Consider the following 230,686-nt stretch of genomic DNA (forward strand, 5'->3'; position numbering starts at 1 on the left):
TAGACATGTACCGTTTGGTAAAAAAGTATTGATTATTGATGATTTTGATAGGTTAACAGAGAAGCAACAAGAAGAAACATATAAAATATTTAGTCTTCTAAAAGGGAAATTGCCGATTGTATTTGTAGGTGATATCTCAAAGGTTTATACAGTAAAAGATAATTTTTTGTCAAAAATAATTGATCGAAGAGTTGAACTACCTTTTGCACTCCATCCCAAAAATATTTGGGAGACATACTTCGGTGTATTAGAGGAAAAATTTGATACGATACTTTCGCAAGATTTCAAACAACTTATTGTAAATGAGGGGAGAAATTTAAGAGATAGAGAGCATTTCAACGATTATGTTAACAAGGAGTTTTTCGAGCGAGGTAAGTCAGGACATGTTCAAATTGAGCAACAGCTGCTTATAATTTATACCTATCTGTTCCACTCAAACCTCTATCAAAATTTAATAAATGGATTTGGTGTAGATATTGATGAGGGAGAAGATGTTCCTAAATTCCTAATAACTTCTCAAGTTGATAGTTTATATAAATATAATGAAAACTATCCGCCGTGTTTTGCCCATAACCAAACTGTATATTTTCTATATGAGGAAGTAACAAATACATCAGTGAGTGAGCTAGAGGAGATGCTTAATAATGATGTTCTACTTAAGAAGCAGTTATTATCAAGTAACGATACTGATTTCTACAAGTATTTGTCAGCTAATTATGGAAACTTTACCGGCGAAAGAAAAGAGGAGTTACTACAGTTGGCTCTAGAGTATATACGTGACTATAAGATGAGTGATACAATTTCCTACATCATTCGCGAAAAAGAAATTGAAATTATGCCTCCCAAACAATTCATGGGAATGCATGGTAACTCTATGATGTATTCTATTCCTAAAGAGCGTGAAAATAAAACTGATGAAGAAATTAATGATGAGATTTATAATGGATGGAAAAAAGTTTTAGACAAAGTTGGCTATGATTTATCTCAGCAAGTATATCTTTTTGTAAAATACCACATTTTTAGTTTTCATGTACTAGGAGAACGATTCTCTGATATTCAGTGTGAGACCATTTTGCATTCTTCAGATGAAAGAAAAGATATTATGCTAGCAGTTTATCTTTCTAGTAAAAATCTATGGACAGAGTTTTCTAAATGGACCGATGGCATCTGGGAAGTAGTTTCTTCATTAACTGATACTCAATTTATATCTTTTTGGATTTTACAAGGTATTATTTCCAATGGAAGAAATATCGATGATTTCGACTACATCCCTGCTGATAAAACATTTACTGTCTGGAAAAAAACTTACAGCTTTGATTATAGAAATGAAATAGATAATTCTCAAACTATAAGTAAGATTAAAAATAGATTAGACAAAATGGAACTAGGAGGTTTTAAATTCAAATATGCGATAGATGAAAGATATAGAAGAGAGGATTAATTTTATTGACAGTAAGATGTCAGCTTTTTCATCATTACACTAATAAATCCGCTCATAATCCGCCTATAATCCGCTCTTTTTGTGATCGGTAGCGTTTATTTTAAAACTTAGCTTTTGCTAAACCAAGTTTACAAGATATAGAAAGAACACACATGGAACAAACACAAACCTCCCAAGCGCTCTATCAGGCGCTGTGGAATTCAGCGGACGTCCTCCGCTCGAAGATGGATGCCAATGACTACAAGTCCTATCTCTTGGGCATGGTCTTTTACAAGTACCTGTCAGACAAGATGCTCTATTTCGTGGCAAAGACCATGGAGGAGCCGACGGAGGACTTGCAGCAGGCCTTGGACCTTTACCGGGTCTACTACGAGGACGAGGAGACCCATGCGGACTTGGTCGCAGTGATCAAGGATGAGATGAGCTATGCCATTGCACCTGACTTGACCTTTACAGCCTTGGTCAATCGGGTCAATGAAGGGACCTTCCAGCTAGAGGACTTGGCACAGGGCTTCCGCAATATTGAGCAAGACGATGAGCTCTTTGAAAACCTCTTTGAGGACATTGATCTCTACTCTAAAAAGCTAGGCGCAACTCCGCAAAAGCAAAACCAGACTATCTCGGGTGTCATGAAAGAGTTGGCGGCGCTCGATGTCGCTGGGCACGCTGGTGACATGTTGGGGGATGCTTATGAGTACCTGATCGGTCAGTTTGCGACTGACTCGGGCAAGAAAGCTGGAGAGTTCTACACGCCACAACCCGTAGCCAAGCTCATGACCCAGATTGCACTCCTTGGTCGTGAGGACAAGAAAGGCTTTACCCTTTACGATCCGACCATGGGGTCTGGCTCCCTCCTCTTAAACGCCAAGCGTTATAGCAAAGAGCCCAATACCATTTCCTACTTTGGTCAGGAGCTCAACACCTCGACCTACAATCTGGCTCGCATGAACATGATTCTGCACGGGGTTCCGATTGAAAACCAGTACCTGAATAATGCCGATACCTTGGACGATGACTGGCCAACCCAGGAGCCGACCAACTTTGACGGGGTGCTCATGAACCCACCGTATTCTGCCAAGTGGTCTGCAGATAGTGGGTTCTTACAAGACGCTCGCTTCTCGGCATTTGGTGCCCTCGCTCCCAAGTCTAAGGCTGATTTTGCCTTTCTCCTGCACGGCTATTACCACCTCAAGCAAGATGGCGGAGTTATGGCCATTGTCCTGCCACACGGGGTGCTCTTCCGTGGCAATGCAGAAGGCAAGATCCGTCAGCACCTGCTCGAAGAAGGGGCCATCGACACCGTCATCGGTCTGCCTGCCAATATCTTCTTTAACACCAGCATTCCGACCACAGTCATTATTCTCAAAAAAGACCGGACCAACCGTGATGTCTTCTTCATCGATGCGTCGAAGGAATTTACCAAGGGTAAAAACCAAAACCTCATGGAAGACAAGCACATCGAGAAAATCCTTGAGGCCTACACGTCTCGTCAGGATAGCGATAAGTTTGCCCATCTGGCTAGCTTTGAGGAGATTCAGGAGAATGACTTTAACCTCAACATTCCACGCTACGTTGATACCTTTGAAGAGGAAAAAGTAGCACCACTGGCTGAAATCGTGGCCAATATCAACACGACCAACCAAGTGATTGAGGAGAAAACGGCCAGCCTGATTGACAAGCTTGGCCAGCTCAAGGGCACGACGCCAGAAGCCAGCCAAGACCTTCAAGCCCTCTTGGAGCAATTTAAGGGGTAGAGAGGATTTGAAAACATCCTTATGGCAACCCCTCCTTTAGATGAAAAGGCAACAGTTTTCTGTACAAGATTTATAAAGTGTATTTGATTAGGCGGTGATAGTGCCATAGGTGTTTGGTAATTAAGACTACTGTGAATGCGATGGTAGTTCCACCAATGAACGTAGTCTCTTGTCTTAATAGCAAGGTCTTCCAGTGTTGAAAATTGTTCCTGATAAACAAACTCAATCTTGAAAGCACGGTAGGTGCTTTCAGCCACGGCATTATCATAAGGGCAACTTGCTTGACTGAGTGATCGTTTGATATCAAAGGCTTTAAGCACATCCTCAATTAAGACGTTATCAAATTCTTTCCCTCTGTCAGAATGAAAGAGTTGAACCTTGTTTAAAGCATAAGGAATGTTCTGTAGAGCTTGTTTGACCAGTTTAGCCGTCTTCTGCCAGCCAATAGATAAACCAATGATTTCACGGTTGTAAGAGATCAATGATGAAGCAGACATAAGCCCAACGTATTCCAACTCTAACATAGGTCAAATCAGTTACTAGAACCTCTAATGGCTGACGTTGAGCAAATGCTTGATTCAAATGATTAGGAACTAGGGCTTTATTTGTCCCTTTTGAATGGGGCTTGAAAGTTGCCTTCTGGTAGACAGAAACGAGGTTAAGTCTTTTCATAATGCGGCGAATACGACGTCGAGATGGACATATTCCCTGCGAGGCGAGAGCTTGTTTAATTTTCCTTGCTCCGTATCTAGACTTACTCCCTATGAAAATAGCACTGATTTTTTCTTCCAGTTCCATTTCTGATGTAGGTTCAACGGCCTTATAGTAATAGCTGGAACGAGGGATCCCCAGAAAACGACACATAGCAGTGACGCTGTACTTATCTTTGTTAGCAGTGATTATCTGTCTTTTCGTGCCATAATCACTGCCGCTTGCTTTAGGATATCATTCTCCATCTCAAGCTGCTTGTTGCGTTTTCTCAGTTCAATCAGTTCACGTTGTTCAGCTGTTAGATTATCCACAGTTTTAAATGAGCCGGTTGTTTTGGATTGTCTCACCCACTTATCAAAGGTTGAAGGCGTTAAATCATATTCTCTGATAATCTCGCTACGTTTTTTCCCTGCATTATGTAAATCAACGATTTGTTGCTTGAATTCATCGCTAAAATGACGACGTACTTTTCTAGACATAGGCTTCTCCATTTCTTAGTGTTAGTGTAGAGCACTTTATAAATTCTGTCTAGTTTAGTGTAACCGATTCGCTCGACTATAATTTTCTTAGGAGTGAGCGATGTATAGGCGTATTAGAGATTTGAGAGAAGATTATGATTTTACTCAAGAGTACTTAGCAAAATACCTATCCTGTAGTCAATCGGCATATTCCAGGATTGAGACAGGAAAACGGCAAGTATCTATTGATTATCTTATTCAGCTTTCAAAACTCTATCAAGTCAGTACAGATTATATACTAGGGCTTACAGATAACCCTTATCGTTTAAAAAGATTAAAATAGTTCCTCCTTGATTTGTTCATTGAAAATTGAATAAACTAAGGTGGGACTTTCTTATTTGTCGAGCAATTTAGTGAGATACGCCGTGATAGGAGCGAAAATTATTAGCTATAAAATAGAGTGGTTCTCTATCTGCCATGACCACAAATAAGGACAATGATACTTCTGAACGTTCAGGCTGCCAACGTAAAAGGACAGCGGGTGAGATGCCCATGAATTATTTAACCAATCATACCCACGGAGGTTAATAATATAAAATAGAGAGAAACTAATATGAAAATTAAATTTGTATCGGTTGAGAATAGCATAGCTGAGTGGGCAGATAAAAGAGCTATATTGAGGAGGTGGGAAGGTCTGAATCAATATACACTGAATAGATGGTTAGGTGAAATGAGAGATAATAAGCAGTTTAAAGATTATGTGATTAACCCAACTCATAAACTAGTCTTTATTAATTTGGAAGGCTTTGAAGAGTTTTTAAGATGGAAACAAAGGGCGGTAAAATAAAGAGAATCATGATATAATATAAAATGGTTATATTTCTATGATTGATTTTTCTTTTCAAGTTTAAGGAAACGAAAATGTACTATAGAACAAAAACTAATTCAAAAGGAGTTACTCGATACGAAGTTGTAGATAAATATAAGGATCCACTAACTGGCAAGTGGAAGACAGCTGTTGTAAGTTATCATAAAAACACAAGTCGCGCTCGAAAACAAGCAGAACGCGAGCTCGAAGATAAAATTGAGGGATTGGTTAATGGCAGTGAAGCTCAATTTAATCCCCAGTTGATAAGAACATTCGGAGAGTTAAAGATGAGTTGGCTAGAAACCTGGTCAGTATCAGTAAAACCTCAGACAGTAAAAAGAGAGGCTTTTGTGATAGAACGTCTTGGTGAAATTATTGGTGATGATTATTTACTCGAACGTTTAACACCGTTATTGATGAAAAAGTGTTTGACTACCTATATGGAGAAATATAATGCGTCACAATCTACTATGATACATATAAAAAGCACTTGTAACAAAATTTTTAACCATGGTGTTCTTTATAATGTTATTCAGTTTTCACCAATGTCTGTAATAAAGCTAGAAACGTCCCTTGAGAAAAAGCGTGAAACAAAGAAAAAACGAGAAGCAAAGTTTTTAGAAATTCATGAAATTAGAGCTTTCTTTGAAACACTAAGTCGAAGAAGAAACCCGAATTATTATGACTTGGCTATAGTTTTACTATTTTCAGGACTGCGAATCGGGGAAGCTGCTTTTACTAAGGAAGATTTTGATGCTGAGAGAGGTATACTACATATTGATAAGGCTTTGCAATATCATGATTTAAAAGTTTCAGAATTCTACTTTGATGAAACTAAAACAATAAATGCTGATCGAGATGTTGCTTTACCTAAAGTGGCTTGTGATGCTATATTAAGGGCTATACAACGAAGTGAAGAGTTTGACCGCTATTCGATTGAAAATCCTTGCGAAGCATTTACATTCTCTGAGAGTGTTTTTAGAACAGAATACGGTTAACCAATAACTTCGCATTCTTTCCGGGAAGTACTTGCTCGTGTTGAAACTGATCTTATTAAAAACTGCGAGGAGATACGGTTTTAAATGGACAAAGCATGTAACCCCTCATTCTTTTAGGCATATGCATATTACTTATTTACAAAGTGAGGGTATGAAAGTTGCTATAAGAGAAATTATGGAACGTGTTGGACATGCTAATTACGAAACAACTATGTTGTATACTCATAGTCAAGGAATATCTCAAAATCAAACAGTTAAAGCCTTAGATAAATTTATTGATAGAAATAATTTTAGATTTGAAGCATTAAAATCTTGGTCTAGCAAATATTCCAAAATATTAAATGATGAAATAGAAAATAATCTTGATTCAAAAACAATTGAATTTTCTTTAGATGATTTTAGAGACAAACTTGGTCTAAAATCAACTTATACACCTAGGCATATAACTGCAAATATAATTCCTAAGCTTAAGAAAGATTTATCAAAATATTACAAGTCATTTGATATTTCATATTTAAGAGAAGGAAAACAAAAGGTTGTTGGTTATAGGTTAAGTTGGTGAATACAAAATCTTGGTGCCTGTTTGGTGCCTAATAAAAAACAGGCAGGTTTTTCAAACGAAAAACCTTGCTACGAAAGGATTTATAAACTCATGGCTACTATTCAATGGTTTCCTGGGCATATGTCCAAGGCTCGCCGTCAAGTTCAGGAGAATTTGAAGCACGTTGATTTTGTAACGATTTTGGTGGATGCTCGTCTGCCTTTGTCGAGTCAAAATCCCATGCTGACAAAAATCGTTGGTGACAAACCAAAATTACTGATTTTGAATAAGGCTGACCTAGCTGATAGCACGCGTACCAAAGAGTGGCGGAAGCACTTCGAATCTCAAGGGATTAAGACCTTGGCGATCAATTCTAAAGAGCAAGCAACGGTTAAATTAGTGACAGATGCTGCTAAGTCACTCATGTCTGAAAAGATTGAGAAATTGCGTGATCGTGGTATTCAAAAAGAGACTCTACGAACCATGATTATCGGGATTCCAAATGCTGGTAAATCAACACTTATGAACCGTTTAGCTGGTAAGAAAATTGCCGTTGTAGGGAATAAACCAGGTGTAACCAAGGGACAGCAGTGGCTCAAGTCCAATAAGGAGCTTGAAATCTTGGATACCCCAGGGATTTTATGGCCTAAGTTTGAAGATGACTTGGTTGGCTTAAAATTAGCCTTAACGGGTGCGATCAAGGATCAACTGTTGCCAATGGATGAAGTAACTATTTTCGGTCTTAATTTCTTTAAAGAACATTATCCTGAACGCCTACAAGAACGTTTTAAAGGAATGGATTTATCAGAAGAGGCCCCTGAAATCATTATGGGCATGACACAAAAACTTGGTTTCAGAGATGATTATGACCGTTTTTACAACCTCTTTGTTAAGGAAGTTCGTGACGGCCGTTTGGGTCGCTATACGTTAGATCTTGTTGAGGAAGTTGATGGCAACCATTAAAGAGATTAAAGACCGGTTAGCAGAGATTCCAACTTTGGAAGATCATCGATGGTCTCTTTTTGCTGAGGATAAGCGAGCTGGAGTGCAAAAAGCCATCATTCAGAGACAAAAAGCAATTCAAGCTCAGCTAGATGAAGAGGCTCGTTTGGAGACTATGCTAACTTATGAGAAAGCTCTATATGCTCAAGATTATCAGCTGATTGCAGGGATTGACGAAGTCGGCAGAGGACCTTTAGCTGGCCCAGTTGTAGCGGCCTGTGTGATTTTACCGGTTAATGAGAAAATTTCTGGGCTTAACGATTCTAAAAAAATTCCCAAGTCTAAGCATGAGGAAATTTACCAGCAAGTCACGACGAAGGCTCTGGCAGTTGGTGTTGGTATTATGGATAATGAGGTGATTGATCAGGTTAACATCTATGAAGCGACTAAATTGGCGATGGTTGAGGCTATCAAAGATGCATCTAAAAGGGGAATTGTGCCTGATTATCTCCTGATTGATGCCATGACACTAGACCTTGATATTCCTCAAATGTCTATCATTAAAGGGGATGCTAATTCCTTATCTATTGCAGCTGCTTCAATTGTTGCTAAGGTAACTCGGGATAAGATGATGGCTGATTTTGATAAAAAATTCCCTGGCTATGGTTTTGCTCAAAATGCAGGTTATGGAACAAAAGTCCACCTAGAAGGTTTGGATAAATACGGTGTCACACCCATTCATCGACGCAGTTTTGAGCCTATTAAATCTTTAGTAAGAGGATATGATGATTAGTATCAAACATTATGAGCCTAAGTATGATAAATCTTGGGTTTACTGTAAGGCTTTGGCTTATCTTTTTTCAGATTTTTGGGATGATGATAGTCGCGAAAAAGATGATTTTTCCGAGTATTATGAAGATAGTATTGAATTGATTGCCTTAGATGGCGCAACAGTTGTGGGTTTATTAGATATTGGTATCTACGATAAGGAAGCTAGTAGAGCTTATCCGTATTATAGCTGTGATAAATTGGCATATTTTGCTAACTTAGCTGTTCATCCTGATTATCAAAATCAAGGCATTGCTAATAAATTATTCGAGAAAGCAGAAAAGCTTTTGCTGTCTAAAAAAGTTCAGGCGCTCTCTATTTTTACACGAGGAGATGCTAATGCCAACTACCTTTATCAAAAATGGGGCGCTGAACTTATCGCTAAGGATTGGTTAGTTGTCGGCTTACCTAAAACTTTACATCAAGACTTTACTTTTAAAGTTTTAAAGAATGACCAACGCCTGAGATTTGAAACCACTGATGGAGAGTTGTCCTATTATCAACGCGAGGGTGTTTATATTGTATCGCAAGAAGAAGCACTAGCGAGTTTTGAAGCAGAAGCTATTTATGAAGAGAGAACCTATTTAAAACGATACGAGGAGACCTTATGACTGAACGTGATAAGATGCTGGCAGGTAAACCATACAAACCGGGTGATGAGGAATTAAAAAACATGCGTCTGCGTGCTCGCCAGTTGATGAAAGACTTTAATAATGAGGATGATGCTTCTAAACGAAGTAGCCTCCTCAAAGCTTGGTTTGGCTCAACCGGAGAAAACCTGCACATGGAACAGCCTTTCCGCTGTGATTATGGCAATAACATTTATGTCGGTGAGAATTTCTATGCTAACTTTAACCAGACCTTCCTAGATGTCTGCGAGATTCGCATCGGTGATAATGTCATGATTGGCCCCAATTGCCAGTTATTAACGCCCTTGCATCCTTTGGATCCGATCGAGCGTAATTCTGGAGTAGAATACGGTGCCCCAATAACCCTAGGGGACAATGTCTGGCTAGCTGGTGGCGTTACGGTTCTTCCCGGGGTGACTCTTGGAAATAACGTGGTAGTCGGTGCAGGAAGTGTTGTGACAAAATCGTTCCCTGATAATGTTGTTCTTGCGGGAAATCCTGCTAAGGTGATTAAGACGATTGATTAAGAAGAGAAAATCTTAGCTTGGCTAGGATTTTTTTTGATGTTTTTCCGAATAAATAAGTGGAGGATTAACATGAATAATTTTGAATTGTACAAACTAAAAAAAGCAGGTTTATCTAATCAGCATATCTTAAATATCCTAGATTACGAAGCTAAATATCAAAAATCCTTATCCCTTAGAGACCGTGCAGTAGTATCTAAATGTTCTAATCCAGTTGTTTTTATGGAGCATTATAAAAACTTGGATAGTAAGACCTTACGTCAAGAATTTCTAACCTTTCCTAGCATTTCCATCTTAGATGATGATTATCCTTTGGAACTCAAGGAAATCTATAATCCACCTGTACTTTTGTTTTATAAAGGAAATATTGATCTGCTTGAAAAACCAAAACTAGCAGTGGTTGGTGCTAGAAAATGTAGTGAGATAGGGACAAAGTCTATTCAGAAGATTATCACGGAACTGGAGAATCGTTTTGTGATTGTTAGCGGATTGGCGCGTGGTATTGATACGGCAGCTCATTTGTCTGCACTTAAAAATGGAGGAGCTAGTATTGGGATTATTGGAACAGGTCTTGATGTTTACTATCCCAAAGAAAATCAACGGTTACAGGATTTTATGATGCAAAACCATTTGGTCCTTTCAGAGTATGGTCCTGGTGAACAACCACTTAAATATCACTTTCCAGAGCGAAATCGTATTATTGCAGGGCTTTGTCAGGGAATTATTGTCGCTGAAGCTAAATTGCGCTCAGGAAGTTTAATCACTTGTGAGCGCGCATTAGAAGGAGGGAGAGATGTTTTTGCACTTCCGGGCAATATTTTAGATGGCAAGTCCGCTGGTTGTTTACAATTGATTCAAGAGGGTGCAAAGTGCATTACATCGGGATTTGATGTCTTGAGTGATTACTCATTTTAAAGTCAGTTCTCCTATAGGAAAAGTTTTTTATTGACACATTAGAAAAAGAGGGTTATCATGTTATAAGTTTCAAAGGGTCAGAAAATATAACCTTTGACAATTCTCGTATAGGAAGTGTGTTTATGGCAACTGCTACGGCAACAAAAGCAAAAACGAAAACTAGCGCAAAAAAAACTAGCAAGAAAAAAGCAAGTCCAAAGAAAAATTTGGTTATTGTGGAGTCACCTGCTAAGGCGAAGACCATTGAAAAGTACCTGGGACGCAATTATAAGGTAGTGGCATCAGTTGGGCATATTCGTGATTTGAAAAAATCGAGCATGTCTATTGATTTCGACAATAACTATGAACCTGAATACATCAATATTCGTGGTAAGGGACCTTTGATTAATTCTCTTAAAAAAGAAGCTAAGAATGCTAAAGAAGTCTTTTTGGCAAGTGACCCGGACCGTGAAGGAGAAGCTATTTCTTGGCATTTAGCGCATATTTTAAACTTAGACCCTAAAGCAAAAAATCGTGTTGTCTTTAATGAGATTACCAAAGATGCTGTTAAGAATGCCTTTGTAGAACCAAGAGAAATCAATATGGATCTGGTCGATTCCCAACAAGCTCGTCGTGTTCTGGATCGTATTGTAGGTTATTCTATCAGTCCTATTTTATGGAAAAAAGTGAAAAAAGGACTATCAGCTGGTCGTGTTCAATCAGTCGCTCTTAAACTGATTATCGACCGTGAAAATGAGATTAAGGCCTTTAAACCAGAAGAATATTGGACTATTGATGGGGCTTTTAAAAAAGGTAACAAGAAATTTCAAGCTGCCTTTTATGGTTTAGATGGTAAAAAGCTTAAATTAGCAAGGCAAGAAGATGTCAAGTCTGTTTTGACGCGTATCAAAGGCGATGATTTTACGGTTGATAAGGTAGAGAAAAAAGAACGTCGTCGTAACGCTCCTCTCCCTTATACAACTTCTTCTATGCAACAAGATGCGGCTAATAAAATCAATTTCCGTACGCGTAAGACCATGATGGTCGCACAGCAACTCTATGAGGGATTGAGTTTAGGTAAAGCAGGTCATCAAGGTCTCATTACCTATATGCGTACGGATTCAACGCGTATTAGTCCTGTGGCACAAAATGAAGCGGCTGGCTTTATCACCGAACGTTTTGGTAGCAAATATTCTAAACATGGTACTAAGGTTAAGAATGCTGCTGGTGCTCAGGATGCCCACGAAGCTATTCGTCCATCATCAGTTCATCATACGCCAGAGTCTATTGCTAAGTACCTTGATAAGGACCAACTCAAACTTTATACTTTGATTTGGAACCGTTTTGTAGCTTCGCAAATGACAGCAGCAGTCTTTGATACTGTGAAAGTCAATTTATCCCAAAATGGTGTTATGTTCACCGCTAATGGTAGTCAGGTTAAGTTTGATGGTTACATGGCTGTCTATAACGATTCTGATAAGAATAAGATGTTGCCTGAAATGGAAGCTGGAGACACCGTTAAGAAGGTCTTGACCACTCCTGAGCAACACTTTACACAACCACCTGCTCGCTATTCAGAAGCAACGCTTATCAAAACTCTTGAGGAAAATGGTGTTGGCCGTCCATCAACTTATGCGCCTACGCTTGAGACTATTCAAAAACGTTATTATGTCAAATTGGCAGCTAAGCGTTTTGAACCTACAGAGTTGGGTGAAATTGTCAATTCCTTAATTGTAGAATTTTTCCCAGATATTGTTGATGTGGCCTTTACAGCTGAGATGGAAGGTCGCCTGGATGAAGTTGAAATCGGTAAGGAAGAATGGCAAAAGGTCATCGACCAGTTCTACAAACCTTTTGAAAAAGAATTGACTAAAGCTGAAGACGAGATGGAAAAAATCCAGATTAAGGATGAACCTGCTGGATTTGACTGCGATGTCTGTGGTTCACCAATGGTTATTAAATTAGGCCGTTACGGTAAATTCTACGCTTGTAGCAATTTCCCAGAATGTCGCAATACCAAAGCCATTACTAAGGAGATCGGCGTAATCTGTCCTATTTGTGAAAAAGGGCAAGTGATCGAGCGTAAAACCAGGCGTAATCGTATCTTTTATGGTTGTGACCATTACCCAGAGTGTGAATTTACCTCATGGGATATTCCGGTTGGTCGTGCTTGTCCAAAATCCGGTGATTTCTTGGTTGAAAAGAAAGTTCGTGGTGGTGGTAAACAAGTAGTATGTAGTAGTGAAGATTGTGATTATAAAGAAGCAGTTGTTAAATAAAAAACTTTAAGAACGATTAAAAGGAATCTATTTATCAGGAACAGCGCCATAAGCTAGCGTGCTGCTCTTATAGAGAGGTTCTTTTTTTATTTGTATTATTTTGACTGAAGCAACTGCAATGAAATTACTTTTTCGTTTATTCTAGATTTAAGTTATATAATATGTAACACTAGTCTTATCAATACTGATATTTAATGGATTAAACTTAACGCATATTAATACACTGGGCAGTTAGTCTGTTTTAAAATAGCTAGTTATTCTAGTTAGTTTGTGTTATGTTTAGGATTAAGAAAAATAAGGAGGATAGAAGAATGAAAATTAAAGTTTACGGTATTCGCGATGAGGAAAGACCGATTGCTGAAGCTTGGGCAAAAGAGCATGGCATTGAGGTGTCATTGACAGACAAACCTTTGACCAAAGAATCTGTTGAAGAAGCCAAGGGCTTTGACGGGGTTAGTAATTCTCAAGTTTTTCCCTTGGATCAAGAAGTTTACGCACGACTTAAAGCGTTTGGAATTAAACAAATTGCTCAGCGTAGTGCTGGTTACGACATGTATGACTTGGCTTTAGCTAGTGCTCATGATATTATCATTTCAAATGTTCCTTCTTATTCTCCAGAATCCATCGCAGAGTATACTGTCATGGTTGCAATGATGCTGATTCGACAGTTTGAAGGTATCAGACAGCATGTTAGTGAGCAAAACTTTTCTTGGGTACCAAGTATTCGAGGGCGTGTTTTAGGAGATATGACAGTTGCTGTTATCGGTATCGGACGAATTGGTAAAATAGTTGCTAAGATTTTTAAAGGATTTGGCTGCCGTGTCGTAGGTTATGAAATTGAACAAGATAACCGTATTCCTGACATCGTTGATTATAAAGCGTCGACGGAGGAAGCTGTTAAAGACGCTGATATTGTAACCCTCCATATGTATCCGTCAGAGCTCAATTATCATCAATTCAATGCTGATATGTTTGCCAAGTTTAAAAAAGGTGCCATCCTTATGAATATGGCGCGTGGCGTTTTGGTAGATACGGAAGATTTACTGGCTGCTTTGGATAGTGGGCAATTAGCCGCAGCAGGCATTGATACCTATGAAGCAGAAGGTCCCTACGTTCCTAAAAATTGTCATGATAAAGTGATTGAAGACCAGCTCTTCAAGAGCCTCTTAGAACACGAAAAAGTCATTTATACTCCTCATACAGCCTTTTATACAGATGAAGCTGTCAAAAATCTGGTTGAAGGTGGCCTAAATGCAACGAAAGAAGTTATTGAAACAGGAGACACTCTAAACCGAGTTAATTAATTTACATAATTTTAATTATGTAGAAATATACCTTTAACAAAGTCCGTTAAAACAGACTTTTTAGAAATTGTCTATTATAATGGACTTTTTAGAAATTGTCTATTATAATAGACTTAAAAGGAGACGGTCATGCTATATTTTGCTATTATAGGAGATTTTGTGGATTCAAAGTCTATCCAAAATCGTTATCAAGCACAAAAAATACTTGAAAATGCGCTAACAAAAATTAATCATAAGTATGAAGATATCATTGTTTCTAAATTTTCGATTACTTTAGGAGATGAATTTCAAGGTCTGTTAACTATCGAAGCACCGATATTTCACATGATTGATGATCTTTGTCAGGAATTATTCCCTTATGAGGTGCGTTTTGGAGTTGGACTAGGAGATATTGTGACAGATATCAATCCAGAATTGAGTATTGGAGCAGATGGTCCAGCCTATTGGCACGCGCGAGAAGCTATTCAGTTTGTCCATCAAAAGAATGACTATGGAAATACTTCTCTTGCGATTGAGGTTGGAAATCCGACGAAAACAGCCCAGCTCAACGCTCTTATTTCAGCAGGTGATGCTATTAAAGCAGATTGGCGAGCTAGTCAACAAGAGGTTTTGACGAGTTTATTGGAAATGAACGTCTACCAGGAACATTTTGATCAACAAGCGCTGGGGGAAATGTTACAACTAAATGCTAGTGCTCTTTCAAAACGGCTGAAAAGTAGCAGTATCAAGGTTTACTTGCGCTTACGTCAAGCTACTTTGGAACTCATTTTAGAGAATGTTATGGAGGAAAAAGAATGATGGGATTGTCTCATAGTTTAAGCGAAAGTCCGATTCTTACCTTACTATTGATTTGTCATTTTTTTGCGGATTTTCACTTGCAGAGTCAAGAGGTGGCAGACAAAAAAGGGCAGGACCGACGTTTTCTGCTGCGACATCTTGTAGGAGTAGCCCTGCCTCTACTTCTAACAGCTTTCCTTCAATATCGGATTTGGTGGATACTTGTTCTTATTTTTCTAAGCCACGCGCTGCTAGACTTCTTTAAAGAGAAAATAGCAGAGCTGCTTCATTTGAATCGTCAGAAAAGTTTTTTGCTGGATCAAACCCTTCATCTTGTCATCATCATTCTGCTCAGCCAATTTACTACTGATATGCCATTTCCTGCTTGGATTGATCCAAACTGGCTAAATAGGATCCTCTTTTTAGTCTTGATTACCAAGCCAACTAACATTGCCTTTCGGATATTTTTCCAAAAATATCAGCCAGAAGAGGATAACAAGATGGATACCATTCCAGGAGCAGGAGCAGCCATAGGTTTTCTAGAGAGAATAATCATTGGTATCTGTATTCTCTTTGGTCAATTTACCTCTATTGGACTTGTCTTTACGGCAAAATCCATTGCACGTTACAATAAAATTTCTGAAAACCCAGCCTTTGCTGAATATTATCTGATTGGTTCACTGTTTAGTATTTTGAGTGTCTTAATTGCAGCATGGATTTGTCTTTTGTAAGATTCATAAATAGAATTAAGAATAAACAGAGTTGTTTATTCTTTTCTTATGATTTTTGATTCGATATGTTATAATATAAGTTCATCATATATAGAAAGATTTGTGAGAATGCTTATGACTCATTCTCAAAGAGGTATTAGTTCTTGTCTCAATCTAAAGCAAATTATATCAACGTCATTGGAGCTGGTTTAGCTGGTTCTGAAGCGGCTTATCAAATCGCCAAACGTGGTGTTCCAGTTAAGCTTTACGAAATGCGTGGTGTTAAACCAACACCTCAACATAAAACAGATGGCTTTGCAGAATTAGTCTGCTCAAATTCCTTCCGAGGTGATTCATTGACCAATGCCGTAGGTCTCTTAAAAGAAGAAATGCGTCGTTTGGACTCGATCATCATGCGTAAGGGAGAAGCTAGCCGTGTTCCTGCTGGTGGTGCCATGGCTGTTGACCGTGAGGGCTTTTCACAGTCTGTTACGGCAGAGTTGGAAGCTCATCCGCTTATTGAAGTGATTCGTGGGGAGATTACGGAGATTCCTGATGATGCTATCACCGTGATTGCAACAGGGCCATTGACGTCAGATGCCCTTGCTGAAAAAATTCATGAACTCAATGGTGGTGACGGCTTTTATTTCTATGATGCTGCCGCACCAATTGTTGACAAATCCACCATTGACATGAGTAAGGTTTACCTCAAATCCCGCTATGATAAGGGAGAAGCAGCCTATCTGAACTGTCCAATGACCAAAGAAGAATTCCTAGCTTTCCATGAAGCCTTAACAACAGCAGAAGAAGCACCGCTGAATTCTTTTGAAAAAGAAAAATATTTTGAGGCTTGCATGCCGATCGAAGTGATGGCAAAACGCGGTGTTAAAACAATGCTTTATGGACCGATGAAACCAGTTGGTTTGGAATATCCTGATGACTATGAGGGACCTCGTGATGGTGACTTCAAGACACCTTACGCAGTTGTTCAGTTGCGCCAAGATAATGCTGCCGGTAGTCTTTACAATATCGTTGGTTTCCAAACTCATCTCAAATGGGGCGAGCAAAAACGTGTTTTCCAAATGATTCCAGGTTTAGAGAATGCCACTTTCGTTCGTTATGGAGTCATGCACCGCAATTCCTACATGGATTCGCCAAATCTGCTTAACCAAACTTTCCAATCACGTAGCAATCCTGATCTCTTCTTCGCTGGGCAAATGACCGGAGTTGAGGGGTATGTGGAATCAGCCGCAGCTGGCTTGGTTGCTGGGATCAATGCAGTAAAACGCTTCAAAGAAGAAGCAGAAGTGATTTTCCCACGCACTACAGCAATCGGAAGCTTGCCGTATTACATCACGCATACAGAGAGTAAGCATTTCCAACCTATGAATGTTAATTTTGGCATCATCAAAGAATTAGAGGGACCACGTATTCGCGATAAAAAAGCACGCTATGAAGCCATCGCTGAACGTGCTCTAAAAGATATAGAGCCATACTTATCTGTTTAAAAGTTTTACTGAAAGTCATGAGGCAACTCATGGCTTTTTTAGAGATGAAAACGTCCATGATATAGTTTTTGACTATATATATGCTTAAATAATAAGAATTTTTCAGAAATAACATCTCATGTTAGACTAGATGTATCTTAAATTTAGAGGAGATTAGTTAATGAAATTGAAAAAATGGTTAAGCATTGGAACGATTGCAGTTGCCTCAGTGGTTCTTTTGACAGCTTGTGGTTCAAAGGTTGACGATGATAATGTCGTTGTTAAAGTTGGTACAATGGCCAAGAGTGATTCTGAAGAAGCTCGTTGGAACAAGGTTGAAGAGTTACTTAAAGATAAAAATGTGACGATCAAGTATACTGAATTTACCGATTACTCACAACCTAATAAAGCACTTGAAAATGGTGAGATTGATGTTAACGCCTTTCAGCACTATAATTTCTTGAATGAGTGGAACAAGAAGCATAAAACAGAACTTGTAGGTATTGCTGAAACTTATATCACAGCTTTCCGTCTTTATTCAGGAACTGAAGGTGGCAAAAATAAATACACTGGTGCTAAAGATATTCCCAATAAAGGGACTATTGTTATCCCTAATGATACGGTTAATGAAAGTCGAGCTCTTTATCTCTTACAATCCGCTGGTCTAATAGAATTAGGTGTTTCAGGTGATATCTTTGCGACACTTGATGATATCACTAAAAATGACAAGAATTTAGACATCGTAGAAGTGGACGCAGCACAGACTGCTCGTCAATTACAATCAGCTGATGCTGCTGTTATCAATAATGACTTCGTTGTTGAAGCAGGTATTGACCCAAGCAAAGCTATTTTCATCGAACCTAAAAGTGATAATGCGAAACAGTGGTATAACTTGATTGCTGCTAAGAAAGATTGGAAAAAAGCTAAAAATGCAGATGCTATTCAAGCAGTTGTAGATGCTTATCAGACTGACGACGTTAAAAAAGTCATCAAAGACAGTTCAAAAGGCCTTGACGAGCCAGTTTGGTAAATCGAAAGATAAAAAAGTAATGAATCCAATGATTCATTACTCAGACCGAAGACAAACTTCATTTTTGAGGTTTGTCTTTTCTTTTGTTTTAGAAAAATGGGTTCGAATTGGAAAAATCTTGTAAACAAGGCCATTGAGGGCAAAATAAAAAGGCCTCCCTGCCATCATTTTAACCAGTTTTTTAAGATTTAAGCACGCCAAAGTCAGTCCAACCTTATCCTCCATTTTAGACTTGCCTTTCTCTCTTGTATATCTGAGGTTGTGGTACTCCTTAGCCGTTTCAAAGAGTCGCTCAATGGTCTCCTTGCGTTTTTGATAACGTTCCTTCATGCCTCTTTGGTGGCGAATAGCCTCACAAATCTCCAAATAATCCTTCCAAATATGACGAGTGACCACTTTCTGATGGTTTTTGCTTTCAGTACAGACCTTTAATAAGGGACAAGCAACGCAGATGCTAGGGTCACTCTTGTACTCACGATAACCTTCTCTAGTCGTAGTACGATACGTCCACACCTGGTGTTCAGGGCAAAGATAACAATCGAAATGGTCATCGTAAACAAAATCTTTCGGTCTTAACTTGCCTTTCTTGCCTTTAGGTCTCGTGTAAGGGAAAACTGGCGTGATATTCTTGTCTAACAAAAACTTGGCAATGCTTGGCGTCTTATAGCCAGAGTCAGCGATAATAAATTGAGGGTGAAAGGGTTCAAGCTTGGCAAAAAGTGCAGGAAAAACTTGACTGTCGTGAACATTCCCAGCCTCAATACTATAGGCCAACGCCCAGCCATATTTGTCACAGGCCACTTGGGCAGAATAGGCGAACACTTCCCTTCGCGTTCACGTTTTTAGGCTCAGGCTGAAACTGTCCACCGGACAGTTTCACTGCTCTCCCTTATGAAACCAGCCACTTTCTGGGGCTGTTGTTGAGATTTTCTTTTCTTTAGCCTCGCTTTCTCTGGCGCGCTTTTTTCTATCTAAGTCAATCTCAATGTCAAGTTGGTCATTCATAAACTTAGCTTATTGCTCAACCAATTCTTTGCGGTACTTATGGTTGTTTGCGGCAGCTTTGATGTGAGTCCCATCCACAAAAATCTCATCCGAGTTAATCAAGTCAGCACTCAGTGCTTGGGTGAGAACATAGCTGAAAATCTCAGAAATCACTTGTTTATCCTGAAAACGACGGCTATCATTCTTCCCATACGTCGTGAAATGGGGCACCTTGTCATCCAAAGTCAAGCCAAGAAACCAGCGATAAGCAGTGTTCGCTTCAATCTCTTTGATGGTCTGACGCATGGAGCGAATGCCATAGAAACACTGAATCAGAGGGAGTTTAACCAACATCACAGGATCAAGACTAGGACGACCAGTATCAGATGAATAAGTATCTTCCACTGATGATAGATAAAGTCAAAATCCACAAATTTATCGACTTGACGAAGAAAGTGATCTTCTGGTACGAGTTGATCAAGGGTATAGAACCCATACCGGTTCCGGTTGTAGTCTGGCTTTTCTTTGTGAAACATAAGTAGGTCTCACAAGCGTTTTCTTTTATTATACTCCTAAAAACACTAAAAAGCCCCTAGAAAATTAATCCTAGAGACTTTGTCTTCAGTCTGAGTAATGAATACAATGATTCAATACTTTTTTTTAGAAAACGGAATGACATTTTTAACATTTTCAAAGGTATCAGAAATCGTTTGGTTACGCTCGACAGTCCGTCGCGTTTCGTCGTCGATTAATTCTTGACTAGCAGCGATAATATCTAAATCAACATAATAGAGTTTTACTAAGGAGCCTTTTAGGTGCTTGCCTGATTTAGGTGACATTTGTACCACTTCGTTTTCACGAGCTGTGGCATACTTTTTGGCTGGTTTGGCTGGTTTGGCTGGAATACTTGAAACAGTAAATCCTTGATTTTTCAAATGTTGACGTGCTTCTTCAAGTGGAAGATTAACCACGTTGTCAATTTTAACCAATGTCATCTGACGTTCATGGCGCTGATCCATATGTTTTTCAATGATAGGACGACTGTTTTCAATTGTTTTGCCTATGATAGCCGTTGTGTCAGGAATAATTGAAAACAAACGCCCAAGTGTTCCTAGTTTTCGTGATAATTTTAGTTTTGTTTTTGGCATAATACATACTCCTAGAGGTATAATATGTTTTTATTATACCAAAAATAAACGTAAAGCTCTTTTGTTTCTCTTACAAAATTGTAAGGGAAAGCAGGTAACTTGTAAGATTATAGCCACAGCTAGTTGGTAAACTAGTAGATGAAAAGAAAGAAGTTAGGAATTCTTTTCTTGTTGCTCATCAACTTAAAAGAATTAAGCTATAATAGAAAAAGGAGTAGACTTTATGTTATTAGAAATTAACCACTTAAAAAAAGTTTTTCGCACACGGTTTTCCAAAAATGAAACACAGGCTTTACGGGATATTGATTTTAAAGTTAATGAGGGCGAGTTTATCGCTATCATGGGAGAATCTGGTTCCGGAAAAACAACCTTATTAAATATCTTAGCCACCTTAGAAAAACCAAGTTCTGGTTCTGTTTTATTAAAGGGACAAGATATTACTAAAATCAAAGAAAATCAGTTGGCTGATTTCAGGCTCAAACACCTCGGTTTTGTTTTTCAAGAGTTTAATCTTTTAGATACTTTGACTATCAGAGATAATATCTTTTTGCCTTTGGTCTTAGACCGAAAACCGTACACTAAAATGGAAAAAGCTTTGCTTCCCTTAGCAGAACAGTTGCATATTAAAGACTTACTAGATAAACGTCCAATTGAAATTTCTGGTGGTCAAAAACAAAGAGTAGCGGTAGCTAGAAGTTTAATTAATCAACCAGATATCCTCTTAGCAGATGAACCGACAGCAGCGCTAGATTTCCGAAATTCAGAAGATTTATTATCCCTCTTTGAAGAAATCAATGCTTTTGGACAAACCATCCTTATGGTGACCCACTCTGCAATGGCTGCCAGTCATGCCAAGCGTGTGCTATTTATCAAAGATGGTAGGATTTTCCATCAACTCTATCGAGGCAACAAAAGTCCTCAAACCTTTAGTAAAGATATCTCTTTGGCTATGAATGCTCTTCTAGGAGGAGGTGATGACCATGTTTTATCTTAAAATGGCTTGGCAGAATTTACTTAAGACCAAGAATATCTATGGACCATTTCTGTTAACGAGTCTGGTACTTTATATCACTTTGTGTTCTACCCTTTTGATCTTCTTTAGTCCTATTTCTGACGATATGTCTTATGGAAAATTTCTTTTAGGATTTGGGAGTGGAGTCTTAACCTTGCTATCAGCTATTTTAGTAGTCTATAGCTACCGTTTTGTTTTAAAACAACGTAGCAAGGAGTTTGGGCTTTACAATGTTTTGGGAATGAGTAAGAAAAAAGTTTCTTTAATATCGAGTATTGAAATACTAATTATATTTCTAGGCCTGCTTATTATAGGAAATATCCTCTCAGCTATCTTTTCTAACGCGCTTTATCTCATATTTGTTAACCTTATCCATTATGATCAATTGATCTTAACATTTACTCCTCAATCATTTATTCTAACTGGAATAACGTTCTTTAGTATTTTTATACTATTATTGGTTATCAATTTATTTGCGATTAGACAGTCATCGCCATTAGATTTATTCAAGGCAGCATCTAAAGCAGAACAAGAACCTAAAGGAAATATTGCTTTGGCTATGCTTTCTCTAGTCCTGCTGGGAATTGGCTATGGTTTGTCACTGACGTCAACAAAGATTGCTGCTTTAGCTTTGATTTATCGCTTTTTGATTGCGGTTGTCTTGGTTATTATTGGAACCTATTTATTTTATATCTCATTTACAACTTGGTACTTGAAACGCAGACGTCAAAATAAGGCTTATTACTATCAAACAGAGCATTTTATAACGGTTTCTCAAATGATTTTTCGCATGAAACAAAATGCGGTTGGATTAGCCAATATCACCATATTAGCGGTTATGTGCTTTGTTACCATTGCTACAACGTCATCGCTTTTCGGGAATACTGAGAATATGGTCTCTCAGCTCTTTCCCAAAAATACTGAGCTAGAGATTCATCAAGTTGAAGGAAAAACTAGCTTTGAAGCATTTGCCCAAGAGACGATTATCCCAGAACTAAAAACAGATAATAAAGATGTTATTGCTTATCAATCAGCTATGATTTCTATTCCTTTAACTCGTGATAAAGAAATCACTGTCAATGAGAAAACGATCCATAAACCTAAGGTAAGTAAAATGGGGTTTGTTTACTTGATTGAACAAGATGATTTTAGAAAGCTTGGTAATGATTTACCTCACTTAAAAGCTAATCAAACAGCCTTTTTCAAGCAAAAAGGTGATAGTAAACTTAAGAAACTGACGATTTTTGGGAAAGAATATGCTAATGTCAAAAACTTTAAGTCCGTTATCATGCCTGATGTTGTTAATACCTATAATTCTGGAGTTTTAGTTGTTAGTGATAGGAATCAAATGACTACCATCAAAAAGCACTTTGAAAATGTCGAAGGATTTGGTTATAACGAATCTTATAAGTTGTTTGCGGATTTGAAGGCAAAAGACTATCAAGCTTTAAAAGAGAAAAAAGGTGTTTGGATCAATACGAAGGGAGATACGGCCATAGTAGAATTGACACGAGAGTCATCATTTAAAGATGGAGTCTATAGTTTATTTGGTGGTTTCCTATTTACAGGACTTTTGTTAGGAACAGCTTTTCTCTTAGCTGCAGCTTTGATTATCTATTATAAACGTTATTCAGAAGGGGTTGAAGATCAAAAATCCTATCATATTTTACAAGAAGTTGGCATGTCCAAAGCTCAAGTTAAGAAAATCATTGGTTCACAAACCCTCATGGTTTTCTTCATGCCACTGGCTATGGCAATCAGCCATTTCTTAGTAGCGTTGATTATGCTCAAACAAATGCTCTCACTTTTTGGAGTAGTCAATGATCTGTTGATTTACCAAATTTCTGGAGGCGTCATTCTCGCCATTACCATTACCTACTATCTCATTTACCGATTAACAGGACGGTCTTATTATCACTTAATTGAAAGGTAGGAAAAGTAGCGATTTTTCGCTGCTTTTTTGCTAAAATAATCCTATGAGCAAGCAAGATAAACTATATATTATTGAGGATGATGCGACTATTGTCACTCTTTTAAAACAGCATTTTTCCGGTCATTATCAGGTCTTTTCAGTAACAAATTTCCGAGATATTAAGCAGGAAGTTGAAACTATCCAGCCTGATGTGATTCTCATGGACATAACTTTACCCTTTTTTAATGGTTTTTATTGGACTAGCGAGATTCGTAAGACGATGACAGTGCCAATTATCTTTATTTCTTCTAGTAACGATGATATGGATGCTGTCATGGCACTTAATATGGGTGGTGATGATTTTATCTCAAAACCATTCTCACTCAGCATATTAGAGGCAAAAATTTCAGCCTTTTTGCGAAGAAGTAAGCAATTTAGTAAAGATGAGCTTTCTTTTGCTGGATATGAATTACTAGCAGATGGCAGCCTTATCTCTGAGCAACATGGAAGTGTTGATCTATCCCCAACAGAGGCAAAAATTTTACGAATACTAATGACACATGATCAGCAAGTTATTGCTAAAGAAGACTTTTTAGAAAAACTCTGGCAAGATGATAGCTTTATTGACCATAATACCTTGAGTGTTAATATAACACGGCTTCGTAAGAAGTTAAAGAGTATTGGCTTTGATTACATACACACGGCTAGAGAAGTAGGGTATTTTCTCAAATGATCATAAATTATCTTAAAGAGTATGGACCTTGGTATGTCCTATACTTCCTAATGACCTTGACTTATCATCTCATGTTTTACCTTTACCATCTACCACACCACTATTTTCTTGCTAGTTTAGCGATGAATATGGTATTTTTATGTTTTTGGAGCATTCTGAGCTATCAGCAATTTAAACGCAAAATAATGACATTAGAAAACTTAAAAGCTATTGAGGATTTTCCAGAGTCACAAGTACCATCAGAAATCGCCTATCGTGAATTTTTCAGTCGTATAGTAGCAGTAGAAGCGCAGAAAGTTTTGGAGCTGAAACGTGAACAAGATGACCTGGAAGGTTTGGTTAAGATGTGGTCGCATCAGATGAAAATTCCTGTTTCAGCGATGTCATTGATGATACAAACCGATCATATCAACAAGTCAGACCTTCAGGTGCAGACTTTTCGCTTAGAACAAGATATCAATAATCTCTTAGCTTATCTCAAGTATAAAGCTGATAATGATGATTACCGTTTTTCCAAAATCTCCTTGAAGGCTTGTGTCAGTTCCGTTATCAAGACATTTAGTAGCCAATGTATCGCTAAAAATATTCAAATCACGCTAACCGGTGATAATCATCTGATTACAGATGATAAATGGCTATCTTTTGCTTTATCTCAAGTCATTGATAATGCCATTAAATATAGTTCTTTTGGGTCGGAAATTAAGATAAGTATCAAAGAGAAAAGTATTGAAATACAAGATTTTGGTATAGGGATACTAGAAGAGGATATTCCACGTTTATTTGAACTAGGTTTTACTGGTTATAATGGGCATGAGCATAAAAGGGCAACTGGCTTAGGCTTATACATGACTAAGCAAATTTTGGATAAACTAGGGTTCTCAATTGTCATCAGTAGTAGAATTAATTATGGCACAAAAGTAATTATTATAAAACATTAGTTTTTACATAAAAGTAGTTACGTAAAAAACTTCATTGCTAAAAATCAATCCCTATTCACAGCAGCCTCAACTACCAGATACCCATGACCAAAAGATTAATGGTCCAATAAAAACACTTTATAAATGTTGTACAGAAAAGTGGTTTTTTTCATACGCTTGACTTTTCGATTTAGATAATTTATACTTGTATCACAAACAAGAACAAGTTAGAAGGTTTTACTTAAAATTTGTTTAAGAAGGAGTCTTATGGATACGAAATTTTCAGTAGCCATCCACATTTTAACTATGATTTCGGAGAGTAAGGAGACCTTATCTTCTCAGGCATTGGCAACAAGCGTTGGTACCAATGCCAGCTATATTCGTAAGGTCATTGCTCTCTTGAAAAATGCCGATTTATTGATGTCACATCAAGGCAAGAGCGGATATGCCTTAACGAAAGCACCAGCAGAAATCAGTCTTTTAGACATTTACTATGCGACTCAAGAAGTGACTCAGGTAAAACTCTTTCAAGTGCATCAGCATGCCAATTTGGAATGTCCTGTCGGTAAACATATTGAAGGGGCAATCAATCCAGTATTTCAAAAGGCAGAGAGTCAGCTAGAAAAGGAGCTTGCCAGTCAAAGTCTTGCTAATGTCATTACAAATTTGTACCGTCAAGCAGGAGTTACCAAGTAAGTGCTTGGTAATTTCCTTTATCAAACTTGTATCTGTATCTAAAACAAATACAAAAAAATCACGATATTCTCTAAACGTTGTTTGGAGTTCCAACCTTGCAGGCTAGCTCTGCTATTTCCCAAAAAAAGAAAGAAGAAAAATCATGAAAGCAGCACAATTAAATGACTACAACAAAAACAATCTCAACCTCAAACTCGTTGATGTTCAAAAACCTGAGCCACAGGATAAGCAAGTCTTGGTCAAGGTGCTGACGGCCGGGGTCAATCCGTTAGACAATATGATTACCCGTGGTGAGGTCAAGATGATTGTTCCTTATAAAACGCCTTTGATAGCTGGCAATGAAGTGGTCGGATTAGTTGAAAAGATAGGCACTGGTGTGAGCCAGTTTACTGTGGGCGATCGTGTCTTTAGCCGTTTGCCGTTAGATAGTATTGGGGCTTTTGCTGAGTATGTAGCTGTGGACGTGGCTGCTCTAGCTAAGGTCCCTGAGTATTTAACAGATGATGAGGCAGCAGGTGTTCCTTTAACTGCTCTAACAATCATGCAGGCGCTTGACCTTATGGCTGCTAAAGCTGGGAAGACTATATTTATTTCTGGTGGGACTGGTGGTGTCGGTGCCATGGCTATTCCCCTTGCTAAAGCTAAAGGATTAACCGTTATCACTAATGGGGACATCAGCAATCGTGACCGAGTCTTGGCGCTCGGGGTCGATCAGTTCCTAGATTACAAGACTCAGGACTACACCAAAATCCTCAGCAATGTTGATTATGTTTTGGATACCCTAGGTGGCACTGAGACCGAGAAACAAATGGCTATTATGAAAAAAGGCGGTCAGATGGTTTCCCTTCGTGCTATGCCAAATGGTGCCTTTGCTAAGTGCATGAATTTACCTAAGTGGAAACAAGTCCTCTTTACACTGGTTGGTCGCAAATTCGATAAAATGGCTGACAAATATGGTGTTCACTATCACTTTATCTTTGTCGAAAGCAATGGGCAACAACTCCAAGAAGTGGCAGATATTTTTACCAAACTAGAGATTAAGCCATCTATTGATACGGTTTACCCTTTTGATGAGGTCAATGCTGCGCTGGATAAGGTAGCAAATGGACGCTCACGCGGTAAAACTGTTCTCAGCATGAAAGGATAACACATGGCTTATTTAGAAACCAAAAACCAGTACCTCACTGTACAAGAGAAAAACATTGCCTACCGTGAAATCGGCAAGGGAAAGTCAGATTATCCTTTGGTCATGCTAGTCCATCTCGCAGCAACCATGGATAATTGGGACCCTAAACTCATTGACCTTTTGACCCAAACACAGCATGTCGTTTTACTTGATTTGCCTGGTGTTGGGGCCAGCGACGGTAAGGTAGCAGGTACCATTCCAGAAATGGCAGAGCAGATGATAGACATTATCAAAGCCCTAGGCTACAGCAAGATTAATCTTCTTGGTTTGTCAATGGGTGGTATGGTTGCTCAAGAAGTTGTACGTTTGGCTCCGACTTTGGTGAAACGATTGATTTTAGTAGGGACTGCTCACTGTGGCGGACTTGGCATTGATAAGGTAACATCAACGACCTTCCGTTACATGGCACGGGCTGCTTTGCATCGTGTAGATCCTAAACGTTATATTTTTTATGGTCATGATGACAACGGCCGAGTAGAAGCAGATAAGGTGCTCAGTCGCCTAGCAAGTCGCAAGAAAGCTTATGCGGACAAAGATATGACTGTGCCAGGTTTTTTACGCCAGTTAAAAGCCATTAAAATCTGGGGGAAAGCCCCAGAAGATGACTTGCAGTTTATTCAACAACCAACCCTGACTGTCAATGGAGACAAGGACATGATGGTACCAACAGAAAATTCCTACATCATGCATGATAAGATTGTAAATAGCCAACTTATTATCTATCCTCATTCAGGACATGGGTCGATTTTTCAGTATGCGGACTGTTTTGCCAAAGATTGTGAAGATTTTCTAGGCATTTAATCTTCAATCAGTCTATAACAAATAGCCGCCATTTCTTTTGGAGAATAGTGATTTTTGTCTCCGATCCAGTCTGTTAGGATACGGCTGGTACCAGAAGCAACAAAGTAATTACGAATGCGGTCTATATCATTATTCTCCAGAAAAGCATCGGGTTGATAGCGGTAAATTTCTTCTTCGATAAGGTAACGGAGATTTTCTGATAACATCAGTTTAAAAAAGTCAAAATCGTCAGCGATAAATTCTAATAAGGCTTCAATCCCTTCCTGTGGATTTTTCTGAAAACGGACGACGTTGTGACTAGCCAACTGGGCAAATTTTTCCTGTAATATTGACCGAAGGACATCTTCTTTACTGTCATAATTACGGTAAAAAGAATTTCTAGCGACTCCAGCCTTCTTGACAAGGTCTGTAATAGAAATCCTGTCTATAGTTTTCTCTTTGAGTAACAAGAATAGGGCAGTTTCCAAAGCTTCTCGGGTTAGCTCATTATTTTCTGCATTGGAACGGTGGAGGTAACTTAAGTCTTTCATTTTGATGGCGCAAATCCTTTCTAATGTGCCAGCCGAGGCATTTTCGCTCCAAAATTAATCATTTTGATGGTACACTTGTATAGTTGAAAAGGAGAAAACAAAATGATATTACGAAAAACACTCGATTGGTTATTGGTGCTCTTGTCACTAGGCCTCTACATGGTCTTTCGTAGACCTATCATCTATACTGGAATCGCGATTACCGTGATGCTCTATCGCACTTACTTAGCTTATAAGGAAGGCAAAAGAGCTCAGTATTGGGCGGGATTGGTCAGCACTGGATTACTAGTATTAGGAATTGTTATCAATCGTTATCTCTTTAGTAGTTTGGCTGCATTGGTAACAGGACTGATAAGTTTTGGGCTCCTTTTCAGTGATAGTGATACTAAAAAAGCTTCAACTAAGAAACACAGCTTTTCCCAAAATGTCTTTAAACTACTGGGACAGAGCGTGATTGGTATTGCGTTACTATCTTTCATCGGATTAAACGTCACAGTGATTTATCCCAAATCAATCGTGCAGCTTGTGGGTGTTTGGTTTGGTCAAGAAGTCGTGAAACCAGAAAGCGTTGAAAAAAACAGTGATGGCACGGTTTATTATCGTAACCTTACTTACAAATCTGATTATAGCAATAATAAACTGGATATTTTCACAGCGCCAAATGCAAAAGGCACCATTTTTTATGTTCACGGTGGGGGTTTTGTTGGTGATGATAAATCTGCAAGAGAAGATTACCTTTTCCAATTTGTCAAAGAAGGCTACAATGCTGTTAGCATTAACTATGCTTTAGCACCAGAGGTGTCTTACTTAGCCGCGCAAAAGCAGGCTAATGAAGCGCTGAAATTTGTCGTTGAAAAAGCTGATGATTATGGAATAGATCCTAATAAAATCGTACTTGCAGGAGATTCTGCAGGTGGCCAAATTGCAGGACAACTGGCCAATATCCTAACCAACTCAGCTTATGCTAAGGAAGTTGGTCTTTTACCAGCTAACCAAGAAACTGATTTTATTCCGAAAGGTTATATTGCCATTTCGAGTTTAACTCACGCACCGAACTATTCGCAAACAGGATTTTTCCTTATCGATTGGATATTTGATGCCGTAGGCCGAGACTACTTTGGAACGACTGATGTGGCTCATTCGAAAGCAGCTATGCAAGCTTCTGTTCGCAACCATGTGACGTCTAAGTTTCCAGCCACATTTGTAACAGATGGTAATATCTTCACCTTTACTAAAGACAGTAAACAGTTTGTCGAATCGTTGAAAGCAAAAGGAATAGCAGTTGACAGCTATATTCCTGAAAAGTCAGAAGCAATCCTACCACATATTTTTGAAGTCGATGTGGATAATGATTATGCTAAGAAAGTTCATCAGGAACATCTAGCGTTTTTAGAAGATGTTTTATAGACTAAAAAGAATGGCTCTTCGTCAACGGTAGTGGGGACTTACAGCTAACATCTAGAGAGAATCGTTCCGGTTCTCTCTTTTTGGATGTTTAAAGCGATGAGAATTTCTGTTGTTGTTTTTACATAATTAAGTTTATGTAAATCATAGTTTATCTAAGGCATTTTTTTGCTCATCATTTACGATGTGGGTATAAAGGTCGGTTACCTGTGTTGAGGCGTGCCCTAGCTGATGACTAACAAGAACTTGGGATTTGGTAGCATCATAGAGTCTAGTAGCAAGTGTATGACGTAGTTTGTGGGGCGTTACTCTTATTTTAAAATCTTGTGAGTATTTGGCAACCATTTTTTCGATACTTGACGCATCGATACGATTAGGAATGCCACGATATTCGGTAAGAAAGAGAGCAGTATCTTGCTTTTCGGCTTTGTAACGATTCTTACGAATAGCTAAATAAGCTTCTATATAAGGTTTTGCAAAACCTGCAACATTAACTGAATCACGTTTCCCACCTTTTCGAGTCACTTCGATAACCATCATATTGAGGTTCAAATCCTTCAAATCAAGATTGACAGCCTCTGACAAACGTACTCCAGAAGCCAGCAGTAGGGCGATAATGGCTAGATCACGTTCTTTATTTTTTCGGAAAGATGATTTGGCACGATTGGAAAGTTTGTTCTCGTGTTCACAATTAATATATTCTAGGAATGCCATGGTCTCATCACCAAGAAAGAGTTTTTGCTTGATATTTTCAGCTCTAGAAGCTAGGGTTTCCTTTTTCTTTTTGGTAGCAACCTTTTTCATCACATTTCGATAGAAATATGGCTCTCCCTGATCATTTTCAACCTCCTCAGTCAAGTATTTAAAAAGACTAGATAAGGCTGATAAGGTACGGTTTATAGTAGTCTGAGAGACACCTTGTTTAGTCGAATAGGTGTTGAGAGATGGGCGTTCACGTAAATAAAGAACAAATGATTCCATATCTTTTTTGGTTAAATGCTCCAAAATAGACAAGTCAATATCAGCAAGCTTATCAGCATTTGAAATACCAGATTCAATTAACCATTCAAAAAATCGACGGTATTCTTTGAGGTATTCATACAATGTTGTAAAACTATAAGGAACAGCCAATTTAGATTGATAGTATTCTAGGATAAACCAAGGCATGATAGCTTTGAGATCATCGATTTTTTCCAGTAATAATTCACGTTTCATGGTAATATTTTCCTTTATTTCTATAAACAGAAGTATACCACACCCTTAGATGTTTTTCAAGAAAATTACAGTTTTTCGGAAAGATGTATGAGGGTGTTTTAAACAGATAACAAAAAATTTTTAGTATAGATTTCGCTCTAAAATCCTGTATTGTACATTTTAATTTCTTTTCCTTGATTTTAAGGCGTAAACTGGAAATATTTTAAAAAATAAAGTACATTTTTCAAATCATGTACTTTACGCTTCAATTATAGATGTATCATGGGTTTAGATCATCTTAACTCAATTGTTCATAAATTTTTAGTTTTTCAATTATGAGTGATTCTTTCAGCTGAAATATATTTTTTGAACATCATACTTTTTTGACATGTTTTTGATATTAATGTTTTATCTTGTCATACCTGCTATCTGTTTGTTTTCTTAGTTTGTCATTTGTCTTTGAAAATAGCAAACCTCCCCAGATATTTGAACAACACCCAATCGTTAGATTTTATATCTAACTGTTGAGGGTCATTACAATTCTGAGGAGGTTTTGACTTCTATTTTTCTTTTTCAGCAAATTTTTGACATAAAATTGGTGCGATAATTGCTGTGCAGACGACAACTAGTGAGGTGATAGCTGCTGATTGTGAGGCATATTCTTTCAGTTCTGGATTGCTTACGACCATAAGCAAGGGAACGGATGCTGATAAGCCTGCAACGGTTGATAGGGCTGTTGCTGACGCACCACTTCTTTTCAAGATGTATTTTTCGATTAAAATCAGTGGTAAGGCTCCGATGAGGTAGTACAGGATGGCCATCATGATTCCTGGTAAACCTGCTTTCATGGCTTCGAAGAGATTGATATTTGCTCCGACGCCCCAACCTAACATGATGATAATGAAGCCCATAGCTGGTGCCATGTGCTGGCTTAAATCGTGGTCAAGGTTACCGATAATAATACCAAGCACTAGAGGAAACAGGGTTGAAAGGATGGGCATAAAATTAAGTGGCGTTGGACTAGTCAGGCCGTAAATGAACATAGGAATGATTGGTAAGGCCATAACGGCTACTAAACCAAAGGCTGCTTGATCACTCTCATCGCCATAGTCTTTCATAAGGGCTAAAAAGAGAGTTGGGTTCATCGAGGTTAGGGTACAGATGAAGGCAATGGCGCTAAGTCCCCAGATACCATCAAGGCCAAAGAGTTTGATAAAAATAAGGCTTGCTACCGTACTAATAATAAAGCGAGCGAGGAGTAAAACACCGTAGTTTTTAAAAACTTGAGTCAAAGTTTTGAGTTTCAAAGTACATCCTGATAGGAAGACAGCTGCTCCTAGAATGAAATTAATAGCCTCACCTGAAAACATGGCTTGAGTTAGGCCGCCAATATTGAAAAAAGTTGGTGAGAAAGTATGGATAATGGCTGAAATCAGCATTGGAATCAAGAGAGTTCCGCCTGGGATTGATTTCATAAGTTTCATAAAAAGATAGTCCTCCGTGGGCTATGGCTAATGTTTAGCCTGTTTGAGATGGTTATAGATTTCTAAAAAAGAATCGACAATAAAGATGGATAAGGCAATGGCTCCAGAAACGAGGATGGATTCAATTAAGTTTTCTCCTGCTAATTTGGGGTTATCTTGGATATAATAATAAGCAATCCGATAGACACCAGCTCCGGGAACGAGTGGGAAAAAACTTGGAATATAAAAAACGGTTACTGGCGAGGCTAGTTTTCTTGCTGAAATTTGCGATAATAAAGCAATAACAATTCCTCCCAATAAGGTAGCGACGGCATTGTCTGTCCTCTCTAAAAATATAAGGTAGACTGTATAGCCAGCTGCTCCGATAAATCCAGTCTGATACACTAAATGTTTGGGTGCTTCTAAGAGTATACCAGCTGTTACGGTAGCGACGTATGCTCCTAGAATTTGAAAAAGAAAACTCCAAATCATGACATGATTCCTTTCGCAATAAAGAGGCCTAGGGCAACACCAACTCCGAGACTAACCGCAATGGTCAAAGCTTCAACAAATTTAGCCACTCCTGCTCCATAATCTCCTTTAAAAGAATCACGAAAACCATTAGTAAAGGCAGTTCCAGGGAAAAGTGGCATGAGTACAGAGATAATAGTGATATCTAAAGCACGGTCAGAGGCCCCAACAAATCTAGTTATAAAAGGCATGCAAATAGCTACTACCATAGTTGCAAAGATGCCATAGATAAAATCGTTAAGCTTTAACCAATCGCGTATCGGATAGGTTGCTATCAATAATAAAGAAGCAATGACTGATAGTAAAAAGGTGTGAAAATTACCGCCCAATAGGAGGGCAAAAGCCATGACTAATAAGACTGTTGCTAGATAGGTGCTTTTTGATGAATATGTTTTTCGATTGACATTATTAAGCTTCTGATAAGCCTCCCTAAGAGATAACTGACCGCTTGTCATATCTCTAGAAATCTGGTTGACATCATGAATTTTAGTTAAGTGAGTAGAGCGCTGCGAGATACGCTTGACATAAGTAATGGGTTCTGGAAAGTCAGGACCATCTAGGGTGATAAAAAGACCTGTCGTATTAGCGAACACATCTAAAGTTGGCAGTTGACTAACAGATAAAATACGCTCTACTGTTGTTTCCACTCGGTAGGATTCAGCATTCGATTCTAACATGATGATACCAGCTAGGGTAGCCACCTTAACCAGCATTTTGTATTGATTTTCTTCCATATCATTTGTTTCCAAGATAGCTTAAAATAGCTACTAAAGCAGCTTCTGTCCCTGTTTTGAGGGTTGGTTGAATAGCTGGCGCAAATTTTGGATTGTGGTTGGCATAAATATCCTGATCAGCTGTAAATCCACCAAAGCCCCAATATAAATAAGGAATACCAAGGGCTCTAGGAATGGCAGAAAAATCCTCAGAAGCCGTCAGTGGTTTGTAATTGATGACCTTTTCGTCACTAAAATATGCTTTAAAGGCACTTGCGACGTGTTCGGTGATTTCAGCATCATTGTCTGTTAGTGGGAAACTATCGTAGACGTCAATATCGGGTTCTGTTTCGCAGTTTCCTGCTTGGCATTCTGCGATAGTAATACGTTTAATGGCAGAAATTAATTGTTCTTTGACAGTTTCATCGTAAGCACGGATATTCAAACGTAAGATTGCTGTTTCAGGGATGATATTAGCTTGATTTCCTGCCTGGAAAGACCCTACAGTAACAACAGCGAATTGGAAAGGATCTACTTCACGCGCCACGATGGTCTGTAATTTGGACACAATGGCTGAGCCGATAACGATTGGGTCGATACTTAAGTTTGGCATGGAACCATGTGCTCCACGACCCTTAATCGTGATTTTCAAAGAAGCTGCTGTCGATAAAAAGGGACCTTCTTTAGTACCAAGATGACCAGCTTCTGGAGTGGTCAAGACATGCTGAGCGAGGGCTATATCTGGTTTTGGAATTTTCTCAAGCAGACCATCCTCCAACATCGCTTTGGCTCCTGCTGCTATCTCTTCACCTGGCTGAAAGAGGGCTATATAGGTACCAGACCAAGCTTCCTTATTATTAGCAAGTGCCCAAGCAGCTCCTAAACTAGCTGTCATATGCATATCATGGCCGCAAGCATGCATAACGCCATCAACTTTAGAAGCATATTCTAAACCAGTTTCTTCGTGAACAGGTAGAGCATCCATATCAGCCCTAAACAGAATGGTTGGTCCATCTCCGTTTTCTAAGATTCCAACAAGTCCTCCACCAATCTCTTGCACCTCATAATTTAATTTAGTCAATTCTTCTTTGAGAAAGGCTACGGTCTGTTTTTCCTGCATGGATAATTCAGGATTTTGATGTAAGTATTTGTACGTCTTTTCTTGCCAGTCTTTGATGGTATCTAGTGAATCTATAACTGTTTTGTAGGGCATAAGGAACCTCCTGTAGATTTTGATATGGTTATTTTAGTATAACATTTCTTAGCCATCTATTGTTGTTAAATAGTTTTAGGATAAGGCTTCGCCATCTCAAGAATTTGTTCTTTAAATAGTTTACAAAGCTGTTATTTTCTTTTAGAATAAATATTGTGAAGACTAACAAAACGAAAACAAAACAAGTTCTAACTTATTTTAAACCCTTTGATTATTTATTAATATCGCTGGCTATTATCCTTTCTTTTCTACCAGCTGCTTGGACAATCTATCAGAAAATTGCGACACCGCCATCATCTGGTTTAGTGGCTGTTGTAAAAATTCATGGTAAGGTGGTTGATACCTATGCGCTTGAAGAACAAGGACCGCACTTTGAAAAGACTTATCATCCAGATAAAGGTCAATACAATATTGTTGAGGTTGATGGTGATAGTATTCGTGTTAGAGAAGATAATAGTCCTGACCAGATTGCTGTCAAAACAGGATGGATTAATCAAGAAGGGCAACTATCTATCTGTCTGCCACATGATTTAATCATTGAAATCCAATCCACGAAAGATTCTTCAACAGAAGAAAATAAAGAAGAATTAATTCTTCCGTTGTAAGTAAAAGGCATCTCGCTGGCGCTACTTTCCAAAATAGAACTTTTAATAATGAAAAGGATTTAGTTTTAAATGACATTGGACTAAATCCTTTTTTAGTATTTTCAAAACCCCAATTGTCAAATTAAGTTAGACCGTTTATATTGCTCAGAAAAACTTGATAATGGAGTGAGTGATGTTATCGTTAAAAAATCAAAAAAGAAGACAGTAGCCTAAAAAGGATTACTGTCTCAGTAAAAATGATTGGCAAAAGTAGTCTTAGCAATAGAATAGGAGAGTAACCTATTCTATTGCCGTTGCATCTTCTTCTACCACGCCATCGTCTTCATTTGTTGATTCTGGTGTCTGTTTTTCGACATTAGGCTCCGTTTGAACATCAGTTGATTGATCTCCTGATGTCGCATTTTCATCTTGGTTATCTGAACTATCGGTCTCACTATCTTGGGATTTTGGTTTAAAGATTGGGAAGTTTACGCGATTGATTGATTTCTTTTCACTAGATTTATCATCATTAGATTCATCAGCTTTGATTTTTTTATTTCGTTCAGCCTTGACTTCTTCAGCAACCTTCTTAGCTTGTGCTAGTTCAGATTCAGATAGTTTTGTGAATGGAATATCTCGCAGAGATCCCCCTTTTGCACGTGGAATGGTATAAGAATCATTCCAAATAATAGTTTGTGGGTCACGAATATCTTCTGGATCAAAGATATAGCCATCATTTGTTGCGTAACGCCCTTCTTTGAGTGCTTGTTGTACTTCTTCAATGGTATGAATTATTTGCCAGTTTTTCATACCTGTACGCTGATCTTTTGGAGTTGAGCCAGCGATATATTTGATTTTGTTAGCATTGAATGTTTTTTTGTCATTATGCCCAGGATCAATCCAGGCATCAGGGCGTACTTCAGGATGTTGCATGAGGTATTTAACCGTTGCAATTTGTTCCTTCTTCATGTCTTTGTAAAAGGCGATATGTATATGATCAATATGAGGAATAACAAAACGATCTCCTAAATCAACTGTTGCGTTTTCTGCATGGAGTGGAATATCATCGAGATTGACATATAGTCCTGGCTCTAATTCACCTTCTTTTGGTGCGACAATATCATATTTATAGTCTCCATTTTTTAATTCAGCGAGTTTTAATTCTGCAAATGCACGTTGTGTATTATCTAATTGTTTCTCATCATAGATATATTCTTTACCATCCTTAAGAAGGATAAATGAGCCATCTTTCTTGTTGATGACGTTGTTTGCATCAAAGGCTGGTTTTTGGCCAGTTTTTTTAACTTGCTTATCTTTTTCGATAGCAACTTTTTCGTTATTTTCTGTTACCCATTCGGCAACTTGATCTAGTTCATACTGCTCAAGCTCTCTAAATGGAACCTCATGAAAATGATTGCCATGCTTTGCAGTAACACCAGAGCTATCAACTTCAATAATAGAGCCTTTAGAGAAAACATAACCATCGTCTGTATCATAAGGTTTACCATCAAAACCTTTTGGACTAGCTTCGATTTCCTTACCTAAGAATGTATGGATAACTTTCTTAACGACTTGGTCTGATTTATTTTTAGGTTTATCTGATGTCTTAGTTGGCTTATTTTGTTTGGTATTATTAGCTTTAGGAGGTGTTTTCTTATTGTTTGTTTGGTCTTTATGCTTATGATTGCTATTTTGTCGCTTACTGATGTCGTTAGCTGATGGTATCTTTTGCCCATTTGATTTAGCGCTCAATACAGCTTCTGTAGCTTCAATTTCTTCTCGTGTTAATTGATTAAACGGGATGATATGGAAATGATCTCCATGTGGAATAACATAACCAAAATTTTTTTTCTTTGTTACTTGACGCGGATCAAATACTAAACCATCCTTTTCAGTATGTCGTCTATTTTTTGGTAATTTGTACCAAGCATTTAATTTTTGTTCTAAGTAAGACAACTGATTATTAGATGAAGGGTTATGACTATGGGAGATGCGTTCGCCACTATTTAAGACATTTCCATTACCATAATTAGCACTGTCCTTATTAGGATAACTAGCACCAAGATGGACACTGTTACCGTTCTTATCCTTAACAACCATCTGTTTAGTAACAGGTGCAGTGGCATTTCCTCCGCGACTAGTAGAGGACACTGCTGTTACTTTTTTACTACTTCCCTTAAGGTAATCATTAGCTGCTGCTAATTCCCAACCTGCTAAATCACCTTTTGGAACATAGTGGAAATGGTCTCCATGTGAGACAATGAAGGCATCTCCAGTATCTTCAACAATACTCTCAGGTGTAAAGACATAGCCGTCGTCGGTGGTATAACGCCCCTGTGCATTCCGGTGTCCTGAACCAGAGAAGATATTGTCTGACTTATTAGCTTTTCCACTGCTGCCACTTTTACCATTAGAAGCTTGTTGTTCTTTAATTTCTTCTTTGGTACGGACACTATCCCGAACATTGGGATCTTTTAAGTATAGGTAGTATTGACCATTTACTTTAATAATGAAACCATCCTTATGCTCACTAATAATATCAGATTGTCGTAACTGATAGTTAGGATCGTCCATAAGCAATTCTTCACTGATTAAGGCATCGAATGGAACTTTACCGCTATAGTAATGGAAATGGTCACCATGTGAGGTGACATAGCCATCATCTGTAATTTTAACAACGATTTGCTCAGCATCAATACCTTCTTCAGCGTTTAATTTTTTAGTCTGTTCAGCTGCAGGTCCACTGGCAGTAGCATCTTTAGCGATTTGCTCCACACCATCAATATACTTAATACCTTCATCGTCTCTGGCTTGATAGGCAGTAATAGCAAAACCAGTACCTAATAGTAAGGCGGCAGATAGGCTACCGACTATCAGTGCTTTTTTATGTTTAATAGTCATTGATATCATTTATTCCTTTCATTTTATTAAAGAGTAAGACTATATGACAAAGTGTTTTCTTAGCTATTTGGAGATATCTTGGAAATGATATCAAACCTCATATTTTTTTATTTTTTATCAGAAAGCAATATCAGTGATTGAATCAGATTTTAGTCTATTGTTGTTAGTTTATCCAAGCTTAATGATTATGCGATTATCTATCATCTTAAATGTCTATAGCAACTTGCTGTTCATTGATGTTTTGTGCTTCTACTAATCAACTTCTTCGTATCACTAGTAGAAAAAATAAAGTGTTCCCCAATTTTCGGCTTTAGTTCTGGAGAACATTTATATCCCAAGCAAAAAGCTCCCCTAGCTACTTTTCTGCTAAATCATTGGCAATTATATCTAAAGTTTTATCTAGATTTTCCAAAAAGGTCTTATCATTTTGAGGGTCTGCTTCTAACGGATCTAATGTTTTGACTACCACACCTGTTGCATCTGCGATAACTTTTGCTTTCTTATTAGACGTCTGAGGTTCTGCAAAAATTGTTTTGATCTTATTTTCTTTAACAAACTCTAAAATCTCAGCAATTCGACGTGGACTTGGTTCCTCATCCTCAATTCCAGCAATACCTAATTGATTCAACTGATAGCGGTTAGCAATGTAACTAAATGCTGTATGCTGTGTTACAAAAGTACGCTTCTTAATATTTTTAAAACGCTTGTCGTATTTAGCAAGCAGGTCCAAAGCCCTATTTTGGAATTCCTTGGCATTATCAAGATATTTTTGTTTATTCTTAGGATCAATTTCCCCAAGTTTTTCAGCGATGATTCCTGCTTCATCCGAAATAAGTTGTGGATCCAACCAGGAATGTGGATCATATAAAGATTTTTCATCGATACCATCTGTTGCTTCGATGTCTTCAAGACCTTTAACTTTCTGTAATTGGATACCGTCAGTACCTTCAATAATTTTAACAGTCGTTTTTTCAAAGTTTTCTTTTAAATTTTTTGTCCACCCTTCAAGTGTGCTTGAATGATACACAAAAACATCTGCATCATTAATGGCTCTAACATCAGCAGGCGAAGGCTCGAAAGAATGGATGCCATTTCTTGAGCCAATCATACGAACATCATTGATATCGCCAGCAATTTCTTGAGTTATAGCATAAATAGGATAGAAACTCGTCACAATTGATAATTCTTTTTTCTTGGGATTTAAAACAGTATCACCACGGCTGCAAGCACCTAAAAAAATGAGGCTAATCATTATCAAATAAATACATGCCTTAACCCTTATTTTTCTCATTCCATCAACTCCTAATCTTTTGGAATCGTAATTCTTTTACGATACTATCAAAATACCTAACAATATCTTTTACACAATAAACAGGTAAATTTTTTATTAGAATACAAAATAAATTAGTGTCTTGTTCTATTCAATGTGATGTCTTTTGATAAGGATTAATGTCATTGCAGCAAAAATCAACTTTAAGACACTATTCATTATATTTAAGAACTGTTGAAACTTTGTTTATTATTCTAGAGGCAATTTATTTGATGATTATTTTTCACCACAAGATGCCGTTAGGATTTTGTTTTTACAATTAAGTTAACCGGTTAACTATTGAAGTTTATCAAAAAATGCAAAAACTAGCAAGCATAAATTCATAATAAAAACAACATAAGGGTAAAAACAAAGCTAAAAGGACTAGTTCTGTGCAATACAGAACTAATCCTTTTCCTTGTTTGTCCAGATTTTTGAAGCCAGTAGACTATGAAATGAGTGTTTTTCTTAAAGATGAAAAATGATGGCTATGAGTAGGGTGACAAGATACATGATTGAAAAGAGAACGAAGTTTTTTATGGACATGACAAAGGTTAAACGTTTTATCTGCTCTTTTTGAAAAGCTTTGAGATGTTTAGCGTATAGTGGTATGATAACTACTCCTGCTACCCCAACTAGAGGTATTTGCCCAAAAATAATACCTAAGTACCAGACTACCCATGGCAAAATACTTAAGAGAGTATAGAGTTTTATACCATTTTCTTTGCCAATGTAATAGATCAGTGTCTGACGCTCATTTTTAAGGTCTTGCTCAAAATCACAAAGATTATTGGCTAACATGATATTTGCGATAAGGCAGACAAAAGGTAAGCTTAACCAAAAGATAATCATCGTCTCAAGCCAATGCCAATCAATGCTCATCACGGGTCCTGCCCAATGGCTGGTTAATAAACCGTCAGGATTTTGCACAAAAATCGCTAGGAAAAAGATTCCAAATCCCATGGTAATCCCGGAAAAAGGTTCTCCAAGTGGTAAACGAGAGAGGGGAAATGGTCCAAAGGTATAGAAAATCCCGATCAGGAAACACAGTCCTCCGATAGGAAGTAAGAGGATATCTGTTCGATAGACGAGCACTAAAGAAACGAGTGATGCAAAAATAAGTAAGGCGATGATAATCTTAACCATTTGCTTGTAGTCAAGATTATGTTTGCCGATGACGTTATCTTTTCTCTGATAAGCCATATCGACCGCTTTTTTATAATCCATAGTGTTATTGATTGCTGTGGTACACATATCAAAGCTAAGAACAGCTAAGACGAATAAGATAGTACTTAGAAGATTAAATCGTTGGTAATGAAAAACCGACCAAAAGATCCCAATAAGCATGGGAAAAAAACTGGCTACTTTTGTTCGTAATTCAACAAATTCAAGAAAGATAGGTAAGGTGAGATGTTTATTTTTCGGTGACAAGGTGGTACTCCTTATTTCTTAATGTAAAGTTATCTTTAAGCCCCTTACTAATGTGAATCCCATTTTCTTTATCAATAAAGACAGCTTCGACCCCTTCCATATCATCAATCAGCTTGATGCCGTCTTTAATGCCTAGTATAAATAAAGAGGTAGATAATTCATCTCCCTGAAGGGAAGTTTTTGTGAAGACAGTGACGCCAGAGATGTCATTTTCAACGGGATAGCCTGTCTTAGGATCCATGATATGGTGATATCGTTTACCGTCTTTCTCAATGTATCGTTCATAAATCCCTGAAGTTACGATAGAACTATCTTTAACATGAACTGATCCCACAGTATCTCCACGAACTTCGTCTGGATTTTGAACCCCGATGTTCCAACCTTTGGGATCATTGGGTGATTTTCCAATAGTAAGAACGTTCCCACCTAAATTGATAATAGCTGTTGTGATACCATGTTTTTTGAAGATTTTTTTGACGCCATCAGCGATATAACCTTTTGAAATTGCGCCAAGTTCTAAGGTCATTCCTTTTTTGATATAGACGGTCTTCTTCTTTTTGTCTAAGGTAATATCCTTGTAGTTGATGTAGGGCAGTGCGTTCTTGATTTCTTGATCGCCTGGTACCCTAGCAACGTCATCCCCGATTCGCCAAAGATTGGTTACGGCTCCAATAGAGACGTCAAACTTTCCTTGGCTTTTTTTAGACATACCTTGTGCTGCTTCGATGATTTCGAAAGTTCTAGGATCGACCTTGACGGCTTTTTTGCCAGCAGCTTGATTGATTCGATAGACATCTGCTCCTTTTAAGTTGGTTGATAGCAGTTTTTCCATATTTTTGATGTAATCAATAGCTTCATCCATGACTTTTTCTTGGTTCTCATGATAGATGCTTAATTGAACAACGGTGTGTAATAGGGACTCCGTCCGTGTTTCAGGATCTTTGACAACAGGTAAACTTTGCTTATCATTTGCCGATTTCTGACATCCTACTAAGGTCATTACAGAGACTAGGAGGATAAGGAATGGCCACAATTTTCGTTTCATAACTTCCAATTTCCTTTCTACATAGTAAGAATATCACAAGAAAAAGAGTGAAACAAGCTCTTTCTTATCGAAATGGAGACTTGTCTCACTCTAAGCTATATAACATTTCTCGATTACTCTGCTGGCAATTCGATTGTTACTGTTTCAGTGTTTCCTTCTTCTGCTGCTTTAAGCAATTCTTTCGTTGAAAGTTCGAAGTTACTTGATGTATGTGTTGCACCTGATACAACTTCTACATCGTCAACATTTTGTTTGTCAACAAGTTCTTTGTTCAATTGTTCTGTAGCTTCTTTAGAAGAAACACCTGATTTTGCTTTCATGTTTTTGTTGTATTCTTCGTCATCAGCTTTTTTCTGACCATCTTTGTTTTCATAACCAAAGTCTGATTCTGTGATTTTACCATCTTTTACAGTGATCGTGTGTACTACTTTCCATCCACGTGAATCGTAGTCTGATTCAGCTTTATAAGTACCATCTTTTAGGTCAGCTGAAGTTGCATCGCTAACGGCTTTTTTAGTATCTTCAGCTTTTTTACTTACTTCAGATTTAGCTGTGTCTGCTGTTTTTGAAGCATCTTTTGCTGTATCACTTCCACAAGCAGCAAGTGTTAACAATGAACCAAAAAGTAATGTTCCATAAATTAATTTATTTTTCATAAGAAATCCTCCTGAAAACTTTTTATGAATACATTATATCACAGGCTATGTGAATTGTCTAACTTTTTTTGAAAGCCTTTTCTAGTTTTTTTGTTGATGTGAAATCTCAGTCAAAAAGTATTACTTAAAACTATTGTGAAGTTATTTCAAGTTAGTCACTATCATGATGGTGATAATGATAAAGTTGGATATTGCTATCTTGTTGAGGAAATGTTTTGGTAAAGTGGAAATGATGATTCTTGTTATCCTTGCTATTCTTAGCATCTAAAGTGAAAAAACTATTCCCAGAGATTGCCATATACTTGAGAATATCATCTACCAAAAAAGTTAATGGCGTTGTAAAGGTTGAATAACGGTAGTATGCCTCTTCGAATGCCTGATAACTTTCAGAAAAATAATCGATTTGTAGACGATTGTGATACATATCTTGTCTAGCCACAATAATCACTCCTTTTTTACAATGATATTAATGATTTGCTCTATGTTCAGCTTACGATAATGGTCATTTTCCTTTAAAAGAAAAGATTGGTTGTCGAAACTACTGACCCTACCAGTATAATGATAACTTTTATGATTGTCGTGGTAAGTAATGGTAGCTAGGTTTCGTGAGCTATAAAGCTGTATTATTAGCCTTAATGTTTCAGAATGCGTCAAAGAGGATTGCCATTCCTTCTTTGATTTAACTTGCGATAGTGAGCTGCTATGTTCTGACAAGAAGAATCCTGACCACTTTTGCATGCCAGCATCCTGATAGTTTCTAGCTGAGGCAAAAGGAAGATAGGAACGGTCAACCATTAGCTTAAACCATCCAATCCACCTGTTGAATGTCCACCAACTAAACGACTTCTTTCAATGCTACGGGAGGCTTCTAGTAATGCTGTTGCTGGTAATAATGATGAAAATCCAAAACGCTCCCTAATGCGATCAACTGTCTCCTCCAACTGTTCCTCCTTCTCCTCTCTTTCAAAATCCTCAAAAAGTGAAATCGAGCGACTGCTATCATTTGAAAGTTTGCCATAGCTGATACCAATATTGCGAACAGCTCCTCCTTGGTAATGCTTTCTAAAAAGATAAAGAACAGTGCCAATTAATGCTTTGGTACGGTGGGTTGGGTCAATGCTTATCTGAGTATGAATATTTTTGTGCTGATCTGTCTTAGAATAACCAACATAGAGACTGACGAGACTAGTATGATACTGTTTTCGCCTTAAACGGATGGCAACTTGTTCTGCCATCTCAGATAAAACCAGTTCAATATCCTCTTGTCGATGGTAATCCTTAGGTAGGACTTGGGAATTGCCAATAGAGCTTGATTTAGGCTTATATGGATTGTGAACATTACTTTCATCAATCCCATTGGCATGAAAAAATAATTCAAGTCCCTTGTACCCCAACTCTTTTTTTAAAAGGTCGGGATTAGCATTTGCTAATTCCTTAATAGAGCAAATACCTAACAAATAGAGGCGTTTTTCCATCCGACGACCAATTCCCCAGAAATCTGTCATTTGACTAATTCCCCAAACCTTGTCTTCAACATCCTCATAGGACCAATTGGCTCTCATAGTAGTCGTATGTTTAGCTTCATTGTCTAAAGCTAATTTAGCTAATAAGGGATTACTGTTAGACATACCAATGGTGGCATAAATCCCTGTATTTTTCCAAACATCTCTTTGAATTTGAGCAGAGAGCATATCTAATTTATCCTTGCGAGACAAGGTGTGATCTTTAATAAAATAATTAAGTGAGCTTGTTAAATCAATAAAACCTTCATCGATAGAATAAGGCAGGATGTCGTCAGGACTTGCGTAATTTTTAAAAATATCTTGGATGAGCATGTTTCGTTTGATATACTCATCCATCCTTGGAGGAACAATGATAGTAGCCCTCGCCCAAGCTTCGATAAATCGAACATAGGCAGGATTGGTTGGTAAATTCAAGCGCTTAGCATTTTCATATGAAAAACGTCTCGTGGTAACGTCAAAAGGCAAATCATAACTACGACCAACATTAGATTTACCAAAGACCTTTTTAAAGATGGGAGATGCTGCTAAAATAAGTCCTTTAGAGTTTGCGGCATGACTCATCACACATAGAGATGTGCGAAGAGGATGAAGTCCTCTAGCTACACATTCTACGCTAGCATAGAATGATTTCATGTCAATAAAAGCAATATCAGATATCGGCTCTTTTGAATAATCAAAATATCCCATTCGCTAACCTCGTTTCATGAGTTACTGAGCTTCTACTGGCATAAAGTGTCCAATAATTTTTCCGACAATACGTGGTTCTTCCTCATAGGGGGCAAACTTATCAGCGTATTTGCGGTTGATAGATACTAAGCGTAGTCCCTCTTCTTCACGATAGACCCTTTTAACATAAGTTTGTCCATCCCAATCTACTGCATAAACAGCTCCATCGTAGTCAAAACCAGTCTGTTTAATCAAAACAACCTCGCCATTTAAATAGGTTGGCTCCATAGAATCACCAAAAACCCAGGACGCAAAGTCATGGTCAAGGCGTTCTTCGTAAAAAACTTCATCATAATTCCCGTCATTAAAATACGTATAGCCAGTACCTGCTGATAAACGCTCGTAGACCTTGTAAGCATATAATTTCTGCTTAGCCTGTGAAATCGGAATAACGTTCTGTTGTTGCAATAATGATTTGCTATATGCGACAGTTTTTTGCTTATTGTCGGTATTAAGCTGTAAGTAAATATCGACAATCTCGTGTTCTGATTCAAAATAAGAAGGAGAAACCTCTAAAATATCAGCTAAATGTTGTAGATGCTTTTGGTTGGGTCTTGTTTTACCAAGCTCCCAATTAGTATATGACGGCCGTGAAATCCCTAATAATGCTGCAACTTTAGCCTGCGAAAGGTTTTTCTGAAGTCGTATTTCTTTTAATTGATGACCTAAAAACATATCTGCTCCCTTATGTAGTTTATAAACTACATATAGTTTACTAAAAAAAGTGCCCTTAAGCAACACTTTTTAATGTGAATGACTGACATCACGTAGAACCCCATCCTGCATCTCATATACCTTATCACACTCTGCAATCATCCGCTTGTCGTGTGTAACCATGATGATGGCCTTGTTTTTTTCTTTACTTTCTTTGGCTAAAAGTTTGACGACGTCATAGGCTCTTTCCGTATCCAAACTAGCTGTCGGTTCATCAGCTAAGATTAGGACAGGGTCATTATATAAAGCGCGTGCGATAGCCACACGTTGGCGCTCGCCTCCTGACAATTCTTCGGGTAATTTATCCGCTAGATGTGAAATACTGAGATCATTTAAAAGCCCTTCCGCTACTTCGGGACGACTGGACTTATTGATTTTATCCACTAGCTGCAAATGTTGTTTAACAGTCAAAAAGGGTACTAAATTTGAAGCTTGTAAAATAAATCCAATATCTTGAAAACGTCGTTTAGAACGCTTTTTCTCAGATAAGCCTGAGTAAGAATTGTTATTGATAAGAACCTCACCACTGCTTGGTGTTTGCAGACCACCAGAAATAGTTAAAAAGGTTGACTTTCCTGAACCAGATGGTCCAATAATAGCTACAAATTCTCCTGCTTCCACTTGAAAGTTCGTTTCTTTTAGAGCTGTGATCGTTTTAGAGCCATCTTTGAAGGACTTAGTGACTCCTTTTAAGCTTAATACTGACATGTTTTTCCTTTCTAACTAATGGCAACAAGGGGATCAATTTTGGAAACCGATCTGACAGAGAATAATGTTCCCAAAAGTGCGAAAATAATCAAGGCTAAACCAATAGCTCCATAGAGTGTCCAATTGCTCTGAAACGGCACTGCTGCAGGTAAAGCAAGGGAGCTGAGCCAAGTTCCTAAGAGCCCCAAACTAGTCCCAATAAGGCTCAACAAAAAGGTTTGAGACATGACTGCTCCACCGATATAACTACTGGAAATCCCTTGAACTTTCATAACTCCAAAAATAGGAGCTTTTTGGATGGTCAAAACATACATAAAAATACCGATAACAACCGAAGCAATGATAATCAAGAATCCAATCATAAATCCAAAAGTCAAGTTTTGGGCATTATATCCAGGCAACTTTTTAATGAAATCAGCTATTTTTAAAGATTTCAAATCCTTGGGATAATCAGTTGCTTTACCTTTTACAACGAGAGCATTAATTGGTGATTTAGAGCTATTTTCTCCATATTTGACTTGATTAAAAGCCCTTTGATTCATATATAAAACAGGCGCTACACTGAACATGGCATTGTCGGTGTAACCCACAATCTTTAAGGTCTTGTCAGTGCTAGCTAGTTGAAGTGTCTGACCTATCTTGAAATCATTTTCTTGAGCAAGCGATTGGTCAATCACCACTTCCTTGTCATTTTTGAATAGACGACCTTGCGTGATGTTAGGTGCTAGAAAACTTGTCTTTTCAAGGCCAAATAAAGAAACCTTTTCTTTTTCATCGTCTGTAGAATCATTTTTTGTCCAGGCTGAACTTGCCATTTGACTTAAAGGTGCTAAGTTATCTGCTTTGACTTTATCAGCATCCTCTTTTGAGATGGTTGAAGCAGACAGAAGATCATTGGCTTCCTTGTTTAAAAGGATAGTATCAGCCTGCCATTTATCGACAGCAGAACGATTATCTTGCATAAGACCAAAAGCTAATCCAGTTAGAAAAAACATAAGATAAGCGATTAGAAAAAGCAAGCCTAAAATAAGACCATATCTCAATTTAGCATGTTTAATTTCATTTAAAGCTAGAAACATAATTGACTTCCTCTGATAGATAAATTTGAGTAATTCTCGTAAGAACTAATTTAGAACTATTATAGTTCTCCTGAGAACTAAAGTCAATTAAAACTACTTAATCATCAAAAAAGACCAGAATAATTCTGATCTTTTCAGGGATTATTCGGTGACAGTTAACTCTAGAGAACCGACGCCACTACCGTAATCAACACGATATAAGCCTTTTTCCAAATGCGGTGGAATGATGAAGGTACCACTTGATACTTGCTGTCCTTTTTTGAAGGTTTTACCGTGATTAGCTAATTTTTTAACCAACCAAGTAACAGAGTTCAAAGGATTTCCTAGCACTTCTGCTGACGTTCCCTTATCAATTTCTTGACCATCTTTACTTAAAACGCCCGAGATATTAGCCAAATCTTCAACAGTGAAGTTGCCTTTGACATCCTGTTCCTGTCCATAGACAACGCGCCCACCAACGGCACAATCTGAAACCACTAAATATTTGTTGAGTTTAGGGAACCAGTTCTTAAAGCGTGCATCTGGCACTTCAATTCCTGGGGCAATAGTTAATTTCTCCAGAAGGTCTTCTGGTGTATCATCAACTGATAAATCTTCTTTAGCACGGAAAACTAATTCAATTTCAATCAAAGGTTCCAACAAATCTGATAGAGACAAGGTTAGAGGTCCTTGGACAAATTGCGTCACTGTTTCTTGCCCATAGAAGGGCTCATCTGAATCAAACATCCGTTGTGTCTCCTCACTGGTCAAGCTAACCTTATAACCTTGTACTTCTTCTTGACGAAGAGCAACAAAGGCATCTTGAACATGATAAGCTGTTTCATAATCAGTAACTTTACCTTCTAAATCAGCCATTTCTAAAGGGTCTTTAAAAGTTAAAGCATTAAATAATTGATTTGCTAAATCTGCAACTAAAGGTTCTTTTGTCGTAGTCATAATATTTTCCTTTCTAAAATCAAGTGACCTTAACCAACCCAACCAAGGGTATTAGCTAAGAAGAATATTGCAAATCCTATAAGATAAGTCAAACCAACGATAGAACGTGCGTTACGGCGATGTGACAGACGTTTCTCTTTGTTGTAAACAAATGTGTAGTTCAAATACTCAAAGATCGGTATTGTCAATATACATGGAACCGTAGCTTTAAAACGCTTTTCCAATCAACTTTTTTATCATAGGCAATCACTTCTAATAATTATCAGATAATTCTGATAAGTGATAGTTGTTATTATATGACATTGGGAGATAGAAATCAATATCATTTTCAGAAAAAATAGAAAAATCAGGAAATTAATGAACTTTTTCCTGATTTTTCCTGTTTATCCAATTAAACTTTTAAAGAAGTCAACAATTTGTTGCCAAATACCTTTTCCTTGTTCAATGGCCTTATTGGCATCAAAATTAACATCTATACCTTTGAAACTACCGTCTGCTTTAGAAACAATACTGTCTTTTAAGTCATTCAAGGTATTAACAAAGTCGCTGTTACTAATAATTCCGCTATTTGACAAATTAAGAGCAAAATTGACGATTAAATTCATCTGACTGTCGCTGATGCTAGATTTTAGGTTATAATTCTCCAAAGTGTCTTCGACAATTTTTTGGACATCATCCTTAGTTAATCCTTTTCCTGCCTGCGCAACTGCTGATTTGATATCAGTCAGAGCGACATTGAGCTTATCCGCATCGTACCCCTCTTTGCCTTGGTTTTCTTGGTTAATATCCGATAAAGTATTGAGCTCTTCTTGGGCTAGCTCTTTACTTTCATCAGATACCTGGGCACCATTTTCTTCTAAGGAATAGTAAATACCAGCCAAGGCTGATTCTCCAGTTACAGGAATCGGTGCTGCAATTTCAATATCGGCATGTTGAATACCCAAGGTAACCGCAGCATTGCGATACATGTCTTCAGTAACCTTTGTAATATTTTCAGGTGTTACAATACTAACATTTAGCGTTTTAGAAGCTCCTAACTTTTTAATTTTAACCGATGAGTATAATTGTAAACTGCTATCATCTGCAACATCCATGATTTTAGCGTAACTACTTGTGTTTAAGGTCTTTAAGTCAGTATCTTTGCCTTCTTGATAATTCAATAAACGAAGCGTTTCCTCCTTTTGGGAATCCGATAGAGAGTAACCTAGCACATAATCTGGCTGCACATAGCTTTCGTCAATAACAGACTGCACCTGACTTTCTGCTAAAGCAACACTTGAAAATGATAGTGAAGCCATAAGAATCCCTGCTGTTGTTACTTGTTTTTTGATAGACATATTTTCCTCCATACGCTCCTTGACGATTTTCGTAGATTAATGTTAGTCAAGGAGATTGATGATATTATTATAGCATCTCAACCTTAAAGAAAAGTTTCAAAAAGACAAAGCTGGGCAAAAAATTCAACCTTTCAATATAGAGTTCGTTTTAACATCCTAATGCAGTGGTTGGGAGAAATGCTTGGCGATTTATCATTTTTAGCCTTTCCCTTGCACAGCTTCTCAGGGACTTCAGTCCTAAGCAAGCGCCGATGAATGGCTACTTCGTTTGTGTTTTACGTTCGGCACCAGACCTAGAACAGTAGACAGTTTCAGGTTTGAGCCTTAAAACAAGACAGTGACGATAAATTCTTTTTAGTTAAAGGGAGTTTTCCCCATCCCCAAAAATGATACGAAAAAAGAACCTTGTCGTAACAAAGTTCTTTGAACTGTTAACTCTATTAGAGAACGATTTGATTATAAGACGTATTGAAAGCTTTATGGATGTCATTGGAAGCTTCATCGTAACGACTTTCTTTCTCAAGGATAGCATTAACAATCGTACGTTCTGTTGCTTCAGCATCTGTACAAGTTACTAGTGTTAACTCACTTTTACCTGCATGATCATCGATGACAGCCACTTCTGTAGGTGCTACAACATGGACATTAGTGATTTTATAAGTGTAGACCTTGTCCTTGTCTGTCAGATAGATTTTCATACCATTTTTAGCACGATCAAGTGGTGAGAACAGCATTTCAGACGAACCAGTCATTCCAAAGACGTGGTGACTAGCTAATGCGTAGTTATTTTCCCCACCCATGACTTGATTTTCCTTCATGGTTCCAGCACCATAGGTTAGTTCCGTATTACCTAGGCCTTTAAAAATGGGAAGATTAATGCCGACATCTGGTATCGCTATACCACCGATAACAGGTAAAAGCTGTGCATCCATCTGTGCGGCTAGCACAGACTCTGTACTGATAGATTGAACATCGTCAAAATCAAAGCTTGTTTTAGCTTTTTTATTTTTCTCAATCGTTTCTTTACTGACATGCTCAACTTGATATTTATTAGTATTTCTAGCGATCAGACTATTACGAATCGATTTATTAAAGATTAAAGCAATCCCAACAACAATCAGTAGAACAACAATCAGATTTCTTAAAAATCCACCTAATTTAGTTTTCTTTTTTTGAGCCATGTTAGTCCTCAGTATCCACAACTTCTGCTGGTTCATCAGCAGTTTCAGCCTCAACCAATGCAAATGTTACCAATTTTGATGCTTCTTCCAGACGCATGAGTCGAACTCCCATTGTTGAACGACCTGTTTGAGAAATATTTGAAACGTTTGTACGGATGACAACACCTTTGTTAGTAATCAGCATAACATCTTCATCACCTGATACAGTGACAAGTCCAGCTAAAGCACCATTCTTATCGGTGATATTAGCTGTTTTAATCCCTTTACCACCACGGCCTTTAGTAGGATATTCTTCTGCAGGTGTTCGTTTACCATAACCTTTTTCAGTAACAACAAGGACCTCTTGGTCATCAGTGATGGTTGAAGCGCCAACGACATAGTCTTCGTCACGCAGTTTAACTCCACGAACACCAGCTGCGACACGTCCCATACTTCTAACAACAGATTCGTTAAAACGGACAGAATAACCAGCTGTTGTTCCGATAATAATGTCATCATTACCAGTTGTAACTAAGACATTGATCAATTGGTCATTGTCTTTGAGAGTTAGAGCTTTGAGACCATTTTGGCGAATGTTATCAAATTCGGACGTTGGCACACGTTTAACCACACCTGCATAAGTTGTAAAGAAGAAATAATAATCTTTAATATCCTCCTTACGGGCATTAATCATGGTTTGAATGAATTCACCTTCGTCTAATTTCAAGAGGTTGACGACTGGTAGCCCCTTAGCTGTACGGCCATATTCTGGAATTTCATACCCTTTTAGTTTATATACACGACCCAAGTTCGTAAAGAATAAGAGTGTATCATGAGTACTTGTTGATACCAACTGGCTAACAAAGTCATCATCATTGACGCCAGTACCTTGAACCCCACGTCCCCCACGTTTTTGAGCACGGAATTCGTCTTGAGCAAGACGTTTGATGTACCCTTTGTTTGAAAGGGTAATAAGGACATCTTCTTCTTCAATTAAGTCTTCATCTTCTAAGGATAAGACTTCACCAACCATTAATTCAGTACGGCGATCATCGTTAAACTTACGTTTAACTTCGTCTAATTCTTCCTTGATGATAGTAATGACACGTTCTGGTTTCGCTAAAATATCAGCCAAGTCAGCAATTAGCTTCAAGAGTTCATCGTATTCTGACTGGATTTTATCACGTTCCAAACCTGTCAAACGACGAAGACGCATGTCTAAGATTGCTTGACTTTGACGTTCACTCAAGTCAAAACGAGTCATCAATTCAGCTTGAGCTTCACTGTCGGTTTGGCTGTTACGGATAATAGCAATAACTTCATCCAAATGATCAAGAGCAATCAATAAGCCTTCTAAGATATGAGCGCGACTTTCAGCTTTGGATTTATCAAATTCCGTACGTCTGACAATCACTTCTTTTTGGTGAGCAATGTAGTTATCCAAAATTTGACGCAGTGTCAAGATCTTAGGAACACCTTTTTCAATGGCTAACATGTTAAAACTAAAATTGGTTTGTAGGCTAGTCATTTTGAAGAGGTTGTTTAAGATAACATTGGCTGATGCATCACGTTTAACTTCGATAACAAATCGCACTCCTTCACGACTAGATTCATCGCGGACAGCAGTGATACCTTCGATACGTTTTTCTTGTGCAAGTTTGACAATGTGTTCGTGAACCTTTGTCTTATTGACCATGTATGGAAATTCAGTAACCACAATACGCTCACGTCCGGTCTTGGTCACTTCAATCTCTGTTTTAGAACGAAGAACAATAGACCCTTTTCCTGTTTCATAAGCACGATGAATGCCAGATTTCCCCATGACCATGGCTCCTGTAGGGAAGTCTGGTCCAGGAAGAACTTCCATCAAATCACGTGTCGTGACTTCAGGATTGTCCATAACCAATTTAACAGCATCAATGGTTTCTCCCAAGTTATGAGGAGGGATATTGGTTGCCATACCAACAGCGATACCTGTTGCACCATTAACTAAGAGGTTAGGGAATCGGGCTGGTAATACTAAAGGTTCACGCTCACTGCCATCATAGTTATCTTGAAAATCAACGGTATTTTTATTGATGTCGCGTAGCATTTCAAGAGCAATTTTACTCATGCGAGCCTCAGTATAACGCTGAGCAGCGGCACCGTCACCGTCCATTGAACCAAAGTTACCATGACCATCGACAAGCATGTAACGGTATGACCACCACTGTGCCATACGAACCATAGCATCATAAATAGAGCTATCACCGTGTGGGTGATATTTACCCATGACATCACCAGTGATACGAGCTGATTTCTTATGTGGTTTATCAGGAGTTACACCTAACTCGTTCATTCCATACAGAATACGACGATGAACAGGTTTTAATCCATCTCTAACATCTGGAAGTGCACGTGCCACGATAACACTCATGGCATAGTCAATAAAGCTAGTTTTCATTTCGCTAGTCAGATTGACGCTAACAAGATTTTTATCTTCCATTTTCATCTCTTTCTTTAAGTCTTTATCTTTACTATTATACCATAATTTTTGCTAACAATGGACACTTTACTTATTCTTATAAGAGACAGTTAATTTTAAATTTCAAGTTTTTTCAGAAAACATATCGGTTGTTTGAATGGATTTTCACTAATTTTCTTAGATTTATCTAGAAATACGTGACATCAAGCTTTTAAAATGTTAGAATACAATTGTATGGGGAAACGCCCCAAAAAAAATAAGGAGATGTTTAGATAATGACTGCAACTAAACAACACAAAAAAGTTATCCTTGTCGGCGATGGTGCCGTAGGGTCATCTTATGCTTTCTCACTTGTTAACCAAGGTATCGCTCAAGAACTTGGTATCATCGAAATTCCACAATTGTTCGATAAAGCTGTCGGAGATGCCGAAGACCTTAGCCACGCTCTTGCTTTCACATCACCTAAAAAAATCTACGCAGCTCAGTATTCTGACTGTGCTGATGCTGACCTTGTAGTTATTACTGCAGGTGCACCACAAAAACCAGGTGAAACTCGCCTTGACCTTGTTGGTAAAAACCTTGCAATCAACAAATCAATCGTTACTCAAGTTGTTGAATCAGGCTTCAATGGTATTTTCCTTGTTGCTGCTAACCCAGTTGACGTTTTGACTTACTCAACTTGGAAATTCTCTGGATTCCCTAAAGAGCGCGTTATCGGTTCAGGGACATCACTTGACTCAGCTCGTTTCCGTCAAGCACTTGCTGAAAAACTTGATCTTGACGCTCGTTCAGTTCATGCCTACATCATGGGTGAGCACGGTGACTCTGAATTTGCTGTATGGTCACACGCTAACGTAGCTGGTGTTAACCTTGAAAACTTCCTTAAAGATGTTCGTAACGTTGACGAGGCTGAACTTGTTGAACTCTTTGAAGGTGTTCGTGATGCAGCTTACTCAATCATCAACAAAAAAGGTGCGACATTCTATGGTATCGCTGTAGCTCTTGCACGTATCACAAAAGCTATCCTCGATGATGAAAATGCAGTACTTCCACTTTCAGTATTCCAAGAAGGTCAATACCCAGGTGTTGAAGATGTCTTCATTGGTCAACCAGCAGTTATTGGTGCACATGGTATTGTTCGCCCAATCAACATTCCATTGAATGATGCTGAACAACAAAAAATGAAAGCTTCTGCAGATGAGCTTAAAGCTATCATTGATGAAGCATGGAAAAATCCTGAATTCCAAGAAGCTTCAAAAAACTAATATTATAATCTAAAAAAAGGCTCTTCGGAGTCTTTTTTGTGTTGTCTAAGAAATCAAAAATGAGCTGGATGTAAACTAGCTCATTTTTAGTATTAATAATTTGTTGGTCTTAAAACACCTTTGACAGGTTGAGAAGGTCCTTCGCTAAGAACAACTCTGATAATCTCTTTGGCTTCTTCATCAGAGCAAGAAACTAAAGGTAGGCGCAAAGGTCCCACTTCAAAACCTTGATGGTTGAGAACAGCTTTAACTGGTGCTGGACTAGCCACAGAAAAGAGAGCATTTACTTTGGGAATAAAGCGACGTTGGATTTGTGCTGCTTTTTTGATATCATTTTGGTCAATAGCTTCCAACATCTCGTGCATTTCATCACCATTTGTATGAGATGCAACTGAAATAACACCATCAGCTCCTAATGCTAAGGCATGGAAGGCTTCTCCATCCTCCCCTGTGTAAATCAAGAAATCTTCTGGAGATTGCTCAACCAAATAGGCAATGTTTTCTAAGCTTGTACACTCTTTAACGCCAATGATATTAGGGTGTTGAGCAAGACGAAGCATGGTCTCAGGTTCAAGTGTTACGACAACACGGCCTGGAATATTGTAGATGATGATTGGCAAATCACTAGCATCTGCAATAGCTGTAAAATGATGGTAAAGACCTTCTTGTGTTGGTTTATTATAATAAGGAACGATAGCTAATCCAGCTGCAAATCCACCGAATTCAGCAACTTCTTTTGCGAATTCAACAGAATCTCGGGTATCATTAGTTCCGATACCTGCAATCAATGGTACACGTCCTTTAACAATTTTTTGCACAGCTGCGAACAACTCCAACTCCTCTTCATGGGTTAGCGTAGGGCTTTCAGCGGTTGTACCAGCCAATAAGATACCATCTGTATGATGCTCTAATAAGTGCTCAACTAACTTAGGGAGTGCCCCATAGTTAATAGAACCATCAGGCTTGAATGGTGTGACCATCGCAGTAATTACTTTAGCGTTTCGTAGTTGTTCAATAGACATATTTTCCCTCTCTTTGACATAGAAATCCAAAATAGTCACCATTAAAATAGTTTGCTATTCAGGATTTTGAACTGACTGAGATAAACTGATAAATCCTAAAAGTTTGTCATGGTTAGAACGTTTTTTTATTTCAATTCAAATTTAAGGTCATCAGTTGCACGAACAAGGCCTTTATCATGAAGGGTTTCAGCGATCTGGACAGAATTCCAAGCAGCTCCTTTGAGAAGGTTATCTGAAACCACCCACATATGAATCCCATTTTCTTGGTCTAGATCTTTACGGATTCGACCGACAAAAGTATCACGACTGCCAACTGCATTGACTGCTTGGGGGTAAATTTGATTAGCGACATCATCTTCTAAAACAACACCTGGGAAATTAGCAATAGCTTCTTTGACTTCAGAAATAGGGGCTACTTTTGCAGTTTCAATATAGACTGACTCAGAATGAGCAGATAAAACTGGAATACGAACGCAGGTTGCAGAAACTGCAATACGATCATCTGCCATAATCTTTTTCGTTTCCTTAGTCATTTTCATCTCTTCATAAGTGTAATCATTATCGGTAAAGACGTCGATTTGTGGAAGAGCGTTGAAAGCGATTGGGTAGTGCTTTTTATCACCGCCAGAAGGAAGAATCTCTGCTGTCACATCTTTAGGGTTAAGACCATCATTAAGCACTTGACGTAATTGATGGTCAGTTTCGTTGATGGCTGATTGACCCGCCCCTGATACAGCTTGATAGGTTGAAACAATGATACGCTCTAAGCCCCATTTTTGACGAACTGGTTCTAGAGCTACCATCATTTGAATGGTTGAACAGTTAGGGCAGGCAATGATACCATTATGATTTTCCATAGCGTGTGCATTAACTTCAGGAACAACCAAGGGAACATCTGGATTCTGTCTAAAGTAAGAAGTGTTGTCAACAACAACTGCTCCTGCTTTAACAGCGTATGGTGCAAATTTAGCAGAAGTTGACCCACCTGCTGAAAAGAGGGCGATATCGACACCGTCAAAAGAATCTTCAGTCGTTAACTCTACAGTTACATCTTGTCCCTTAAATTGAAGCACCTTGCCTGCTGAACGACTAGATGAGAGGTAGCGAACCTTTTCGATTGGTAAAGTTGATTCTTCTAACATCTTGATCATTTGTGTTCCGACAGCACCTGTGGCACCGACAACTGCAACTGTATATCCCATAGTAAACTCCTTTTTCTTTTTAGAAAACTATCGTCCTAATTTTCTAAAAATTTCTTAGTCTTCATTATACTATTTTTTAGCTAAATTGCAATGTTTGGTATACGAAAAAATCCCCTGTCAAAAGACAGAGGATCAGGGCACTTTTTCAAGTGAGGTAAGAAGGTTCACACAACTTACCAAGGTCGGCTTCCTGCCTTAATGACCTCCCAGCGCAATAGTGGTTTAAAACCACAATCGACTCATCGCATGATTTAATCATACCATGGTTCTTGATAGATTACAAGAGGGGTGCAATTGTTTTTAGTAAATAACCGCTGATTTTGCGTAGTGGGGGTCTTGATTTTAAACTGAGGTAGGTTACGCGCTGACATTTTTTTAAGGTTTCTTGGAAATCTTCTTCGACATCGTCTACTGCTTCTGAACCGTACATGTAAACACCGCACTCAAAATGATGGTATAGGCTTCTATAGTCAAGATTAACTGTTCCTACGGTTGCTTTAATCCCATCGCTGACAAAGACTTTAGAATGGACAAAACCCGGTGAATAACGATAAATAGAGACGCCAGCATCAATCAATTCTTTAAAATAGGTCTCAGCCAAGATAAAGGCATAGGGTTTATCGGGAATTCCGGGCATAATGATGGACACTTCTACTCCTCTTTCTGCCGCAAAGGTGAGGGCGTGTATCATTTCACTATCAATCACAAGATAAGGTGTCATGATATGAACGTAGTCTTTGGCATTGTTTAGGATATCGATATAGACATTTTCAGCAATATGATGGTAGTTCATCGGAGAATTGCCGTATGGTGCAACATAGCCAGATGCCTCAACACTTAGAGGATAGTCCAACATGAAGTTGCCAAATTCGTCTTCATCATTCGTTGTTGACCACATGGTTAAAAAGAGCGCTTTGAAGGTTTGAACGGCCTGTCCTTCGATTTTGATAGCATTATCCTTCCAACGACCAAAACGGTCGATCTGATTGATGTATTCATCCGCTAAGTTAACACCACCAGTAAAGGCGACTTGTCCGTCAATAACAGTGATTTTCCGGTGATCACGATAGTTATAATAGGTTGATAAAAATGGTCTTATAGGAGCAAAAGCACGGGCATCAATGCCTAAATTCTTCATCCGATCTGTGTAATCATAACTAAGGGTACTCAACTCCACCATCCCATCATAAAGCACTCGGACGTCCACGCCTTCTTTAACTTTTTGTTCTAAAATAGTTAAGATTTCACCCCACATGACTCCTTCATCAATAATGAAATATTCTAGAAAAATATAGGATTTAGCTTTTAGTAAAGCCTCCTTGAAAGCTGGGAAAAAGTCATCACCCCAAGCATAATAAGTCAATCGGCTATCCGCGTAGATTGGAAAATGACCAGGACTTTTATTGAGATAGGTCACTAATTGATAAGTATGGGGGTGGTTTTCTTTGATAGTCGCTAACAATTCAGCATCTTGATTGAGGTGCTTTCCTGCTTCATTGGTATATTGGGTCACTTTACGCTTTAAATCTCTAACACCAAAGTCCGTTTTAGTATAGAGAAAAAAGAAAGAGCCAAAAATAGGAAAGAGCATCATTAACATGAGCCAAGTATTTTTAGAAACAGCATCCATCTTGCTATTAAAAAGATAAATAACAACTAAAGTACCGATAAGATGCTCTAAATAGACAACTCTTAAGGGTAAACGTTTGAACCACAGAAAACCAAGACCGATGAACAGGACTTCTAAGAGGATAGCTAAAAGAATGATAGCTCCCCGACTGAATATGACGCGATTCAGGCTTGAATGATTTTTGGGTAATAAGCGGGTAATGGGTATTCTATTACTAGAACGACGTTGAGCCATTATATCTCCTTTGCTAGATAAATATCTCTTATTATAACAAAAAGAGAGCCAGTCATAACCTTTTTTACACATGAGGCTATAACTTGCTCTTTATCTCTTTGCATAAGAATTGTTGTATTAAAATACCAAATAGAACTTTAATGACTTTACATCAATGGGGCTATTGTTTTAGCGAGAGTGCCAATTGCTTTATTGATGAATGGACGATTATTCACTTCCTCTAAACTAACCAAGTGGCTTTGAAGAAGTGTGGCTTGAAAGTCATTTTCAATTTGAGGAATACATGACACTTGGTACAAGTAGGTTGCACACTCAAAATGATGGTATAAGCTACGATAATCCAAGTTAATCGTTCCTACAACTGCTTTTTGACGATCACTGACAAAGACTTTGGCATGGATAAAACCAGGCGTATATTCATAAATCTTCACACCTGCTTTAATCAAGGTAGCATAGTAGGTCTTAGCAAGAGCGTTAGCAAGTTTCTTATCTGCAATCCCTGGCATAATAATTTTGACATCAACACCACGTTGCGCTGCAAATTTTAAAGCATGAGCTAACTCACCATCAAGAATCAGATAGGGAGTCATGATGTGAACGTAGTCTCTGGCTTGATTTAAAATATCAATATAAACATTTTCACCGATTTTATCATCATCTAGAGGTGAATCTCCATAAGGAATGATAAATCCATTATTAGGACGGTGTTCGTGTAGAGCTAGATATGGCTCTACTTCTACTTCTTCTTGATTAGCATGCCACATTTGTAGAAACAAAATGGTGAAGGTGTCTACAGCACGCCCTTTTAACATGATTGCTGTATCTTTCCAATGACCGAAACGTTGGATTTGGTTAATGTATTCATCAGCTAGATTAATGCCACCTGTAAAAGCAACTTTGCCATCAATAACTAAAATTTTACGATGATCTCGATAGTTATAATAGGTCGAAATAAATGGTGATAATGGCGCAAAAGCTTTGGCTTTGATACCTAGTTTTTCTAAACGTTTGGTGTAATCAAAGCTAAGTGTTGAAAATTCAATCATACCATCATACATCACTCGAACTTCAACCCCTTCGGCTGCTTTTTCTTCCAAAATAGCTAGAATCTCTCCCCACATGAGTCCTTCACCGATGATGAAGTATTCTAGGAAAATGTACTTTTTAGCCTTACGAAGTTCTTCTTTGAGAACCTTGAATTTTTCTTCTCCCGAACTAAAATAAGTCACATCAGTTTGGCGATAAACAGGGAAATGTCCACTTGAATTTTCCAGATAAGAAACTAAATTATAATTGTTTGAATGACGATTTTTCAATTCCAAAATAGCTTCTGCATCTTGGATCAGGTAAGGTTGTGTCGCATCAATTGTTCGTTGAATACCAGCTCGCATTGCCTTAAATCCAAAATCTTGTTTGGTATAAAGTAGAAATAAACTACCTATTAATGGGAAAGGTACCAAAATTAATAACCAAGTGATAACAGCTGTCGAATCCATATCACTATTAATAAGATATAAGACAGTCAAGATGGCTAGGGTAATTTCAAAAATTTCAAACTGAATTTTATAGGTTTGAAACCAGTGATAAGAAGCGACAAAAAAAAGAATCTGTAAAATCAACAAAATAGCAATAACTGTTGTTCGACTAAAGATTCCTCTAAAAAAGCCTCGTTTTCCACGATCTAGTAAAGTGATCACTTTCTTTTTTTCGTAAATATTTCTATCCTCTCAATCTAGATATAACTATAGAATATTATAGCAAAAAATAGATAGAAAGAAATTTTAAATTGATTACTTTTCCACTTTTTTCTGCAAAAGAATCGTTCAGAAATTTTAACATTCTAGTAATCACTTAGTCTCTCTTGGTCAGTAATCGCTAGATTGTTATGATTTATCCTCAACTCGTTTTTGCATCCAAATCATATCGTGCCATTTATCAAACTTATAACCAATTTTAGTAAAGTGGGCAACCTTTTCATAACCACGCTTTTGATGAAAGGCAATACTAGCATCATTAGGATAGGTGATACAAGCTAAAAAGTTCTTCATGCCCATATCTGTCAGCTCTTTTTCTAAAGCATCATACAACTTTGTGCCAATTTGCTTACCACGTGCCTTCTCAGCGACATAAATAGATACCTCACAAGACCAGTCATAAGCTGCGCGATCTTTGTAGGTGCTAGCATAAGCATATCCTAAAATGTTGCCATCCTCTTGGTAGACGAGATAAGGGAATTTTAGCAAGGTTTGCTTCAGTCGATTTTCAAAATCAGCAAAACTGGGAACAGTATATTCAAAGGTAATGGCTGTTTTTTCAACATAAGGAGCATAAATATCTAAGAGTTCATTAACATCATCGATTGTTGCACTTCTAATCATTACAATTCTTCTCCTTTAGGTAATCTGATTTTAAAATAGCATAAATAGAAATGTCAACCAAACCACGGTTATTGATAGAAGCTTGTCTAAGCGTGCCTTCATAGGTCATCCCTGCTTTTTTCATGACTTGTCCAGAAGCAGGATTTCCCGTATCAAAAACAGCTTGAATGCGGTTGACCTCAGTTTCTGTAAATAAGGCTGAGATAACAGCTTGTAGAGATTCAGTCATATAGCCTTGCCCCCAAAAAGCTTTTCCCAAGATATAGCCAATTTCTGCTGTTTTAGTTTTTTCTTCATAATCAACGATAGAAATATTTCCGATTAACGCTTGCTTCGTTTTATCAACAATAGCCCAGTGATAATGACCAGGGCGCTCGTCATTTATCCAAGAAGTGATGATGGACTTAGTGATCTCTTGGTTATCATGTGCAGGCCAAGTCACATAGGTGACGTTATCTTGATGACTAGCCCAATGATCAAACATAGCTTGGCTATCCTCCATGACAAACGGTCTTAACAAAAGACGTTGAGTTTCAATGATATCTAATGACATAAGTTTCTCCTTTCAGTGAGGCTATTCAAAACAATATAGTGACCGTGTTCTTCTTTTTATTATATCTTAAAAAGCAAAAAAGCCAACCTCCAAAGGATGGCTTTTGTAACTATTAAAATAATCCGACTGCTGTTCCGTCTTCGAGAACGTCCATATTGAGCGCAGCTGGTTGTTTTGGTAAACCAGGCATGGTCATAACGTCACCTGTCAAAGCAACGATAAAACCAGCACCAGTTTTTGGAACAAATTCACGAATGGTGACATCAAAGTCCTCAGGTGCACCTAACAAGGCTGGATTATCCGAGAAGGAATACTGGGTCTTAGCCATACAGATTGGTAATTTATCCCAGCCAAATTCAGCAAATTGTTTGAGCTGCGTTTTCGCTTTTGGTCCAAAATGAACGTCTTTACCGCCATAAACTTTGGTAACAATTTTGCGTGCTTTCTCTTCTAAGCTATCCTCATCATTGTAGAGACGTTGGTAATTTGCTTGACCTTTATCGATTGTTTCGACAAGTGTTTTGGCAAGGTCAACACCACCATCAGCACCGTCAGCCCAAACGCTAGCTAACTCAACTGGTACGTCAAGTTCTTGACAAAGTTCTTTAAGAGTTGCAATTTCAGCTTCAGTATCTGCAACGAATTGATTGATAGCAACAACTGCTGGAATACCATATTGACGAATGTTTTCAACGTGACGTTTAAGATTTTTAAATCCAGCACGAACAGCGGCAACATTTTCTTCTGACAAGTCAGACTTAGCTACTCCACCGTGCATCTTTAAAGCACGAAGAGTCGCAACGATAACTACGGCATCTGGTGATTTTGGAAGGTTTGGTGTCTTAATATCAAGGAATTTTTCAGCTCCCAAATCAGCTCCAAAACCAGCTTCTGTCACCGTATAATCTGCTAAATGTAGAGCTGTTGTTGTCGCAAGAACTGAATTACAGCCATGAGCAATATTAGCGAACGGTCCACCGTGGACAAGTGCTGGTGTCCCGTAAATGGTTTGAACCAAGTTTGGTTTGATAGCGTCTTTAAGAATAAGAGCCAAGGCACCTTCAACTTTAAGGTCTCGTACATAAACTGGCTTACGGTTAACATCGTAAGCCACTACGATGTTAGCAAGACGTTTTTTGAGGTCCTTGAGATCAGTCGCCAAGCAGAGAATAGCCATGATTTCAGAAGCAACTGTAATATCAAAACCGTCTTCACGTGGGATACCATTAACTGGGCTACCTAAGCCAACAATAACTTGACGAAGAGCGCGATCGTTAAGGTCAACCACGCGCTTCCAAATCACACGGCGTTGGTCGATTTGAAGGTCATTGCCTTGTTGGAGATGGTTATCTAAAAGTGCAGCCAAAGCATTATTAGCTGTTGTAATAGCGTGCATATCACCTGTAAAGTGAAGGTTGATATCTTCCATTGGAAGAACTTGGGCATATCCACCACCTGCGGCTCCACCTTTAATCCCCATAACCGGACCAAGTGATGGTTCACGAAGGGCAATCATTGTTTTCTTACCAATTTTATTGAGAGCATCTGCAAGTCCGATAGACATGGTTGATTTCCCTTCGCCTGCTGGTGTTGGGTTAATCGCAGTCACCAAAATTAATTTTCCGGGTTCATTTGATTGGACTTCTTTGATTTTATCGAAGGATAATTTAGCCTTGTATTTTCCATAAAGTTCAATATCATCAAACCCAATCCCAACTTTTTCGACAATGTCAGTGATAGGTTTCAGTTCAACGCTTTGAGCAATTTCGATATCAGATTTCATGAGACACCTCTTCTAGTTAATAAAGATATTATAGCATAGCACAATAAAAAAACGCATAATGTTTTCTGTTTACGTGTAAAATATTCGGTTTTTGTTTATATATAAAAAGAAAACAGATGAAATTCTCTGTTTTCTTTAGTTTTTTGCATTATCTAAAGCATCGAAAGCCGCCTGATCAACATTATCTAAAAGGACAATCCAATTTTTAGAAGCATCTGTTTGATTTAATAAATCAGGATTAGCACTAGCTTCATCGTTACGAGAAACGATAGTACCTGCAAGTGGGCTGGTTAATTCCATAACAGCTTTTGAACTTTCAAGGTTTAAAAGGCTGTCGTCAACATCAATGTTATCTTCTTCTGTGAAGTCAATGTAGGCGATATTTCCCAGAACATCTTGTAATTCTGGTGTCATGCTAATTCTATAGAGATTGTCTTCTTTTGTAATGAGTAATGAATTTGCTACTTTTGCCATGAGTTCTCCTCCTACTTTCATCTTTCAAACCATACCATTATAGCAAGATTTGATATAAAAATCAGCTTAGAGTGTTTAGATTACGGTTCAGATGTTGTTTTAAAAATTTATCATAGTTTGTCAACAAGTCTGGTGTTAAATGAAGTTGATGTTTAGCCATACCTCGTTTTTCGAGAGCATAAATAGCTCTATCTTGAATCTCTTTAATGCTGAATGATGTCTCTAAAAGTTCTGAGAGATTAGCCATGCAAGCTGGGTCGATATCAGGATATTTTGCCGTCGTCGCTTGTCCTTGAATACCACTATCATAGAAGGATTTAACCAAGCGACCACGAAAATCTTGGTCTCCATAAACACTGAGGTAAATGGAAATAACAACTGAATCTTTAATACGTCTTTGAGCAATTCCTGCAAACTTTTTCCCCTCAATACTCAAATCAAAAGTTCCAGGGCAATAGGATTGTGGCACCTCAAAATGCTCAATCTCAGCGTCAAAATCACAAAACATATCCCTAATCATATCCACCATTAAAAGATAGGCATCCGTTATCGATAATTGATTCGCATTGGGGAGAATCAAGGAAAAATTCAAAACCCCTTCATCGGAAATAACACCAAGTCCTCCGATATTTCTGACAATCGGCTGGTAACCATAAGATTTAATGGCTTGGAGACCTTCTTCAAAATAAGGAACTTGTCGATCTAACATGCCTAGGATGACGATTTTCTCCATAGGCCAAAAATGAAGAATCATCTTTTCGGGGTGCTGATTAATATATCGTAAGAAAGTATCTGTCCAAGCAAAGGGGTGGACAGTTTGTTTACTAGCATCCTCATAGAGGCCAAAAATATTGAGCTTGAGGGAACTGAGCATTTCTAAAGGCTTGGACAAGATATAACTCCTTTTTTGATACTTAACCTTATCTATGATACCTTAAGATCAACCAGAACTCAATAACTTATCGTCTTTTAATTCATCAAAAAGTTTACCAATCAAAGCTTTTTTAGTAAAATATGCTTATGAAAATTTTGATTACATCCGGTGGAACGACAGAAGCTATTGATTCTGTTCGTGGTATCACCAATCACTCAACTGGAAGACTAGGGAAAATCATTGCCGAAACCTTCTTAAATCAAGGTCATGAGGTGACTCTAGTCACTACTAAACATGCTGTCAAACCAGAAAGTCATTCTCAGTTATCACTTAGAATTATTTCCTCCGTTGCTAACTTACATTCTGCTTTAGAAGAATTAGTCCCTCAGCATGATGTTCTTATCCATGCGATGGCTGTATCTGACTATACACCGGTTTATATGACAGATCTGGATGAACTAAAAAATACTTCTGATATTGCTCAGCTTTTAGAAAAGACAAATACTGAAAGTAAGATTTCGTCAGCGTCTGACTACCAAGTTTTATTCTTGAAAAAAACACCTAAACTGATCTCACAGGTTAAAGTGTGGCATCCAAAAATCAAGTTGGTAGGATTTAAATTGTTAGTAGATGTGTCCAAAGAAGAATTGGTATCGGTTGCGCGTGAGAGCCTTAGAAAAAACAAGGCTGATTTCATCTTAGCCAATGATCTCAGTCAGATTACTACTGATCGCCACCAGGCTTGGTTGGTCGGACAAGATTCTATCCAAGAAGCTCAAACGAAAGATAGCATTGCTAAGCTAATCTATAAAGAGGTGACTAAACATGACTAAGACCATTTTATTAGCGGTTTCAGGATCTATATCAGCCTATAAGGCTGCGGATCTGACTAGTCAATTGGAGAAATTAGGCTATAAGATCCATGTACTTATGACTGAGGCTGCAAGAGACTTTATCACTCCGCTAACTCTTCAAGTCCTCTCAAAAAATCCCGTTCATCTAGATGTTATGGAAGAAAAAATAGCTAATCGTATTAACCATATTGACTTGGGTAAAGAGGCTGATTTATTTATCCTTGCTCCTGCTTCTGCTAATACGATTGCCCAACTTGCAAATGGGATGGCAAATAACATGGTAACAGCTACTGCTTTGGCATTACCAACTTCTACACCAAAACTATTTGCCCCTGCTATGAATACAAAAATGTATGATCATCCAGCTACTCAAGCTAATATGGAGAGATTAAAATCATATGGTTATCGTGAAATTGAGCCCAAATCAGCTGTCCTAGCTTGCGGAGATATCGGTCGTGGAGCGCTAGCTGATCTTGATATTATCATAAAAAACATTGAGGAGACACTTTGTGAAAACTAATAAAGCTCACCAAACAGCGACAATTGCCATCTTTTTTGCCATTATGCTTATCATTCAACTATTGAGTAATATGATTTTTAGCATTTGGCCGATTCCTATCAAACCAACTTTGGTGCAGATTCCGGTGATTATCGCAGCTATACTTTATGGTCCTAGAATTGGAGCAAGTTTAGGTTTTTTAATGGGGATGATGAGTTTAATCACAAACAGTATCATCATACTACCTACAAGCTATCTCTTTTCACCCTTTGTTGATAATGGTAATCTAACTTCGGTAATTATTGCCATCTTACCACGTGTCTTAATCGGTATTACCCCATATTTTGTCTACAAGTGGCTGAGCAATCATTTGGGACTAGCTCTTTCTGGTTTGATTGGTTCTTTAACAAATACCGTATTCGTTCTCACAGGTATTTTTGTCTTCTTCTCTTCGATATATAATGGGAATATCCAAGCCTTACTCGCAGCTATTGTTTCATCAAACGCTATTGCTGAAATGATTATTTCTGCAATCCTTGTCCCCGTTATCATACCAAGATTAGAACGATTTAAAAATAAGTAAAACCATGTTAATTTCATGGTTTTTTTCTATAAAAAATGGTATAATTGAAAGCGTTTAGAACATTTTTAAAACGATTAAAAGAACTTTAAAAGGAGTTGCTTATGACTTATCAAGAATCTTACAATAAATGGCTAGCCTCTGATCAGCTTCCCGATTATCTTCGTCAAGAATTAGAAGGTATGGATGAAACAACTAAAGAAGATGCTTTCTACACTAATTTAGAATTTGGTACAGCTGGTATGCGTGGCTATATTGGTGCCGGCACCAACCGTATTAATATTTTTGTTGTCCGTCAAGCAACAGAAGGTTTAGCGAAACTAGTTGAATCCAAAGGTGAAGAAGCCAAGAAACGTGGTGTGGCTATCGCTTATGATACGCGTCATTTTTCACCAGAGTTTGCCTTTGAGTCGGCCCAAGTTTTAGCAGCTCACGGTATCAAATCATACGTTTTTGAAAGTCTTCGTCCTACTCCTGAGCTATCTTTTGCCGTTCGTCATTACAATGCTATCGCAGGTATTATGGTAACTGCCAGCCATAATCCAAAAGAATTTAACGGATATAAAGTCTATGGCGAAGATGGTGGACAGATGCCGCCAGCTGATGCTTCTGCTTTGACAGATTATATCCGCGGTATCGAGGATCCATTCTCTGTTACATTAGCAGACTTAGAAGAAAGTAAATCATCAGGACTTATCACTGTTCTTGGCGAAGAAACAGACCGTCTCTATCTTGATGAATTAAAAACAATTAACATTAACCATGATTTAATTGCTGAATATGGTAAAGACATGAAAATTGTCTACACACCACTGCATGGTACTGGCGAAATGTTAGCGCGTCGTTCACTGGCTGAAGCTGGCTTCGAATCTGTTCAAATCGTCGAAAGTCAAGCAACTGTTGATCCAGATTTTTCTACTGTCGCTTCACCTAACCCAGAAAGCCAAGCAGCCTTCGCTTTAGCTGAAGAACTAGGGCGCGAAATTGATGCGGATGTTCTTCTAGCAACAGATCCAGACGCTGATCGTGTTGGTGTTGAAGTTCGCCAAGCTGATGGCTCTTATTGGAATCTTTCAGGAAACCAAATTGGAGCCCTTATCGCTAAGTATGTTCTTGAGGCACATAAGACAGCGGGTACGTTACCTACTAATGCAGCTCTTGCCAAATCAATCGTTTCTACTGAGTTAGTAACCAAAATCGCTGAGAGCTATGGTGCAACCATGTTTAATGTCTTGACTGGATTCAAATTTATTGCTGAAAAAATTCAAGAGTTTGAAGAAACTGGTAATCATACTTACATGTTTGGTTTTGAGGAGAGTTTCGGATACCTCATTAAACCATTTGTCCGTGACAAAGATGCCATCCAAGCAGTGCTAATGGTTGCTGAAATTGCAGCCTACTACCGTTCTCGTGGTTTGACACTAGCTGATGGTATTGATGAAATCTTTAAAGAGTATGGCTACTTTGCTGAAAAAACCATCTCAGTTACCCTCTCTGGTAAAGATGGTGCTGAGCAAATCAAGGCTATCATGGCTAAATTCCGTGAGAGTGCACCAGAGCAATTCAACAAGACAGATATTGCACTCTTTGAAGACTTTGCAGAACAAAAAGCTGTTGCGCTTGATGGCACAAGGACTAAATTAACAACGCCACCATCAGATGTTCTTAAATACACTTTAACAGATGATAGCTGGTTTGCCGTTCGTCCGTCAGGTACAGAACCAAAAATTAAATTCTACATCGCAACAGTCGGTGAAACTTTAGAAGAAGCTAATCAAAAAGTAGCTAATATTGAAAAAGAAATTAATGATTTTGTGAAATAATATAAAACCCCTGACTGCTCATTTTGAAATCAGGGGCTTTATTTTATTTTGTTTCTTGCGCCGTTTGCATTTGATAATAAAATCCTTGCTTAGCCATTAAGTCCTCATCGTTTCCATGTTCGACAATATCACCATTGACCATAACTAAAATAATGTCAGCTTGCTGAATGGTTGATAGGCGGTGAGCAATAATAAAACTTGTCTTACCCTTCATGAGGCTACTAAAAGCATCCTGCACTAGAAGTTCCGTTCTGGTATCAATGGATGAGGTAGCTTCATCTAGAATCAATAATTTGGGATTTTTCAAGAAAACACGTGCAATAGTCATCAACTGACGTTGTCCTTGTGAGAGGGATGAACCACCATCAGTCAGGTAAGTATCATATCCATTTGGTAATTGCTCAATAAAGAAATGGGCATTTGCAGCTTTGGCAGCAGCAATAACCTCTTCTCTCGAAGCGATAGGATTTCCATAAGCAATATTGTCATGAACAGTAGCGGACTTTAGCCATGTTTCTTGGAGTACCATACCAATCTGATTTCTTAGATTTTGGCGTGTGACTTGAGAAATTGGAATGTTATCAATCAAAATGTCTCCTTGATCAATATCATAAAAACGCATGAGAAGATTGATGAGCGTCGATTTTCCAGCGCCAGTTGGACCGACAATAGCGACCTGACTACCTGCTTTAATATTTAAATTCAAATCTTTGAGTAAGGTTTTTTCTGGCTCATAGCCAAAGCTAACATGCTTAAAGGTCACTTGACCAGAAAGATTACCATGGAAAGATTGTTGCTGTGATTCTTCTTGAGTTGGGAGATCTAGAATAGTATAAAGTCTCTCAGCACAAGCTAAAGCACTTTGAAGCTCTGACATCACTGAAGAGATATCATTAAAAGGCTTGGTGTACTGATTAACGTAATTCAAAAAGGTCACCAATTGTCCTACAGTAAACTGACCATGAATAATTCGGAAAGCCCCTACTCCTGCTAACAAAGCATAAATTAAAGCGTTAATAAATCGTGTAGTTGGATTAACCGTTGACGAATAAAAAACAGCTTTTTGAGACACCTTCGCATAGTGATGATTTAATTTTTTGAAGGTGTCGGACATCTGTTCTTGAGCATTGAAAACCTGAACCAAAGCCTCTTGATTAAAAGCTTCTTCAACAAACTGGGTTTGATCTCCCCGAGCTTTAGTCTGTTCTTGAAAAAAAGTATAACTTTTCTTGGCAATAAAACGAGCAACTAAGAGAGATAAAGGAGTCAACACTAACACAAGTAATAGCATCAATAAATCCAATTTAGCCATAGTCAAAATGGTCACAATGATGGTTAAGATACCGACTAAGAATTGATTAAAAATCATAAGTAAACCGTTAATCAACTGCTCTGAATCTGTGGTAACACGGCTAACCAAATCGCCAACTCCAAAGCGATCAATACTTGAAATAGGGAGTTTATTCAGGTGTTGATTAACTCTTTCACGCAAGTCAGTAATATATGAAAAAATCAAACGATTAGTCAAAAGAGGATTTATCCATTGAACAAGAGCATTTAAAATAATAATGATTCCCATCTGACCTAGTACCGGAGGAATAAGTGCCAAACGATGCGGACTGATAACCCCATCAACAGCACGACCGATAAGGACAGGCAAATAAATCGTTAAACCAACCTGTAAAATAGCACCTATCAGAATAATAAGCAAAAGCCAATGATATGCTAACATATCAGAGACTAAACGTTGGCGAGTTTTTTCTTGATTATTTGCTTTCATTTGGTCTCCTGACTTTCTTGAGAATAATGAATATCACGATAAAGTTGGCAATTTTCCAGTAAGTTATCATGCTTACCTTGAGCAATTAAGCGTCCTTGATCTAAAACTAAAATCTTATCAGCAGATTTTAAGCTTCTTGTCCTTTGAGAGACCATAATTAATTGCCCCTTAACACGACGACGTTCTTCATGTAGTGCAGTTAGTAGGCGACTCTCTGTTAAGAAATCTAAGGCTGAGCTAGCATCATCTAAAATAAGAAAAGGTGCTTTTTTTACCAAAGCGCGAGCAATGGTCAATCTCTGACGTTGTCCGCCAGAAAAATTACTACCAAAAGCTTCAACCTCAGCATCTAGTTGTCGATTTTTTCCTTCAACAAACTCACTAGCTTGGGCAATATCTAAGACCTCTTTTAAATCCTCGTCTCCAAAAATAAAATCACTACCAAGAGTTAAATTACTACGAATACTCCCCTTGAACAATTGAGCTTTTTGTGGCACAACTGCTACCCAATCACGCCATTCTTTTAAATGACGAGGTTGCTTCCCATTATCGTAAATCACTAACTGCCCCGATTGAGCTTGATAAAGGTTTGCTAGTAGATTAACAAGAGTTGATTTTCCTGCCCCTGTTCCTCCGATGATGCCCAAAAACTCACCTTTTTGCAAACTGAAGGAAATCTCTTCTAAAGACGGTTTAGCAGCATTAGGATAGGTAAAGCTAAGATCTTTAGCAACAATTGCGACATCGTTTGTTCTTTCTTCTATGGTCTCAAGAGGTTCCTCTAGGAGTTCACTGGTTTGATCGAAAACTTCTTGTACACGTCTAGCACTAATAAAACTCTGGTTGAGCGAAGTCACCAACATTGTTAATTTGAGCAACTCTGTCAAAATTTGTAAAAGATAGTTGATCAAAGCTACCAGCATTCCCTGAGTTAACAATGAATTGTCAATCAAAAGATTTCCTTGCCAAATGATTATTAGCAAGGTCATATTAACAATGATAAAAGTTAAGGGGCCAACCAGACTTGACAAAAAACTTGCTGATAATTGATGTTTTTTATATTGTAGGTTTTCATTCTGAAATATCTTAGCTTCACTCTCTGTCCTACCAAAGGCTCGGATTACACGCACACCTTCTAGTTGTTCCCTAGTTAATGCGACCAGATGATCAATCGAGTTGCGAATTTTTCCATAAATAGGATTAAGGAGATGACTCATCATAAAAACAACAGCAAAGAGAGTCAAAACCATTCCAAGAAAATAAGCCGTCAACTTTGGACTAATGGTAAACGCCATTATCACCGCACCAAATACAATAAATGGTGAACGTAAAAAAAGACGTAAAAATTGATTGATTCCCGTTTGTATCTGATAGGTATCGCTAATCATTCGAGTGACCAGACTTGATATGCCGAGATTATCACGCTTTTCCTTGGGCAAACTCATTATTTTATTGAACAAATCATCAGATAAAGATTGGGTATATCCAATAGCTGCCTTTGAAGAAAAATACTGAGCTGTTATCGCTACTATTACCCCAACAAGAGCAAGCCCAAATAACAGAAAAATCATCATAAATAGATGATTTTCATTATTTTGTGGAATAATTTCATCGACAATTCGAGCTATAATGAGAGGTACAAGTAACTCAAAAGAGGCTTCTAGCAGTTTAAATAAAGGGCCTAGGATTGTTTCCTTGATATAATCTTTAAAATAGTGGAATAATGCTGTCATACTTTCCTTTTGCCTCTCTAGAATCTACTCATCAGTTTAATCAAGAACAAATTAAATTGCACTTGTTTGGCGTAGTAAATATTGCCACCATTACGATACAATTCGCCACCACCGTAAAATAGTGCAACAGGATTATAATAGCGATAAGTATCTCCTGACTTGTTCCCAAGACTTGGCGCGACTACCGTTTGAGAATAGTCTTTAGCTAGATCAATCGTATTTTTTTTGCCGTGTTTGGCAACATAATTGATATAGGCACTTCCGAAATTATAGGCTTGAATCGCCGTCCAAGCATCTGTATCATATTCATTTGCCTTTTCTAAATTCTCCGATAAGACTGTAACGCCTTGCCTGACACTTTCTCGGCTATCAGTGATGGAATTGGCAACACCTGTTGAACTTTCACTGGATTGCATCAAATCAGCTTCTTGTCCCTTTGTTTCTGTATAAATCATAGCCAAAATCAAATCTTCGTTAGTTGTCGAGTCATTTTCAGCCAAAATTTCCTCAACTAATGGGCGATAAGAAAGAACATTAGTGACATTTTGGTGTATTGTAAACAGTTGAAACGAAAGAAAGACAAGAAAACCGATAGCTATCGTTCTTTTGATAAATCTAAACATTATTTATTAGTAATATCCTGAATATTTTTGATTAAAATGGAGTATGTTCCATCTGGGTTTTGGATAAATTCGACCGATTCAGCATCCTGATAAACATTATTAGGAACTAAAAGTTCAATACCGTTTGATAGCGATAACTTCTGCGTCTCCAATTTTTTAGACTGACGACTATGATCAATATCAGCTACTGAAATTGGTTCAGGCACACTTTCTTTTAATTGATCAACAAAGCTTAAACGGGCTGTTAGATTATCATCAAAGAGCTGGTCTGCTAACTTTTCAGGAGATAATTCCTGCTCCTCTTCGATATTTTTATGGATAGCTGCTCTCATCTTTGATTGAAATTGGAAATCATCCTTATTAAACTGTTCTGCAATTTTTTGTGCGGTATTTTCCATCATTTTGATGGATTTTTTAACCGATTGCTCAGGTTCCACTTGAAGAAGATTTTCAGAAAAATAGTTAGCAAATGATCCATTGTGTTTGATTCTTTTTTCAATCAAATAATACTGATTACTTTCACGATTGATAATCAAGGCTTCGTCAGGTGTTTGAGCAGCACTTGGTAAATTATTTTGCGTTAAAGAGATTGGATTGTCACCATCAGCTAGATGAGCTAAATTCTCCTTAAGAGCAATTCTCAAAAAAGCAAAGAAAGTTTGTCCATCCTTATCAAACTCAATAAAGACAAGGTCATTGGTCTTTTGATCTTCGGAAATGACAAACTCTTCTTTCCAAAGATTGGCTATTTTAGTGGATGTCTCTAGCAAATCATCACTAAAATGAGCTAAAAAGGGATGATCTTCTGAAAATTTTCCGCGCTTGGCATCATCTGAGAAAACTTTGGAGATTTTCTTACGGAAATAGTCATCAAGACGAGGCGTAAACTGAATAGGAGCCTGTGCTAAATTCAACTCAGTGTCATTAGGACTGAATTGATGAATGACTAATTGTTTTAAATATAAATCTAACATGATTTTAGTTCTCATAAAGTGGGAAAGCATCTGTTAAAGCTTTCACTTCACTTCTAACTTCATTTAAGGCATTCTCATCACTAGTATTTTTAAGTGTTTTGATAATCAATTCAGCAATTTGTTTTGCTTCCTTTTCTGTCATCCCACGACTGGTGATTGCAGGGCTTCCGATACGAATACCTGATGTTTTAAATGGAGATAATTGTTCATTGGGAATAGCATTTTTATTTAAAGTAATATTGACATCATCTAAGAGATTTTGTGCAACTTTACCATTTTCAACAACCTTAGTCACTTCAACTAGGAAAAGGTGATTGTCTGTTCCACCTGAAATGACACGAAAATCTGGATCAGCTTGAAAAGCAGCAACCATAGCCTTAGCATTAGCAATCACTTGTTGGCTATAGTCTTTAAAAGATGGGTCAAGGGCTTCTTTAAATGCAACAGCCTTAGCAGCAATAACATGCTCTAAAGGACCACCTTGTAATCCAGGGAAGACAGCTGAATTAATTTTTTTAGCCAGAGTTTCATCATTTGTTAAGATTAAGCCGCCACGTGGTCCTCGAAGCGTTTTATGGGTAGTTGATGTTACAACATCAGCATAAGGTAAAGGATTTTCGTGGAGTCCACTAGCTACTAAACCTGCGATATGAGCCATATCAACCATTAGTTTAGCGCCAACTTGGTCAGCAATATGGCGGAATTTTTTAAAATCAATAGCTTTTGAATAGGCAGATGCGCCAGCTACAATAAGAGCTGGTTGAACAGCTTCAGCTTTCTCTAAGATAGCCTCATAATTCAATTCTTCCGTTTCTGGATCCAAACCATAGGCCTCAAACTGATAAGTTTTTCCAGAAAAGTTAACAGGAGAACCGTGCGTTAAGTGCCCACCTGCTGATAAATCCATTCCTAATACTGTATGGCCAGACTCAATCAAGGCCATGTAAGCTGCTGCATTTGCTTGACTACCAGAATGTGGTTGAACATTAGCAAACTTAGCACCAAATAATTCTTTAGCCCGTTCGATAGCTAAAGTCTCAACGACATCTACTGCCTGTGTACCACCATAATAACGATTTCCAGGATAACCTTCGGCGTACTTGTTGGTTAGCAAAGAACCTTGTGCCGCCATAACAGCTTTTGAAACCACATTTTCAGAAGCGATTAATTCAATATTGTTTTGCTGACGATTCGCCTCATCCTGAATCGCCTGCCATAATTCAGCATCGTATGCTTTAAAATCTTTTTGGTCAAAAATCATATCATTCACCTCATAATTCTTTGATAAAGCGTAATTGTGTTTTATCACCCTTATACCCAAGCTGTTGGTAAAAAGCGTGCGCTTCTTTTCGGTGAGACCCCGAATTTAAGCGTATAAAGGCAAAACCTTCAACTTTAGCTTTTTCCTCTAACCCCTGCATTAGGGCTTTACCAATTCCAAGACCTTGAGAATTTGGCAAGACAGCTAAGGCTAAAACATTTAAGCCAGTTTCTGAATATAAACTTTCATAGACCTCGGCATGCACATACCCAATAATCTGGTGTGACGAATGATCCTCAAAACCTATTAACATATGCTTGGGGTTCTGTGCTATTTTTTGAAACTGTTTTTCTGTTGTCTCTAATGACACTGGATATCCCAATGATACATCATTAATATGACGAATAGCTGACATATCAGCCAGTGTTAAAGAACGAAGCATATAGTCCTCCTTTTAGAAGTTAAGTTCAGGCACCACTGACAATAAATCTTCTTTTGAAATAGCTCCTTGCCTTAAAATGACCGCCTTTTCTTTCGATAAATCAAGAATAGTTGAGTCCACACCTGTCAAAAAGTCATCATCTTCATAACCAAGAACTTCATGATCAAAAGATTGCATGATAGTATTAAAATACTTCCCACTCTCTTGCCCAGACTTATTCGCTGATGGTCCAATTAGAGGACCGTGTTTGGCAATTAACTCTTGCGTTATCGGATGATTAGGAAGACGGAAGCCAACACTATCTAAACCAGAATTAATCCAAACAGGAACTTTTTCGTTCGCTTGTAAAATAATGGTTAAGGGACCTGGTAAAAAAGCTTTATACAATTTTTTTAAATAGTCTGGTTGATTTTTAGAAAAATTCAAAATATCGTCATAAGAAGAGACATTGAGGTTCATAGCTTTATCACGTGGACGCTCTTTTAAGTTGTAAACGAGATCTACAGAAGACTCATTCAACGCCTTGGCAAAAAGACCATAAACAGTCTCTGTAGGCAAGACAACTGCGTGTCTATTTTCTAATGCCTGTGATAGTTTTCCAATACTTGTCACTTAGTTAACACCACCATTCTATCTTTCCCAAAAACATCTTTTAAGACTGTTACAGTAGCATTAGGGAAGGTATTTTTCAACATTTCTTTTACTTTTCGCCCCTGTTTATAGCCAATTTCAAAGTAGATTTGACCAATTTCAGTCAAATACTTAGGTGCTTCCTCAATGATTTGCTGGTAGATTGCATAGCCATCATTAGGCGCAAATAGAGCACCATGCGGTTCATGTGACAATACGTTAGTTCCAACTTCCTTTTTATCGTCTTCTGAAATATAGGGAGGGTTAGAAACAATAATATCAAACATACCTGAAACCTGACTGAAAACATCGGATTCTAACCAATTAATAGTGAGTCCTAGTTTATGACCATTTTGCTTGGCTATCTCCAAAGCAGTTTTAGAGATATCAAGGGCTGTTACCTGCCAATCAGGACGTTGGTTTTTAAGAGCTAAAGCAATTGCACCGCTCCCAGTTCCAATGTCTAATACTTTCAACGGTTTAGTAGGATTTTTAGATAAGATAAGATCTACCAACTCTTCTGTTTCAGGGCGTGGAATTAAAACATCAGGACTAACTTTTAGAGTTAAATCTTTAAAATACGCATAGCCCAGATAATGTTGGAATGGCTTATGAGCTTCAAGGTGGTCAAAAATCTCTTTCAGAAGTTTTTCGTCCTCTAACGTCACTTCCTTAGCTTGATTTATAACGAAATCCGTTGTTGACCAGAGTTTTTTTTCTTTGAAAGCAAATTCTAGAGCTTCTCTCTCTTCACCAACGGCTTCAAGAGATTGTCCCAACTCATTTATTAACTGCCTATAGGTCATTATTTATTTAATTCTTCAAGTTTTTGCGTTTGATCATACATAATCAAAGCATCAACAACTTCATCCATTTTTCCTGACAAAATCGTATCTAATTTTTGAAGCGTCAAGCCAATACGGTGGTCTGTGACACGATTTTGTGGGAAATTATAAGTACGAATACGCTCTGAACGGTCACCAGTACCAACGGTTGACTTACGCTCAGCATCTTGCTCATCTTGAGCAATTTGTGCGAAGTGATCAGCCACACGCGCACGGATAATTTTCATCGCCTTATCGCGGTTTTTTTGTTGCGTACGCTCTTCCTGCATTTCAACCTTGATACCTGTTGGGATATGAACCATACGAACAGCCGTAGCAACTTTATTGACGTTCTGTCCACCCGCACCAGAGGCATGGTAAATATCGACACGAAGGTCTTTTGGATCAATCTCGTATTCGACTTCTTCGATTTCTGGCATGATGAGGACAGTTGCAGTTGAGGTATGAACTCGCCCTTGACTTTCAGTAACAGGCACACGCTGTACACGGTGAGCTCCAGATTCATATTTCAATTTAGAGTATACGGATTGGCCAGAAACCATGGCAACCACTTCTTTGATACCACCAACACCATTATAAGATGCTTCCATAACTTCAAAACGCCACCCTTGGGTTTCAGCGTATTTTTGGTACATTTGAAGAAGATCTCCAGCAAAGAGTGCCGCTTCATCCCCGCCAGCAGCACCACGGATTTCCAAAATGATATTTTTATCATCATTAGGATCTTTTGGTAAAAGCAAGATTTTTAATTTTTCTTCGTATTCTTCTTTGGCAGCTTTAGATTCTTTCAATTCTTCTTTAGCCATCTCTTCCAAATCAGCGTCACCAGCAGCATCTTTTATCATTTCCTCAGCATCTGCGATGTTTTGAATGATTTGTTTGTATTCACGGTAAGCCGTAACAGTATCACGAGTGTTAGCTTCTTCTTTTGAAAGTTCCATAAAGCGCTTAGTATCTGAGACGACTGCGGGATCGGATAAAAGTTCTCCCAATTCTTCATATCGATCTTCAACCGTTTGCAATTGATCGTAAATATTCATTGATTTTCTTTCTCCTTTGGTAGATAGCTGTGCTTAATGCTTATGTAAGTCTGGACTAAAATAATGTTTTCGACAAACAGAAGTATAGGTTTCGTTGCCACCAATTTGAATTTGATCGCCATCGTAGACAGGATTCCCATCTTCCATTCGTAAAACCATGGTAGCTTTTCGTGAACAATAATGACAAATAGTTTTAATTTCATCGATTTTATCAGCTAATAGCAGAAAATACTTTGAACCTTCGAATAATTCATTTCTAAAATCATTTTTTAGTCCAAAAGCCATAACTGGAATATCCAATTCATCTACTACGCGAGCTAAATCATAGACATTAGCCTTTGTCAAAAATTGACACTCATCAATGAGGACACAATATGGTTTGGTCTCTTGATTTTGAATAAAACCATATATATCAGTTTCTGGAGTAATGACTTCTGCCTGACGTTTTATCCCAATTCGACTCGAAACGTAACCAAAACCGTCACGGTTATCAAGAGAGCTAGTCATTAAAACGATAGATTTCCCTTGCTCTTCGTAGTTATAAGCAACCTTTAAAATCTCAATAGATTTTCCAGAATTCATAGTGCCATAACGATAATATAATTGTGCCAAAAATTCTGACCTCTTCCTTCAATATCCTATCTATTTTACCACAAAAAAAGGGCTATTGCGACTAAGGATATATGAAAAAAACGTCCATAAAAATCTGACAATTGCTAAAATTTATGCTAAAATATGGGCAAATATAGCTTTATCTTGAGTCAAAAACTAGGCTAAGCTTGACGTTTAGGAGCATGATCCTGCGAAATCATTTACCTTAGTTAACAATAATGTATCTCATCTGTTATCTTTTATCATGATGAGTTGTTAATTTTTAGCTAAAAACTCCAAATAACCCATTTAATACGTAACATCTTGTGAAAATTTTTTACTACTATATGATGTCCCATCAAGAATCCACCAAAAAAGCTTGCCTACCCTCTAACTAGGACTCTTCATGAAGTAATTAGTTTATCTTTATTAAAATAGTGAAGGAAAATTATTATGCCATTTGTAACAATTGATTTGTTTGAAGGACGTTCCGACGAACAGAAAGCTCAACTTGCTCGCGAAGTCACTAAAGTTGTTTCTCGAGTTGCAGGTGCTCCAAAGGAAGCTATCCATATCTTTATCAATGATATGCCTGAAGGCAGTTACTTTCCTCAAGGTGAAGTCAAAAAGAAAAATTAAGTAGTCTTATGTCTTTAAAATCTCACTCTCTTCGTCTTATGGGAACAACCATTGATCTGCTGGTTGATAGCCCTATTGCAGAAATATTAATTGACGATTGTGTGAATCTTTTACACCTATATAATAAAAGATTTAGTGCCAATGATGAGACCTCTGAGCTGATGACTGTTAATTTAAACGCAGGTATCAAGCCCACTCAAGTAACCTCTGAGTTACTTGAATTAATATCTCTAGGTAAAGAGCATAGTCTGGCAGAACCAAGTCACCTTAATATTGCTATTGGTCCTCTTGTTAATGCTTGGAGGATCGGTTTTTCGGATGCTCATGTTCCAGAACATGCTACCATTGAAAATACATTATCTTTAATTGCCCCCCGCCAAATTATCATAAATCCTGATGAGGAAACCGTATTTTTAGCTAAAAAAGGCATGCGTATTGATTTAGGAGCTATCGCTAAAGGTTATATCGCTGACCGCGTTATAGACTATCTAAAACGTAAAAATGTTACTGCTGCTATGATTAATCTTGGTGGTAATGTCTTAACTTATGGCCCTAATCGAAACAGATCGGATAACAAATGGTATATAGGTATTCAACATCCCGAACTAGAGCGTGGGAATAATGTTGGGATTATCAAAGTTGATAATCAATCAGTTGTCACTTCTGGTATTTATGAACGAAAGTTAGTTCACGATGGAAAAACCTATCATCATATTTTTGACCCACGTACTGGTTATCCTATTGAGACGGAAATGGCAAGCATAACTATTGTCGCTGATCTATCAGTAGATTGTGAAATATGGACAACTAGACTCTTTGGACTCCCTATCATTGAAGCTATGATGATTATTGAAAGAACTGTCGGTATTGAAGGAATAATTATCACAAAAGATCATCGCATAGCCATCTCTCAAGGGTTAAGAAGTAAATATCAAAGCCTATATTAATACAAAAAGTTGGAGCAATCTCCAACTTTTTGTATTTACATAATTTGCTCAAAATGAAGATGAACAATAACTTTATCATCGTAGCCATTACGTTCTAGATCGCGCTGCAAACGATATGAAATATAGTGCTCAGCAATATTGATATACCCAGCATCCATCAGACGATTTTCTACTAATGATTGAATCATATTAATGGTTGGACGCTCGACTTGCGCTTCTTCCAAATCAAGTACAACTTTTTTAGTTACTTGAGCAAGATTCGCACGCCACGTATCATCGATAACATAAACCGTTTGAGCAGCTTTTACAATAGCTTGGTAGATTTTCTCTGGATCAAAGTCTACAACTTGTCCATCACGTTTAATAATTTGCATAAGAGGTCTCCTTTCAATGCATTTTCATTGCTTACATTAATTATGCAAGGGATTTCATCTTTTGTCAAGTCAAATTATCGCAGAGAAAAAAATAAACTCGAAGAATCTTATTTCTTCGAGTTTTTATAATTATTCTGCACCAAGAGCAGCCATTGTGATGTAGTTGTATGGCTTATTAAAGTGTGGTAAGAAGAAGATATCCATAAGTGAAAGTTCTTCGATTGTCACATGTTTCATGATTGCAAGTGAGAACATATGGATTCCCATTGACATATCTTCACGTGATACCATTTGGCAACCAAGGACAACACGTGTGTCTTTATCGTAGACAATTTTGATAGCAACATCATGATTATCGTGTTTGATAAATTCAGGTTTTTGTTTATCATTGAAAGATGCTACTGCAGCATTAAAGCCAGCTTCTTTTGCACGCACTTCAGTCAAACCAGTTGAAACCATGTTAAGTCCGAAGATTGAAATACCATTTGAACCTTGTACACCAACACCTTCAAGCTCATGACCAGCAAGGTTGTGAGCAGCAACAATACCTGTACGAACAGCATTTGAAGCCAAGGCAATGTAGCTATGATCATCGCGAGCATTATCATAGATAGTAGCACAGTCACCAATAGCATAAACATCTTTCATGCTAGTTTCTTGTTTTTTATCAACCAAGAAAGCACCATTACGGAAAGTTTCAAGTTCGCCGTTTCCAAGTGCTGTGTTAGGACGGAATCCTACACACATGATAACCATGTCAACATCAAAAGTTTCTTTATCAGTTACAAGACGTTCAACTTTTCCATCACCTTCTACAGCTTGCACAGCTTGACCGAGAGCAAGTTTAACACCATTTTCTTCAAGGTTTTGGTTCATCATTGCAGTAAAATCACGGTCATAGTATGCACCCATTACTGTTTCAGCGATATCAACAAGAACAACTTCTTTACCTTTACGTTTGAAGCTTTCAGCAAGTTCGACACCAATGTAACCACCACCAACAACTGCTACACGTTCGATACCAGGTTTTTCAAGGCGGTTAATAACATCTTCAGCATTTTGGTAAAGTTTAACAAATTGAAGGTTTTCAAGTGTTGCTTCAAAGTCTGTTGATCCCTCTTTGATTTCAACGCCTTTAATTGGCGGTACAATCGGTTGAGAACCAGTTGCTAAAAGCAATTTATCATAAGATTCAACATGTTCTTTACCATCAACAATCGCAGTTACTTCTTTTTTAGCGTAGTCAATGTGAGTAACAGGTGACTCCATGTATACTGTTGCACCCATGCTTTCCAATTCTTCTTTATCAGAATAGAAAAGACCTTCAGGACCATCAATTTGTTCACCAATCCATAAAGCCATTCCACATCCTAAGAAGGAAATGTTTGAGTTTTGGTCAAATGTTACGATTTCATTTTCAGAACCGTAGTTTGACAACATTGTTTTAATAGCAGCTGTACCAGCGTGGTTGGTACCTACGACAACAATTTTAGACATATAAAAATCTCCAATATATTTTTTTACTTGTTAAGTATAACACATACAATAATAGACACCAATTTTTTTGCTCATTAAATCACAAACCATAATATCTATATCTATGTTAACGTTTTCTATTTTATCAAAAATCGTATTTTTTGGCTAGTCTCCACTGTTAATATCACAGAAATATGAAAGTATCGATACTTTTTAATTCAATTTCTATACTAAATTTCATTGATTTTTGTTCTACTCTTTAGAAAACAACTTGACTTTCTAAGTATCTCATCATCATAATAATTTCAAAATAAAACATAAGAAAAGAGCATCTCCAAAACTGGAAATGTTCTTTTCTTATAAATTATGAAACTAATGGATACTTAGCATATCTGATATCATTATTTTGATTTAATATAGTTTTTACCACCAGCTTTTGGTCCTACTGCTTGCCCAAAGAATGCTGCTAACACAATAATCGTTAACACATAAGGTGCAATTTGTAGATACACAGTTGGAATTTTTGATAGGAAAGGTAACTGATTACCAATAACTGCTAAGCTTTGAGAAACTCCAAAGAAAAGACTAGATAACATGGCTCCAACTGGATTCCATTTACCAAAAATCATAGCAGCCAAGGCAATAAAGCCAGGACCAAGAATAGTAGTTCCAGCAAAGTTAACTGAAATAGATTGAGCATATACTGCTCCTCCCATTCCACCTAGGAAACCTGAAATCATAACTCCATAATATTTCATACGGTATACATTAATCCCTAAGGTATCAGCTGCTTGAGGATGTTCCCCAACTGAACGTAATCGAAGACCGAATTTTGTCTTATAGAGAATGTACCACGAGATGAATGAGATTAAAATAGCAACATAGGCAACAAGGCTCGTTCCTTTGAAAAAGATATCACCAATAACAGGTATTTGAGCTAAGCCTGGAAAATCAAATTTACCAAATGCCTCAGCAATATTGTCCGTTTGCCCTTTTCCATAAAATACTTTTACAAGGAAAACTGCGAGAGCTGGTGCCATCAAATTAAGTACTGTACCGCTAACAATATGATCTGCGCGGAAATTAACAGTGGCAACGGCATGAATCAATGAGAATAAAATCCCAACAAGACCACCTACAAACGTCGCAACCCATGGCGTCGCATTTCCTAAAGTTTCTGAAAACCCCAAATTAAAAACGATTCCAGAGAAAGCACCCATAACCATGATACCTTCTAGACCGACATTGACAACACCAGAACGTTCTGAGAAGGTTCCACCAATACTTGTCAAGATGAGAGGTGTTGCATAAATCAACATAGAACTAACCAATAAGGATAAAATTGTCATTAAACTCATTATTAGTTACCACCTTTCATTTGTTTTTTGGGTTTGATAAATCGTTCAATAAGGTAATGAGCACCTACAAAGAAGATAATAGATGCCGTTACAACCTTAACAAGTTCTGGAGGAATACCCGCAATATTCATCCCTGGTGCTCCTACATTAAGAACACCGAATAGGAAGGCCGCAAAAATAATGCCAATAGGATTATTTGACGCTAGAAGACTGACTGCCATCCCATCAAAACCGATTGTTAGCGAAGTACTTTGAACATAGACGTTTTCAAAAGTTCCCAAACCTTCAACAACACCACCGAGTCCAGCCAATGCTCCTGAAATAATCATGGACAAGATAATCGTACGTTTGGCAGACATTCCCGCATACTCACTAGCATTAGGATTCAAACCAACTGAGCGAATTTCAAAACCAAGTGTTGTCTTATTAAGCAAGAACCAAATAACAAGGACTGCTATAATAGCAAAGAAAATTCCAATGTTTAAACGTGAGTTATTTGTTAAAGCACCCAACCATTCTGATTGATAGGTAGCATTTTGACTAACATATATGGATGAGTCAGTTGTACGCATAATATCTTTTGAAAAGACGCGTTGTATAATAGCATTCCCACCAAAAAGAATAATATAATTCATCATGATAGTGACAATAACTTCACTTGTTCCTAAAAACGCACGAAGAAAACCAGGAATAGCACCAACAATACCACCTGCAATAGCTGCGATAATGACAGTCATGAAAATCATAAGAGGGCGAGGAAAATCTGGATTAGCAAGTGCAAACCATCCTGCAGCAATCCATCCTGCGTAAGCTTGTCCTGACAAACCGATATTGAAAAATCCTGCTCTACTAGCGACAGTAAAACCAAGAGCGATAAGGATTAACGGACCCATTGCACGTAGGATTTCACCGATATTCTTAACACTTCCAAATGCAATTTGGAACAAACCTTCATAACCCCAAATAGGATCATAACCAAAGACGAGCATAATAAGCGCGCCCAAAACAAGTCCCAAAATAACTGAAATAATGGGAACCAAGATGTGTTGCATTCTTTTAGACATGAGTTTCCTCCTTCGCTACTGTCCCACCTGCCATCAAGATACCAAGTTCTTGTTTATTAGTATTTTCTGGAGTAACGATGCCTTGAATTTTACCATCATGAATAACGGCAATTCTATCAGAAAGATCCAATATTTCATCAAGTTCAAAACTGACCACTAGGACTGCTTTACCGTTAGTTCGCTCTTCAATGATACGTTTTCGAATATATTCAATAGCACCGACATCAAGTCCTCGAGTTGGCTGACTAACAATTAAAAGATCTGGATTACGATCAATTTCACGAGCAATGATAGCTTTTTGTTGATTTCCTCCTGAGAACCCTTTGGCAGGAACTAATTCACTAGCACCACGGACATCAAATTCCGTCATCAATTTGCGAGCATACTCATTCATTTTATTATAGTTCAATACACCATTTTTGCTCAACGGTTCCTTGTAATAAGTCTGTAAAGCAACATTCTCAGCCAAGGTCATATCCAAAACCAAGCCATCTCTATGACGATCCTCAGGGATATGACCAACACTGAGTTCTGTAATCTTACGAGAAGACAATTTAGTTGCATCTTGCCCTTTAATCGTAATATGACCTGATTTTACCTTACGCAAACCAGCAATGGCTTGGATTAACTCACTTTGACCGTTACCATCAATACCAGCAATACCAACAATCTCCCCTGCACGAACATCTAATGAGAGATCTTTTACAGCTGGGACACCACGATTTTCATCAACAACTAGATTTTTAATGGAGAGGATGACATCTCCTGGGACAGAAGCTACTTTCTCCGTTTTGAAAGAAACTGAACGACCAACCATCATTTCAGCCAATTCTTGTGATGTTGCATCGCCAACTTCTACTGTTTCAATACTCTTTCCACGACGAATAACAGTTACTCGATCAGCTACCGCACGAATTTCGTCCAATTTATGAGTAATCAAGATAATTGATTTTCCTTCTTTGGTTAGGTTCTTCATGATTATCATAAATTCAGCAATCTCAGCAGGTGTTAACACAGCTGTCGGTTCATCAAAGATAAGAATATCAGCTCCGCGATACAAGGTTTTTAGGATTTCAACCCGCTGTTGAGCTCCTACAGAAATATCAGCAACTTTGGCTTTAGGATTAATAGCAAGACCATACTTTTCTGACAAGGCAACGATTTCTTCTTGAGCCTTTTTCATATCCAAAGCAATTCCAGAAGTTACTTCGTTTCCTAGAATAATATTTTCAGCAACAGTAAAGGCTTCAACAAGCATAAAGTGCTGGTGAACCATTCCAATACCAATTCGAGAAGATTTTGATGGTGAGTCAATAACTACAGATTGACCATTTACAACAATTTCTCCACTTGTAGGTTCTAAAAGACCTGCCAACATATTCATCAATGTCGACTTGCCTGCCCCATTTTCCCCAAGAAGGGCATGGATTTCACCTTTTTGCAAATTCAAATTAATCTTATCATTTGCGACAAAATCACCAAAAATTTTGGTAATTTCTCTCATTTCAATGACATTCTGTGTCATAAGGAGTTTCCTTTCAATGGAAGTTATATTTCACTAAAATCCACCAAACTAATGGTGATGGTCTTTACTGAGATATAACATCTCAGTTCAAAAAAAGACAACCGACCAAGGTCGTCCTTTTTTTTGATTTTTGGTTTAAAATTTATTTTTTAGGTACTTTTATCTCACCTGATTTAATTTGTTCTTTAGCTTTTTCGATTTCTTTTACAGTAGCCTCGTCAACGTTTGTTGTAGCGATATCTACACCACCATCTTTAAGACCATAAACAGTCACATCCCCACCAGGGAACTTGTTGTCTTTAGCTTGTGTTGAAATGAGTTCAAGTGTTTTACCCACTTCCTTAAGAGTTGATGCTAGAACAAAGTTTGATTCTTTGCCATCTTTAGAAGTATATTTACCTTCGTCTTTTTGATCACGGTCAACACCGATAACCCATACTTTTTCAGATTCTGCTTTACCTTCGTTGAGTGATTTAGCTTCACTGAAAACCCCTACACCAGTTCCACCAGCAACTTGATAAACAATATCAGCACCACCTGCGTATTGAGCAGCTGCAATTGTTTTACCCTTAGCCGCGTCACCAAAAGATCCAGCATAATCAACTTTAATGTTAATTGAGTCGTCTACAGATTTAACACCAGCTTCAAAACCTTTTTCAAAACGTGTGATAACATCAGACTCCATACCACCTATAAAGCCAACCGTTTTAGTTTTTGTTGTTTTTGCAGCTGCAATACCAGCTAAGTAAGCCGCTTCATTATCAGCAAATGTTGCGCTGGCAACGTTATCTTTACCTTCAATCACATCGTCAATGATGACAAAATTTGTTTCGGGATTATCTTCGGCAGCTTTTTCAATCGCATCATGTAGAGCAAAACCAATACCGAAAACAAGTTGATAACCACTTGAGATAGCTGTATCTAGGTTATTAGCGTAGTCAGATTCACTAGTTGATTGGAAATAATCGAATCCTTTACCTTTTTCCAAACCGTTATCTTTACCCCAAGCTTGAAGACCTTCCCAAGCTGATTGGTTAAATGATTTGTCATCAACACCACCAGTATCAGTTACCATTGCAACTTTAAGACCAGCATCATCTTTATCTGACTTTGAACCACCACGATTTCCACAGGCAGCAAGAGTAAGAACAGCTACTGAAGCTAGACCAATACCAACAATCTTTTTGTTCATCTTAATGAACCCTCCTAAAAAAATATTGCAACAAGGTTGCGAGCTAATAACCCAAAGGTTAACAACAAACAGATTAGTTCAACAAACAGATTAGTTCAAATCTGTAAAAGAGTACGGAAGTAACTCTTCGACTGTCATCTCGACTGTCTTACCATTTTGTGAAATTAAAATAACTTTAGAGGTTGACTCAAAAAATTCAACCATAACTTGTCGGCAAGCACCACAAGGAGAAACTGGTTCTTCTGTTTCACCATAAACTGCTATTGCTTCCAGTTCACGATATCCTTCGGAAACCGCCTTAAAAATAGCCGTTCGCTCTCCACAATTACACAAGCCAAAACTAATATTTTCAATATTACATCCTTGGAATACCTGACCAGACTTGGTTAGAACTGCAGCTCCAATCGGAAAATGTGAATAAGGGACATAAGCATTTTTGCTTGCTTCTATAGCTAAAGTAATAAGGTCAGTAGTATTCATCAGCTAATTCTCCTTAAATAAGGGGGATACTAGACGTAGTAATATTTTGGATCTTACTTAACAAAAATCCTTAGCATAAACATTAGAAAAACTATACTCTTTTACTTCTACAGCAAGTCTCTCCATTTGCTCTCTATTTTTTATAAATGTATCATCAAGTAAACGATTTTACGCCTTTTAAGCATTTTTTTAATAAAAAATTTGTATCATTTCTTTAGGTTAACTTTTAGTCACCCTTATTTTACCATTTTTTTAAAATTCTGTAAGTAGATTTTGAACTAATTTTTGGTTTAAATTGATTTTTTCGTTAATTTTTTTCTTCTTAACTCTTTGTCTAATCTTTTCACGAACAATATAACACTTCTGTAATCTATAAAATCGTTTTTTACGACAGATCAGACTTCTGAAATTTTATTGATAGTTAATAACCTAGCGAATAAACATGAGAGCTAAGATGAAGCCATTACTCTCGTCTCGCTTAGCTATTGCTCATCACAATCTTAAGCATAGGGATTACCGTGCTCGATCAAGTACTTGATGTCGTTAACAATAATATAAAGACCAATCATTTTACCATTACAAACGCTAAATATTATTTTACACTTCTTAAAATATAATAGCCTTTATCTTTTTTTAGGATTTCAACATTACCAAATATCTCTTGCATTTTGGCTTTTGCGCTGGGTGCGCCTTGTTTTTTCTGAATAACAATTGTTAAATCACCATCTGGATTGAGGTAATCAAATGCTTCTACCAAGATTCTATGGACAACTTCTTTTCCTGCACGAATAGGAGGATTAGAGATAATATGATCAAATCTTCCAGTCACCTTATCATAAATATTAGATTGAAAAATGTCTACCTCTACATCATTAGCTTGTGCATTTTCTCTTGCTAAATCAATCGCACGATTATTAATATCTACCATCGTGGCTTTAACACCTTGAACTTTGGCTAAAGCAATCCCAAGCGGACCATAACCACAACCAAGATCAAGTAGCGTATCATTTTTATGAAATGTTAACGTTGATAATAAGACTTGGCTACCAAAGTCAATCATTTTTTTAGAGAAGACACCCGCATCAGTCTTAAAAGAAAAACTATCTCCTAAAAGATTCACGTTTAATTCTTTTATATCATGACTGCTATTGGGATTTTCCTCATAGTACATATTAGCCATTTTATCTCTTTTCTATTTCTTTCTGCGGCTTTTATTTTACCATAGTTTTTGATTTTGTTCTAGAATTCTGAAATGGTTTTCATTTTTTCGTTTTTATTGATATAATGTTGAACAGGAGTTTGACTTATGATTCATGATTTAATCAATTTTAAAAATATTTCTCGACAAGAATGGCAACAGTTACATCGCCATTCTCCCAACTTGCTAACCTCTGATGAGTTAGAAGCTCTTAGAAGTTTAAATGACCACATCGAGTTAGAAGATGTTAAAGATATCTATCTTCCATTAATCAATTTAATTAATATTTATAAAAAGAGTGTTGATGATTTAGCTTTTTCAAAAAGTCTTTTTTTAAAAGATCAATTAAACAAACGCCCTTTCATCATTGGTATTTCTGGATCTGTTGCTGTTGGAAAGTCAACAACTAGTCGTCTTTTGCAACTACTTCTCAGTCGTACACACCCTGAGTGTAAAGTCGAGATGGTAACCACGGATGGGTTTCTATATCCTAATCAGACCTTAATTGACAAGGGAATTCTTGAACGAAAAGGCTTTCCAGAATCTTATGATATGCCTCGTTTGCTGCATTTTTTAGACACTATCAAAAATGGTCGCAAGGTTGACATTCCAATCTATTCACATGAAATTTATGATATTATCCCTAACACTGTTCTAAGTCTAGAAGCGCCAGATTTTCTTATTGTTGAAGGCATTAATGTTTTCCAAAATCCTCAAAACGAACGTCTCTACATAGCCGATTACTTTGATTTCTCCATTTATATTGATGCCCATACAGAACATATCGAAAAATGGTACCTCGAACGTTTTTCAAAACTTTTGCTAATTGCTCAAAAGGATACAACTAACTACTACCATCGATTCACAAAGCTCACTAAACAAGAAGCTTTAGGTATCGCTAAACATACTTGGGAGTCTATTAATCTTGTCAATTTAAAACATTATATTGAGCCATCAAGAAGTCGAGCAGATATTATCCTCCACAAATCACTCAATCATAAAATTGATGAAATTTACCTCAAAAAGTGAGAAAGACTTGTCAAAGCTATCATTTTCTTATATAATGATAGAGTTAGTAAATATGGAGGTGAATACTTTGGCAAACATTAAATCAGCTATCAAACGCGCTGAACTTAACGTTAAACAAAACGAAAAAAACTCAGCACAAAAATCAGCTATGCGTTCTGCGATTAAAGCTTTTGAAGCAAACCCATCTGAAGAGCTTTTCCGCGCTGCTTCTTCAAGCATTGATAAAGCAAAATCAAAAGGTTTGATCCACGCAAACAAAGCTAGCCGTGATAAAGCGCGTCTTGCTACTAAATTAGGTTAATTAATAAGAATCGAGTTGCCAGATGGCAACTCTTTTTTTCTCTAAAACTTATTACAAACAAATGTAACCTGCCAGTTAAAAGACAGCAACAATTGAGGTAGGTAGTTCAAATTTAAAAATAAAGGAGGCTGGACAAAAAGTCCAGCCTCTCAATATAGAGTTCGTTTTAACATCCTAACGCAGTGGTTGAGAGAAACGCTTAGCAGCTTATCCATTTTAGAGTTTCCACTACAGAGTTTCTTAGGAACTTTAGTCCCAAGCAAACACTGCTAAATGGCTGTTTCATTCACCTTTTACGCTCAGCAGCAAACCTAGAATAGTAGATAAAAGCTGTGCTTTTTCTATAGACACCCTCAAAAGATCTCTCAATTTTTTTTGAGCTATGTGGTGGTGGCAAAAAAGATTCTAGGAACCTTTTTAGTGAAAAGGGAGGCTTTCCCTCTCCCTCTTTCACTATAAAAACAAGGAGACCTCTTATAAGAAAACATCAAAAATAGTTCCTTGAGGTGTATTATCTTTTACTGTTATCTCTCCACCTAAAGTATCTACAATCTGCTTGGCAAGAGATAAACCTAGACCAAATCCACCAGATTGTCTCGTTCTTGCTTTATCAACACGGTAAAATCGATCAAAGATTTTCGATTTATCATCATCTGAAATACCTAGACCATTATCAGATACTCTCAACCACAAACGGCGCCCTTTGGTTTCAACAGAAATACTAATAATCCCTTGCTTCTTTGTATATTTCAAGGCGTTATCAACTAAAATAGTCATCAACTGTTTTATGAGCGTTTTATCTGATTTAATAGGTCGTTTCAAATGATTCATTACCATTAACTCCTTGTCATTCTCTTGAGCAATTAATTGGTAATTTTTAAAGACATCATCAAAAAATGTTGGTGAAATATCTTCTATGTTCGGGTCAATACCATCATCACGACGAGCTAAGTTTAAGAGATTTGTCGTTAACATTCTCATATTTCTAACTTCATCAAGACTTGCTGCAATACTCTCGCTATGTTCAAGAATAGTATCATTAGGTTTTCTAAACAAGGTTTCTAAGCGATTTTGGAGTACAGCCAGGGGCGTTCTTAATTCATGGCTGGCATTTTCAACAAAGCTCTTTTGTTTTTCATAACTAGCAATGATTGGTTTACGACTCCACTTGGCTAGATAAACACTAGTGATAACTGATATCAACCAAAAGATAATCATAATGCTTATAATAACATTAACATAGCGGTCAAATGCCTCATCCAATTGTCTCGTACTCGCTAGAAAACTAATATATTTTACTTGAGGATAAGCTAAATCGGTAACTTCAAGCGTGACACTGCGATAATTTTCAGCATGTCCATAAGTGTTGATGTGAGTCTCTTTAACAATTCTATTGAGCTGTTTTTTATTAAGCTTAATACTTGAAAATTCAGAATAAGCATCAACCGTATTAATAACCTCTCCAAATCTATCAAATACAATAATATCTAAAACAGCCAGATCATCATTGTGTTTAAACTTACTAGGATCGATTGTAATACCGAAACCATCTCCATCTGAGCTCCAAGAGTAATTCCTAGCCATAGTCATTGCAATATAACTAGCCGCAGAGTACCTAGCTCTTTTCAGACTATTATCCGTTGAAGAGTAGAGACCAAGTCTCATAATCTGCAAAATAATAATCGTCATCACAAAGAAAATAGCAGTGAATACCATCATAAAATGGATAAAGGGCTTGAAATTATCAGAATGAATTTTTTTTTGTATGTATTTATGCATCTTTTAAAATATAACCAACACTTCTTAAAGTCTGTAAATGATCTGCAAAACTCGTTCCTTTAAGTTTTTTACGGATTTTTGACACATAAACTTCAACAACCGAAAGCGTTGTATCGCTATCAAATCCCCATAAACGATCAAAAATCTGTGTTTTAGGTAAAATAACATTTTGGTTTTGTAGAAAGTACATTAACAATTCAAATTCTTTACCTAAAAATTCTACTTCTTTGCCATCTACTGTAACACGATTAATTGTCGTGTCAACGCTAATATTACCGTATACGATGGTATGATCGGTCAGCTTTCCAGAACGTTTAAGTAAGGCTTGGATTCTCATTTTTAATTCTTCTAGATAAAATGGCTTAGTTAAATAATCATCTGCTCCTAACTCAAAACCATGTCCCTTATCATCCAACCCTTCCTTTGCTGTCATAATTAAAACAGGCGTTGTTATCCCTTTTTCTCGAAGCTCTTTTAGCACTTGAAAACCATTTTTTTCTGGAAGCATAAGATCTAATAAAATAAGATCATAAACGCCAGATTCAGCTTCATACAATCCTTCTTCCCCATCAAAGACCTGCATCACATCTGCAAAATCATCCAGAAAATCAAATACAGAATTGGACAAACTCAAATCATCTTCAACCAAGAGTAATTTTATCATATTGCATCTCTCCTTTGTTCCATTATACCTAAAACTAATCCTCAAAGCCACTTGTATCAGTTCTCCATAAGAGTATTACCGTGTCTTCATTATAAGGCAGAATGCTTAAGCAAATCTGAAGCATTGCTCTGTTCCAATAATAAGTGTATCAAAAATCGACCTCACTTGAATCGGTGAAGTCGATGTTTTAGTTTCTGATTAACTCTATTTTGACAGTAATCAATTATTCTATCTTAAAAGATAAATTATTTCAAAAGGGCATTTGAAACAGCTTCTTTTTCTTTATTAATTAACTCAAGACGAGCTGAAATTTCTTTAATACCCATAGAGATATTACGGCTGATAGCCATATCGTCTAATTGAGGTTCAAAGAAGGATTTATATTCTTCAAGAGCTGTTGGTGTTTTAAATAGACGTGAAGGGATAATGACAAAAGAATCAAAACTCATGTCACCTCCAAGAACAGATTTAATCCATTCCCAGTTTACTTTCGACCATTGCCATACAGTATCTTGACTAAACCGATGACTTAAAAGAGCTCCATACCAAGCTGATAAGTCTTGTGGTTTAATGATATCCTTATCTTTAAAATACTCTAAAATTGTTGAGAGATTCTGCGCATCCTTAGTGTGAGCAATAGCTTGAGATAATTGACGCTTAAAGGTGCCATCGTTTGTCTTAACATAATACCCAATATATTCATTTAACAATTCAGCAGTTTCAGATGATTTAAATTCATTAATCAATAACACTGCACGGATTGAAGCAGGAATTTTTTCTAAATCGTCGCGGTACTGTGCAAACAATTGACTTGCTTCTGCTGTTACATCAAGGTCATGCGCTTCGATCAATTGTGCTAAAACTAATTGACGAACCATTTCATCTTCATCTGATTCTTCTGGACTCGGTAAGAAACCTAGACGTTCAAATTTATCATGGAAAATACGGCGAATCAAATCATGTTTTGCAGCTTCTTCTTCACTATTTTCATCAATAAACTTATCAAGACCATTCAAGACTGAACTAATTGCAGAAATAACCATGTAAGAATCAGCTTTTGATAGTCGCTCAATTAGAGGGACGAGTTCGGCATAAGAAATCTTACCACCTTCAGCTAATAAACGACGCTCTTCGACAACTTGCAATTGGCTAGTTGCATCTAGAGATTCTAAATCATTGAAAATCGCCTCCAAAAGCTCTCCCTTATAATTAGAGATGTAATGAGCTGTGTTTTCCGTATTTAATCGAAGAGCTCCCTCATTTTGCACAGCTAATTGACTGTAATTTGGAATGACTAGACGTTCTTCTATTAAAGTATCTGGAAGACCTTCCCAGTTACTATTAAGTGGAACTTGCCACAATCGTCCAACTTCTTCACCTTCACCAATAAAGAATTGTTCCTGACTGATCACTAAATTGTCATCTTCAACAGAGACAGTAACCACTGGATAACCTGGTTGTTCAAGCCATGAATTCATAAAACCAGAGACATCTTTACCTGAAGCATCCGACAATGCTCTCCAAAGATCGTAGCCTACTGTATTTTGATATTGGTGTTTCTTGAAATAGGCGTTTAAACCAGCTGCAAAGGCATCATCGCCAAGCCAACGACGCAACATGTGCATGAGACGACTACCTTTAGCATAAACAATAGCAGCATCAAATAAGGTATTAATTTCATCAGGATGTTTGACTTCAACATGAACAGATTGAACACCATCAGTTGCATCACGTTTAAGAGCATGAGGAACTCCACCTGTTTGGAAGTCTTCAAAAATATTCCAAGATGGTTCGATAGCAACAATAGCCACGTATTCCATCATATTGGCAAAACTTTCATTTAGCCATAAATCATCCCACCATTTCATGGTTACCAGATTACCGAACCATTGATGAGCCAACTCATGGGCAATAACAAGGGCTACCTGTTGACGACTGGATACTGTAGAATTATCATCAACTAAAAGGTAGATTTCACGGTAAGTCACAAGCCCCCAGTTTTCCATAGCTCCCGCAGAGAAATCAGGTAAGGCTAAATGGTATGACAATGGAATTGGGTAAGTAACACCAAAATAATCTTCATAGAAATCAATGACACGAACAGCAATATCCAGCGCAAAATCAAGTGATTTTAAGGGATGAGCCTTAGTTGAGAAGATACCTACTTCTGTTCCGTTTTTAGAGGTTTGTGTTTTTCCTTGTAAATCACCAAAACCAAATGCTAGCAAATATGAAGACATGCGTGGCGTTGTTTCAAAACTCCAAACACCTGTTTCTTGACGAAGTTCTGGGTTTGATTCAGGCATATTAGAAAGAGCAATTTCACCTTCTACTTGATCAAACTTCAAGGATAAATCAAAGGTTGCTTTTGCCTCAGGTTCATCAACGCAAGGGAAAGCTTCTCGTGCAAAATGACTTTCAAACTGTGTTGAAATAACCTCTTTTTTGACACCATTTTCTGTGTAATAAGACGGGTAAATACCAGTCATATTATCAGTGATTTGACCTGAAAATTCAATGACAAGTGTCATCATACCAGTATCTGGTGAATCAATGCGGACACATTCATTGTCCTGATCCACCTCAAAAGTAAGTGCTTCATTATCTAGTTTTACAGATTCAATATGCAAATCTTTTTGATGCAAGGCAATCTGATTGTCTAAAGCTTCTCCTGTGATAGCAACATTACCTGAAAATTGTTTTTCCTGACGATTTATGTCAAGAAAAAGATTATAGTTTTCTGGAATAAACGTTTCAATCAAGTGTTCGACTACTTTCATAATACTCCTTAATATTAGCTGGGATTTCCCTAATCAACTTTTTAACTGGTGTAAACAAAGGCAACCAATTAAGAAGAAAAGGATGTTGAATCCAACACCCTTAATTATACCATAAAGTGACTTATAATTCGATAATCTTACCAGTCTTAAGGTAAACAACCCATTCACAAATATTGCGAGCGTAATCACCGATACGCTCTAGATACATGAGAACTTGGAAATATTCTTTACCAGCAAAGGCTGCTTCAGGATTTTCTCTAATACTCTCCACCGCTTGGTGTTGAATGGTTCTGAAATATTCATCAATTTCTTCATCTTTGGTTGCTACTTCACGGGCAGTGGTTTCATCACCATTGATGTAGGCGTTAAGCGCGTCTTCCAACATACGCTTAACAGCTTTCCCCATTTTACTTATTTCTGCTTCTACTTGAGGAACACGTTCCTCACCCTTCATACGAATGGTTGCTTTCGCAATAGCCGAGGCATGGTCACCCATACGCTCTACATCATTGGAAGCCTTTAAAACAGTAATAACTGTCCGCAAGTCTTGTGACACTGGCTGTTGTAAAGCGATAATTTCAAGGGATTTTTTTTCAAGTTTAGTTTCGTAGTTATTGACCACTTCATCTTCGTCAATCACTTCTTGAGCCAAGTCACGGTCGTGACTAACAAAAGCACGGACACTTTTATTAATTTGTGCCAAGACTTCTGTTCCCATAGCATAAAATTGATTATGTAGTTTATCTAATTCTTCTTCAAATTGTGTACGTAACATAGGCTACCTCTTTCATTGATTTGGATTATCCAAATTTACCAGTAATATAGTCTTCTGTTTCTTTATGTTTTGGTTTCATAAACATAGTCTTAGTATCTTCAAATTCAATTAGATTACCATCTAAGAAGAAACCTGTACGGTCAGAAATACGTGAAGCTTGCTGCATTGAACGTGTCACGACAACCATAGTGTAATCTTTTTTCAGTCCATATAAGGTCTCTTCAATTTTACCAGCTGAAATAGGGTCTAGGGCTGATGTTGGTTCATCTAAGAGAATGATACGAGGGCTAGTAGCTAAGACACGAGCCACGCAAACACGCTGCTGCTGACCACCAGATAAACCAAGAGCTGAATCATGAAGACGATCTTTCACTTCATCCCAAATAGAAGCTCCAATCAAAGATTTTTCAACAGCTTCATCTAGAATAGCTTTATCCTTAATCCCCTTAATACGTAGACCGTAGACAACATTTTCATAAATTGACATTGGGAATGGGTTAGGTTGTTGGAATACCATCCCAATTTCTTTACGTAAATCAACAGTATCTGTTCTAGGACTGTAAATGTTGTGGCCATCATAACTGATAGAACCTGTAAGCGACCATTCTGGATTCAAATCTCCCATACGGTTGATTGCTCTTAGAAGGGTTGATTTTCCAGATCCAGAAGGGCCGATGAGGGTCGTGATTTCGTTTGGAAAAATATCAAGTGACACATTATTCAAAGCTTTTTTCTTTTCATAATAGACTGACAAATCTCGGACTTGTAAAATTGGTTCTGTCATTCCTTCTCCTTCCTATCCAAAACGCCCTGAAACATAGTCGCTTGTTGACTGCAATTTAGCATTTTGGAAAATATTTTTTGTTTTATCATATTCAATCAAATCACCTAAATAGAAAAAGGCAGTGTAGTCACTAGCACGCGCTGCTTGCTGCATGTTGTGCGTCACAATAATGATCGAATAGTTTTTCTTCAATTCAAACATGGTTTCTTCCAATTGCATTGTTGCAATTGGGTCAAGGTTTGAAGCAGGTTCATCCATCAATAGAATATCAGGTTTTACCGAAATAGCGCGGGCAATGCACAAACGTTGCTGCTGTCCACCTGAGAGAGTAAAAGCTGATTTATGTAAATCATCTTTCAACTTATCCCACAAGCCCACTTGTTTCAATGAAGTTTCAACAATCTCATCCAATACTTTTTTATCTTTGATCCCAGCGCGTTCATGGGCGAAGGTAATGTTATTATAGATTGATTTCGCAAATGGATTAGGTCTTTGGAAAACCATTCCTATATGTTTACGCATTTCATAAACATTAATTTCTGGAGCATTAACATCAATACCTTGATACATAATCTCACCAGTTACTTTAGCAATATCAATAGTATCGTTCATCCGATTTAAGCTACGGAGAAAGGTTGATTTTCCACATCCTGATGGACCGATTAAAGCAGTAATTTTATTTTTTTCAAATTGCATATCAATTCCTTTGATAGCTTCATTATTACCATAATAAACATGCAAATTATTAGTTGATAAAATGAGATTATCTTCAGGGAAAGTAATGATATGTCTTTCATCCCAATTATACTCAGACATAAGAACTCCTTATTAAGCTGCTGATGTTAGTTTTTCGTGTAATTTCTTACCAATAAAGCGAGCAGACAAATTAAAAATTAAAATAAAGACCAATAAAACTGCTGCTGATCCTGCAGAAACGAGAGTTCCATCCGGAATCGTTCCCTCACTATTAACTTTCCAAATATGAACAGCCAAAGTCTCAGATTGACGGAAAGGTGAGATAGGGCTAGTTACACTTAGAGGATTCCAGTTAGACCAATCAAGGGCTGGAGCTGACTGACCAGCAGTGTAGATCAAGGCAGCCGCTTCCCCGAAAATACGCCCTGAAGCTAGAACGATACCTGTTACAATTCCTGGTAAGGCTTCTGGAACAACAACATGTAAAACTGTCTCCCAACGTGATAATCCCAGAGCTAATCCTGCTTCGCGTTGCGTATGATGAACAGTACGAAGACTATCTTCTACAGTACGTGTCATTTGAGGTAGATTGAAGACGGTTAGAGCAAGGGCACCTGAAATGATAGAAAAGCCATATTCAAACTGCACAACGAAAATCAAATAACCAAATAGACCAACTACCACTGATGGTAGGGAAGACAGAATTTCAATACAAGTACGAATAAAGTTTGTCAAACGTCCTTTTTTAGCATATTCTGCAAGGTAAATACCTGCCCCCATTGACAACGGTACTGAAATGATCAAAGTTGTCACTAATAGAAATAATGAGTTATACAGCTGAATCCCAATTCCTCCACCTGCTTGATAGGAAGATGATTTTCCGGTTAAGAAGGACCAACTGATATGAGGCAAACCGCGAACCAAGATATAAAGAATTAACGATGCCAAGATTGCGACAATAATAGCTGCAATGGTGTAGAGAACACCAGTTGCTAACTTATCCATTTTTTTAGCGTTCATAGTTTCTCTTTCTCTCTCTTGTAATGAATTTAACGAGGGTATTAAAAGCAAGACTCATAAGAAGTAATACCAAGGCAAGTGACCAGAGAACATTATTTTGGACTGTTCCCATAACCGTATTACCTATTCCCATGGTTAAGACTGATGTCAACGTTGCTGCTGGCGTTGTCAAGGAAGTAGGAACAACAGCAGAGTTACCAACAACCATTTGAATCGCTAAAGCTTCACCAAAGGCACGAGCCATTCCAAAGATTATCGCTGTAAAAATACCTGGGCGAGCAGCGTTCAAAACAACACGCCAAATGGTCTGCCAACGTGTTGCCCCCATAGCCATACTTGCTTCGCGATAGTGACGCGGAACAGCTCGAAGACTATCTGTCGTCATAAAGGTAACTGTTGGGAGAATCATAACAAAAAGTACAAAAACCCCTGACAAGATACCAAATCCTGTGCCACCAAAAATGGAACGTACAAATGGCACAACGATTTGCAAACCAATAAATCCATAAACAACAGATGGTATACCAACCAAAAGCTCGACAGCAGGCTGAAGGATTTTACGACCGTACTTAGGCGAAACTTCCGTCATAAATACTGCTGCTCCAATAGCAAATGGTGTCGCAATCAAAGCAGACAGAATCGTTACAATGAAAGAACCCATAATCATTGGCAAAGCTCCCATAAGAGGTTGACCATCCGGTCCTTTTACACTCGGTTGCCAGTCAGTACCAAATAAAAATTTAAACAGATTGATTTTATCAACAAAGAATGTCGATAGACCTTTTTGAGCAACGAAAATTAAAATCATTGCTACAATAAAGACAATTAAAGCAAGGCATAAAAAGGTAATCGTCTTACCAAATTTCTCAAGGCGAGAATTTTTTGAAGATGAAACCAATTTCTTAGCCAATTCTTGATTCTTCATTTCTACTCCTTATCTAGGCAAGACTTTACCATCAGCCGTCTTTTCAACTTTCATATCATTCATTGGGATGTAGCCCATTGTTGTTACGATATTAGATTGAACTTCATCAGACATCATGAAGTCTAAAAATTCTTTTGTTAAAGCCTTAGGCTCACCTTTAGTATACATATGCTCATATGACCAAATCGGCCAATCATTAGTAGCTACATTCTTAGGTGTTGGTTCAAATCCGTTAAGCTTCATTGTTTTGACACTATCATCTAAGTAGGCAAATGCTAGATAAGAAATAGCTCCTGACGTTTGAGAAACAATTGACTTAACCATACCATTTGAATCTTGCTCTTGGCTCCTTTTAGCATTGACATCACCCATGATAATACTATCGAAGGTTGCACGTGATCCTGAACTAGCTGCTCTATTGATAATAGAAATAGCTAAATCTTTTCCACCGACTTCTTTCCAATTGGTAATTTTGCCAGCAAAGATATCACGTAGCTGTTCAGAGGATAAATTGTCAACGGATACTTCTTTATTGACAATAACTGCCATCCCAGCAACCGCAACACGGTGATCGACAAGTTTAGAAGCATCAATACCATCTTTTTCTTCCGCAAACAAATCACTATTACCAATTTGAACTGCCCCTGATTGTACTTGTGACAATCCAGTACCAGAACCACCACCTTGGACGTTAATGGTTTTTCCTATATTTTGTTTACTAAATTCATCTGCTGCCGCCTCCACGAGTGGCTGTAATGCTGTTGATCCAACGGCAGTTGAAGTTTCCCCTTTATCAATCCATCTGGCACACCCAGAAAGAAATAACAAAACGGTAACAAGCAATCCCATAAATGTGAGAAGCTTTTTCTTTTTCATCTTTTTTCCTCCGAGAAACGAAATCAAGTTAGAATGAGAACAAGCTATCTTTCTGATATTGTCAGATAACTTTCCCATCACCAAATTATTATATCAAGAAGTCAACGTACTGACTTTCTTTTTGAATCAAATTGTATTCAATAACAGTTACTACTTAAATCTCAAACCTTTGGGATAAAAATTTTTCAATTGATTTCCGACAACTTTAGCGAATCCCAAACCATTCCCATTTATCACAACTTGATACCAACCATTAGAATAGGTTTCATGCAAATTCACCTGACTACCAGCCACATACTCTTTAAACTGTTCTATATCAATTTCTAATTTCTGTACTACCTCAGATGGCTTCAAGGCTATTCCTAAAGCAAAGGAAGGCTCAAACCGCTTTTTCTTGAAAGTCCCCAAATGAAGACCATTTCTGGCAATTTTTAATTGAGATAAGTCCGGTAAATGAGCGGGTATAATATAGAGTTGATCTCCAAAGACCTGATATTGCCCCTCTAATGTTATTTTTAAATGTTCTTGAGAAAACGATTCCCATAAGTTCATTTGTTCCTTGGTCAAAGAGACTTGTCTAGCTTTTCTTTTCTGTTTAAGCTTCGTCTCTTCCTCTCTTGGTCTGACATCTTTGAACTTGGCAATAAACTGACCTTCCCCCTTAAAAGAGTGAGGATACATTCTGACAGTTCCAGGCATAAGATCACTATCTCTCATACCGTTAATTGCTCGTATTGGAATTAACTCTAATTGACTAAACTCTTCTAAAAGCCACTCAACGACTTCTTCATTTTCCTCAGGGGACCAGGTACAAGTGGAATAGACCAGTTCACCACCAGGAGCTAGCATCGCGAGCGCATCTGATAAAATGGATTTCTGCAAACTCGCTAATTCTTTCGGATAATCCTTGTGCCAGTATTTTTCAGCTTCTGGATCCTTGCGAAACATTCCTTCGCCTGAACAAGGGCCATCAAAAACAATAAGATCAAAGTAAGATGGAAAAATCTTAGCTAAACGTTCTGCCGACTCGTTGGTAACAAGAACATTCCTTGCACCAAAGCGCTCAACATTTTCAGTTAAAATCTTACTTCGCTTGGTATTGATCTCGTTACTGATCAAAAGCCCAGTATTGTTTAAATAACTTAATAAATGAGTTGTCTTTCCTCCAGGCGCAGCTGCTAAATCAAGAACTTTCATTCCGGGTTTGGGTTTAGCAACCTGCCCCACCATCTGAGCTGCTGGCTCTTGTGAATAAACAAGTCCAGTCACATGTTCAACTGATTTTCCAGATATTTTTCCATAATAACCCCACTCTGTCTTAGGAATAGGATTGTCGAAGGCTATTTGATTCTCCTTTAAAGGATTTGAACGAAAACCAGACACTGGGGCCTCACTAAAAGAATCCAAAAAATTTGGAGCTTCTTCTTGAAGTAGTTCTATGTATTTATTAATAAAATCTTGTGGTAATGTCATGTTATTATTATATCAAATTCCTTATTATTGACCTATAAAAAGGAACAGAAAGAACTCTAAAGAATGAAAAAGGTAGAAAAAGAGTTCGTCTTCCCAGATCCGCACACTTCAAAGACCTAGGAGAAATTTTGAGGTTGTCAGTTGAAAAAGCCTAGATTTTCCTTATTATAGCTCTAGGTCTTTGAAGAACATAAAATGCGAATGAATCAAACCTAATAACCACCGCGTTAAGATGTCACAATGAACTTCATTTCATATAAATAAGGTTGGACATAAAGTCCAACCTTATTATAAGCATTAATTTACTAATTTTTGAATAAAAGATAATTCTTCTGTTGGAACAAACATAACTTGCTGTCTTGTTAGAAAGTCTGGTTTTTCCCCTTCGATGGTTAATAAACAGTAACCCAGTTTTTCTCCCATAATTGAGGCTGCAGCGTAATCCCAAGGAGCAATATTTGAAAAATAAGCAAGCAATTTCCCTGAAATAACCTGTGTCATACTGATACCGGCTCCACCATAGACACGAATTCCCAATGCTAGACTCGTAAAATCCCTAATACCTGCTGTATTTTCAAGATACATCTGAGCATTGACACCAACTAAACAGCGTTTGAAATCTCGGTGGTGGTAATGTTCAAGCTTAGTAGTATTAGCATAAACATCAAATTGACCGCCTCCGTGATATAAGATATCCTGCATAACATCTAAGATTAGGCCAAATTGTCCAACACCATTTTCATAATAAGCTATCATAATAGCAAAATGATCGCGCTGAGCAATAAAATTAACGGTACCATCAATAGGATCTAGCACCCAAACATTGCCTTCTGCTATTGGATGTGTTACATCATTTTCTTCGGCTAAAAAATGATCTTCTGGATAAGCCTTTTTGATGGCTTGGATCATTAATTCTTGGCATTGCTTGTCCAAGCTAGTTACTAAATCAGTCTCATCTGACTTTTCTTCAATGATAAGTGCTTGAGACATACGATCCTTAATAAAAGCACCAGCCTCTCTTATTACCTCTTGTGCAAATAAAAACTTACTCTCCAAGTCTCAACCACCCTTCAGATTGCGATCTAGCAGCTTGAACAGCACGATAAATTGAATAACCACTAGCTTGTTCAAACGCCTTATCCAATCGTTTCTCCTCCCCTTTAGATGGAACGACTTGTTTAAATGCAGCGTAAGCTTCCAAAAAAGCATGGACATCAACTTTACTTTCATAGGCTTTTTCTACATGATTAAAAAAACAAAGCACTGAAGTTATTTCTTCAGTACTCCAGGATAAATCAAGTGGGTATGAATAGGTATTATTAGGCATGTTTTCCCTCAATTTCCGCTCGAATTGTAGCTTGGCGAAGTTCTTGTTTACGATAATCTCTTGGCAAAAAGGCTCTAATCTCATCTTCATTGAACCCAATTTGCATACGCTTATTATCCATAATAATGGGACGTCGTAATAAACTTGGATTTGAAGCAATTAACTCAATCAGTTGAGAAATAGACATGTCATCGACATCTATATCTAACTTTTGAAAAACTTTTGAACGGGTTGAAATAATATCTTCTGTCCCATTTTCCGTGAATGATAGGATAGACATCAATTCATCTTGAGTCAAAGGGCTTGTAATAATATTATGTTCAACATACTCGACTTCGTGCTTTTCTAACCAAGCACGCGCCTTACGACAACTCGTGCAACTCGGTGATAAAAATAAAGTAACCATATCTCGCCTCATCAATCAATCTACTTGGTTAACATTATACAAAAAATTAAAAGACTTGGCTATGGTTTTTGCCAATTTATCGCAATTTCTTGATCATTTTCAAGCTGCTGAACTAAATCATCTATGCCATTAAATTTTTCCATGTCACGAATTTTCTCTAACCAAAAAATTTCAATAGCCTCACCGTAAATATCCCCTGAAAAATCAAAAATATTAGCTTCTAAGCGTAGTTCTGTACCACCGAAAGTAATATTTTCTCCAATACTAGTCATTGATCGATAGCGTTTACCTTTGACAATAACATCTGTAACATAGACGCCATCTGCAGGAAGATGGGTCCTATCTATTGGGGCTAAATTAGCTGTAGGAAAGCCAATCGTGCGTCCTCTAGCATCTCCATGCACAACAATCCCTCGCGTCGAATAATCATACCCCAACAATTGGCCAGCATCCCTAACATTCCCTTCTTGAATCAGTTGGCGTATTAAGGTTGAACTAATTTTTCGCTGCCCATCTCTTATTTCAGGGATGACAATAACATCACCAGAAAAATTACGAGACAAATAATCAGGATTAGTTCTATTATGTCCAAAATGATAGTCAAAGCCAACAACTATACTATCTGGATTTAATTGTTTAATATAGGTATTGATAAATTCATCGGATGAAATTTTAGCAAAATCACTCGTAAAATTCGTTAGATATAGAGAGTCAACCCCATACTCTTCAAATTTTTGATAACGCTTCTCAGGATATGTGACGTGTAGAAGCAATTCTGGCGTAAAACGACTAAAAGCTAGTTTAGGAGATTCCAGAAAGGTCATTACAACGACGGTTAATTCTTTCTTCTTTGCCACTTCTTTTGCTTTATCAAATAGCGCTTTATGTCCAGTGTGAAGAGCATCAAAGTAGCCCAGGACAAGAACTGTTTTTTGTGGTTCCACAATCTCTTGATGAGATTTAATAACTGTTATTTTCATGATATTAGTACTTTTCTTGGTTTATACAAGTCTCCCCGCTTTTCTAAAATAGCGACAACCTGGTCATTATAATAAGCTGCTACTGTTTTTTTCTCATTCTCTATAGGGATAAATCTTCCATGGCGGATATCGGTCACTGCCTCTTCATCAATAACAACTTTTTCCAGATCAGAAAGTCCAAATTCAATTGGCAAAAGAAAAGAGAGGTCATTTTTAGCAACTAGCAACTCAATTTCTTCAAGTGTAACTGACTGAGACAAGTCTAAACCAGCCGAAGCTGTCCGCTGCAGCTGAGACATATGGCTAGCAAAACCCAGACGCTCCCCTAAATCTACGGATAAGGTTCTGACATATGTCCCTTTACTACAAGATACCCTAAAAGAAAAGCGAACAGTATCATCCTCATGAATTAATGAAGAAGTTCTGTAAAATTCCCCGATAGTGATCTGTCTCTCTGGACGTTCGACCACTTCACCTGCACGAGCATACTCATATAATTTTTTACCATTAACTTTTACAGCAGAAAACATAGGAGGAATCTGAGTAATCTGCCCTACAAACTCCCTCATAGCCAAATCTATATCTTCTTCTGATAAAGTAGAGCTTACTGGTGTTTTTTTTACGACTTCGCCACTAGCATCCTCTGTTGTTGTTGAATAGCCTAATGTGATTTCACCTTCGTAAACTTTACCAGATTCGGTCATAAATTCCAAAACTCGCGTCGCTTTACCAACGGCAATTGGCAAGACTCCTGTGACGTCTGGATCAAGTGTCCCTCCATGGCCAATCTTTTTTTCTTGAAGTATTTTTCGCAGTTTAAAAACAGCGTCATGACTAGTCATCCCAGCCGCTTTTTTCAAATTAATAATTCCGTTAATCATAGTAGTCATTATACCATAAAGTTAAAAAGGAGAGAAACTAAGCCACTACCATTGTTTGACATAGTCAAATTAGAAGCCTCTATCATGAGAAATCGTTAAATTTCTCTGTTAAAATCAGTATCAATAGCTCTAAAATCTTGGATTTCCTGAACGTATTCTAACACGCCTTCAAATTCTCCTTGATTATTTCTTACAGCAGCATAAGTAACATGCACAAAAATCTCCCTTTTCTCAGACTTAAACCACATCGTTACTTTTTCTCTCTGACCGGATTTTAAAATTTTTATAATCTCTTTGACCTTGTCTACCACTCTAGGAGGATGGCAAGCTTCAACGTGACGACCAATTTGACTTGGGTTTCTTTTAAAAATCATCTCTTTTTCCGAGGTATGATTGTTATGATACTGAAAAATATCATCCTTATTGACAAAAGTTATCTCCATTGGTAAATGATTGAGAATAAGGTCTGCTTGTTCAACAGATAAAAAACCATTTCCAAAAGCTTGAGAAGTATATCTATCGCCAACTGTACTAGACGGTATTTTAGGAGTAAATGAGAGAGAAAAGGTTCCTTGTTCTGTTTCAAAGACAGTAACCGTCTTGTCATCTGTTATTTCTCGAGAACTTATTGCTTCCACAGAAGGGTATTCATTTTCTTCTCCAAACGAGTTTCTAACGGGACGCCACTCTTTTAAAGGCTTAATAATCGCATAACCATATTGATCACTCTCCTTGGCTATTTGCAACCAGTCATCTTGGGTAAAGGATTCTAAAAGAATCATCAATAAAATAGATTCTTCTTTAAAAATCATTTCTTCGAATTCGCTCGCAAATAAATCAAAGCGTTCTCTAATCTCAGCTACTGTCTTAGCAGGAAAAAGATCAATGGCCTGCTTTACCTCTGAAAACAAATCTCTAATCTTATCATCAACTCCCCACATTACAACTGGAGGAGCATCATGCCCATAAGCTTCCATTATCGGGAAAAATAGCTGTTCTTTGCGAGTATAATGACGATCAAATTGTCCCAAAAGAGTCATTTGATGTCTTAACCCCTTAATCAACTGTTCAAGTATACTGCTGTCATCTAGTTTAGCCATATTATCTAAGATACGACGAATTCTAAGCAGAGCTGCACGAAGAGCCAGATTTTCCTGTTTAAAGACATAAACAGGATGCCCTTCTTGATCAGCATCAGGAACTTCAGACTCCTGAATGGCTCCTTTAAACAGATTGGCATGAACATTGCACAAAGACATAATATCTTCAAAAGTAATGCCTATCTCAGATGCCATTAATTCGTGTTCCATCATCGAAATTTCCAAAGCGGAGACACCCGTAAAATGCTGATCGAAGCGTTCCTGGACAGACTCTGCACTCGCACCTTGATGGAGGTCGAGTAAAATATCTTTTAGTATTTCAATACGATTATCAGACATACTTCACTCCTTAATCTCATAACCATTACATAACAAGGTTTCTTTAACAGCTTCTATAGAAATACCTGCCAATTTAGAACCAGCTGATATACTTGTTACCTTCGCTACTGTATTAAGCATCATGGGATTAGCTAACGGTTTAAAACCTAAGTCAATCAAAAGTGGCTTTAACTCTGGATGCTCTTTTAATACCTCTGCGACAGGAATTGTCAAATCAATACAATTAATCACTTCAACCTCTCATTAGTATTTAGATACAATTTTTATCAAAGTGCATCAAACTTACTTTTCATAGTTGGATTCTGTCGAGTAAGCTTCTTAACAGAGACATCTTCCAATTTATTATTAGCCAAACGCAGTTGATTTTCACTTGTTGTCAGGGCAGCTTTCACAGCTTCCATCCGCTTAATTGACTTATCAATCTCATCAATAGCCTTTTGAAAATTCTTACTAGCAGATTGGTAATTTTTAGAAAAAGCTGTTTTAAATACATTTAAATCTTCTTCAAAATGTGTAATATCAATGTGTTGCTCTTTAACAATAGCTAATTCTTGTTTGTATTTTAAAGAATTTAAAGCTGCATTTCTCAGTAAAGTAATAATGGGGATGAAGAACTGGGGCCGTACGACATACATTTTCGGGTATTGATAAGAGACATCAACGATACCATTGTTATAAAGTTCACTGTCCACTTCTAATAGTGATACTAAAACAGCATATTCACATTTTTTCTCACGCCGATCCTTATCCAATTCTTTAAAAAAATGTTCATTTTTCTTTTTCGACGCTGTCTGATCAGCTTCGTTTTTCATTTCAAACATTATCGAAATAATCTCAATGCCGTTTTCATCAAATTCTCGATAAATATAATCACCTTTTGATCCGGTTTTAGCGTCATTATCCTTAGAAAACTGTGCATTTGGAAAAGCTGTCATGCGTAAACGGTTAAATTCATATTCACAGTGTTGTTCTAGGCTTTCACCAATCATCTTTGTTGATTGTTTAGCTTTAAAATCTTTATAGTAAGCAATCAATTCATCTTTTTGTGCTAACTCAGTCTGATGTTGACTAAGCAAAGATTGTTTATCTAGCTCTTTTTTCTGTTCTTGTAATACGAGCTGATTAGCCATTTGATCTTTTTCTTGCTGGATGGCATGCAAGGCTTCTTGCTTTTCTTTATCTTTTTCAAGGGATATTAAATTAATTTTTGCTTGTAATTCTTGATTCTCTTTATCTTTTTCAGATATTACTTGAGCTAAAGCTAAAGCATTGTCAGCAACTACTTTATCTAATTTTTGTTGTAGCTCGCTAATATCAGCATCCTTTTGTGACACTACGGCCTGTAATTCGAGTGATTGATTTTGTTCAAAAGTTTCTATAGCATGCTTTAATCTCAAAATTTCTTGTTCTTTTTCTCCCACTTGAGTTTGCAATTCATTTTTTAGCTGCTCTTCAATAAGACGTTTTTCAGACGAAACTCTCTCTAAAAGATCATGTTCAAATTCTTTGGTTCTCACTTGTTCTAACAACTGACTATATTCAGTCTCATTGATTGTAAAAATTGTTTGACAGTGAGGGCACTTTATTTCATTCATTTCAAACTCCTTGATAAAGTATAATGCTTATTTTAGAACAGCAATATCACTTACTGGCTTTCCTATTTTGGGAATAATGTTCGCTTAACCTCATCCTCTATATATTGCCATTCTTGATTGGCTCTTTCCAATTTTCGTTGATAATCAGCCTGCCCTCTCAAATAGCGACTTATCGCATAATCTTGCTTGACTAGTGGTATCATGGGTATCGATATCCCAGCAATATCGCTCGTTGATAAATTCATAACAGACTTGCCACGATCTGTTTCCATCAATAACTTCCGACCAGTTTCTGTCTCAAAAAATAATTTCAGATAATATCCTCTGACCTTAGAAGAGGGACGGATAATTGTGAAATTAGATGAAGCTACCACTGGCTTGTTTTGTTCTTCAAAAATTGCTAATTTTAACTGAGTTCCTTTTGATGAGATCAAAAGATCACCAGACTTTAAATAGTATTTCAAAACTAATGATTCTTTTTCATCATAGGATTTTAGTTGATCATAATCAATAATACCATTTTGAACATCTACAATATTAATAACAGCAATCCTATCTCCCTCAGCCTTAGAAGGAACTGCCCTCCCTTTAAAGATAGTTGCAATGTCTTCCAAAATCAAACTATGCTGCAAATTATTCCCTCCATCCTGCAAAGATATTTTTTTAAATCTATCATTAGTATTTTAATACAAAATAACTTTTTTAACAAGTAAAAAGAGGCTAGGAAAAAATCCCTGCCTTTTTAGGTTATTTAGTTAGATAAGTAGGACGCAGTGATTGAGTAGATTTAAAGCACTGTTATGATTAGCTTTTACACCCCGACTCAACTGTGCGGAGGTGGGAGTAAAACGGTCAGGATAGACCGTTTTAGCCCGCACCTAGAAATAAAAGAGTGAGGGAAATCGAACTCTTCGAGTTACCGAATTTTGTTCCCCCTTCCTATCTCCTTATAATCCTACATTGAGATTAAAAAGATTTTTCAGTCTAGAATAAGCCAAATCATCACCTACAAAAAAGATATGATCCCCTGGCTCAAGAACTGCATATGGACTAGGTGATAACAGCAGTATTCCTTCATGCTCAATACCAACAATCGTCGCTCCCGTTTGATGCCATATATTTAAGTCACGAATAGATTCCCCCAAGTGACTTGCTGATTCTGTCAAAATAATTTCATAAGGTGTAAATGGGTATTTTCGACTAACAGACTGGCTCTGCAACAAATACTCATCAACTAAATCTGTTAGTGACTCTAGCTCATCGACTTGTTTTTTAATGTTTTCACGAATCTTATTCTTTATCATTGCAATAGAATGTGTAGATTCATAATTTTTTAAAAAATCTTCTGCTTTTTCTTTTGACAGTACGATAGCTCCGCTACCATGCTTCAAACTAACAATATGCATGTCAGCCAGAATATTTAAGCCTTTTCGTGCTGTTTCTGGTGAGACATTAAAGGTACTTGCTAATGTTGAGCGTGACTTCAGTTTTTCACCTACTTCATAGTCACCATCAGCAATCCGTTTGGCAACTGCGACAGCTACTTGTTGATACTTAGAACTTCTAACTTCTGAATTAACACTTCGCATCATTTTTTCCTCCGATTTGATTTTATCATCTTCCATCAGACTTGACAATACCGCAAAATATGTCCCCCCCATCTCGTTTACTCTAAGATGCTCTTCTGATGAATCTGAAAATAGATACAGATAATACCCTTACCCTCAGATTGTCATAATGTATGCTAAAAAGGTTAGGATTTCTCCCAACCTTCCACCATCTAAGAATCACTTAGTCAGCAACAACTACATCACTATCAACTGTAGCTGTATAAGTTACAGCTTCATCATCATTCGACATAGCTTCTTTGACTTGAGCTTTTTTTTCTGAAGCAAACTCTTTGGCTTGTTCAGTTTTTTCAGCTGTAAATTCCTTGGCTTCTACTGCTTTCTCTGAGGCATACTCACGAGCTTCACCAGATTTCTCTGAAATATACTCACCAGCATTTTGCGCTGCTTCTTTCGTGCGTTCATAACCTGCTGATGCTGCTTCTTTGGCACGTTCGTAACCAGCTGCTGTTGCTTCTTTGGCAGTTTCGTAGCCTGATTCAACACGATCTTGAAGTGTTACAGATGAAGCTTCATATTCTTCACGAGTCATAACATCAACAACATTGACATTAACTTCAACAACTTTCAAATGTGTCATCACTTCAACATTTTGAGCTACAATAGCCTTGATACCTTCAGCGATTGCAGGGATGTCTTTTCCATACTCAACAATAACGTCAAGATCAGTTGCAACTTCTTCTTTTCCGACTTCAACATTAACACCGGTAGTCACATCATCAGAGTTTACCAGCTTATCCTTGACATTAGAGAAGAATCCACCACTGACAGCCAAAAGACCTTCGATATTTTCAAGAGCATGTCCAACAATTTTTTGGATCACTTTTTCATCATAAGTTACTGTGCTTTTAATTTCTGTCATTATGTTACCTGTTTCTAAATATGATTAATTATTTTTAAGACCGTCAATAGCGCCCTTTACGGTATCTTTTGCGTCAGCAATTTTTTCTTTAACGCTACCAGATGCTTTCTCGGCTTTACCTTCAGTTTCTGTACGCTTATCACCAGTCACTTTTCCAAGACCTTCTTTAACACTACCAGAAACTTTTTCTACTTTTGCATCAAATTTTTCTTCAGACATCTTACTTCCTCCTAAGGATAAAAACTGACTAACTACTTATTTTACGCGTGGCTCACGTTGTTCCTGAACACGATCAACACCATGGCTTACCGCACCTTTGGCATTATCGTATTGATTTGAAACAAAGTCACTAGTTGCCTGAGCACCACTTGCTACACGATCTTGTAGAGAAACTGAATCAGCTTCATGTTGTGCACGTGTTTTAATATCAACAACATTTACGTTCACTTCAACTACTTCGAGGTCAGTCATCTTTGTGATTTCTTCTTCAACAACTTTTTTAATTTGATCAAAGATTGTTGGAACGTGTTGTTGGTATTCTACAACAGCATCTAAATCAACTGCTACTTGTTTCGTACCCACTTCAACATTGACACCGTCAGTAACGTTGTTCGTATTAACCAATTTTTCTTTGATATTTGAGAAGAAACCACCATTGATAGCAAGTAAACCATTAACGTGTTCAACTGCAAGACCTACAATTTTTTCAATAACTTTGTCTTCATATGTCAACTGCCCACGAATTGCTTTTGGATCAACTGGATTGTTGTTTACTGAAATGTTTTCTACCATAATAGTACCTCTTTCTAAAATGTTAAGAATAATATTTTGTTAACTTATTTAAAGTTCTCTAAAAAACGATCAATCAAACCTGTTTGTTCGGCATAATAAGCAGCATAGCTACCAGCAACAACCAAAATAAGAATGAATAATGTTTTAAAGAAACCAAATGTCACTAGTAGAAGCGCTAAGAAGAAAGCTATCCCTCCACCAATGATGGGGTATTTATATTTTTCAACTATTTCCATACGACACTCCTACTCTACACGACCTGTTTTGAGTGTTTTTTCCTCAACAACATCTTTGACTTTCACATTAAAGTCTACATCATGCTCGATACCGAAGAAAGCTTTCAAACCTGTTTCAACATCCTTTTTGAGTTGTTCAGTATTTGCGATAACTTTCGTTCTAGGAACAACCTGCCCTTTAACATCAACCTTAAATTTCTTTTTATAAAGATGAGCTGTTACCTTAGGGTTTTTCATCAAACCTTCTGATTCAACAAGGCTCTTCACGTAACCTTCTACGGCTGATTTTTTTAGCTTCAATTTTCCTTGTTTATCTTGTAATTCTACTTCACTATAACGACGTGGGAAGAATAAAATAACAAGAATAGTTACTAAAACAAGAACAAACAAGATAGTAGCGGCCCACAAGAGATATTGAGCTAGTATTTCCCTAAAGAAAACTGTTGGGCGATAGTCAACAGGAAGCCATGAGAAGGCTTGTAGGTTCAAGAACCTTTGATTAAGAACGATGACATTACCAAGTATTGTGAGGAGCACTAAGCCAATAAGGCTATAGAAAATTTTCAATCCTTTTGCCATAACGTCTCCTTTATAAAATTATTTTGTTTTTGAAATTACAAATGATACAACAATAACAACGATAACCGCACCAATAATTGATGGAATAAGTGCCATACCAGCAAGACTAGGACCCCAAGCACCAAATAGAGCTTGTCCGACCCATGAACCAGCAATACCAGCTAAGATATTAGCGATCCAACCCATAGAACCACCTTTTTTAGTGATTGCTCCAGCAACAAGACCAATAAGTGCTCCAACGATAAGTGACCAAATAAATGAAATCATAAGATATAACCTTTCTATATTCAGAACTCAATAGAGTTAAACTGGATACTTTTTTAAAAGTATCTAAACAATTTTAAAATAATTTCTCTCGAGAAACGGTCAAAGTGACCATTTATAAATTAAATAATCGTGTATAGTTTCATAATAGAATTTTTGATGAAACAAAGAAAACGTTCTCTATGTTTATAAATCAGCATTCTCAAAACTAACCACATTTCATTTAATTTATATTGTTATTATACACTATTGCAGTAAAAATTCAACTAGTTTGCTCTATTTTCAAAAACTTTTTTCAAAATTTTTAATATTCTATGAAAAAGTTGCTTTTCTTTCTATTAATAATGTTATGTCATTCCTCTCACCTTCCGTGAAAAGACACCCGATCAAAGCCCTGTTATCTTTATATCACAATCCTGTGGAAATCTTTGCCCCTTCTTACAACTATTATAAGCGCTTTCATTTCAAAAGTCTACTTCCTTTCTTAATCTTATGTAAAATGTTCGTTTTTTTAATAGAAAAAGAACCTGGTAACATACCAGATTCTTTGATAACTCTATTTTTTCTCTATCGGGGCTACAGCTGCTAATAGTTTTTTTAAGCCAATCTCTGGAAATTTGATTTTCAATTCCTGAGTCGATCCCGAACCTGAAACTTCAAGAACAGTACCTTCTCCCCACTTTTTATGAAGGGCAATATCTCCAATTTGCCAATCAACAGATTCTGATTTTGCTTGGCTTGATTTACCAAATGGTAACGGTCCTTTGCTTACTATAGAGGATTGTGATGCAGACCGAGGTTGTGCTTGAGACTTCCTCTCTTGAAGAGCTTGAGATAAACTCATTCCTTGACCAAATTGAGTAGGTTGATTTTTGGTATATTTGATACCAAATGATGAATTGGCTGGTCTTGCCAAGCCTTGATATTGAAGAAGATCATCTGAAATCTCTCTGAGAAAGCGTGTTGGACGGTTATAAGACGTTTTACCAAAGAGAGTTCGTGTATTAGCATTGGTCATAAAGAGCACTTCTTCCGCACGGGTAATCCCTACATAGGCTAAACGACGTTCTTCTTCTAATTCATCTGGGTCTTCTGCGGCACGAGACAATGGAAAGACACCTTCCTCCATACCAATCAAGAAAACAACAGGGAATTCCAAGCCTTTGGCAGCATGAAGGGTCATCAAGGTTACTTCTGCAGCTTCTTCTTTGCCATCATCCGTATCTGCTATTAGGGCCAAATCATTGAGAAAACGACCAAGTTTATCAATGCCAGATTCATCTTCAGGACCATCTTCGTTAGTTTCATCAAAGTTTTTGGTGACTGAGAGAAACTCTTCAATATTTTCAATACGAGCCTGACTTTCTAGAGTATTCTGCAATTGTAAAGCCTCTAGGTAGCCAGATTTTTCCAAAACAGCTTCAACCAACTCAGTGATACTGTACTTATCTAAGTTAGCACGAAGATTTAAGAGCAGATTGGCTAAATCCCAAACTGCCTGGGCAGCTTTTCCTTTGACACCTGACAACATGATTTGCTCGGACGCATCAAGAAGGCTCATGTTTTGCGTATTAGCAAAGGTACGAATTTTTTCAAGAGTACCAGGTCCAACTCCTCGTTTAGGTTCATTGACGATACGCTCATAAGAAATATTATCCGCCGTATTAGCAATAACATTCAAATAAGAAATAACATCACGAATTTCCTTACGGCTGTAGAACTTGGTGCCACCAACCATAGTGTAAGGAATGTTAGATTTGAGTAGTGCTTCTTCAATGGTACGGGACTGAGCATTCGTACGATAAAGAACGGCAAAATCTTTAAAATTTTTGCCCATTTCACGCGCCATGTTTGAAATAGTTGACGCAACAAAGACGGCTTCATCCTGCTCATTATTAGCACGATAATAAACTAACTGCTCACCATCAGCATTCTGTGTCCAAAGTTTTTTGGGACGACGATTTCGGTTGTTATTAATGACCTCATTGGCAGCTTGAAGAATTTTCTTGGTCGAACGGTAATTTTCCTCGAGTAAGACTACCTTAGCTTGCGGATAATCTTTTTCAAAGTCCAAGATATTTTGCATATCAGCGCCACGCCAGCCGTAGATAGACTGATCAGCATCCCCAACCACACAGATATTTTTGAAACGAGAAGCCAGTAATTTAACGAGTTGATACTGTGCATGGTTGGTATCTTGATACTCGTCGACGTGGATATACTGATAGCGTTGTTGGTAGTAGGCAAGCACATCAGGATTTTGATCAAAAAGACGCAAAGTCATCATGATCAAATCATCAAAATCCATGGACTCAGAACGACGTAACTCTTCCTGATAAGCCTTATAACATTTGGCAACGATCTGCGTGTACATATCGCCAGCCTGCATCTCATAAGCCTTCTCATCTAATAAATCATTCTTAGCGTTTGAAATAGTCCCCAAAATTGATCGTTCATTCCAATTTTTAGGATCTAAATTAAGATTTTTGAGAATCCTTTTCATCAGAGTCCGTTGCTCACCAGGGTCAACGATGGTAAAGTTGCGGTTGTAGCCAATATGATCAGCTTCGCGACGCAAAATACGCACACACATCGAGTGGAAAGTTGCAATCAGAGTATCCTGAGTTGCTGGATTTAGCGCCATAGCACGTTCTCTCATCTCACGCGCCGCCTTATTGGTAAAGGTGATAGCGAGGATATTCCAAGGATTCACATATTTTTCATCAATTAAGTAAGCGATACGATGGGTCAAAACACGTGTTTTACCCGACCCTGCTCCCGCCATAATTAAAAGCGGTCCTTCTGTAGTCTGCACCGCTTCTGCCTGACGATCATTCATTCCATTTAATAAAGGATTCATAAAGTCCTCTTTCTTTTACAAAATTACTTGTATTTATCTCTTTTATAGAGAGAATAAAAATAAAACGACAAAAGTGACGAAACGATGAAACTACCTATCCTTATTTCAGATGGAAAAATAAATGATAAGATTAAAAATATCAAACCAATAAAAAGCATAACTACTGATAAAATAAGATTAATATTCATGTTCTCACTCCTCTGTTACTTTGTTGTTTATAATAACAATAATCAATAACATTTTACCATGTTTAGCCTATAAAATCTCATAGAAATTTTCCACTTTTAGAAAACCCTGTTAACATCCGTTTTCTAGGATATTTTTTAAATTTTTTAAAAATAATCTTGACAAGTTAATCAGATTGCTTTATGATAAGTCAAAATAAAATATACCGAATGATGTTAATCAGGAGAAGATAGCCTAACCGTTATCGCCGAAGGAGTTATACTCTCAGGTGCCTTTTATGAGGTGGGACTGGTTTACTGACGGACTTCTGGAGAGACCTCTTTGATGAGGCGCCGAAGGGGCAAGGCAATGCTCAATCTCTCAGGCAAAAGGACAGAAGCAGTGACCATCTGAAGCACACGTGTTTTTGAGGTCCTATTTTGATACGACTTTTTAACGTTCATCATAGCCTATTCCGTTAGTAACCATACAACCATCTCAACCGAGATGGTTTTTTCTTATCTTACTTTTGCTTAACAACTGTATTCGGCTAAGGAGATTATTATGATTGCTTTTTTCTCGCAACTAGATAGTTTTGTTTGGGGACCTCCACTTCTTATCCTGCTAGTCGGGACAGGTATTTACCTTACAGTACGATTAGGATTACTTCAGATGACAAAATTGCCTAAAGCCTTTCAACTTATTTTTACTGATGACAAGGGTGAAGGGGATATTTCCAGTTTTGCAGCGCTTGCAACGGCGCTTGCAGCAACTGTTGGTACTGGTAATATCGTTGGTGTAGCTACTGCTATTAAAAGTGGCGGCCCTGGGGCTCTCTTTTGGATGTGGGTTGCGGCTTTCTTTGGGATGGCGACTAAATACGCTGAGGGACTTCTTGCCATTAAATACCGTAGTAAGGATGCTAATGGTGACGTCTCTGGAGGACCAATGTACTACATCATTAACGGTATGGGAGCTAAATGGAAACCACTCGCTATCTTTTTTGCGGTCGCAGGCGTTTTAGTAGCCTGGTTTGGTATTGGAACCTTCACTCAAGTTAATTCTATCACCTCTTCGTTAGAGAATAGTTTTGGTCTCTCACCAAAAATCATTAGTGTTATTCTAGGTATCTTGACTGCCTTCATTATTTTTGGTGGTATTCAAACCATCTCTAAAATTTCTGAAAAACTTGTTCCATTTATGGCAGGACTCTACATTATCGCAGCTTTATTAGTCATTATCTTCCATTACAAACACATTATTCCAACGATTTCACTTGTTTTCACTTCAGCTTTTACAAAAACAGCTGCAATTGGTGGCTTTACTGGAGCTGTTGTTAAAGAAGCTATTCAAAAAGGGATTGCGCGTGGCGTTTTCTCTAATGAATCAGGTCTTGGTTCTGCACCTATCGCTGCTGCCGCTGCAAAAACCGAAGAACCTGTTGAACAAGGTTTAATTTCTATGACTGGTACCTTTATCGATACTATCATTATCTGCACCCTCACAGGCTTAGCCATTCTTGTAACTGGTCAATGGACGACGTCTCTTGACGGAGCTCCTCTAACGCAGGCTGCTTTCGCTGACATTTTCGGTAATTGGGGAGTTATAGCCTTAACTGTTTCACTCACACTATTTGCTTTTACAACAATCCTTGGTTGGTCATATTACGGTGAACGCTGCTTTGAATTTTTATTTGGTGTAAGATATCTTGCGCTTTATCGATTGGTTTTCGTTATCATGGTTACCCTTGGTGGCTTTCTCAGCCTTGACTTAATCTGGATTTTAGCGGACATCGTTAATGGGCTTATGGCTGTTCCTAATTTAATTGCTCTATTGTCCCTTTCTCCAGTTATTATTAAGGAAACAAAGCATTATTTTAATAATAACTAACTGACACTACTCAGTAGCTAACGTATTTTCTCTATTTGACAAAACATTTCCTGTCGCTATATAATAGACAACGGCAATTTACATTTGCAATAATTATTTATAGAAAGAAAATACAAACATGTACGAATTACTATCGTCAATTGATGGCTATGTCTGGGGACCTCCCTTACTCATTCTTTTAGTTGGGACTGGTATCTTCTTATCTAGCCGTCTTGGACTTATTCAAATCCTTAAACTCCCTACTGCCCTCAAACTCATTTTTTCAGACGATGCCAATGGCGACGGAGATATTTCTAGTTTTGCTGCTTTAGCAACTGCCCTCGCAGCAACAGTCGGTACTGGTAACATTGTTGGCGTTGCTACTGCTATTAAACTTGGTGGACCTGGTGCCCTCTTTTGGATGTGGGTAGCTGCCTTCTTTGGAATGGCAACAAAATACGCCGAAGGTCTCTTAGCTATCAAATATCGCGTTACCGACGAAAATGGCGAAAAAGCCGGTGGTCCCATGTACTACATTACCAACGGTTTAGGCCAAAAATGGAAATGGTTAGCCATTCTCTTCTCAATCTTTGGAGTAATGGTAGCCCTTCTTGGGTCTGGGACCTTTACTCAAGTTAATTCTATTACAGACTCTCTTAAAAATACTATTGGAATTTCTCCACAGCTTGTCAGTCCTATTTTAGCTGTTATTGTAGCTATCATTATCTTTGGCGGTATCCAATCTATTTCAAAGGTTTCTGAAAAATTAGTCCCATTCATGGCTGGAATATATATCCTAGCTGCTCTAGTAGTTATTGCTTTTCATGCTGATAATATCTTACCAAGTATTATCCTTATTTTTAAGTCTGCTTTTACTGGTCAAGCTGCTCTAGGTGGCTTTGCAGGTGCAGGATTCTTGCTAGCTATTCAATCAGGTGTTGCTCGCGGTGTTTTCTCTAATGAATCTGGTCTTGGTTCCGCCCCAATCGCTGCTGCTGCTGCCCGTACCAACGAACCTGTTGAGCAAGGGTTGATTTCAATGACAGGTACCTTTATCGACACCATTATTATTTGTACCCTTACAGGTCTCTCAATTATTGTTACCGATGGTTGGACAACAAACTTAAACGGTGCTATCTTGACACAATTTGCCTTTGGTGAAGTCTTTGGAAATATCGGTCAGATTGCCTTGACAGTCAGTCTTGTGCTATTTGCCTTTACAACCATCCTTGGTTGGTCCTACTACGGCGAACGTTGTTTTGAATTCCTCTTTGGTAGCAAATCAATCATTATTTACCGTATCTTATATGTTATCATGATTGCCATCGGAGGCTATATCAGTCTTGATACCATTTGGGTTTTAGCAGATATTGTTAACGGTCTTATGGCCTTTCCTAACTTAATCGCACTACTTGGTTTATCGCCAATTATCGTTAGTGAAACAAAGAAATACTTTGCTAAACAAAAGTAAAAACGTTAAAGCTAGGTGCAATACTCAGTTTCCGCGAATAGAGTTCCTCTTAACCTCTATGTATAGAGAGGTTAAGAGGAACTTTTTTAGTTTATCATGTGCTTCCCAATTCCACTCTTGTGCTATAATAATAAAGTTAATATTGAAAAACAAAGCTAATTTATCACAAAACGTAATCAATAAGGTATTATTCAACCACTCAAAAAGTATCAAAAATAGAGGAACCCCATGTCATATCCTTCTGAAAATCTACGATTGGCCAAACGTGGACCAATTCTTAGCATCTCTGCTTATATTCTTCTAACTATCGGAAAACTCATTTCTGGTTACTGGTTGGACTCATCATCCTTAATAGCCGATGGTTTTAATAACCTATCTGATATTGTTGGAAACGTTGCTCTCTTGATTGGTCTTCATTTAGCCAGTCAACCAGCTGATGAAGACCATCGTTTTGGGCACTGGAAGATTGAAGATCTCTCTAGTCTCATCACATCATTTATCATGTTTTTGGTTGGTTTTCAGGTATTAATCCAGACCATTCAAAAAATAATATCGGGTAAAGAAACGCCCATTGATCCCCTGGGGGCTATTGTAGGGCTCGTTTCTGCCCTTGTTATGTTCGGTGTTTATAGCTACAATAAATTCTTATCTAAAAAAGTAAAATCTAGTGCTCTTGTTGCAGCCTCAAAAGATAATCTCTCTGATGCTCTCACCTCTTTGGGGACTTCTGTCGCTATCATAGCAACGTCGCTACATTTTACCATCATTGACAAGTTGGTCGCTATCATCATCACATTTTTTATCTTGAAAACCGCTTACGACATTTTCATGGAAGCAACCTTTAGCCTCTCAGATGGTTTTGACCAAGCACAACTCAAAAAATATGAAGCAGCCATCCTAGAAATACCTAAAATTACGGCTGTTAAATCCCAACGTGGTCGAACTTATGGCAGTAATATTTACCTTGATATTGTTCTAGAAATGAATCCCGACCTCTCTGTTTATGAAAGCCATGATATTACAGAGCAAGTTGAAGAAATGCTAAGTGAACGTTTTTCAGTTTATGATATTGATATCCATGTTGAACCTGCCGCTATTCCTGAAGATGAAATTTTCGGCAACGTTGTCAAAAAACTATACAAAAATGAAATGGTTATATTGTCAAAAATTCCGGACTATGAGCAGTATATTTCTGAAGATTTCTTTATGGTTGAATCTGATGGGAAAATCTTTGACAAGAAAAAAGTCATCGATAAAAAAATCTTTTACCCTGCCAATTTCACCGACTTTCAAGTTAAAAACATTAGTCAAAAAACAAAGTTACTAACCTACACTTTGGAAAACAAGCAACACATGAGCCTCTGGCGACGGAATGAAAAGTGGTACTTAGTCTATCACCAAATCACAAAAATAGATAATGATAACATAAAATAGAGACTCACGAAAACGTGAATCTCTATTTTTATCTAAAAATGTTTTACCTCAATCTTTTTTGGCTATTTAAAAAAACAACTGATTACTTCTCTCTAGTTTCCCTCACTATTCCTTAAAAACAGGTAAAGCCCCAAAGCTTTGAGAGGTTGGCATGATTTCAATACGATTGACATTCATATGTTCTGGCTGCTCAACCAACCAGAGAACTGTTCTAGCAATATCTTCTGGCTGAAGGCTGTTAGCTTTTTCATAGAGTTGACTTGCTTTTTCATTATCCCCTTTAAAACGAACATTTGAGAACTCTGTTCCACCAGCAAGACCAGGCTCAATGTTTGTTACTCTAACATGAGTTCCAGCTAAATCAGCTCGAAGATTAAGGGAAAATTGTTTGACAAAAGCTTTCGTTGCTCCATAGACATTACCACCTGGATAAGGATAATTTCCTGCAATTGAACCAATATTAATCACATAACCGGATTGACGTTTAACCATATCAGGTAAGATTTGATGAGTCAAATAGGTTAGACCCATAATATTAGTCATAATCATTGTTTCCCAATCTTCAAAATTGGCTTCATTGGCTTTTTCAAGCCCCAGTGCTAGACCAGCATTATTGATTAAGATATCAATAGTCTTAAATGGCTCCGGAATACTATTGAGTGCTGCTGTGATAGTCTCTTTTGATAACAAATCCATTTGAAGGGGGCAGAAACTGTCCCCTAATTCTTTTTTCAAAGCATCCAAACGTTCCAGTCGGCGACCTGTTCCAATCACCTGATACCCCTTGGCAACTAATTCTCTTGCAATCGACGTTCCAAATCCAGCAGTTGCTCCAGTTACTAATGCCGTTTTTACCATTCTATTTTCTCCTTTACTGTACGACAAAAGCCGAGTATCAACTCAGCTTTTAATATTATTTTTCTTCTAAGGCTTGTGCAGCTGTAATGATGCCAAGTTTATAGATATCATCAGCACTTGAACCACGAGAAAGGTCATTAACCGGCTTGTTAAGTCCTTGAAGAATAGGTCCAATAGCATCAAACATACCTAAACGTTGCGCTATCTTGTAACCAATGTTACCTGATTGGAGGTCCGGGAAGACAAATGTATTGGCTTGACCAGCAACATCGCTATCTGGTGCTTTGATTGCTGCAGTCGCCGGAACAAAGGCAGCATCAAACTGCAACTCACCATCTAAGGCAAGCTCTGGAGCCATCTCTTTAGCCAACTTGGTTGCCTCAGCAACTTTATCAACTTGCGGAGATTTACCAGAACCTTTTGTTGAGAAGCTCAACATAGCTACTTTAGGATCAATATCAAAGATAGCTGCCGTCTGTGCAGTATTAACTGCAATTTCAGCTAACTCTTGAGCACTTGGTTCAATATTAATAGCACAGTCAGCCATGATATAGCGTTCATTGGTATTTTCACGGTTCATCAAGAAAACACCTGATGTACGAGAAATGCCTGGTTTTGTTTTGATGATTTGAAGCGCTGGACGAACTGTATCTGCAGTTGAATGAATCGCACCAGATACCATACCATCAGCAAGTCCCATTTGGACCAACATAACACCAAAATAGTTCACATCACGAAGCATTTTATCAGCATCTTCTAGAGTTGCTTTTCCTTTACGGATGTTAACAAACTCTTCTTTCATTGCTTCAAAATCCTCGTAAGTTTCTGGATCAATAATTTTAGATTTGGGATCTTCGAAACCTAATTTTGCAAGTAAAGCTCTAACTTCTTCTGGCTTACCTAGGATGATTGGATCAACCAGTCCTTCAAATTTTAAACGAGCTGCTGCACGAACAACACGTTCATCGTCTCCTTCTGGAAAAACGATTTTAACATGTTTCCCAGCAATTTTTTCACGCAAACCACCAAACAGTGAACGAATACCTTCCATTGTTAAAAAATACCTCTATCTATTATCATTTTCTAATGCTATGATAACGTTTTCGAAATCATTTGTCAAGCCAAGCTCGTGAGTCACTCTTTCTTCTATGAAAGGATCGAAGAAAGATAAAGTATGACAGTGTAGGGCCTGTCGCTCTATCCCCAAATCCATGCGTCCTCCGTATAAATCGTCTCCAAGTAAGGGAAAACCAATATGAGCGAAATGGACACGAATCTGGTGTGTCCTTCCTGTATGAAGTCGTATATCAACCAAATGAACATCACCATATGAAGCAACTACTTCATAAGTCGTATGTGCATATTTTCCTGAATGGTGAACCCGACGCGTGATAATAGAATCCTCATCACGCGCAATAGGCGCAATGATTTCCCCGTGCTTGTCTAAGTTACCTTTTCCCGAAACAAGAGCAAAATAACGTTTTTCAATGACCTTCTTCTGCAACTGCTTATCTAAACGAGCATGAGCATAACCATGCTTAGCAAATAACATAAGGCCACTAGTATCACGATCTAAACGCGTGACAATATGAACTTGTAAGTTAGGATACTTCTGTTTTATAAAATAGCCTTTAACAAAATTCGCCATGGTATTAGAATGATTGACACTTGGAATACTAGCCACACCTGAAGGCTTATTTAAGACTAAAAAATGATCGTCCTCAGCCACAACCGCTAAAGGCATATCAATAGGCTCTAGTTTTTCATAAGGCAATTCATCGGGAATATCAACAGCAATCACATCTCCGACATCAACAATATGAATAGCATTTTGTTCTCTCTCATTTACCCAAATATGGCCACCTTTAAACTTAATTTTAGCTAGGAGACCTTTAGAAATATCATGTTCTTTCAGAAGAGACTTGACCTTGCCTGGTCTATGAGCAACAAATTCAAATCTCATGAATCCAAATCTCCAATAAAGGCATCCTTGACCCTTGCCCAGAAGCTTGTGTGACTAGGCGTTGATACAAAATGAATCTTATGATTAGAAATGTAAAATTCTACTTTGGCAATGTTTTTATGATGATAAGTCTTATTATCAATCGAAACCGTATAGGTTCCCAGACGTTTAGGAACCAAGACAATACGGTCATCCTTAGGAATAATCAATGAGGAGCCCAAGGTGCGGAAAACACGATTATTAATACTTGAGATTTCTGTCATTTGAAGAGCTTCAATAGTGGGATGAAGAACAGCGCCACCTAAAGATTTATTATAGGCTGTACTTCCTGTCGGCGTTGATACTAAGATGCCATCCCCACGAAAACGTTCAAATTTTACTTTATTAATCATGACATCTGCCACCATGGTTTTTTCGATACGCTTAACTGTTGCTTCATTAAGCGCGCGCGAGCGATAGACCCTACCATCGTCCAAAGTAACCTTAACCTTGAGAATAGGGTAAGAAATACTATCTCCTTGATCTTGGCGTAGTGTGTCAATGAGCTTATCAACTTCAAAATCACGATAATCCGTATAAAATCCTAAGTGCCCTGTATGAATACCAACAAAACGAACCGTATCCAGTTCCTTCTCATACATGTGAAAAGCTGATAAAAGCATACCATCGCCACCGATTGTAATCACAACATCAGGATTTTTTTTACTCAAATAAAAGTCTGGATCATCACGAAGAACATTGAAAATCTTTGAGGCAATTCGTTTACTTTGATACTTACCATTAGCAATAATGGCAATTCTTATTGGCTTATCTGTAATATTCATCTGTGTCATCACTATTTCCTACACCATCACTTAAACTTCTATTGGCTGGATCAAAAAGCAACTGCGCTTCTTGAATATCTTCTTTGATCTTTCGCATCTCCTCATCCAATTCAAGGGCAATCTTTGCAGTTATCTCCAAGCGTTGCTTGATATCATCTGGAAAATCTCCCTGATATTTATAGTTCAAGGAATGCTCTATCGTTGCCCAAAAATTCATGGCCAATGTTCTAATTTGAATCTCTGCTAAAATCGTCTTTTGTCCATCAATCGTATCAACAGGGTATTCAACTACTACATGATACGAACGATAGCCACTTGACTTCATATGTCTAATGTAATCTCTCTCTTGAACAACTTTTAAATCATGACGTTGTCTTAAAAGTCTTAAGACCTCATCCACATCATCAACAAACTGAACCATCACTCTGAGGCCAGCGATGTCTTGAATATCCTGAGCAACATTCTCTAAAAGAACCCCTCGTAGAGCCATCTTTTCTTGAATACTCTCGACTGATTTGACTCGTCCAGTTACAAATTCAATAGGAGAATGCTTTTGTTGTTTACGATATTGCTTACGGATTCCCCTCAGTTTAATTTTCAATTCGCCAACGGCTTGAATATAAGGGTCTAGAAATTCTTCCCAATCCATTGTCATTGAAGACTCCTCTCTATTTCCTTACTTGTTTTACGGTACATTCTTGTAAAAAAGAGGACTTTTGTATAAAATAAATCTAATCATTATTATAACATAATATTCAGTCCAAAAAAGGAAAGCAAATCGCCTATGACTAATCTCGAAATTGAATACAAGACCATGCTGAATAAAGCAGAGTTCAATCATCTACAAAACCTATTAATGCACGTCAATCCTATTACTCAGACTAATTATTATTTTGATACACCAGAAGGTGATATGCGTTCTAAAAAGTTATCCCTTCGTATCCGTACCTTTGATAAGTTAGCTGAGTTAACCTTGAAAATACCTGAGACAGTTGGTACTATGGAGTACAATGTTTCCTTAACAAAAAAAGAAGCAAGAGAAATCATGGACACCGGTTGCTTTCCTGATTGTCATATTAGAGAATTATTAACCGATAAAAAAATCCCTCTCGAAAACCTTACCGTTTTGGGACACTTGACGACCATTAGACGTGAAACGCGTCTGCCTATTGGTCTATTAGCTCTGGATAAAAATCATTACTCGGACCGCATTGATTACGAATTAGAATTAGAGGTCGAGGATGCCGAAAAAGGGCAAAAAGATTTTGACGAATACTTAAAACGGCATAATATCAATTATAAATACGCTAAAAGCAAGGTTGCTAGATTTGCTGCAACCCTTCAAAATAGATAGCAACAAGCCTAAGAAAATTCTTTAACATCATTCCGTTAAGTGGAAATTAGGCAAAAAACATTTAAAACATAAAACGGCTTAGAATGACGCTATTAAGAAACGTTCATTCCAAGTCGTTTTAGTTAGACCTTACTTACTACTCTTTTCATGATAAGTCACTAATCTTAATCTATTCTAAGCAAGACCTCTTCAATCTGTTGGCAATGTCGTTCGTATTTTGTGGTAACTGTAACTGTTTCCCGAGTTCCTCTTTACTTTCATCAACCAAAAGCCCTGGAGCTTCCGTTGCCATTTCAAAAATAACTTGACCGGGCTCTCTAAAATAAATAGACTTAAAATATTTTCGATCTCTAAGAATTGTCACATCTCGTCCCTCGTCTATCAGAAATTTTCTCCAAGCCTCTTCCTCAATCTCATCTAATACCGACCGAGCAAAATGATGAACCGTTCCCACACCCCATATACCAGCCGGCGATACGAATTGCTCAATGAGTAGCTCCTCATATCTTTTTCCAGGAATCTTTAGGTAAAAATGCTCTTCATCCTCACTTACAGCAAGAAATCCCATAGTCTTTCCCAAAAATTCTTTTGACGCTTGTGGCTGACTAGAGTAAATGCTAAGTCCATGAAAAGCTTGTATTTCAGGATTGTTTGATATTTGTGCCGAAACAATTAATGCTAGCTCAAGTTGGTCAAAATCATTGAAATAAAGTGCTTTATCTTGAAACCAATAACCTTTCTTAGTTTTGATACCGAAAGATTTTAGGTGATTTTCCCAATAGTCCAGTTGGTTAATGGGAACCCTAAAAGCTATTTTCCCCACTTGACCACTCCCTTTGTGACCTGTTTGAAGTTGTTGTGGAAAGAAAGTTATCAGAGGACCAAGCAGAGCCGATTGACTTCCAAAGTAAAGATGATAACCGATTTTATCATCAAAATTGACTGTTTTTTTGACCAGTCGTAATCCAAGAATTTTTCTATAAAAGGACAATACCTTTTCCAAATCGCCAACCATAGCACTAATGTGATGTATTCCCCTAATGGCTTGCATGATTGCTCCTTGCTCTCCACTTTGTTTTAACATTACTTTATCACTAATTAGTTTTATTTTCTATTAATTAATAACCAGTTCCTTAAGCAGTAACTCTCCATGTATTTTTCTTCCTTTTTTTGGTAAAATAAAAAGGAATTAATAAATTAAGGAGTATTTTGTCATGGCACAAAAAAACGCCACCCCTCAAATGAAACTTTTTTCATTGACATCAAACAATGACATCGCTGAAAAAATTTCGGAAGCCTCTGGAATTCCTCTTGGAAAAGTGTCTTCTCGTCAATTCTCAGATGGTGAGATCATGATTAATATTGAAGAGAGTGTTCGTGGAGATGATATCTATATCATTCAATCTACTAGTTTTCCAGTTAATGATAATCTTTGGGAATTGCTCATCATGATTGATGCTTGTAAGCGTGCAAGTGCCAACTCTATTACTGCTGTAATGCCATATTTTGGTTATTCACGTCAAGACCGTGTTGCTGCTTCTCGTGAACCTATCACGGCAAAACTAGTAGCCAATATGTTAGTTAAGGCAGGAGTTGATCGTATTGTAACCCTTGATCTCCATGCTGTTCAAGTCCAAGGATTCTTTAACATTCCAGTTGATAACTTATTCACTACTCCTTTATTTGCAGAACACTACATCAATAAAGGCTTCTCTGGAGAAGATATTGTTGTCGTTAGTCCAAAAAATTCTGGTATTAAGCGCGCTCGCAGCCTAGCTGAATATCTTGATGCCCCTATCGCTATTATTGACTATGCTCAGGAAGACGATAGTCATCGAGAAGAAGGCTACATCATCGGTGATGTTTCTGGTAAAAAAGCTATTCTTATCGATGATATTCTAAATACTGGTAAAACTTTTGCAGAAGCAAGTAAAATTGTTAAACGCGGAGGCGCTACTGACATTTATGCTGTAGCCAGTCATGGTCTCTTTGCTGGAGGTGCTGCTGATATTTTAGAAGCTGCTCCTATCAAAGAAATTCTTTTAACAGACTCTGTTTTGTCTAAAGAACGTGTGCCGCAAAATGCTAAATATATCACTGCTAGTGATTTATTTGCAGATGCTATCGTTCGTATTCAAGAAAGACAACCACTCAGCCCACTCTTTACATTTCATCACAACGAGGATTAAGATATTTTGATTTATTTGGATAATGCTGCAACCACTCCCTTAACAGAAGCCGTTATTGCTGAAATGACAGCAGCGATGGCTCTTCAGTTGACTAACCCGTCAAGTATTCACGCACATGGACGATTAGCTAGTCAAAAATTAAGAGAATACCGACAGACCATCGCAGCAATGATGAAAACATCTCCAAATAATATTATATTTACCTCTGGTGGCACTGAAAGTAACAATACTGTTTTAAAAGGCTACGCTTTAGCTCATCAGCATCAAAGAAAACATATTATCACTTCTGCTATCGAACATCACTCTGTTCTCCATACCTTGTCTTACTTAGAAGAACGTTTTGGTTTTGATGTCACCTATCTACAGCCAGTCAATGGTACCATAGGTCCTGAAGAAGTTCGCTCTGCCTTACGTGATGATACGATTCTCGTCAGTCTCATGTACGCCAATAATGAAACTGGTGACCTCCTTCCTATTGCTGATATCGCTTCTCTATTGAAAGAGCATCCTGCTGCCTTCCATGTTGACGCTGTACAAGTAGCAGGAAAGATAGCTCTTGAACCAGAGGCACTTGGTATTGATTTTATGTCCATATCAGCTCATAAATTTCATGGTCCTAAAGGCGTGGGTATCCTCTATCATCACCAAAAACAGTTTGATTCCTTGTTACATGGTGGCGAGCAAGAAAGCAAACATCGTGCGAGTACAGAAAATCTTATTAGTATTGCAGGGATGGCTAAAGCATTAGCAGATGCCCAAAACAATCTTGCCAATAATTGGTCTAAAGTCAGTCACCTAAAAGAAACCTTCTTAGAGCATCTTGATGGACTGAACTATTATCTCAATACGAATGAATTGGCTATGCCACATGTCGTTAACATTGGATTCCCAGGTGCTAATAATGGCATCTTATTAACTCAACTTGACCTACAAGGCTATTCCGTTTCAACAGGCTCAGCATGCACAGCAGGAACTGTCGATCCCAGTCATGTTTTAGCTGCTAAATATGGAGATAACTCTCCAAGACTTCAAGAATCAATCCGTATCAGCTTTTCAGAATTGAATACCGAAGATGAGGTGATCGGATTAGCGCATTTATTAAAATCATTATTAGGAGATAACTAATGGCTTTTGAACAATCCATTTCACTTAAAGACTGTCGCTACACTTATGCAATTGATCCCAACATCAAAAAATATGCCCTTAAAGATTTAACCTTTTCTGAAAATAAGGTTGGTCACCTTGAATTGAGCCGTATTTTAGAAGAACTGCCTAATTCTGGTGTTGGTTTTCTCTTAAAAATTGTTATCCATAAGGATTTGACAGGTTTTAAATTAAACATCACTGATCAGTCTGGTCTCCGCCTCGTTAACATCTTTAAATCTGAAGATCACAAAATTCTTCAAGATAAGTTCTATTTCCTTATGGATAGTCTTGTTGAACGTCATGTATTTACCAAAATAGAACAATAGGAGGCTAGCATGTTAACCATCACTTACCTTAATGATGCTAAACAAGAAAAAGAAATCAGCTATGCTAATTATGATGCTTATCGCCAAGCACAAATGGCTTGTATGATTGGGATTGCTGATCATTTCACTGTTACTAAAGTTATTTATAAGGATCAGACAATTGATTACACAGGTAACTTTGGCAATCTCTTTTATAGCTTAGAGAAACAAAATCTCGATTAATAACCTCTTAAGAGAGTAAGATAGCTTCTTAGATTTTTAAGAAGTCATCATACTCTCTTTTTATGATAATCACTTATTCTATTACCCTTTTGCTTGGGCTTCTATGAATGAATACTGTAGTCAAATGAATTAACTGTCAGACGAGATTGCATATGAGTCAAGCGAAGATTATCCCATAGAGTACTATGTGTTTCTAGTCATGATATATCAAAGTTAATTCAAAAGATTATCATCTCAAACGTAATGCTTTTCACTAAACTTACTTAACTAAACGGTGATATTAGCAGGCCATTTAGTGATTTCATCTAAAAATGATTACTATAATCATCTATTTTATATCTAAAGGAGAGTACTCGACTAAGTTATAAGGACACCATCTTCCCTCTATCATCAAGTCTTTGATAAAACTGCTATCTCCAGATAAAGGATTGTCAATTCCTTCTGAGCCCTCCCCTTGTAACAATTTCAGACATTAAAGTTGCATTTTTCACAAGGATTATTTAAAATAGGTAAGTAAAATGATTAAAACAAGTGATGTATTGTTTAAGCTCAAGATACATCTTAGAAAAGGAGACAGCCATGTCTGTTGAAAAAACTATTCCTAAAGCGACAGCCAAACGCTTATCACTGTATTACCGTATCTTTAAACGTTTTAACACTGATAATATCGAAAAAGCAAGCTCTAAACAAATCGCAGATGCTATGGGAATTGACTCTGCTACTGTCCGTCGTGACTTTTCCCATTTCGGTGAGTTAGGGCGTCGCGGTTTTGGTTACGATGTCAAAAAACTCATGAATTTCTTCGCTGATATTCTTGATGATCACTCTACAACTAATGTTACTCTTGTTGGTGTTGGTAATATTGGTCGTGCCCTTATGCACTATCGCTTCCATGATCGCAACAAGATGCAAATTGCTATTGCTTTTGATCGTGATGATAATGATATCGTTGGAACAAGCTCTCCAGACGGTATTCCAATTCATGGTATCTCTACTATCAAAGAAACTCTCAAGGATACAGATATTGAAACAGCTATCCTTACTGTTCCAAGCCTCCAAGCCCAAGAAGTTGCAGATCAGTTGGTAGAAGCTGGTATTAAGGGTATTCTAAGCTTTTCACCTGTTCACTTATCTGTACCAAAAGATGTTGTTGTGCAATATGTTGATTTGACAAGTGAGTTACAAACACTTCTTTACTTTATGAATCAAAAACAAAACTAGTCCATGACTAAGCAACCCATTATAGGAATAGCTGGTAATCGTCGTGTCAATCCTGAAAATGGTTTACTAAGAGACTATGTTCCTCATGGTTTTGTCGAGGGTGTAAAAAGGGCTGGTGGTTTACCACTCATTTTACCGATTTCTGATACTGACACAGCTCGGCAGTATATATCTATGGTTGATAAACTTATTTTACCTGGTGGCCAAAATGTTAATCCTGCTCTCTACGGGCAAGAAAACCAGGCTAAAAATAATGATGACTTCTTTGAAGAGCGAGATCTATTTGAAATCGCTCTTCTTGCTGAAGCTCTAAAACAACAAAAGCCCATATTCACTGTTTGTCGAGGAACTCAGTTGATGAACGTTGCTCTTGGCGGTAGCCTCCATCAAGATATTGAAAATCATTGGCAGGATGATCCCGCTGACTATTTGACACAGGAAATGCTTGTTAAAGAAGGAACGCCTCTTCGAGCTATCTATGGTGAAAGAAATACCATTAACTCATTTCACCATCAAAGTATTGATCATCTGGCTAGTGAGTTAGAAGTCATTGCCCAAGATCCAAAAGATGGCACTATTGAAGCTGTCCAATACAAGCATCAAAAAGTGCCTTATCTGGGTGTCCAATGGCATCCTGAATTGTTAATCAATAGCCGCCCAATTGACCAAAGCCTGTTTGACTTTGTGGTCAATGAACTCTAAAGAAGGTCTGATTCTTCACGAAAACTGAAATAGTCTTTCTGTCCGATAATCAGATGATCTAAGAGTATCATGCCCATATCGTCACAACAACGTTTTAATTTTTCTGTAAAACGTAAATCATTTTCACTCGGTTCTACTGTACCAGAAGGATGATTATGCACTAAAATCATTGACGTTGCCATATTTTTACAAGCATAATACAAAATCTCGCGAGGTTCGGCAACTGATCGTCTGACCGTACCGATAAAAATAGTACGCTGTTCAATAATACGATTTTGTGTATCAAGATAAAGAACAACAAGATGTTCTTGCTTCTCTCTACCAATCTCTATCATCATTTTTCTAGCGACTTGTTGGCTCCCTGTCATCCTCTCTGAGCGTTTTTTCTCAGACGCCTGGATTCTTTTTGCTAACTCAAGCATGGCTTTTAGTTCTGTTGATTTTGCTTGTCCAATGCCATGAATTTCCTGAAGTTCTTGGAGCGACAGGTCGTGCAACTCTGCTAAACTATCAAGCTCAGACAAAATTGATTGAGAAAGAGCCATAACAGGCTCTTTTTTAGTACCTGTCCTTAATACTATCGCTAATAATTCTTGATTGCTAAGTTTTTCAGCCCCTAATTGCACCAGACGTTCACGGGGTAATAAAGCTTCTTTTGGAATGGTAATGTCATACATACAATTGAACCTCTTATCATTTGATTATCCTATCTATATATTCGTAAAACTATCAAAAAAGCTAGTCAAAAAACTTAAAAAACAAAAAATAGCTTAGAATGACGTTACCACGCAACGTTGATTCTAAGCTATTTTAAATGATTTAACTGCTAATAGAAAGTTTTTCAAATTTCCTATTGATTTGATTGTAATATTAATAATGCGGTGGTCTAACTTGTCTAGTAGGCACTTCTTGTCTCTTTTGTCTTGCTCTTACATTATCCTTAAGGACTTGATAGAGCGTTCCAGCAAGCGGCACAGCAACTAGCATTCCTGAAATACCACTAACAGCACCACCAACTGTTATCGCTAAAAGTACCCACATTCCTGGAAGACCGATTGAATTACCAACGACTTTAGGATAGATGAGATTGCTCTCCAACTGTTGCAAGATGACTAAAAAGATAATAAAGAAAACAGCCGATTGAAACGATTCTGTAGCTATTAAAATAAAGCCAACTCCTGCGCCGATAAAAGCACCTACAATTGGTATCAAAGCTGTAAAGGCAATCAATACTCCTACAGTAACAGCATAAGGAAAGCCTAGGATAAACATTCCAATCGCAGTTAGCGTCCCTAAAATAATAGCCTCTACAGTCTGTCCAACAAAAAAGTTATGAAAACGATCATGGAGAATCTCAGTTAAGTAAAAAATGTTTGACGCCCATTTACCTGTATAAACTTTGGTCAAAGTTCCTGCTTGACGAATCAAGATTTCCTTTTTTGCCAAAACATAGATAGAGAAAACAAAACTGACAAAAACATTGATAATCGTTGAAGCGATATTCGAAACAGAGGTCACGATATTCGTCAAGACTGATAATAACTGATTAGTGATTTGCTGGGTATATTTAGAAATGGTTGAGCTGATATCTGAATGTTGACCAAAAATATCCAGTATTCGATCAATCACCTTATTATCATTCAGTTCCGAAATGATTTTTGAAACAGCATCTGTATCAACTTTTAAGAGTAACTGTAGGCTTGATATTAAATCTGGAATAACAATTGAAAAAATCCAAACGATCACTAAAATAAATGTTAGATATGCCAAAAGCATAGTAATGCCACGCTTAAACCTTACTAGAAAAGGCCATTTGATGAATCGCTCAAACCATGTTTCATAAGGATACATCACAAGGTTGATAATATAAGCAATACCTGCACCAACTAAAAAAGGATTTAAAGCGTTCCAAAAAGTCTTGATCAGACTAGCACTATTTTCCCAATTTCGGTAAATACCAAAACAGAGAAAGAAAGTAAGGACAATATAACCTACTTCTTTTTTTGTTATTTTCACAATTTCTCCTTTAACTATCTAAATAAGGTTTCAACTGTTCAGCTATAATGGCATAACCTTTTTGACTTAAATGCAAACCATCTGTTGTAAACTCGTCAGCCAAGTTCCCCTCCTCATCCAATAAATGGGGATAAAGGTCAATATATTCTGCTAGAAGTTGTCCTTCAAATTGACGATTTAAAACCTGGATATCATGGTTATTTCGCATTTTTACCTTTGCCTGATACTCCTTTTTATGACTGACTGGCAAGATTGACAAGAGATACACCTTAGTCGCAATGGATTCAAACTGAATGGTCTGCAAAATGATCTCAATATTTCTAAAGATATGCTCATCATCATAGCCAAGACCCAGATCGTTCGTTCCAATTAAAATAAATAGCTTATCAGGGTCTAGGGCTAAGACCTGTTCTTTAAGATGGTCTTTTAGCCAATTCGTATCGGTGCCAGCAATACCTCTATTTAAAAGAACTTGGTCACGTCCCAAAAATTTCTTTAAGGGAAAAAATTCAATTATCGAATCTCCCGTAAAAACAATAGCATCTTTAGGATCTCGATCATTAGCTGCTTGATAGTCTCCCAACTTTTGTTGGTGATATTTAGCCAACTCAGGTCTAATTACTTCAATCATTATTTCTACTCCTAGGCATCATAACTCGTTTCATTATACCTTTTTTCTTATAAAAAATCATCTCATAGTCAATGCGAAATCAATCAAAAAGGATTGCCTAGCAATCCTTTCGACTTATTTGATTAACTCATAAATACCTTCTGCATAAATAGCAGCTGCTGTGAAGAGTTCTTCAACATCTGAAAATTCGTTGGCTTGGTGCATGGTATCGATAGAATCTGGGAATAGAGCACCAAAGGCAACTCCACGTTCCAAGAGTCGACCGAATGTACCTCCGCCGATCACTTGCTCATGCCCTTTTAGACCAGTATGCTTTTCATAAACACTTAGGAGTGTTTCCACTAATGGATCGTCAGCAGATACATAGTGAGGTGCTTGATCATGATCTGACAAGGTCACTTTTTCAACACCAGCAATTTTTTCAAGACCAGCTTTAAGGACTTGAGCATCCGTTCCTTTAGGGTAACGGAAGTTAAGTGCAATAGTATTATCTCCTTCTTCTTTCAGGAATGAGAAGACACCAGCATTCATGCTAACAGAACCCATCTTGTCATCTGTATGAGCTAAACCAAGTTTCTCAGCTTCAAAGTCTTCGTGAAGGATATTAGCTGTTACATCAATAAAATCACGTGCTGCAGCTTCAAATGCCAAATCTTGTAAGAATTTAGCAAGGAAAGTTGCTCCATTAACACCTTTATAAGGCATTGAGCCGTGGGCAGATTTTCCATTAATCGTGATTGATACATTAGCATCACTGTCTTGCGCAATCTCACCTGTCAAGTTATTCTCAGCATTGAAGGCACGAAGTTTTTCAGACAAGTCTTCAAAGTCGATGTCACCTGAAATAAGAGCTGTTGCTGACTCAGGAACCATATTTTCACGGAGACCGCCTTCAAATTTATGAAGGACAACAGCACCATTATTATCACCTGAGAAGTGAAGGTATTCTGTGATATTACCTTTTTCACCGTTGATGATCGGGAATTCAGCATCTGGAGAAAAACCAAAATCAGGTTTTGCGACACCAGCGTGCTCAAAGTAATAGTCCATATCAGCCCAACCAGACTCTTCATCAGTACCAACAACAAAGCGAACTTTTTTAGATACTGGAAGACCAAGTTCTTTAATGATTTTAAGACCATAATAACAAGCCATAGTTGGCCCTTTGTCATCGGATGCTCCACGCGCATAAAGACGACCATCTTTGATAACAGGTGTATACGGATCAGTATCCCAGCCAGAGCCTGCGGGAACAACATCAAGGTGACCGAAAATCCCCATGACCTCATCGCCGTCACCAAACTCAAACTCGCCAGCGTAGTTATCGATATTACGTGTCTTGTAGCCATCACGCTTAGCAATCTCTAAGAAAGCTTCCAAAGCCTTAACTGGACCAGGACCAAATGGATGCTTCTCATCAGCTTGACTATCATCACGCTCAGAATTGATACTCAAAAGCGTAAACAAATCCGCCATCATATCCTCACGACGTTTATCAACTTCAGCTTTAAAATCAATAGTAGACATAAACATACTCTCCTTAAATCTTATCGTTTCCCCATTATACCATGAAAAGGAAAGGATTTCACGATATTTAAAAAGCCACTTTGTAGTGACTCCTCGATTCTTATTATTGGATGCTTACCAAACATCAACCTTCCAAGAAAATTGGGCTCTATAATTTGTAGTGGGTAAATCCACTGCGGATGTTATAGGGCTTTTTGATTTTATCAAAAAAGTCCCACATGACTTATAATGAAAAGCGTCAAACAACTCATTAGAAAGTGTCATATGGAACTATTTAAGAATATCACAGATTTGATCGGATTGAAAGATAACAATATCACTATTCTTTTGTTTTGAAACACCAAACTCATATTGAAATACGGGCTAAACTTGATTATCTAGTACCTGCTTCTCCTTTTTGTTGTGGAAATATGATCAAATACGATTTTCAAAAACCATCAACCATCCCGATTTTGGATGTTCAAGGCATGCCAACCCTCTTAAAACTCAAGAAACGACGCTTTCAATGCAAAAGCTGTCGTAAGGTTGTCGTTGCACAAAGCCCATTAGTTAAAAGAAACTGCTAAATCTCGCAACCGGTCTGGGCTAAAATCACTCAACTTCTAACTGAGTCCTCAAGCAATGCCGCTATCGCTAGGCAATGTCATGTCTCAGCAACGACTGTCCAAAGACAACTCGAAAACTTCCAAATCAAAGAAACTTTCGATAAGCTACCTGCCGTTCTGTCTTGGGATGAATTTTCAAGAAACAAGGGGTAGCTAGCCTTTATTGCTCAAGATTTTGAGACCAGACAAATCGTCACTGTCCTTGAAGACAATAAGCAAACCACGGTTAAGAACTTCTTCTACACATTCCCCAAAAAAGTTCGAGAAACGGCCAAAGTCGTCACTGTTGACATGTCTGGGAGTTATATACCCATCATCAAGACCCTCGCTATCTTATTTTTAGGCTCAGGTTGAAATAGTCCACTGGACTCTTTCACTCCCAAACGCTCGTATTGTCCTTGATCATTTTCACATCATCCAACACCTAAGTAGGGCTATGATGGCTACGAGAATTGCCATCATGAAGAGCTTTGACACGCAATCACTTCCTTACCATGCTATGAAGAATCACTGGCGAATCTTACAAAAAGAGAGTCGCAAACTATCTCTGGAGACGTTCTATTCAAGGACCTTTAGACAAACCTTCACCCCTCGGTAAGTCGTCAAGAAAACCTTACCTTTCTCTGAGGAACTGCATTTTTACTATGACCTTTATCAACTCTTACTCTTTCACTTTCAAGAGAAACAAGCTAGCCACTTTTTTGACTTGATTGAGGAGCATCTGGAGACTGTGAATAAAGAATTTCAAACGATCTTCAAAACCTTTTTAAGATACAAGGACTATATCATCAACACCTTGGAACTTCCCTATTCTAACGCGAAGCTTGAGGCAACCAACAAACTCATCAAAGATATCAAACGACAAGCTTTTGGATTCAAGAACTTTAAAACTAAAATTTTGATCGCTTTGAATACTAAAAGGGGCAGGGGAGTGACCCTTTTAGGTTGTCTCTCGAAAACCGGAAAGAGACAAATAGAGAGAACCGGAACGATTCTCTCTAGGTGTTAGCTATAAGTCACCCACTACAGTTGACGAAGAGCCAAAAAAAGACGCAGAACAGTACTTGATTTTCATTGAATAAGAATAGCAAGTCGAAAGTGACCATGTCTCAAAGTGAATTCAAAAGGCTGTAATGCTCCCTTTTTGTGCAAGTCACCCGCTACAGTTAACAATGAGCCTTTGATAAGAATTATATCAAGTCTATCTGTTCTTTTTTCTATGTACTTCAAAATTATTTTTTTAAATCATATTTTATCTGACTAGTACTAATCTCAGGAGTTCTATCTAAGTAAACAACTTCTACTCCTTCATCTCGCAAAAAATCAAATTTTCCTTTCCAGTCATTTCCCATGACAAAAGTATCAATATGATATTCATGCATATCCGTTTTCTTTTGTTCCCAGGTAGTCTCAGGAATAACCAAATCAACATAACGAATCGCTTCCACTAAAGATTTACGTTGCTCATAAGAGAAATAACACTTTTTCTGCTTTTCTACCCAATTAAACTCATCCGTAGAAATAACAACAATAAGATAATCTCCTAGTGACTTGGCTCTTTTTAATAAGTTAATATGTCCATAATGAAGCAAATCAAATGTTCCATAAGTGATTACACGTTTCATAATTAATCCTTTCTGTTAAAGACTGATAATATCTTTCCAAAATTCTTCATATGTGGATTGGCGATTGTCATAGAAAAGAGTCATAATTCTTTCATAATCAGAAATACGCTTATCAGTAAAGTAATTTTGATGAACATCATCAATCATATCTAGTAATTCTTCTGAAGTTTCCACCATCAAAGAACTACAATAATCTTCTAAATCAAATAAGAGACCAACATCACCTGTTCTAAATTCTTCAACATCAGGTGTGTACATCACAATTGGAACATTTCGATATACCGCATCAAAAACTGCTGATGAGTAATCCGATACAACTCCGTCTACATGTTCATACAAAACATTGACATCAAAATTTTCATTTAAAAAATATACATTTTTTAGCGACTTAAAATCGGCTGTAGAAAAATTAGAAGCCGAATGCTGTTTTTCAATCCAAAGAATTTGATTTTCTTCAAGATAGTTCACTAATTTTTCATTTGTCAAAGGATGCTGATAATGATTATAAGTACTTCTAAAAGTGGGTAAATAAATGATTTTAGTTTTAAATTGATTTATATCATTTAATACATCCATCTCTTTTGAAAGCAACTCTAGGCATTCAAATGTTCTAGGATATGATGAAATAAAAATATTGTTTCTAGGGCAACGTGAAATTTGATAATTGTCTTCTTTGTTCTTTTCACTTGTTGATAACAAGTAGTAATCTGCCCATCCTCCTCTAGAAAGAAAGGTTTTTAGCCATGAAATACTAGTTTTTTCTGCCAAATGATGGTTTTGCTTTGTTTCGTTGGAAGCCGCTCCAACAGATTTTATGGCAATGCCATGCCAAAGTTGAATGCGTTTTGTTCCATAAGATAGCGAGGTTTCAATATCGGGTTTAAAACGACCATTTTGCAGTACATAAATTGCATTACAGACAATATGGATACCGGCTTTTAGATGCCAGTAAAAACTTTGTCTAGTTCCGCAAAGGTAAACTTCATATCCCATTTCCGATAGTTCTTGTAAAAGTTGCTCACTTCGAGTGACCCAAATGACACGTTTCAATGATAAACGTTTTTTTTCGTGATGAAGATATTGGTACAAAAAACGAGAATTGTCTGCAAACTTTTCTCCCATCCAACTACCAATCAAAATAACCGAGTTGTCCCTGCGAATGAAGACATTCAAAAGACAGACCAAACCATTAAGAAAACCATTTTTTAAATAAGTTATTATCCTTGTCATATTTTATCTTTCTGTTTCAAAATTCTTACTTGCTCAATTTCACTTGAAGCTTTTTACTTGTGCTAAGAGAATCTCACGATTATACCATGCTTCATAAATAACTAAAATGATCGCTATTGCCCAACGCACAAGTGGATTGTCCATAAAGAGGTAAAAAATTGCAACCACGATAACCAGACTGAAAAATGGTCGTGCAAAGTAAGTCATTGGATAGAGATGTGGATTTAACATTTTTGAATATCTAGCATGCAAGAAAAAAGATACTCCATATGAAAACAGTGTCGTAAAAGCTGCTGCAACATAACCATATTTAGGAATAAAGAAATAATTTGTCGCGATGTTACATGATGCTGCAATCAAGGTATAAGAAGTGATATATACCGACTTTTTGTAGTAATGTTCAACATTAACATATAAAGTATAGGCAAAAACCAAAAAATTAGCTAATACAATAGGTGGAACGATGGCAATACCAGACCAGTATTTGCTATCTGCAAGTATTTTTACAATTTCTGGACCAACCAATACTAATCCTGACATCGCTAAAGTCATGAATGTAATATAATACTTCACCTGTTGGTTAATTATTTCAACTTCTCCTTGCTTCAAACGATTTGTAAACCATGGAATCCAAACACCATCTAAACCTGTCGTAATAACAGTTGCCAGCATTCCTAAATTATAGACCAAGCTATAAATTCCAGTTTCACTAGCTGTTCTAAAGGCTGTAATCATCAAACGGTCTGACTGAGAGAGTAAATTGAGAGCAATCCCATGTAGTACCAAGGGAAGCGAAATTTTTAAAGCAAATGTTACATATCTGTTATTCCAAAGGTTTAAACTTTTACGATAAGCTAAGAAAGTCACAAAGATACCAAAAGCTAGTTGCGTTAAAGCCATTGGCAAAATCCTTCCCAAATAAGGGACATCCGAGAAAAGGAATACGACGGCTACTAGAGAAATAATAACCGCAAGTAAATTAGGTACAATCAATAAAAATGTTCTAAATTGATATTCGTATCTCATCATTAGATACATCGAATAATTTTGCAATAAAGCTTGGCCTAACGCATTACCCAACCCCAGTAGAATCAATAAGGGAGACCCAACTCCAAGGCTTATTACCACTAGACTGACCAAGAGACCTATGCAACCATTTAACAAGGTTAAACTGGTTAGGCTAGACATTACATCATCGATTTTCTCTTCGTACTCAATAAAAGCTGAGCGAATACCCATATAAACCGCGCAGCTAATAATCATTGAAACAATCGCAACCCACGATGTATAAGTGTTTACGATACCATAGTCAAATGGACTTAACAATCTACTGAAGATAGGAACGGTAATAAATGAAATTCCTTGATTTAATAATGTTCCTATCATATAATAGGTGCTTATTTTTTTATAATTTATAAGCTGCTTTTCTTCTGTCATTCTCTAGTGTCTCTCACCTTCTCAGTGACTTTTTTATAAATGCTTCAGGTTGATTTGCCAACTCTGCCATCGGTGCTAATTCATCCGGAGTGAGCTCCCACCATTTGGATTTTTCCAATTGTTCCTGAATAGGCTCTGAAAAACGGACACCAATCTGTCGTGCAGGTACCCCTGCAACAATTGTATACGGTTCGACATCATGTGTTACAACCGCTCCTGCACCGATGATGGCTCCACTACCTATATTTTGTACATTCCCAGTAATAATTGCATTAACACCTATCCACACATCGTGTCCTATTGATAACTGTTTTTCGTCATATCGAGTCTCTGTTAACGCCCCAAAATCTTTTTTATAGAACAATGGATAGGTAGAAATATTATCATATGGATGATTTCCAACTAAACGCTGGACACCAGGGGCAATTGAACAATATGCACCAACAGTGACATTAGGACGAAAACCATCAGTAAAACATCCATAACTCCCAATTTGAACATCAATATTTCTGGTTTCTTTAAAAATTCTACGCAAAGTTGTTGAATAGAATTGCCCTCCCTCATATCTATTAATGTATTGATAAAATAATTTACGAGTTAGAGAACTTTTCAAATATAATTTTTTTAATATTTTGTACGCTAACTTACCTCTATAAGTTAGATACTTAGTATCAAATTTCATGGTTATTCTCCAAAATACTCACTATTCTTAGCATCCTTAGACATAATTTCTGTAATTTTATGATTATTTCCCCAGATAGCTTTCGAATCATACGGTCTGTCTGGAAATGCCCCATATTCTAAAGAGATGTCCAACTGATTTTCAGTAATAAAACGTTCTACTCTATCTGCCAGTTTTTCTGGTCTACCAGAACAAATATTGATTGTCCCAGTAACTTCAGATTGTAAAACAGCCGCAGCAACTTGATCACAGAAATCTGAGTAATCGATAAAATCAAATTGATTTAAGCCAAGAGTAAATGGAAATGTTTTTTTCCCTTCTTGTGCTGCCTGATAGAGTTTTGAGAAAATAGACGAGCCTTGAGCTGTATTTGACACAATATAAAAACCACGTAACCATTGCAAATTTTTAGGATTGTTTTTATCTAGGTACTCTGCATCCAATCGCAAAGCATTTTTAGAAATACCGTATAAGCTCAACGGTTTGCATACTGAATCTTCATCGACACTTCCTTCATGAAAACCAACTTCATGCATTGTCCCTAAAACAGCAATTTGTTTCACTGGGCTATCGTATAAGTTTTTTAAAAAAAGGTGATGCTTTGGCAAGTTCAAAATATGACTATCTGCTTGATGTATAAAACCATCCTGCCATGCTAAGTGCAATACCGTATCTGGTTCACCGAAATAGTGATAGGGATCACTAACATCAAATAAATCACACGCTACTTTTGTTGCTCTATCGTCAACCCGACTCGTATCAAAATCAGTCGCGACAACTTCACAACCACGGTTTTGCAACTCTGTTACAATGCCTAAGCCAAGAAAACCATTTGCTCCTGTCACTAATATCTTCATTTTATGACACCTCCTGATTGTCACCTTTATGGTACATGCTCTTGTTGATTAATTCACGAATAAACCAAACTACAATGAGTGGAATTCCTAAGCTAATAAAAGTCACCCTTGGGATAGCATAGAGATCATTACGAACCGAATAAATAAGTTCTCCTAAAATAAAGGAATAAATAAGAAACGAACTACTCTTATGTTTAAAACTATTTTGATGAACTTTTCTTTCAAAGTACCCGAACATCATCCCTATAAAGATGGCGATTATTAGAGATAAATATCCAAAATTGTAATATTGCTCAGCATAGATAGAAGATCCGTAACCAAATAATTTACTTCTATAATAAAGGGGAGACAATGTACTACTTATTGTAAAAGTATAGCGCTCCGTAAATCCAAATCTCAGAAACGCAGGTAATAAAATTAAAACTGCCCCCAAATAGGATTTCCCTGCAAAGAAAGGTAAGCTGTTGGGAACCTTATCAATAACGTTACTCACTGATGTAAATGTAATCCCTGTTTCCCATAATGTTGAATTCAACGGACTACTTTTAAAATAATTTGCTAATCCGTCAGCAATTGATGCATAGTTGTAATCCGTTGTCCCGCGTAACTTGGTCATGACACTAAATACTATTGCCAATGGAAGAGCTAATATAAAAATTTTCTTTAAGGCCTGTTTGGAAAAAGAGTGATGCCAAAAATATTCAATAAGGAAGACAACCATAGCCATCTTTAACAAAATAAATCGCGAACCAGTCAATAAATATATAGAACTATAACCCAACAAAATGAAATAAGGAATCACTCGAGCTCGCTTAGTTTTCAAGGAAATTAATATCATATATAGGCTAGGTAAAAACCATTCTGCTAAATAAGTATCTCTTGATGATATTCCTAAAAGTTGAAAGTAGTTGCTTTCGTGTTCTAAATTTCTTCTAGCCAAATAAGAATAAGTTTTACTTAAATTATACTGTCCTAGAACTTCTTTGAAAGCAGGAATGAAAGAAATAGCAAGAAAAAGCAACCCAACAAAAAGTAAAATTTTATCTGTTGTTTTTTCTTCTCTAGTTATCATTTCTTGAGAATAGCTCTCCTGTTTATTGACAATGATATAGCCAAATGTCAATAAAATAAGGAATAATATAATAAAAAATGAAGCATTAATAATACTGCTATCTGCTAAAAGACCGTCTAGTATATGATAATCTTGATTTTGAAATAAATAATCTCTATCAAACATTGCAATAAAATGTTGTCCGTATGAGAAAGGTATTGTCAATAGTAAAAAGATATGAATAAATTTGACATTCTTATACAGTATCTTTAAGGTCAAAAAAATTTGACTATAAGCAATTATCACAAAGGCAAACGAAATAATTAACTTTTCTTCTAAACTCAGTGGCAAGATATTCACTACAATATTGATAACAATCCCTGAAAAGACCGTAATAAGTAGTAACCATGCACTTACTGGTAGAGAGAGAGTAATTTTGTTATGATTATGCATCTTTTAAACTTTCCCTCAATCCCTCTAAATAAGCATAACGGTTCTCTTCATCAGGCTCTAAGTATCCACCTTCTGCCCACTCATTCCAAGCAAAAATAAATATCATGTCATTTGAATAAGTTTCTTTCACGTTTTTAACCTGTTCTGCCATATAATGTTGGAATTTTTCTGGTGTCGATCCTAGGCAGACACGCCCTCTTCCCCCTCTTCTTGGGGTGTTGTCCCAGTCAACAAACATACCCGCAACTGATTTTTCATCTTCACCATGACGATTAATGATTGCCTGACAAAGCTCATCATAATCTTCAAAACTTGTACCCGATTTAGTCAAATTAGCAGCAATATTGGTCCCAAATGTCTTATCAATCTTTGAAGCAGTACTTCGTATAGCTGTTTTAACGGACAATAGCTTACTTGTCATACCACCAGCATTCTTCTGGGCGTCATATCTGGCATAACCAGGTTGATACTCGATGCGATAAGTGAAACGACTTTCATCTTTATTTTCCAAAAGATAATAAGAAACCTGCTGGTAGGCAAAACACAAACCTGGGAAACCAGCTTCAATTGCCAAACCCTGCCAATAGTCAAGCATATCATTCAGACAATCCACAATCTCCGGACGATAAAGGACTAACAAAGGCTTACCATCAAATGTAATATAATTTTTGTCATTAAAAAATTGCAATAAGTAGTCGAAATGAGCCTTCCATTCTTTCTCATCACCATAGCGTTGTGCAATCAAGGTTTTAGCATCTTCATCAGATTTCCAAGCATTGGTCCAAGGCTCGTTTGCCCAACAAATAGAATAAGGGAAATTGATATTTTCATTTTTTAACATCATTTCCATTGGTTTTTCAAGCAACATGTGTCCATCAAACCAATAATGATAAAAACAGAACCCATATAAACCGTATTCTTGAGCTAGCTTGACCTGCCACTCCATCGTTTTTTCATCCAAGAGATCGTAATAGTTATTATCCAAAGGAATACGGGGCTGTTGATGACCTTCAAATAAAGGCTTGGCTGCCTTCATATTTGTCCATTCTGTAAATCCCTTGCCCCACCACTCGTCATTCTCAGGAATAGCATGGAATTGAGGAAGGTAAAAAGCAATCGTCTTCATTTATTTTTCTCCATTTTTGAAATTAATTCTAGCCAAGAGGAAATAATTGCATCATTATCCCAGTTGATAATTGTCTCTTTAGCCGCTTCTTTGTATCGATTCTTCGAAGAACTATCTAATTGTATATATTGGCAAATGCATTCGGCATACGCCTCCAAATCAAAGGGTTCCACTAAGTAACCATTTTGATTATTTGAAATCATATCACGTGGTCCACTAGGGCAATCAAATGAAAGGCAAGGAACGCCGAAGGACATTGCTTCAAGTAAAACCATACCAAATCCTTCCATCTTTGACGTAAAAGCAAAAAGCTCTGCATTCTTATAGTAATCTGCAATTCTAGTCGTGTGAGGAATCATTTCAACATTGGTTAAGCCTCTCGTTTGAATGTAAGCTTTAAGGCTTTCTTCTTCTTCTCCGCTGCCAATAATCTGTAATTTCCACTCATGACCCGGCAATTTCTCATTAACCTTTTCCCAAATTTGAAGTAAAAGGAGTTGCTGTTTATCACTAGTCAGACGTCCTACATTAATAATCGTTTTGGTATCTTCTGGCTGAGTGAGGCTGGGAGCAAATGTCGTCAGATGTGGCATATAAAATGATTGATACCCTAAATCTTGATAAATATTGGTATCCATTGTAGTTGGCACAGAAATTGCTTGTAAGCGTGGGTATAAATACTGCTTAACAAGTCTATAAATCTTATTGTAAGCATAATAAGATGCATGTTCTGACGCTATCAACTTATTACGATAGTATTTTTTTGAAAGGTAAATCTCTAAACCATTCATCGGAAATGCTGTATAAATGACATCAAAAGTATGATTTTTGAAGTATCTTCGCAATGCTCGAACTGATTTAATAGCATTTACCGGAACACTTAGGATACGTCTAAACCGAGACGTCATATCCATCTCTAAAGGAACATGTAAAGAGTCCAGAGTAATACGTTGATTCAATTGATAGGCGGAAATCGGCTCATCTTTCACTAATATCGTAATGTCATAGTAGTTACAAAGGTGATTCGAAAGATTGGCAATGACCCTCTCAATCCCACCAAATGCATTCATGCTGTTAAAATATATTAAGAGTTTTTTGTCTGTCTTATCCAAGATATGAGAATTCTCCTTAAATACTTTACTCTGGCAAATATTATGATGAAATAATAAAATTGTTTTGAAATTATATTATTATCATATAATTCCTTAAAATTTTGCAAGTTTCCTTGGTGCATTGCTTTCATATTTGCTGAAAGCCCTGAAGCACCGAAACCTCGTTTTCCCCTTGCATAGAAAACAACCTGACCAGGTTGATAGTAGCAATTATATAAATTACAAATTTTTAAAAAATATTGACCGTCTTCAGCATAACTTCTTGTTACATCGTATCCACCTATTTCTTCAAACACTCTACTTTGAAAAATTGCAGTTGAAGGTTGAGGAAAGTTTACAATACAAATCTCCTCAACTTTTGCTCTATGCAAACCTGTGATTTTTCTCCCTAAAATTGAGATTGGTTTCGGTTGAAAATCACCACCAAGTAAAAAAATTTCTGGATGAGCCTGTAAAATAGCTACCTGTCTCTCGATTTTATCTTCAAACCATTCATCATCAGAATCAAGTAAAGCTATCCACTTCCCTTGAGCCTCAGACATTCCCTTATTTCTTGCTGAGGATACACCACCATTGTTTTGGTTAATAAGGCTAATTGGAAGGCTGGGGAAGTTTTGGCTATACTGCTCAATAATTTGGCTTGTTTGGTCAGTGGAACCATCATTCACAACTATTATTTCCTTGATATATTCAAATTTAGTTTGTTTCCTGATTGATTCCAAGGCTCTTTCTATTGACTCTTCCCCATTATAAACTGGAATAACTACTGAAATAGATGCCAGATCTACTGCTTTATCCATTCTTGTGTTTCCTCATCATACTTTCTAACGATCCTAGCTGGACTTCCAGCGATTACTGAGTAATCTGGAAAATCTCCTATTACTACCGAGTTACTACCAACTATACATTGTTTTCCAAGCTTTGCACCAGCTTGAATGGTTGCACCAAAACCAATAAAACAATTCTCGCCGATTATAGTTTCTTGAAAGACGAGATCTTGTTCTAAAATATGGACGCCGATTTTTTTATAATCGTGATTAACGTTGGTAATAAAAACATTTCCAGAAATGGTTGTTGATTTTCCAATATTTAAATCAGAATTTGCAGATACTATATGAAAATTTTGACCTATTGAGCAGTTATCGCCGATTATAATACGACCCCCATCATAAGTTTCCATCCGGTTGCCTGGAAAAATTCTGACACGATTTCCAATGGCAATATTCTTGGTTCCTACTAGTGAAATTGAAGAGGCTAAATAAGAAGATTGACCAACTTGGGCAAAAAAGGGTTTGCGGAATTGTAATCTTAACCACCACCATAATTTCTGTAGTTTCATTGTCTCACCTTAATTATTTTAGAACATCGAGAACCCATTGCCTAAGACTATATTTATCATAAATCTCGGTAGACAAAGGTTCATAAGTAGTTTCAAAAAACTCAGGATCAATTGTAATATCATCACGACCAATAACACAGATATTAGTTGGATTATAAAAATCATATTCTTTGATAGCTGCATTCGTTGTGATGATTTTTTTATTCATCCCAATCATTTCAATTGTACGCATGGTTAAACCAGTTTGTTTTGGATGCTGAATATCCAAAACGGCTTTAGATTCATCTACTATCTCGGCAATATCAGAACTGGATAATTTGATAAAATCAAAATCAGACGCTTTAGTTCCACGAAATTCTGCCTTGGTTAAGCAATAAAAAGAATAAATAAAGCGACTTTGTAAAAAATTAAAAAAATAGTAGGATTTCCGATTAGCCTCTAGAAATGCTTGGACTTGTTTAATGATTTTATATCGATCCGAGTGAATAGTTCCTAGGAAACTCACATCATACCGATAAGTTACTTTACTATCAAAAGTTCTTTTAAAATCATCTGCAAAAAACAACGGTCTAAAAAAGATATCCTTATGAGATTTACTATCTGCCAAATCAAAACTATAAACTTTATCAAAATAAGGTAATTTTTTTCTAATATCAACGACATTTGATAACGAATCCCACATATAGAGGGTAAAGATAGACTTTGGAAAGGCTAAACGATAGGCTTCAAGGATATGTTCCGTCGGCATCTCACATTTGAGAAAAAAGACATAATCAAAAGCTATATTTTTAACTTCATTTAAAATATTAAAAAAATAGTCCTCTGTTTGTCGTGATAAGATATTTGGATTTATCTTCAGCAAAGCCTTTTGATAATTTTTTTCAATTGGACGTTCATTATAGTAGCTAACATCGGCTCCAAGGTCAATCATTTTATCGCGTATTTTTAATTCATATCCAAAAAAAGCAGGACAGAAAAAAAGGATTTTTTTTCCTAATAAAGGCTTATCGTGCATTTTTACTTCCTATGTTATTTGCGCTTAAATCAATTCTTTTTCCGAAAGATGGACTGAGGTTTCAAAATCAGTTATTTGATAGTTAAAATTATACTGGGAAAGATTCTGATTATAGACCAAACTTCCAAACAATTTATTGATTTGAGTGACATTATTGAATGACTTTATCATTGGATTGAATAAGGAAACTAATAAAGTTCTTTTGCCATTGACTTGACGAATGATTTTAACTAGTTCGCTTGTGTTCACATATTCCTTGTTTTGTGGGAAATATATCCCTGATAATGATAAATCTATCGATTTTCGTACAAACTCAAGTAGATTATCAATGTATATCATACTTCTTTGATTAGATATTTTTGGAAATAATAATGTAAACTTAGAGAGTTTGGAAAGTCTTGCGTAATTTCCAGTCGCATTTGGTCCATACACCATTGGCGGCCTGATGATAACCATAGCAAAACTCTCTGTTTCTAACTTCTTCAATCCTTCTTCTGCAGCTAACTTACTTTTTCCATAGTATGTTGACGGATTTTCAACAGTGCTCTTCGTAATAATTTCTTGTTCATGGCCATAAACACTCATGCTACTAAGAAAAATAAACTGCCCTACACCAGCACTTTTTGCCAATGTTGCTAATTCAATTGGCAAATCCCTATTAACTTTATCATAAAGGGTTGGGTCCATCTTTTTTTCATTTTTATGTACAATAGCTGCGACATGAAAAATGGAATCATAATTCGAAAAATCAAACTCTCTCCATTTCGGATCAATCATATCCAACGTATCAACATGGTAATCATTCTCCGATTGCTCAAGCCATTTTTCGAAAGATGTGCCAATATAAGAATTAGCACCGGTAATTAAAACTTTTTTCATTTATTTTTCCCATTCTGTCCTGTGCCGCCTTCAACTACACCATCACTTTTTAAAACACTAATAAAAGTTCCGATAAAGCATTTGACATCCATGGCGAAATTTAAATGGTCAACATAATAACCATCTAACTTAGCTTTTTCATCAATTTCTAGTTCATCACGGCCATTAATTTGAGCCCAACCAGTTAGTCCTGGCCTTATATCATTTGCATTGTATTTATCGCGTTGCTCAATCAAATCATATTGATTCCATAATGCTGGACGTGGTCCTACAATTGCCATTTCACCCTTTAAAATATTAAATAACTGTGGAAGTTCATCTAAACTTGTCTTTCTAAGGAATTTTCCAATTTTAGTAATCATTGCACTTGGATCTTTCAACAAATGCGTCGGCATATCAGCTGGAGTATCAGTATACATGCTTCGGTACTTATATATCATAAAATATTTTTTATCTTTACCGAAACGTTTTTGTTTAAACAAAACAGGACCTTTTGAATCAAGTTTGATAAAAAGTGCAAGTAACAACATTACTGGACTTAAAATAATGATCGCTATCAAAGATAAAATGATAGCCATTAAACGTTTAATAATTGGATACACAACAACCTCCCGTATTTCCCTTTACATAACCCAATAAATCATGTCGGATTATGTAAAAGGGGTAAATGAGACATTTACCATTTTTAAGATTCTAATCTTGTTTGGCATAAGAAATCAAAGTGTTTTTTAAAGTTTTTTCATCTAAATGTTCCAACTTCGAAATAAAATTCAGTACTTCTTCTCTTTCTTTTACTTCTACCTTACCAACAAAAATTTTCTCATAAATTTGCTCACTGACCCGCTCCTCTGTAGATAAGAGTTCCTCGTAGAGTTTTTCTCCAGGTCTTATTCCGGCTTCCACTATACCAATTTCATCTTCTTTATAGCCACTAAGCTTAATCATTTTTTTGGCAAGTTCTAAAATTTGAACAGGTTCGCCCATGTCAAGAACAAAAATCTCGCCACCTTTAGCCAAATGACCCGCTTGAATAACTAAGCGACTTGCTTCAGGAATGGTCATGAAGTAACGTGTCATCCGAAAATCTGTGACAGTGATAGGTCCTCCTTTAGTAATCTGTTCTTTAAATAGTGGAACAACAGAACCACGACTTCCTAAGACATTACCAAAACGAACAGCTGCAAATTGCGTCCTTCCTGGTTCATTCAAACTTGTAACAATCATTTCTGCTACGCGTTTTGTGGCCCCCATAACATTTGGTGGATTAACTGCTTTATCAGTTGAGACCATAATAAATTTGCCAATGTTTGCATTTTTAGCAGCTTCAGCAACATTTCTAGTCCCTAAAATATTATTTTTAACAGCTTCTTTAGGATTATACTCCATCAAAGGAACATGTTTATGAGCTGCTGCATGATAAACGATATCAGGGCTATAAGTAGCCATAATATCGAAAATTAATTCTCGATCTTGAATATCAGCAATCAATGGAACAATGTCAATTTTTCCCTTATAGATACCTGTCAACTCACGATTAATGAGATAAATCGAATTCTCACCATGTCCTAGGAGTAATAGCTTTTCTGGAGAAAATTTAGCAACCTGTCGACAAATTTCGGAACCTATAGACCCGCCAGCACCTGTCACTAAAACTGTTTTTCCAGTAAAATATTGATTCAGACTTGATTGGTCCAGTACCACTTCTTTTCGACCTAAAAGATCAGCAATATCTATTTCTTTTAAGGTTTTGGAAGAAATATTACCTAAGATAGTGTCTTCAATTCCAGGAACTTCCATCAACTTAATATCTAAATCGTTTGTTAAATCAAGAATTTTTTCTCGTTCAGAACCATTTAAAGATGGAATAGCTAATACAATTTGTTTAATCTCAAAAACTTTTACTAATCTAACAAGATCGTTCCTGTCCCCCAATACTTTGACACCATTGATGATGGTACCTTGTTTATAAGGATCATCATCAATCACTCCAATAAGATCGATGTCCGTTTGGCTTTTTCTAACTAATTCGATAAAAATTCGACCTGCTTTTCCACCACCATAAACAATTGTTTTGACATACTCAGCCGATGGATTTTTTTTCTGCAATCTTTCATCGTTTATTAATCGCCATAAAATACGAGGTGTAAACACAAAAACGGTAGAGAAAATGAACGAAAGAAACGGGAAACGATATTTCAATATATCAATTGGAAATAGGTTGACACATATAAATAACAATAAATGCGAATAGAGTAAAGATATTGATATATTAATAAAGGTCTTATAATCGGTGTACCTTGTTAAAATAGAAAATAGCCCTGACTGAAAACTGATAACGAGATAAGTGAGACTAACAATTGAAAATACAATAGCATGTGTTTGTGAAAATATTTGATTTGAGTCTTGAAGAATCCAAAAAGTAAAAAGTGCACTGACAAAAATCATCAATAAATCAGTTATAATTAACGTCAGCCTCTTTACACTTCTATTGATGCGACTCAACCTATATCCTATTTTTTGTAATATCCCCATAATTTCCCCAAAAAACTAACTCATACGTAATAATCTAAATACCAATATTATTTTGATACACGTGTTCTTGTTTTTTTAGACAATACTTCTTTACTTTTTTTGCCATAATTCCCATATGAACCATAACCCCCATAGCTGCCGTATGATCCATAGCTATCTTTAGTTAAGTCAACTTTGTTTAAGATGACACCGAGGAATGGTGTGCCACTTTGAGTTAGTTGTTCAACGGCTTTCTGGATAAAGCGTCGCTTAATAGAGCCGTTTTCAACGACTAACAAGCTAGCATCACACTGGTTGGCAATAATAGCTGCATCAATGACAAGACCAATTGGTGGTGAGTCAACAATGATAAAATCAAAAACTTCACGAGCTTTTTTTAGAAGTTGATCAAAATAACGATTTTGCAACAATGATGTTGGGTTTGGTGACATTTGTCCAGATGGAATCACTAGTAAATTTTCAATATCTGTTTCACAAAAGACTTCATTAAGTCTAACATTACCAGTCAAGTAGCTTGTTAAGCCTTCATACTTTTCACGGGCAACAAAGGTACCAGTCATGACAGAATTTCGAATATCTGCATCAATTAAGAGTGTTTTAAATCCTGCATTTGCAAAAGAGACTGCCAAACTGGTTGATGTTGTTGATTTCCCTTCATTAGGTTGAACTGATGAAACAACAATCGTTTTAAGATCACTTCCAGAAAATTGGATATTTGTCCGAATTGAGTTGAAGTACTCTTCTGTCTTAGATATGTCAAGCTTTCGCTTACTATTTAGTTCTAACTTAGCCATTTATCTGCATTCTCCTTATAAACGTTTCGAATCTGGTACAATACCAAGCAATGTCATTTTTAACTGATCTTCAATATCTTCTGGACTCTTAACTCGATCATCTAAAACTTCGATGAGTAAAATAGCTATAGTACTTAGCATTAAACCAACAGCAAATCCCAGCAAAAGATTACGTTTTGTATTTGGTGTTGCAGGTGATTTAGCAGGCTTTGCAGCCTCAATGGTCGTCACGTCTTGGACATTCGTCACTTCTTTGATTTTTTCTGAAGCTACTTCACGTAAAGCATTTGCCAAGTCACTAGCTTTAGTAGCGTTCTCATCCATAACGTTAATGGAAATGACACGTGTCTCTGTAGGAATATCTACAGACATTTTTCCAGCTAGTTCTGACGGAGAAATGGTCAACCCTTCTCTTTCAATCACTTGACTCAAGACATCTTGTGAACCAATGATTTCCTTGTAGTCATTGACAAGATAACCTCCAGCTTGAATATCTTGAACTGTTAGATTTTCAGCACCTGAAGATTGGTTAACAACATAAAGGCGTGTCGTTGATTTATACTCAGGTGTAATGACAAAGACACTGACCAATAATCCAATAGTTGCTCCGATTAAAGCAACCAGTAAAATCAAGAACTTACGATTCCATAATTTTTTCAATAATTGTAAAACATCAATTTCTAAAGTTGAATTTTGCATTTTTTCTCCTGGGTCTTAGTGACCAATTATTATTTTTGGGTTGTCATAAAATAGTTTTTGGGCTATAGCAGTACCTTTTTTATCCGCAACAACTTGGTAAGCTTCTGCCATGAAAGGTGGCCTACTATGTAGATTATGCATGTCACTAGCAATACAATCAATCAGGTCATTCTCAAGGAAATAGCGTCCTCTTTTTTTAAAGAGTTTTTCCTGATCACCGAATAGTTTAGGCTTGAGGACATGATTACTGTTAACTTGCGTATAGCAGCCCATGTTTTGTAAATCAATCACTCTCTCTTTATTAAAGGCTAAGGCATTATAACGTTCAATATGAGCGATTACTGGCGTCAATCCTAATCTTAAAACTGTTGATACTGCTTGAAGCATTTCTTGCCATGGTGTTGACATACTAAATTCTAATAACATGAATGGTTGGTTATTGTAAGTAGGCACTAACTGATTTTCCAATTTTTCAATTAAATCGCTAGTATAGTACAATTCTCCACCATACAAAAGTTCTAAGTCAGGATAAACTTGTTCAGCTTCTTCTTTTAAAAGTAAGAACTGCTTTTCGATAGTAGCCTCCGGTGTTTCAAACATGCCTTTTCGACGATGAGAGGTTGCGACAATTGTAGTAACACCTTGAGCATAACTCTCACCAAGCAGTGATAGGCTCTCTTCAAGACTTTTCGGACCATCATCGACGTCAAAGATAATATGTGAGTGTATATCAATCACTCTATTTTCCCTCCATAACTTCTTGAATAGCTGCTTTAGCAGTTGAAACACTTGTATCATCTAAGGAATACATATAAAGCTGAGAATTCGGCATAGCATACGATGGTAATTCACCTGTTGAGCCTTTTCCAGTTACATCTTGTGAGATAACCGTGTAATGCCCTCCTGACTCTATCTGCTTATTAGCAATATCCATCATCATTTCACTTGGCATATTCGTCTGGACAGAGTTGCTTACCCCATCGAGGACACTTGAGAATTTTGTTATCGTATTTATACTTGATAATTTATTGATAATTGCTGCGATAACCTTTTCTTGATTTTTACCACGATCGTTATCTCCACCAGCTAAACTATATCTTTCTCTGACAAAACCAAGCGCTTTTTCAGATGTCAAAGTGACTTTCCCAACTGGAAAATCAAAGTTACCATGTCTACTTGTGAACGCTTGATCATTGATAACATCGACACCACCTAATACATCTATTAAGTTCATAAATGAGTTGAAATTGATTCTTGCATAATAATCAATTTCAATGTCATACAAATTTTCGAGTGTTTTTTCAGATGTTTCAACACCATAAATACCTGCATGTGTTAACTTATCGTATTGATTTGCTCCACCATCAGGGATTTTGACATAAGAATCACGAGGCGTTGTTGTCAAAAGCACTTTTTTCGTCTTAAAATTGATGGTCATGATAATATTAACATCAGATCTTGAAACATTATTTATCGGACCGTATGTATCAATACCACTGACATAAAGATTCAGAACATCTTCATTTTTAGGTTTAAGTTGTTTTTCAGCTTCTTTTCGTACAGTATAAGTATAGAGCGTTCTGACATTATCTCTAAAAGAGTCATCCTCCTGCTCTAATAATGAGACATAGGCACTGTTCATAACCATTGCCTTATTGGTATCCCCTTTAATAGCAGCGTAAGCTGACTGATAAGAATCAACTTTTTGCACAGATGGTTCAATACCTTTATCCATCTTGATTTGCTTTAATAAAGCTTCAACATTACTTTTATCACTAGTGGTTGGCGCCTCTAATGTCGTAACTTCCGAAAGATTATTAATAGCACTATCTTTATGAACAACTACTGACATGTCAACTTGCGAATAAAAAGAAGATTCATTTATTCTTTTTGTTGCATCAAGTGTGGTTTTTGTAAGGTATAAAAATACCCCAGTTAACAATGAAAAGACAACAAGTAAAACCGCAATGGTCTTTAGCAATTTTTTGCTTAACACAAAAAAAGTCGCTACAGCTAATATCACTACAAAAGCTATAACCATCAGCCAATTGAGACCTTTAACATTTAAAATATGGTGTGACATGACAAGATAGGTTGTTAGAGTAGCTATGATCGTAAACAAGGCAATCAGAAAGCCATCTGCCACCTGCCAATATCTTTTTTTTGTTTGTGTGCCGCGTTTTTTTGAGCGATGATGTTTAGACATGAAACGTTTCTCCAAATTTTGCTGTTACATATTATACCATATTTCAATAGATTAAACAATTTTAATAAAAGCATCTCTGTACCATATCAATTCTAATTGTTAATCTTTTGTTATATATTACTGACAGTGATTAATCATGTGATTAGCTATTAATATTTTTTCTTTTAAATGATTTTTTATTCCATTGTTAACTTTTGAACAATTGCTTTAGCTACTTTTTCTGGAATACCTAATGCTTTAAACTCTTCTTGACTGGCTTCTTTTATCTTTGTCATTGATTTAAAATGTTTTAATAAAACTTGTTTTCGTTTTGGTCCCAATCCTTCGATGCCATCTAGTTTAGAACTAAAAGAGTTCTTACTGCGTACTTGACGGTGAAAGGTAATGGCAAAGCGATGCACTTCATCTTGAATCCTATGAAGAAGGAAAAACTCTTCAGAATTTCTGGGTAGATCAATGACTTCTAGTGGATCACCAAACAATAGTTCTTGCGTTTGGTGTCTGTCATTTTTTTGCAAACCAGCAACAGGAATCGGCATGTTAAGTTCATTTTTAAGAACATCTTTTGCGATATTGACTTGCCCTTGCCCACCATCAATGATAATCAAATCTGGTGTTGGAAGATTTTCTTTTTTCACGCGCTCATAGCGGCGTCTGATAACTTCTCTCATACTGGCATAGTCATCAGGACCTTCGACGGTTTTAATCTTGTACTTGCGGTATTCTTTTTTGTTGGGCTTGCCATTTTCAAAGACGACCATGGCTGATACGGGACTAGTTCCCATGATATTGGAGTTATCAAAGGCTTCGATACGAACGGGTGTCTCAATGCCCATGAGCTGACCCAGATTTTCAATGGCTCCTTGGGTCTTTTTGAGATCTTTTTCCAAAAGGTTAAATTTTTGTTCTAAACTAACACGGGCATTTTTAATAGCCAAGTTAACCAGCTGCTTCTTTTCCCCACGTTGCGGCTTGATGACCTTACTTGGGACGATTGCCTTGACTAACTCTTCATCAATATCTGACGGGATAAAGACTTCTTTAGGCAAGATGTGCTTAGATTCTTGGTAAAATTGTCCCATATAGGTTAAAAAATCTTCTTCAGGCTCGTTATAATAGGGGAAGAGATTGACATCCCGTTGAATAAGCTTCCCTTGACGCACAAAAAAGACTTGAACACACATCCATCCTTTTTCAGTATAGTAACCAAAGATATCACGATCTTGCATGTCCTGACTCATGACTCTTTGTTTGGTTCTAAGTGTTTGGATGGCCGTTAACAAATCTCGGTATTCTGCTGCTTTTTCAAATTCCATGCGGTCTGCAAAAGTCTTCATTTTGCTCTGCATGTCTTTGACCATCTTGTCATCATGACCATTTAGAAAATTCTTAACGTCATTAATCAGTCCATCCCAATAAGACTTGTCCGTATGACAGACAGTGTGAGCATTGCATTGGCCGATGTGGTAATAGAAACAAACCTTGTTAGCAGGATTGCTACACTTCTTAAAAGGAAACATCCGGTCTAAGAGGCGCTTAATATCATTGGCTGCATAAACATCGGGATAAGGACCAAAATAGAGGCCGCCGTCCTTTTTATTGACCTGACGGGTGATGATGAGGCGGGGATAGGTTTCCTTGGTGATTTTGATAAATGGGTAGGATTTATCGTCTTTGAGTCTGATATTGTACTTGGGCATGTTCTCTTGAATAAGGTTAATCTCAAGTAAGAGGGCTTCGATGTTAGACTCGGTAACAATAAATTCAAAATCAGCGATTTCAGAAACAAGCATTTCTGTCTTGGTATCGTGACTGCCTCGGAAATAAGAGCGCACACGATTCCGCAGATTTTTAGCTTTTCCGACGTAGATAATGTTGCCTGTTTTGTCTTTGTGGAGATAGCAACCCGGACTGTTTGGCAGCAACTCCAACTTGTTTTTAATCAGTTGATTCATAGCTATATTATATCAAAAAAATGAATCTCTTTTTGGATAGAAAATCTTGTTTAATTGCTTCTATAAATGAAAAAAGACAGATTTTTTGTTCTGTCCTTTTTGTCATGCTAACAATATCTTACGAATACCATCATAGTCGTGGACGGTGTAATTTGGTTCCAATCCACTGTTATTGACTTGTTTTTTAGGATTATACCATATAGTATCGATGCCAGCGTTATGCCCTCCCCGGATATCCGCTGTCAAGCTATCACCAATCATTAAGGCTTTTTCTTTGTTAAAACCTTCAATATTAGCACTAATCCAGTCATAATAAGCCGCATCTGGCTTAGCCGTTCCAGACTGCTCTGAAATAAAGATGTGTTTAAAGAGTGGGCTGATACTAGAACGTGCCATCCGTCCTTCTTGAATAGCTGTGATACCATTGGTAGCTCCATAAATCTCATACCCTGCTGCAATCAAATCTTCTAAGAGTTCGTGGGCACCAAGATAGGTCTGCCCCTGTTGGCCAAGGTGTTTTTCATAAAGCATGCCCATAGCTTCCCCATCAACCTGATGGTCAAAATGGTCAAACAATAGAGCAAAACGTGTTTTGACGAGTTCTGGCTTAGTGATTTTTTTAGCCTCTAAATCACGCCACAACTGTTGATTCATCGGTTTGTAATAGTCTTTATAGGCTTCGACATCTTCAACACCAACCTCCAAAAGCATTTCCGTCAAAGCAGCTTCTTCTGCTGCTTCAAAATCCAAAAGAGTGTGGTCAAGATCGAAAAGTAAGAATTGATAAGTCGTCATGATATCTCCTTTGAATGTATTATATCATACCCTGTAGTCTAAAGAATATCAAAAAACCAAGTCGCTGAGCAACTTGGTTTTCAATAACTTAAAAGTTTGTTGTATCTGGGTCTGTTTGAGCTTTAACACCTTCGATAGTGTCTAGCTTAGCGACATCTTCTGCTGATAATTCAAAGTCAAAGATATCAAGATTTGATTCGATATTTTTTGGTGTTACTGATTTTGGAAGTGGTAAGAAGCCTTTTTGCAAGCTCCAACGTAGGGCAACTTGTGCGACTGATTTGCCGTTTGCTTCAGCTACTTCTTTAGCGACATCACTTGAGAAGATGGTACCAGTCCCAAGTGGGCTATAGGCTTCCAAAAGAATGTCATTTGCTTCACAGAATGCTACAAGTTCTTCTTGTGGGCAACCTGGTGCTAAAAGCACTTGGTTAACCTGTGGTTTGATCTCTGCAGTTTCAAAAAGTGCCTCGAGATGGTGTTGCATGAAGTTTGACACACCAATCGCACGGACTTTACCTTCTTTATAGGCTTCTTCCATAGCTTTCCATGCACCGGCATTTCCTTCTTTCCAGTGGTCACGGATTGGTTTTGGATTTGGCCAGTGAATCAAGAGAAGGTCAACATAGTCAACACCAAGTTTTTCAAGAGATTCATCGATAGATGCTTTAGCAAGGTCGTAATCGTGTTTGTCATTCCAAACTTTGGTTGTTAAGAAAATATCTTCACGCGCAAGATCACTATCAGCAATAGCTTTACCAACACTAACTTCGTTACCGTAGATTTGTGCCGTGTCAACGTGGTTGTATCCTACTTTAAGAGCGTGTGCTACACTATTGTAGGCTTCTTCACCGTCAGGAATTTGCCATGTTCCAAATCCAATTTTAGGAATTTGAACGCCGTTAGAAAGTGTATAATGTTCCATATAGTCCTCCTTGATGACTCAGTGTCATCTTTTTATTAATGATTTCACAGGAGTATCTAGAGATGACTAGACTTCTCCTTTTGTCTGATGTCATAATAGGCATCTGTTCGCTCGGTATCTGACAGACCTTGTTTTTCCAATTCAGCCAAATGGCGATGAATTTTGATTTTTTCAATCAGATAGCGATGGGTTTCCTGAAGTTCTGCAATTTGTTTTTCCAGCTCAGTTTGTGTTTTTTCGAGCAACTCAGTTGAAAGCGCATGATTGTGGAACTCTGCTAAAATACGTCGGATATCCTCTAAAGACATCCCAACACGTCGATAATGCGCGATAGCCTTTAGACGATCAATACTAACATCATCAAATTGACGAAAGCCTCTTGCATTTCTCGGAATTTCAACCATTCCTTCTTTTTCATAAAAACGAATAGCATGCGCTGAAATTCCTATCATTTCTGATATATCTTTGATTGTAGGCATTGAAAAATCCTCCATCATTATTGTACCAAGTTAGACTAACTCTAAGTCAAGAAAAAAGCTAGTTTTATCTAAAAAAAAGCTAGCTTTATAGAACATCGTTTCAATTGACCTTCGACTTGGTCTAAGTGATATAATGTCAGCATTAACAAATAGGAGGTCACTCAATGAAAACAATTGATGTTGTCAATGGGCCAAGCGATGTTGCTGCGATTATCTTAGGCTGTATGCGTATGCCTGCCTTGTCAGTCGATGATGCTGCTAAGATGATTGAAACAGCTATGGAACAAGGGATTAACTTCTTTGACCATGCAACGGCTTATGGTAATGGGGAAGCTGAAACCCGCTTTGGAGATGCTTTTGAAAAAACTAGTATCAAACGTGAGGACGTAATTCTGCAATCAAAAGTTGGTTTGGAATTTTATCGTAATGAATTCGACTGGACCAAGGAAAATATCATTACAAATGTCGATAATAGTCTTCGCCGTTTGAAAACTGATTATTTGGATTCTGTTCTGCTCCATCGCCCTGACTTGATTTTTGAACCAGAGCAAGTTGCGGAAGCTTTTGACGAATTGGAAAAAGCTGGTAAGGTTCGTCACTTTGGTGTCAGCAATGTGCCACCACTTCAACTCGATCTTTTGAAGAAATTTGTCAAACAACCCCTAGTCTTCAACCAGTTGCAATTATCCCTTGAACAATCTCAAATGATTGACCAAGCTCTTTATCTCAATAACAAAGGGACTGACATGTCTATTGACCGTGACAACGGTATTTTGGACTACTGCCGCTTGCACGACATTACCATTCAAGCCTGGTCTCCATTGCAATATGGCATGTTCGAAGGAACGTTCATTGACAATCCTAAATTCCCAGAACTAAATCAAGCACTTGAAGAGTTAGGAGAAAAGTATGGTGTTTCTAAAGCGGCTATTGCTATCACTTGGATCCTCCGTCACCCAGCTAAAATGCAAGCGATCGTAGGTACTATGAACCCACAACACCTGATTGATGTTGCAACTGCTGCAGAGCTTAACTTGACACACCACGAATGGTATCAACTCTATCTAGCTTCAGGTAAATATTTACCATAAAGATTCTAGTCAAAAGCCTCGATTGAGGCTTTTTCCTTTGTCTCAACTAACTTATTGCCAACGTTTGGCTCTTTTGAGCATCATAGGATAAGAGAGTTTCATCAAGGATTTGATGAGCGCATTTCCTTGACCTTGACTAATAGCATTTTTCCCCTTGGTTAACATTTCTTTATAAGTGATGTTTGGTTCCGTCCATTGACCATTTTGGTAGCAATAATAGCAATAACTCTCTGAAACCAAACCATTGGTTTCACTTCCTCTTACATCTTCACCATGTAGGTTTAGGGGCATGGCACATGATTGGCAAAATTTTTCCATGTTTCTTCTTTCTTTAGTTGTCTAATCGTTGGCGTAATTTTTCAACGAATAGATAGGCTGCAGGGCAAATCAAGGTATTTTTTAAAGTCAGGTGATTGATTTGATAGATACGTTTACGGTCAGTATGCGGAAAAGCAGCACAAGCCTTTGGTCTAGCATCATAGACATCACAAAGCTTGTCTAGCCCTAAAAAAGGACAAGGCATGCTTTTAAAGACCTTATCGCCATCCTCGTCAACGCGTAAATAAGTTTGCTCAAAGGTTGATAATTTCATTCGAAAGAGTTTTGACATGCGGGTAATATCTGCTTCTGTCAAATCCGGTCCCAAATCTTGACAACAGTTGGCACACTGGGTGCAATCAATCTCTTGAAAGACTTCATTATGGAGTTCTTTGGTGATTTTGTCCAAATTTTTTGGTGGTTTCTTCTTGAGTTTGGCTAGAAATTTACGGTGAACTTCCTGTTTTTGAAGAGCTAGTTGATGATAATGTTCAATGTCAATCTCATTTGTCATAATCTTACTTCCTCGCTATCTATAAGACTTATTATACCATAGGTATTAATGCTCATTGAAAATCTTCAATCTGACGTTGTCAAGTTTACCTTCCTGAACCGCAGTTCTATCTGCGGCTTCTTTCCTAGTCAGATTATGATTTTCTTCGAATATAAGACATAAAAAAGCTGGGACAAAAGTACCCAGCTTTAACTATTTTAGGCTTTTCTACACAGTGGTAAAGGTTTGATCAAAAACTAGGAGGAGTAGCGACTTTAAGCAAAGACACTATTATTTTAAAGCCTTTTGACGAGTGAGTCAGGTTTTTAGGATAGGAAAGTATCCCAAATAACTCAAATAACTAATAATCCATCCCTTTTATGAATATTACCTTTTCCTAGAAGTAAATTGAGTTTCTAAAATCATTCGTTTGACGGAGATAAGCATTGAAGATTTTTGCCTTCAATTCTTTAACTTTAGAATTTTGAGCATAGAATGAATTATTTCTCGCGATATTAGTGTTTTCATTAATGGTTAAGAATCGACGAGTATCTTCGGCAATGGCTACTTCCATCAAGTCCTTGATTTTATCAATAGAGTCAACCACAACATCTTGACCGTTAAAATTAATGGTAACTGATTTCAATTGGTCAACTTTATCTATCCTATCTTGATACATAGCCTTCTTAAACTCTTTCCAAGAAGCATATTCGCCATTAAACACTTTTTCAAAGACTAAGTCATCCGTTACACGGCCAACTGTGTGATTACTTGGCCAAGTTTCAGTACCTGTAATTCCTTGTTTTAGAGCTTCGTCAGCTAACTGCCCAGATACGTAAGGAAGGAAACCGTCTTCATACCCCTTAGCGGCTAATAATTCATAAGCCATTAACCTGAACATCAAGTCACCTGGAGCACCCTTCGGATTATCAAGTGCTGAATAGATTGGTGAGAACAGACTAATTGTATAATAACCATTACGACCATACTGGTAGCTTGTTCCACTGTTGATACTATAATCGCGATGTGAAATCACGTCATTTTCAATCAAATCATAGACAGACGACAATGTCATGTTATTCCATTCTTCATCTGTGAATTTACGGACAACATTACCTGCATGTGTATCTTCTTTGCTAACAGCATCTTGGACATAATAATTTTCAATTTTATTATAAAATTGACGTTGCTGATCTTTATCCATCGCTAGAATGACTTCTGCTTCGGCATAATCCAAGGTATAGATGACATCAAATAGCCCATGGAAGTATTCCTGTAAATCCGCAGCGGTCTCAAACCGTTCTGGAGACAGTGGTTGATAACGGTTAGTTGCTTCTTCGTAGTCCGTACCCGTATAATCAAAGAGAGTATTTATCGATAGATAAGATGAGTCATGACTAGTAGGTGCCTGAAGAAGACCCGTTGCATATAACTCCGCTCTTTGACCAAAGCGGCGTCCATAGCCAGCTAGATAAATGGAAGCATCTGAATTATGTACCATTTCATGTGTATGAACGGAAGAACCATAATTTTCAAGCATCTTGTCAATTACAAAGCGTGTTAAGTTACCTGTCGCATAAGCACCCGAACCATTTCCGACATAGTGAGAACCTAGACTACCATCTAATGGACCAAAGAAATCTTGGATAGCTTCATTAGCTTCACTACCATACATCGGTAACCATTCATTTTGATTGAGCCCAGTACGATTTAGATAATAACCATCCCAGTTAGGAACTGTCTTTATATTAAGCTCTTTAACGCTATCTAATGACATACGATACCAGAAGTCAAAATGATCCGCATAGCGTTTGTTTGCCGCGTCAACCATCGCTTCAACACGTTTCACTTCTTCGGCATACTTAACAGGGTCTGTTTCTTTTAAGCTCATATCCATGTAACGATCATACATCCCAAAATTGATCGTAGACATATTGGAAATGAAGAAAATCCCTTCATCAGCGGTTAAAAGTGGCAAGATATACTTGCGTGCTTCTGGATCATTGTAAAGTTTCTGATAAGCTCGTACATCAACATCTGGACGAACTTCAGATGCTCCCTCAACCATATAAACCCGAGAAGCATCATGGAACCAAGTATTTTCGTCCATATCTGTAAAGAGTTTACGATAGACACTTAAATAATCAAACTCTGAATCCTGACCAGTGTGAGCTCTTGTTGTGCTCTCATAGGTAGCCAAATGATTAATCATTTGCAATTGCTCATAGGTCTTACCAATGCTTACTAACCATTCTAAAGTATTGGTTGAATTGCCAAAAAGATCTTGATGGTATAGGATTAATTCTTTAGCATTAACATCACCGAAATCAATATTATACCAACGATTGACGTAAGACAGTCCCATTAGAAGGGCTTCTTTATGACGCAAAATATAATCACTAATGTCGGTTCTGTCTGTTGCTAGAACATCAGATGTTGCTAGAACGGAATTAAGAACAGTTGCTAAATTCTGCTTGATGCTATCAAATGATTCTTTTAGATAAAGTTTATCCATTAACTCTTGTGTGTTACCAGATTTCCCAAGAGCATTTAATAAGTCTTCAGAATAGTATTCAATAGCACTTAAAGTTGGTAAAACTGCATCAACAATCTTAGGATAAACAGTCATTATCTGCTCAGGCGTATAAACGAAGTCAAATCCCTCAACTTGATATTCAGCTACTCCTGTATTTTTAAAGTCTGCTAGATAGGAAACATTGTAGTAAGCCTTACTGCCATCTTCAAAATAAACCATAACGCGATTGATACTTGCTTTATCATTAGCATAATCTGAAGCAAAATCATCTCCTATCATTGGAATAACAGAAATAATAGGTTTGGTTGCTAACTCATGATTGCTTGGCAGTTGATTACCATGCTTAACGATAAACTCTTTATTGTAAAGAGGCATGAATTTCTCAAGGTTTTGATAGGCAAGCATGTTCTCTGCTTTAGCCTGCTTCACTGTACTATAATCAACATTATAACGGCTATAATCAATAGCTGAATCATCGAGTGTTACTGTGAGATTCATAGCCTCTACTTTATTAGCTGCTTCCTCTTGTGAAATAGTTGTTGAAAGATTGTTATCAGTTCCTTTAGCGAGACCTTCTACAGTCTGAATGTCTATACGATCATGGGCTGTATTCGTTGAAGGGTTGCCGTGTCCGATTTGACCATTTCTTACGTTAACACTTGATACCGCATTAGTAATAGAAACATTACCAATTGTATCACCAACGAGACCTCCAACATGACCTGAAGTATTTCCCTGACTATTGTCAATACTTCCTGTTGCAACAACATCAGTTAATGACGTTCCTGCATTTTCCATAACTCCGACAATACTACCTATTTTACCTAAAGAACTGCGAGAGTCGCTTCTTATTGTCGCATCAACCTTAGCCTTACTTAGACGACTTTCTCGTAAGTAGCCTGCGATACCACCTGTAAAATTGTGAGTCCAATTGAGCGGTGAAATAATGCTTCCTTCAAAAGCAACATTTTCAAGCACAGTTCGATTAGCACGGTAAATGATACCACCAATATGGCGATTTCCTGATAAAGTGCCCTCTACGGCAACATTACTTATTTTACCAACATTGTCGCCATTAGCAATTTTGGCCAAAGCACCAAACTGTTCCATATTAGGCTTTTGGATATTGACTTTTTTAAGATCCAAATCCTTAATCTCAAAACTTCCTTGAAGGAATTCAAATAAAGGTGCCTTAAGATTTAAAATAGCATTATTATTGCCTAAGAGACGACCAGTAAAGGTTCCAGGAATGTAGCTGGTTGCATTAGCATCCAAAACAATCTCATCAGCATTCAGGTCTGCATCTATTTCAAAAGTTCCAGACATGTTATTTTTAATAGCAGTTATCAAATCTGAAAAAGTGCGGTATTTGCCATCACTAGATGGGACGAATTTGCGGATATAGAAGCTGTAGTTAGCTGTATTATCTGCTATCGCCTGATCATATTGAATGAGCTCTGGAATACTTGTTGTTACTTTGAACACCGGCTTGCCATCATAAGTATCCTCTACCATATCAGTAACGGGAAGGTAAATGTCTCTTTGCTGATCAGAAACCACTCGAACATAATAATCATTGAGATCAGCTGCTACTTGGCTTACATTATCTAATTGAAGGTAGCTGCCATCAGGTTGCTTTTGGAATAGTCCTGCTGAAACAACATGTTTTATTTCTAAGCGTTTGTAATCAAGCTCAAATTCGCGATCTGCTAGATGCTCTATTTGGACTCCCTGCCCATCCTCTAAATCATAGCTATACTGTGTTTTTAGGGTATACTTGACATGCCAATCTAAATCAGTAACATCAAAACTCTCCATGGTTGACAACGGTAGAGATTTAACCAATTTTTCACCATCATAGATGGAAATGGTTGCTCCTATATAAGACTTGGTTGGATCTTCCAATGCATAGTCTAGACTGATTTTCTTTTCATCATCATTTTCAATGAAACTTTCATAAGTTAAAAGAGGCTTTTCTTTTTGTGTAACCACATCAATTCGAACATCTACATCATCAACCGAATTATCTGTATAAATCACACGAACACGTCCAGGTAAGTCAACACCAACTTTATCGGTAGCAGGCTCTGTTACCCAAACATAGTCAGCTACATTAGCCAAGAGATTCGACTGGATACTAGCCTTCGGATCTGGTCTCTCACCTACCTTAACCACTTGTTTATTTGATGTAACAAGTGGTGTTTGACGATCTGCTTCAGTTTCTACTTTCGTACCACGTAGAATAATTTCTGGCGTCGCTGGCACAATAATTTCAATTTTTTCTACAGGTTTGCCTTCTTTTGTCCCCTTAATGGTATTGTAGGTTAGCGTAACTCGCTCAAGTCCATCTATACCTTCTTGCTTAATTTTTTGTGTTCCCACAAGAGCAGTAGGATCATCCTCATATCGAATTTCAAAAGGAATAGATCGTTCACTACTTTCAGATACTGTTCCTTCTATAGGTTTCGTTCCAACTTTAATGATAGTTGGTGTCGCTGCTTGAACAATTTCTTCCGTTACAGTTGGATTTGGCTGACGGACACCATCTAAGGTTTTATATGTTGTTTTAACTAATTTTTCACCATCTGTGCCCTTAAGCTCATTCGTTTCTCCTTCCCAAAGCGTTTCATCATCTTGACGAATGATAGGAGAAGGGATGCTTTCTCTTACTTCTACAGTTTCACTAGCTTCAATAGGAGTTTCTGGAGTAGGTTGTTCAAGGATTTCAGATGTCGAAGTGCTCGTGCTAATGACTTCACTCACAGATTGACTATTCGAAACCGATTCTTCAACAGATGTTTCTGAAATAACAATCTCTTCTGATGGCAATGGTGTGACTTCCTCAGACTCGCTTGGAGCAGCTGATATTTCAGTAGAGATTGTTGATTCTACTGGGACGATGACAGGAACATCAACTTCTGAAGTGACTTCTGAGGTTACGACAGATTCACTTACTACTTCTGATGTCGATACGGAGTCACTATCGCTTGATACGATACTAGTGCTAGTAACTGTAGTGGTACTAGTAACAAGACTAGTCACCACGCTGGTGCTCATTGAAACTGATTCACTAATAACAGTACTGGTACTAGTTTCTGGCTCTGCAACCTTAGTTCCACGACGGATGATTTGCGCCACTGGACTAACTGTTACTTCTTCTTTAACCAATTGGCCATCATGATAAGTCAGTACTTTCAATCCATTTTGACCAGCTTGCACAACTTCCTCAGTTCCTTGTTCTAATTGAGGATCTGCTTGGTAAATAGTCTCATATGGGAGGGATACCTGACTTGTTGTCACCTCAGGTAATGCTTCAGACTGTCTGATTGTTTCTGACTGTGGTACCTCACTCGTTGAAACTTCTATCCCCTCAGAAGCCGGACTCTCTACTTTTTCGTTATTAAGACTTCCTGATGCCTTATCAGTATCCTCTGCTATCGGGTGTAAATCATCTCCTTGAGTTGCACTTTGTGGCAAACTATCGCTAGTCTTATCTAAAATATAACCAACAAATTCATAACGATCAATAGTGATTTTCGTCTCAGGAATGATGCTACCGATGGCTAATTCATAAGATTTATCATGATGAGACAAAACACCTGATGAAATAGCTGAGACACTAATGGTACTTGTTGCCCCAATAATCATAATAGCTGAAACAACTGATTTCTTGCGTTTAAGACGTGTCACACCCAACACTAAAAGTCCTGCACCAGCAGAAGCTAAAAGCAAGTTCGTTTTCTGACTACCCGTTGATGGCAATAGAGATTGCTGAGGACGGTAAACCATATAATAAGTGTCGTAATCCCCTACCTGATAAGTTGGCAATTCTTCTTGTATGCGTAACTTCTCTTCATCGGTTAGGTCACTTTCCACAACATATTTATATTGTATTGACTTGCTGCCTATGGGATTTGTTAGATGACTGTCTGCGGCTACTGGAGCAGCTGCAATAGTCCCTCCAATAAGTGATATCCCTACAATCGCAGATGCAACGCCAATAGAAAATTTCCTAATAGAGAAGGTAAACTTTTTTTCTTTGAAAAACATTACTAATTTAAAAACTCCTAATTTTTATGAAACACTGTCAAAAAGACTGTCTCACTAATCATTATAGCACGATAGATATCTTTTCAACTACTGATAAGTTTTAGATAGTGTTAATTTTACAAAAATTAAAAAATAACATAAAAAAAGCCGACCTAAAGCCGACTTTCCTATTAATCTTCATATGAACGGAATGGTTCATTTTTCTTCGGTTGACGATCTGGTGTAATTTCAAGTCCCATCTCATTTTTCTCATGGTAGAGCTCTTTTAAAAGAGCAAAGAGAACCAAAATTAGAACAATTGAAAATGGTAAGGCTGCGATAATCAAGGTATTTTGAAGAGCATCTAATCCACCTGAAAGCAAGAGGGCAATGGCGATACCAGCTAAGGCAACTCCCCAAATCAATTTCTTGCGATTCGTTGGATTCAAATGCCCATCTTCAGTCAACATTGCCAAAACATAGGTCGCCGAATCGGCTGATGTGATAAAGAAAGTTGAAACCAAAATAATCGCAACAATTGATAAGATAATACCCATTGGATACTGGTCAAATGTCGCAAAGAGCATTTCTTCTGTCGCATAGCGTGTTAAATCAGTACCAGCCATTTGCACACCGTTTGACAGGGTACCAAAGGCTGCAAACCACAAGAAACTCAACACAGTTGGTACCAAGAGCACTACCGTTAAGAATTCACGAATGGTACGTCCTTTTGAAATACGGGCGATGAAAACACCGACAAATGGTGACCAAGAAATCCACCAAGCCCAATAAAAGACTGTCCAATTATTAATCCATGTACGCTTAGCATCATCAAAAGCTGCCGCACGGAAACTCATGCGGAAAAAGTTTTGAAGATAAAGACCAATAGACTCTGTAAAGGTATCAAAAATTGCAACTGTAGGTCCTAGCACAATAGCTAAAGCTAAAAGTCCAATAGCTAAAATCAAGTTAACATTGGATAAGATTTTAACACCTTTACCAAGTCCTGATAAGGCTGACATAATAAAAAGTCCAGTTGTAATAATAATGATAATAATCTGTACAAATTGGTTGTTCGGAATACCAAAGACATAGGAAAGGCCACCGTTAATCTGGGCAGCACCAAAACCTAGAGTCGTTGCAACACCAATGACAGTTGCTAAAACCGTAATGCTATCAACAATCGTTCCTAAAGGTCCATTTACCTTATCTCCAAAGAAAGGTTTCAATGTTACAGATAAAAGATATTTTTCTTTCTTACGGAAACCAAAATAGGCAAGCGCTAAGGCAACTAAGGCATAAACTGCCCAAGCATGCACTCCCCAGTGGAAGAAAGTAAAGCGGAATGAATCTGCTAAAGCTTCTTGTGATTGTAGAGGTGCATTTGGGGTAGAGATAGCAAAGTGACTCAAAGGCTCTGCTGCTCCATAGAAAACCAGTCCAATCCCCATCCCAGCTGAGAACATCATAGCAATCCAAGATGTCGTATCATGTTCAGGCTCAGAATTTGGATTCCCTAAACGGATTTGTCCCAGTGGACTTACGATAAAGAAAATACAAAACATTAAAATTGTCGTTACTAATAGCAAGTAAAGCCAACCAAAGTTTGTTGTAATAACATTCCTTAAGTGTTGTGTTGTCGCTTGAAATGGTTTTGGAATCAGAATTCCTAACAATACCAATATGGTCGTTACACCTGCTGACCACATAAACACTTTTGTAGATGTTTTTTGATTCATAAAATCCTCCCGACTATATAATCTACAACTTTTGGCTGATATAGTCAACGGATATATGCTGCAAACCATATACATTTTATTTCAAACGGTCAGTTTGAAAGTGCTTAACTTCGCATAGTTTACTCTTCCCTTTAGTTTCTAAAAAAACTATCGTATTCATTAATAGCAACAAGAATTATTATCCGACTGAGCCATTTTCTTAAACAAATCAGATTCGTAAACCCTCTACTTCCTTATTTTATAGCTAACTAGAGATCCTTTTTCACCTGCAATAGTTCTGTTCGAATTTGAAATCCATCACTAAGCTAGCATCATCTTGCGATTTAAACTATGATAGACTAAAAAGTATTAAAATCCAAAAATAGCCTAAATAGGTTTAAAAAGCATCTACTTTCAATCGTTTATTTCATGCTTTTTTCAGGAGCAGGATTAACTCTATTATCTTTGCTAAACCGTTTAACTATAGCGAAGACATGGTCCCAAATTTTTAAATGATGTTGAGAAGGACTAAATTTCCCATCAATATTTTCATCGGTAGTCCGAGAAGAATGAATAAACTTTAATACACTTAATAGAAAGAAAATGTTTAAAAAAACAGTCCTCCTCTCAGCACATTAGCTCTAGCAAAAATAAACATAACAGCAAATGAACGGGCACAACAAATAAACAATTACTATCATCATTCTAGAACAGCACAGATAAGCAAAAAAGTTGAGAATTTAAAAAACCTCAACTTTTTTAGGCTTATCTCATTTAAAAGACAATTAAAGACTTAATAGCTTTTCGTTTATCCATGGCTTCATAAGCTGCTTGAATATCATTCAAGGCAAATGCTTGTGTAAAGACTTTACCCGGATTAATTTGACCTGACAATACCGCATCAAGAAGAATTTCTTTATCAAATGTTGTTACAGAAGCAATACCTCCACGAAGTCCAATATTCTTGAAAAAGAGTTGATTAGTGTTCATCTCCTCTTTTTGTGGAATACCTACGCGACCAACGATAGCTCCTGGACGAGCAATTTTAATGGCTGTATCCACAGATTGCTCTGTACCGACACATTCTAAAATGGCATCAACACCAGCCTGATTAGTCATTTCCATAACGCGCTCAACAGCATCATCGCCACGCTCTTCGATAATATCTGTCGCACCAAACTCTTTGGCTAAGGCTTGGCGGTCAGGGTATTTACTCATAGCAATAATACGCTTAGCACCAAGAAGTTTAGCACCGATAATACCACAGAGACCTACGGCACCATCTCCCATGACTACAACTGTATCACCTGCTTTGACTTCAGCAGTCTTAGCTGCATGGAAACCTGTCGCCATAACATCAGACAAGGTTAATAATGACTTCAACTGGTCATCAGAGTAATCTTCTGGTTGTCCAGGAATTTTTACCAAAGCCCAATCAGCATTACGGTAACGCAAATACTCCGCTTGATAACCAATAACAGGACCTGATTTATAGTTTTGACAATCCCCATCAAAACCTGCTTTACAGGCTGCACAATAGCCACAACCATGTGTAAAAGGAACAACAACGAAATCACCAGGTTTGACATTAGTCACATCACTACCAACTTCTTCAACGATACCGATAGCTTCATGACCTGCAAAAGTGCCAGATTCTTTTTGAGAAATACCACGATACCACCATAAATCTGACCCACAGACACAAGCACGAACAATTCGGATAACTGCATCCGTTGATTCTTCAATCATTGATTTTTCTGTTTCTGTTACTCTCATTTCATACGGTTTGATAAAAGTTGCTACTTTCATAAGACACCTCTTTTCTTTTGCACATATTATACTCTTTTTTCAGTCAATATAATAATAAAAGCAATCACCTTTAATAAAAAGGATAAAGAAAAAGGATTGATATCAATCAACCCTTCTTGATAAAACCACTATTAAAATTGTCGGTCCATTATTTTAAATAAAAAGGCTACTACTTGTTCTGCTTCATCAGCTGCTAAGAGCTTTTGACTTTGATTCTTCATTTTTACTAAGTAAGCGTTAATCAACTCTTCTGTTTTTTCAAAAGCTTTCGCCTCATTCAAGCGATAGTATAAGTTTTCCAATGATTCTTCTGACCATTTTTTTCCTTGAGTAAATTGGAAATCCTTCGAAATTTGATGATCACTCTCTTTAGCTAGTATATAGGGAGCGGTGTAGATCCCATTTTGAACATCCTGCATTCTAGGCTTGCCAGATCGCTTCTTATCAACTTGGAAATCAATCAGATCATCACTGATTTGAAAAGCCATGCCAATGGATTGACCGAGATTATAGGCTAGGCGAGATTCTCTTTTTGAAATCCCCTTCTCCCATGCTCCCAACTGACAAGCTAAGGCAAAAAGCAAGGCGGTCTTACCTTTAATTTGCTTTAAATAAGCCTTCATGGTCATCTCTTGATCAAATTGGTTCATTAATTGTGCCAACTCTCCTGCAAGAATCCTTTCAATAAGTTTATGATTCCCCAAATATTGATCATCTTTATCAATATCCAAGAGATTTGAAGCTTTCAATAAAAAACGATTGGCATAGCTCAACAAATAGTCACCGGCATAAATCGCAATACGATTAGAAAAGGTTTTACTCATCACTTGCATGCCGCGACGACTATCAGCTTCATCAATCACATCATCATGAATCAAGGTAGCTAAGTGTAATGTTTCTAGATAGGCAGCCAGGTAGAGCTTACCCTCTGGAATATATCCTGTCTTGGACTGAGACAGTAACAGGCACAAACCCGACCGTAAATACTTGCCAGGAGCTTCCATATAGGCAATAATTTTTTCTTTGACTTCTGGATGTATGACTGATAATTCAGAAATCATCAGTGATTTTACAGATTCTAGCCCTTTTTGAATCTCTGGAAAATCATCCCAAATGTGATGTACCACACAAAACTCCTTATTTATCTTAAAAATAGTCAACTTTAATTTTTCTTACTTAAAAATAAAGGCTATCTCAGGTTAGTCATTACAACTATCATGAGATAACCTTATTCTTATTATAACACGGATGTTTAAGAAATCCTAAAGTCTTTATTACCGTCTATATAAATGTTTAGGTTTGCCGTAAATCCACTTATCTAGTAATCGTCCTAACCATGGCATAATCCAGTAATCAAGACCAAAAGAACGTCCTGCACCTGCCATCAAAGCGATAGCAACTGGAATAAACCAAACATTAACCCAGAAAAACATTCCTGAGAGGCTGAACATAACAACAAAGGCTGCTGTTACAGCTGATACTAACCAGACAAAGGCACCAACAATGAGAGCAAGACCAATTGCAATTTCAAGACAAGTCATCATTTTCTGCATGAAAAGAGCAACTTCTTGGTTTGGCAACATAAATTTCATGATTGCGGCAAACCAATCTGGCATTTCTTTTAACACTTGCATTGGTTCTTCACCATAAGCATAACTCAAACTAAAGATTTGGTGACTAGCTTCAGCAGTTGCTTGTGCTGCACCTTCTGCCGCTTGAGAAGCTCCTGATACTGCTTCAGATGAAGCTGCGGTTTCTGAAGCTCCTGAAGTTGCTTCAGAAACTTGTTGTAACCATGGGAATGGGAAGACAACCTTATCACCAAACCATGATTGCGTTCCAAAGAGACCAAAGGCTTTCTTAACCCCCTCAAACAACCAAACTGATCCGTAGAAAATACGAAGTGGCACTAACCACATGCGGTTCCCCTTGCTTGAAGTATGACTACCGAACATATTACGTCCATCTGCAACGTCAAAGAATTCGTGGCGCATATATGCTCCGATATTATAGAAACTACGGATTGTAAAGAAGTATAAAAGGTTGGTAAAATGTTTCATCGCACTTGCCATGAACCCTGATACATGGTACTTATCCATGACATAAGCAACTGTGTATTTGGCCCCGATGGAAATCAGAAAACCATCGTATTTACCCTTGAAGGCTTCTTTTTCACCACCACTAATAGCTGCGATAATATTATGAGCTGCCGTATGACCAGTTTGCTCAGCTGCTTGTACGATTTGAGGAACTGGACGCCCTTCTTGTGAGCCATCTTCGTAGTACATGACGTCACCTGCAAGATAAACATTCTCTTTTCCTTGAGCCTCCATGTATTGGTTTGCAACAAGACGTCCTGCTCGCGCCTGTTCAATACCGAATTCAGCTGTATCTGTGTTTGCTTTAACACCTGCTGTCCAAATTGAGGTATATGTTGGAACAACGCGACCTGAAGAAAGGTGTAAGGCATCTTTTTCAACACTTGTTACACCGTCTGCAAGAATCAACTCAACACCTTTTTTCTCAAGATATTTGCGCGCTTTGGTTTGCTCTTTCTCTGTTACCATGTTGAGAATATTTGGCATAGCTTCAACTACTTTGAGTGAGAACTCTTTTGGATCAAGTTTGTAACGTTTCGCTAGAATTGGCACCCAATCAATCAACTCACCAATCATTTCAATACCCGTAAAACCAGCACCAATAACAGTAAAGGTTAAAAGGGCACGACGTTTAGCGTCATCGTGTTCACCCATAGCTTGCAAGCATGAGTTAACAATATGATCATGGAGTTTCTCTGCTGCTTCGATTGACCAAAGTGTAAAGCCATTTTCTTTAACACCTGGTGTGCCGAAGTCGTTTGCTTCGCCACCCATTGCAAGAAGTAAGTAGTCAAAATCAAGTGTTTGATTTTCAGCAATAACTTGTTTGTTATCATAATCAATCGATACAACTTTATCTGTTACCAAATTAACTTTGGGATATTTTTTAAAGATACGTTGTAAATCGTATTTGATCGCTTCAGGTTCTACACGACCTGCTGCTACTTCATGCAGTTCAGTCATGTAAGTTTGGAAGGAATTTTTATCAATTAAAGTAATTGAAACATCTTTATCTTTTTTATATTTTTTAGCTAATTGGCGAGCTGCAGTCACACCTGCATATCCAGCACCAACGACAACGATATTTTTTGTCACTGCTAAATCCCCCTATTGATTATTCATAATTCTTTTCAATTATATCAAACTAGTTAGTATTAAACAATATAGTTTGAAAGAAAAATCACAATTTTTTCGAGGGTTTTTATGATAAAATAGTTTTATGATACATTCCAACCGAAAATTAATGTTTATCACCATGCTGGTAGCCCAAGCGGTAGTTATTTCTTTTTTTGAACGTTTTATTCCAACACCTTTCTCTTTTGCTCCTGGCGCTAAGCTAGGACTAGGTAATCTGATTACTATTCTTTCCCTCTTTACTCTTCCAATCAAAGATAGTTCGAAAGTAGTCGCTTTTCGACTACTCGTATCTACCTTTTTAAGTGGTACCTTTTCAACTTTTTTATATGGTCTTGCAGGAACGCTCTTTAGTTTTCTGATCATGCTATTAATCAAATCCCTAGGACCCAAACGCGTAAGTGTTATTGGAATTTCAGTTATGGGAGGAATCATGCACAACATTGGACAACTTGTCGTTTTCGCCCTCATTGGGCGATCCTGGTTAGTATTAAACTATTTACCGATTTTATCTTTCAGTGGTATTCTTTCTGGCTTTTTCGTTGGTATAGCAGGTAATTATCTCTTAACGAAATTAAAACCATTACAAGAATTCCAACATGCCCTACCCGACGGTTGGCACATCAAGTCATAATTTTTTTATATCAAAGTATTAAAAAACATCAGCTTTCTGAACGCCATATTCAGACAACTGATGCTTTTTTTATGAAACCTTATTTACGTTTTTTCTTAGCTTTTTTAATTTTGTTAGCTTGGCGCTTCATAGCCTGTTTCATCATAAATGAACCAGCCTTACCTTTAAGACCTCCACCAAACATCTGACTCATATCCATGTTACCACCCAGAGCTGACATATCTGGCATTCCACCTTGTTCCATCATGCTTTCAAGGGATGACATATCCATGCCACTCATATCTGGCATATTAGGCATATTTTTAGGAAGATTGTTTGGATTAATACCCATCTGACGCATAGCTTTTTCCATATCACCTGACATAACACCTTGCATCATTTGCTTAGCCTGGTTAAAATCTTTGATAAACTTGTTGACTTCTACAAAACTATTCCCAGAACCTGCTGCAATACGACGGCGGCGACTTGGATTTAAAAGATCTGGATTTTCACGCTCTTCTGGTGTCATTGATGATACAATAGCACGTTTCCGGGCAACCTGTTTTTCATCAACTTTGAGATTAGCAAGAGCAGGATTACCTGCCATTCCAGGAAGCATCTTCAACAGATCCTCCATAGGCCCCATATTTTGCACTTGGTCTAATTGATCGATGAAATCATTGAAATCAAAGGTGTTTTCTCGCATCTTCTCGGCCAATTCCATTGAGCGTTTTTCATCATACTCCTGGCTGGCTTTTTCAATCAAGGTAAGCAAATCACCCATACCCAAGATACGACTAGACATACGGTCTGGGTGGAAGGTTTCAATGTCAGTGATTTTTTCACCAGTACCAGTGAATTTAATTGGTTTACCAGTAATTTCACGGATAGAAAGGGCTGCACCACCACGAGTATCCCCATCAATCTTAGTTAAGATGACACCTGTAATGTTTAATTGCTCATTGAACTCACGCGCTACGTTTGCTGCTTCTTGTCCAATCATTGAGTCAACAACCAAGAGAATTTCATTTGGTTGTGCTAAAGCCTGTACATCACGAAGTTCCTGCATCAAGGTTTCGTCAATTTGCAAACGACCAGCTGTGTCAATAAGAACATAGTCGTTGTGATTTTGACGGGCTTGTTCAAGACCTTTTTTGACAATCTCAACAGCCGGCGTCTCAGTCCCCATGTCAAAGACTGGAACATTGATTTGACTACCTAGTGTTTTCAATTGGTCAATAGCAGCTGGACGATAAATATCAGCCGCAATCATCATAGGACGGGCGTTTTCTTCCTTGATGAGTTTATTAGCCAATTTACCAGCAAAAGTTGTTTTACCAGCCCCCTGAAGGCCGACCATCATGATGATGGTTGGAATCTTAGGAGATTTCTCTAATTCAGCTGTTTCTGAACCAAGAATCTCAGTTAATTCTTCATTAACAATCTTAATGATTTGTTGGGTTGGATCAAGCGTATCAATAATGTCATGACCGACAGCACGTTGACGAATACGTTTGATAAAGGTCTTCACAACTGGAAGGGCAACGTCCGCTTCAAGTAGGGCTAAACGAATTTCCTTCGTTACCTCTTGAACATCCTTCTCAGAAAGTTTCTTTTTCCCACGAATATTTTTAAAGACGCCCTGTAGGCGTTCTGTTAAGCTTTCAAAAGCCATTAAACTCTTCCTCTTTCTTGGTCTTATTTGTTACAACGATAAGGTCTTCAAGACCAAATCATTCTTTATTATCAATGCTACTTAAAATAGCTATCTTTTCTTGTAAATACTCATCTCCAGCATATCGTTCAGCAATATCATCGAAAATTTCACTACGAACGATATAATCTGAATACATATGAAGTTTCATTTCGTAAGTTTCTAAAACCTTCTCTGTTCGTTTGATATTGTCATAAACTGCTTGACGACTGACTCCAAATTCCTCTGCAATCTCTGCTAGACTATAGTCGTCTGCATAATAGAGCTCAATATAGTTCATTTGCTTGTCCGTCAAAAGAGCTGCGTAGAATTCGAAGAGAGCATTCATTCGATTGGTTTTTTCAATTTCCATAAGGATTATTTTAGCATATTATCTATGATTTTTATAGTAACAATCGAGGTAGAATGATAAAGCTACTACTTATCTAAACTGATGCCTCTTATACTATCGTTCTTCAGGATATTCGGATGACTCAGGAAGTCTAACGAACGGTGTCAATCTTTCTTCAGAAGCACCAAAAGTCATAAAATTTTCTCTGGCTTGATTGAGTGATATAACGTTAGCACCACTAACCTCATCTGGATATTGTATTGATAAGAGATCATATTCCCAATAACAAACTCGGCATATTTCATAAGTATCGCTATCCAGTTCTCTTAATGTGTAGTAGCCACAACAAGGACATTTATATTTCTTCATACTAGTTATTCTCTAAATAAAACTCAAAACGATCGCCCACATACTGGCTTCGGACATACTCAAAAGGCTGTCCGTTCGTAAGATAAGAAACTTGAGTTAAGGCTAAAATAGCACTTTTGAGAGGAATTTCTAAATAATCAGCAACCTTGTCATCTGCAACTTTAGCTGATATTGTCTGTTGACTCTTACCAATTTCGTAGCCGTTAGCTGTCATGGTCTGGAAAAAATGCTCTGTGATATCCGTTTTATCAAAGTCTTTCACTAATTTTTCAGGGATACTAGTGACTTCAAATAAAACAGGGATCTGATCTGCATAACGAATTCTACCCATCCGGATAATGTAAGAGTGAGGTTTTATATTAAGATGCCTGACTTCTTGTTCATTTGGATGACTTCTTTCATAAGAGATTAGCTTAGTTGAGGGAACCTTACCTTGTGATTTAATAATTTCAGTGAAGCTGGTTGTTCCACGCATCTTTTCCTGAACACGGCTGCTCGCAACAAAGGTCCCACTTCCAACACGCCTCTCTAAAATACCTTCTTCAACTAAAAGCGTTACTGCCTGCCTTAAGGTCATCCGGCTCACTTCAAAATGTTCAGAAAGGTCTCGCTCACTCGGAAGTCGTTGACCAATTTTCCATTTTCCTTCATCAATTCCTTTTTTGATACTATCATGAATTCTTATGTAAGCCGGTATCATGCAAAGCTCCTTTAAATAATCTCTATTCATTCAAACTGAAACAACTATACCAATAGTTTATCATATTTTCTAACTAATAAGAATTTTTTAAAGAAAATAAATTCATTGAAATCAGAAACAAAGAATCTGTTATTTTTTGATTAAAGCTAATGCTAATCTGAGGCAATTATGCTAGAATAAGTTAACTAATGTCCATGTGACGTAAAAAAGGAAGGTATTCATGACTGACGTTTCGCTTTTGAATGATGTTCAAAAAATCATTGTCCTTGACTATGGTAGCCAGTACAACCAATTGATCGCTCGCCGTATCCGTGAATTTGGTGTCTTTTCAGAGTTGAAGAGCCACAAAATCACAGCTGCTGAAATCCGTGAGATTAACCCTATTGGTATTGTTCTATCTGGTGGTCCTAATTCGGTATATGCTGATAATGCTTTTGGCATTGATGAGGAAATCTTTGAATTAGGTATTCCAATCTTAGGTATTTGTTATGGAATGCAACTTATCACTCATAAACTAGGTGGTAAGGTTGTTCCTGCTGGTGATGCTGGAAATCGTGAGTATGGCCAATCCTACCTCCGCCTAAAACAAACTTCAGAACTATTTGCTAACACACCAGAACAACAACTTGTTTTGATGAGTCACGGTGATGCCGTTACTGAAATTCCTGACGGGTTTCAACTCGTTGGTGACTCTGTTGACTGTCCATATGCTGCTATGGAAAATACAGACAAAAACATCTACGGTATCCAATTCCACCCAGAAGTTCGTCACTCTGAATACGGAAACGATATGCTCCGTAATTTCGCCATGAACATCTGTGGAGCTAAAGGTGACTGGTCTATGGATAACTTCATTGATATGGAAGTTGAGAAAATCCGTGAAACCGTTGGTGATAAAAAAGTTCTTCTTGGTCTTTCAGGTGGAGTTGACTCCTCAGTTGTTGGTGTACTTCTTCAAAAAGCGATCGGTGACCAATTAACATGTATCTTTGTTGATCACGGTCTGCTCCGCAAAAACGAAGGCGACCAAGTCATGAACATGCTTGGTGGCAAGTTTGGCCTCAATATTATCCGTGTCGATGCTTCAAAACGTTTCTTGGACCTTCTCGCTGATGTTGAAGATCCTGAGAAGAAACGTAAAATCATTGGTAACGAGTTCGTTTACGTCTTTGATGACGAGGCAAGTAAACTTAAAGGCGTTGACTTCCTAGCTCAAGGTACCCTATATACCGATATCATCGAATCTGGTACTGAGACAGCTCAAACGATCAAATCACACCACAACGTTGGTGGTCTTCCAGAAGATATGCAATTCCAATTGATTGAACCACTTAACACTCTCTTCAAAGATGAAGTGCGTGCACTTGGTACAGCACTTGGTATGCCTGATGAGATTGTTTGGCGCCAACCATTCCCAGGACCTGGACTGGCTATCCGCGTTATGGGCGCTATTACAGAGGAGAAATTGGAAACCGTTCGTGAGTCTGATGCCATCCTCCGCGAGGAAATTGCTAAAGCTGGCTTAGACCGTGATGTTTGGCAATACTTTACAGTTAATACAGGAGTTCGTTCTGTTGGTGTTATGGGTGACGGCCGTACTTACGACTACACTATCGCTATCCGTGCTATCACTTCTATCGATGGTATGACAGCTGACTTTGCTCAACTCCCTTGGGATGTCCTCAAGAAAATTTCAACACGTATCGTCAACGAAGTTGATCACGTTAACCGCATCGTCTACGATATCACAAGTAAACCACCAGCAACCGTTGAGTGGGAATAACATTCTTATAATACCAAAAGAGGCTTGGTACAAACTTCAATTTTTACCTTCCTTTTTGAAAATTCAACAGTATAAAATAGCTTAGAATTCATGTTCCGAGAGAACATCATTCTAAGCTATTTTCTGTTTTTAAGACTTTGTACTTAGAACTATGCTGTCCACTCATTAAGACCTTACCATCAATAGGCTAATGCTAAAACTCCTAGCCAAGTAACGCTTTTAAAAGCCACCTTTTCCATAAATACTTCTAGTTGGTAGACTACTAAGTAATAATGTTGAAGATCACTTTGGTATATTAACATTTCTCAATCATAACTCAAAAAGAAAAAAATTAGCAAATTTAGCCTCAGACAAAGCTATTCTCTTTCTAGTTCCTCTTGTCACTATATGTGATAATTGTCTTATTAGGCACAAAGCCCCTACTAGAATAATACTCCTAGTAAGGGCTTTGTGGCTATTTTTTATTAAATGGAAAGGCTAACCTCATTGACGATATCCATCACTAATTTTAGCATTAGTCAATGCCAATTTCTGCACGTACAACATCCGCAATAGTATCCACGTAATAATCAACTTCTGCATCAGTTGGTGCTTCTGCCATCACACGAAGTAACGGCTCCGTACCGCTTGGACGAACAAGAATACGACCATTACCAGCCATTTCAGCTTCCATCTTAGCGATAATATCAGAAATAGCTGGAACTTCCATACTTTTCTCTTTCATGGCATTGTCAACACGAATATTGACGAGCTTTTGGGGATAGATAGTGACTTCTGATGCTAGCTCAGACAAAGTTTTTCCTGTTTCTTGCATGACCTTAGTTAGCTGAATTGCGGTCAATTGTCCATCACCAGTTGTATTATAGTCCATGATGATGACATGTCCTGATTGTTCGCCTCCTAGATTATAACCTGATTGACGCATTTCTTCAACGACATAACGATCACCTACAGCTGTAACTACTTTTTCGATCCCTTCAGCTTCTAAAGCCTTGTGAAATCCTAAATTAGACATTACAGTGGTGACAATAGTATTTTTTGCTAACTGTCCATTTCGAGCCATATGCTTGCCGATGATATACATGATTTTATCACCATCAACAATTGCACCAGTTTCATCTACAGCAATCAATCGGTCACTATCGCCGTCAAAAGCCAAACCAATCGCAGAACCTGTTTCTTTGACTAATTCTTGCAAAGCTTCTGGATGTGTTGAACCAACTCCAGCATTGATGTTTAAACCATCTGGCTTATCACCAATAACTGAAATATCAGCTTCTAAGTCTAGGAAAACATGACGCGCAGAACGATGAGCTGCACCATTAGCACCATCAAGAGCAACTTTCATACCATTGAGTTTAATTCCCGTCGAAACAAGAAAAGCTTCATACTTACGTAAACCTTCAGGATAGTCAACAAGATTTCCTAATCCTTGAGCCGATGGGCGAGGAAGAGTATCTTCTTCTGCATCCAACAATGCTTCAATCTCAGCTTCTAGAGCATCGCTTAATTTAAATCCGTCATTGGCAAAAAACTTGATACCATTATCTTGAGCTGGATTATGACTAGCAGATATCATAACACCTGCACTAGCATTTTCAGTCCTTACAAGATGAGAAACACCCGGTGTAGCTAAAACACCTAATCTGTAAACTTCTATTCCCACTGAGAGAAGACCAGCGACTAAAGCTGCTTCTAACATTTCACCTGAAATACGCGTATCACGCGCTACAAAAACCTTGGGACGTTCTTCTTCGTGTTGACTAAGAACATATCCACCAAAGCGTCCGAGTTTAAAGGCTAATTCTGGTGTTAATTCTAGATTTGCTTCTCCTCGTACACCATCTGTTCCAAAATATTTTCCCATAATTATTAGCGCTTAGGCGCTCCTCCATTTTTCTAAAAGTTTTTTTACTTTATTTCTTAGTAGTTGTCAGCTTAACGGTAACAGTTTGTGGTACTATCGTCACATTAGAAGCCGATAAGGAAACTGTTTTCGAGATATCTTTCGAAACGCCTGTAATATCAACAGTCCCCTCAACACTATCTGTAGCATCAAGTTCTTCCTGTGTTCCTGAAACAATAACTGTCTCTTGACTTAACTTGTAATTAATATTTGATAATTTATCCGATAAGACACCTGTTACTGACAAATTAATCGGTACTTCCTTAGTTAATTTTTTGACAGAGACCTTAATTTGAGTTTTGGCAGGGTCAACAATAGATGCCAAAATAGTTCCATCTGCAGCGACTGCTTGTAAATTAACCGTTCCATTAAAGTCACTACTTAAAACCTTATCAGATGGCATAATAGCTTCGACATGATCAATTTGTTCCAGAGTTGATTCATTGCTTGTAACAGTCACTTCAGAAACACCTATATCCACACTATCAACCTTATACCCATCTGCTACCTGATCTGGTGAAATCGTTGATTTTACTTTAAAGGTTTTGCTAGCTTTTTTCCCAATATTGATAGCAATATTTTTGGGATTGACAGCCGCATTCATATCTCTTGGTAAGCCTACCACTTTTAACTTGGCATTCGTCGTTCCAGGTTTTACATTTGATAAATCCGCAACAACCTTGAAATGACGTGTATCTTCATTTATCTCAGAGTCAAGTTTAATGCGATTTGTTGAGGTTAAATAAACTTCTGCTTCGTATGAATACCCACTAATAAAATACTTATTCGTATCATACTTAATATCAATGGGTACACTTTTTATGGTGTGACTATAGGTCTCAGTTACTCGCGACAATTGTGTCCCAGAAGCATTATAAGTAGTTGCTTTAGCAACTAAAAATAAGAGTAATGAGAAGAAAAGAGAAATAATCACATAAAAAATTGACTGGTTAAACCATTTCTTAATCATTTTTCCCCCTTTCCAAACAAGCGTTCTTTCCAACTTCGTGTTTTAACAGCATCAGATAATAAGATTTCTCGGAGTATCAATTCAAAACTATCATTACTTAAATCATGCTGGAAACGCCCATTATGTGTGACAGAAAGACTACCTGTTTCTTCAGAAACAACAATCGTTAAAGCATCTGAATGCTCAGATAATCCAATAGCCGCACGGTGTCTTGTTCCAAATTCCTTTGAAATAGCCGTTGATTCAGTCAAAGGCAAATAACAACAAGCCGCTGCAATCTTTTTCCCTCTGATAATAACCGCTCCATCATGTAATGGCGTATTTGGGATAAAGGTATTAATCAATAACTGACTGGATACGTCTGCATTCAAGGAAATACCTGTATTGATATATTCGCGTAGAGTCTGTGTTCCCTGAATAGATATTAGAGCACCAATCTTACGTGGGCTCATGTAAGCAACTGATTTAACAAGTGCGTCTATCAACTTCTCTTCATCTGTAAGAACAGATGAGCCTGGTGTAAATAGTTGGGTAGTTTTCCCAAATTTTTCTAAACCTAAACGAATTTCTGGTGCAAAGATAACGACACCTGCTATAACACCATAGGTAATAATCTGATTCATCAAATAAGTGATCGTTGTTAAACCAATAAACTCAGCTAATAATTTTAAGATGATAAATAAGATAATCCCTTGCACCAAGGACATGATTTTAGTACCAGCCAAAGCTTTTATGAAACGATAAATTAAGTAGGCGACAATGGCAACATCTAACAGGTTTACTAAAATTGTCAAAGGGTTATCAAAGAGTGATTGCCAGAATCTAGCATCAAACTGTGAAAAAAAACTCATACTGGTACCTCTCTTGATTGGAACCTATATTCACAGGTTCTTGATAATGCCTTAAAGACAGGCACTCGTTTTATTATAGCACTTTTTCTAGCTAGTTTGTAGCATTTTTGTTAAAATAAAGACATGACTATGAAAACTCAAATGGGAATTTTAGCTGGTAGAACAGCTCATTTTGTTCTTTCAAAAATGGGACGTGGTTCAACTTTACCTGGTAAGATTGCCCTAAAATACGATGCAACTATTTTAGACACTCTGGCGAAAGATTATGAAATTGTGGTTATCACCGGTACTAATGGTAAAACCCTTACAACCGCTCTAACCGTTGGTATCCTTAAGGAAGCTTTTGGAGATATTGTGACTAATCCGAGTGGTGCTAACATGATCACAGGGATTACCTCTACTTTTTTAACTGCCAAACCCGGTAAATCAGGTAAAAAAATCGCAGTCTTAGAAATCGACGAAGCAAGTCTACCAAAGATCACCGAATATATCACCCCAAGTCTTTTTGTTTTTACCAACATTTTCCGAGACCAAATGGATCGTTATGGAGAGATTTATACTACCTATGACATGATTTTAGCTGGGGCTGCCAAGGCACCGAATGCTACTATTTTAGCTAACGGAGACAGTCCTCTGTTTCATTCGCGTCAAGTAGTGAATCCTTTGCAATTTTATGGTTTTGATACAGAATCTCATGAGCCAAAATTAGCTCACTACAATACTGAAGGGATTGTCTGTCCAAAATGCGAACACATTTTGCAATACAAGATGAACACTTATGCCAATCTTGGGGACTATATCTGTCTCAACTGTGACTTCAAACGCCCTCATTTAGATTACAAACTGACTGCTCTAACCAATATTACCAATACGACTTCCGAATTTGTTATTGATGGTCAGGATTACAAAATCAATGTAGGTGGTCTCTATAATATCTACAATGCCCTCGCTGCTGTCTCAGTTGCTGAGTTCTTTGGCGTTTCACCTGAACAAATCAAGGCTGGTTTTGATAAGAGCCGTGCCGTCTTTGGTCGTCAAGAAACATTTAAAATCGGTGATAAATCATGTACTTTGGTCCTCATAAAAAATCCTGTCGGAGCCAGTCAAGCACTTGATATGATTAAGTTGGCAGATTATCCCTTCTCTTTGTCTGTCCTTTTAAATGCTAACTATGCAGATGGGATTGATACTTCCTGGATTTGGGACGCTAATTTCGAGGCTGTTAACGACATGGATATTACAGAAATGAATGCTGGTGGCGTGCGCCACTCCGAAATAGCTCGTCGTCTCCGTGTGACTGGCTATCCAGAGAACAAGATTCGTCAAGCTGAAAAGTTGGATGATATCATGACCATGATTGAAAACCAAGACGCCGATCACGCTTATATCTTGGCAACTTATACTGCCATGCTTGAGTTCCGAGAAATCCTCGCAACTAAAAAAGCTGTTGGAAAGGAGATGCATTAATGGTCTATACTTCTTTACAATCTCCCAATAATCACAATTATGACTATGAGTTAAATGTTGCCCACCTCTATGGTAATCTCTTAAACACCTATGGTGACAACGGCAATATTCTCATGATAAAGTACGTCGGCGAAAAATTAGGGGCCAAAATGACCTTTGATATCATCTCAGTCGGTGATTCATTTGATAACGATCACTATGATATCGTCTTTTTCGGTGGTGGACAAGATTACGAGCAATCAATTGTCGCCAAAGACTTACCTAGCAAGCGAAGCACTATTGATCAGTTCATTCAAGACGACAAGGTCATTTTAGCCATCTGTGGTGGCTTCCAACTCTTGGGACAATATTATGTTCAAGCTAACGGTGTCAGAATTAATGGCATTGGGGTTATGGGACACTATACCCTCAATCAAGAAAATAACCGTTTTATCGGTGACATCAAGATTCACAATGACGAATTTAACGAAACCTATTACGGCTTTGAAAACCATCAAGGACGAACCTTCCTTTCAGATGATGAAAAACCTTTAGGTCGAGTTGTTTACGGGAATGGTAACAATGAAAAGGATGATAGCGAAGGTGTTCACTATAAAAATGTCTATGGCTCTTACTTCCATGGTCCTATCCTATCACGTAATGCCAATCTTGCTTATCGTTTAGTCACTACTGCTCTTCGTAACAAATACGGCAAGGACCTCATCTTGCCAAGCTACAATGACATTCTTAGCCACGAAGTTCCTGAAGAATACGGCGATGTTAAATCCAAAGCTGAATTTGATAAATAACGGATAAAGACGCTAGATAAAAAGCCTTAAATAAAAAATAGCTTAGAAAGACGTTCTCATGAAACGTTGATTCTAAGCTATTTTTAATTGTTTAATTGCCAATAGAAAGGATAAATTCTAAGTGACCAAGCTCATTTTAGACACTCAAATTTTCCTTAGGCATCCTTTTAAATTCAATCACGATGAAAATAGCAGCCATAATAAAAGTCACAAAGTCAGAAACAGGTCCTCCAAGCATAACCCCTTTAACACCAAACAAACGAGCAAAGAGAATCATCAAAGGAATGAGCAAAATCAACTGACGCAACATCGATAAAATGGTTCCCTTCCATGCCTTACCAATTGAGGTAAAATAGGTTGAAATGGAAATCATGAAGCCATTGGTGATTGAGAAGAACAAGAACGTTCTCATGTAATATTTTCCGAATTCAAGATAAAGACCACTATCGCCAGAACCAAACAATGAAATCAGTTGTCCTGGTAACAATTCAAAGGCCATCCATGCAAGAACAGAGACTACTGCCACACTCTTCATCAAAACCTTAAAGGTTTCGCGTACTCGTGGGAAATTCTTAGCCCCATAGTTAAAACCAATAATAGGCTGACTCCCTTGTACCATGCCAAGGACAATAGCCATGAAAATGACATTAACTTTCATGACAATTCCTGCAATAGCAATGGGAATATCTGGGCCGTAAACAGATTGACTACCATATTGTTTCAAAAGATTATTTCCCAAAACTTGAATAATAATATTTGAAACCTGTGTAACAAATGGGGTTAATCCTAGAACGACGATAGATTTAATGGTATGCCAATCAAGTTTAAAATCTTCTTTTTCAAGTGTAACACTTTTGAAGCGTGGAAAATAGGCTAGTAATAGCAAGGCTGAAATAAACTGACTGATAACCGTTGCCCATGCTGTTCCTGCAATTCCCCAATTGAAAACAAACATAAATAAGGGTGACAACACAGTATTGATGACAGCTCCAGTCACAATCGCCATCATAGAATATTTAGGACTAGCATCTGCTCGAACAATTGGGTTAAATCCCATTGAAAACATCAGAAAGGGGATACCAAATGACGTGATTCCAGAAAAAGTCATAGCATAGGAAAGAATATTTTCTGTTGCTCCAAAAATGAGCATTAAAGGCTCTAAAAAAATTCTTACCAAGAGACAAATGAGGATACCAACTCCAAAAAGTAAAATAGTCGCATTACCAATAGTTAACTTAGCTTTTTGCATTTCCTTTCGTCCCATTTCCAAATTGAAACGTGATGCCGATCCAATACCAATCATGGGACCAAGCGCCAAACAAATAGTCGTCAAGGGAAAGGCAATATTGGTTGCTGCATTACCCAAAAAACCAATACCTTGTCCGATAACAACCTGGTCAATAACATTATAAAGAGCATTAACCACATTGGCTACTACTGCTGGTATCGCTAAGCGTTTCATTAAAACTCTCACTGGTTGATATCCCAAGGGATTCCGATAACTTGATTCATCTGTCATTTACTGTTCTCCTCTTCCATTACCAATTTATCCAACAAACCTAACAAAGTCTTTTCTTCTTCCTCAGTTAATACTGCTTTTCCATGGTTAAAAAAATCATCCCAGTTAGTTTGAACCATTTCTTGACCAGCTTTTGTGGCATAAAGCTGATAAGAACGGCGATCTTTTTCCCCTTTTCGGCGCTCTACAAGCTCCTTTTCTTCCAGCTTATCAACAAGATGCCCAATCACATTTTTATCCTTAAGATTCTTTTGAGATAATTCGGACTGTGTGATTCCTGGATACTGAACGATAATCGCCAGAGTTACAAAATTACCTCGTGTCAAACCTAAAGCACTAAATTCACAATGTGTTCTGCGATCAATCATCGCATTTTTAGCTAATAATAATTTAAAGGCTAACATGTCTTCAATAGTCTTCATATCTTCCTCCGTTAATAAATATTATTTATTATATACCTTATATACTATTTTTCAAGAAATTAGCTCTAAAAAAAGACTTGGATGCTAATCCAAATCTATCTAAAAATCATTTATCAGTTGGCAAAAATGACAAACTTAAGACAGTTGCTCAAGCGATTGAGACAGTTCTTCCCACTCTTCCATCAAGAGCATCTGATTGCCTTGGATGTCATCCAACTCTTTCTGCAAATCAGCCAAAGTCATAGCATCATTGCTTTCAGCCATCTGCTGAGTGATCGCTTTTTCTTTACTGTCAATGTTATCCAATTCAGACTCAATAGCTTCAATACGACGAGTGATCTTACGAAGTTCTTTTTGATTGGCTTTTTGTTGTTGATAATTAGTCGACCCCTGTGAGGTGCTCACTTCTTCTGGTTCAAGATTTCCAGCTGCTTCTTGAGCTAAGAATTCTAGCTCTGCTTTTTTCTCAACATAATAATCGTAATCACCTAAGTAGAGGGTGGAACCTTCCTCTGAAATTTCTAAGACCTTAGTCGCAATACGATTGATGAAGTAACGGTCATGGCTGACAAAGAGTAAACTACCATCAAACTCAATAAGAGCATCCTCCAGAACTTCTTTGCTATCAATATCCAAGTGGTTGGTTGGTTCGTCCAAGATTAGGAAATTATTATTTTCCATGGATAATTTTGCTAAAAGCAAGCGAGCGCGTTCACCACCTGAAAGCATGCCGACTGATTTTTTGACATCATCTCCTGAGAAGAGAAAGGCACCTAGACGATTGCGAATATCAACTTCTGGTGTCGTTGAAAAATCATTCCAAAGCTCGTCAAGAACAGTATTGGAATTGGTCAAATGGGACTGCGTTTGATCATAGTAACCAGTCTCAACATTGGCACCGAAACGAGCCTGACCTTTGATGAAGGGGAGTTGACCGATAACGGATTTAATGAGAGTGGTTTTACCAATTCCATTTGGTCCAACAACAGCTATAGCATCAAATTTGTTGAGCTCAAGCGAAATTGGTTCTGATAAGACCTGCTTGTCATAACCAATGGCTGCATCCTCAACCGTCAAGACGACATTTCCTGAAACCTTTTCCGAATGAAAGGTCATGTTAGCTGATTTTTGACCAGCTGATGGTTTGTCCAAACGCTCCATCTTTTCTAGTTGCTTACGACGAGCTTGAGCACGTTTGGTTGTTGAGGCACGAACAATATTTTTTTGGACAAATTCTTCTAGCTTAGCGATTTCTTTTTGCTGTTTCTCAAAGTTTTTGGCTTCTGTGGCTAGTCTTTCAGCTTTGAGGTCCATAAACTTAGAATAATTTCCCACATAACGATCAAGGGAATGTGGATTCAAATCTACCGTCACTGTAGCTACTTTATCCAAGAAATAACGGTCATGACTAACGATGAGAAGAGCTCCTTGGTAGTTGACTAGATAGTTTTCCAGCCAAGCAATAGTATCGATATCCAAGTGATTGGTCGGCTCATCCAGCACCAAGAGTTCTGGCTTTTGAAGCAACATACGAGCCAGAGCTAGTCGAGTATTTTGACCGCCAGAGAGTTCTGAAATCTTCATACCCCACATACTTTGGTCAAATTTAAAGCCATTTAAAATAGCACGAATATCACTCTCATAGGTAAATCCACCGGCTAAACGGAATGTCTCAGACAAACGGTCGTAATCATTCATCAGCTTATCTAGCTCAATACCTGATAGTTCCCCCATCTGATTTTCCATGTGACGCAAGGTCTTCTCATCGTGACGTAAAGCAGAAAAGACAGCCAGCATTTCATCGTAGATGGTATTTTCAGATTCGAAGCGACTATCCTGCGCCAAATAAGACATCTGTAGATCACGTTTGGTATTGATATCACCACTTGTCGGGGCTTCTTCACCAACTAAAATTTTTAGAAGCGTTGACTTACCAGCGCCATTACGGCCAACGAGTGCAATTCTATCTTTTTCATCGATTTGTAAATTAATATTATCAAATAAAACATCCCCGGAGAAGGAACGTTCAATCTTGTTTGCTTGTAAAATAATCATGACTCTATTATAGCAAAAAGACCCTGATCCTAAAAGGAAGCAAGGTTTTTTATGTATTTTATACGTAACATAAACACGTTTTATATTATTCTAGCGTTTATGCCGTTTCATTTTTAGTAGTCGAATATAAGGTCTTGACTGCTTCAATATCCACATCTTGTATACCATAATAAGAACCTACCGACTGCATAACCGACTCTTGATGATCATTATGACCTAAACCAATAGCATGGCCCAGTTCATGGATAGCTGTATTAACAATCCGTTCCTGAGTATAGCTATAACTAGGGTCGAATAAGTAATGGGCATTTAAATAGACATCTACTGATACAAGATGATTCGTCAGTGCATTCGTTTTAGTATTAGCCAAACCTGCTGCCTGAGTTGATGCGTCTGAATAATCTTTAGCAATGATCCTTGCTTGATCAGGCTGAGATACTAACTTAAACTGAAAAGCTCCCGTTTGATTCCAAGCCTCAATAGCTTCTTTATAGGCTGAGCGAAAACTAGTGTTTTGAGTTTCAATATAAATTGTAGCTGAATCAGTTGACCAGCGAGCCCCATCTAGATGATCATGTGAATCAGTCTCTAGATGGGCTAACTGCTTTCCCAGTTCTGCAGAATTGTCAAAACGAGACTGATCAAAAACTGTCGTTACCATTTCAAAAAAATTAGATAAGTGATTAGCTACTGGGGAACTACTGTGATTAGCATAATACATGAGCGCTAAAACAATGAAGCCTAAAACAAGGAAGGTTTTAATAAGACTAAAAACAACATTCCAAATAAACGAAAGAATCAATTTTGGAATAGCTAGCAAAAGTTTAAAAAGGAATCTCATACACGCATACTTTCCGATTATAAATTTCCTAAAACAATATCTCTCAGTATACCAAGCTCCTCTTTACAATTCAACTCAAAACCTGACTGTTACTATCTTTTAAAATTGTCACTTACTTGTTTTCTATGACAAGCGCTCTTCCTTGACATAATCAATCGGCAACATTTCCAAGAAAACTTCCACTTGTTTTTCCCAATAATACCAATCATGAGTTCCATGGTCATTACGATATTCAATGTCTAATCCTGCTTTCTTGAAGTCAGACACTGCCTTGTCATTAATCTTATAAAGGAAATCTTCATAACCACACCAAGCATAGAATTTAGTACGGCCGTCAGCTTGTTTTGCAGCTACTTGCAGATTATTGTCACTCGCTTCGAATGTCTCAAGATCACCAAACAGACCATTCCAGTAATCATCTGGTGCATCGATGTCCTCTTTGTTGGCAAAGTCGAAACCTAAAGCACCAGAAAATGAACCCGCAAAGGCATACTGATTAGTTAACATAGCTAATTTAAAAGCACCGTAACCTCCCATAGAAAGCCCAGCAATAAAGGTTTTCTCACGCTTATCTGTCATGTTAGGGAAAAAACGTTTCATGACTTGAGGCAATTCCTTAGCAATGGCATCGAAATAACGTGAACCGTATGTGGTATTAGTGTAGAAGCCATTGTCACCATTTGGCATGATGATGATAAGGTTGGTTTTACGTACCAGACGTTCCAAATTAGTACGTGATGTCCAAGAATTGTGGTTGCCTCCCATACCGTGCAAGAGATAAAGAACTGGGATGTCTTTATCATCACGGTATTCTTCCTTAATCTGATCGATATCTGGGTACAAGACATCAACCTGACGATATAAACCTAAAACTTCTGAACTGTATTCTATTTGAAAAAATGCCATTTATTGTTCCTCTTTCTACCACTACAGAAAGAAGTTGAGACCTGCTCAACTTCAACATAATAAACTCTGAATATTAACGTACTTCCATGATGACAGGTAAGATTGCCGGACGACGCTTGGTTTGATCAAATAAAAATTTGCTGATTTCATCACGCACTTGCCCTTTGAGTTCACCCCAGTCAAATCCATCTTCTGCTAGATAATTTTCAACAGTTGTATTCACTAAGTCAGCTGATTCGCGAAGAATATCACGACTCTTCTTAACATAAACAAAACCACGGGTATTGATTTTAGCGCGTGAAACAATTTTACGCTCTTTTTTATTAACCGTCATCGCAACGATAAAGATACCGTCTTCTGACAAGACCTTACGATCACGAAGTACAATATTACCCACATCACCAATCGCATTTCCATCAATCATGACATCACCTGCAGGAATAGCTCCTTCATGTAAAAACCCTTGGTCAGATAGGTGCATGATATCTCCACGCTTCATGATATAGATATTTTCTGCTGGCATACCAGTCTCCTCTGCCATATTAGCATGGGCTGCTAGGTCACGATACTCCCCTTGGATTGGAAAGAGGTATTTGGGTTTCATAAGATTTAGCATCAACTGCAAATCACGACCATTGGCATGACCAGAAACGCGCAAGTTTTGGGTGATTAACTTAACAGAACCACCAGCCTTATAAATCATATTTTCCACACGCGCAACAACAGCTTCTTTGGCAATACTTGGTGTCGTCACAATATAAACTAAGTCACCGTCTTTAATTTGGATAAAACGGTGTCGTCCTATAGCCATTTTTTGGAGGCTGTTAATCGGCTCACCCATACGACCAGTCTCTAGAATTACCAATTCGTGATCTTCAAACTTAGACATTTCCTTAGGTTTAACCATGATGCGCTCATCAGCTATATGTAACTTTTTAAGTCGAATAGCTGTTCGAACGATATTTTCAACATCAAAACCTGTCAGTACAACCCGACGACCATAATTAGCTGCTGCATCAAAAACTTGTTGGATACGGGCTAGGTTACTTGACACTGCTGCCACAATAACACGTCCTTGCGCATCTCCGATAACTTGATCAATTTCAACGCCAACTTCTGATTCACTAGCCACTTGCTCTGTACTTGTCGCATTAGCAGAATCTGCCAAGAGAGCCAGGACACCCTCACGACCAATTTCTGTTAGACGGGCAAAGTCAGTATGGTAAGCATCACGCGCTGCCTGGTCAAATTTAAAGTCACCTGTATAGACAATATTACCTTCTTTAGTGCCGACAACAATCCCTAAACTTTCTGGAATAGAGTGGGTCGTTTTAAAGAATGAAACGACAGCATCGCCAAACTCAATCTCAGTTTCGCTATCGACAACGTGGAAATTATTGAATTTTTTGACAGCTGTATTGTTTTTAACCATCAATTTAGCCAACTCAATGGTCAATTCTGAACCAAATACAGGCACATTCATTGAGGCAATTAAATAAGGCAAGGCACCAATCGCATCAGCATGTCCATGTGTCAAAAAGACACCTTGAACACGATCCTTATTATCAATCAAGTAATCAAGATTAGGGATAACCACATCAACCCCTAACTGTTCGTTCTCTGGGTATTTTAACCCAGCATCTAAAACAAAGATAGCATCATTGACTTCGGCAATATAAAGGTTTTTTCCGTTTTCACGAACCCCACCCAAAGCCATAATTTTAATATCGCTCATTTGTTCTCCTTAAAATATTTTTCTATTAGTCATGGAAAACGAGTCCCATGATATTGCTCCATCAGAGCATTTTCATCAAACGGTCCTTAGCTAGCTAAGTCGAATTACAGATAGTAGCAAAAAAAGCTGCATACTCGTTATTAAGTATACAACTTTATGCTTTATTTTTCAATTTTCACAATTATTTTCATCACTCAAAAACTTGATAATAGTCAGCGATTGATAGCCCTGCTTTTTCTTCTGCTGAGCGATCTTGTACAATTTTCCCATCTTTCATCACAATCAGACGATTACCGTATTTTAAAGCATCCTCCATACGGTGTGTTATCATAAGTGCTGTTAGCTGGTCTTTTTGGACAAATTCTTCAGTCAAGTTCATGAGTGACACGCTTGTCTTGGGATCTAAAGCTGCGGTATGCTCATCCAATAATAACAAATCAGGGCGCTTGATAGTTGCCATAAGTAAACTGAGTGCTTGACGCTGACCACCTGATAAGAAACCAGTCGGTGTTTCCAAATGATTTTCAATCCCATTACCAATTTTGCCAATCAAAGCTTGAAACTCATCCTTAAATTGATGAATACGTCTTGGTACCAACCCACGTTTTTCACCACGGTATTTAGCAACTAAGAGATTTTCAGCCACCGTCATCCGTGGAGCAGTCCCCATTTTAGGGTCTTGGAAAACACGCGCCAAATACTTAGCTCTTTTTTCAGCTGTCAAGTGGGTCACGTCTTCTCCCATGATCAAAATCTTACCGCTCGTTAGCATAAGGGTTCCGGCAATGACATTGAAAAGGGTTGATTTTCCTGCACCATTGCCACCCAAAATAGTAATAAAATCATGTTCGTAAATGGTTAAATCGACCGTATCTAAAATCGTCTTGTAATCATTGGAGCCGTTGTGAACTTGAACTGTTGCTTCTTGTAATTCTACTATTTTTCTCATCGTGTTACTTTAGCCCCCTTGAATACTTTATTTTTTAAGACTGGTACCACTAGGCAGATTGAGAGAACGATGGCACTGAAGAGTTTAAGGTAATTGGTGTTAAAACCAAGCGCTATCACTGCTGTTATCAAGAATTGATAGAAAACGGCACCGATAACGATGGTTATCAGACGTTCTAAGAAAGTCAAATCACTTGCGTAGACAACTTCACCGATAATGATACTGGCTAATCCAATGACGATAATACCAATCCCTTTAGATACATCTGCGTAACCATCCTGTTGACTAATAAGCGCCCCTGATAAAGCTATAATCCCATTTGAGACGATTAAACCCATGACTTCCATACGGTCAGTATTGATCCCAAAACTTTTTGCCATATCTCGGTTATCACCTGTCGCAATATAGGCTTGACCCAAACGAGTGTTGAGAGAAACAATGAGGAAGACAATCACAGCGACAACAGCTATCAAACCAAGCACCAAAAGATTATAGCTGGTAGTAAATGGCAATAATTCTTGGATTGGTTTAATATCAAGTAGACCGAGGTTAGCACGTCCCATAATCATCAGCATGATGGAGTTGATGGAAGTCATGACCAAAATACCTGCTAGAATGGTTGGGATTTTCCCTTTGGTATAAAGAAGACCTGTCACTAAGCCAGCCACACACCCAGCTAAAATAGCCACAAGTGTTGCTAAAATAGGATGCCATCCCATATTGAGGAGAGTCACAGCTACCGCCCCTCCAAGAGGAAATGAACCTTCTGTTGTTAGATCAGGAAAGTCTAAGATTCTAAAGGTCAGGTAAATACCTAAACCAAGAATGCCATACAAAAGTCCTTGTGAAATTGATGATATAATCATTGCTTTATCTTTCTACTTTTCTTTTTATAATATGTCTCTATTTAATCAGCTTTAACAGATATTTCTGCCTCGTCCAGAACTTCTTGTGGAATATCAATACCAAGTTCCTTAGCCACTTTCATGTTGAGAGTCGGTGTACCTGTGTTAATAACATTAACAGGCATGTCTTTAACAGCTTTTCCATCAAGGATTTGGGCAACCATTTTCCCTGTTTCGACCCCGAGGTCAAATTGATTTTGTCCTATCGCTGCGAAACCGCCATTTTTTACCATACTATCATCAACGACATAGACTGGTAATTTCGCTTTGTTGGCAGAAGCCGCTACTGTTTTCATAGCACTAGCGATTGTATTATCTTGAGGGACGAAAATAGCATCTACTTTTCCAGTCATAACAGCCATAGTAGAGGTGATTTCATTCGTTGAAGGAACCGCATAGGTTTTAACGGTTAAACCTTTTTCTTTAGCTAATTTTTCGAACTTCTCAACTTGACTTTGCGAATTATCTTCACTGCTAGCATAAAGGACTCCAATTGTTTTAGCATCAGGCGTTAACTTGGTGATTAGCTCAACTTCTTGAGCAACTGGAACTTGGTTTGAAACACCTGTGATATTGGCTGATGGGTGTTTTAAATCAGAAACTAGTTTGGCACCCACTGGATCTGAGATAGCTCCCATAACTACTGGAATATCTTTTGTTGCATTTGCTAAACCTTGGGCAGCCGGTGTCGCAATCCCAACAAGGACATCATTGCCGTTTGCTACCAGTTGTTTACTCATGGTCTGAATTTTTGATTGATCTGCTTCAGCATTAACGTAATCAATCTCAACACGATCCTTACCATAGCCTGACTCTTCGAGACCTTTTGAAATGCCCTCATTAATAGCATCTAAGGCATCATGGGTAACGAATTGTAAAACACCAACTTTAACTTTTTCTTTAGGTGATTTTTCTGAGCCTGCATTACTCTGCCCCAAACTATAAAAAATAGATCCAACAATAATAAGTGCCAAGACGGCTAAAGTTCCAATAACGGCTTTGTTTTTCATCTGATTTCTCCTCTTTTATCAACTTAAACCTAAAATTTTCCAAAAAGAAAAGCACCTAGTTTTGAAACTACGCGCCTTTATCTCATCATAATAACCGATAGAGCTGCGCATAGATACTGTCCTTTTTGAAGTACATCAAAAGTCGTATCTATGCTAAACCACACAAACACAACTTTTATCTACGCCAGCTTTGCCAAAGTGTGATTTGTGTTGTCATATCAGTACTTCCTTCCGTTTGTTTTGTATCATTATACTATAAATTCTGACAATTGCAAACGATTTTTTAAAAAAACTTTAAAAACTTATGGATTTACTACTTATGGTATAATAGATTGATACGTTAACAGTAATAAACGAGTGAATTGTCAATAATATACTGATATTAGGAGATTGATACCCATGTCTTTTGACGGCTTTTTTTTACATCATTTAACCAAAGAATTACAGGACTTTATTTTATACGGACGAATTCAAAAAGTTAATCAGCCTTTTGAGCGGGAACTAGTCCTAACCATTCGTAACAATCGTCAAAACTATAAATTACTTTTGTCTGCTCACCCTGTTTTCGGGCGTGTTCAAACGACAAAAGCAGACTTTCAGAATCCTCAAAGCCCTAATACTTACACTATGATTATGCGAAAGTATCTTCAGGGAGCTGTCATTGAATCGGTTAGCCAGATTGAAAATGATAGAATTTTAGAAATCACTGTTTCTAATAAAAATGAAATTGGTGATCATATCAAAGTGACCTTGGTTGTTGAAATTATGGGGAAACATAGTAATATCATTTTGATTGATAAAAATGAGAATAAGATTATCGAGTCCATCAAGCATATAGGCTTCTCACAAAATTCTTACCGAACCATTTTACCAGGGGCTAGCTACATTGCTCCGCCAAAGACAGATGCCCTCAATCCCTTCACAATTGACGATATCAAGTTATTCGAAATCCTGCAAACGACAGATTTATCAACGAAACAGTTACAGCATACCTTCCAAGGTTTAGGTCGCGATACGGCTAAAGAGTTATCAGAGCAACTAGCACATGCCGATCAAAAATTAAAAACCTTCCGCCAGTTTTTTGCACAAGACAGTCAGCCAAGCCTAACCGAAAAATCATTTTCAGCAGTTGCTTTTACTGATACTGTCCAAACTTTTGATAGTTTGTCAGACCTTATGGATCACTTCTATCAAGAAAAAGCGGAACGTGACCGCATCAGCCAACAAGCTAGCGACCTCATTCATCGCGTGCAGAATGAACTGGAAAAAAACCGGAAAAAACTCATTAAACAAGAGGCTGAACTAGCTGCTACAGAGTCAGCAGAGGACTTTCGTCAAAAAGGAGAACTCCTAACCACCTATATGGCTATGGTCCCCAATGATAAAGACTCAGTTACACTAGATAACTACTATACCGGAGAGCCTATCACTATCGCTCTTGACCTTGCCTTAACTCCAAACCAAAACGCCCAGCGTTATTTTAAAAAATACCAAAAACTTAAAGAAGCTGTTAAACATCTTAAAGGCTTGATTGAAGAAACCAAGCAAAGTATCGCCTATTTTGAAAGTGTCGATGTCAATCTTTCTCAGGCGACCATGGATGATATTGGTGAGATTCGTGAGGAGTTGATTGAGTCTGGCTTTATGAAACGCCGTTCCACTGATAAACGCCATAAGCGTAAAAAACCAGAACAATATCTGGCTTCAGATGGGCAAACCATTATCATGGTCGGGCGTAATAATCTTCAAAACGAAGAATTAACCTTTAAAATGGCTAAAAAAGGAGAACTTTGGTTCCACGCCAAAGATATTCCAGGAAGCCATGTCCTTATCAAAGACAATCTTGATCCAAGTGATGAGGTCAAGACAGACGCAGCTGAGTTGGCTGCATACTATTCCAAAGCCCGTCTTTCGAACTTAGTACAAGTGGATATGATTGAAGCTAAAAAATTGCATAAACCGACTGCTGCCAAGCCCGGTTTTGTGACATACACAGGTCAAAAAACACTGCGTGTCACACCCACAGAAGAGAAGATTCAGAGTATGAGAATAAAGTCATCTCTATAAAAGAACAGAAAAACGATCACATCTCGTTATGGAAGAACCATAAGAATGTGATCGTTTTTTATTGCGTTAACGTCAGATTATCTTATCGACTATGAACATGACAATCAGATAAAACAGTTTGACAAAGGAAAATACTAATGACTTAATTCTTCCAAAAAGCTTTGCATATTTAAATCATCCGGTACCAAACTTAAGTAAGTTTTAGCTGTTTCTGTTGCTAACTCAAGTTGACCGAATTCTCTTAAGATATAAGCGTAATCATGGAGAAACTCAGGATTCTGGTTAAGGTCTTTGGCAATATCTTGATAAATAGCATACGCCTCTTCTTCTTGATCCAGGGCCTGATGTGCCTTGGCGATATTCCATTTTGCTAGAAGATTATCAAGGTCTGCGATTTCTAAGCTAACAACTTCTTCATAGCGTTCTTCTTCTAAGTAAAGATTCGTTAAACGTAGAGTCACTTCTTCCATATCTTCTGCTAAATCTTTAGCTGATAAGAGATAGGATTCTGATAACTTAGCATCATGATTCTCATAGGCTAATTGGGAGGCTAATAACAATAATTGGCTATCATATGCATTTTTTGACAAGCCCTGTTGTGTGAGCTTTAAAGCTTCCTCGATCTTATGTTCTTCATGAAGCGATTGGGCATAATAATACTCATAACCTGCAAAATCAGGATTCATGGTATCTAACTGTTTAAAATAAAGATTAGCCCTTTGGTATTCTTCTTGGTCAAATAAGAGTGTTGCTAATTCAAAGACAGTCATATCGTCGTAGTCAATCTCTACAGCCTTTTCCAAAAACTCAATGGCTGCTTCAAATTTTCCCATATCAGCATAAGCACGACCAATCCGCTCATAGGTAGATACACCCGTTTCTTCCAATATGGCACGATTATCAAGAGCTGCGTAGTTAGTGATAGCCTCTTTGAAATCCCCAACTTCCATCTGCATTTCTGCCAGACCAAAACGAATCAAAGGCTGGTCTGACAAAGCGAGTGCTTGTTCTAATTTGTCTCTTGCCACATCAGCTAGACCTTCCATCTGATAGAGATCTGCCATAATAACAAGAGCATTGATATAGTCTTCGGATTCCGAATCAATAGCATCTAAATAGAGAAAGGCTGCTTCAAAATCTCCATCTTCTGCAACAATTTGAGCTAAATTTAGATTGACGTCTGGATACTGGCTTCGTAATTTGTCATAAATACGCTTAGCCTGTGGCAAAAATCCAATACTTTCTAAATAGGATCCCAAGTCCAATAAGACTTGCTCATCATCTTCTTTTAGCGCACGCTCAAAATACTTATCAGCATGGGCTAGATCCTGACTTTGAATGGACGCCACCATTTTTTCACTATTCCACATCTTCCGAATTCTCCTCAATAAAATCTGCTTTATAAAGGCCACTCACGACTTTATACCAATCAAAAATTTCGATAGCGATAACCTTAACTGAAGCATAGATAGGAATGGCTAAAAAGACTCCCCAAATCCCGAATAACGATCCCGCTGTTAGAAGCACAAATAAGATAGTGATGGGATGAATACTAAGTTTGCTTCCGAGTACTAAAGGACTTACAATTCGGCCTTCCATAGTTTGCTCAATCATAAAAACAATAATGACTTTCAGAATCATTGTCGGACCTGAAATCGCTGCTAAAATAAAAACTGGAATCTGGGCAATAAAGCTCCCCAAATAAGGAACTAGATTCAAAAATCCTGCAATAATACCTAAGGTTACACTATATCTTAAGCCGATGATGCTGTACATCACAGCAAACATAATCCCTACTGCAACGGCAACAAGCACCTGCCCTTGAACATAACCCGACAATTGTTTATTAATCTTTGTCAACACACGTGTTGTTGGCTGTCTTAACTTAGGTGGTAAAAATTGGGTAACATAGCCTTTTAATTGGTCACCATCTCTTAATAAATAAAATAAAATAAAAGGTGAAATTAAGATAGCAACCGCTACTCTAGCAACTGTCGAAGCAAAATCTCCTGCCCATGTTACAAAAGAAGAAGAGATACGCTGAGCGTAGCTGATAATATTTTCGGATAAATCATTAATAACTTTTTGCAACTCAATGGTGAAATCGTTTAATTCTCTATTTTCAAGCAAGCGTGTGAGTTGATGTTCGATATCTTCAATGTAGGCAGGTAGGTTCAGCATGAAGTTGCTAAATTGATTTTCAACAGCTGGTACCAATACTGCTATGCCCCAGATAAGTAAGGCAATAACAATAATAAAAACTAGAGCAATGGCAAGCGTGCGTTTTAGTTTAAATTGTTTTTCAAAGAAATCAACAAAGGGTTTCAATAAATAATATAGTAAGGCTGATATCACAATCGGTAACATGATAACAGCAAGAAAATCAACGACAGGTTTAAATAAATGGGAAATCTTAGTAAGCAAAAAGATATTGAGGAACAAAAGGAAACTTACAAGCAGAATGATTGCCCCTTTACTATTTAAAAACCACTTAAAAAACCAGCTAAAGGCTATTTTTTTATCTTCTGATTGTTTCATTTGAGCTCCTTTTTGTTAAGGCCTTGATAGAAAGTCACCTTTTGATCAATAAGTCTATTTTCCTGATAAGTAAATTTTGCCGAGAAAAAAGGTACATCTTCCAATATCCATTTAAACATTTGATAGTCACCTTCCCAAGTTGGTTTTTCAAGAACTTTACTATATGGTACCCACTCTAAAGTTCCTTCAAGAGATTCATCATCTGAGATCAACTCTCCTTCAAATGCTGTTACCTTAAACACATAGGTGTACCAGTCATGGCCAGGCGTAAAATTAGGAAAAGTAATCACACCCTTAAAATCCATTTGTTTCACTTTTAGATGCGTTTCTTCAAAAATTTCCCGAATAGCACATTCTTCAGGAGATTCACCAGCCTCTAGCTTTCCACCAACTGAAATCCATTTACCTTCATGAACATCGTTTTCTTTTTTATTCCGGTGCATGAGTAAAAGTTCTTTTCCGTTATCAATATAGCAGATAGTTGCCAACTTCGTCATTTAATCACCTCTTTCACTTATCTAACTATTATATCAAGTTATTCTCCAAAATGTGCTATAATTTCTTCAAGAACTGGAAAACCAGAAGAGAAGTCTTTATATGATTCATACACTACTTTTCGGAACTTATACTAAGCGCCTGTCTCAGGGCATTTATCAGGCTAAATTTGATACTAAAAGCGGGAAACTCTTCGAATGCCAGCTCTTTACCAAAACTAAACAGCCAACTTATTTAGCTTGGGCTAATAAGGGAGATTTGCTTGCGGTTAAGCAAAACAATAAGATGGGAGGCATCGCTTCTTTCAATGCAGGTGGCAAAGAAATTAACCATGTTCTTTTGGAAGGCGCACCCCTTTGCCACCTTCATTTTGATCAACAACGACAATTAGCTTATGGGGCAAACTACCACAAAGGTGAAATCTCAGTTTATTTTGTTAATTCTGACGGTTCTTTAACACTGTCAGATATCATAAAACACGACGGAAATGGTCCACATCCGAATCAAGAAACGGCACATGTACATTTTGTTGGATTAACACCAGATAATGTTTTAGTCACCTGTGACTTAGGAAGTGATCAGATGATCACTTATGCTATCAGCAGTGAAGGCAGACTAAATCCCTTGGATACTTATGATTCTACTTCTGGAGCTGGTCCTAGACACCTTGTTTTTCATCCTCACTTACCAATCGCTTATCTCTTATGTGAATTAAACGCAAGCATTGAAATACTGTCTTATACAGGAAATGGTCATTTTGAACGATTGGATATCATCTCAACCATTCCCAATAGCTATCAAGACTTCAATGCAACTGCTGCCATACGCCTATCATCTGATGGAAACTTTCTTTATGCCAGCAATCGCGGTCCTGATTCCATTGCGGTATATAAGATTCAGGACAATGGTTGTTTAGAACTTCTTCAACTCGAAAATTCCAGAGGCAATATTCCAAGAGATTTTATCCTATCACCTGATGAAAAACACCTTATTGTCGCTCATCAAGACTCTGATAATATTACAGTTTTTAAACGTTCTCCTGAAACTGGTAGATTAACTGTCTTATCAGACGACTTTCACGTTCCAGAATGTGTCTGTCTGCTATTCAAATAAATTGCTATTTCTTTCATAAAGTGTTTTAATTGATAATAGAAAGGGGTACTCATATGAAACCACAAGAACTATTCGACCAAGTCAAAGAAATGATTGCCAAGAAGGATTTTTCAGAAGCTAAAACCTTCATCGAAGACCACAAAGAAGATTTAGGACAATATTTTGATAAAGCCAAAGGATTAATCGAAAATTCTGATGCTGTCAGCGGTGTTGTTGACAAAGTTAAAAATCTCTTTGGAAAATAAGGAAGCTGAGAAAAGTATTCCGAATCAGAAAAACCCATCTCCCAAATTGTTATAAAAAATTTGAGATGATGGGTTTTATTGTCAAAAATTTTCTCCTCAAACAGCATCTTTTATCAGCCTCTAACATTTACACTAAGATGCCACCTACTCTCTATCCACAGATTTGTTGAGAATTAAACATCACTTTTTGACTTGAAAAATTTTGAAAGTCCTATCATTATAATCATATAGAGATTGTGACTAACGCTATGATATTTTACAAACGAAAAAACTTGTCTTTCATTCTTCTTGAAAGACAAGTTTTTTGTTTTACTTAATAACTTTTTGCGTTGCAGCGTATTTTGCTTCAACGGCTTCTTTTTCTGCTTTCCACCACTCTTGGTTGTCAGTGTACCACTTGATAGTCTCTTCTAAACCTTCTGAGAAGTTAGTAAATTGTGGTTCCCAGCCTAGCTCTTCACGAAGCTTACTTGAATCAATAGCATAACGTAAGTCATGACCTGCACGGTCTGTGACGTGATCATAAGCATCTTTAGGTTGCCCCATTTTTTCAAGAATCATTTCAAGAACTTCTTTGTTGTTCTTTTCACCATCAGCACCAATCAAGTAAGTTTCGCCCATACGCCCCTTAGTTAAGATAGCCCAAACTCCAGTTGAATGATCATTGGTATGAATCCAGTCACGAACGTTTTTACCCTCACCATAAAGTTTTGGTTTAATGCCAGCCAATATGTTGGTGATTTGGCGCGGAATAAACTTCTCAATGTGTTGGTATGGTCCGTAGTTATTTGAACAGTTAGAAATAGTCGCCTTGACACCAAATGAGCGCACCCAAGCTTTGACTATCAAGTCTGATGCTGCCTTAGTTGATGAATAAGGTGATGATGGGTTGTAGTTGGTTTCGGCAGTGAATTTTTCACCTGGTCCCTCACCATGTCCTGGTAAATCTTCACGAAGTGGTAAATCACCATAAACTTCATCTGTTGACACATGGTGGAAACGGATATCGTACTTACGAGCTGCTTCAAGTAGGGTGTAAGTTCCGATAAAGTTGGTGTGAATAAATGGACTTGGATCATTGAGAGAATTATCATTATGACTCTCAGCTGCGTAGTGAACAATGGCATCAGCCTTAGCAGCCAATTGATCCACTAATGCCGCATCAGCAATGTCGCCAACAACCAATTCAACGCGATCACCAAGAATAGATTCGATATTCGCTTTATTCCCAGCATAAGTGAGTTTATCAAGAACAGTCACGCGGACTTCTGGGTGGTTATTGTAAACGTAATGCACGAAGTTAGAACCGATGAAACCAGCTCCACCTGTGACGATGATATGTTTGAACATTATTTTCTCCAATTTTCTTTTTTTGGAGTTGCCTTAGGTAGCGGAGTACGCAAGCAACTCCCTTTTATAGGCTCGATTTACTCGCCTTATTTATCTAAGATCTCTTTTAAATAGTTAATTTTATCAAAATCTTTTTGGTTGTTGTTTTCTGCGCGATAGCTATCTTTAGAAGAAGCTTGGTAAATGTTGAGGTATTGTTCCAAAGTAGGAAGGTAATAACGAATGCCCTGATTCTCTATTTCTTCTAGATCTTCTAAGGCTACACCAGCAAAGGCTGGTAGAGAATGAATACCTCCGAATTCCACGGAAAGATTACTTTTCTGAAATTCGTGTTCATGTCTGTCGACCAAATGATAGCCTAATGCTTCCATAATGAGATTGAGTTCATCAAACTGGTAAATCCTTCCTTCATCAGGTGCCTCCCAACCTCTAGGATCACTAGGGACGTGAATGTCTATATCCTGTGGATTCCAACTTTTTCCAGTTCGAATTTCTAAGCCTAGACTGCCCATCAGAAGCGGTGTAATCCCAATATGATTGAGTCGCTCTGCAATTTCCAAAAAGCTCTCAAACATTTTATAAATCTTCTTTCTTTAAAGGTTTGACATCTTTGAGAAGGGGATGATTTTTATCTGCTTCTGAAACTTCTGCTGCTTCTAGGTTTTCCCACTTGATACCAAGTGTTTCATCTGCGTAATTGACAAAAGCGTACTTTGGCTTGAGTTCCAAAGCCCAGTAGTCATTGACCAAGTAGCTATAAGACACCTTATCTGACAAGACTTGGAAACCATTAGCAACACCTCGAGGCACAAAGATACCTTTTGAAGCATCAATAACTGTTTGATAGACATTACCAAAAGTATCACCTTCGCGGAGATCAACCCAAGATCCTAAAACCTTGCCTTCATCTGCAACAGAGATATATTTATCCCAAGGTTCTGCGTGCAAGCCACGAAGAACATTTTTGCGTGAGAAAGAGACGTTATTTTGTAATTTTCCCTCTTCAAAGAAGCTTTCTGGAAAACCAAGTGGCACCATTTTTTCTTTTTGGAAATTCTCTTTGAACCAGCCACGGTTATCACCACGGACAGGAATATCAAATTCCAAAAGCCCTGGAATAGCATCGATTTTGCGGCAGGCTAGTTCTTTATCAAAAAATTGTTCAGTCATTAAGCTTCTCCAATCAAACGGAGCAAGTATTGTCCGTATTCATTTTTCTTCAGTGGTTGTGCCAATTCAAGAACTTGTTCTTTGGTAATATAACCCATACGGTAAGCAATTTCCTCAAGGTTTGCTACTTGAACATTTTGCAAGCGTTGAACGGTTTCGATATATTGACTAGCTTCAAGCAATGATTCATGTGTACCAGTATCCAACCAAGCAAAACCACGTCCCATCAACTCAACAGATAAATCGCCACGGTCAAGATAAGCTTTATTGACGTCCGTAATTTCTAACTCACCACGAGGTGAAGGCTTGATATTTTTAGCGATCTCTACCACATCATTGTCATAGAAATAAAGGCCAGTAACCGCAAAGTTTGATTTTGGTTCTTCTGGTTTTTCTTCAATGGAAATAGCATTCATGTTTTCATCAAATTCAACCACACCAAAACGCTCTGGGTCTTTGACTTGATAGCCAAAAACAGTCGCACCTGTTGATTTAGAAGCTGCACGCTGAAGCATTTTAGTCAAGCCATTACCGTGGTAGATATTATCACCTAGAATCAAGCAGACACTATCATCTCCGATAAACTCCTCACCAATAATAAAGGCTTGTGCGAGACCGTCTGGACTTGGCTGTTCAGCGTAGGCTAAGTTAATGCCAAGTTCTGACCCATCTCCTAGCAAATCCTTAAAACGTGGAAGATCCTGAGGTGTTGAAATGATTAAAATATCTTTAATCCCAGCCAACATCAAGGTTGACAAGGGGTAAAAAATCATTGGCTTATCATAGATAGGCATGAGTTGTTTTGACGCAGCACGTGTTAAAGGATACAAACGTGTTCCTGAACCACCAGCAAGAATAATACCTTTCATCATGAAGGACTCCTTTTTATAGAAAATTTTTTCCTTAATTAGTAACCGTTTTATTTTATCATATTTTAACTATATTTGTCAGCTTTCAATGTGTTCCAAATGTAGTTAGAAGCTTTATAAGCTTCGGCATCCAACCAAAAGGTTTGGTTTTGTAACATTGAGACGAGCTCTCTAGCAATGAGTGGCCCTGTTGTCAAACCTGATGATCCTAAGCCACTGGCAACATAGACACCTTCTAAATCAGGGACGTGACCATAGAATGGTGAAAAATCACTAGTGTAAGCTCTGATACCGATACGATCCGTTTTTGCTAGCGCCTCATCAACTTTAGGAAAAAAAACACGCGCTTCTGACTCTAATCGGTCTAAAACGGATTGATCCACCGTCAAATCAAACCCTTTATCATTTTCGTGGCTAGCACCGACAGAAACCTTGCCATTCACAAAAGGAATGACATCTAGTTCCCCTTCTGGCATAAACACAGGGAGATTTTCAGTTTGGTAATCCTCAAACTGATAGTCTAATAGCTGTCCTTTTTGAGGACGAACATCCACTTCGTAACCCAATGGTTCCAAAATTTTTCCTAACCAGGCACCTGTCGCCAGAATAACCCTGTCAAAATGCTGGCTGTCAATGTCGTAACAGTTTCCGACTTGAGTCACCGTCACTTCTTTACAAATCACTGGACAAGCTGCCGCTTGTAATAGTGTCTCCGTTAAGGCAGCACCATCTAAGCGAGCTGCACCTGAGGCATAGAGCATTTGACCTTTTGTCTCTAAGTCTGGAAAAGCAGCTTTAACATCCTCTTCAGAAAGAATTTTCAATTCTCCAATCAAGGGTGATTCTTCAATCCGACTATGGGCTAAATCATATAAATCCTGAAAGTGCTCAGGTGTCTTTTTATGAAGAAGAATACCAACTTGCTTATAAAAGGACGTGTCAAATCCATCTTTTTGCAAATCTGCTACTAGTTGCGGATAAAAATCTGCTCCTAAGCGAGCCATTTTATACCAAGCTTTATTACGGCGGCGTGAAAACCAAGGACTAATAATACCTGCAGCTGCCTTTGTCGCCTGACCAAGACCATGGTCAAAAACAGTCACTTGGACATCCTCTTCTTTTGACAAATAGTAGGCTGCTGTTGAACCTACAATACCAGCGCCAATAATAGCAACTTTCATTTTATTTCCTTTCTTAAGACTTAACCCAAGGCCACATCCATCACCATCATAATCACAAATCCCATCATGAGACCAAGTGTTGCAATATCCGTATTACCATTTGTTTGTGACTCTGGAATTAACTCTTCTACTACAACGAAAATCATAGCGCCTGCTGCAAAAGACAGGGCATAGGGCAAAATTGGCATCATGGCTAGAACAAGAGCTGCACCAAGAACAGCAAAAATAGGCTCTACAATAGCTGATAAAGTACCTAAACAAAAGGCTCTTCTTCGACTTTTACCATCAGCACGGATTGGAATAGATAAGGCAGCTCCTTCTGGAATATTTTGCAGACCAATTCCTACAGCAAGACTGATAGCGCCAATCAAGGCCGGAACGCTAAAAGTCCCTTGAGCCAAGGCACCAAAAGTAACGCCTACAGCTAAACCTTCCGGAATATTGTGAATCATAATAGCTAAAAATAAGAGAGAAGTTTTCGACAATTTTTTCTCCGGTTGCAATCCTTCGACGTCTTCAATATCTTTATCCAAATGCAAGTGAGGCACTAAAGCATCGATGAGACGAATAAAATAACCTCCCAAGAGAAAACCTATCGCAGCTGGAACAAAGGCCCATTTCCCATAAGAACTTTCTGCATAGGAAATAGACGGCGCTAAAAGCGACCAAAAGGAAGCCGCAATCATGACCCCTGCCGCAAACCCCATCATGACGTCTAATAGCTTTCGACTAATATGCTTAAAGAAAAAAACAATAGCTGATCCAACAATCGTACAAGCCCATGTAAATAAACCTGCTAAAAAAGCTAGTAACACAACATTTTGCGATGATATCCATTCAATCATAAATCACCTCTACCGATGTGAAAAGGGATTAGTCGAAGATTGACTTTCAAGAACATCCACTTCCCATTTTTCCTCTAATTTCCACTGCTTCAAACGTTTAGCAATCTCAGAGATAAAAAGTACTTCAATATGATGACCCGGATCAATGGCGTATAGACCATCCGTAATCATTTCCTGAGCTGTATGATAATAAATATCACCAGTTACGTATACCTGAGCACCTTTTGCTAAAGCTTCTTGATAAAAGGATTGCCCCGAACCACCACAGATAGCTACTCTTGAAACCCTTGGATTTTGGCCATCATAGCGTACCATTCGAACACTATCTAAAGCAAAGCTATCCTTAACTTTCATGGCAAAATCCTCCAAAGTCTGCTCAGGAATATCACCAATCCTTCCAATACCCCCTTGATCAGTGGTCAAAGACAAGGGTTCCGTATTTTCAATACCTAGAATTTCACAAAACCAGTCATTGAGACCATCTGGAATAATATCAATATTAGTATGGCTAACATAGACAGCAATATCATGTTTAACCAAATCTAACAGTATGTCACGTTGAGGTGACGATACCAGATCCTTAATGCCTTTGAAAATTGGCGCATGTTTGGTAATAATCAAATCTACTTCATTGGCGATAGCTTCTGCAACCGTGTTTTCACGGACATCTAGCGTTACCATTACCTTTTTGATGTCCTTGTTTAGAGTACCGATTTGAAGGCCAACCACATCACCTTCCATGGATAATTCAGGTGGACAATAATTTTCATATTTTTCGATAACTTCCTTAGCTAACATCAGAAATGACCTCCTTAATCTTTGCCATTTTAGTCATAAGCACCTCTCGTTCTGCTAATTTATCTTCTGGTACAGACGACAGAGCAAATGCTAACTTCTCCCACTCTCTTTGCCATTTAGCTTTAAAAACAGCAGACTTATCTTTTAAAAGATAAGGACCAAAGCGAGAGTCATCGTTTGATAAAGTCATTTGCCCGTGCTCAGCCACGATAATTTCATAGTATTTATTATTTTCGGTCATCATTGTTTCGGAAACGATGTGAAAATCATTTTTCTCAAGCCAACGTCGTAAATCGTCCTCACGATTATTGGGTTGCAAAATCAAGCGCTCAACACTTGCTAACTTTTTCTTACCAGCATCTAAAATCTCAGAGATTAAACGACCACCCATGCCGCAGATTGTAATCGCCGATACATGGTCACTTGCTTCAAATGCTGCTAATCCATTGGCTAAACGAACCTCAATCTTATCTGATAAGTGTGAATACTGCACATTTTTGTTAGCTGATTGATAGGGACCTTCTACCACCTCACCAGCAATAGCCCGCTCAATGTGACCTTGTTCCAATAGAGCAATAGGAAGATAGGCATGGTCACTTCCCACATCCAGTAAAACAGCATTTTTAGGGACAAACTTAGCAACTTCTGAAAGTCGTTTTGATAATTGTGTTTCCATTTGTTTTTTTTACTCTTTCATTCTTACAATAGTTTTATTATACCAAAAAACCACCCTAGTTTGGGTGGTAATCCTGTGAATATTCTTGCGATTATCAACGATTTTTTAATGTCAAATAGGTTCTACCATAAGCAAGAGCAAATAAAGCATAAACTATTCCCAATAAAGGGGCTCTGAATAAAACAAAGGGAGTTTCAGAAAGAAAGTGTCCCCAAAAATCCCAACCCGATAACTGCCACAAACCTGGCGTAAGATACCACGATTTTGGATTTAAAAATGATGGATAGCCACCATTCTGATAACTTAGTAATAGTGATAAACTGGTTAAACTAAAGAGAATAAATAGGAAGGCTACGTTTTTTAATAATCTCTTTTTCATATCAACAACTGAAGCATCGTCTGAAAAAATTTCCTCTGAAACAGTGGGGGAGTGCTGACGAAAATACTGTTCTCCTGACCAAAGTGAGCCACTGATGTGATCCCAACCATAATCGTTAAACAGTTGTATATAGTCTATATACTCTTCATTTTTCTTAAAAGACCTAAAATCAATTTTGACAATCGGATAGTTGCCAGTCTTAGATTTTCGGAAACGATAGAGTGGCACATAACTTCATACACCCTCAAAAACATAACCTTTAGCTTGAACTGCGTTAATCCAAGTCTCTTCTTTCTTGATATCCCCAAAAAATAATTTACATTTCCGCATCATGCTCTCCTTTCATCATTTCATCTTCAGCAACCATTAACAATTTTTTAAAACGTTCAATCTCAAGTTTTAATATTTCACGTCCTTTAACTGTTGTCTGATATACCTTTCGACGCTTATCATCAGTTGGAACCGATGCAATCCATTCCAGTTTTAATAAGTTTTCAATGGCGCCATACATGGTACCAGCAGCAATCTTGACATCTCCTAGGCTCATCTCTTCTACTTTTTGCATGATTAGGTAACCATGTCCAGGTTCTAACAGAGCCATTAAAATATAGTAGGTCGTTTCAGTCAGTGGGAGTTCTTTCGCCCTTTTCAAGACCATACACCTCTTTTCCATACACTATACAGTTTAACTTTATAAGGCTATTATATATCGTTTTACTATACATGTCAACTGTATAGTAAAAAAGATTAGGATTTCCTAATCTTTTACAATAATCATGATTTCCAGCAGAGACTATTGGGATCTTGCTTCATTTTGAAGAAAGAAACTCGAGTGATTTAGATATTCAGGTCTAATAACCATTAATTATCATTCCCCCATATATTCATGGCATTGAGGAAGTCGTCTGAAACAGTAACCTTATTAGGGTCAGCTTCTTCACGTTGACGGCGTCTTTCTTCAACCTGACGAACAGTAGTGATACCATCGCGTTTCCAATTTCGTAAAATAGCGTTGATGTAATTCCAACTAGTCTTACTATTAAAGACTGCTTCGCGGAGGGCTTGGCGTACCAAGTCGGGATCAATGCCATCATCTTTGACCGTTTTGGTCAAATCTTCCAATTCAAAGGGACTGAGTAATCTTCCCAACTCATTTTCAAAATCTTGGACCAATTCTTTAAAGGCATTCCCTGATGTTTTTGGCGTTTCCTTCTTCTCAGTTAGTAGATTATCTAACTTGACCATAGCTGGCGTGGTATCAAAGATCATCTCAATTTCACCACCAAGTTCAATAGTTTTCATATCCAGCAAGTCTTGGTCAGTCAAACGAGAAATGATACGATTGACTTCTGTCACTGTTTTCCCAATACTTTCCGCAATCTCACTTGAAGCCATTTCTTCCTTATGACTGGTGTTTTGAAAATAAAAGAATTGCCAAACCAAAAAATCTTCAGCTGACTCAAAAATCTGATGATAATGAAATAATAAAGCTGCCGGCAAAACAAGATGTCCTTGTTTCATAGCTTGAGTATAGGTCATGACATTCCTCTAATAATGTTTTTGTAATTCTTCTAAATGGTAAGGTGTTTCTTGATAAACCGCATAATTAATCCAGTTACTGAAAAAAGTTGCTGCCGCTAAACTCCAGCTCATCTGAATGCCTTCTTCTGGTTGATCGTTTTTATAATAGGCTACCGGAAGTTTAGGATTTTTACCTGCCTCTTGGTCTCTAAGGTATTCATTTCCCAAAGTGTCACGGTCATATTCTAAATGACCGAAGCTATAGACTTCTCTTAAATCACCAGAAGCCAAGACAGACAAGCCTACTTCTTTCCCTTTAGCTAAAATCATTAAGTCTGTTTTTTCTTGAACAAGCTCTTCGGGAATATCAGTATACCTTGAATGAGGTGCCTTGAAACTGTCGTCAAAGCCTCGGAACAAGAGGTTGGTAGGATTTTCAACCGTCTGCTCATAGACTCCAGATAATTTTTCGGTTAATGAGACCTTATTGATACCGTATTTGTGGTAGAGCGAGGCTTGAGCCCCCCAACAAAGGTGTAGCGTTGAATAGACATGACTTTTTGACCAATCAAATACCCTAGTCAACTCCTGCCAGTAATCAACCTCTTCAAAAGGTATGGTCTCAACAGGAGCACCTGTGATGATCATGCCATCATAATAACGGTGTTTAATGACATCAAAGGTCTTGTAAAAAGTCCTCAGATACTGGGTTTCTGTATTCTTAGAAGCGTGACTTTCCATGTAGAGAAAATCCACATTGATTTGCAATGGGGTATTAGCTAAGAGTCTCAATAACTGAACTTCTGTAGCTTCCTTGGTCGGCATGAGATTAACAATCAAAATTTCCAAGGGACGAATATTTTGATGTTGGGCACGTTCATTATCCATGATAAAAACATTTTCTGAACGTAAAATCTCTAAAGCTGGTAACTGCGTGTCTAATTTTATTGGCATAAAAACTCCCTTTTCTACCTAGTCATTAATACTATTATAGTTAAGGGAGTTATAGGTTTCAAATTTGGAAAAACTAGGTTTAGTTATAGCTATTTCTTATAGCAATTAGCCTGGAAATTGCATCAATACTTTAGTATCGTAATCCCCAATTGTTTCACGACCGTTAAGGCCATCCAACTCAATGATAAAGGCACAACCAGCTACAATACCACCAAGCTTTTCAATCAACTCAATGGTTGCTTTGACGGTACCACCTGTTGCCAAAAGGTCATCAACGATAAGAACACGTTGTCCAGGTTTGATGGCATCAGCATGCATGGTAAGCGTATCTACACCGTATTCTTTTTCATAATCTGCTGAAATGACTTCACGAGGAAGTTTTCCTGGTTTACGAACTGGCGCAAAACCAATACCAAGTTCTACTGCAACAGGACAACCAATAATAAAACCACGCGCTTCTGGACCAACAATCATATCGATATCATGGTCACAAGCATACTGAGCAATTTCACGAACAGCATAGCTATAGGCTTTTCCATCTGCCATCAAGGGTGAAATATCACGGAATGTGATGCCTTCTTGTGGGTAGTTTTCGATTGAAGCGATGTATTTTGTTAAATCCATAATCTTACTGCAATTCCTTTTTCATCAACAGAAATCGCAAATCCTTTCTTATTCTTGAGTTTTCTCAAAATTGTTTTTACACACCATTATATCACTATTTCTCCTAAGTTGGAATGTTCAACTTAGAAGAGATGAATAAAAATGCCCTTTTGTCTCAAATTTTCCAAGCATTCCTCCAAGTAAAGTAACTGATGCTCTGGATAAATGGGATTAGTGAGAGTGACGGCATCTAGCTTGTCATAAGATGGAACTTTTTTACCTCTGTAATTGGGATCTTTCCATGACTCATCAGGTTGATAACCTCTAGCTTCCATTTCTTCCATAACCAAGAGATGATACTGATAAAGTTTATAAGGGGAATACTCAAAAACATAGTTAACCGTCGCATGGGGTCTTCCCCAACCGGCTCCTCGAAGCGCTGCACATTCACGGTGCTGACCTAAGAGCTGTTGCCGAGGTAGCTTGTTAATTAAATCTTGATGCCAAAGCCTCATCTTAATTCTCCTATCTCTATAACCAATGAACCGTCGTCTCGCAAACCTGATCGTTGCAAGCGATTAGCACCTGTCTGATCTGCTAGATAGGGTAAATGATAAAAGTTCAACTCTCCTGTTTGATTGAGGAGAGAAATCGACTGGATACATTTCCCTAAAACAGCTTCCTCAAGCAGGTAACCCTTATCTGGAAAAGCAGTCCTTTCTTCCCAAAATTCAGACCTAAACTGAACTTGTAAAAAAGATAACTCCAGACTATCTAATCTCTCCATACCCAAATGTAAGACGTAAAAGGCATTTATGGTTAAAACATCGTCTGGAAGATGGAAGTTGATTCTAGCTAATTGTCTCATCTATCACTCCACCAACCATTCATAGATTTCCCTAGGAGTACCAAGTGCCATAAGTTCTTGATACTTAACGTTTTTTTTCAAATCTTGATAAATCTGGCTACTTTCGATTGCTTTCTTTTCTGCCTCTTTATTAACCATCATAACACCATCTTTGATAGTGACAAAGCCTAATTCTTCAAAAATCTGTATCATTTTAATCAAAAGATAATCTTCAATGTTAAGATACTGACTAAGTTCTTTTAATTTATAACGAATATCAAACTCAGGAAATTGATAGATGGTTTTATATAATTTGGCAAACTGCTGACGTGTCCCAAAGCCAGACAAATAATAAGGTGTCTTCATATTATTTTTGAAATAAAGAGCTTCTAAATCATTGGCAGCAAACCAGCTTTTCAAATCATTAGGATTTTCTGGTAAATCCACCAAAACAGCGGTTTGACTGTCTCTTAGGTCAGCTGTTAATGCTGGGACATCAAAAGGTAATTTAGCGTTCTTAGCCCTAATATCAAAGAGCTGTACGCCTTCAACACGAGCATCTACAAGCATGAGCTGCAAGCTTGTTTGACCATTCCAGATATTAACGGAGAGGGTTACCGCCAGCTCTAGCTGCTGTGCCTGCTGAAATTCTGAAGCTAATACACCTTGATTAAAGGCAACCACATCAAAACTGGCACCCTCTTGCTTAACCTTTAATTTCAAGTGAGCATTATGTTGACCCATGGTACGAGCTTGTGTCACGTCAAAATCTTTGAGCCAAAAAACAGGTTTTTTGTGATCCATACCAAAGGGTGCCAAACGCTCTAGACTCTTGAGTGACTCTAAACTTAAATCTGGTAAGGATAAAGTCTCATCCAAAATCAAAGGATTTTTAATACTGGTATCAATCTCTTTATCAGTAACGTACTGGCAGAGAACATCAGACAGCTTCTCAAGATTTTCAACTGGCAGTGTCATCCCAGCTGCACCAGCATGGCCACCAAAGGCTGTAAAAATCTCGCGATGATCATCTAGGGCGTCAAATATATTTAAAACCTCAAGTGAACGAGCCGACCCCTTAGCCAGACCATTTTCGATGTTAAGAACAATGATGGTTTGTGAGATATTTTCTAAAATCCGTCCTGCCACAATTCCCAAGACACCTGGATGCCAGCCCTCTTTGGCTAAAACTTGCACTGGTTTAGATAGATCAACCATGGTCATCGCTTCATCATAAATCGTTTGCACCAGTTCTTTGCGTTCTTCATTTTTAGCTTTGATATCTATGGCAATAGCTTGCGCTTCTTCATCGTCAAAGCCTGTTAACAGCTCAATAGCAGGATTGGGATCATCCAAACGCCCTAAAGCATTGAGCTGGGGTGCAATGGTGAAACCTACGGTTTCTTCAGAAATCGTTTCAGGACTAACATCTGATAACTGAAGGAGTTCTTGAAGCCCAATACGCTCGGTCTGTTTGAGCATTTCGAGACCAACCTTGACCATGATACGATTTTCATCTGTTAAGCTAACCATATCCGCGATGGTACCAATAGCAACCAAATCTAAAAACTCGCTAGGAATGGATTCTAAAAGGGCACAAGCTAATTTAAAGGCTACACCAACCCCTGCTAAATGCTTAAAGGGATAATCAGCTTCTGGGTGCTCAGGATGGACAATGGCAAAGGCCTTAGGCAAATCTGCTGGCATACTATGGTGGTCTGTCACAATGACATCAACGCCTTGCTCTTGAGCATAAGCAATGGCCTCATGTCCAGCAACACCGTTATCCACGGTCACAATCAAGGAAATAGCCTGCTGCTCAATGAAATACTTATAAACACTGAGATTTGGCCCATAACCATCCGTAAAACGATTGGGCAGATAAACCTGAACCTCTGCTCCCATCATCTCCAAGGTTTCTTTGACAATACTAGCACTTGTCATCCCATCAGCATCGTAATCTCCATAAACTAGGATTTGCTCCCCTACTTCAATAGCTTGGCGAATCCTCTCAACGGATTTTTCCATATCATGCAATAAAAAGGGATCGTGAAGTTTAGATAAATCCGCGCTTAAGAAATCATCGAGAGCCTCCTCGCTTGTAATACCACGCTCCACCAAGAGTTTGGCTGCAATAGCATCTAATCCTCTTTTTTTAGCCAGTTTTAGGAAAGTATCATCAGCTTCCTTAGCTTCTATTTTCCAATCGTATTTAGACCTAATCATGTCTGTTTGCTACTCTTTTCTATTCAGAAATCAATCTTTACTAGTATACCAAAAAAAGACCTAAGATTCACTCTTAGACCTCAGCCTATTTAATCTTTCAGATAGACCTTTTTAGTAATCACCACGGATGTGATCGTGAACTTCTTTCCAGTAGAAGTCACTTAGTTTTTCGAGTTCTGCACTTGAAAAATCCTTGACAGAAGTTGCTGCAATGTTACTTGTTACTTGCTCTGGGTTCTTAAATCCTGGGATAACCGTTGAAATGCCTTCTTGTTGCAAAAGCCACTTGATAGATGCTTGAGCTAGGTTGTTGCGAGCATCTGCAATCCAACGCACTTGGTCAACCAATTCAATCGCTTTTTCAAAAGGCAAGCCACCAAAAGTTTCCCCAACATTAAAAGCTTTACCGTCTTTGTTAAAGTTACGATGATCATTTTCAGGGAAGACAGTATCTTTGGTATATTTACCAGACAAGAGACCACTGGCTAATGGCACACGCGCCAAAATACCGACATCTTGTTTGTTAGCCTGAGCAATCATCTCACTAACTGGTTTTTGACGAAGAAGATTAACAATGACTTGCAAGCTACTGGCATCTGTATTATCTAAAACAAATTTGCCTTGAGTATCTGTTTCTACAGAAACCCCGTAATAACGAATGAGCCCCTCTTGTTTAAGTTGTTCTAGTACTTTAAAGACGGATAAATCTTCTAAAACGTCTGTTGATGGGCAATGGATTTGATACAAGTCCAGACTTGAAACACCCAAGTTTTGCAAACTATTTTCACAATAAGCCCGTACCTTGTCGTAAGTATAATTGTCAAGGTTCGCAAAATCATCCTTACGCCCGAACTTAGTTGCCACATAAATCCGCTCGTCGCGCTCTTTAAGGAGTTGTCCAAGCAAACGCTCACTACGGCCACCACCATAGACGTCAGCCGTATCAAAGAAATTGACTCCTTGGTCTACCGCAGCATGCAGACTTTCTAAGGCAACCTCCTCAAAAGTATCACCCCAGTCACCACCGATAGCCCAAGTTCCCAAGCTAACTTCGCTGATTTCCATATCAGTCTTACCTAAACGATTGTATTTCATAGAGACCTCCTTTTGAGATTTATTATACCATTTTGTATCCAAAAGACTATATTTTTAGATGATTTAAGTTTTAAAAAATTGAACACTTGGTTCAATCTTATTTATAATTAAAAACTTTTCTTGCCATGAAATCACTCATTCGTGGGAACAGAGTATAGAGCTTGTGTGTTGCTGCCAAGGCAAATGGCATGTTAAGTTCACGCTTGTTTTTACCCATGATTTTGATCATCCGTTTAGCAACAACATCTGGTTTTAAACTAAATGTTTCAACGCTCTTAAGATAATCACCTGATGGGTCAGCCTTATCAAAGAACTGGGTATCAACAGGGCCAGGATTGACCGTGGTTACATAGACCTTCTTGTCAGCCAATTCTAAACGAAGGGCATTTGAAAATCCAATAACAGCAAACTTAGTCGCTGAATAGATGGTGGACTTAGCTGATGCAATCAAGCCAGCCATAGAAGCAATATTGATAATATGACCATGACCTTTTTCTGCCATGCGTTGACCTACAAGACGCGAAAAATGAATGGTTGCCAAAGTATTGACATCAAACATCTCTTCAATCTCATCAAAATCATAATCATCAAAGGCTTTGAATTCCCCAAAACCAGCATTATTGACCAAAATATCAATTCGTCCATACTGAAGGTAGATCTGGTCAATAACAGATGTCACAGCTTCCCTATCTGTGATATCAAGGCCGATACAGGTCTTATTTTCTACATGGCGATATAACTCCTCTAGCTTTTCCTGGCTACGGCCTAAAAGCACCAAGCCATCTTCACTAGGAAGGAGCTTTATCATTTCTTGAACGATGCCACCTGAAGCACCTGTAATAACAATAATGCGTTGACTCATCCAATTTCCACCTCATCTAAATCAAATACGACCTTTACATTCTCAAAGGTTTTAGCAGCATCACGTTCCAATTGACGACAATCTTTTGCTAAAAAACGCGGGCTAATATGGTTGAGTAACAAGCGTTTAGCGCCTGCTGCTTTAGCCACTTGTGCTGCCTGCATATTAGTCGAGTGACCATGAGACTTGGCAAGCTTTTCATCTCCCTTACCATAGGTTGACTCATGAACCAGAACATCAGCCCCTAAGCCAAGACGAACACTAGCATCAGTCTTGCGCGTGTCTCCCAAAATAGTGACAACCTTACCTTTTTTAGGTTCCGAAATAAAGTCTTTAGCAATGATTTTAGTCCCGTCTTCTAAGACGACATCCTGACCATTTTTGATTTTGCCAAACAAAGGACCAAAGGGGACACCTGCTGCTTTTAAAGCATCAGCATCCAAACTACCTTCCAAATCCTTTTGAACCACACGATAGCCAACACAGAAAATGCTATGATTCAGTTCTTCTGCGTAAACTTCGAATTTATCAGTCTCCATGATTTTTCCGAGACTATCACCCTCAAACTCATGAAAATGAATACGATAAGGCAAACGAGAACCCGTTACCCGAAGGCTGGACATAACATATGATTTAATTCCTTTTGGCCCATAAATTTCAATATCCGTCTGCTCTTCGCTTGATTGAAAGGCACGACTGGATAAGAAACCAGGTAGTCCAAGAACATGATCCCCATGCAGATGGGTGATAAAAATCTTACTGACCTTACGAGGTTTAATCGTTGTTTCTAAAATCTGGCGTTGGGTGCCTTCCCCACAGTCAAACATCCAAACTTCATTGATTTCATCTAATAATTTCAAAACCAAACTGGAGACATTGCGCCCTTTAGCCGGCTGACCTGCTCCTGTTCCTAAAAATTGTAATTGCATTGTTTCTCTTCTAATTTGCGGTGATATAAGCTATGTATTCACGCTGTTCAAAACCATAGTAAACTTTGCCTTGAGAACTTTGGCTTTGGAGCAATTCTGACAGCTCGTCTTGGTTGAAACTGGTGATTTTCGTGACATTAGCTTTAAGTTGGTAAACATGACTGAGTAGAGCTGACGCTGGTGTCATATCCTTAGCATCAGTCTCATCAAAAGTCATAGGAGACATTTTGATACGGTGCTTATCTTGATAAATCTTATAATCTGGAAAAATTTGAGCTAGCTCAAATAAAAGACTTGACGTGATGGGCTCATTGATTTCAGAAAATACCTGAGCAACCTGCTTGTCATTTTCAAAGGCAAAACCGTAAGATTTGCCAGATAAATTAAGGCGAACAAAAGGTTTTTCTTCAGCAAAACTTGGATTGTCTTGAAAAAGATCAAGAGCCTTTGAAATGTCAAAATAATAATCAGTCGCTGCTGTTTGCCCTTGCTTTTGATAGAGCTCAGCAAAATAAGCATTGATGACACTAGGAGGCGGTGTGATAAAAGCCAACTTTTGCTGGTCATCAAGTTCGTGTAATTGTTTCTCCAAATAAACCTTGTCAAGACTGGTGAAGCCACCAAACTTGAGGGCTAAATCTATATAATCAGTCATAAAATTCTTCTAATTTCCATTTGTTTTGGCTGGCGATGTATCCTGAAATCTCTTCGACTTCTTCTGAAAAATCATAGTGGTCTAAAAGTGCCAGCTTTTCAAGGGCGTAAAGCTTGTAGGCATCCTTTTGATGTACTTTTATGGCAAAGGGTTCAAATAAATCACGGATTTCATCGATAATCAGGTTACGAATAGACTGTCTAGCATCCTTGTCACGCGCTGAAATACGGACATTTGGAAAGGCCGTCGCCGTCAGACTTTCTACCTTATCCATCTTGTTGTAGATAGCAAGACGGGGAATATCTAGCATGTCCAAATCCTTGAGGATATCTAGGACGACCTTTTCATGCTCACTATGGTTAGGATCACTAGCATCAATAACATGTAGAAGCAGATCCACATGACGACTTTCTTCTAGGGTTGACTTGAAGGCTGCAACTAATTCCGTTGGCAAGTCCTGAATAAAACCAACCGTATCAGTCAATGTCGCCTGAAATTGCCCTTTAAGATAGAGTTGCTTGGTCGTCGCATCCAAAGTCGCAAACAGCTCGTCCGCTTCGTACTGTTTCTTATCCGTCAAGGTGTTCATGATGGTCGATTTACCAGCATTGGTATAGCCAATCAAGCCTATTTTAAAAGTTTCAGAATCCACCCGTTTGTCACGAATGGTTTGACGATTTTTTTCGACAATTTTGAGCTGACGCTCGATATCGTTAATCTGATTGCGGATAGAACGACGATTAAGCTCCAGCTGACTTTCACCGGGACCACGACTTCCGATACCACCCGCTTGACGGCTAAGCATAATCCCTTGACCAACTAAACGCGGTAACATGTACTTAAGCTGAGCCAGATGAACTTGTAACTTCCCTTCATGGCTCCGAGCTCGCATGGCAAAGATATCCAAAATCAACTGCATGCGGTCAATCACCTTAACTCCAAGTTCCACTTCTAAATTGGTATTTTGACGAGGTGTCAGGCGATTATTGACAATAACGGTATCAATCTCATCAGCATCAACTATCTGGCGAATTTCTTCTAGTTTCCCAGAACCGACAAAAGTTTTACTATCATAACGCTCACGTTTTTGGTGGTAAAAGTGAACAACTTCAGCGCCCGCTGTTTTAGCTAAACTAGCCAACTCTTCCATAGACATCTCAAAGTGTTCCGTCTCTTGAAGTTCTACACCTACAATAATGACACGTTCTTGTTTTCTTTGTGTTTCATACATAGGCTCACCTCCTTTTGTAGGTTTTTATCATGAAAAAATAGCCCACATGGACTATCAAAACTACCACATATTATAGCATATTTTCCCTACATTCACACTAGCAACTGTTTAGCTTTCCTTTAAAAAATCCTCAACCCTTGTGGCAATCTGCTCTTGAAAGTTTTGATCAGAAATCTGGTAAAAATCTACTGACATCCGATTTCTAAACCAAGTCAACTGGCGTTTAGCAAAGCGTCTGGTGTTTTGTTTTAAGCGTGCGACGGATGTTTCCAAATCCTCCTGACCGGCAAAATAAGGAAAGAGCTCCTTATAGCCAATGCCACGAGCTGCCTGAACATCTGGGTGATGGTCATAAAGCCACTTAGCTTCTTCCAGTAAACCATTTGCTATCATGACATCGACACGGGCATTGATACGATCATAAAGCACTTGCCGCTCATCTGTCAGTCCAACTAACAAAGGTTCTAAATCGCTGTCCTGGTTAGTCAAATCCTGACCAAATTTAGCCAACTCCAGGGCACGAATCGCACGACGGCGATTGAGTTGAGGGATTTCTAAACCTTTCTCTGCAACTTTTGCAAAGATTGTCTCATCCTCTTCTTTTTCCAATTCCTGACGATAAGCTAAGAGGGCTTCCTGATCAAGGTTACCGCCTAAATGATAGCCCTCTAATAGACTTTGCAGATAGAGGCCCGTCCCACCAACAATAATAGGCAATTTGCCCCGATTGATGATAGCATCAATGGCTGCATGAGCTTCTCTTACAAACTCAAAAGCTGAATAGGATTCCGTGACCTGGCGCACATCAATCAAATGATGGACCGCAGCCGCTTGTTCCTCTGGACTCGCCTTTGCCGTTCCAATATCCAGTTGCTGATAGACCTGTTGGCTGTCTCCAGAAATGATTTCGCCATTAAAGCGCTGGGCAAGCTGGATGCCAAGAGCTGTTTTCCCTACTGCTGTTGGTCCTGCCACCACAATAATTTTTTTCTTCATAATGTTTTTTGCTTGCTATTCTCTTCTCTTTTTTAGATAATAATACTATTATAACATATTGAAACGTAAGGCTTTTTGTCCTTATTTTCATAGAAATAGGAGAACTCTCATGTCTAAAAAATTTGATTTTGCTAAAGGCTTAGCCACTGGTGTTATCGCTACTGTTGCCACTGTTGCAGGTGCTGCTTTCGCCGTTAAGAAAACGATTATCGAGCCAGAAGAAAAGAAAGAAGCTTTCATCGAAGAAAATCGTAAAAAGGCTGCTCGTCGTCGTGTAGCACGCTAAATGCTTTAAAGCTGAGGAGAAATCCTCAGCTTTTTTGTATTCTGTGACTATTTTTTAAAAAAGAATTTAAGGTATTCAAGAAAGACACCAAGGACTATCACGCTAGCTACCAGGACTTCTCCCCATAAAAGCCACTGCCAAGCTCCAGTAAGTCCTAACACACGCATACCGTTTTTTAGAGCTGTCGCTGAAATAACTAGTGGGAAGGTGAAGGCTGAAAAGACAGGGGAAAATGGTCGTTTTAATAAACGTGGTAAAAACCAAAGGATATAGCTGTAAAAGACTTGGGATAGGATTAAAAGAATGCCCATGATCAAAGGATTCGGATTAGAAAAAGTTACCGCATAAGCCGCTGCGACCAAGGAAAAAGGGGCACAAATGGTTGCTGCGTTGGGCTTAAATGGTGCCTTTAAAGGATTCTTCTTTAGGCGTTTGAAAATGATTGGAAGAACCAAGCAGGTTGCGACAAAACCATAGATGATTGTAATTTTTCCAACGACAAATTGTCCGCTAACCGGTGACGTCAGCCCTGCGATAGCAACCCCAATGTAAAGCACCGTCCAGGAAGGAAAGACGGAATCTAACGAGAAGTTCTTGAGATACTTAAGCGAAAAAATAAGCATATGGCTGACAATGCCAAAGAAACAAAGCAACCAAAGTGGACCGATAAGCGTTGCAATAAAAGGATTTTCTCCAAAAAAATTTTTTAAGTAAACTGTCCCTAAAAAACCAGACATGAAAAAAGTTGTAAAAACCGATGACACCAAGGGATTGCTGATCTGATTTTTCACACTTTGAGGATCAGTCATCATGCTGTAAATGAGATAGAGCAAAGTCACTAGCGCTAAGATGCCACAACTAGCCGTAAAAACCAAGGAAACATCGCTTAACAAATTTCCCAGACCCAGTAATCCTAAAACCAGACCTGCTGTTGCTAAGGGCGCCTTTTCTAGTTTCATAATACTTCCTTTTTGTTAGTTTATTCACTAATTATAACACGATATCCAACAGCAATAAATAGCAAATAACGTAAAGGGAGTGAAATTTCTCAACCTCTTTGTCCTATTTTTCCAAAGTTACCAACTCCATATCATCAACAGTCAATAATATCACCAATGTTTTCTACTTAATGTCATAATCTAGGCTAGTCATCCCCATGTAATTTGCTATCCGGTGTCTCAAGTATGACACTGCCATACTTGAGACGTCGAGTATCTGCTCAACCATACAAGAATAAAGTTTAACAATGCCAGCAGATTATGAAGAAAATTATTTCCTGCCGATTGATTTAACACATCATCAGCCTGAACGTACTTACTTAAACTTAGCGCCAAGGCTGAAACAATTAAAATCACTAAAGTACTACTAACACACGACTTTCAAATCACAAGTATACATCCATTAAGCAATATTGTTCCCTCTAAAAGTAATGTAAGTAGTTTCAGTCCGCCTAGTCTTGACTCTTGATAAGAAACATTTTAAATCAAAGATGAAGTCGCCAACATTTCCTTTTTCATATTAAAAAGATAACATTAAAACAGTTTTAAAAGTATATTGAATAATGATTTAATCAATCCATTTAGGATTGATCTATCAGAAAAATACTAAATCATAAGCAGTCATTCTATTATTACAAAATAAATACTTTAGAGTTTCCCAGAAATTAACTTTTCTATCTTCTCAAATTTTTATGTCCCAAGTAAAACAATAAAATATAAAAAGAGACTGGACATGCCAGTCTCTAAATATCTTAGATTAAGCCTTTACATATTCTGGTAAGCTTTCCCCGATTGCTTCTAAACGAGCTTGCCACTCATCACGTGTCAAACCGTTTTCTTGAACATAGCGATTACGCTCATGCGCACGACATTCTGCTGAGCAACCACGAACATATTTCGCTTCGTTCTCTTCAGAAGCAAAAATTTGTTTGTTACAGAATGGGTTTGCACAATTAACGTAACGATCACATGGTGTACCATCAAAGTGATCTTTTGAAATCACTGTTGGGTTAACATGGTTAATTGGCACTGAGATACGGTCATCAAAGACGTACATAGCACCTTCCCAAAGGTCACCCTGCACTTCTGGATCTTTACCATAAGTAGCAATTCCTCCGTGAAGTTGACCCACGTCCTTGAAGCCTTCACGAACCATCCAACCAGAGAATTTCTCACAACGAACCCCACCGGTACAGTAAACAACAACACGTTTTTCCATAAATTTTTCTTTGTTGTCGCGTACCCATTGTGGCAATTCGCGGAAATTACGGATATCTGGACGAACGGCACCTTTGAAATGACCAAGGTCATACTCGTAGTCGTTACGAGTATCCAAAACGATAGTATCTTCGTCAAGAAGAGCTTCTCTGAATTGTTTTGGATTGAGGTATTCACCAGTTGTTTCAAGTGGGTTGATATCTCTATCAAAATCGTTATCTTCTAGACCAAGGTGAACAATTTCTTTTTTATAACGAACAAACATCTTGCGAAAAGCTTGCTCTTCTTCTTCATCAATCTTGAACCATAGGTCAGCAAATCGCTCATCGCTGTGTACCCAGTCCATGTATTTTTGAGTTGTTTCATAGTCGCCAGAAACCGTACCGTTAATCCCTTCATCGGCAATCAAGATACGACCTTTAAGGCCAATTGATTTACAAAATTCCAAGTGTTTTTTAGCGTATTCTTCCGCATTTTCAATTGGAACGTACTTGTAGTACAACAAAACTCTAATTTTTTCTGACATAATAGTCTCCTTTAATCGCCTTTGCAATAGGCGTTATTCTCTTTTATTTTAACGCTCTTTTTAAGGATTTTCAAAAGATATGACTTCCAAAATCACCAAAAGAGACAAGTATGACTATCATTTGATAAACTAAAGTAAAGGAGGCAACATGACATACGAATTTTGCTTAGAATATGGAACCTATCCTTTAAAGAATGTGCTAGCTGACCTTGATGAGGGAAATGAAGCACCTGACTTTATCAAGGGAAATACAGATTTAGTGGAAAAACTAGACCGTCTCAACAACCACTTTCACCAACTCTTTCTCGTTATCGAATCTCAATTCTTCTTTGTAGGACACGATAAACCAGAACTTTTAGCATTAGTTAAAAAAGAACATTCCGAAATAGTGACAATTTTAGAAAAAGACTACCCAAATGAAACTATTAAAATAGAACGATTTTATTGGGAATAAAAAACCAGGATTTCTCCTGGTTTTTTGCGTTTATTCTTATTTGATGTATTGTGACTCAAGGCCTTCTGCTTCTAAGAATTCACGGAATGGTACCAATTCTTCAGCTTCGTATTTAGCTTTGAAGTCAGCGATTTCTTGTTCTGAGAAGAGTTTTGAATCCAAGGTCATCACTGGAGCTTCTACTGGGATTGGACGATCTTGTGTGATGCGAGCATCAATGACAATAGTACGACCAGCTTTGTTAAGCTCAACAGCTTCTTTCATAACAGCATCCATATCTTCAATGCGGTCAACACGGAATCCAACAGCACCTTGTGCTTCAGCGATTTTCACGTAATCTGGGTTAGTGAAGTCTACACCGAAGAGGTGTTTGTTTGTGTCTTCATATTTGTTTTTGATGAAGGCATATTCAGCATTTGAGAAGACAACGTTAATAACTGGAAGGTTGTATTGAACGTTAGTGATAACATCTGGGTAACACATACCGAAAGCACCATCACCCATGATGTTCCATACTTGACGATCTGGATTATCTTTCTTAGCAGCAATACCACCAGGAAGGGCAATACCCATTGTTGCGAACAATGGAGATGTACGCCACATGTTCTTAGGTGTCATGTGCAAGTGACGTGTTGATGTTTGTGTAGAGTTACCAACGTCGATTGAGTAGATAGCATCCTCATCAGCATATTTGTTGATAGCGTTGTACACTTGGTACAATTGAAGTTCGCCTTCAGTTTTACCTTCAAGCTTGTTCATGTAGTCACGCCAGTTTTGGTTGTTCTTGACAGCAGCATTCCACCATGCAGACTCTTCAACGGCATCAACACGCTCAAGAATAGCTTTAGTAGCTTCTTTAACATCACCAAGGATTGATGCATCAAGAGCATGGCGTTTACCAAGTTTGTAAGGATCGATATCAACTTGGATGAATTTTTCAGTGTTTTGGAAAGTGTTGTAAACTTCTGAGAATGGGAAGTTACAGCCGAGGAAAAGAACTGTGTCAGCTTCAAAGACAACTTCGTTAGCTGGTTTCCAACCAACACGGTAAGCTGACCCAGTAAGACCTTCAAAGTCCCACTCAAATGTTTCAAAGTTTTTACCAGTTGTGATGACTGGAGCTTTGATTTTACGTGACAATTCAGTGATGATTTCACCAGCACCACGTCCACCGAAACCTGAGTAAATTACTGGGCGTTTAGCTGAGTTAAGGATTTCAACTGCTTTGTTGATTTCCACTTCGTTCAATCCTGGAGCAACAAATGTGCGGTCGAATTCACCTGAACCATAATAAGAGTCAGCGTCGATTTCTTGGAAACCAAAGTTTACAGGAATTTCAACAACTGCTGGACCTTTTTTAGCGATAGCTGCACGAACGGCATCGTCGATAACTTTTGGCAATTGCTCAGCATAAGCAACACGTTTGTTGAATACTGCAACACCATTGTACATTGGGTTTTGGTTAAGCTCTTGGAAAGCATCCATATTGAGTTCGTTAACTGGACGCGATCCAAGGATTGCAAGCATTGGAGTTGCATCCATAGCTGCATCGTAGATACCATTGATCAAGTGAGTCGCACCTGGTCCACCAGAACCAACGCAGACACCGATAGAACCGCCAAATTTAGCTTGCATAAGGGCAGCCAATGAACCAGTTTCTTCATGACGAACTTGTAAGAAGTTAATATCTTTATCTTCTGCAAGAGCATCCATCAATGAGCTAAGAGTTCCTGAAGGGATACCATAAATAGTATCAACACCCCAAGTTTTAAGAACGTTCAGCATAGCAGCTGACGCTGTAATTTTTCCATTAGACATAAAAAGTCTCCCAATTTTTTATAATAAGTGTACGTCGAGCCTAAACTCTATTATGATTGCTGATCAGACATATTGCAAACGTTTTAGGATTTGTACGCTACTAATGATAACACCCTCTGCTTCTAAGCGCAAAAAACTTGCTCACTAGCAGTTGTCTTTCTACTTTATAACAGTTTTATAATAATTGTACTAGTACAATTATTATTCGTTAGTATGAAATGCTCAGACAAAGCCTCATATTTTTGCCTCTCTATTGAAAACGAAACAATATAAAATAAGAGTGGAACAAAAATCGGTAACTCGCAATGCTCGACTTCCCTCTCACTCATTCACTCCCACCTCCATACAGCTCAAACAGACAGGGGGAGTGACTGCTTGGGGTAGAAAATTGGGTAAAAACTTCCCTCATTCGTTAGGAATGTCAAAATTGCTGCCACAAGCTCATTAGTTAGAAAGTAGAGTTGTTTTGCAACTCATGATTTACTATCTCCAAGACTTATATGCCTTGAAACGCTCAATCACTGCTGCTTAGCCGACTGAATAAACTAAAAAGACTAGGACATTTGTCCCAGCCTCATTTCTATTTAAGTTTTTTTACTCAGCTGTTTCTGTTGACAATTAGGCACCAACTGTAGTTGTCAACAAACCATTATTGATAAGCCGTGTCACTTGAAGGGTGTATATTTTTACTAAAAATAGAAAGAAATCCCATCAAAAGTTCATAAATCACAAAAAACAATAAAAAACAATAAAAGAAGAAGGTTTCTGGCAAAATATTAATAATAGGATCTGTATAAGGGTTGAAAAGCCATGTGCTATCACCTGGAAACAAAACATGATGAAAAAGCGTAAAAAATTCGTTAAAGCCTATTGAGACCGCAAACAAGCCGATCAAGACTGGTAACATAACCGCCATAACATACATACGCTGATATAAAAATAAGGTTTTATGCCGTATGGAACGATACCAGAAATAACAGGTTGGTAACAAAGTCCCTATAAACACAAGCTGAACAAGATGAAACAAACCTTTAACATCAGAAAAATGCTTAAGACCATCTTTTGAAGAAGAAAAATCAGGCATTGCCAGCGTATGATGAAAAGGATTCATCAAATAACTTAAAAGATGATTGTAATTTCTTAAAATAGCTGATGTTGAAAGATCAACCATTTCTGGAATGTGAAGCCAAGATATAGCTAAAGGATAGGCTAGCCAAGCAATCAAAATCGTCAAAAGAATCGCTAAAGATAGGAGCCAAATAATACTAAGTAAGGTCAAAAAACACTGACTAATACGGGGATACATGTACACCTCAACTAAACTCTATTTTTTATCGTTTGAAAATCAAATCCTACCCATAAACTTACTACAAATGTCTTAAGGAAAACTTATAGATGATCAAATGACCAATCTGCTAAGGAATCCAAAACATGAGTCGGCTGAATCGGCAAGCTAGGCAACTCCTCTTTTTTAGTAAATCCAGTCAACACTAACAAGGTATCGATATCATTTTTAATTCCAGCTGTAATATCAGTTAGGTAATTGTCACCAACCATAATAGCTTCTTCTCGCTTAACCCCCAATCTATCTAAAGCCTTATTCATGATAACAGCTTCTGGTTTTCCAATAATAATTGGGGATACACGTGTCGCAGCTTCTAAAAGGGCCAAGAGGGATCCAGCTCCCGGCATAAGACCACGTTCCGTTGGGATATTAAGATCAGGATTAGTACCGATAAAGAAGGCACCCTTTTGAATGGCCAAAGTCGCTACCGCTAACTGGTCATAAGTCACTTGAGTATCTAAACCAACCACTACATAAGCAGGATTTTCTTCTTCATGGACGTAACCTGCTGCCTCAATAGCCGTTTTTAATCCTTTCTCCCCGATAACATAAGCCGTTTTACCACGTTTCATGTCATTCATATAATCCACCGTTGCCAGGGTCGCTGTGTAAATCGTCTCAAGTGGTGTCTTAACATTAAACTTAGTAGCCAACATGTCTTGAACCATCTCAGGTGTTCTGGTTGTGTTATTGGTCACCAGCATATAGGGAATCTGACGCTCTTGAAGATCAGCAATAAACTGCTCACCCGCTGGAATACGCTCATTTCCTTTATAAATCGTACCGTCTAAATCTATTAAATAACCTTTGTATGCCATGAATTCCTCATTTCTATCAGTCAAAAACCGTTTCCCAATACTTGGCCTTATAAGCCTCGTAGCACAGACGGATTTGCTTTTCAGTTGTTTTATTTTGGGACAATTCGGGAAGCTGATGAAGCTCAAAGTATTTGGCATCTAAGGTTTCAGAGTTAGCCTGAAAGGAGCCACTGATATAGTGGCAGAGCACAAAATGCTTGATAACCCGAAGCGCTGTATTAGCTTGGTTATTTTTTCGCTTATCATGCACCGCAACTAAACGCTTAACTTCTACATCAAAGCCTGTCTCTTCCTTAACTTCCTTAATGGTGTTAGACAAGATAGACTCTTGTACGTCACACCAACCTCCCGGTAATGCCCAGAGCCCATTGGCTTCTTGAACTAAAAGGATCTTATCTTCTTGAAAAATAGCCGCTCGTGTATCAATTTTAGGAGTCTGGTAACCATCCTCACTAGCAAAAAGTTCTGTAACCACTGACTTGGGAATTCCAGAAGCTGCACTCATCATTTGACTAGCAATGTCCCGAATTTCCTCGTAGCGCTCACGGTCAAAAACAGCTGGATCATAAGCCAAACCATTTTGGGCTAGGGCTTGTAAACGAACAGCCCATTCTAACCAAGCTTCTTCTTTCATATTAAGCCTCCTCGGAAACAGCTGACCACTCAATCAAAGCTTGTGCATTAATTTGCCCCTCTGTCGTAATTTGATGACGGCTGATCCTATCTTCTAAAAGCACTTCTGAGACAATGTCACGGCCATAGTGAATCTCTTTGACATACTTAAGATCGATGTGTTTTGGATAATGCGTTTTTAGAAAATCAATAGGCATGACATCATAAATCCAGTCCAAGTATTTACTATTATTAACATGCCCATTCATGTCCAAATCAAAATAGCGCACATGATAGTCCGTTTTAGCAGCATTTTCTAAGACAGGGTATTTTGGACCACGCTTGATTTTCTTGATAAATTCAGAGTCGTAAATAGCAATCAATTCTGCTGGAACAGGGGCTACTTTTCGAGTCTCAAAATCAATTAAAACAAAGGTTGTGGCGATAGTCATCATTTTCTGACCGTCCTGTCCAAAAATGTCAAAATCACGGTAACAGAACAATTTGTTATACGACCTTGCTTCTGTTTCAATAGTGATTTTCTCTGCAAATCTTGGAAGTCTTTCAATACTAATATTGTAATCTGTGATGACCCAAACTAAACCATACGTATCTAAAACATATTGATCTGACACACCTAGTTCTGCTGATTGCATGCCAGAGACTTGCAAAGCAACCGACAATAAATGTGGCAATTTAACACAATGATTCA

General features: G+C 37.7%; 216 protein-coding genes, 5 pseudogenes and 1 riboswitch (2 of these 222 only partly in view). Of the genes and pseudogenes, 55 read left to right on the forward strand and 166 right to left on the reverse strand.

Annotation, left to right across the window (positions count from 1 at the left end; translation table 11 throughout):
* Positions 1-1,441 carry the 3' portion of a P-loop NTPase fold protein gene (locus C0J00_RS04870; RefSeq protein ID WP_104967811.1) on the forward strand. It extends 443 nt beyond the left edge of the window, so 1,441 of the gene's 1,884 nt are visible here — the last part of the coding sequence; its start codon lies off the left edge, out of view; the stop codon is at positions 1,439-1,441.
* Between the two features lie 152 nt (positions 1,442-1,593).
* Positions 1,594-3,195 carry a type I restriction-modification system subunit M gene (locus C0J00_RS04875; RefSeq protein ID WP_104967812.1) on the forward strand — a complete coding sequence of 534 codons (1,602 nt, stop codon included), beginning with the start codon at positions 1,594-1,596 and terminating at the stop codon, positions 3,193-3,195.
* A 104-nt stretch (positions 3,196-3,299) separates the two neighbouring features.
* On the opposite strand, the pseudogene C0J00_RS04880 reads toward C0J00_RS04875, so the two are convergent.
* A pseudogene (locus tag C0J00_RS04880) lies at positions 3,300-4,385 on the reverse strand (IS3 family transposase); the annotation flags it as partial.
* Positions 4,386-4,485: 100 nt separating this feature from the next.
* Here C0J00_RS04880 and C0J00_RS04885 point away from each other — a divergent pair.
* From C0J00_RS04885 to C0J00_RS04950, 14 genes and pseudogenes are all read left to right on the forward strand, one after another.
* Complete coding sequence (locus C0J00_RS04885) at positions 4,486-4,707, forward strand: helix-turn-helix domain-containing protein (protein ID WP_104967813.1); 222 nt, start codon at positions 4,486-4,488, stop codon at positions 4,705-4,707.
* Positions 4,708-4,977: 270 nt separating this feature from the next.
* Positions 4,978-5,211, forward strand: coding sequence for a DNA-binding protein (locus tag C0J00_RS04890; protein WP_104967814.1), 234 nt, complete (start codon positions 4,978-4,980; stop codon positions 5,209-5,211).
* 74 nt (positions 5,212-5,285) lie between these two features.
* Positions 5,286-6,792 (forward strand): annotated as a pseudogene (locus C0J00_RS04895) (tyrosine-type recombinase/integrase).
* Positions 6,793-6,882: 90 nt separating this feature from the next.
* Positions 6,883-7,734, forward strand: a complete 852-nt coding sequence (gene ylqF / locus C0J00_RS04900; protein ID WP_104967815.1) for a ribosome biogenesis GTPase YlqF — start codon at positions 6,883-6,885, stop codon at positions 7,732-7,734.
* The gene (locus C0J00_RS04905) at positions 7,721-8,506 is read left to right on the forward strand and encodes a ribonuclease HII (protein WP_104967816.1); all 786 of its coding nucleotides are present in this window, start codon (positions 7,721-7,723) and stop codon (positions 8,504-8,506) included. Before ylqF ends, C0J00_RS04905 begins: the two co-directional genes overlap by 14 nt.
* Positions 8,499-9,152, forward strand: coding sequence for a GNAT family N-acetyltransferase (locus C0J00_RS04910; RefSeq protein ID WP_407697195.1), 654 nt, complete (start codon positions 8,499-8,501; stop codon positions 9,150-9,152). The genes C0J00_RS04905 and C0J00_RS04910 overlap by 8 nt, the downstream gene beginning before the upstream one ends.
* The gene (locus C0J00_RS04915) at positions 9,149-9,697 is read left to right on the forward strand and encodes a sugar O-acetyltransferase (RefSeq protein ID WP_104967817.1); all 549 of its coding nucleotides are present in this window, start codon (positions 9,149-9,151) and stop codon (positions 9,695-9,697) included. Before C0J00_RS04910 ends, C0J00_RS04915 begins: the two co-directional genes overlap by 4 nt.
* 69 nt (positions 9,698-9,766) lie before the next feature.
* On the forward strand, positions 9,767-10,609 hold the full coding sequence (gene dprA / locus C0J00_RS04920) for a DNA-processing protein DprA (protein ID WP_104967818.1): 843 nt from the start codon (positions 9,767-9,769) through the stop codon (positions 10,607-10,609).
* Between the two features lie 122 nt (positions 10,610-10,731).
* Entirely contained in the window at positions 10,732-12,867 is a 2,136-nt protein-coding gene (gene topA / locus C0J00_RS04925) for a type I DNA topoisomerase (protein WP_104967819.1), read from the forward strand.
* 311 nt (positions 12,868-13,178) lie between these two features.
* A complete protein-coding gene (locus C0J00_RS04930) occupies positions 13,179-14,171 on the forward strand; it encodes a D-2-hydroxyacid dehydrogenase (protein ID WP_104967820.1) in 993 nt (330 codons plus the stop codon).
* A gap of 129 nt (positions 14,172-14,300) precedes the next feature.
* Complete coding sequence (locus C0J00_RS04935; RefSeq protein WP_104967821.1) at positions 14,301-14,969, forward strand: SatD family protein; 669 nt, start codon at positions 14,301-14,303, stop codon at positions 14,967-14,969.
* Entirely contained in the window at positions 14,966-15,679 is a 714-nt protein-coding gene (locus C0J00_RS04940) for a DUF3307 domain-containing protein (protein ID WP_104967822.1), read from the forward strand. Before C0J00_RS04935 ends, C0J00_RS04940 begins: the two co-directional genes overlap by 4 nt.
* 143 nt (positions 15,680-15,822) lie before the next feature.
* Complete coding sequence (trmFO, locus tag C0J00_RS04945) at positions 15,823-17,166, forward strand: methylenetetrahydrofolate--tRNA-(uracil(54)-C(5))-methyltransferase (FADH(2)-oxidizing) TrmFO (RefSeq protein WP_104967823.1); 1,344 nt, start codon at positions 15,823-15,825, stop codon at positions 17,164-17,166.
* Between the two features lie 160 nt (positions 17,167-17,326).
* On the forward strand, positions 17,327-18,175 hold the full coding sequence (locus C0J00_RS04950; protein WP_104967824.1) for a MetQ/NlpA family ABC transporter substrate-binding protein: 849 nt from the start codon (positions 17,327-17,329) through the stop codon (positions 18,173-18,175).
* A gap of 36 nt (positions 18,176-18,211) precedes the next feature.
* Here the strand turns inward: C0J00_RS04950 and C0J00_RS04955 are convergent.
* Both C0J00_RS04955 and C0J00_RS04960 read right to left on the reverse strand, forming a co-directional pair.
* Positions 18,212-19,695 (reverse strand): annotated as a pseudogene (locus C0J00_RS04955) (IS1182 family transposase).
* A 111-nt stretch (positions 19,696-19,806) separates the two neighbouring features.
* Positions 19,807-20,307, reverse strand: coding sequence for a PASTA domain-containing protein (locus C0J00_RS04960; protein ID WP_104967825.1), 501 nt, complete (start codon positions 20,305-20,307; stop codon positions 19,807-19,809).
* 223 nt (positions 20,308-20,530) lie between these two features.
* Between C0J00_RS04960 and C0J00_RS04965 the strand changes: the two genes are divergently transcribed.
* The 7 genes from C0J00_RS04965 to C0J00_RS04995 all read left to right on the forward strand — a co-directional run bounded on the left by C0J00_RS04965 (position 20,531) and on the right by C0J00_RS04995 (position 27,564).
* A complete protein-coding gene (locus C0J00_RS04965) occupies positions 20,531-21,301 on the forward strand; it encodes an ABC transporter ATP-binding protein (protein ID WP_104967826.1) in 771 nt (256 codons plus the stop codon).
* A complete protein-coding gene (locus tag C0J00_RS04970; protein WP_104968842.1) occupies positions 21,288-23,252 on the forward strand; it encodes an ABC transporter permease in 1,965 nt (654 codons plus the stop codon). The genes C0J00_RS04965 and C0J00_RS04970 overlap by 14 nt, the downstream gene beginning before the upstream one ends.
* A gap of 43 nt (positions 23,253-23,295) precedes the next feature.
* Positions 23,296-23,964 carry a response regulator transcription factor gene (locus tag C0J00_RS04975; protein WP_104967827.1) on the forward strand — a complete coding sequence of 223 codons (669 nt, stop codon included), beginning with the start codon at positions 23,296-23,298 and terminating at the stop codon, positions 23,962-23,964.
* The gene (locus tag C0J00_RS04980; RefSeq protein WP_104967828.1) at positions 23,961-24,902 is read left to right on the forward strand and encodes a sensor histidine kinase; all 942 of its coding nucleotides are present in this window, start codon (positions 23,961-23,963) and stop codon (positions 24,900-24,902) included. Before C0J00_RS04975 ends, C0J00_RS04980 begins: the two co-directional genes overlap by 4 nt.
* A gap of 246 nt (positions 24,903-25,148) precedes the next feature.
* A complete protein-coding gene (locus C0J00_RS04985; protein ID WP_104967829.1) occupies positions 25,149-25,577 on the forward strand; it encodes an Rrf2 family transcriptional regulator in 429 nt (142 codons plus the stop codon).
* Positions 25,578-25,719: 142 nt separating this feature from the next.
* The gene (locus C0J00_RS04990) at positions 25,720-26,724 is read left to right on the forward strand and encodes an NADP-dependent oxidoreductase (protein ID WP_104967830.1); all 1,005 of its coding nucleotides are present in this window, start codon (positions 25,720-25,722) and stop codon (positions 26,722-26,724) included.
* 3 nt (positions 26,725-26,727) lie between these two features.
* A complete protein-coding gene (locus C0J00_RS04995) occupies positions 26,728-27,564 on the forward strand; it encodes an alpha/beta fold hydrolase (protein WP_104967831.1) in 837 nt (278 codons plus the stop codon).
* On the opposite strand, the gene C0J00_RS05000 is transcribed toward C0J00_RS04995, so the two are convergent.
* Positions 27,561-28,094 (reverse strand): TetR/AcrR family transcriptional regulator, encoded by a 534-nt coding sequence (locus tag C0J00_RS05000; RefSeq protein WP_104967832.1) that lies wholly within the window; start codon positions 28,092-28,094, stop codon positions 27,561-27,563. The genes C0J00_RS04995 and C0J00_RS05000 overlap by 4 nt on opposite strands.
* A gap of 102 nt (positions 28,095-28,196) precedes the next feature.
* On the opposite strand from C0J00_RS05000, the gene C0J00_RS05005 reads away from it, so the two are divergent.
* Positions 28,197-29,501, forward strand: a complete 1,305-nt coding sequence (locus tag C0J00_RS05005) for an alpha/beta hydrolase (RefSeq protein WP_104967833.1) — start codon at positions 28,197-28,199, stop codon at positions 29,499-29,501.
* Between the two features lie 141 nt (positions 29,502-29,642).
* Here the strand turns inward: C0J00_RS05005 and xerS are convergent, their stop codons facing one another.
* The 5 genes from xerS to C0J00_RS05030 form a co-directional block, all read right to left on the reverse strand.
* Positions 29,643-30,713: a tyrosine recombinase XerS gene (gene xerS / locus C0J00_RS05010; RefSeq protein ID WP_104967834.1), complete on the reverse strand. Its 1,071-nt coding sequence runs from the start codon at positions 30,711-30,713 to the stop codon at positions 29,643-29,645.
* 539 nt (positions 30,714-31,252) lie between these two features.
* On the reverse strand, positions 31,253-32,176 hold the full coding sequence (locus tag C0J00_RS05015) for a 2-keto-3-deoxygluconate permease (protein ID WP_104967835.1): 924 nt from the start codon (positions 32,174-32,176) through the stop codon (positions 31,253-31,255).
* Between the two features lie 27 nt (positions 32,177-32,203).
* Positions 32,204-32,647 carry a threonine/serine exporter family protein gene (locus C0J00_RS05020; RefSeq protein ID WP_104967836.1) on the reverse strand — a complete coding sequence of 148 codons (444 nt, stop codon included), beginning with the start codon at positions 32,645-32,647 and terminating at the stop codon, positions 32,204-32,206.
* A complete protein-coding gene (locus tag C0J00_RS05025) occupies positions 32,644-33,420 on the reverse strand; it encodes a threonine/serine exporter family protein (protein ID WP_104967837.1) in 777 nt (258 codons plus the stop codon). The genes C0J00_RS05020 and C0J00_RS05025 overlap by 4 nt, the downstream gene beginning before the upstream one ends.
* 1 nt (position 33,421) lies before the next feature.
* On the reverse strand, positions 33,422-34,612 hold the full coding sequence (locus C0J00_RS05030) for an amidohydrolase (protein ID WP_104967838.1): 1,191 nt from the start codon (positions 34,610-34,612) through the stop codon (positions 33,422-33,424).
* 155 nt (positions 34,613-34,767) lie between these two features.
* Between C0J00_RS05030 and C0J00_RS05035 the strand changes: the two genes are divergently transcribed.
* A complete protein-coding gene (locus C0J00_RS05035) occupies positions 34,768-35,217 on the forward strand; it encodes a NusG domain II-containing protein (RefSeq protein WP_104967839.1) in 450 nt (149 codons plus the stop codon).
* 279 nt (positions 35,218-35,496) lie between these two features.
* Here the strand turns inward: C0J00_RS05035 and C0J00_RS05040 are convergent, their stop codons facing one another.
* The 16 genes from C0J00_RS05040 to gyrA all read right to left on the reverse strand — a co-directional run bounded on the left by C0J00_RS05040 (position 35,497) and on the right by gyrA (position 53,206).
* Positions 35,497-38,097 (reverse strand): pneumococcal-type histidine triad protein, encoded by a 2,601-nt coding sequence (locus C0J00_RS05040; RefSeq protein WP_104967840.1) that lies wholly within the window; start codon positions 38,095-38,097, stop codon positions 35,497-35,499.
* A gap of 355 nt (positions 38,098-38,452) precedes the next feature.
* Positions 38,453-39,388 (reverse strand): metal ABC transporter substrate-binding protein, encoded by a 936-nt coding sequence (locus tag C0J00_RS05045; RefSeq protein WP_104967841.1) that lies wholly within the window; start codon positions 39,386-39,388, stop codon positions 38,453-38,455.
* Between the two features lie 486 nt (positions 39,389-39,874).
* Entirely contained in the window at positions 39,875-40,837 is a 963-nt protein-coding gene (locus C0J00_RS05050) for a 1,4-dihydroxy-2-naphthoate polyprenyltransferase (RefSeq protein WP_104967842.1), read from the reverse strand.
* Positions 40,821-41,882, reverse strand: coding sequence for an FAD:protein FMN transferase (locus C0J00_RS05055; RefSeq protein WP_104967843.1), 1,062 nt, complete (start codon positions 41,880-41,882; stop codon positions 40,821-40,823). Before C0J00_RS05055 ends, C0J00_RS05050 begins: the two co-directional genes overlap by 17 nt.
* Positions 41,883-41,995: 113 nt before the next feature.
* The gene (locus C0J00_RS05060) at positions 41,996-42,538 is read right to left on the reverse strand and encodes an FMN-binding protein (protein WP_104967844.1); all 543 of its coding nucleotides are present in this window, start codon (positions 42,536-42,538) and stop codon (positions 41,996-41,998) included.
* Positions 42,539-42,689: 151 nt separating this feature from the next.
* Positions 42,690-42,977 (reverse strand): DUF5960 family protein, encoded by a 288-nt coding sequence (locus tag C0J00_RS05065; protein ID WP_199773981.1) that lies wholly within the window; start codon positions 42,975-42,977, stop codon positions 42,690-42,692.
* A 5-nt stretch (positions 42,978-42,982) separates the two neighbouring features.
* Positions 42,983-43,333, reverse strand: coding sequence for a hypothetical protein (locus C0J00_RS05070; protein WP_104967845.1), 351 nt, complete (start codon positions 43,331-43,333; stop codon positions 42,983-42,985).
* Positions 43,333-44,748, reverse strand: coding sequence for a Y-family DNA polymerase (locus C0J00_RS05075; RefSeq protein ID WP_104967846.1), 1,416 nt, complete (start codon positions 44,746-44,748; stop codon positions 43,333-43,335). The genes C0J00_RS05070 and C0J00_RS05075 overlap by 1 nt, the downstream gene beginning before the upstream one ends.
* 21 nt (positions 44,749-44,769) lie before the next feature.
* Positions 44,770-45,462 (reverse strand): XRE family transcriptional regulator, encoded by a 693-nt coding sequence (locus tag C0J00_RS05080; protein ID WP_104967847.1) that lies wholly within the window; start codon positions 45,460-45,462, stop codon positions 44,770-44,772.
* Between the two features lie 69 nt (positions 45,463-45,531).
* On the reverse strand, positions 45,532-46,209 hold the full coding sequence (locus tag C0J00_RS05085) for an ABC transporter ATP-binding protein (RefSeq protein WP_104967848.1): 678 nt from the start codon (positions 46,207-46,209) through the stop codon (positions 45,532-45,534).
* An 11-nt stretch (positions 46,210-46,220) separates the two neighbouring features.
* A complete protein-coding gene (locus tag C0J00_RS05090; protein ID WP_104967849.1) occupies positions 46,221-47,288 on the reverse strand; it encodes an ABC transporter permease in 1,068 nt (355 codons plus the stop codon).
* Positions 47,289-47,429: 141 nt separating this feature from the next.
* Positions 47,430-48,224 carry a 2-keto-4-pentenoate hydratase gene (locus C0J00_RS05095; RefSeq protein WP_104967850.1) on the reverse strand — a complete coding sequence of 265 codons (795 nt, stop codon included), beginning with the start codon at positions 48,222-48,224 and terminating at the stop codon, positions 47,430-47,432.
* A 29-nt stretch (positions 48,225-48,253) separates the two neighbouring features.
* Positions 48,254-48,448 carry a hypothetical protein gene (locus C0J00_RS05100; RefSeq protein ID WP_104967851.1) on the reverse strand — a complete coding sequence of 65 codons (195 nt, stop codon included), beginning with the start codon at positions 48,446-48,448 and terminating at the stop codon, positions 48,254-48,256.
* Positions 48,449-48,607: 159 nt separating this feature from the next.
* On the reverse strand, positions 48,608-49,561 hold the full coding sequence (locus C0J00_RS05105) for a DUF1002 domain-containing protein (RefSeq protein WP_104968843.1): 954 nt from the start codon (positions 49,559-49,561) through the stop codon (positions 48,608-48,610).
* A gap of 440 nt (positions 49,562-50,001) precedes the next feature.
* Positions 50,002-50,742, reverse strand: a complete 741-nt coding sequence (locus tag C0J00_RS05110) for a class A sortase (protein WP_104967852.1) — start codon at positions 50,740-50,742, stop codon at positions 50,002-50,004.
* Position 50,743: 1 nt separating this feature from the next.
* On the reverse strand, positions 50,744-53,206 hold the full coding sequence (gene gyrA / locus C0J00_RS05115; RefSeq protein ID WP_104967853.1) for a DNA gyrase subunit A: 2,463 nt from the start codon (positions 53,204-53,206) through the stop codon (positions 50,744-50,746).
* A 254-nt stretch (positions 53,207-53,460) separates the two neighbouring features.
* Between gyrA and C0J00_RS05120 the strand changes: the two genes are divergently transcribed.
* A complete protein-coding gene (locus tag C0J00_RS05120; RefSeq protein ID WP_018379334.1) occupies positions 53,461-54,450 on the forward strand; it encodes an L-lactate dehydrogenase in 990 nt (329 codons plus the stop codon).
* Between the two features lie 92 nt (positions 54,451-54,542).
* On the opposite strand, the gene dapA is transcribed toward C0J00_RS05120, so the two are convergent.
* The 9 genes from dapA to C0J00_RS05165 all read right to left on the reverse strand — a co-directional run bounded on the left by dapA (position 54,543) and on the right by C0J00_RS05165 (position 64,600).
* Positions 54,543-55,472: a 4-hydroxy-tetrahydrodipicolinate synthase gene (gene dapA / locus C0J00_RS05125; RefSeq protein WP_104967854.1), complete on the reverse strand. Its 930-nt coding sequence runs from the start codon at positions 55,470-55,472 to the stop codon at positions 54,543-54,545.
* A 125-nt stretch (positions 55,473-55,597) separates the two neighbouring features.
* Complete coding sequence (locus C0J00_RS05130; RefSeq protein WP_104967855.1) at positions 55,598-56,674, reverse strand: aspartate-semialdehyde dehydrogenase; 1,077 nt, start codon at positions 56,672-56,674, stop codon at positions 55,598-55,600.
* Positions 56,675-56,951: 277 nt separating this feature from the next.
* The gene (gene cls, locus C0J00_RS05135; protein ID WP_104967856.1) at positions 56,952-58,538 is read right to left on the reverse strand and encodes a cardiolipin synthase; all 1,587 of its coding nucleotides are present in this window, start codon (positions 58,536-58,538) and stop codon (positions 56,952-56,954) included.
* A gap of 146 nt (positions 58,539-58,684) precedes the next feature.
* A complete protein-coding gene (cls, locus tag C0J00_RS05140) occupies positions 58,685-60,235 on the reverse strand; it encodes a cardiolipin synthase (protein WP_233995875.1) in 1,551 nt (516 codons plus the stop codon).
* A gap of 186 nt (positions 60,236-60,421) precedes the next feature.
* Positions 60,422-60,916 (reverse strand): GNAT family N-acetyltransferase, encoded by a 495-nt coding sequence (locus tag C0J00_RS05145; protein ID WP_104967858.1) that lies wholly within the window; start codon positions 60,914-60,916, stop codon positions 60,422-60,424.
* Positions 60,909-61,469: a GNAT family N-acetyltransferase gene (locus C0J00_RS05150; RefSeq protein ID WP_104967859.1), complete on the reverse strand. Its 561-nt coding sequence runs from the start codon at positions 61,467-61,469 to the stop codon at positions 60,909-60,911. The genes C0J00_RS05145 and C0J00_RS05150 overlap by 8 nt, the downstream gene beginning before the upstream one ends.
* Before the next feature lie 112 nt (positions 61,470-61,581).
* Positions 61,582-63,252, reverse strand: a complete 1,671-nt coding sequence (locus C0J00_RS05155; protein WP_104967860.1) for a formate--tetrahydrofolate ligase — start codon at positions 63,250-63,252, stop codon at positions 61,582-61,584.
* Positions 63,253-63,387: 135 nt separating this feature from the next.
* Positions 63,388-63,726 (reverse strand): glycine cleavage system protein H, encoded by a 339-nt coding sequence (locus C0J00_RS05160; protein WP_104967861.1) that lies wholly within the window; start codon positions 63,724-63,726, stop codon positions 63,388-63,390.
* A gap of 61 nt (positions 63,727-63,787) precedes the next feature.
* Positions 63,788-64,600: a lipoate--protein ligase family protein gene (locus C0J00_RS05165; RefSeq protein WP_407697200.1), complete on the reverse strand. Its 813-nt coding sequence runs from the start codon at positions 64,598-64,600 to the stop codon at positions 63,788-63,790.
* Positions 64,601-64,746: 146 nt separating this feature from the next.
* On the opposite strand from C0J00_RS05165, the gene C0J00_RS05170 reads away from it, so the two are divergent.
* The 4 genes from C0J00_RS05170 (at position 64,747) to C0J00_RS05185 (ending at position 68,356) form a co-directional block, all read left to right on the forward strand.
* On the forward strand, positions 64,747-65,433 hold the full coding sequence (locus C0J00_RS05170; protein ID WP_199773982.1) for a phosphopantothenate--cysteine ligase: 687 nt from the start codon (positions 64,747-64,749) through the stop codon (positions 65,431-65,433).
* Positions 65,426-65,974, forward strand: coding sequence for a phosphopantothenoylcysteine decarboxylase (gene coaC, locus C0J00_RS05175; RefSeq protein ID WP_104967864.1), 549 nt, complete (start codon positions 65,426-65,428; stop codon positions 65,972-65,974). The genes C0J00_RS05170 and coaC overlap by 8 nt, the downstream gene beginning before the upstream one ends.
* Positions 65,964-66,536 carry an ECF transporter S component gene (locus C0J00_RS05180; RefSeq protein WP_104967865.1) on the forward strand — a complete coding sequence of 191 codons (573 nt, stop codon included), beginning with the start codon at positions 65,964-65,966 and terminating at the stop codon, positions 66,534-66,536. The genes coaC and C0J00_RS05180 overlap by 11 nt, the downstream gene beginning before the upstream one ends.
* Before the next feature lie 101 nt (positions 66,537-66,637).
* A complete protein-coding gene (locus tag C0J00_RS05185; protein ID WP_104967866.1) occupies positions 66,638-68,356 on the forward strand; it encodes a phospho-sugar mutase in 1,719 nt (572 codons plus the stop codon).
* Between the two features lie 43 nt (positions 68,357-68,399).
* Here the strand turns inward: C0J00_RS05185 and C0J00_RS05190 are convergent, their stop codons facing one another.
* The 10 genes from C0J00_RS05190 to C0J00_RS05235 are packed head-to-tail and all read right to left on the reverse strand — an operon-like array spanning position 68,400 to position 78,296.
* A complete protein-coding gene (locus C0J00_RS05190) occupies positions 68,400-70,136 on the reverse strand; it encodes an ABC transporter ATP-binding protein (RefSeq protein ID WP_104967867.1) in 1,737 nt (578 codons plus the stop codon).
* Positions 70,133-71,869: an ABC transporter ATP-binding protein gene (locus tag C0J00_RS05195; protein WP_104967868.1), complete on the reverse strand. Its 1,737-nt coding sequence runs from the start codon at positions 71,867-71,869 to the stop codon at positions 70,133-70,135. The genes C0J00_RS05190 and C0J00_RS05195 overlap by 4 nt, the downstream gene beginning before the upstream one ends.
* Before the next feature lie 17 nt (positions 71,870-71,886).
* Positions 71,887-72,492, reverse strand: a complete 606-nt coding sequence (locus C0J00_RS05200; RefSeq protein ID WP_104967869.1) for a lysozyme family protein — start codon at positions 72,490-72,492, stop codon at positions 71,887-71,889.
* Positions 72,492-73,466, reverse strand: a complete 975-nt coding sequence (locus C0J00_RS05205) for a nucleoid-associated protein (protein WP_104967870.1) — start codon at positions 73,464-73,466, stop codon at positions 72,492-72,494. The genes C0J00_RS05200 and C0J00_RS05205 overlap by 1 nt, the downstream gene beginning before the upstream one ends.
* 4 nt (positions 73,467-73,470) lie before the next feature.
* Positions 73,471-74,727, reverse strand: a complete 1,257-nt coding sequence (gene glyA / locus C0J00_RS05210) for a serine hydroxymethyltransferase (protein ID WP_104968844.1) — start codon at positions 74,725-74,727, stop codon at positions 73,471-73,473.
* 10 nt (positions 74,728-74,737) lie between these two features.
* Positions 74,738-75,169, reverse strand: coding sequence for a GNAT family N-acetyltransferase (locus C0J00_RS05215; RefSeq protein WP_104967871.1), 432 nt, complete (start codon positions 75,167-75,169; stop codon positions 74,738-74,740).
* 12 nt (positions 75,170-75,181) lie between these two features.
* The gene (locus C0J00_RS05220; protein WP_104967872.1) at positions 75,182-75,781 is read right to left on the reverse strand and encodes an L-threonylcarbamoyladenylate synthase; all 600 of its coding nucleotides are present in this window, start codon (positions 75,779-75,781) and stop codon (positions 75,182-75,184) included.
* Positions 75,778-76,605, reverse strand: coding sequence for a peptide chain release factor N(5)-glutamine methyltransferase (gene prmC, locus C0J00_RS05225; RefSeq protein WP_104967873.1), 828 nt, complete (start codon positions 76,603-76,605; stop codon positions 75,778-75,780). The genes C0J00_RS05220 and prmC overlap by 4 nt, the downstream gene beginning before the upstream one ends.
* Positions 76,605-77,684, reverse strand: coding sequence for a peptide chain release factor 1 (gene prfA, locus C0J00_RS05230; RefSeq protein ID WP_104967874.1), 1,080 nt, complete (start codon positions 77,682-77,684; stop codon positions 76,605-76,607). The genes prmC and prfA overlap by 1 nt, the downstream gene beginning before the upstream one ends.
* A gap of 33 nt (positions 77,685-77,717) precedes the next feature.
* Positions 77,718-78,296 (reverse strand): thymidine kinase, encoded by a 579-nt coding sequence (locus tag C0J00_RS05235; protein ID WP_104967875.1) that lies wholly within the window; start codon positions 78,294-78,296, stop codon positions 77,718-77,720.
* Positions 78,297-78,728: 432 nt separating this feature from the next.
* On the opposite strand from C0J00_RS05235, the gene C0J00_RS05240 reads away from it, so the two are divergent.
* Complete coding sequence (locus tag C0J00_RS05240) at positions 78,729-78,914, forward strand: 4-oxalocrotonate tautomerase (protein WP_104967876.1); 186 nt, start codon at positions 78,729-78,731, stop codon at positions 78,912-78,914.
* A gap of 8 nt (positions 78,915-78,922) precedes the next feature.
* Entirely contained in the window at positions 78,923-79,861 is a 939-nt protein-coding gene (locus C0J00_RS05245; protein ID WP_104967877.1) for an FAD:protein FMN transferase, read from the forward strand.
* 35 nt (positions 79,862-79,896) lie between these two features.
* On the opposite strand, the gene C0J00_RS05250 is transcribed toward C0J00_RS05245, so the two are convergent.
* From C0J00_RS05250 to C0J00_RS05285, 8 genes are all read right to left on the reverse strand, one after another.
* Positions 79,897-80,235 (reverse strand): ATP cone domain-containing protein, encoded by a 339-nt coding sequence (locus C0J00_RS05250; RefSeq protein ID WP_104967878.1) that lies wholly within the window; start codon positions 80,233-80,235, stop codon positions 79,897-79,899.
* A gap of 129 nt (positions 80,236-80,364) precedes the next feature.
* Positions 80,365-81,732, reverse strand: coding sequence for a H2O-forming NADH oxidase (nox, locus tag C0J00_RS05255; RefSeq protein WP_104967879.1), 1,368 nt, complete (start codon positions 81,730-81,732; stop codon positions 80,365-80,367).
* A gap of 380 nt (positions 81,733-82,112) precedes the next feature.
* Positions 82,113-83,069 carry an ABC transporter permease gene (locus C0J00_RS05260; RefSeq protein WP_104967880.1) on the reverse strand — a complete coding sequence of 319 codons (957 nt, stop codon included), beginning with the start codon at positions 83,067-83,069 and terminating at the stop codon, positions 82,113-82,115.
* A 2-nt stretch (positions 83,070-83,071) separates the two neighbouring features.
* Positions 83,072-84,133 carry an ABC transporter permease gene (locus C0J00_RS05265; RefSeq protein WP_104967881.1) on the reverse strand — a complete coding sequence of 354 codons (1,062 nt, stop codon included), beginning with the start codon at positions 84,131-84,133 and terminating at the stop codon, positions 83,072-83,074.
* The gene (locus C0J00_RS05270) at positions 84,126-85,658 is read right to left on the reverse strand and encodes an ABC transporter ATP-binding protein (protein WP_104967882.1); all 1,533 of its coding nucleotides are present in this window, start codon (positions 85,656-85,658) and stop codon (positions 84,126-84,128) included. Before C0J00_RS05270 ends, C0J00_RS05265 begins: the two co-directional genes overlap by 8 nt.
* Positions 85,659-85,800: 142 nt before the next feature.
* Positions 85,801-86,850, reverse strand: coding sequence for a BMP family lipoprotein (locus tag C0J00_RS05275; RefSeq protein WP_104967883.1), 1,050 nt, complete (start codon positions 86,848-86,850; stop codon positions 85,801-85,803).
* A 90-nt stretch (positions 86,851-86,940) separates the two neighbouring features.
* Positions 86,941-87,330: a cytidine deaminase gene (locus tag C0J00_RS05280; RefSeq protein ID WP_104967884.1), complete on the reverse strand. Its 390-nt coding sequence runs from the start codon at positions 87,328-87,330 to the stop codon at positions 86,941-86,943.
* Positions 87,331-87,922: 592 nt separating this feature from the next.
* On the reverse strand, positions 87,923-88,510 hold the full coding sequence (locus tag C0J00_RS05285) for a class I SAM-dependent methyltransferase (RefSeq protein ID WP_104967885.1): 588 nt from the start codon (positions 88,508-88,510) through the stop codon (positions 87,923-87,925).
* A 126-nt stretch (positions 88,511-88,636) separates the two neighbouring features.
* Between C0J00_RS05285 and coaA the strand changes: the two genes are divergently transcribed.
* Both coaA and rpsT read left to right on the forward strand, forming a co-directional pair.
* Entirely contained in the window at positions 88,637-89,557 is a 921-nt protein-coding gene (coaA, locus tag C0J00_RS05290) for a type I pantothenate kinase (RefSeq protein WP_104967886.1), read from the forward strand.
* A gap of 52 nt (positions 89,558-89,609) precedes the next feature.
* Positions 89,610-89,858 (forward strand): 30S ribosomal protein S20, encoded by a 249-nt coding sequence (gene rpsT, locus C0J00_RS05295; RefSeq protein WP_104967887.1) that lies wholly within the window; start codon positions 89,610-89,612, stop codon positions 89,856-89,858.
* A 474-nt stretch (positions 89,859-90,332) separates the two neighbouring features.
* Here the strand turns inward: rpsT and C0J00_RS05300 are convergent, their stop codons facing one another.
* From C0J00_RS05300 to pcrA, 27 genes and pseudogenes are all read right to left on the reverse strand, one after another.
* Positions 90,333-91,637 carry a sensor histidine kinase gene (locus C0J00_RS05300; protein ID WP_104967888.1) on the reverse strand — a complete coding sequence of 435 codons (1,305 nt, stop codon included), beginning with the start codon at positions 91,635-91,637 and terminating at the stop codon, positions 90,333-90,335.
* Positions 91,630-92,301, reverse strand: coding sequence for a response regulator transcription factor (locus C0J00_RS05305; RefSeq protein WP_104967889.1), 672 nt, complete (start codon positions 92,299-92,301; stop codon positions 91,630-91,632). Before C0J00_RS05305 ends, C0J00_RS05300 begins: the two co-directional genes overlap by 8 nt.
* Positions 92,302-92,546: 245 nt before the next feature.
* Positions 92,547-95,081 carry a M1 family metallopeptidase gene (locus tag C0J00_RS05310; RefSeq protein WP_104967890.1) on the reverse strand — a complete coding sequence of 845 codons (2,535 nt, stop codon included), beginning with the start codon at positions 95,079-95,081 and terminating at the stop codon, positions 92,547-92,549.
* Positions 95,082-95,202: 121 nt separating this feature from the next.
* Complete coding sequence (gene phoU / locus C0J00_RS05315) at positions 95,203-95,856, reverse strand: phosphate signaling complex protein PhoU (protein ID WP_104967891.1); 654 nt, start codon at positions 95,854-95,856, stop codon at positions 95,203-95,205.
* A gap of 25 nt (positions 95,857-95,881) precedes the next feature.
* Positions 95,882-96,640: a phosphate ABC transporter ATP-binding protein PstB gene (pstB, locus tag C0J00_RS05320; protein WP_104967892.1), complete on the reverse strand. Its 759-nt coding sequence runs from the start codon at positions 96,638-96,640 to the stop codon at positions 95,882-95,884.
* A gap of 12 nt (positions 96,641-96,652) precedes the next feature.
* Positions 96,653-97,456: a phosphate ABC transporter ATP-binding protein PstB gene (gene pstB / locus C0J00_RS05325; protein ID WP_104967893.1), complete on the reverse strand. Its 804-nt coding sequence runs from the start codon at positions 97,454-97,456 to the stop codon at positions 96,653-96,655.
* 12 nt (positions 97,457-97,468) lie between these two features.
* The gene (gene pstA / locus C0J00_RS05330) at positions 97,469-98,356 is read right to left on the reverse strand and encodes a phosphate ABC transporter permease PstA (protein ID WP_104967894.1); all 888 of its coding nucleotides are present in this window, start codon (positions 98,354-98,356) and stop codon (positions 97,469-97,471) included.
* Positions 98,346-99,281: a phosphate ABC transporter permease subunit PstC gene (pstC, locus tag C0J00_RS05335; RefSeq protein WP_104967895.1), complete on the reverse strand. Its 936-nt coding sequence runs from the start codon at positions 99,279-99,281 to the stop codon at positions 98,346-98,348. Before pstC ends, pstA begins: the two co-directional genes overlap by 11 nt.
* Positions 99,282-99,290: 9 nt before the next feature.
* The gene (locus C0J00_RS05340) at positions 99,291-100,157 is read right to left on the reverse strand and encodes a phosphate ABC transporter substrate-binding protein PstS (protein WP_104967896.1); all 867 of its coding nucleotides are present in this window, start codon (positions 100,155-100,157) and stop codon (positions 99,291-99,293) included.
* Positions 100,158-100,307: 150 nt separating this feature from the next.
* Positions 100,308-101,630, reverse strand: a complete 1,323-nt coding sequence (locus C0J00_RS05345; RefSeq protein WP_104967897.1) for an RsmF rRNA methyltransferase first C-terminal domain-containing protein — start codon at positions 101,628-101,630, stop codon at positions 100,308-100,310.
* A gap of 297 nt (positions 101,631-101,927) precedes the next feature.
* Positions 101,928-102,686, reverse strand: a complete 759-nt coding sequence (locus tag C0J00_RS05350; RefSeq protein ID WP_104967898.1) for an inositol monophosphatase family protein — start codon at positions 102,684-102,686, stop codon at positions 101,928-101,930.
* A complete protein-coding gene (locus C0J00_RS05355) occupies positions 102,676-102,957 on the reverse strand; it encodes a UPF0223 family protein (RefSeq protein ID WP_104967899.1) in 282 nt (93 codons plus the stop codon). Before C0J00_RS05355 ends, C0J00_RS05350 begins: the two co-directional genes overlap by 11 nt.
* Positions 102,950-103,363, reverse strand: a complete 414-nt coding sequence (locus C0J00_RS05360) for a Spx/MgsR family RNA polymerase-binding regulatory protein (protein ID WP_104967900.1) — start codon at positions 103,361-103,363, stop codon at positions 102,950-102,952. Before C0J00_RS05360 ends, C0J00_RS05355 begins: the two co-directional genes overlap by 8 nt.
* A gap of 59 nt (positions 103,364-103,422) precedes the next feature.
* Positions 103,423-104,343 carry a bifunctional riboflavin kinase/FAD synthetase gene (locus tag C0J00_RS05365; RefSeq protein WP_104967901.1) on the reverse strand — a complete coding sequence of 307 codons (921 nt, stop codon included), beginning with the start codon at positions 104,341-104,343 and terminating at the stop codon, positions 103,423-103,425.
* Entirely contained in the window at positions 104,340-105,224 is an 885-nt protein-coding gene (truB, locus tag C0J00_RS05370; RefSeq protein WP_104967902.1) for a tRNA pseudouridine(55) synthase TruB, read from the reverse strand. The genes C0J00_RS05365 and truB overlap by 4 nt, the downstream gene beginning before the upstream one ends.
* A gap of 95 nt (positions 105,225-105,319) precedes the next feature.
* Complete coding sequence (locus C0J00_RS05375) at positions 105,320-106,663, reverse strand: DUF438 domain-containing protein (RefSeq protein ID WP_104967903.1); 1,344 nt, start codon at positions 106,661-106,663, stop codon at positions 105,320-105,322.
* Positions 106,664-106,666: 3 nt separating this feature from the next.
* The gene (locus tag C0J00_RS05380; protein WP_104967904.1) at positions 106,667-106,894 is read right to left on the reverse strand and encodes a DUF1858 domain-containing protein; all 228 of its coding nucleotides are present in this window, start codon (positions 106,892-106,894) and stop codon (positions 106,667-106,669) included.
* A 35-nt stretch (positions 106,895-106,929) separates the two neighbouring features.
* Complete coding sequence (locus C0J00_RS05385; protein ID WP_104967905.1) at positions 106,930-108,258, reverse strand: DUF2130 domain-containing protein; 1,329 nt, start codon at positions 108,256-108,258, stop codon at positions 106,930-106,932.
* Positions 108,259-108,320: 62 nt separating this feature from the next.
* Positions 108,321-108,890 carry a restriction endonuclease subunit S gene (locus C0J00_RS05390; protein ID WP_104967906.1) on the reverse strand — a complete coding sequence of 190 codons (570 nt, stop codon included), beginning with the start codon at positions 108,888-108,890 and terminating at the stop codon, positions 108,321-108,323.
* A gap of 315 nt (positions 108,891-109,205) precedes the next feature.
* On the reverse strand, positions 109,206-109,847 hold the full coding sequence (locus tag C0J00_RS05395) for a GntR family transcriptional regulator (RefSeq protein WP_104968845.1): 642 nt from the start codon (positions 109,845-109,847) through the stop codon (positions 109,206-109,208).
* Positions 109,848-110,223: 376 nt separating this feature from the next.
* Positions 110,224-110,748 (reverse strand): annotated as a pseudogene (locus C0J00_RS05400) (Asp23/Gls24 family envelope stress response protein); the annotation flags it as partial.
* 24 nt (positions 110,749-110,772) lie between these two features.
* Entirely contained in the window at positions 110,773-110,967 is a 195-nt protein-coding gene (locus C0J00_RS05405) for a CsbD family protein (RefSeq protein ID WP_104967908.1), read from the reverse strand.
* A gap of 36 nt (positions 110,968-111,003) precedes the next feature.
* Complete coding sequence (locus tag C0J00_RS05410) at positions 111,004-111,540, reverse strand: Asp23/Gls24 family envelope stress response protein (RefSeq protein ID WP_104967909.1); 537 nt, start codon at positions 111,538-111,540, stop codon at positions 111,004-111,006.
* Between the two features lie 44 nt (positions 111,541-111,584).
* Positions 111,585-111,776, reverse strand: a complete 192-nt coding sequence (locus C0J00_RS05415) for a DUF2273 domain-containing protein (protein WP_104967910.1) — start codon at positions 111,774-111,776, stop codon at positions 111,585-111,587.
* 9 nt (positions 111,777-111,785) lie between these two features.
* Entirely contained in the window at positions 111,786-112,355 is a 570-nt protein-coding gene (gene amaP / locus C0J00_RS05420; RefSeq protein ID WP_104967911.1) for an alkaline shock response membrane anchor protein AmaP, read from the reverse strand.
* An 18-nt stretch (positions 112,356-112,373) separates the two neighbouring features.
* Positions 112,374-112,622, reverse strand: a complete 249-nt coding sequence (locus C0J00_RS05425) for a GlsB/YeaQ/YmgE family stress response membrane protein (RefSeq protein ID WP_199773953.1) — start codon at positions 112,620-112,622, stop codon at positions 112,374-112,376.
* Positions 112,623-113,175: 553 nt separating this feature from the next.
* The gene (gene pcrA, locus C0J00_RS05430; RefSeq protein WP_104967912.1) at positions 113,176-115,479 is read right to left on the reverse strand and encodes a DNA helicase PcrA; all 2,304 of its coding nucleotides are present in this window, start codon (positions 115,477-115,479) and stop codon (positions 113,176-113,178) included.
* Between the two features lie 483 nt (positions 115,480-115,962).
* Positions 115,963-116,051, forward strand: a riboswitch (glycine riboswitch).
* A gap of 157 nt (positions 116,052-116,208) precedes the next feature.
* On the opposite strand from pcrA, the gene C0J00_RS05435 reads away from it, so the two are divergent.
* From C0J00_RS05435 to C0J00_RS05445, 3 genes are all read left to right on the forward strand, one after another.
* A complete protein-coding gene (locus C0J00_RS05435) occupies positions 116,209-117,534 on the forward strand; it encodes an alanine/glycine:cation symporter family protein (protein ID WP_104967913.1) in 1,326 nt (441 codons plus the stop codon).
* A gap of 118 nt (positions 117,535-117,652) precedes the next feature.
* Positions 117,653-118,984 carry an alanine/glycine:cation symporter family protein gene (locus C0J00_RS05440; RefSeq protein ID WP_104967914.1) on the forward strand — a complete coding sequence of 444 codons (1,332 nt, stop codon included), beginning with the start codon at positions 117,653-117,655 and terminating at the stop codon, positions 118,982-118,984.
* A gap of 228 nt (positions 118,985-119,212) precedes the next feature.
* Complete coding sequence (locus tag C0J00_RS05445; RefSeq protein WP_104967915.1) at positions 119,213-120,418, forward strand: cation diffusion facilitator family transporter; 1,206 nt, start codon at positions 119,213-119,215, stop codon at positions 120,416-120,418.
* Positions 120,419-120,523: 105 nt separating this feature from the next.
* Here the strand turns inward: C0J00_RS05445 and C0J00_RS05450 are convergent, their stop codons facing one another.
* Genes C0J00_RS05450 through C0J00_RS05470 form a run of 5 tightly spaced genes read right to left on the reverse strand, consistent with a single transcriptional unit; the run spans position 120,524 to position 124,718 of the window.
* Complete coding sequence (locus C0J00_RS05450; protein WP_104967916.1) at positions 120,524-121,276, reverse strand: SDR family oxidoreductase; 753 nt, start codon at positions 121,274-121,276, stop codon at positions 120,524-120,526.
* A 55-nt stretch (positions 121,277-121,331) separates the two neighbouring features.
* The gene (gene pta, locus C0J00_RS05455) at positions 121,332-122,327 is read right to left on the reverse strand and encodes a phosphate acetyltransferase (protein ID WP_104967917.1); all 996 of its coding nucleotides are present in this window, start codon (positions 122,325-122,327) and stop codon (positions 121,332-121,334) included.
* 15 nt (positions 122,328-122,342) lie between these two features.
* A complete protein-coding gene (locus C0J00_RS05460; protein ID WP_104967918.1) occupies positions 122,343-123,239 on the reverse strand; it encodes an RluA family pseudouridine synthase in 897 nt (298 codons plus the stop codon).
* Positions 123,236-124,072 (reverse strand): NAD kinase, encoded by an 837-nt coding sequence (locus C0J00_RS05465; protein WP_104967919.1) that lies wholly within the window; start codon positions 124,070-124,072, stop codon positions 123,236-123,238. Before C0J00_RS05465 ends, C0J00_RS05460 begins: the two co-directional genes overlap by 4 nt.
* Positions 124,047-124,718, reverse strand: a complete 672-nt coding sequence (locus tag C0J00_RS05470) for a GTP pyrophosphokinase (RefSeq protein WP_104967920.1) — start codon at positions 124,716-124,718, stop codon at positions 124,047-124,049. Before C0J00_RS05470 ends, C0J00_RS05465 begins: the two co-directional genes overlap by 26 nt.
* Positions 124,719-124,847: 129 nt before the next feature.
* On the opposite strand from C0J00_RS05470, the gene C0J00_RS05475 reads away from it, so the two are divergent.
* A complete protein-coding gene (locus C0J00_RS05475; protein ID WP_104967921.1) occupies positions 124,848-125,417 on the forward strand; it encodes a CYTH domain-containing protein in 570 nt (189 codons plus the stop codon).
* Positions 125,418-125,586: 169 nt separating this feature from the next.
* Here C0J00_RS05475 and C0J00_RS05480 read toward each other — a convergent pair whose 3' ends face one another.
* Entirely contained in the window at positions 125,587-126,501 is a 915-nt protein-coding gene (locus C0J00_RS05480; RefSeq protein WP_233995822.1) for a VOC family protein, read from the reverse strand.
* A 130-nt stretch (positions 126,502-126,631) separates the two neighbouring features.
* On the opposite strand from C0J00_RS05480, the gene C0J00_RS05485 reads away from it, so the two are divergent.
* The 6 genes from C0J00_RS05485 to C0J00_RS05510 all read left to right on the forward strand — a co-directional run bounded on the left by C0J00_RS05485 (position 126,632) and on the right by C0J00_RS05510 (position 131,223).
* A complete protein-coding gene (locus C0J00_RS05485) occupies positions 126,632-127,606 on the forward strand; it encodes a ribose-phosphate diphosphokinase (protein WP_104967923.1) in 975 nt (324 codons plus the stop codon).
* A 6-nt stretch (positions 127,607-127,612) separates the two neighbouring features.
* Entirely contained in the window at positions 127,613-128,731 is a 1,119-nt protein-coding gene (locus C0J00_RS05490; protein ID WP_104967924.1) for a cysteine desulfurase family protein, read from the forward strand.
* Positions 128,731-129,078 (forward strand): DUF1831 domain-containing protein, encoded by a 348-nt coding sequence (locus tag C0J00_RS05495; protein WP_104967925.1) that lies wholly within the window; start codon positions 128,731-128,733, stop codon positions 129,076-129,078. The genes C0J00_RS05490 and C0J00_RS05495 overlap by 1 nt, the downstream gene beginning before the upstream one ends.
* Positions 129,079-129,087: 9 nt before the next feature.
* Complete coding sequence (locus C0J00_RS05500) at positions 129,088-129,300, forward strand: DUF4649 family protein (protein ID WP_104967926.1); 213 nt, start codon at positions 129,088-129,090, stop codon at positions 129,298-129,300.
* Positions 129,301-129,879: 579 nt separating this feature from the next.
* The gene (locus tag C0J00_RS05505; protein WP_104967927.1) at positions 129,880-130,521 is read left to right on the forward strand and encodes a redox-sensing transcriptional repressor Rex; all 642 of its coding nucleotides are present in this window, start codon (positions 129,880-129,882) and stop codon (positions 130,519-130,521) included.
* A 3-nt stretch (positions 130,522-130,524) separates the two neighbouring features.
* Positions 130,525-131,223, forward strand: a complete 699-nt coding sequence (locus C0J00_RS05510; protein ID WP_104967928.1) for a gamma-glutamyl-gamma-aminobutyrate hydrolase family protein — start codon at positions 130,525-130,527, stop codon at positions 131,221-131,223.
* Here the strand turns inward: C0J00_RS05510 and radC are convergent.
* The 4 genes from radC to pepV form a co-directional block, all read right to left on the reverse strand.
* Positions 131,220-131,900 carry a RadC family protein gene (radC, locus tag C0J00_RS05515; RefSeq protein WP_104967929.1) on the reverse strand — a complete coding sequence of 227 codons (681 nt, stop codon included), beginning with the start codon at positions 131,898-131,900 and terminating at the stop codon, positions 131,220-131,222. The genes C0J00_RS05510 and radC overlap by 4 nt on opposite strands.
* A 193-nt stretch (positions 131,901-132,093) precedes the next feature.
* Positions 132,094-133,239, reverse strand: coding sequence for an AI-2E family transporter (locus tag C0J00_RS05520; RefSeq protein WP_104967930.1), 1,146 nt, complete (start codon positions 133,237-133,239; stop codon positions 132,094-132,096).
* 10 nt (positions 133,240-133,249) lie between these two features.
* A complete protein-coding gene (locus C0J00_RS05525; protein WP_104967931.1) occupies positions 133,250-133,870 on the reverse strand; it encodes an SGNH/GDSL hydrolase family protein in 621 nt (206 codons plus the stop codon).
* A 114-nt stretch (positions 133,871-133,984) separates the two neighbouring features.
* On the reverse strand, positions 133,985-135,397 hold the full coding sequence (gene pepV / locus C0J00_RS05530; RefSeq protein ID WP_104967932.1) for a dipeptidase PepV: 1,413 nt from the start codon (positions 135,395-135,397) through the stop codon (positions 133,985-133,987).
* A 264-nt stretch (positions 135,398-135,661) separates the two neighbouring features.
* Here pepV and C0J00_RS05535 point away from each other — a divergent pair.
* Positions 135,662-137,011 (forward strand): annotated as a pseudogene (locus C0J00_RS05535) (transposase).
* A 223-nt stretch (positions 137,012-137,234) separates the two neighbouring features.
* Here the strand turns inward: C0J00_RS05535 and tagD are convergent.
* From tagD to C0J00_RS05645, 22 genes are all read right to left on the reverse strand, one after another.
* Positions 137,235-137,627 carry a glycerol-3-phosphate cytidylyltransferase gene (gene tagD, locus C0J00_RS05540; RefSeq protein ID WP_104967933.1) on the reverse strand — a complete coding sequence of 131 codons (393 nt, stop codon included), beginning with the start codon at positions 137,625-137,627 and terminating at the stop codon, positions 137,235-137,237.
* Between the two features lie 15 nt (positions 137,628-137,642).
* Complete coding sequence (locus C0J00_RS05545; protein ID WP_104967934.1) at positions 137,643-138,857, reverse strand: CDP-glycerol glycerophosphotransferase family protein; 1,215 nt, start codon at positions 138,855-138,857, stop codon at positions 137,643-137,645.
* 39 nt (positions 138,858-138,896) lie between these two features.
* The gene (locus C0J00_RS05550; protein ID WP_233995823.1) at positions 138,897-140,243 is read right to left on the reverse strand and encodes a lipopolysaccharide biosynthesis protein; all 1,347 of its coding nucleotides are present in this window, start codon (positions 140,241-140,243) and stop codon (positions 138,897-138,899) included.
* 64 nt (positions 140,244-140,307) lie between these two features.
* Positions 140,308-140,976 carry a CatB-related O-acetyltransferase gene (locus C0J00_RS05555; protein ID WP_104967936.1) on the reverse strand — a complete coding sequence of 223 codons (669 nt, stop codon included), beginning with the start codon at positions 140,974-140,976 and terminating at the stop codon, positions 140,308-140,310.
* A 2-nt stretch (positions 140,977-140,978) separates the two neighbouring features.
* Complete coding sequence (locus tag C0J00_RS05560) at positions 140,979-141,833, reverse strand: NAD-dependent epimerase/dehydratase family protein (RefSeq protein WP_104967937.1); 855 nt, start codon at positions 141,831-141,833, stop codon at positions 140,979-140,981.
* A 1-nt stretch (position 141,834) separates the two neighbouring features.
* A complete protein-coding gene (gene wzy / locus C0J00_RS05565) occupies positions 141,835-143,337 on the reverse strand; it encodes an O-antigen polysaccharide polymerase Wzy (RefSeq protein ID WP_104967938.1) in 1,503 nt (500 codons plus the stop codon).
* Positions 143,330-144,463: a glycosyltransferase WbsX family protein gene (locus C0J00_RS05570; protein ID WP_104967939.1), complete on the reverse strand. Its 1,134-nt coding sequence runs from the start codon at positions 144,461-144,463 to the stop codon at positions 143,330-143,332. Before C0J00_RS05570 ends, wzy begins: the two co-directional genes overlap by 8 nt.
* Complete coding sequence (locus C0J00_RS05575; protein ID WP_104967940.1) at positions 144,460-145,575, reverse strand: glycosyltransferase; 1,116 nt, start codon at positions 145,573-145,575, stop codon at positions 144,460-144,462. Before C0J00_RS05575 ends, C0J00_RS05570 begins: the two co-directional genes overlap by 4 nt.
* Complete coding sequence (locus C0J00_RS05580; RefSeq protein ID WP_104967941.1) at positions 145,548-146,375, reverse strand: glycosyltransferase family 2 protein; 828 nt, start codon at positions 146,373-146,375, stop codon at positions 145,548-145,550. Before C0J00_RS05580 ends, C0J00_RS05575 begins: the two co-directional genes overlap by 28 nt.
* Positions 146,360-146,914, reverse strand: a complete 555-nt coding sequence (locus C0J00_RS05585) for an acyltransferase (RefSeq protein WP_104967942.1) — start codon at positions 146,912-146,914, stop codon at positions 146,360-146,362. Before C0J00_RS05585 ends, C0J00_RS05580 begins: the two co-directional genes overlap by 16 nt.
* A gap of 13 nt (positions 146,915-146,927) precedes the next feature.
* Positions 146,928-147,845, reverse strand: a complete 918-nt coding sequence (locus tag C0J00_RS05590) for a capsular biosynthesis protein CpsH (RefSeq protein WP_233995824.1) — start codon at positions 147,843-147,845, stop codon at positions 146,928-146,930.
* Between the two features lie 108 nt (positions 147,846-147,953).
* Entirely contained in the window at positions 147,954-148,808 is an 855-nt protein-coding gene (locus C0J00_RS05595; protein WP_104967944.1) for an NAD-dependent epimerase/dehydratase family protein, read from the reverse strand.
* A complete protein-coding gene (locus tag C0J00_RS05600) occupies positions 148,805-149,410 on the reverse strand; it encodes a sugar transferase (RefSeq protein ID WP_104967945.1) in 606 nt (201 codons plus the stop codon). The genes C0J00_RS05595 and C0J00_RS05600 overlap by 4 nt, the downstream gene beginning before the upstream one ends.
* A gap of 91 nt (positions 149,411-149,501) precedes the next feature.
* Complete coding sequence (locus C0J00_RS05605) at positions 149,502-151,340, reverse strand: polysaccharide biosynthesis protein (RefSeq protein WP_199773954.1); 1,839 nt, start codon at positions 151,338-151,340, stop codon at positions 149,502-149,504.
* A gap of 47 nt (positions 151,341-151,387) precedes the next feature.
* Positions 151,388-152,134: a tyrosine-protein kinase gene (locus tag C0J00_RS05610; protein WP_104967946.1), complete on the reverse strand. Its 747-nt coding sequence runs from the start codon at positions 152,132-152,134 to the stop codon at positions 151,388-151,390.
* Positions 152,135-152,149: 15 nt separating this feature from the next.
* Positions 152,150-152,833 carry a Wzz/FepE/Etk N-terminal domain-containing protein gene (locus C0J00_RS05615; RefSeq protein WP_104967947.1) on the reverse strand — a complete coding sequence of 228 codons (684 nt, stop codon included), beginning with the start codon at positions 152,831-152,833 and terminating at the stop codon, positions 152,150-152,152.
* A gap of 15 nt (positions 152,834-152,848) precedes the next feature.
* Entirely contained in the window at positions 152,849-153,571 is a 723-nt protein-coding gene (locus C0J00_RS05620) for a CpsB/CapC family capsule biosynthesis tyrosine phosphatase (RefSeq protein ID WP_104967948.1), read from the reverse strand.
* 1 nt (position 153,572) lies between these two features.
* Entirely contained in the window at positions 153,573-155,039 is a 1,467-nt protein-coding gene (cpsA, locus tag C0J00_RS05625) for an LCP family glycopolymer transferase CpsA (protein WP_104967949.1), read from the reverse strand.
* A 176-nt stretch (positions 155,040-155,215) separates the two neighbouring features.
* On the reverse strand, positions 155,216-156,994 hold the full coding sequence (gene uvrC / locus C0J00_RS05630) for an excinuclease ABC subunit UvrC (RefSeq protein WP_104967950.1): 1,779 nt from the start codon (positions 156,992-156,994) through the stop codon (positions 155,216-155,218).
* Between the two features lie 102 nt (positions 156,995-157,096).
* The gene (locus C0J00_RS05635; protein WP_104967951.1) at positions 157,097-157,789 is read right to left on the reverse strand and encodes a YjjG family noncanonical pyrimidine nucleotidase; all 693 of its coding nucleotides are present in this window, start codon (positions 157,787-157,789) and stop codon (positions 157,097-157,099) included.
* A gap of 88 nt (positions 157,790-157,877) precedes the next feature.
* Positions 157,878-158,714 carry an aldo/keto reductase gene (locus C0J00_RS05640; RefSeq protein ID WP_104967952.1) on the reverse strand — a complete coding sequence of 279 codons (837 nt, stop codon included), beginning with the start codon at positions 158,712-158,714 and terminating at the stop codon, positions 157,878-157,880.
* Between the two features lie 56 nt (positions 158,715-158,770).
* The gene (locus tag C0J00_RS05645; RefSeq protein ID WP_104967953.1) at positions 158,771-159,193 is read right to left on the reverse strand and encodes a MerR family transcriptional regulator; all 423 of its coding nucleotides are present in this window, start codon (positions 159,191-159,193) and stop codon (positions 158,771-158,773) included.
* 164 nt (positions 159,194-159,357) lie between these two features.
* Between C0J00_RS05645 and C0J00_RS05650 the strand changes: the two genes are divergently transcribed.
* The gene (locus C0J00_RS05650; protein ID WP_104967954.1) at positions 159,358-160,284 is read left to right on the forward strand and encodes an aldo/keto reductase; all 927 of its coding nucleotides are present in this window, start codon (positions 159,358-159,360) and stop codon (positions 160,282-160,284) included.
* Between the two features lie 51 nt (positions 160,285-160,335).
* Here C0J00_RS05650 and C0J00_RS05655 read toward each other — a convergent pair whose 3' ends face one another.
* From C0J00_RS05655 to C0J00_RS05685, 7 genes are all read right to left on the reverse strand, one after another.
* Entirely contained in the window at positions 160,336-160,602 is a 267-nt protein-coding gene (locus C0J00_RS05655; protein ID WP_104967955.1) for a zinc ribbon domain-containing protein, read from the reverse strand.
* Positions 160,603-160,615: 13 nt separating this feature from the next.
* A complete protein-coding gene (locus C0J00_RS05660) occupies positions 160,616-161,116 on the reverse strand; it encodes a YkgJ family cysteine cluster protein (RefSeq protein WP_104967956.1) in 501 nt (166 codons plus the stop codon).
* A gap of 376 nt (positions 161,117-161,492) precedes the next feature.
* Complete coding sequence (locus tag C0J00_RS05665; RefSeq protein WP_104967957.1) at positions 161,493-167,681, reverse strand: ZmpA/ZmpB/ZmpC family metallo-endopeptidase; 6,189 nt, start codon at positions 167,679-167,681, stop codon at positions 161,493-161,495.
* A gap of 170 nt (positions 167,682-167,851) precedes the next feature.
* Positions 167,852-169,399 carry a BCCT family transporter gene (locus C0J00_RS05670; protein WP_104967958.1) on the reverse strand — a complete coding sequence of 516 codons (1,548 nt, stop codon included), beginning with the start codon at positions 169,397-169,399 and terminating at the stop codon, positions 167,852-167,854.
* Between the two features lie 753 nt (positions 169,400-170,152).
* Entirely contained in the window at positions 170,153-171,187 is a 1,035-nt protein-coding gene (locus C0J00_RS05675; protein WP_104967959.1) for a zinc-dependent alcohol dehydrogenase family protein, read from the reverse strand.
* Positions 171,188-171,318: 131 nt separating this feature from the next.
* Entirely contained in the window at positions 171,319-172,314 is a 996-nt protein-coding gene (locus C0J00_RS05680) for a polyprenyl synthetase family protein (RefSeq protein WP_104967960.1), read from the reverse strand.
* Between the two features lie 147 nt (positions 172,315-172,461).
* A complete protein-coding gene (locus C0J00_RS05685) occupies positions 172,462-174,381 on the reverse strand; it encodes an NAD(P)/FAD-dependent oxidoreductase (protein ID WP_104967961.1) in 1,920 nt (639 codons plus the stop codon).
* A 124-nt stretch (positions 174,382-174,505) separates the two neighbouring features.
* Between C0J00_RS05685 and C0J00_RS05690 the strand changes: the two genes are divergently transcribed.
* Positions 174,506-175,054, forward strand: coding sequence for a Gx transporter family protein (locus C0J00_RS05690; protein WP_104967962.1), 549 nt, complete (start codon positions 174,506-174,508; stop codon positions 175,052-175,054).
* A gap of 79 nt (positions 175,055-175,133) precedes the next feature.
* Here the strand turns inward: C0J00_RS05690 and ffh are convergent, their stop codons facing one another.
* The 4 genes from ffh to C0J00_RS05710 all read right to left on the reverse strand — a co-directional run bounded on the left by ffh (position 175,134) and on the right by C0J00_RS05710 (position 178,147).
* The gene (ffh, locus tag C0J00_RS05695) at positions 175,134-176,708 is read right to left on the reverse strand and encodes a signal recognition particle protein (RefSeq protein WP_104967963.1); all 1,575 of its coding nucleotides are present in this window, start codon (positions 176,706-176,708) and stop codon (positions 175,134-175,136) included.
* A 58-nt stretch (positions 176,709-176,766) separates the two neighbouring features.
* Positions 176,767-177,099, reverse strand: coding sequence for a putative DNA-binding protein (locus C0J00_RS05700; RefSeq protein WP_104967964.1), 333 nt, complete (start codon positions 177,097-177,099; stop codon positions 176,767-176,769).
* A 93-nt stretch (positions 177,100-177,192) separates the two neighbouring features.
* The gene (locus tag C0J00_RS05705) at positions 177,193-177,447 is read right to left on the reverse strand and encodes a CPCC family cysteine-rich protein (protein WP_104967965.1); all 255 of its coding nucleotides are present in this window, start codon (positions 177,445-177,447) and stop codon (positions 177,193-177,195) included.
* Between the two features lies 1 nt (position 177,448).
* Positions 177,449-178,147, reverse strand: coding sequence for a GntR family transcriptional regulator (locus tag C0J00_RS05710; RefSeq protein WP_104967966.1), 699 nt, complete (start codon positions 178,145-178,147; stop codon positions 177,449-177,451).
* 220 nt (positions 178,148-178,367) lie between these two features.
* On the opposite strand from C0J00_RS05710, the gene guaA reads away from it, so the two are divergent.
* Entirely contained in the window at positions 178,368-179,930 is a 1,563-nt protein-coding gene (gene guaA, locus C0J00_RS05715; RefSeq protein WP_104967967.1) for a glutamine-hydrolyzing GMP synthase, read from the forward strand.
* A gap of 514 nt (positions 179,931-180,444) precedes the next feature.
* On the opposite strand, the gene glmM is transcribed toward guaA, so the two are convergent.
* The 3 genes from glmM to cdaA are packed head-to-tail and all read right to left on the reverse strand — an operon-like array spanning position 180,445 to position 183,657.
* Positions 180,445-181,797, reverse strand: coding sequence for a phosphoglucosamine mutase (gene glmM, locus C0J00_RS05720; protein ID WP_104967968.1), 1,353 nt, complete (start codon positions 181,795-181,797; stop codon positions 180,445-180,447).
* A gap of 49 nt (positions 181,798-181,846) precedes the next feature.
* Positions 181,847-182,803 carry a CdaR family protein gene (locus C0J00_RS05725; RefSeq protein ID WP_199773993.1) on the reverse strand — a complete coding sequence of 319 codons (957 nt, stop codon included), beginning with the start codon at positions 182,801-182,803 and terminating at the stop codon, positions 181,847-181,849.
* Positions 182,803-183,657 carry a diadenylate cyclase CdaA gene (cdaA, locus tag C0J00_RS05730; protein ID WP_104967970.1) on the reverse strand — a complete coding sequence of 285 codons (855 nt, stop codon included), beginning with the start codon at positions 183,655-183,657 and terminating at the stop codon, positions 182,803-182,805. The genes C0J00_RS05725 and cdaA overlap by 1 nt, the downstream gene beginning before the upstream one ends.
* Positions 183,658-183,780: 123 nt before the next feature.
* Between cdaA and murT the strand changes: the two genes are divergently transcribed.
* Positions 183,781-185,124, forward strand: a complete 1,344-nt coding sequence (gene murT / locus C0J00_RS05735) for a lipid II isoglutaminyl synthase subunit MurT (RefSeq protein ID WP_104967971.1) — start codon at positions 183,781-183,783, stop codon at positions 185,122-185,124.
* Positions 185,124-185,912: a lipid II isoglutaminyl synthase subunit GatD gene (gatD, locus tag C0J00_RS05740; RefSeq protein WP_104967972.1), complete on the forward strand. Its 789-nt coding sequence runs from the start codon at positions 185,124-185,126 to the stop codon at positions 185,910-185,912. Before murT ends, gatD begins: the two co-directional genes overlap by 1 nt.
* Before the next feature lie 136 nt (positions 185,913-186,048).
* Here gatD and C0J00_RS05745 read toward each other — a convergent pair whose 3' ends face one another.
* The 9 genes from C0J00_RS05745 to trpX form a co-directional block, all read right to left on the reverse strand.
* Positions 186,049-187,431 carry an MATE family efflux transporter gene (locus C0J00_RS05745; protein WP_104967973.1) on the reverse strand — a complete coding sequence of 461 codons (1,383 nt, stop codon included), beginning with the start codon at positions 187,429-187,431 and terminating at the stop codon, positions 186,049-186,051.
* Positions 187,428-187,853 carry a MarR family winged helix-turn-helix transcriptional regulator gene (locus C0J00_RS05750; protein ID WP_104967974.1) on the reverse strand — a complete coding sequence of 142 codons (426 nt, stop codon included), beginning with the start codon at positions 187,851-187,853 and terminating at the stop codon, positions 187,428-187,430. Before C0J00_RS05750 ends, C0J00_RS05745 begins: the two co-directional genes overlap by 4 nt.
* 135 nt (positions 187,854-187,988) lie before the next feature.
* Positions 187,989-189,908, reverse strand: a complete 1,920-nt coding sequence (gene abc-f / locus C0J00_RS05755) for a ribosomal protection-like ABC-F family protein (protein WP_104967975.1) — start codon at positions 189,906-189,908, stop codon at positions 187,989-187,991.
* A 97-nt stretch (positions 189,909-190,005) separates the two neighbouring features.
* The gene (locus C0J00_RS05760; RefSeq protein ID WP_104967976.1) at positions 190,006-190,749 is read right to left on the reverse strand and encodes a matrixin family metalloprotease; all 744 of its coding nucleotides are present in this window, start codon (positions 190,747-190,749) and stop codon (positions 190,006-190,008) included.
* A gap of 123 nt (positions 190,750-190,872) precedes the next feature.
* A complete protein-coding gene (locus tag C0J00_RS05765) occupies positions 190,873-191,655 on the reverse strand; it encodes an alpha/beta hydrolase (protein ID WP_104967977.1) in 783 nt (260 codons plus the stop codon).
* Positions 191,656-191,728: 73 nt separating this feature from the next.
* Positions 191,729-193,390 carry a ribonuclease J gene (locus C0J00_RS05770; RefSeq protein WP_104967978.1) on the reverse strand — a complete coding sequence of 554 codons (1,662 nt, stop codon included), beginning with the start codon at positions 193,388-193,390 and terminating at the stop codon, positions 191,729-191,731.
* 190 nt (positions 193,391-193,580) lie between these two features.
* A complete protein-coding gene (locus tag C0J00_RS05775; RefSeq protein ID WP_104967979.1) occupies positions 193,581-194,339 on the reverse strand; it encodes an ABC transporter ATP-binding protein in 759 nt (252 codons plus the stop codon).
* Entirely contained in the window at positions 194,336-195,205 is an 870-nt protein-coding gene (locus C0J00_RS05780) for an ABC transporter permease (RefSeq protein ID WP_104967980.1), read from the reverse strand. The genes C0J00_RS05775 and C0J00_RS05780 overlap by 4 nt, the downstream gene beginning before the upstream one ends.
* 41 nt (positions 195,206-195,246) lie before the next feature.
* Positions 195,247-196,254, reverse strand: coding sequence for a tryptophan ABC transporter substrate-binding protein (gene trpX / locus C0J00_RS05785; protein ID WP_104967981.1), 1,008 nt, complete (start codon positions 196,252-196,254; stop codon positions 195,247-195,249).
* A gap of 399 nt (positions 196,255-196,653) precedes the next feature.
* Between trpX and C0J00_RS05790 the strand changes: the two genes are divergently transcribed.
* Positions 196,654-198,321, forward strand: a complete 1,668-nt coding sequence (locus tag C0J00_RS05790) for an Rqc2 family fibronectin-binding protein (RefSeq protein ID WP_104967982.1) — start codon at positions 196,654-196,656, stop codon at positions 198,319-198,321.
* Positions 198,322-198,455: 134 nt separating this feature from the next.
* On the opposite strand, the gene C0J00_RS05795 is transcribed toward C0J00_RS05790, so the two are convergent.
* From C0J00_RS05795 to C0J00_RS05805, 3 genes are read right to left on the reverse strand one after another with little or no spacing between them, the layout of a single operon-like run.
* On the reverse strand, positions 198,456-199,691 hold the full coding sequence (locus C0J00_RS05795) for a tetratricopeptide repeat protein (RefSeq protein ID WP_104967983.1): 1,236 nt from the start codon (positions 199,689-199,691) through the stop codon (positions 198,456-198,458).
* Entirely contained in the window at positions 199,681-200,859 is a 1,179-nt protein-coding gene (locus C0J00_RS05800) for an AI-2E family transporter (RefSeq protein WP_104967984.1), read from the reverse strand. Before C0J00_RS05800 ends, C0J00_RS05795 begins: the two co-directional genes overlap by 11 nt.
* A complete protein-coding gene (locus C0J00_RS05805; RefSeq protein WP_104967985.1) occupies positions 200,856-201,356 on the reverse strand; it encodes an NUDIX hydrolase in 501 nt (166 codons plus the stop codon). The genes C0J00_RS05800 and C0J00_RS05805 overlap by 4 nt, the downstream gene beginning before the upstream one ends.
* 100 nt (positions 201,357-201,456) lie before the next feature.
* Between C0J00_RS05805 and C0J00_RS05810 the strand changes: the two genes are divergently transcribed.
* Positions 201,457-202,467 carry a lactonase family protein gene (locus C0J00_RS05810; RefSeq protein WP_104967986.1) on the forward strand — a complete coding sequence of 337 codons (1,011 nt, stop codon included), beginning with the start codon at positions 201,457-201,459 and terminating at the stop codon, positions 202,465-202,467.
* A gap of 53 nt (positions 202,468-202,520) precedes the next feature.
* Positions 202,521-202,712 carry a hypothetical protein gene (locus C0J00_RS05815; RefSeq protein ID WP_104967987.1) on the forward strand — a complete coding sequence of 64 codons (192 nt, stop codon included), beginning with the start codon at positions 202,521-202,523 and terminating at the stop codon, positions 202,710-202,712.
* Between the two features lie 309 nt (positions 202,713-203,021).
* On the opposite strand, the gene rfbB is transcribed toward C0J00_RS05815, so the two are convergent.
* The 22 genes from rfbB to miaA all read right to left on the reverse strand — a co-directional run bounded on the left by rfbB (position 203,022) and on the right by miaA (position 221,899).
* Positions 203,022-204,062: a dTDP-glucose 4,6-dehydratase gene (gene rfbB / locus C0J00_RS05820; protein ID WP_104967988.1), complete on the reverse strand. Its 1,041-nt coding sequence runs from the start codon at positions 204,060-204,062 to the stop codon at positions 203,022-203,024.
* 86 nt (positions 204,063-204,148) lie between these two features.
* Positions 204,149-204,637: a phosphoribosylanthranilate isomerase gene (locus C0J00_RS05825; RefSeq protein ID WP_104967989.1), complete on the reverse strand. Its 489-nt coding sequence runs from the start codon at positions 204,635-204,637 to the stop codon at positions 204,149-204,151.
* Between the two features lies 1 nt (position 204,638).
* The gene (locus C0J00_RS05830) at positions 204,639-205,232 is read right to left on the reverse strand and encodes a dTDP-4-dehydrorhamnose 3,5-epimerase family protein (protein WP_104967990.1); all 594 of its coding nucleotides are present in this window, start codon (positions 205,230-205,232) and stop codon (positions 204,639-204,641) included.
* Positions 205,232-206,101: a glucose-1-phosphate thymidylyltransferase RfbA gene (gene rfbA, locus C0J00_RS05835; protein WP_104968848.1), complete on the reverse strand. Its 870-nt coding sequence runs from the start codon at positions 206,099-206,101 to the stop codon at positions 205,232-205,234. Before rfbA ends, C0J00_RS05830 begins: the two co-directional genes overlap by 1 nt.
* Before the next feature lie 65 nt (positions 206,102-206,166).
* Positions 206,167-207,282 (reverse strand): NAD(P)/FAD-dependent oxidoreductase, encoded by a 1,116-nt coding sequence (locus C0J00_RS05840; RefSeq protein WP_104967991.1) that lies wholly within the window; start codon positions 207,280-207,282, stop codon positions 206,167-206,169.
* Between the two features lie 20 nt (positions 207,283-207,302).
* Positions 207,303-208,124, reverse strand: a complete 822-nt coding sequence (locus tag C0J00_RS05845; protein ID WP_104968849.1) for a ZIP family metal transporter — start codon at positions 208,122-208,124, stop codon at positions 207,303-207,305.
* 12 nt (positions 208,125-208,136) lie between these two features.
* The gene (locus C0J00_RS05850) at positions 208,137-208,925 is read right to left on the reverse strand and encodes a Nif3-like dinuclear metal center hexameric protein (RefSeq protein ID WP_104967992.1); all 789 of its coding nucleotides are present in this window, start codon (positions 208,923-208,925) and stop codon (positions 208,137-208,139) included.
* Positions 208,915-209,601, reverse strand: a complete 687-nt coding sequence (locus C0J00_RS05855) for a tRNA (adenine(22)-N(1))-methyltransferase (RefSeq protein WP_104967993.1) — start codon at positions 209,599-209,601, stop codon at positions 208,915-208,917. Before C0J00_RS05855 ends, C0J00_RS05850 begins: the two co-directional genes overlap by 11 nt.
* Before the next feature lie 94 nt (positions 209,602-209,695).
* Positions 209,696-210,208 carry a DUF2812 domain-containing protein gene (locus C0J00_RS05860; protein WP_104967994.1) on the reverse strand — a complete coding sequence of 171 codons (513 nt, stop codon included), beginning with the start codon at positions 210,206-210,208 and terminating at the stop codon, positions 209,696-209,698.
* 88 nt (positions 210,209-210,296) lie between these two features.
* Positions 210,297-210,632, reverse strand: a complete 336-nt coding sequence (locus C0J00_RS05865; RefSeq protein WP_104968850.1) for a PadR family transcriptional regulator — start codon at positions 210,630-210,632, stop codon at positions 210,297-210,299.
* A gap of 209 nt (positions 210,633-210,841) precedes the next feature.
* On the reverse strand, positions 210,842-211,519 hold the full coding sequence (locus C0J00_RS05870; protein WP_104967995.1) for a DnaD domain-containing protein: 678 nt from the start codon (positions 211,517-211,519) through the stop codon (positions 210,842-210,844).
* 9 nt (positions 211,520-211,528) lie between these two features.
* On the reverse strand, positions 211,529-212,455 hold the full coding sequence (locus C0J00_RS05875) for a homoserine O-succinyltransferase (RefSeq protein WP_104967996.1): 927 nt from the start codon (positions 212,453-212,455) through the stop codon (positions 211,529-211,531).
* Positions 212,456-212,560: 105 nt separating this feature from the next.
* Positions 212,561-213,079 carry an adenine phosphoribosyltransferase gene (locus C0J00_RS05880; protein ID WP_104967997.1) on the reverse strand — a complete coding sequence of 173 codons (519 nt, stop codon included), beginning with the start codon at positions 213,077-213,079 and terminating at the stop codon, positions 212,561-212,563.
* 122 nt (positions 213,080-213,201) lie between these two features.
* Positions 213,202-213,573 carry a TIGR02328 family protein gene (locus C0J00_RS05885; protein WP_104967998.1) on the reverse strand — a complete coding sequence of 124 codons (372 nt, stop codon included), beginning with the start codon at positions 213,571-213,573 and terminating at the stop codon, positions 213,202-213,204.
* Positions 213,570-213,926 carry a hypothetical protein gene (locus C0J00_RS05890; RefSeq protein WP_104967999.1) on the reverse strand — a complete coding sequence of 119 codons (357 nt, stop codon included), beginning with the start codon at positions 213,924-213,926 and terminating at the stop codon, positions 213,570-213,572. The genes C0J00_RS05885 and C0J00_RS05890 overlap by 4 nt, the downstream gene beginning before the upstream one ends.
* A 3-nt stretch (positions 213,927-213,929) precedes the next feature.
* Positions 213,930-216,131, reverse strand: a complete 2,202-nt coding sequence (gene recJ / locus C0J00_RS05895; RefSeq protein ID WP_104968000.1) for a single-stranded-DNA-specific exonuclease RecJ — start codon at positions 216,129-216,131, stop codon at positions 213,930-213,932.
* Positions 216,132-216,242: 111 nt separating this feature from the next.
* Positions 216,243-217,226, reverse strand: coding sequence for an aldo/keto reductase (locus tag C0J00_RS05900; protein ID WP_104968001.1), 984 nt, complete (start codon positions 217,224-217,226; stop codon positions 216,243-216,245).
* 97 nt (positions 217,227-217,323) lie between these two features.
* Positions 217,324-218,088, reverse strand: a complete 765-nt coding sequence (locus C0J00_RS05905; RefSeq protein WP_104968002.1) for an SDR family NAD(P)-dependent oxidoreductase — start codon at positions 218,086-218,088, stop codon at positions 217,324-217,326.
* Positions 218,085-219,017: a ribonuclease Z gene (gene rnz / locus C0J00_RS05910; RefSeq protein WP_104968003.1), complete on the reverse strand. Its 933-nt coding sequence runs from the start codon at positions 219,015-219,017 to the stop codon at positions 218,085-218,087. Before rnz ends, C0J00_RS05905 begins: the two co-directional genes overlap by 4 nt.
* A gap of 10 nt (positions 219,018-219,027) precedes the next feature.
* Entirely contained in the window at positions 219,028-219,672 is a 645-nt protein-coding gene (locus C0J00_RS05915; RefSeq protein ID WP_104968004.1) for a cystathionine beta-lyase, read from the reverse strand.
* Positions 219,665-220,903, reverse strand: a complete 1,239-nt coding sequence (gene hflX / locus C0J00_RS05920) for a GTPase HflX (RefSeq protein WP_104968005.1) — start codon at positions 220,901-220,903, stop codon at positions 219,665-219,667. Before hflX ends, C0J00_RS05915 begins: the two co-directional genes overlap by 8 nt.
* A gap of 108 nt (positions 220,904-221,011) precedes the next feature.
* Positions 221,012-221,899 carry a tRNA (adenosine(37)-N6)-dimethylallyltransferase MiaA gene (miaA, locus tag C0J00_RS05925; protein WP_324761689.1) on the reverse strand — a complete coding sequence of 296 codons (888 nt, stop codon included), beginning with the start codon at positions 221,897-221,899 and terminating at the stop codon, positions 221,012-221,014.
* A gap of 109 nt (positions 221,900-222,008) precedes the next feature.
* Between miaA and C0J00_RS05930 the strand changes: the two genes are divergently transcribed.
* A complete protein-coding gene (locus tag C0J00_RS05930; RefSeq protein WP_104968007.1) occupies positions 222,009-222,185 on the forward strand; it encodes a DUF3042 family protein in 177 nt (58 codons plus the stop codon).
* A gap of 47 nt (positions 222,186-222,232) precedes the next feature.
* Here C0J00_RS05930 and C0J00_RS05935 read toward each other — a convergent pair whose 3' ends face one another.
* Both C0J00_RS05935 and trhO read right to left on the reverse strand, forming a co-directional pair.
* Positions 222,233-223,144 (reverse strand): TDT family transporter, encoded by a 912-nt coding sequence (locus C0J00_RS05935; protein ID WP_104968008.1) that lies wholly within the window; start codon positions 223,142-223,144, stop codon positions 222,233-222,235.
* 796 nt (positions 223,145-223,940) lie between these two features.
* Entirely contained in the window at positions 223,941-224,927 is a 987-nt protein-coding gene (trhO, locus tag C0J00_RS05940; protein ID WP_104968009.1) for an oxygen-dependent tRNA uridine(34) hydroxylase TrhO, read from the reverse strand.
* A 148-nt stretch (positions 224,928-225,075) separates the two neighbouring features.
* On the opposite strand from trhO, the gene C0J00_RS05945 reads away from it, so the two are divergent.
* On the forward strand, positions 225,076-225,381 hold the full coding sequence (locus tag C0J00_RS05945; protein ID WP_104968010.1) for a hypothetical protein: 306 nt from the start codon (positions 225,076-225,078) through the stop codon (positions 225,379-225,381).
* A 36-nt stretch (positions 225,382-225,417) separates the two neighbouring features.
* Here C0J00_RS05945 and spxB read toward each other — a convergent pair whose 3' ends face one another.
* From spxB to C0J00_RS05970, 5 genes are all read right to left on the reverse strand, one after another.
* Complete coding sequence (spxB, locus tag C0J00_RS05950) at positions 225,418-227,199, reverse strand: pyruvate oxidase (protein ID WP_104968011.1); 1,782 nt, start codon at positions 227,197-227,199, stop codon at positions 225,418-225,420.
* A 649-nt stretch (positions 227,200-227,848) separates the two neighbouring features.
* Positions 227,849-228,505, reverse strand: coding sequence for a TIGR01906 family membrane protein (locus C0J00_RS05955; RefSeq protein WP_104968012.1), 657 nt, complete (start codon positions 228,503-228,505; stop codon positions 227,849-227,851).
* Between the two features lie 83 nt (positions 228,506-228,588).
* Positions 228,589-229,362 (reverse strand): TIGR01457 family HAD-type hydrolase, encoded by a 774-nt coding sequence (locus C0J00_RS05960; RefSeq protein ID WP_104968013.1) that lies wholly within the window; start codon positions 229,360-229,362, stop codon positions 228,589-228,591.
* A gap of 16 nt (positions 229,363-229,378) precedes the next feature.
* Positions 229,379-229,996: an NUDIX hydrolase N-terminal domain-containing protein gene (locus C0J00_RS05965; RefSeq protein WP_104968014.1), complete on the reverse strand. Its 618-nt coding sequence runs from the start codon at positions 229,994-229,996 to the stop codon at positions 229,379-229,381.
* 1 nt (position 229,997) lies between these two features.
* Positions 229,998-230,686 carry the 3' portion of an acyl-ACP thioesterase domain-containing protein gene (locus C0J00_RS05970; RefSeq protein ID WP_104968015.1) on the reverse strand. Its footprint extends 52 nt past the window's final position, so only the last 689 of its 741 coding nucleotides appear in the window; its start codon lies off the right edge, out of view; it ends in the stop codon at positions 229,998-230,000.

Origin of the sequence: Streptococcus pluranimalium, from assembly GCF_002953735.1 — a bacterium.
In the GTDB taxonomy this organism is placed as follows: Bacteria; Bacillota; Bacilli; order Lactobacillales; family Streptococcaceae; genus Streptococcus; species Streptococcus pluranimalium.

Coding starts and splice junctions, on each gene's coding strand:
- C0J00_RS04875 (WP_104967812.1), top strand. CDS start 1,594: ATGGAACAAACACAAACCTCCCAAGCGCTCTATCAGGCGCTGTGGAAT.
- C0J00_RS04885 (WP_104967813.1), top strand. CDS start 4,486: ATGTATAGGCGTATTAGAGATTTGAGAGAAGATTATGATTTTACTCAA.
- C0J00_RS04890 (WP_104967814.1), top strand. CDS start 4,978: ATGAAAATTAAATTTGTATCGGTTGAGAATAGCATAGCTGAGTGGGCA.
- ylqF (WP_104967815.1), top strand. CDS start 6,883: ATGGCTACTATTCAATGGTTTCCTGGGCATATGTCCAAGGCTCGCCGT.
- C0J00_RS04905 (WP_104967816.1), top strand. CDS start 7,721: ATGGCAACCATTAAAGAGATTAAAGACCGGTTAGCAGAGATTCCAACT.
- C0J00_RS04910 (WP_407697195.1), top strand. CDS start 8,499: ATGATTAGTATCAAACATTATGAGCCTAAGTATGATAAATCTTGGGTT.
- C0J00_RS04915 (WP_104967817.1), top strand. CDS start 9,149: ATGACTGAACGTGATAAGATGCTGGCAGGTAAACCATACAAACCGGGT.
- dprA (WP_104967818.1), top strand. CDS start 9,767: ATGAATAATTTTGAATTGTACAAACTAAAAAAAGCAGGTTTATCTAAT.
- topA (WP_104967819.1), top strand. CDS start 10,732: ATGGCAACTGCTACGGCAACAAAAGCAAAAACGAAAACTAGCGCAAAA.
- C0J00_RS04930 (WP_104967820.1), top strand. CDS start 13,179: ATGAAAATTAAAGTTTACGGTATTCGCGATGAGGAAAGACCGATTGCT.
- C0J00_RS04935 (WP_104967821.1), top strand. CDS start 14,301: ATGCTATATTTTGCTATTATAGGAGATTTTGTGGATTCAAAGTCTATC.
- C0J00_RS04940 (WP_104967822.1), top strand. CDS start 14,966: ATGATGGGATTGTCTCATAGTTTAAGCGAAAGTCCGATTCTTACCTTA.
- C0J00_RS04950 (WP_104967824.1), top strand. CDS start 17,327: ATGAAATTGAAAAAATGGTTAAGCATTGGAACGATTGCAGTTGCCTCA.
- C0J00_RS04960 (WP_104967825.1), bottom strand. CDS start 20,307: ATGCCAAAAACAAAACTAAAATTATCACGAAAACTAGGAACACTTGGG.
- C0J00_RS04965 (WP_104967826.1), top strand. CDS start 20,531: ATGTTATTAGAAATTAACCACTTAAAAAAAGTTTTTCGCACACGGTTT.
- C0J00_RS04970 (WP_104968842.1), top strand. CDS start 21,288: ATGTTTTATCTTAAAATGGCTTGGCAGAATTTACTTAAGACCAAGAAT.
- C0J00_RS04975 (WP_104967827.1), top strand. CDS start 23,296: ATGAGCAAGCAAGATAAACTATATATTATTGAGGATGATGCGACTATT.
- C0J00_RS04980 (WP_104967828.1), top strand. CDS start 23,961: ATGATCATAAATTATCTTAAAGAGTATGGACCTTGGTATGTCCTATAC.
- C0J00_RS04985 (WP_104967829.1), top strand. CDS start 25,149: ATGGATACGAAATTTTCAGTAGCCATCCACATTTTAACTATGATTTCG.
- C0J00_RS04990 (WP_104967830.1), top strand. CDS start 25,720: ATGAAAGCAGCACAATTAAATGACTACAACAAAAACAATCTCAACCTC.
- C0J00_RS04995 (WP_104967831.1), top strand. CDS start 26,728: ATGGCTTATTTAGAAACCAAAAACCAGTACCTCACTGTACAAGAGAAA.
- C0J00_RS05000 (WP_104967832.1), bottom strand. CDS start 28,094: ATGAAAGACTTAAGTTACCTCCACCGTTCCAATGCAGAAAATAATGAG.
- C0J00_RS05005 (WP_104967833.1), top strand. CDS start 28,197: ATGATATTACGAAAAACACTCGATTGGTTATTGGTGCTCTTGTCACTA.
- xerS (WP_104967834.1), bottom strand. CDS start 30,713: ATGAAACGTGAATTATTACTGGAAAAAATCGATGATCTCAAAGCTATC.
- C0J00_RS05015 (WP_104967835.1), bottom strand. CDS start 32,176: ATGAAACTTATGAAATCAATCCCAGGCGGAACTCTCTTGATTCCAATG.
- C0J00_RS05020 (WP_104967836.1), bottom strand. CDS start 32,647: ATGATTTGGAGTTTTCTTTTTCAAATTCTAGGAGCATACGTCGCTACC.
- C0J00_RS05025 (WP_104967837.1), bottom strand. CDS start 33,420: ATGGAAGAAAATCAATACAAAATGCTGGTTAAGGTGGCTACCCTAGCT.
- C0J00_RS05030 (WP_104967838.1), bottom strand. CDS start 34,612: ATGCCCTACAAAACAGTTATAGATTCACTAGATACCATCAAAGACTGG.
- C0J00_RS05040 (WP_104967840.1), bottom strand. CDS start 38,097: ATGACTATTAAACATAAAAAAGCACTGATAGTCGGTAGCCTATCTGCC.
- C0J00_RS05045 (WP_104967841.1), bottom strand. CDS start 39,388: ATGAGAAAAATAAGGGTTAAGGCATGTATTTATTTGATAATGATTAGC.
- C0J00_RS05055 (WP_104967843.1), bottom strand. CDS start 41,882: ATGAAACGAAAATTGTGGCCATTCCTTATCCTCCTAGTCTCTGTAATG.
- C0J00_RS05060 (WP_104967844.1), bottom strand. CDS start 42,538: ATGAAAAATAAATTAATTTATGGAACATTACTTTTTGGTTCATTGTTA.
- C0J00_RS05070 (WP_104967845.1), bottom strand. CDS start 43,333: ATGGTTGACCGTTCCTATCTTCCTTTTGCCTCAGCTAGAAACTATCAG.
- C0J00_RS05075 (WP_104967846.1), bottom strand. CDS start 44,748: ATGGGATATTTTGATTATTCAAAAGAGCCGATATCTGATATTGCTTTT.
- C0J00_RS05080 (WP_104967847.1), bottom strand. CDS start 45,462: ATGTTTTTAGGTCATCAATTAAAAGAAATACGACTTCAGAAAAACCTT.
- C0J00_RS05085 (WP_104967848.1), bottom strand. CDS start 46,209: ATGTCAGTATTAAGCTTAAAAGGAGTCACTAAGTCCTTCAAAGATGGC.
- C0J00_RS05090 (WP_104967849.1), bottom strand. CDS start 47,288: ATGTTTCTAGCTTTAAATGAAATTAAACATGCTAAATTGAGATATGGT.
- C0J00_RS05095 (WP_104967850.1), bottom strand. CDS start 48,224: ATGACTACGACAAAAGAACCTTTAGTTGCAGATTTAGCAAATCAATTA.
- C0J00_RS05105 (WP_104968843.1), bottom strand. CDS start 49,561: ATGTCTATCAAAAAACAAGTAACAACAGCAGGGATTCTTATGGCTTCA.
- C0J00_RS05110 (WP_104967852.1), bottom strand. CDS start 50,742: ATGGCTCAAAAAAAGAAAACTAAATTAGGTGGATTTTTAAGAAATCTG.
- gyrA (WP_104967853.1), bottom strand. CDS start 53,206: ATGGAAGATAAAAATCTTGTTAGCGTCAATCTGACTAGCGAAATGAAA.
- C0J00_RS05120 (WP_018379334.1), top strand. CDS start 53,461: ATGACTGCAACTAAACAACACAAAAAAGTTATCCTTGTCGGCGATGGT.
- dapA (WP_104967854.1), bottom strand. CDS start 55,472: ATGTCTATTGAACAACTACGAAACGCTAAAGTAATTACTGCGATGGTC.
- C0J00_RS05130 (WP_104967855.1), bottom strand. CDS start 56,674: ATGGGATATACAGTTGCAGTTGTCGGTGCCACAGGTGCTGTCGGAACA.
- cls (WP_104967856.1), bottom strand. CDS start 58,538: ATGGCTCAACGTCGTTCTAGTAATAGAATACCCATTACCCGCTTATTA.
- C0J00_RS05145 (WP_104967858.1), bottom strand. CDS start 60,916: ATGATTAGAAGTGCAACAATCGATGATGTTAATGAACTCTTAGATATT.
- C0J00_RS05150 (WP_104967859.1), bottom strand. CDS start 61,469: ATGTCATTAGATATCATTGAAACTCAACGTCTTTTGTTAAGACCGTTT.
- C0J00_RS05155 (WP_104967860.1), bottom strand. CDS start 63,252: ATGAAATCTGATATCGAAATTGCTCAAAGCGTTGAACTGAAACCTATC.
- C0J00_RS05160 (WP_104967861.1), bottom strand. CDS start 63,726: ATGGCAAAAGTAGCAAATTCATTACTCATTACAAAAGAAGACAATCTC.
- C0J00_RS05165 (WP_407697200.1), bottom strand. CDS start 64,600: ATGCTCAGTTCCCTCAAGCTCAATATTTTTGGCCTCTATGAGGATGCT.
- C0J00_RS05170 (WP_199773982.1), top strand. CDS start 64,747: ATGAAAATTTTGATTACATCCGGTGGAACGACAGAAGCTATTGATTCT.
- coaC (WP_104967864.1), top strand. CDS start 65,426: ATGACTAAGACCATTTTATTAGCGGTTTCAGGATCTATATCAGCCTAT.
- C0J00_RS05185 (WP_104967866.1), top strand. CDS start 66,638: ATGACTTATCAAGAATCTTACAATAAATGGCTAGCCTCTGATCAGCTT.
- C0J00_RS05190 (WP_104967867.1), bottom strand. CDS start 70,136: ATGAAAGCAAATAATCAAGAAAAAACTCGCCAACGTTTAGTCTCTGAT.
- C0J00_RS05195 (WP_104967868.1), bottom strand. CDS start 71,869: ATGACAGCATTATTCCACTATTTTAAAGATTATATCAAGGAAACAATC.
- C0J00_RS05200 (WP_104967869.1), bottom strand. CDS start 72,492: ATGTTTAGATTTATCAAAAGAACGATAGCTATCGGTTTTCTTGTCTTT.
- C0J00_RS05205 (WP_104967870.1), bottom strand. CDS start 73,466: ATGTTAGATTTATATTTAAAACAATTAGTCATTCATCAATTCAGTCCT.
- glyA (WP_104968844.1), bottom strand. CDS start 74,727: ATGATTTTTGACCAAAAAGATTTTAAAGCATACGATGCTGAATTATGG.
- C0J00_RS05215 (WP_104967871.1), bottom strand. CDS start 75,169: ATGCTTCGTTCTTTAACACTGGCTGATATGTCAGCTATTCGTCATATT.
- prmC (WP_104967873.1), bottom strand. CDS start 76,605: ATGACCTATAGGCAGTTAATAAATGAGTTGGGACAATCTCTTGAAGCC.
- prfA (WP_104967874.1), bottom strand. CDS start 77,684: ATGAATATTTACGATCAATTGCAAACGGTTGAAGATCGATATGAAGAA.
- C0J00_RS05240 (WP_104967876.1), top strand. CDS start 78,729: ATGCCATTTGTAACAATTGATTTGTTTGAAGGACGTTCCGACGAACAG.
- C0J00_RS05245 (WP_104967877.1), top strand. CDS start 78,923: ATGTCTTTAAAATCTCACTCTCTTCGTCTTATGGGAACAACCATTGAT.
- C0J00_RS05250 (WP_104967878.1), bottom strand. CDS start 80,235: ATGCAAATTATTAAACGTGATGGACAAGTTGTAGACTTTGATCCAGAG.
- nox (WP_104967879.1), bottom strand. CDS start 81,732: ATGTCTAAAATTGTTGTCGTAGGTACCAACCACGCTGGTACAGCTGCT.
- C0J00_RS05260 (WP_104967880.1), bottom strand. CDS start 83,069: ATGAGTTTAATGACAATTTTATCCTTATTGGTTAGTTCTATGTTGATT.
- C0J00_RS05265 (WP_104967881.1), bottom strand. CDS start 84,133: ATGTCTAAAAGAATGCAACACATCTTGGTTCCCATTATTTCAGTTATT.
- C0J00_RS05270 (WP_104967882.1), bottom strand. CDS start 85,658: ATGACACAGAATGTCATTGAAATGAGAGAAATTACCAAAATTTTTGGT.
- C0J00_RS05275 (WP_104967883.1), bottom strand. CDS start 86,850: ATGAACAAAAAGATTGTTGGTATTGGTCTAGCTTCAGTAGCTGTTCTT.
- C0J00_RS05280 (WP_104967884.1), bottom strand. CDS start 87,330: ATGAATACTACTGACCTTATTACTTTAGCTATAGAAGCAAGCAAAAAT.
- C0J00_RS05285 (WP_104967885.1), bottom strand. CDS start 88,510: ATGGCTAATATGTACTATGAGGAAAATCCCAATAGCAGTCATGATATA.
- coaA (WP_104967886.1), top strand. CDS start 88,637: ATGATTCATGATTTAATCAATTTTAAAAATATTTCTCGACAAGAATGG.
- rpsT (WP_104967887.1), top strand. CDS start 89,610: ATGGAGGTGAATACTTTGGCAAACATTAAATCAGCTATCAAACGCGCT.
- C0J00_RS05300 (WP_104967888.1), bottom strand. CDS start 91,637: ATGCATAAATACATACAAAAAAAAATTCATTCTGATAATTTCAAGCCC.
- C0J00_RS05305 (WP_104967889.1), bottom strand. CDS start 92,301: ATGATAAAATTACTCTTGGTTGAAGATGATTTGAGTTTGTCCAATTCT.
- C0J00_RS05310 (WP_104967890.1), bottom strand. CDS start 95,081: ATGAAAGTAGTCGAACACTTGATTGAAACGTTTATTCCAGAAAACTAT.
- phoU (WP_104967891.1), bottom strand. CDS start 95,856: ATGTTACGTACACAATTTGAAGAAGAATTAGATAAACTACATAATCAA.
- pstB (WP_104967892.1), bottom strand. CDS start 96,640: ATGACAGAACCAATTTTACAAGTCCGAGATTTGTCAGTCTATTATGAA.
- pstB (WP_104967893.1), bottom strand. CDS start 97,456: ATGTCTGAGTATAATTGGGATGAAAGACATATCATTACTTTCCCTGAA.
- pstA (WP_104967894.1), bottom strand. CDS start 98,356: ATGAACGCTAAAAAAATGGATAAGTTAGCAACTGGTGTTCTCTACACC.
- pstC (WP_104967895.1), bottom strand. CDS start 99,281: ATGAAGAATCAAGAATTGGCTAAGAAATTGGTTTCATCTTCAAAAAAT.
- C0J00_RS05340 (WP_104967896.1), bottom strand. CDS start 100,157: ATGAAAAAGAAAAAGCTTCTCACATTTATGGGATTGCTTGTTACCGTT.
- C0J00_RS05345 (WP_104967897.1), bottom strand. CDS start 101,630: ATGACATTACCACAAGATTTTATTAATAAATACATAGAACTACTTCAA.
- C0J00_RS05355 (WP_104967899.1), bottom strand. CDS start 102,957: ATGCCTAATAATACCTATTCATACCCACTTGATTTATCCTGGAGTACT.
- C0J00_RS05360 (WP_104967900.1), bottom strand. CDS start 103,363: ATGGTTACTTTATTTTTATCACCGAGTTGCACGAGTTGTCGTAAGGCG.
- C0J00_RS05365 (WP_104967901.1), bottom strand. CDS start 104,343: ATGAAAATAACAGTTATTAAATCTCATCAAGAGATTGTGGAACCACAA.
- truB (WP_104967902.1), bottom strand. CDS start 105,224: ATGATTAACGGAATTATTAATTTGAAAAAAGCGGCTGGGATGACTAGT.
- C0J00_RS05375 (WP_104967903.1), bottom strand. CDS start 106,663: ATGTCTGATAATCGTATTGAAATACTAAAAGATATTTTACTCGACCTC.
- C0J00_RS05385 (WP_104967905.1), bottom strand. CDS start 108,258: ATGAATGAAATAAAGTGCCCTCACTGTCAAACAATTTTTACAATCAAT.
- C0J00_RS05395 (WP_104968845.1), bottom strand. CDS start 109,847: ATGCGAAGTGTTAATTCAGAAGTTAGAAGTTCTAAGTATCAACAAGTA.
- C0J00_RS05405 (WP_104967908.1), bottom strand. CDS start 110,967: ATGTCTGAAGAAAAATTTGATGCAAAAGTAGAAAAAGTTTCTGGTAGT.
- C0J00_RS05410 (WP_104967909.1), bottom strand. CDS start 111,540: ATGGTAGAAAACATTTCAGTAAACAACAATCCAGTTGATCCAAAAGCA.
- C0J00_RS05415 (WP_104967910.1), bottom strand. CDS start 111,776: ATGGAAATAGTTGAAAAATATAAATACCCCATCATTGGTGGAGGGATA.
- amaP (WP_104967911.1), bottom strand. CDS start 112,355: ATGGCAAAAGGATTGAAAATTTTCTATAGCCTTATTGGCTTAGTGCTC.
- C0J00_RS05425 (WP_199773953.1), bottom strand. CDS start 112,622: ATGATTTCATTTATTTGGTCACTTATCGTTGGAGCACTTATTGGTCTT.
- pcrA (WP_104967912.1), bottom strand. CDS start 115,479: ATGAATCCTTTATTAAATGGAATGAATGATCGTCAGGCAGAAGCGGTG.
- C0J00_RS05435 (WP_104967913.1), top strand. CDS start 116,209: ATGATTGCTTTTTTCTCGCAACTAGATAGTTTTGTTTGGGGACCTCCA.
- C0J00_RS05440 (WP_104967914.1), top strand. CDS start 117,653: ATGTACGAATTACTATCGTCAATTGATGGCTATGTCTGGGGACCTCCC.
- C0J00_RS05445 (WP_104967915.1), top strand. CDS start 119,213: ATGTCATATCCTTCTGAAAATCTACGATTGGCCAAACGTGGACCAATT.
- C0J00_RS05450 (WP_104967916.1), bottom strand. CDS start 121,276: ATGGTAAAAACGGCATTAGTAACTGGAGCAACTGCTGGATTTGGAACG.
- pta (WP_104967917.1), bottom strand. CDS start 122,327: ATGGAAGGTATTCGTTCACTGTTTGGTGGTTTGCGTGAAAAAATTGCT.
- C0J00_RS05460 (WP_104967918.1), bottom strand. CDS start 123,239: ATGAGATTTGAATTTGTTGCTCATAGACCAGGCAAGGTCAAGTCTCTT.
- C0J00_RS05465 (WP_104967919.1), bottom strand. CDS start 124,072: ATGACACAGATGAATATTACAGATAAGCCAATAAGAATTGCCATTATT.
- C0J00_RS05470 (WP_104967920.1), bottom strand. CDS start 124,718: ATGACAATGGATTGGGAAGAATTTCTAGACCCTTATATTCAAGCCGTT.
- C0J00_RS05475 (WP_104967921.1), top strand. CDS start 124,848: ATGACTAATCTCGAAATTGAATACAAGACCATGCTGAATAAAGCAGAG.
- C0J00_RS05480 (WP_233995822.1), bottom strand. CDS start 126,501: ATGTTAAAACAAAGTGGAGAGCAAGGAGCAATCATGCAAGCCATTAGG.
- C0J00_RS05485 (WP_104967923.1), top strand. CDS start 126,632: ATGGCACAAAAAAACGCCACCCCTCAAATGAAACTTTTTTCATTGACA.
- C0J00_RS05495 (WP_104967925.1), top strand. CDS start 128,731: ATGGCTTTTGAACAATCCATTTCACTTAAAGACTGTCGCTACACTTAT.
- C0J00_RS05500 (WP_104967926.1), top strand. CDS start 129,088: ATGTTAACCATCACTTACCTTAATGATGCTAAACAAGAAAAAGAAATC.
- C0J00_RS05505 (WP_104967927.1), top strand. CDS start 129,880: ATGTCTGTTGAAAAAACTATTCCTAAAGCGACAGCCAAACGCTTATCA.
- C0J00_RS05510 (WP_104967928.1), top strand. CDS start 130,525: ATGACTAAGCAACCCATTATAGGAATAGCTGGTAATCGTCGTGTCAAT.
- radC (WP_104967929.1), bottom strand. CDS start 131,900: ATGTATGACATTACCATTCCAAAAGAAGCTTTATTACCCCGTGAACGT.
- C0J00_RS05525 (WP_104967931.1), bottom strand. CDS start 133,870: ATGATTGAAGTAATTAGACCTGAGTTGGCTAAATATCACCAACAAAAG.
- pepV (WP_104967932.1), bottom strand. CDS start 135,397: ATGTCTACTATTGATTTTAAAGCTGAAGTTGATAAACGTCGTGAGGAT.
- tagD (WP_104967933.1), bottom strand. CDS start 137,627: ATGAAACGTGTAATCACTTATGGAACATTTGATTTGCTTCATTATGGA.
- C0J00_RS05545 (WP_104967934.1), bottom strand. CDS start 138,857: ATGACAAGGATAATAACTTATTTAAAAAATGGTTTTCTTAATGGTTTG.
- C0J00_RS05550 (WP_233995823.1), bottom strand. CDS start 140,243: ATGATAGGAACATTATTAAATCAAGGAATTTCATTTATTACCGTTCCT.
- C0J00_RS05555 (WP_104967936.1), bottom strand. CDS start 140,976: ATGAAATTTGATACTAAGTATCTAACTTATAGAGGTAAGTTAGCGTAC.
- C0J00_RS05560 (WP_104967937.1), bottom strand. CDS start 141,833: ATGAAGATATTAGTGACAGGAGCAAATGGTTTTCTTGGCTTAGGCATT.
- wzy (WP_104967938.1), bottom strand. CDS start 143,337: ATGCATAATCATAACAAAATTACTCTCTCTCTACCAGTAAGTGCATGG.
- C0J00_RS05570 (WP_104967939.1), bottom strand. CDS start 144,463: ATGAAGACGATTGCTTTTTACCTTCCTCAATTCCATGCTATTCCTGAG.
- C0J00_RS05580 (WP_104967941.1), bottom strand. CDS start 146,375: ATGGATAAAGCAGTAGATCTGGCATCTATTTCAGTAGTTATTCCAGTT.
- C0J00_RS05585 (WP_104967942.1), bottom strand. CDS start 146,914: ATGAAACTACAGAAATTATGGTGGTGGTTAAGATTACAATTCCGCAAA.
- C0J00_RS05590 (WP_233995824.1), bottom strand. CDS start 147,845: ATGATTGACCTTGGAGCCGATGTTAGCTACTATAATGAACGTCCAATT.
- C0J00_RS05595 (WP_104967944.1), bottom strand. CDS start 148,808: ATGAAAAAAGTTTTAATTACCGGTGCTAATTCTTATATTGGCACATCT.
- C0J00_RS05605 (WP_199773954.1), bottom strand. CDS start 151,340: ATGGGGATATTACAAAAAATAGGATATAGGTTGAGTCGCATCAATAGA.
- C0J00_RS05610 (WP_104967946.1), bottom strand. CDS start 152,134: ATGGCTAAGTTAGAACTAAATAGTAAGCGAAAGCTTGACATATCTAAG.
- C0J00_RS05615 (WP_104967947.1), bottom strand. CDS start 152,833: ATGCAAAATTCAACTTTAGAAATTGATGTTTTACAATTATTGAAAAAA.
- cpsA (WP_104967949.1), bottom strand. CDS start 155,039: ATGTCTAAACATCATCGCTCAAAAAAACGCGGCACACAAACAAAAAAA.
- uvrC (WP_104967950.1), bottom strand. CDS start 156,994: ATGAATCAACTGATTAAAAACAAGTTGGAGTTGCTGCCAAACAGTCCG.
- C0J00_RS05635 (WP_104967951.1), bottom strand. CDS start 157,789: ATGACGACTTATCAATTCTTACTTTTCGATCTTGACCACACTCTTTTG.
- C0J00_RS05640 (WP_104967952.1), bottom strand. CDS start 158,714: ATGGAACATTATACACTTTCTAACGGCGTTCAAATTCCTAAAATTGGA.
- C0J00_RS05645 (WP_104967953.1), bottom strand. CDS start 159,193: ATGCCTACAATCAAAGATATATCAGAAATGATAGGAATTTCAGCGCAT.
- C0J00_RS05650 (WP_104967954.1), top strand. CDS start 159,358: ATGAAAACAATTGATGTTGTCAATGGGCCAAGCGATGTTGCTGCGATT.
- C0J00_RS05655 (WP_104967955.1), bottom strand. CDS start 160,602: ATGGAAAAATTTTGCCAATCATGTGCCATGCCCCTAAACCTACATGGT.
- C0J00_RS05660 (WP_104967956.1), bottom strand. CDS start 161,116: ATGACAAATGAGATTGACATTGAACATTATCATCAACTAGCTCTTCAA.
- C0J00_RS05665 (WP_104967957.1), bottom strand. CDS start 167,681: ATGTTTTTCAAAGAAAAAAAGTTTACCTTCTCTATTAGGAAATTTTCT.
- C0J00_RS05670 (WP_104967958.1), bottom strand. CDS start 169,399: ATGAATCAAAAAACATCTACAAAAGTGTTTATGTGGTCAGCAGGTGTA.
- C0J00_RS05675 (WP_104967959.1), bottom strand. CDS start 171,187: ATGAAAGTAGCAACTTTTATCAAACCGTATGAAATGAGAGTAACAGAA.
- C0J00_RS05690 (WP_104967962.1), top strand. CDS start 174,506: ATGATACATTCCAACCGAAAATTAATGTTTATCACCATGCTGGTAGCC.
- ffh (WP_104967963.1), bottom strand. CDS start 176,708: ATGGCTTTTGAAAGCTTAACAGAACGCCTACAGGGCGTCTTTAAAAAT.
- C0J00_RS05700 (WP_104967964.1), bottom strand. CDS start 177,099: ATGGAAATTGAAAAAACCAATCGAATGAATGCTCTCTTCGAATTCTAC.
- C0J00_RS05705 (WP_104967965.1), bottom strand. CDS start 177,447: ATGAAGAAATATAAATGTCCTTGTTGTGGCTACTACACATTAAGAGAA.
- C0J00_RS05710 (WP_104967966.1), bottom strand. CDS start 178,147: ATGATACCGGCTTACATAAGAATTCATGATAGTATCAAAAAAGGAATT.
- guaA (WP_104967967.1), top strand. CDS start 178,368: ATGACTGACGTTTCGCTTTTGAATGATGTTCAAAAAATCATTGTCCTT.
- glmM (WP_104967968.1), bottom strand. CDS start 181,797: ATGGGAAAATATTTTGGAACAGATGGTGTACGAGGAGAAGCAAATCTA.
- cdaA (WP_104967970.1), bottom strand. CDS start 183,657: ATGAGTTTTTTTTCACAGTTTGATGCTAGATTCTGGCAATCACTCTTT.
- murT (WP_104967971.1), top strand. CDS start 183,781: ATGACTATGAAAACTCAAATGGGAATTTTAGCTGGTAGAACAGCTCAT.
- gatD (WP_104967972.1), top strand. CDS start 185,124: ATGGTCTATACTTCTTTACAATCTCCCAATAATCACAATTATGACTAT.
- C0J00_RS05745 (WP_104967973.1), bottom strand. CDS start 187,431: ATGACAGATGAATCAAGTTATCGGAATCCCTTGGGATATCAACCAGTG.
- C0J00_RS05750 (WP_104967974.1), bottom strand. CDS start 187,853: ATGAAGACTATTGAAGACATGTTAGCCTTTAAATTATTATTAGCTAAA.
- abc-f (WP_104967975.1), bottom strand. CDS start 189,908: ATGATTATTTTACAAGCAAACAAGATTGAACGTTCCTTCTCCGGGGAT.
- C0J00_RS05760 (WP_104967976.1), bottom strand. CDS start 190,749: ATGAGATTCCTTTTTAAACTTTTGCTAGCTATTCCAAAATTGATTCTT.
- C0J00_RS05765 (WP_104967977.1), bottom strand. CDS start 191,655: ATGGCATTTTTTCAAATAGAATACAGTTCAGAAGTTTTAGGTTTATAT.
- C0J00_RS05770 (WP_104967978.1), bottom strand. CDS start 193,390: ATGAGCGATATTAAAATTATGGCTTTGGGTGGGGTTCGTGAAAACGGA.
- C0J00_RS05775 (WP_104967979.1), bottom strand. CDS start 194,339: ATGAGAAAAATAGTAGAATTACAAGAAGCAACAGTTCAAGTTCACAAC.
- C0J00_RS05780 (WP_104967980.1), bottom strand. CDS start 195,205: ATGATTATATCATCAATTTCACAAGGACTTTTGTATGGCATTCTTGGT.
- trpX (WP_104967981.1), bottom strand. CDS start 196,254: ATGAAAAACAAAGCCGTTATTGGAACTTTAGCCGTCTTGGCACTTATT.
- C0J00_RS05790 (WP_104967982.1), top strand. CDS start 196,654: ATGTCTTTTGACGGCTTTTTTTTACATCATTTAACCAAAGAATTACAG.
- C0J00_RS05795 (WP_104967983.1), bottom strand. CDS start 199,691: ATGTGGAATAGTGAAAAAATGGTGGCGTCCATTCAAAGTCAGGATCTA.
- C0J00_RS05800 (WP_104967984.1), bottom strand. CDS start 200,859: ATGAAACAATCAGAAGATAAAAAAATAGCCTTTAGCTGGTTTTTTAAG.
- C0J00_RS05805 (WP_104967985.1), bottom strand. CDS start 201,356: ATGACGAAGTTGGCAACTATCTGCTATATTGATAACGGAAAAGAACTT.
- C0J00_RS05810 (WP_104967986.1), top strand. CDS start 201,457: ATGATTCATACACTACTTTTCGGAACTTATACTAAGCGCCTGTCTCAG.
- C0J00_RS05815 (WP_104967987.1), top strand. CDS start 202,521: ATGAAACCACAAGAACTATTCGACCAAGTCAAAGAAATGATTGCCAAG.
- rfbB (WP_104967988.1), bottom strand. CDS start 204,062: ATGTTCAAACATATCATCGTCACAGGTGGAGCTGGTTTCATCGGTTCT.
- C0J00_RS05825 (WP_104967989.1), bottom strand. CDS start 204,637: ATGTTTGAGAGCTTTTTGGAAATTGCAGAGCGACTCAATCATATTGGG.
- C0J00_RS05830 (WP_104967990.1), bottom strand. CDS start 205,232: ATGACTGAACAATTTTTTGATAAAGAACTAGCCTGCCGCAAAATCGAT.
- rfbA (WP_104968848.1), bottom strand. CDS start 206,101: ATGAAAGGTATTATTCTTGCTGGTGGTTCAGGAACACGTTTGTATCCT.
- C0J00_RS05840 (WP_104967991.1), bottom strand. CDS start 207,282: ATGAAAGTTGCTATTATTGGCGCTGGTATTGTAGGTTCAACAGCAGCC.
- C0J00_RS05850 (WP_104967992.1), bottom strand. CDS start 208,925: ATGTTAGCTAAGGAAGTTATCGAAAAATATGAAAATTATTGTCCACCT.
- C0J00_RS05855 (WP_104967993.1), bottom strand. CDS start 209,601: ATGGAAACACAATTATCAAAACGACTTTCAGAAGTTGCTAAGTTTGTC.
- C0J00_RS05870 (WP_104967995.1), bottom strand. CDS start 211,519: ATGACCTATACTCAAGCTATGAAACAAGGACATCTTGTTTTGCCGGCA.
- C0J00_RS05875 (WP_104967996.1), bottom strand. CDS start 212,455: ATGCCAATAAAATTAGACACGCAGTTACCAGCTTTAGAGATTTTACGT.
- C0J00_RS05880 (WP_104967997.1), bottom strand. CDS start 213,079: ATGGATTTAACAAAATACATCGCTTCAATCGAAAACTACCCACAAGAA.
- C0J00_RS05885 (WP_104967998.1), bottom strand. CDS start 213,573: ATGAGGCTTTGGCATCAAGATTTAATTAACAAGCTACCTCGGCAACAG.
- C0J00_RS05890 (WP_104967999.1), bottom strand. CDS start 213,926: ATGAGACAATTAGCTAGAATCAACTTCCATCTTCCAGACGATGTTTTA.
- recJ (WP_104968000.1), bottom strand. CDS start 216,131: ATGATTAGGTCTAAATACGATTGGAAAATAGAAGCTAAGGAAGCTGAT.
- C0J00_RS05900 (WP_104968001.1), bottom strand. CDS start 217,226: ATGAAATACAATCGTTTAGGTAAGACTGATATGGAAATCAGCGAAGTT.
- C0J00_RS05905 (WP_104968002.1), bottom strand. CDS start 218,088: ATGAGTCAACGCATTATTGTTATTACAGGTGCTTCAGGTGGCATCGTT.
- rnz (WP_104968003.1), bottom strand. CDS start 219,017: ATGCAATTACAATTTTTAGGAACAGGAGCAGGTCAGCCGGCTAAAGGG.
- C0J00_RS05915 (WP_104968004.1), bottom strand. CDS start 219,672: ATGACTGATTATATAGATTTAGCCCTCAAGTTTGGTGGCTTCACCAGT.
- hflX (WP_104968005.1), bottom strand. CDS start 220,903: ATGTATGAAACACAAAGAAAACAAGAACGTGTCATTATTGTAGGTGTA.
- miaA (WP_324761689.1), bottom strand. CDS start 221,899: ATGAAGAAAAAAATTATTGTGGTGGCAGGACCAACAGCAGTAGGGAAA.
- C0J00_RS05930 (WP_104968007.1), top strand. CDS start 222,009: ATGTCTAAAAAATTTGATTTTGCTAAAGGCTTAGCCACTGGTGTTATC.
- C0J00_RS05935 (WP_104968008.1), bottom strand. CDS start 223,144: ATGAAACTAGAAAAGGCGCCCTTAGCAACAGCAGGTCTGGTTTTAGGA.
- trhO (WP_104968009.1), bottom strand. CDS start 224,927: ATGTCAGAAAAAATTAGAGTTTTGTTGTACTACAAGTACGTTCCAATT.
- C0J00_RS05945 (WP_104968010.1), top strand. CDS start 225,076: ATGACATACGAATTTTGCTTAGAATATGGAACCTATCCTTTAAAGAAT.
- spxB (WP_104968011.1), bottom strand. CDS start 227,199: ATGTCTAATGGAAAAATTACAGCGTCAGCTGCTATGCTGAACGTTCTT.
- C0J00_RS05955 (WP_104968012.1), bottom strand. CDS start 228,505: ATGTATCCCCGTATTAGTCAGTGTTTTTTGACCTTACTTAGTATTATT.
- C0J00_RS05960 (WP_104968013.1), bottom strand. CDS start 229,362: ATGGCATACAAAGGTTATTTAATAGATTTAGACGGTACGATTTATAAA.
- C0J00_RS05965 (WP_104968014.1), bottom strand. CDS start 229,996: ATGAAAGAAGAAGCTTGGTTAGAATGGGCTGTTCGTTTACAAGCCCTA.